Genomic DNA, 230686 nt, shown 5'->3' on the forward strand with positions numbered 1-230686 from the left:
GATTGTAATAAAATCTGGCCGATTATTGCGGTATTGAGTTCCAAAAACACAGCTTATATCCATCAGGGTCTTTTAAGATAAACTCTCTGTTTCCCCATTCCCAGTTACGAGGTTTTGTGGCTGGTTTTAGCCCAATTTTTTCCTGACGATTATATTCGGCATCAACATCATCTACTTTAATATAAACATACATCCCCTTACCTTTAATGCCCGATAGAGAATCTCCATTAAACTCATCTTCATCACGCATATTTACAAGTGTTATACTGAACTCCCCTAGCTGTATCTCGGAATATGTATCCGTTGATACTAAAACTTCAAACCCGAGCTTTTTATAAAACTTCTCTGATATTTTATTCTCTTGAACCCACAATAATATATTCGTAAATCTCATTGGTTTTCTCCTATGAACCCACCTACATATTTAAAAAAATACACCTTTTCATTATTGACATAAATTTCTTCTGTTCCGGAGAGCTTATCAAGTGTACCGTTAGCATCGCAAATATACATAAAATTGCCGTAATCTTTTTCAACATGATTATAAATTCGAGTAGTTTCCCATAAATCAATCAGTGCTTTTCTAAGCATCGTGTCAGTCTGCTCCTCTGTCATCCCTGAAAAATCCCCAAAATATGACATTGACCATACTGGTCTACTTTTATAAAACACCGTTTCTAACCCCGGAAATATGCCATTGCCTATATAATAGATATCCTGATAGGAATAATCCCCCTCTTGGAATTCATACTGAACGGAATCAGGCAAAAGTGGTTTTGATGTGCCCGTGCCTGTGGCATACGTCTTGGTTCTTGCCTTCAGCAAGAACTTCTCTAGTTCTCGTTTATTCATGACCCCTATTCTGATAAACTTCAGTAACCATTTCACTGTCTCTTTAACAACACATGTATTTGTCTGTTATGATATGTATATGAAGAATCAGGTCATATCAAGCAAGGCGCCTCAAGCTCCAAATATTTTGTCTCAAGCCATTGAGTCTAATGGATTAATTTTTGTTTCTGGTCAGATTCATAATACTCATACCGGGACTCTTATAGAAGGCTCGGTTAACAAGAAAATGGAGCAGATATTTCAGAATATTAAAGAAATTCTTTCTGAAGCTAATTCAAACCTAAACAACATTGTAAAGGTTACTATTTATGTAACAGAAATGTCGCAAATGGAAGAAATCAATGATATATACCCAACCTTTTTTACTGAGCCATACCCCGCAAGAGAAGCAATTTGTGTTAAAGAATTACCCCTGAATGCAACGATTGAGATTAGTGTAATTGCGACTACCCCGTTTAATCCCCACGGGTAAAAATAAAATCTGCAAAAAGAAAAACCACCCTTTAAGGGTGGTTATTTCTATAATTCGGCACCGTGCTATTTTCCCAGGGCTTGATGACCCAAGTATTGTAACCGCAGAGAGGCTTAACTGCTGTGTTCGGCATGGGAACAGGTGTTTCCCTCTCGCTATGGGCACCGACCTGGTATTTTGTACCGTTTATATCTGTTTCCAGCAAAGCTAAAACTCTGATATAAGCTCTGAGTAAATCGCTTCATCAGTAACGCTCGTCACTCGCTTCTCGCTACTTCCTTGCGCTTCATCTCAGTACAAAAATCCAGGACTGATGTCCAAATTACATTTTGCATGATAGATTGTTAACAAACACGGATATGTACACGTTGTGTGATACACACCAATAACTAGCCAATTGTCCATATTTTCTAAAGTCACACCTCTGTTAAATTACTTTAACATTGATTGTGGCTTTAGTTCATAAAAAGTCGATGGATCTATTAGTACGCTTTGGCTGAATGTATTGCTACACGTACACCTTGCGCCTATCAACCTGATCGTCTTTCAGGGATCTCCATAGGGAAATGCAATCTTGGGATTAGTTTCGCGCTTAATATGCTTTCAGCGCTTATCTAGACCGCACTTAGCTACCCAGCAATGCCTGTAGGTCAGACAACTGGTACACCAGCGGTGCGTCCACCCCGGTCCTCTCGTACTAGGGGCAGATTCCCTCACATTTCCTATTGTCCACATCGGATATAAACCGAACTGTCTCACGACGTTCTGAACCCAGCTCACGTACCTCTTTAACCGGCGAACAGCCGGACCCTTGGGACCTGCTCCAGCCCCAGGATGAGATGAGCCGACATCGAGGTGCCAAACAGCGCCGTCTATGTGAACTATTGGGCGCTATAAGCCTGTTATCCCCGGGGTAACTTTTATCCGTTTGCGTTGCCGATTCCACACTCATATACATAATGTATGGACAACGGGTCACTTACTCCCACTTTCGTGCCTGCTTGGCTTGTAGGCCTCACAGTCAAGCTGGCTTATGCGTATGCACTATCACTACGATTTCCATCCGTAGCTAGCCAACCTTTGAACGCCTCCGCTACTCTTTAGGAGGCAACCGCCCCAGTTAAACTACCCACCAGACACTGTCCTCGAACCGGATAACGGTCCAAGTAAGAACAAAGTAACAACAAGGGTGGTATTTCACTGAAGACTCCACCATCGCTAGCGCGTTGGCTTCATAGTCTCCCACCTATGCTACACATGTTGTCACCCAGCTCAATGTCAAGCTGTAGTAAAGCTCCACGGGGTCTTTTCGTCCTGATGCGGACAGACGGCATCTTTACCGCCAATGCACTTTCACCGAGTCCCTTCTTGAGACAGTACCCATATCATTACTCCATTCGTGCGGGTCAGAACTTACCTGACAAGGAATTTCGCTACCTTAGGACGGTTATAGTTACCGCCGCCGTTCACTGGGGCTTCAGTTCGCACCGTGAAGCGCTCCCCTTAACCTTCCAGCACCGGGCAGGAGTCAGCCCCTATACATCCACTTTCGTGTTAGCAGAGACCTGTGTTTTTGGTAAACAGTTGCTTGGGTTCTTTCGCTGCGGCCCCGTCACCATACTTACAAGTCGGTTAACGAAGCACAAGCTTCCAGAATTAATTTGTTTTGTCTCGATTTATCTCGATAGAATCATATATTTTAACTCTATTAATCTTGAAAACTTGGCTAGTCACTTATAAACATAGTGACGGGGCAGACCTTATCCCTAAGTTACGGTCGCTGTATTGCCGAGTTCCTTGACGAAGAATCACTCGTACACCTTGGTCTTCTCGACCTGAGCACCTGTGTCGGTTTGCGGTACGGGCGGCCATAGACACACGCTTGGAAGCTTTTCTAGTCAGTACTTTCACAAGAATCAAGCCCGTAAGGGCCCTTTCATTCCCACTTATTAAGGTGGTTAGACGGGTATAACCATGAACCCGCTCTTACTAATATACCGCGCACTCCAAGCAATCTATAACCGGTACAGGAATATTAACCTGTTGTCCATCGCCTACGCTACGCGCCTCGGCTTAGGCCCGACTAACCCTGGGACGATTACCGTGGCCCAGGAAACCTCGCTCTTTCGGTGGGCAGGATTCTCACCTGCCTTATGGTTACTCATTCCAGCATTCTCACTTGATACCACTCCACCAGACCTCGCAGTCTGACTTCAGCGCTGATATCAACGCTCCTCTACCACTGTACAAAGTACAGTCCACAGCTTCGGTAATACACTTAGCCCCGTTACATTTTCCGCGCGGGATCTCTTGACGAGTGAGCTGTTACGCACTCTTTAAATGAATGGCTGCTTCTAAGCCAACATCCTCGTTGTCCAAGAAATCCTACCTCGTTTCCCACTTAGTGTATATTTAGGGACCTTAGCTGGTGGTCTGGGCTGTTTCCCTTTTGAGCGTGGAGCTTAGCCCCCACGTTCTAACTGCCGTAGTTCCACATTCCGTATTCGTAGTTTGTCAAGGGTGGGTAATCTTGCGACCCCCAGTCCGAAACAGAGCTCTACCCCAGAATGCTACCGTACGACGCTAGCCCTAAAGCTATTTCGAGGAGAACCAGCTATCTCCAGGTTCGATTGGCATTTCACCGCTAACCACAGGTCATCCGGGCGTGTTGCAACTCGCTACGGTTCGGTCCTCCACGCAGTTTTACCTGCGCTTCAACCTGCCCATGGTTAGGTCACCTGGTTTCGGGTCTACTCCTATATACTCTAGGCATATCCTCGCTGGACAAAATATGTCTGTGAGCACAGATCACAAGGTTTTGACTTTGTAAAAGTTTTTTAACGTATTGACTTATACGTTTCAAAAATTTTACTTTGTCAAAATCAGTGTTATGCGTTCACAGGCTGTTTTGCTCAGTGAGGATATGCCTTCGCCCTATTCAGGCTCGCTTTCACTACGCCTCCGCCAAATGGCTTAAGCTCGCATATAAGAATAACTCGCTGGATCGTTCTACAAAAAGCACGCCATCACCCCGAAGGGCTCTGACTCCTTGTACGCACATAATTTCAGGTTCTATTTCACTCCCCTCCCGGGGTTCTTTTCGCCTTTCCCTCACGGTACTTGTTCACTATCGATCATAAGATATATTTAGCCTTGGAACGTGGTCGTCCCAGATTCAAACAGGGTTTCTCGTGTCCCGTTCTACTCGACAATAATAAATATAAGGTTGCGAATACTTAACATACCGGGCTATCACCGTCTTTGGCTAGTCTTTCCAGACTATTCTGCTCGCTTCGCAATTTCTGACCTTATGCAAGTTCGTGGTAGCACTTGCTTCCACTACGGATTTCCTAAATAATTTAGGCTCTCCGTAGTAGTTGTTTACTATGTCACAACCCCTGTAATACATTCGTCTACCAACTTATCGGATATAAGACAAAACCTACGGTTTTTTCTTATCGCGCCAGGCAAAAAATGCGATTTTTGCTTGGGCTTATCTTATTCCCTATAACAGGACCATAAGCTTAATCCCATATCCGAAGTATTAAAGGTTTGGGCTATTCCAGTTTCGCTCGCCACTACTCCCAGAATCATTGGTTATTTTCTCTTCCTCGAGGTACTAAGATGTTTCAGTTCCCCCGGTTCCCTCTTCTTACCCTATGTGTTCAGATAAGAGTTACTAGGCATGACCCCAGTAGGGTTTCCCCATTCGGAAATCTTCGGTTCAAAGCTTGTTTGACAGCTCCCCGAAGCTTATCGCAGTCTACTACGTCCTTCATCGGTATCTTATGTCAAGGCATCCATTGTGTGCGCTTGAGTAACTTTTTATGAATATATGTATGCATTTGGCTAGTTATTGGTTAGTACCAATAAATGCCGTGCTTGTCTTTACATCTATCTCTAAATCTCTAAAATCTTGATTGTTAAGTTTCTAAACTCACGCTAATCATACCCATACAATAATGATTATGATCGTTTCTTGAGTTTACATTTGAAGTCGATTCCTCTAGACCTCTGATCTAAACTCAAGATAGCTATACAAGTTTATCAACTAAAACAGAGGTAGTCAACCATATTTTAATGTAATCATTACCACACTATAACTACTGTTAATTACTTTTCTAGCACGACTCCTGGAATTATTGCTCCCAACAAGCCCAAAGTATTTTTTCTGTAACTGCATAGTTTTCAGGCTTCTTCATTGCCATTCTACCCTTACTCTTAGCATCCGGACAAGCACCAGTTGCATTACCTCTGTATTCTACCTGACCAACCCACAATCCTTTGTTCGTGGCTGGATTCAAATCATCGCATTCACCGTATTGCTGACATTCTTCATTAAGAATCCCGTCTGGCACACACAGACCTGGTTTACAATAGACAATACCAGTAGGTTCTGTCACCTGTTGGTCTGTTAATTCCACGCCATTCTTGCTAATGGCAGTTAACCCTCTTTGGTGAGCTTGATAATAATACTCACGATACAGTCGTAATGAATGAGCTTCAGTAATATTAAAGGTTTTATCGTTTCCGTAACTATTAATCTGATCGCCCTCAACACCATCACAGCCAATTTTTTTTGCTACATCAAGACGAGCCCACATAATCGGTGCCCAATATTGCCAAGAATTTTCTTTAATATCCATCCAATACTCACCCTCAAAAGTACCGCCGGCTGAATCTTCTGATGTTCCACCAATAACATCTACATTTGCATATGATGCTGGCCCATTGTATGGAATACTCCCCCGGCTATTATTTCCTGAGCCCCACTTTCCAGGAAATAGCGAAGCATCTGGCTCATATGTCTCATAAGCCCCTATATCCATATAACAAATAACCTTTTTTCCAGATGACTTAAGAGCTGTAAATGCATCTGCATTCTTGCCTTTTGGCCAAGTTACTGTTCTTGTCTCTCCATTAGCCCAAGTTACCGTTTGGGTAGTATTGCCTGGGATTGCATCAGTAAGATCAATATCCCACATATCGAAGCGATTAAGATTAGCTGCATCTACGGTAATACCACCTTCAAGAACCCACTGCCAGCGGGTATTTTGAGCTGGTTTCCACCAAGAGCTTTGAGATGCTTGTCCAAATTTTATAGCTTTTCCGCCAGAAGCAGACGAATCTGCAATTACTAATTTACTGTCAGCCCCTTTTTCTGCTTCAATTTCAATCGAATATGTTCCAGCTTTAGCGACTAAAATGGCAATAAATCCAATTATGGCAATGAATAATATTACAAAAATCTTCTTATTTTCTATTAATTTTCTAAGGCTAATTTTAACTTTTTTCATAATCTCTATGACTAGCTTTATTACCGAAATTTATTTATCGTATAATAATATAGTATCACGCTCAAGCTAAAATAGTCACTACTATTGTTTTAGTGGTCAAATTGATGTAAAATTACTCGAGTAATTTGGGGCGTTAGCTCAGTTGGCTAGAGCACCTGCTTTGCAAGCAGGGGGTCCGGGGTTCGAGTCCCCGACGCTCCACCAAATTACTATTTATGATTTAGGGCGATTAGCTCAGCTGGTTAGAGCGCGTCACTGATAATGACGAGGTCGGAGGTTCAAGTCCCTCATCGCCCACCATTTAAAGAAGCCACCCTAGGGTGGTTTTTTAAATGGTCGGTGCTGTGGCTTGAATATTCGACACTTGAGGTCGGAGGGGAGAACTGCCTGTGGCAGTTTGGACGGCAATCTTCTCTTGAAAACTTGTTTTCAAAGATGAAGTTGTGGGGTCGCCAGAGGTGACCGAGTCCCTCATCGCCCACCATCAAATGGATTTTTTAAGAATTGTCGCTTTCACGAGCGATTTTTTTCTTTTGAATTTAGAAGTAGCCTGATCGGGTCACCTAGACTTACAGCCCAAAGCATTCCATTGACTGTGCCAAATGGGTTTTGCCAGTTTCAATTTTCTCACGCATAAAGTCGGTAGGTTCCCAAGAATAACGACGCAAACGCAGTGTCATTTTTGACACAACATAGCGCAAGCGCAGTAACTCAAACTTGTCATCAAAGTCGTTAGACTTTTGGACAACCGAAAAATAACCGTCCAAGAAACCTTTTAGACGCTCAGGTTCAAAAAAGGTACTCCAACAAGCAATGTCACTCTCTGGTATTCCGCCAACACACTCGTCCCAATCCAAAATACCCGTAATACCCTGCCCATCAGTCAATAAGTTCCAGTCAGCAAAATCATTGTGTACCAAAATCGCTTCGTTCGAGTCTAGTAAAGGATTGCTATCAAATAATTTTGCTATTGCTTCGGCTTGTTGCTCGGTCAATATGCCGTATTGCTTCAATACATCAATATTAAATGGCAAACCTGCGCGGACGGCTTCGCCAAAAGTCTGGTGTAAACCAACCAATTCGCCATTTTTGGCTTTTTCATTATCAAATGCACCAAAACCACTAACTTTTATTTGATGTAGTCGTGCCATCTCCTTGCCAATTTCTGGCAATAGTTTGGCCTCGTCGTCAGGATGTGTTTCCAACCATTTTTTAATTGCGTACCCAGGCAATTTATCTATCACTTGAAAAGCAAAATCATCTCCGCCTTCATAATCGTGAATAGCGAGCGTGTCATAACTAGGCGAACCTGCTTCTTTGGCTTTTCGTGCGGCGACCGCTTCGGCATGGAAGTAGCCGTTTTTGACACCTCTAGGGTGGCAACGGATCACTACTTCTTTGCCAGTCGCCAAGCGACCAACTCGCACAGAATTTACATTGCCCAGATTTGTTTGTGCATCTAGGTCTAGTGGTTCAATATCGGTCAAACCGTCACGCCCGAGCACTCCATTTACTTTATTGAGCAGTTCATCATCTGTAAAATATCGATGACGGTCTGCCCAGATATGTCCAGCCTGTTCAGGCTCAATAGCTCGGTCAGTCTGCCAGTAAAAGACATCGTGCCTGTCGGCAATTTGGGCGTTTATTTTATCCATATCAAGATTCATATTTACAACTCATTTCAAAGTAAACCCGCCGTCAACAGCAAGAATTTGCCCAGTTATAAAAGAAGCATCGTCTGATAGTAGAAAAGCAACAGCGGAAGCTATTTCTTCGGGCTTTCCCATGCGTTTAATGATAGAAAGGTCTGTTGTCCAGCTAGGGTCTTCGCCTGTGCTTTTGGTCAGGGGAGTATCGACCAAACCGGGGGCAACCGCATTGACACGAACAAGCGGCTCATTGTACTTGCGAGCAAACGATTTTGTAAGTGAGATAATACCCGCTTTGGTAGACGAGTAAATTACTCCGTAAGGCTCGCCAATTATGCCGTCAACTGATGTTAGCGCAACAATAGCACCGTCTTTAGATGTTTCTTTGATTAGCGCACCAAGTAGCTTTAAGGTGCTGAAAGTACCTTTCAGATTTACATCTATAGTGCGACTTATATTTTCGTCTGTAATGTCGTCAATTCCAGCGGGGAGTGGTAGTACCCCCGCATTTGCTACAAGCAAATCAAGATGACCAAACTCATCTTTTATATGTTGCCTCACTCGTTCCAGCTCAGCTTTATTGGAGATGTCGGCAGCAACGAAGCGGACTCTTGCTAAGTCATTAAATTGCTCCAAAACCGATTTATCTGATTCACTTGGCGAATTCAGAATTACGGTAGCACCGTCATTAAAAAGTCTGTGTGCTATCGCTAAGCCGATGCCTTGTGTTGAACCTGTTACTAACGCTACTTTATTTAGAAAACTCACATCCCAATTATAACACATTTCAACCCTGTTATAATTCACAAACATAATCATGAGAGCCATCTACAAAATAATCAACCTCAGAAAACCATCTATAACTAAAAGGAATTCGGCGAAAAAGGATCTAAAAGATACAAAAAAGACTTATTCAGAAAGGCTTGTGTTTTTTTAGTTATTCTACATATTGAATTTGTACAACGTTATAAAATCTACCAAATCCTCATAATAATCTGTCTGAATACCTTTAACTTTAAGAATACTTGATTTTAAAAAAGAGCCCTCTCGCAAATGGGCTCTTTTTAGTTATTTAAAAACTGGGTAGTGCAATTATCAACGCAAGATCTGGTTAGCACTGCGGATCGTCCTGCTTGCAGGAAAATACATTGTCAGTACTGATCACAATGTATCGATATCGACCTAGCTATCACGCTTCGCTAATGAAACAAACCTACGGTTTTTCTCATCACGCCGGCAAAATGGTTCACATTTTGTCGGGTTGCTCTTTCCCCTTTTAAAAGGAACAAAACGGATGCTAGAAACTCCCTAGAAAGGAGGTAATCCATCCCCACCTTCCGGTAGGGATACCTTGTTACGACTTAACCCCAATCATCACCCCTACCTTAGGGCTAGGCTAGCTAGCACGTCAGGTATTGACGACTTTCGTGGCTTGACGGGCGGTGTGTACAAGACCCGGGAACGTATTCACGGTAGTGTGCTGACCTACCGTTACTAGCGATTCCGACTTCAAGCAGGCGAGTTTCAGCCTGCTATCCGAACTGAGACCGGCTTTGATGGGATTTGCTCCCCCTCGCGGGTTGGCTGCCCTTTGTACCGGCCATTGTAGCGTGTTTGTAGCCCAGGACGTAAGGGAAATACTGACCTGACATCATCCCCTCCTTCCTCCCCGTTACCGGGGCAGTCTAGCTAGAAAAATCCAACTAACTATAAGGGTTGCGCTCGTTGATGGACTTAACCAAACATCTCACGACACGAGCTGACGACGGCCATGCATCACCTGTCACTGCGGCCCGAAGGCACAGTCTCCTTTCGGAGACCTTAGCAGGATGTCAAGCCCTGGTAAGGTTCTTCGCTTATCATCGAATTAAACAACACGCTCCACCGCTTGTGCGGGTCCCCGTCAATTCCTTTATGTTTTAGCCTTGCGGCCGTACTCCACAGGCGGGATGCTTAACGCGTTAGCTTCGCTACACAGAGGGTCGATACTCCGTACAGCTAGCATCCATCGTTTACGGCGTGGACTACCGGGGTATCTAATCCCGATCGCTACCCACGCTTTCGTGCCTGAGCGTCAGAAATGGACCAGTCGCCTGCCTACGCCATCGGTATTCCTCCTGATATCTACGGATTTCACCCCTACACCAGGAATTCTAGCGACCTCTTCCACTCTCTAGCTTAGCAGTTCAGGACATGGGTATGTGGTTGAGCCACACGATTTCACATCCTGCTTGCTATGCCGCCTACGCAACTCTTTACGCCCAGTAATTCCGGATAACGCTTGGATCCTCCGTATGACCGCGGCTGCTGGCACGGAGTTAGCCGATCCTTATTCATCTGCTACCGTCATAATCTTCACAGATAAAAGCAGTTTACAACCCGAAGGCCTTCATCCTGCACGCGGCGTTGCTCCATCAGACTTTCGTCCATTGTGGAAAATTCCCTACTGCTGCCTCCCGTAGGAGTCTGGGCCGTGTCTCAGTCCCAGTCTGGCTGATCATCCTCTCAGACCAGCTAAAGATCATCGCCTTGGTGAGCCATTACCTCACCAACAAGCTAATCTTACGCAGGCCGCTCCCAAAGCGCATAAAGCTTTAATCCGAAGATCACATGCGGTATTAGCTACCTTTTCAGGCAGTTATCCCTCACTTTGGGGTACATTCCTACGCGTTACTCAGCCGTCCGCCGCTCGTGTACTCTCACACTATATTCAACTATTTAAATACAGAGTGAGAGCCTTACCGCTCGACTTGCATGTATTAGGCACGCCGCCAGCGTTCATCCTGAGCCAGGATCAAACTCTCCAAAAAAATTTGAAGCAAATCACTGACTTAAAATGAACCTAAAATAAACGCTGACGGCGACGCCGTACTACGATTACCATGCCTTCGACATGAGGTTCATCCTGAGCCAGGATCAAACTCTCCAAAAAAATTCATAAATTAATATGAGAATTGACCTGATACTGTTTTATTAAAGTAAAACATTCAGTCAAAATGAACTGACGTTGATAATACAATCCACGAGATTAAAAATCTATGAATTATATCGTGTCCCCATAAGGGGACAAAAATTGCACTACTCAACTTTTAAAGTTCGTTTTTTAAAGACACTATAATACAAGAATCCTCAAAAGCTCGTATAATCTTATCCGTTAAATGAATCTATGTCAAGATAATATATACATATTTTGATGTGATTTAATCTACGTTATTATTTATGCAAGATCTATTTCTTTGATTAATCTTATTCGGACTGCTTATCATCTTCAGGCTTATCAACCAAAGCTAGCGAGGCGACAGTGTCACCGTCATTTAAGCGCATAATGCGCACGCCCTGTGTAGCGCGACCAAGTTGAGGAATATCCTTTAGGCCCAAGCGTATGGTCTGTCCTTGAATCGATATGATAATCACCTCTTTCTCTCCATTTGTTAGAGACTTAACCCCCATTAGATCACCGGTCTTGGTATTTACTACCGCCGAGCGAATCCCAACGCCACCTCTTGCGTGTGCAGTAAACTGATCAACTTTAGTACGCTTTCCATAACCCTGTTCGCTGATAACAAAAATACTACTTCCCTCTTCAACAATATCCATGCCAATAACCTGATCATTAGTTCTTAATCTAATTCCTCTGACTCCCCTGGCTGTTCTTCCCATTGGACGAACATCTTTTTCGTCAAATCTAATAGCCTGCCCTTTAGAAGTAGATATTAAAACTTCGTTGCTACCGTTGGTCATCTTAACCCACTTAAGTTCATCTCCGTCATCCAGATTGATAGCAATAAGTCCGGTACTTCTGACATTCTTGTATTGCTCGAAAGGAGTCTTCTTAACAACACCCTTGATTGTACACATAAATAAATTACCAACATTATTTGTTTTCGAAATATTTATTACTGAGCTAACTTTTTCTTCGGGCTGAAGTTGTAACAGATTTACAATTGCTACGCCTTTAGCAGTAAGGCTAGCAGAAGGAACTTCATATGTTTTTATTCTAAACACTCTACCCTTATTTGTGAAGAATAGTAAGTAATCGTGTGTTGAGGCATTAACAACGTGTTCAATCACATCTTCTTCTCGTGTTGTCATGCCGCGCCGACCTTTACCGCCACGCCCTTGCCTCTTGTATTCACCTACTTGGCTTCGTTTGATATAGTTCGCTGATGTTAGGGTTACTACAACTTGTTCATCAGGAACAAGATCTTCGTCACTCATTTTTCCTAATTCTTGGGGTACAATTTTTGTTCGTCTTACATCACCAAATTGTTTTTTGATTTCTTTAAGTTCGTCCTTAATAATCTTCAGGATTCTCTTTTCATCTGCCAAAATAGCCTCAAGTTCAGCAATTAATTTCAATAGTTCCGCTAACTCATCTTCGATTTTCTTTCTTTCCAAACCTGCTAATGTTCGAAGTTGCATAGCTAATATCGCCTTAGCTTGAATCTCGCTAAGATTAAATTTTGCCATTAGATTTATTTGGGCTTCATCGGTAGTTTGACTAGCACGAATAATAGCTATGACTTCGTCTATATTATCAAGTGCGATTTTAAGTCCTTCTAATATGTGGGCGCGTTCTTTAGCCTTCTTTAGTTCAATCTCGGTTCTTCTACGAACAACTGATTGACGATGTTTGATATATTCACTCAATATATCTTGCAATCCCAAAACTCTTGGCTGTATTCCATCAATCAGGGCCAACATATTATAATGAAAACTACTCTGCAAAGGTGTAAGCTTATAAAGCTGATTCAAGATCTTCTTAGGATAAGCATCTTTCTTGAGATCGATAACGAAATTCTGACCGTTCCTCTAGCGCTTTCATCACGAAGATCAGCAATACCAACTATCTTCTTCTCTTTAACCAGATCAGCAATCTTTTCTATTAAACTTGCCTTATTTGAAGGCGTATGGTATTTCAGAAATGACGATAGAATGCCTACCCTTCTTATTTTCGACAATATCAGCGAGCAGCACGTATAACAATTCCACCTCTTCCAGAAGAATATGCTGACCTGATGGATTCTTTTCCAAAACTATACCACCTGGGAAAGTCTGGACCCTTGACATAATTCCAACAGATCATCTGTTGTGGATTCTGGGTGATCAATCAAGTGCGTAGTTGCATCAACTAATTCGCCAAGATTATGGGGTGGAATATTTGTTGCCATACCAACTGCAATACCCATCTGACCATTAAGTAATAGGTTTGGTAACTTTGCCGGCAAAACTGTAGGCTCTTTTCTTGTTCCATCGTAGTTATCCCGAAAATCAACGGTTTCCTTTTCAATATCATCAAGCAAAGCTTCTGCAGACTTAGCCATCTTAGCCTCTGTATATCTATGAGCGGCTGGCGGATCACCATCCATAGAGCCAAAGTTACCCTGACCTTGTACTAATTCATATCGCATTGACCAATCTTGAGCCATACGTACCATAGAATCATAAATCGCACCGTCGCCATGTGGGTGATACTTACCCATAACTTCACCGACAATTTGAGCGCTCTTTACGGTCTTGCCACCCGAACGAATACCCATTCTGTCCATTACGTAAAGAATACGCCTATGTACCGGTTTCAAGCCATCTCTAACATCAGGTAATGCCCTGGCAATGATCACGCTCATTGAGTACCTTAAGTAACTGTCTTCCATTACATTCTCAACAGTACGATTTTCTATCATACGTGAATGATTCTGTTCTTGCACAACAGCTATTTCTTCTTGATTATCTATATCTTTATTCATAATTTATATATCCAATTCCTCTGTATTTGCAAATTTAGCGCGTGTTTGAATAAAGTTCTTGCGCAATTCTACCTCTGTTCCCATTAATTTACTGAATATAGCGTCTGCTTTCTCAGCATCTTCAACTTTTACTTGAATTAAAACTCGGTTCTCTGGATTCATAGTAGTATCCCAAAGCTGATCAGCATCCATTTCACCCAAACCTTTATATCTACTTACCTCAGCACCAGCTTGTTTAGAAATATCCTCTCCAAGTCTTACTTCTGTACCTTTGGCTTTCTTGGCTTCAATCAACATATTCAATAAATCATCGCGCTCCGAATCAGAGTAAGCGTAGTTCTTCTTTTTTCCAGACTTAACCAAAAATAACGGCGGTTTCGCAAGATACAAATGACCGCCATCAATAACTGGTTTCATAAATCTAAAGAAAAATGTCATCAACAATGTACTGATATGACTACCGTCAACATCGGCATCGGTCATAATAATAATTCGATGATATCGTAACCTTTCGATATCTAATTGTTCACCAATACCTACCCCAATTGCTGTGATAAGGCTCTTGATTTCATTATTAGCAAACATTTTATCTAACCTGGCTCGTTCAACATTTAAAACCTTACCTCTTAAAGGCAGGATTGCTTGAGTTTTGCTATCTCGACCAGATTTTGCAGAACCACCAGCAGAGTCACCCTCAACTATATATAGCTCTGAATTGCTTGGGTCCTTGCTGGAACAATCTGCTAACTTACCCGGTAACGAAGTACTGTCAAGTGCACCTTTTCTAATAACGTTCTCTCGTGCAGCCCGGGCTGCTGCTCTTGCTCTGGCAGATAATATTGCTTTATTTACAACTTTTTTAGCGATAGCTGGATGCTCTTCAAGATAATAAGATAGGTATTCTGTCATCACCTGCTCAACATATCCTCGTATCTCAGGGTTGCCTAACTTATTCTTAGTTTGACCTTCAAATTGTGGATCTGGAAGTTTAACCAAGATAACTGCCGTTAACCCTTCACGACAGTCTTCGCCACTAAGGTTCTCTTCTTTTTCTTTCAATAAACTGTTCTTTCGAGCGTAATCATTTATAACTCTAGTTAATGCCGACCTAAAGCCCGTTAAGTGTGTTCCACCATCTGGTGTAAGAACATTATTAGCAAATGGTTTAATGGATTCACTATATGCATCTGTATACTGCATGGCAATTTCAACCTGACAATCCTCAACATCCTTCTCCACATAAAAAACGTCTTCATCAACAACATCTTTGCCAAAATTCAAATGCTTAACATAAGACTGTATTCCACCCTCGAAATAAAATGCAAACCGTTCGCCAGTACGTTGATCATATACTGATGTCTTTAGACCCTTCGTTAAATAAGATTGATGCCTAAGATAATCGACCACCCATTCATAATCGATTTCGACAGTTTCTTTAAAAATAGTTGGATCTGGATAGAACGTAATAGTTGTGCCGGTACTATCAATCTTAGAGCCTTTCTTAATATCGTATAACGGAACACCTTTTTCATATTCCTGGGTATATACATACCCATCTTTGTATACCTCGGCTTTTAGTCTAGTAGAAAGGGCGTTAACCACACTACTACCTACACCATGAAGGCCACTTGACACTTTATAGCCACCGCCACCAAACTTTCCACCTGCATGAAGGACAGTCAAGACAGTTTCAAGAGCGCTCTTCCCTGTTTTTTCCATCTTATCTACTGGTATTCCGCGTCCATTATCACGAACGCTTACACCGCCATCTTCGTGCAAGGTAATGAATACCTCTGTGGCAAAACCAGCAATCGCTTCGTCGACACAATTGTCGGCAATCTCTTTTATTAGATGATGCAGCCCATCCTTACCTGTCCCCCCAATATACATTCCTGGGCGCTTACGAACCGGCTCAAGCCCCTCTAATACCTGAATAGCTTCTGAATCATATTGTTTTTGTTTACTCACCCTGAACAACCCTTTGCATTAAAATATACATCTATAAATCATCCCTCATCTTTTTGATACTCTATATTGTATCTGAAAATGTGGTGTTAGACAAATAATAACCTTGTAAGCATTAGTGCTTATGTGTTTAAATAAGTCTGGTTATTAAATAAATACAAAATAAAATGTTCAAAAAACTCCTTTCAAACTTGCCATTTAATCCAAGCTTAATCACAGAAGTATCCTTTTATGCAAAAAGATTAAATAGAGAGTCCAGTATACGTAGGATTGGATTTGTATTTGTCGCGTTGACGCTAGTAGTTCAGGTTTTTGCTGTCATATCCCCCGCAGAAGCCAGTAATCAGTGTAGTAGTAATGACATTATACGGTGTGGATTTAAATCAAAATCTGAGGCAGTACAAAGGTGTAACAATAACACTCAAGGATTTCGAACAATCGTTGAACACTACGGAATAAATTGCACTACTCTGGCGAACTCTGGGGTTCAAACTATAAATTCTCGCGCCTATAATAATCAGCTTTATTCAATGGGTCGTAACCCTTATCAAAAACCCGGAGAATACCCAGTCAACATACAAGGAGCCGGAACATTTTACTTGAGACCACTATCGAGTTGGGGCAATACATCATATAAGATGCTCGTAACGAAAACCCCAGATGGTATGCCATTCATGGTTATGTATGATTGTGGAAATATCGTTATACAAAATGGCTATAAACCACCCGCACCTAAACCTGAACCTCCAGCTGTATTAAAAGTTGCTAAAGTGAATGAACCTACCGGCAGCGTAAAGCCTGGCGATACAATTAAGTACACAATTGCCTTCTCTAACACTGGAGGCACAGCGGCATTCTTCTCAGTAAATGATAGATTAGATCCTGAGCTTGAGTATGTTAGCTCACAATATAATGGGTGGATATTTACCAATAACGGCCAAAGCCTTAAATGGTCAAATAATACACCTCCATTCTATACTTTCGGAAATACCGATGTATTTGGTACACCTGGATTCATAACAATCACCGCCAAAGTAAGAGAAGGTACACCATCGGGTAAAAGTGTATGTAATACGGCCTGGCTAGAAGATGTAGATATTCCAACCAAACAAGTAAGAAAAACAAACGAATCAACAGTATGTAATAAAATTATTGTTGATTGCCCACCAAATACGATAGCTCAACCCAATGGCGATTGCAAAACTCCTCCACCTGTTAAAACAGAGGATAAAAAACCAATACTAGCAATTGAAAAGAAAGCTAAAAACGTAACAAAGAACATTGATGATGCAAACGGCACAACCGCATCTGCTGGTGATATTATCGAATACTCACTAACGACTAAAAATTATGGTGATGGCGAGTCAAAAGACACTATTCTTAAGCAAGAAGAATTGGCTGATGTGTTGGAATATGCAGATCTAGACTTCAACTCGCTTGACGGCGCTGTTTTTGATCAAGACACTCAAACCTTAGCATGGAATAAGCCTATATCTATTAAGCCGGACCAATCAGTTACTAAGACTTTTAGGGTGAAAATAAAAAACCCTGTACCACAAACCCCTACACCGTCAGGAAATCCAGGATCATTTGACTTATTGCTTACAAACGTCTACGGAAACACCATACAGATCAAACTCCCGGGTGGTGTACCAAAACAAACCGAAAAAGTCATTACCCAGACACTACCTAATACTGGACCGGGCGAGGCACTAATTATTGGCGGGATATTGACTACTTTCGTAGGTTACTTCTTTACCCGAACACGACTTATGGCTAAAGAATTAGAATTAGTAAAACAAGAATACTCTTCAGGAGGCCAGTAGTATACTATGAGTGAAAAATTACATAACCAATCACAAGAACATATTAAGTCTCACGAGGCTCATAGCAGTGACCATGAAAAAAAACACCTAAAAGATTTGCACGAGAAAGCAAAGAACGCTCATGAAATATCTCAAGATTCTATTGACGCCATAAAAGACAGTATCGATAGAACGGCCCTAAAAAGTGAAGATTACCAGTTAGCAGAAAAGGAAACAAAACAACCACACTCAGTAACAATAACTAAACATATTAAGCATGATGCCTATAAAAAAGTTCTTAGAAAAACTCAAAAACAACTAAGCACCACTGACAGGGCTTTCAGTAAAATTATTCATCGTCCAGCTATCGAAAAAGCTAGTGATATCGGCTCAAAAACTGTAGCAAGACCTAGTGGCATATTATTTGGAGGAGTTGGAGCATTTATTGGTAGTTTAGTTGTCTTCATTATCAGTAAACGAAGTGGATTCACCTACAACTATATACTTTTTGTGCTGATTTTCATCTGCGGATACATGATGGGTTTATTGATAGAATTGGTCTACAGATTGCTGACTATCAAAAAGAATAATTAACCCTGCTTGTTTGAGATATTGCCATCATTATCGATAGTTATCTCGTCATTTCCCAGTTTACTTAAGTCGATCTCTCCTGTTCCCTTGTCGACATCTTTAGCGTCCTCTTCGCCCTGAGTATTTGAAATACCTGGATTTGTTGTCAACCTAGATTTATCCTCGATACCTACTTCATCCTTTCTTGGTTGAATAGGTGTAAATACCTGACCTGCACTAGTTGGTGGTTTGGATAATAATGAATCCTGTTGAGGTTGAGGTTGAGGTTGAGGTTGAGGTTGAGGTTGAGGTTGAGGTTGAGGTTGAGGTTGAGGTTGAGGTTGAGGTTGAGGTTGAGGTTGAGGTTGAGGTTGAGGTTGAGGTTGAGGTTGAGGTTGAGGTTGAGGTTGAGGTTGAGGTTGAGGTTGAGGTTGAGGTGCGACCTTCTTCTTGGCCAACCATTCATCAAGGAATGACTTCGGTTGTACTGCTTTAGGAGCTGTAGCTTGCTGAGGTGATGCCATCTGATTATTCGAACCAAATTGACCACCTACCCCAGATGCTGGCCTTGATCTAGGTATGCTAGATGACGATCCGAACGCTGTTTTGGGAGGTTCCTTGGTGGATAATCGTGCAAAGATCTCCTCTTCTACTTTTGCTTTTGGACGCCCGTATTTAGCCGCTGACAACTGTTTTAAGGCGCTTGATAGCTTTTCATTAGGTTTTCCTAGTGTTGGCAGTGTAGCCATACTAAACGGTTGTGTAGGTACTCCGCTGATCAATGTTCTAACAATGGTATTGAAATTTGGGACACGTAGCAAATCATCACCATCAAATAATGGCTGAAAGTATCTAGACAGCGTATCTACGTCATTCTGACCAATCCTAAACGAAACAATTGTACCAATATTACCAAAAACTGCTTCTCGAATCTCATCTGTTAATTGGGTTGTAAACTGGTTGGCAACAACCAAATTAAGGTGATACTTTCGCGCCTCTGACATAATTGTAGCAAATGAGTCTGTTGAGAAGTTCTGAAACTCATCTACATACAAACAAAAATCTTGTCGTTGATCTTCAAGAATATTAGCTCTACTCATAGCTGCTGCCTGAAATTTCATAACAAAAATCATACCTAACAACCTAGAGTTTAATTCACCTGTCTTTCCTTTACTGAGATTAACTAATAGAATCTTTTTGTTGTCCATAATATCCCGTAAATCAAACGAGCTTTTAGTCTGACCAATGATATTTCGCATCATTTCATTACTTAAGAACGCTCCGAACTTGCTGACAACCCAAGCAATGACTTCGCCTGAATCATTTGATCTCTGTGAATTAGGCCATTCTTTGGTCCAAAAATCGATAACATTTTGATCTTCAACATACTGAAGTTTCTCCTTCATGAATGGAGGGTCAATTAACAATTTAGGAATATCTACAAAAGTACCACCTTTAGGGTCAGACATAAGTAGTAGCGCCGCATTGGTATATATCCTCTCAAAGCGTGGCCCAACAATACCTTGTCGTTGTGGGTCATACAACTTATATAGCATATTCAATGTCTCTTGAACTAGGAAATCCTTCTGTTCAGGAGTATAGAATTCAAATAGATTTAGGCCCATAGGGTACTCCATATCTGATGGACAAAAATACATAATGTCTTCGGTCCTCTCCTTTGGAACCATTGACAGTAACTTCTCTGCTGTATCGCCATGAGGATCAACAAAAGCAAAGCCATCACCATTTAACATGTCTTGTAATGCTAGATTTTCGAGAAATGTTGATTTACCAGTACCTGTTTGTCCAACAACATACATATGTCTTTGTCGGTCACTCAAACTTAACCTAATCGGCTTTTTGGCGCCCCTAAACAAGTTGTATCCTAGCAATAAGCCATCATCAGGCATATTCCTTGGCGCATCAACCTGCTTCGATGCTTGTCTCTCTAGCTGTGAAGTTGGGATGTTTTTTTGATCTGGGAAGTGAAAGATACCAGCAAGCTCTACTGAGTTTAAAATATTCTTAGTCATTGATGGAGGAAAAAATCTGAGTATGTACGATGTTACAAAACTATCAATATCTTTTGCTTGCGTAAATTTAAATCCATTCCTGCCTGGTGCATCATACAATGAGAATGATGCTACGACATGATTCAAGATTGTCTGTGACTTCTGCGAGACATTAGATGATGCTACGATACGAATAAGAGTTTCATATCCAGGATGCCTAGTCTTATCATCAATGGCATCAAGTACAGACTGCTCCATGTTTGATAGATCAGGTTTGTCAGATCCACTATCTTTATTACCTTTATCTTCTGGTGGCTTCCATAAGGCAACAAATATTTGCTTAATCCACCAAAAAGCTTCTTCTTTTGGCTTGTTGCCTCCCTTACCCTTTCTTTTTGAGCTGGCAATTTCAGATGCTTGTTTACGCCAATTTGGGTTTGCTGGCCTCATTAATATCTGTATTCCTACGCCATCTTCATTATCCAATTCAGCTAAAGCATTTAGTAATGACTGAATGGGGTCTCTTTTTATATCTTGATAGGTTGCTATCGGATAAGCAAATGACTCTTTAAGCGTTAATTCACCTCCAGTTGTAGCAGCAATTTTTCCAACCGGGCTAAATATATTATGTTCCTCCACCTCTTCTAATCGCGCTGTAGGATACGAGCTAATTACAGCCTGCTTAACTACATCAACTAAAGCAACCGGAACAGCGGCATAAAAATTAACGAAACCCTTAACCCCAATAATTTCGAAAGCAAAGTGTCTCTGTCCATAGAATTTTGATTTCAACCCCTTTTTCATGGTACTTGCAATAATTCCGTACATAATCTGAGCTTTTGATATATTCTCATCAATAACTTCTCGATCATCACGCCCACCCGAATCTTTGTCGTCGCTGGATGGAGGAAGATGGATTAGTAACGGGACCATTTTGAGTCCACGCTCATAATTCTTTTGTTCACGCAATAAATTTCGCGAATGAACAAAGACAATAGGAACCACAATAACGACAATGGCAACCAATACCGCTATAATAAACAAAAAACCACTCATTATTCACTCTTTGATAAATCTTTATTATATCTCTTCTTGATATAATCAGTCTTTATTTCACTTATTGCTTTATTCTGAAGGTATGGATTATCTTTGGTCTTGTTGACAATCTCCTTAGCCTTTTCTACCCACTCCTTTTCAATAAGATCAACATCGTCAGCTATCATTGGAGAATTAGTTGTCGAACTTACTGAAGAACTTGAAGCCACGCCAGTCTGATTTTCCAGACTTGCTGTATTTGAGCGATCATTCAGGGTTATTGATTTGTCATCACTATCTGTAGCTTGTGTTGTAATTGCCGGCATAGCTGTCGTAGGGGCTTTTCTATCTTCATTATTAACAACACCACCAGAATTACTGGATTCTGGTTTTACGTCTGGAAGCTCTAGGTTATTTGGGGTTTGTGTTCCATCCTGATTCATTAAAACAATTATACCAATAACTTATTGTTTACTCTAGATAAAATATACAAAAGCCAGACATCCTCTATTTATCTGATGACGTTTTAGATGTGTACCAAAGAATTATTATCGTAATTAACACACACAAGATGATGTCTCGAATTGTTAATTGTGTGATAGATTGAATTAATAGTAAAACAACAGGCATAACGCTTGTGGTTAAAGATATTATTCGCTTCTTTGACTTAGACAAGGTAAAAAATGCTTCCAAGAACATATCAATAGTCAAAAAAAACGCCATAAAAATCAGTAAAAACGGTGCTAATACGACAATTAATGGCAACCTTTCGGGATTTGTAAACAGTAAGAGAACCACGATTAAGGAATATAGCAATACAACTACAGTAAGTTTTTTTCGAGATTTATTCACATAACAATTATACAAGTAAAAACGTAAACAACTAAAAAGCTGGACGACAAATCCGCTCTATTTTTATGACTTATTTAGCGCTTGCCGTCCTTAGCTATGACTGACCGCTCATGTTTGTGATAAACAAACAGTGAGCGCCGACACACATGTTTTGTTTTTACTCCACTGTCTTTAATGCTACACCATTTTGTAGTAATAGTCAATACTTTTCGTTGTAAATATGATTTTTTTATCTTAGAATATTGATTTGATATTCATATTTGTTGTTATATATATGTTGTGAATATAATTACGTTTGCTATAAATATTCTCTATTTTTTAATCAAATATTTTGTTCATAAGAAAATATTCATAGATCTAATAGCTTTTCATGATCATGTATTCAGAGTTAAGCTCAATACTTCAGCAAAACATATCTCAAAGCCTATATAGACATAACCATTGTTTCAATAAGCAATAACGTACTTGGTAATGTTCTTGTTACACAGTGTTCACTAAAGTACTTAACGTAGAGTCATATTCGAAACCACAACATTCTATCTCAAAAAAAGATGAATATATATAATTCTAAGCATGTCTCAAGTTTCACTAAAAAAATTACTCTGCAAAGAATTAAGCCAGAGTAACACTACTTGGCTAAAATCACTTATTAGACTTCATAATTGATTACCTCACTAAAACAACAAACTAATAACATTACTTAAAACATGAACAACAAAACTACTAGTCCAGTATATATAATACCCCGATTAACTTTATGCAGAATATATAGATTGTTGCAATAACTAAACATAAACTTATATCATGAGAATCTTATAGGCACAGATTTGAAAACACACAAGGAATGCGGGATTCACGTTGACTATGAGGTCTTTATGTTTACCGTAATTTACTCAATTTTCACAGACTTATATGCTTTTATCTAATTGATGTGATACTTATTCAAGAGCCTTGTATGATTTTTATAATACTCCATAGATTACTGAATCTAGTACTATAAGGCTAGTAGCTCGTTAGTCATAAAAAACATACTATACGCAAATTACATATCGCTCTCCATGAGTTAACCCCCAGCATTAAATCGCCACATAAGAATTTTGTTGAAGTAACTATACAATCTCACAAATTCGTCCAAAAATTTATCATTAATAAACATTTAAACTGCCCATATTGCAACAAACAACAGGTTTTTTAGTAATGATCTGTATACTCAAAAAAAAGTTATACACAGCTTTGTTCAATTTAAAGCATATTCTTGTTGACATGTATTTTAGTAATTTATAAGATGTATTTAGCACTTGAATAAAAAAAGTGCTCAAAAACAAAAACGACTCAACAACAACGGCTTCTCGCAAGCCGTTGTTCCAATAAGAATAATAAACACTCAAAACCTTAACAAACACAACCTTCCAATAACTAACAACCCATCAAAAAGTTTTTGATGGGTTGTTGCTTTTGTTTAACTCAAACTCAGTATGTACAATCAGAATATTATTATGAAAAATGTCATCCACAGTGTTTTAGATCTTGGGTATGATGGAATACTTTTAGATATCGAGTGCCAGCTTTCGAACGGACTTCCAAACATAGTTATTGTTGGGCACGTAGGTAGGCCCATAGACGAATCAAAAGAACGCATACGCAGTGCATTCGCCAACAATTCAATCCACCTACCCAGAAAACGAATCACGATCAATATAGCACCTGCTGATACTCCGAAAGTAGAAACTAGCCTAGATTTAGCAATTGTTGCTTCAATAATGACTGCAAGCAAGCTAGTTAATGCACCACAAAACCCCTCTGTATTTATGGGCGAAATTGGTCTTGATGGTTCGGTTAGACCAATTAGAGGTATTATTGGAAAAATCTTAATTGCTAAAAAATCTAAAAATATTTTAGATTATTATATCCCCAGAGAAAACCTAAGACAGGCCGAGTTGCTGGAAGGAATCAATATCTACCCTATCTCTTCTATTAAGGAACTTTACCTCCATTTATCTGGTCATAAATTGATACAAAAACACAAGGGTATGCCTAGCCTCTCACAAACACACCCAAAACAAAATGATTCTTATTCTTATACTTTTGAATATATTGCTGGACAAAAAGTTGCGAAAAGAGGTTTAGAAATTTCTGCGGCTGGAGGTCACAACATACTACTAAATGGGCCTCCCGGAACTGGCAAAAGTATGCTTGCGAAAGCTATGATTAGCATTCTTCCGAATCTAACTATAGATGAGTCACTTGAAGTAACTCATCTGCACAGCCTAATAAGCCACGACTTTGACGACATAGTTACAAGCAGACCATTTAGATCCCCTCACCACACTGCAAGTAATACAGCAATAATTGGCGGAGGAAACTATCCAATGCCAGGAGAGATTAGTCTTAGCCATAAAGGAGTTCTGTTCTTTGATGAGTTGCCTGAATTCAAGCGATCATCACTAGAGGCGCTCCGCCAACCTCTTGAGGATAATATGATTACCGTAACTCGCACCAAAGGAACTGCTACTTACCCAGCAAACTTTATTTTGGTTGCGACCTCCAACCCTTGCCCATGTGGGTACTATAATACACACCAGGAATGCCATTGTAGCCCTCAACAGATAGCTAAATACCAACAAAAAATGTCTGGACCAATACTGGACAGAATAGACATATTTTCAAATGTAGACAATATAGAGCACAAAAGTTTACTCGCTGGCAAAAGCACAGAAGAATCGAGTGCAGTAATTGCTAAAAGAGTTGCCGACGCAAGACTAATTCAAAAAGTACGCTTTGCGAAAACCAAGACAAATAGCGAAATGAATAATCAGGATATCAAAGATACTGCTTGTCTGTCGCCAAGCGCCAAATCTCTTCTCGATAGTGCTTCAAAAAAGCTTCATATTTCACCGAGAAGTTACATGAGAACAATAAAGGTAGCGAGGACCATTGCCGACCTAGATCAATCAAAGAGCATTGAACCAATGCATATTGCCGAATCATTACAATTCAGACCAAAGTTATCCCATCAACTCTAAGCAAAAGCTTGACCCCTGTTTTAATATCTGTTAAAATTCTCCAGAGTATTAATTTATTAAAAGGAGTTGAGTATTAGCAAAGAAACCCGCCTGAACGAGTCGATTCGGGCACCACAGCTTCGAGTCATAACCGAGGACGGAAGACAGCTGGGTATCATGAGTCGAGTTGAGGCTCTGAACGTTGCAAGAAATGAAGGACTTGACCTAGTTGAGTTGTCTCCAAATGCAAACCCTCCCGTAGCGAAGATAATTGATTGGGGTAAATACAACTACCAAAAGACCAAACAATTACAAAAAAATAAGCGCAACGCCAAAGCATTGGATGTTAAACAAATCAGATTGGGGCTTAAGATAGGACAGCACGACTTAGAGGTTAAACTTAAGAAAGTATTTACATTTCTTTCAGAAGGACATAAAGTAAAGTTTGCGATCTTCTATAGGGGGCGCGAACTAGCGCATAAAGATCTCGGCTTCAAACTTGCAGAAAAAATCATCGAAGCACTTGGTGAACAAGCAATAATTGACCAAAAGCCTCAATTCAGCGGAAAACAACTAATATTCACAATAAGGAGTAATACAAATGCCAAAGTTAAAGACGCATAGCGGTACAAAAGATCGTTTTAAAGTAACAAAGAGTGGCAAGGTTATGCATGGACATTCATTCAAAGGACATAACCTTTCAAAGAAAGGTGCTGCTCGTAAACGTAACTTCGCCGTGCCACAAACAGCATCAGGCAAGTCAGTTAAATCAATTAAGAGAAACTTAGGAGTGTAGATATTATGCGCGTAAAAAGAGGAACCGCATCCAGGCAAAAACATAACAAGATTCGTAAATCGACTCGTGGCATGACTCATGGCAATAGAGTAAGTATTAAGAGAGGTAAACAAGCGATAGTACGATCCTTGCAAAATGCCACCCGTGACCGCAAAAACAGAAAACGAACTTTTAGGCAGCTTTGGAATACTCGAATTAATGCAGGAGCACGCTTAAACGGTACGACTTATAGTAAGCTCATAGCAAACCTAAAAACTGCTAATATCAGCCTTGACCGCAAGATACTGGCAGAGCTTGCCGTTAATGAACCTGTGGCCTTTAGCGAAGTTGCAAAGATAGTATCAAAAAACGGCAAGTAATCTTCAGACAATTAGGGGTTGGGTTAAACTTACAAAATCACACTTAATAAGTGTGATTTTGTATGCCAGCCTATCTATAAGCCGGGTTCTGTTATTACTAGTCATCTATCTAGTCTACAAATTGCTTTGCAGATCAAGCGGGTTTCACGCGCATATCTAGCAGGATACTAATGTACAAAACGCACAATATGATACGCTACCTTGCAACAGACAGGGTTTACCTTTTGGTTATGTCGCCATAATCAACTGTAGGCTCTTACCCTACTCTTTTCAACTTTACCTCGTATCCATTACTGGTATTCTACTCAATATATAACCGATATCAGCAAAGGATACGAGGCCGTCTTGTTTCTGTGGCACTTTCCCTAGAGTTACCTCTGGTTGCTGTTAGCAACTGCCCTTCCTTATGTTGCCCGGACTTTCCTCTCTGTACTTATGACCATCAAGCTAATTCCATCATTAATAGCCTTAAGTACAGAGCGACTAGTCGATAACCTGGCAGTGATGATTATACCAGATTTTGATTAGCATCTAGTATTCGATTTACTTCTGCATCTGCCAATTTATTATATTCTCGAGGTACGTGGGTAAAATCAACACTACGGAATTTATAGGTAAGCTCTTTAACAGCTCTATAAACCCCAAGAAGATCTTTGTTTTTTACTTTAAAGATACCTTTCATTTGGTTTATAACTAGCATACTATCCATATAAACATGAACAATTTCAGCCCCTAATTGATGAGCTCTCTCCAACCCCAATCGCAGAGAATGATATTCTGCTTGATTGTTGGTAGTTATATTTAAAAACTCTCCGTTTGTTTCAATCACATGATTGTTCATATCGATTATCACGTATCCACTAGCTGAAGGACCTGGATTACCTCTAGAGCCACCATCCCCAAAAAGCTGTATTTCGACATATTTCGTTGTAGCATTGTCATCATTAGATTTTGCATTAATCTGCACATTTCTTGGCGTGAAGTCGAATTCAATTACCTTTACATGAGTATCCTCGTTTACGATATCACCGTAAAATAATGCCATTTGTTCATATAGCTCGGAAGTAGAGCCAAATTTTTCAAAATTTCCTTGTTCAAGATCCAGGTCGCCAATCCTTTGCAATGATACCTTATTAACACTGGCTACTCCTATATCAATCCATGTCTCTGGTTGATCTTCTCGTACTTTATCAATTACAACTATTTTGTCATCGACAGTTATACTTTTATCGTCATCTATTCTTAGTGTAGCTGTCTGAATTCCATTTTTAATATTATCCGCTTCAATATGATTAAACTTTAGGCTTTTCATTATTATCTATTCTACCTTAGAATACCATCTATGCATATCAACGATTTTACTTATACATTGCCTAACAAACAAATAGCGATCCATCCACCATTAATACGTGGTAATAGTAAATTACTTATTCTAAATAAGAATGATGGAAGTATTGAGCACAGCGAATATAGCAACTTTGATCAATGCATCAATCCAGGAGATGTTATAGTCGTAAATGATACTAGGGTGATTAAAGCAAGAATTATAGCAAAATGTGGTGCTAAGACGAGAGAATTTGTATTACTTGAGAGGCACTCTAATGCTATTGATGTACACAAATGGAAAGCACTACACAAAGGAAAAGTACACGAAGGCGAAATATATCAACTTGGTGATAGTTATATAAAAATAGAACAAGTTCACGACAATGGAATTGCAGACATTAGTTGCGACGATGACATTATTACAATTTGTAGTAACTATGGCAACGTTCCTCTGCCGCCATACATGCATAGGTCATCCAACAAACAAGATATTGAAAGATATCAAACAGAGTTTGCAAAGACAGATGGGTCCGTTGCCGCACCAACTGCATCACTAAACTTAACAAATCACCTTATTAGAAGAATAACATCCAAAGGTGGTGTTGTTGCTTTTATAACGTTACATGTTGGTTTGGGTACCTTTTTGCCTATCAGAACAGAGGTAATAGAACAGCATGAAATGCATAGTGAGTACTTTGAAGTCCCTTCTAAAACAATTAAATCGATTAATGAAGCAAAAACCCGTAACAACCGAATTTTTGCTGTTGGCACAACTGTAACTAGAACATTAGAATACTTGTATAAAACGGAGACGCCGAAAGAAAAAGATTATTCTGGAGAAGCAGATATCTTTATATACCCTGGGTACAAATTTGGGGTTGTAGATGCAATGATTACCAATTTTCATGCACCTAAATCAACGGTTCTGATGATGGCCTCAGCCTTTGCAGGATGGAATAATCTAATGCACGCTTATGAAGTAGCGCTAGCAAACGACTACAAATTTTTAAGTTATGGAGACTCGATGTTAATCATCTGACAACTATATAATGCCCAGTCTATAACTCTGTTATTTTGATGTAACTTATGCTCTTTGTCTTCTAGTTGCGTGTTTGGCTAAAACCACTGCTAAACGACCCAGGGTATATATACCCTGGCCAGAAATGACAGAAACATATTCGCCAGTTTTTGGGTCAAATATTTTGGGAACTTTTCCCTCACGCTTTCCGTATCTAGTTGTACCGAAAAACGGCGTTGCAACTTCGTTGGCATTTTTTTGTAAAGTACGCGATAGCCCAGAAAGTTTTGTTGCATCAACAATCTCTCTTACATAGGATTCTGTGCTTTTGTCCTCATCTTTATAGATTCTTAGAGAGTTGCCAGATTTTATTGACAAAAAATGATTTTTGCCAACAATTGGACCTACTGATATCTGACCACCCGGTTTTGTGACCATGACCATAGCCTCTGCTACTCGTTCAGCAGGTTCAACATTGTCCAATGATAGGTGTGGCATTAACCAATAAGAAAAAACGATATTAAAACTCTCTGCCCCGAATACCTCATCTAGTCTAGTAGCATCTCCAAAAATACACTCTACATTATCTGGCGCACCCTGTTCTGCCTCTTTTAGAATATCTGGATCTTGATAGCTAAAATCGAAATTAACCCAACTTATATCAGGCCGTAATTTTGCGACTTCCTTGCCAAAAGGTGAAGCACCTGCACCGACATCAAGTACTCTTGCGCCCTCTGGGAGCTCTTCTGCAAGCTGGGCGATACTATCATATCCATGCTTACGAGCCAGCAATTCTGCAGACCTATCGGTAGTAATTGCTTTTTCATATATGTTGCTATTTTTATTATCAATCATTATTTTATAATTAAGTTTTACAGTAGTTAAGCTTATGGCATAGTATAGCTCAACCAGACTCTTTATGCAACCAGATGAACCAATAAATATACAGACCCCTACACTGTTTCTCCCTCCCCCAAGAATATTTGGTCGGCACACCGTGCCGCCAAAGAAAAAACGGCGCATTTGCGCCGCAATTCTGAAATGAGTCCATTTTTGGTCAGGGTAAGAGGACTTGAACCTGCGACCTCACGGTCACCTCCGGCGACCCCGAAACTTCTGCCTTGACAGCATAGCTGTCAGGTGAAGATTTCCTTGCAAACTGCCACTGGCAGTTCTCACCCCAGCCGTAAAAGGGGTCCCTATGAAAATTTATAAATGGTCAGGGTAAGAGGACTTGAACCTCCGATCTCCGGACCCCCAGCCCGGCGCTTTAGCCAACTAAGCTATACCCTGTTATCCATTTATAAATCTTCATGGGATGAATGCGTGCTAGCCAACTGCGCCACACCCTGATAAGACAAAAGTCAAGCTATCACCCTTGATTAATCTGATTTATCTAGGTGGGTCTTCGCACACATAAACCACGATTTATATGATATAAAAATCCCTATCAGATGGTGTTAGATAATCATAGACGGATGATAACCTGACAAACAATATTATACCCCTATACCAGCATCCTTTCTATAGTAATACTTGAAAGAAAAAATTGTTTAAGTAGTTCACGACTGGAACAAGTAAAGGAAATAGCACAAACATGAAGATAAAAATACCAATTAAACCAAAAGATTCAATCTGTTGCATTACCTTTCTTAGTGGATCTGGAGCAAACGCATACAGAACACGAGATCCATCAAGTGGCGGAAAAGGAATCATATTGAACACAAAAACTGCAATATTTAGCTGAATAAACATACTGCAAAATTGATAAATTGTTGTACCTACTGCAACACCCGAAAGGCGTATTATAGACACACCAACAATAGCAAGCAAAAAGTTACTTAACGGACCAGCCAGCCCTACAAGTGCCGCCCCGTAGTCACCATACTTAACTCTATACGGATTGAATGGCACTGGTTTTGCGATTAAGAATGGTGGCATTCCGAGCAATAATAAAACTAAAGGTAATATTATTGTTGTAAATGGATCTACGTGCTTTAATGGATTTAACGTTAGCCTACCCAAATCTTTTGCTGTTGTATCGCCTAGCCAATGAGAAGCAAAGGCGTGCATTGCTTCATGAAAACTCAGAGAAATTATAAGCATGAGCAAGAAAATTAGTATTCCGGATAAACCAAGTTCTGTAAGCATTATAGATAGAGTATATCAGTTATTCTTCATGAACAACAGTTGACTTGTAAACAATCATTGTGTACAATATACCCCTGTTATGCAAAAATGTGAATTAACTGGTAAAGGAAAGCAATTTGGAAGCAATATTAGCTTTTCTCAACGCCATACAAAAAAGGTATGGAAACCCAACCTTCAGACCAAAACATTAATAATTGACGGTAAAAAAGTACGAATGAAACTAAGCACTCAAGCAATTAGAACTCTAAAGAAAAAAGGTGTTATTACCAATAGGCACCTGAACCAAGAAGCCAAATAAGATATTCTCGTATAACTCCTTTACTTGTATGCAATTTGCTTAGTGTATGTATGTAAGAATTATCATTGCCTTTCAAGTATAACTACTTGAGTGCCCTCAAATAAATCACTACCCTTTATCTTGAGTTTTGAGACTGACTCTTTAGCCTCCATACCCATGGACTGTAAAACCACACTTAGCTCTTGCTGAGCTACGGGATACTTGATTTGGTCGTCAGCATAATGCACTGGCAATATTAGCTTTGGTTCTATACTCTTGATAATCTTCAGGGCGCCAACTCCATCCAACGTAAAGCCGTTCCCGCCCACTGGAACAACCATCACATCTATTAAACCTATTGATTCGAGTTGATCATCTGACAGTTCCGGGTAAATATGTCCTGTAATCAAAACCCTTATGTCGTCTGCAACTAACTTAAACATGGTTGCAGTTTTTTGATTTTCTTCATCCATGTGTGCCCTAGCAGAAATACCCATTATTGATATTTTTGACACCTCGAACTCTCCTGGTTGGTCAATTGTTATCTTCGTATCAACATGTGTATCTGCATGAGCACCCGTAAAGATTGCTATATCTCCTGATTTTGTTTGGCTTTTTTTACCAAGCTCTGACAAATTATCATCTACTATTACAACTGCATCTTTTGTTGATATTCGAACACAATTGCCACCAAAATACTGAAATTCCATTATATTACCTTTCTCTTTTGTTAAAACGGCTATTCTTATCTATTAAAATTTGGTTCTTTGACGCCAATAAACTATTTAGAAATCTATCGTTGATCTGTTGCCTGTATTCGAATTCACTCGGCGAAAAAACGGCGTATCTGATATCCTTGCCTTCTTTGGCTTCTAGCTGAGCTATGTATTTATTAAGCTTCGCCTGACTAACATCACCCACAACCAACATATCAATACCAGAAGATTCGTCTCTGGTAAATTGACCTGTCAAAATCGCTACTTCTATATTTCCCGTCTTCTTTAATTCTGCAATATCATCGCCACCATGCTCTACTACGTCATCTCTTGATAACTGTACCACTGAACCCTTGCCAAAAATACTAGAAAGAGCCCGATAATGCTCATACTTCTGGTTTACCTCGTAATATAAACGATTATTGTTATTATCCGAGGAAATTATACCTATACTTAGTAAGTTTGCTAGTTCTCTGCGTACTGAATTTATTTGCTCATCTATCTTTCTAGTTATTTCTCTGACATAGAATGACCTATTCGGGTTAGATAAAAATAGCTGTAATAGCTTTACTCTAGTTTTAGACCCAAACAATTGTTCAACCATATATTAATTGTATCAGAAAAGCATTCAAATTAACGTAATAGCGTTGTTACAAGCTCAACAGCCTCACTTTGAGTTTTTATCCAGTGAATACTTTTGTTGCGCTTAAACCAAGTGCGTTGTCTCTTTGCTAGATACATATCACCTCTAATATATTCCTCTCTTAGCCTATCGATATCTATTTCTCCATTAATGTATCTCACAAACGTCTTGTAACCAATCCCTGACAAAACATCATTATCCGATCCGTACCTATTTAATAGTTCAGAAACCTCATCTATAACACCTCCGTCAAGCATTTCTTCAAACCGTTGAGCTATCCTAGATTTCAACTCTTCTTTGGATCTAGAAATTCCAATAATTAATGTGTTGTCTCTAATTTCATTTATACAGTCCACCTTGTTATCCGTCTGAGCGTGACGTGGATTAACTAAGCTACGTATGTCTGGATTACTATCGAATTGATAGTCAAATACTACCGCATCAATATACAACCCCGAGCCCCCGACCATAATTGGCAATTTACCCCTGTTCGTAATATCATTAATTATTTCTTTGGCATCATTCTTAAATCTTAATACTGAATATTTTTCGCCTGGATTGATGATATCAATCAAATGATGCTTTATTTTTTCTTGGTCTTGCTTAGATGGTTTTGCTGTACCGATATCCATGCCCCTATAGATTGCACGTGAATCAGCCGAAATAATCTCGCCCTTAAATTGTTGTGCTAATGACATCGCTAAGTCACTTTTACCACTGGCTGTTTCACCAACAATAACAACCAGAGGGCTTAATGTTTTGGCCACCAAATTATCCTTTCAATATCAACCATATAGTTGTTAACACCATATCCATCCCGCTCAAGTACTTGCTTATGACCAGCCTTACCACCTGGATAACCAGACGCTAAACCACCATTTTTGTTTACTACTCGGTGCCACGGTAGTGCTGGGTCGCCAAAATGAGCAATTCCACCAACAATTCTTGCGGATCTAGGATTGCCACAGAGACTGGCAATTTGACCATATGTCATAGCTCTGCCTTTTGGGATTTGAGACACTAGAGATTCTACTTTTTGCCTAAAACTTATTTCTTCAGACATCAAAGTGCCTCAAGACTCCGCCCCAGTTAGAATACCGAATTACGCCATCTGGCAACGAATTAACCCTATTCCATGGATAGTCACCAAATAATATTCCAGTAATTCCAACCTCAACACATTCTGATACGTGTTTGGTTGAATCATCAATCAGAGCAATAGCACCAACCTCAAGGCAAACTTCTGCTTTAGTTCTAACCTGGTTCATTGTTGCCTCTGTGCCTACTAATGTTATCTCTACAATATTATTAGTAAAATAACGTAACAAATAGTCACGAGTAACCCCTTCAAACTGGGGATGTCTAGCTGTTATTGCCTTAAGGCTATACTCACCACTAAGCTTAGAAATGGCCGACATAGAATACTCCAAGGGCTCAACACCTCGAAGAACATGATCCATAGACAGAAATTGATGAACTCGATGTACGGTCTCTGGAACCGAAACACCTAAAGTATCGTTAAACTCATAACTATTAAAATCATTCCTACTCAAGTTGGTCCCGTATTCTTGATTGTGCCACCTAGAAAACTCATCAACAAATGGAAACAGTACCTCGTCTATATCAACAGCAATAACTTCTTTCATTATCTGCTAATTATATCAAATAGATTAGCTATTGGGTTTACCTACTTACACTAACTTTTGCTTATGTTGCTTATTTTTCTTGTCTATACTTTTTGGTTTTGATTTGTTCCCGATAACCAACAATACAACGCCAACTACAGGCAAAATTGCAACTAAACAAAGCATTGTATTGATTATTAACACCTTAACTTCAAAAAATCTAACAACTTGCTGGCCACCTACCGTATTGTTGCCGACCAGCCCATAAATCTGTATTAATATTATTGGGATGCCTACAAACAACAATATAGCCATTAACACAAAACAAATTATCCCCAATTTTGTAAATTTATTCATTCTAGTGCTTGTTTATTGAATCTTCAACAATACAGTTAAGTAACTCGTTTGTATTTATTGAACTATTATACCTACCTGAAGCTCCCAAATCTTGTCGCACCCTAGGAGTTACTTCGCCTGAATCTATCTCTTTTTGACCTATCACAATAGATAGTGGAACCTTCTGTAACTCTGACTGACGAATTTTCTTGCCAACAGATTCATTATCGTTATCCAAATAAACTCTAACGCCCAATTCTTTAGCTTTATTAACAATGCTCTCAGCAAAATCTACTGTTTCTTTTTCTTGATTAACTGTGATTATTCTAAGCTGTTCAGGCGCAAGCCAAATAGGAAATCTACCAGCTGTATGCTCAATAAGAATCCCCATAAATCGCTCTAGCGATCCGTAAATAACTCTATGTATGGCTATGGGGGTTTTTTCTTCTCCGTTATTATTTACATAACTCAAATCAAAACGAATAGGCTGTTGGAAATCTAGTTGTATTGTACCCATTTGCCAAGAACGACCAAGTACATCTTTCATATAAATATCGACTTTTGGACCATAAAATGCACCGTCACCCTCCTCGATACTATATTTCCTACCACTTTCGCTAAGTATTTCTTTAAGAGTATTCTCTGCGCTATCCCAAAGCTTTTTCTCTCCCATGTACTTGTCGGGCCTTGTCGCTAGTACAAACGAGTAATCCATGCCAAAAATAGAATAAAATCTTTCGGTTATTTCAAAAATCCGCTCATATTCTGCTTTTATTTGGTGTTCTTCGACAAAGATATGAGCATCGTCCTGCCTGAATTCACGAACCCGTAGTAAGCCATTCAAACTACCTGATAGTTCATTCCGATGCAAAGTATCTGTATCACTTAACCTTAAAGGTAGGTCCCTGTATGAGCGTGGCTTATGTTTATATACCAACATGGCGTTTGGGCAGTTCATTGCTTTGACCCCATATTCGTCATCGCCATCCGATTTTGTTACGAACATATCATCCCAATAATGATCAAAGTGCCCGGAAGTAACATACAAATCCTTACGGTTCAACAAGGGTGATACTATTTCATTATAATCCCTAACCCTATGTTCTTCCCTCCACCAATTAATCAATTCATTATAAATAATCACCCCTTTGGGTAGCCAATATGGCATTCCGGGTGCAGTCTCATGAAAAAAGAACAAATCCAGTTCTTGACCCAATTTACGATGATCGCGCTTTTTAGCTTCCTCAAGCATATTCAAGTATGTCCTAAGTTCTTTGTCTGTCTTGAATGCAACGCCATAGATACGTTGCATTTGAGGATTATCTTCTTTGCCACGCCAATATGCACCACTAACACGCATCAATTTAAATGCGCCCACCTTGCCAGTACTGGCTACATGAGGCCCTCGACATAAATCAGTAAAGTCACCATTCCTGTAAAAAGAGACGCTGTCTATGACAGAATCTTCTCCGGCAATTGTTCCTAGCTCATCTTTATTCAACTCTTTTGCAACTGTGGTTCCGGAACGCTTTAAGTCATTCAATAATTCTTGCTTATAAGGTTGCTTGTTATCCTTTGCCCAATCAATTGCTTTATCTACCGGCAATTCGAATTTTTCGAAAGTATCGTTAGCTTCGACTATTTTGTGCATTTCTTTTTCTAATGTCGCAAAATCTTCATCAGAGATCTTTATGTTACCCAGGTCAACATCATAGTAAAACCCATTTTCTACAACTGGGCCTACACCGAATTTGGCATCTGGCCACTTGCCTTTTATCGCTGTAGCCATAATATGCGCTAATGAGTGCCTCATCGCGTATAGTTCGTCTATTTTATCCTTCATAATCAATATAATACACCATATTCAACAGAGGTGGAAATAAAAAGTACCGCTTTAATGTTCTCGCAAATACATTCAAACGGTACTAATAAGTGTGTTTTTTATAACACACCTCGGCAAAAAGCCACCTTACAAATAGATAGTATACATAAGCTAGTATTAAAATGCTAGTACTTTATTATTGTTATAATAACACCGGGTTTGCATCTGTTTTTTGAACTGTTTGGCGATAAATATGCACGCAACATCAACACTTAATCAGTAAGCTGTAGTGCTTTTGATGGACAGTTTTGCAATTCCAGACATAGTTGATATATGTTCATCGTTATATTAAAACCAGTCGCCTATCAACTCCGGCGACTGGTTGATGAATTTTCGCAATTGGTGGGCGGTACAGGATTCGAACCTGTCACCTCAACAACGTCAATGTTGCGCTCTAGCCAAATGAGCTAACCGCCCCACTACTAACTAACAGATGTAATTTTACAGAATTACATCTAGTTATTCAATTGTAATTATTGATCTTAAAATTCTGGCTTTCCAAAAAATTGTTGAGTTTCTGAATAGCTAAACGAGCGCCTGGTTCAAAAACTTCCGGTTGTTGCTCGCTCAATTCTATAACATCGTTGGGGCACATCCAGGTAACTTCTTGAACTTCATCATTTGGCTTAACCTCACCGTCTGTTTTTTCATCGTATGGAGCAATATAAAGCTTTGTCCACTCAGGAATTTCAACAGCACCCCTCAATAGATAATGGCCAATAACCTGCAATTTTTCACCTACCTCAATACCGAGCTCTTCTTGTGTTTCACGTCTTGCGGCAACCAAATAGTCACCAACTTCGCCTTCTTCTGATAAATCAGTTGTATCAACCCAGCCATCCGCACTACAATCAATTAACCCAGGATTATTCACACTTCCGCTACGCTTTTGTAACAGTATCTCACCATCGTCATTAAGCATGAATACTCTGGCAACTCGTGCTGGCAGTTCTAGTTCTCTAATAACACTCAGTTGTGCCTCTCCAACAACTTTATCGCTCCAAGTAATAAGAGGCACATCTGGGTATTTACTCATGAACTTTATAATAACATACTATGGGCATTTATACAAGTTTTGTTTATTAATTCCTCTAATAACCCGGTATTCTTCACAAATACGCTGGAGATAACGAATATTATGGATTGACGCTAAGGTACCGGCTAAAGGCTCACCAGATTTAAATTGATGTCGTAAAAAGCCCTTACTAAACCCTTGTTTACAAGTGTAACAATCGCAAGCATCATCAACGACTGAATCATCATTATTGAATTTTTTATTTGTTAAATGAATACGCTGATCGCCCGTAACCCAAACAGTTGCATGACGAGCATTTCTGGTTGGCAACACACAATCAAACATATCAATTCCATGCTCAATACCATACCTAACATCAATAGGATCGCCTACACCCAGTAAGAATCTTGGCCTAGGTGAGTTGTCGTATAGAGTTGATAGGTATGAAATCATACTATGCATCTCTTCGCGCGACTCCCCTACCGATAAACCACCTATGGCTATTCCGTCAACTTCACTTGCTTGAATTAGCTCCAGGCTTTTCTTGCGCAAATCTTTATTTAATCCACCCTGAACAACACCGAACAACAAAGGCTTTTCTTGAGGACTCATATCTTTAGTAAGTTTCTTGAATTCAGCAATATTTCTTTCTAACCACCGATGAGTACGTTCAAAAGCTTCTAGAGTTCTATCTCTGCCCTTATCATCAAGAGCGGTAACATCATCAAACACCACCATCATATCAGCCCCTAATTTAAGCTGTATTTGAATAGACTTTTCTGGCGACAAAAATATTGTATCTCCCGTTTTGGGATCTTTGAAAGTTACGCCTTCCTCTGTAATCTTGTTTATATGAGCCAAAGAAAAAACCTGAAACCCACCAGAATCAGTAAGTAGTGGTAGTGATTGATTTGTAAAACTATGCAAGCCCCCCAGGCGCTCAATGGTGTCCTCACCAGGCTGTAAATGAAGATGGTACGTATTGGCTAGAACGGCTTGCACCCCTGTAGACTGTACCATTTCTGGAGTTAAACTTTTAACTGCACCACGAGTTCCGTCTGGCATAAAAGTTGGCGTAAGAATATCTCCAGCGCGGGTAGATAAAACACCAGATCTTATACCATTTATGGTATTTGTTACTTTAAATACTCTGTTTGTTGTGGTGGGTTTCATTAATCAAATTATATCATTTTTTACCCACAATTGTTGACAGTTTGTGGGTAGCCTGATAAACTATTTAGGTTAAACGAGGCACTCTATTTTGAGTAGCAATAAGCAAAAGTCCCCGTTAGAGGACTTTAAGCTGTTCTACGAGGAGCTCGTATTTATAACAGGTCGAAAGTCTGTTAATCGCATACAGCGACCCCGTTTAGCAGTGGCTGACTCGAAGTAACAACGAAGTTAGCTAATAAAGACCCTTTTGTGAGTTTTGAGAGACCCCACAAGAGGGTTTTTTGTTTGCCCACAGAAATTTTGGAGTTTTCCACTAGACTTTTTATAAGCGTTATGACAATATGTTGTTATGGTTGGGACTTATGTACAAATAATTAAACAAAATATGGTAGGGAGCGAGCTAAGATGAAATGTCTCTATTGCAAAGGGACTACTCGGGTAACAAACAGTCGCTCTCAAAAACGCTCTAACACCATCTGGAGGCGCAGGAAGTGCCTGCAATGCGGTAATGTTATTTCTACCATTGAATCAATAAACTATGAATCTACGCTTCGTGTGAAGCTCACAGATGGTAAATTTACTGTGTTCGACCCCAATATTTTGATGATAAGTATCTATGAGTCTGTTAGGCATCGCTCAAACCCTATAAAAGATGCCTCTGAACTGACAAGAACCATTACTAACAAGATACTCGATAGGTCTCAGCCCGTAATCGAAATAGAAGATATTTCAGAAACCACTATAGCCACGCTAAAAAACTTTGATAACGTAGCGTCCGTACACTATTCGGCGTTTCATAGATCATCAAACGGATGATTACTTGCCTGACGAATGTCCAATAACCGTTTTACCGGAGTCTGTTTTGACTGCTTTTTCGGTCACATCAAACTTGTCTAAATATCGCCCAAACAATAATCGTGTCTGAGAATAAATTGCGGCGAACGAACTATATACAATACTGGTTAGAGGTAGGTACACCCATTGAATCATCATCCATAAGTTTCGACGTTTTTTATATCTCTTTGGTCGTGGTGGTAAGGCTCGCATGCCAAGAAAGAATGTTATAAAGATTCCTGCCATAGCAATTGTTTGAATACGACTTGCTAGTACTGGAAGTTGATTTGAGGCAAAATCATTTGGATTAAACCAAGCTGGTATAAACGCCGCAAAAGTTAAAACTAGGGGCGCGGTTGACCAGCTAATATGACCCTCTAATAATCGCAAAAACTTCATAAGTTTATCTGCTTTAGGGATGTTGTTTGGAGTGAACCAAGCTTTTTCGGCAACATATGCAATATCTGATGCACCATATGCCCAACGTCGCATCTGGATAAACTGGGCCTTTAAGGTACGTCGATAATTCTTATCCAAAACTGCATCCTGATAAATTGGCAAAAATATTGGGTAAACCTCGTGCTTACCATCGTATCGAAAATATGTCCGCCAAAATTGGTGACCATCCTCAACAATTGTACGAACGCTCCAAAAATCGGTGTCTATAAGGGCTTGCATATTCTGTGCATGAGAAGCAAAGTTACGTAAAGCGTGGGGTCTAAGAGAAAGAATAATATTCCAAAAAGAGTTACCCGTTGCTACAACTCGCATAGGGGCTGGTACATCCCAAATATTATTCGTAAAGATCGGTATCGGTTGATATGAAATATATTGTGGCTCTGGCGAGACTGCATAGGTATAAGTTAGTGCTGGTAGATAATTAACATGAGGACGATTATCGGAATCTAGGGTAGTAACAATGACGTTTATGGGGTCAATCCCCTCCTTCTTTAGATATTTTTGTAGCTCGCGCCCGGCATATGTAATGTTCCCCCCTTTGCCTACGACTTCATTAGGTAATCCATCAGGATGTTTTACTGCCATGGCGTGAGCAAATTCACTTTGATACTCAGTAACCAAAGCGTTAGCTTGCTCTTCTACCGTTTCCCCACCCCTTTCTTCGTAAGCCAAAACAAAAATAACCTTATCCATATCATAATGAGATGATAAAACTGACTTAATTGTAGGCTCAAGAACGTCCCGACTTTCGTTATATGTTGCGATAATTATGGCATGATAAATATCTTTTGGATCAACAGCTCTCTTCTCTCTAATGCGCAATAAATTATTAAAGTGCCACTTTGGTAAGTCTTTTGTTGGTTGGTAGTCCTTGGTTGGGTCTTCAATCTGGGCTAGCATTTTCGGCCAATTAAGCTTTTCATGAACCTTCATTGTCTTCCATCCCTGAATTACCCTAACATTCAAGCCTATCGCTCGAACAAACCAAATCAAGAAAAATGCAATTATCAGCAACGCTACTAGATGAGCCATAAAAATACTCAATACAAACGGCAAAATGATAATTGACCAAGTTATTATTCCGGGTAGTTTCTCAAAAAAAATATAATGAGGCTTTTTCTCTGACTGTAGAGGTATTTCAATGTTCTTCATCTTAACGCTAACAGTGAGTTACTTACAAGCAAGGTGAGCACTAATAACAGAAGGCAAAGTGCCGATATAACTATTGCGTATTGTCTATGCATTTTATACGCCCGTCTACTGAGTAAAATTTGAAATACAAAAATCATAATTCCAAAAATTATGAACAACCAAAATGTCGAGCTATCACCTGCCTTGTAGGCACCTAAACCAAGATTGTCACGATATTGCACAATATAGCTACCACGGCTACTATCTAATCTTGAAAGTATCGCTAGTGTATTAAATACTGTAACAAAAAGGCTTGCGCTTAATAATAGCAATATCCATCTATCATGAAAGAATTTTTTAATATCAGCCATTGCCTAAATTATAGTTGTTTGTATAAAAAAATGATAGAGACTTTAGCGCCCGCTTCTAGAATATATAGTCGAATCGATCTCGGCATCTTGCGGTAAATCACCAAACACGGACTTAATCATATCTAGGAACATCTGTGAGGGAATCCTTATTGTATTATCGTACGGAAATGTGTAGTCTGTCATGTAGCTCTCTACGATGTGCAATCCTTCGACCTCATCGAGCCGTCTTTCTATAGTAGACACTTCTCTTGGTCCTTTTGTTTGAGGATACCACTCCAGGGTAAATGCGTCCTTGTCTGCTCGTTTGAACACTTGTCTTGACAAACCAAACTCACCTGTCTGCCGATTTTCGGCGACTTCAAACCTGATAGCTTCATCAAGACCCATGGTATCCAGCAATAACTTGCCATATTTTTGAACGTGATCAAAAACCTCTAGATCTCTTTGTCTTAACTGTTCGTTTGAAGAGTTTGTTTCCTTCTCTCTACTCCATAATTTCTTCATAGTGTGTAATGATAGTTCATTAAAGTAACATAAGCAAGCATAGGTATTTTGGTGCGGGATACGAGAATCAAACTCGTACCTCTTGCTTGGGAAGCAAGCGTACTATCACTATACTAATCCCGCAGTGGAGCCACCTAGCAGGATCGAACTGCTGACCTACGCGTTACGAATGCGTCGCTCTACCGACTGAGCTAAGGTGGCAATAACTACACTATTGTAACAGATTGCAATACTAAACATATTCTGATAAACTGCTATGGTATTTATTGGCCTTGGGCTCGTGGTGTAGAGGCCTAACATGCCTCCCTGTCACGGAGGAGATCGCCGGTTCGAATCCGGTCGAGCCCGCCAATATCGCAGAATGAATCATCCGTCTTCTAGGATGATTTTTTATTGTTCATTGTCTGGACGACACGCATACACGTGCAACGAAGGGATTCTTTGTACCTCGCTACCTTTATGTAACTGAATCTCTTGATTATACACATCAAGCTCTATTGGCTCCCCACCAATATTCCCTCGCCAAACAGTAAGTTCTGGGGTACTCCTAGCTTCGTCCTTAATGGCTTCGACTCCAGAAATTAGATCATCCAGTAGTTTCTTTGTTCGTTCTGGTACGGAACCCCTAATCGAATGCGGATTACCAAATTCGGGATCTTCACCTTGCTCCATCAGTTCTTGTCTTCTATCTGGCTGAAGATACAACAAAGACATAAAAGGCCTACCCTTAATAATTGATGGTGCGCTCGTCGTATCGATCTGACTATCATTATTAATCTCGCCAATAATTTTAAACTCGCTATATTCGAGTCCTGCTATTTGATTAAGCAACCTCCTATTGTATTCCTCAATCTCTTGATAATCTTCTTCTAGTTGTTCCTTAGACTGCGCATCAATAACATCAAACTGTTCCCACATAGCAGAGCTATGAGGATCTGGCATATTATCTTTATTTGAGCCTGAATCCATAAATTACCCCTCTTTCTTAGTTAGTGTTTGGCCTTTGATGATAAATGCCAGCCATTACAAACAAGACATTTATACACTCTTCTAGGCTTCCCTAGAGTTTTGTTTTGATTAATACGTTTTAATGCCTCTTGTGCTGACGCGTCGTTGGAATAGCGAGTTTTATTCTTGCAGTTCTTCTTCTCTATGGAATTATTCGACATCTACCCAGATTATATAATGAAGTTAAAAAATCCTCATGATGTACTCTGAGGATTTTTTATTGACATCAATATATTCTACTATCGTTGTCTAAAAGAAGAGCTCTGATTGAAGTCCCCATTACCAGGGCGAGATCGATCATTGCGAGGACGATCCTCACGTGGACGAGCCTCATTTACCACAATCTTGCGTCCTCCAAGTTCACTACCATCTAAAGCCTTAATCGCTTCCTTTGCTTCGTCTGCTGATTCAAATTCAACAAAACCAAAACCTTTTGAGCGACCAGTATCTCTATCGGTAATTACGTTGGCATATGATACCGTACCGTGTGTTGCAAATAAATCTTGCAATTCTTGTGTAGTTGTAGAGTACGGCAAACCACCAACATATAACTTACTAGCCATTAAGATTAGTTCCTTTCTATTAATCTTTCAGGTCGACCATCTTTACTCACTCACTAAACTAATGGCTTGTTAAGAATCCTGTCTAAATATCATACACTATTATTGATTAATTTACTAGTTATCCGATGGAGATGCTTGTTGGTCTGTCTGGGGTTCTGGCAAGCTAATGTAAGCTCTTGTTTTAGTTTGGTCCTTCCTATCGTTAAGATATTGATTAATATCTTTGAAGTTAAACACAATGTGAGCAACCTTTGCTTTATCGCCATCCTGAAGCTCGATCAACTTATAGATTTCAAGTGAATTGCCCGTATTAACTATTCCTGAAACCTGACCTGGTTGTAGTTTAAAGATAGCATCGATAGTTTGTGGAGAAATATCTCTGTTAGATTTCTCGATTAAGAATCCATATTCTCCACCCTTGTCTTTTGTTGTTACTTCATCGGAATAAGTTTTCGCAACCTCTGCAAAATCCTTTCCATTGTTGATTTCTGCCAAGGCTGAATTTGCTCGCCCTTGAGTATCTACGTCAAGTGACGCGAGGACTTTTTGTTGTAGTAAATTACCATGAACATACCGTTTAAAGTCAGCCTCATCCCACCCGAAATATTCCTTCAAGACATCATCTAAAACATCCTTGCTGCTACCAAGACGTTCCTGGTTGCGTAATAAAGTAATCTGATCCTGAACTTCTTGGTCACTAACTGTAATCTTCTTTTCTTTTGCAATCTGTTTAATATACGCATCGTTGATTACTTTAGTTAATGAGCGGTTTTTTGCAACTATCAGTTGTTGCTTGCCGTAGTCACTATTAAAATCTAGTTTTTGCTGGTTTTCGTAATAATGCTGATACCTCCTTAACTCAAAAAGATAATTCTCATAAGCTATAAACTTATCGCCTTGCCTTGCAATAGGAAACGGAATTACTTGAGTAGCTTTATAAATAAATGTCGAGGTTGAGTGGAAACGATACAACGCCGTTATACAGTACGTAAAAAATACGACAAACGTAACTAATACAATAGTAATCGTAAGTATTACAATCTTATGCTTTGAATGTTGCAAAGGATATATATATTTACGTGCACTTGATAACACTTCCTCTCGATGTTCAGCGACAGTATCATTTGTAATCTTAGGGATTTCCGAAGTCGCCAAAGAACCTGCCTTCTTCTTTAGTCTTGGTCGCCTAAACTTCTTCGAGATCTTCTTCATTATACTCCTTGTCTTGTTTTATATCTGCTGGATCAACTTGTTCCGCTTCTATTCCTTCAGATCTAAGTACATCGGTTATGCATCTAATTACTTCTGTTGGATGATGAACTTCATGGATCACCAAATCGCCCATGTAAGTCTGTATCATTATTGTACCAAATCCTAGTAAAGTTGCTTGTATGCCCTTCACCTCATAGCTAGTTGCTAGTATTTTTTTTAAGCCTATATCGACTACAGATCTATTAAAAAAACCTTTCTGAGTGATTTGTATTAAGCGTTGGTTGGTCACAATAAATACGCTATACCAATAAATTATCCATGAAGGAATAAACAAAATAATACCCAGCACCAGTCCACCAGCTAGGCCACCGTAAAAATAAGACATTTCAGGTTTTATTAACGCTGGTATTGAACCGGCTAGTATGGCTAACATTGATATAATTAAGCCTTTACGCATAACTATCGGATGTTTACGAAACAGGTACAAAACTTCCTCATCATCAAATTGATCAGCAAAATCCTTATTTTGCTTTTTAGGAGAACTACTCTTTGGCATAACAATATTTTACATTAGTAAGTATAAGTAGTATAGGATAAAAATAACTGAACTCTAGTTATAATAAGATACATTAATCAAATTAATCATGGTGACCCGGGAGGGATTCGAACCCCCAACACCCACCTTAGGACGGTGGTGTTCTATCCGTTGAACTACCGGGCCAAGTATGCATTACAGCATACATTTAATATTAGACTTGAGTTAGACCCTCGTGAACCGTCGTGTATGTAAATAATTCTGATTCCTCAAACCACATTTTGATTTCATTTTCAGCCTCACTAACTGATCCGGAGGCATGAACTATGTTGGCGGCGCCTTTCTTCTTTAGTGATGCCCGTCCTAGGCTAAGATGCGCATAGTCGCCCCTAATCGTACCTGGCGCAGAATCTTTTGGCCCAGTCTTACCAACCATTTTTCTAACAATTTCTACGGCGTGCCCGCCTTCAAGAACCATAGCAACAACTGGAGCGCTTCTCATAAATTTACGTGTAGCATCCACTATCATATCACCGATTTCCTCGACAGTTTCACTGTACTCAACACCGTAAGCATCCCAATCCTCTTTAGTTTTATTACCTACAATTGGGATAAGGTCATCCGGATAATGTGACTTTAATAACTCCATCTCTGGTATCATCATTTTCATGCCAACAATCTTAAGGCCTGCCCTCTCAAAACGAGTAATAATCTCCCCAGCTATGGCCCGCTGAATTGTATCTGGCTTTAGTATCACCAAAGTTCTTTCCATCAATATTCCTTTCGTATTATAGTTATTTTATTGTACAAAATATTGTATCTGTTGTCACCCTTAATGCCGTACAATATAAGTATGAAATTCAGCAAAGCAAAAGATGAATTCCTAGAATACCTAGAGATTGAACAAGGACGTTCGTTAAAAACAATACACAATTACAACCATTATCTTACGCGCATTGAAGATTATGCTGGAGATATTAATGTTAAAGATATAAATCCAGAATTTGTCCGTAAGTGGCGCTTGTGGCTAAATAGACTAGGCACAAATGTAAGTGATGAATTACAAAAAAACACCATTAATTACCACTTAATTGCGCTGAGAAGTTTTTTAAAATGGTGTACGAAACGCAATTATGATTCGATGCCAGCGGATAAGATTGAACTTGCCAAAAGCAATAGAAACGAGGTTTCATTCTTATCAATCGATGAGTTGAATAAACTTTTTGCTCAGCCAAACACATCAACCCTACAGGGGTTGAGAGATCGTTCTATCCTAGAATTACTGTTTAGTAGTGGCTTACGCGTATCAGAACTCACAAACCTAAACAAGGAGCACATTAACCTTAAAACAAAAGAGTTTACTGTTCGAGGAAAAGGCCAGAAAGACCGACCAATATTTATTAGTGATAGCGCGTCAAGCTGGATAGACAAATACATAGAAACCAGGAATGATACAATCCCTGCACTATTTATCGGGCACAGTAATAAAAAACCAAAGGTAGACAGAACTGGCGATTATTCTCGATTAACACCCAGAAGTATCCAAAGAATGGTTTCTAAGTATGCTCTGCTGGCTGGAATAACCAAACATGTTTCACCGCACACTCTGAGACACAGCTTTGCTACGGACCTATTACGTAATGGCGCTGATTTACGTAGCGTGCAAGCAATGTTAGGCCACAGCAATATTTCCACCACACAAATCTACACCCATGTAACAGATCCACACCTAAAGAATATTCATAAGAGATTCCATTCTAAACAAAATAGACAGTAGTTATGGACGTTTAAATATACATTATGGAGTATATAATCTGTATTTTCCAGTACAGTATCTTTTACCTTCAGTACCGTACGGAACTTGTTCCCTATTATTAGTCTTAGAGGCAGGCCTTTTGCGAGTAGACGGCTTAAAATATACTGTTAGTGTTACGCTATACCTTCGGCAACCAATGGCACCATTTGTCCTGATAATATCATCTTGTAGATTTTGGTGTCCTGCACTGCTATAATCATGCACCATCTGATCATTATAATTGCAACCTTTTTGCCCACTAGTGAGCTCTGTTGTATGCCCGTCACCCCACGACCACACACACCTATCTACTTCTGATGCAGGATTATCAGACCAATTAGAATATGATTGAGTCCAGCCCCATAACTTAGGAGGGCCAGGATCATCACAAAAGCTAGGCTGTCTAGGAGAGCCATCGCACGATCCGATATCTGCATTACCACTTGGGTCAGGGTCTGGGTCTGGCGTAGGAGATGGCGGGGGTACTACTCCCGTAAGCGTAACAGAGGTGCTACTATCACATTGATCATTAAGGCTTGTTCCGGTTAGTACCAGCAATTTGCATAGATCGTCGGTTGTTGAGATGGCAGAGTCTGGGAATAGGCCATCAAAATCCCCAATACTTAGACCTCCGTCAACTGGAACTCGCACCTGAATTCGCCTTAACACATCAGAGGCCTTGCCGGTTACGTCAATTTCTGCCTGTCCGCCAGATAAGTTAATAGTACTACCACTACTATCTTTGGGCGTCATTATTATTTTAGCAGATTGATATAAAGGCTGAACCACCACAAAATACGATGTGCGACCCAAGCCTGTAATACTTACGTTACAAGCATATCTATCAGGATCTACAGTACTTGAATCACAGTTACCGTCAACAAACTGTCCTTGCCTAGGATAGGTTGAATTTATACCACCATCTGAACCTAAGTAAGTAATACTATTATCTCCCGTTGCTTCTGTATTAGGATATAAAAACATTGTATGTGATCCTTGATTAATATCGTTTTTTGAGAGTGGCTGCGTAATACCACTAACATCTTTTGTAAATCCTGGAAAAATCGTAACCCTCAACATCGGGCCACTCATGCCACTAACTAACGTATGATCAGTTGGGTTTGAGGTTATTTGGCCGTTATCATTTCTTTGCCAACTAATATCCAATTGCCCAATATTAACACTCGAATCAATACTTGTGACATAAGAACCGTCGGATGGATTAAGGTTATCAACCCTGTAGTCCGGTAAGGTTTGATCAATAAGCACACAAGAGTAGCTTACGTTATTTGAAATTTCGCTTTTGTATATTGGGCTTGGTTTTGAAGGATCATTAATTGTTTCTGCTACTTTGCTAAAGCTTCCTGGCCCCGAACATTCGGTTATATCATCTGTTAAGCCTGCTTTTATTGCACTTTGGGCATCAGCAATACCAGCCTCTGCGGCGTAAAAGGCCTGCTGACTAAGTTGACGATCTAGAGTGCGACGCTGTTCGCGCCGAACAATCAACGCAAAGCTACTAACCACCAAGGTGATTATAATCATAATAATCAACGAAACCGTTATTGATACCAGGCCTTCTTGGTTATTCTGCAACCTACTCATCTTCTTAGCGCTCATGCTTACCATTAATATACACCATTATTTTATTCTTTTAAATACTATTGTTGAATAATTTACCGCTGAACACCACTGACTACCAGCAACCTGACCTTTGCATTTGTCGCCATCTATCAAATCATCATCACCATATATCACTGTTAGCTTAACCTCATACAGCCCTGTTTCATTACCGACAGAGTCTTTTAGAGCGTTTACCTCTAATTTAGATACTCGCATGTTGTCTGATAGCATGTCATGCCCTGCTGAAGGATCACTTTTAAGATCTGGTACGCCCGTACTACAAGCACCAGAATTATCAATTTTATCTCGCCACATCGCATGCTTAATATTATCTGTATCTGAGCCCTGCTTTACACCTTTAACGAAGGTGAATCGATTATTGCCAATACACACAACAGACACATCATGATTAGTAGTTGGGGCATCCCCCAGGGATACAGTACTAGCATCATCTTTACCCACGATGGTAGCGCTTTCGTACTGGATTGCTTGGGTTATTGAATCTAGTATTGCTTTTGCAGATGTTTGAGTATTAGAAACAATAATACCTTTATAATAAAGCCGGCTAATCTGAATTATCGCCACACTGGCGCCCAAAATAACAAAAGAAAACACAGCCGACGCTATTAAGAGTTCTACTATAGTAAAGCCGTTTTGCTTATTGATTCTCATATAACAACATACCTGTCTGCAACTACAATACTTTCTTCTCCGCCACCACCTGCACGATCCCACTTAACAGTAACTTTATAAGTAAGTTGCTTTTTGTCCAGCTTAGGATCGTTATCATAGTTCAAAAAGGTTAAATCGGTGGTAACTGATATTTTATATCGCCCGTCGATACCTTGACTACAATCGTTGGGCGCCGTTGTCGCCGTAATTCTTGAAACAGGAGGAGTTCCTTGAGTAGTTGTGGCAACACAAAATGAGACTTTATTCCAAGTAACCGAAGGAATGATTAAGCTATCCCATTCTGTACCTGTTGTATTAATAAAACCATTGTTATTTAACGATTCTAAATTAGGGTTATCCTGAACCTTCCAACGGATGGCCTCTAGCTGACCTTCGGCAATTTTGGTTGCCTCGCTTCGTTCTTGGGCAACCTGCACACCATTTAAGCTACGCGTTGCAATTGAATACCCACCACCAATAATCAACATCAGTACCGTTAAGGCAATCATTACCTCAACAATAGTATCGCCTTTGTTAGTTAATTTTCTTATGAACATTTTGTGTCCCAATCACTCTTATTAACTATCTGCTTTTCTACGTTCATGGCGTTGCCGTTTGCACCAAGTGTCACTAGTGCATACTGATTGGTGGTTCCACTCTTTACGCACAACAAAATACCTTTATTTGTCACATTAAGACCCCTAAGATCGGGGTCTATAGTTGAGTTATTTACAGAACCTGAAACGGGGGCAATAGCGACTTGTGTTGCTCCATTTAGCGAACCACCGCCTAAGCTTGACCCAAAAGATTGTACATAAGCCACACCACCGTATTCAGTGCCATCTGAAACAACCTTCTCTACACTTAAGCCAAAGCCATTAGTGTATTCTTGAGTGCCGAAGTCTGGGCTAATTTTTGCCTGAGCCTCACTTAGTGAACTAGCAATTTCTCCTGAGCTATCTAAGCGTCTACCAAAAATCGTATAAACCTTTAGTTTGTCGCATTCGTTCCCAGGATTAGTACACCCAACAGAGCCGAACTTTACGGCCTGCCCTATGAAAATACAGCTCGCATTTTCGCCCTGATCCGCATTACCTGGGACAATACTACCATTATTGCATTTTGCTTTATTCGTATTAGGATAATACCCGGTCGCTACCTGGTTGCTAATATCGGTCATCTGCGATACCAGCTCGTTCAAAGATTTTTGAAACTGTGTTTTGGGTATTCTTTGCTGGAACAACAGCAAAGCACTAGCCAACAAAGCTGACATCACTGTTAAAACAATGATTGTTTCTAAAATAGTGAACCCGCCCACATTACGACGAAGGTTACGAATCATAGGCAAATTATAGCATAAGCACTAACCCATGAACAAAAAGGTTTTGGTATACCAATCTATCATCTGACTGCCAAATAAAAAAACAATTATTGTTGCAATTATCAACAGTGGACCAAATGGGATTTTAGACCGTGCATTCAATTTTTTACTAACCAGTAGTGGCAATACTAAAAATGTACCGATAACCGATGCCAAAAAAATCAACAAGAAAACATTAATAATAGACCCTGCTATAAGCCCTAGTGCGTAAGACATCTTAACATCACCCCCGCCAATCCACCTGCCATCTGAAAACTGAAACAATACCCAGAAAATAGCAAAAAACACCAAACCAGACACAACTGACCAAAATAACCCTAGCCAACTGCTGTTTAAGATTGCCAATAAGGTAACCAAAATGCTAGCCAAAATAGTTAAGGGCAAGACCATCTTGTTGGGTAGCAACTTCCATTTAAGGTCATAGACAAGTAGTGCCATAAAGACTACCAAACAGCCCAGCCACGATATAAAGGCCAGCCAGCCTAGCAATGTTAGTGAGTATGGCCAAAAAGCATAAGACAATGCAAACAATAGCGCAGTAAATAACTCAACAGCAGGATATTGAGCCGATATAGGTTTTTTACAATAACGGCACTTGCCCCTCAAACTCAACCAGCTAAGCACTGGCACTAAGTCTTTAGCCCGTAAAACATGTTTGCAATTTGGACAAATAGAACGCTCGCTCACCCAGTTTTTACGCTTTTTGAACCGCCAAACGTAGGCATTAACAAAGCTACCAAAAATAAGCCCAAAAACAAATAAGATAAGCACAATCATCACTAATATAGTACACTAACTTACCCTTTTAAGAGGACTGTCCTCATAAAAAGGGTTTTTGTGTTATAGTATAGTATTTGCCAGTTCGTACTTTATTTCGTCAAGCTTGTCCTTGTAATCCACGTAGTCTGCTAGAAATTTTTTGTATTCTTCCCTATCGTTGTTAAACATAGCCAAAACAGCATCTGGATGAACCCACTCTGCTTTTTGACCAGATAAATAGTACCCGATGCTACTGTAGGGTGTAGTCTGCCATTGCTTACGGTTGAGGTGTATATAGCGCGAGATATGCTCTACATATTGTTGGCTAGCTATTAAAGAAGCCTTATAACGACTCTCAAACAATGATCCAGTTCTGTTGTATTTGTTATTAAAGTAACGTGAGTAGCTACCCATTACGCCTCGCATAAGCTTCTGCATTGCGCCTTCTTCGTGCTGATAAAGTAATAAGTGAAAATGATTACGCATCAGGCAGTAGCATAGTAAATCCAAACGACCATACAGATGTGGATATGATACCTGATGTTTATCGAGGGTTGGTTTTTTTGATAAGTAGCGCGCAAAAAGTTTTGTGAAATAATTGTAATCAGCGTCATCAATGAAAATTTCTGATTTGCTGTGCCCTCGCGCATAGACGTGATAGTAACCGTCAGCTATATCGATTTTAATAACGTTACGGCTTGGCATGTCAGTAATGATAGCTCAGTAAAATATATTATGCAATCTTTTGTACTTTTATGAGGAACGTCCTCCAGAAAGATATTATGCAATCTTTTGTACTTTTGTGAGGAACGTCCTCCTGAAATTTATCGATATTATGCAATCTTTTGTACTTTTATGAGGAACGTCCTCCAGAAAAGTATCATGGGTTTTGGTGGTGGTTTATAGGGGCAGTTTGTGTGAAGGGTGTAGCTATTTTGTGAAAGGTGTGGCTATTTTGTGGCAAAGAAAAAACGGGGTTTCCCCCGTTTTCTCAGAATACAATGAGCTTTAGCCTGCACTCACACATTGCGTGGTCGAACCAGAACCTGAATTTTCAGAATTAAACAGCACTACACCACCTCTAGGAGCGTATGATACCATACCGGCCATATTTGTTGCAGAATATCCTAGAGTTGGATCACATTTTGCATTAACTATAACTACAACTGAATCAGTATCCGCGGGCGCAGCACCAGGATTAGCCGAAGAACTGGTTAACGAACGGATTGTTACTCCTGACGTCTTATAAAAACCCAATTTAGCATTATCTGTTACATTTGCTGCCGTGGTAGGCGATGATCCACCGTGATTGTTGACATACTCTGAGTACGCACTAGCCAATGCGGCAGAATCATTTTTTCGTTGCGTGTTGCGTGAGTTCCGTTGTAGTGCAGGTATTGCCAAGAACACTATTAGTAGTATTAAACCTGCAATGGCAAGCACAATCAAAACTTCGATTATAGTGAAGCCTTCTTCTCTTTTAGTTTTATATTTTTGTAACATTACTTTGCCCCCTTTATACGGTTATTACTTAAAGCTTAATGCTTATGGTTAAGATATTAAGCTTTTGTAATACAAAATGCAAGCACTTTTGCACAAGTTAAACAATATTGGTTTGGTTAACCAAACCATACACTGGCAACAACACCGCGGCGACGATAGTAAACGCAACAATACCTAGTAGAACCATCAAAATAGGCTCAATAATTGTGGAGATGGTCTTAATTTGGTTATCTACCTCTTTTTCGTAATAGTCGGCGGTTTTGGCTAGCATATCCTCCAAAGAGCCAGATTCTTCGCCAATATGAATCATGTCTGGCACCAAGCTTAAGAAGTTTGGATCGCCACGGAGAGCATCAGATAACGACTTACCACCCTTAACTTTGTCTATGGCCTTTCTGACAGACCGCTCAATATGCACGTTATCTACCGCTCTAGCAACTATTTCGAGCATTTGAATAAGTGGCACGCCACTAGCTACCAATGTAGTACCTGTGCGCGTAATACGCGCCATGTATACCTTCATGAATAACGGCCCAAAAACTGGCAACTTCATCTTTGCTTTATCAATAGCCTCTTTGCCCCCCATGGTTCTTGCCCAACGGGTAGTAAAGAATATCGACAACGCCAAAACAATTAAAACGATATACCAGTATTTAATTGTAAAATTAGATACTGCCAATAATATTTTGGTGATCAATGGCAGGTTAGCTCCCGGTAAGTCGGCGTAGATCTTTTCTACTTGAGGCATGACCGTTACAATCATAAAGCCTACAACCGCAATCATCACTACGATAACAATTGCTGGATAGACCATTGCCCCACGGATTTTACTGATGATTTCGGCATCTTTTTCTTGCTGGTTGGCAATACGCTCTAGCGCTTTATCTAGCGTACCAGATACTTCACCAGCCGCCACTAAGCTAACAAAAACTTCGTTAAATACTTTTGGATACTTGCTAAGTGCTACAGAAAATGCACTACCAGCCTCTATATCAACAATAATCTTGCCGATAATAGCTTGCAGAGCCTTGTTTTGAGTTTGGCTAGAAACATTGCGCAGAGACTGAACCAGTGGCAACCCAGCATTGATTAAAGTTGATAGTTGCCGAGAGAATAAAACCTTGTCTTTGGTGGTAATTCGGTTAGTTATCCTGTTTAATATGCCGTTGCTGGATTCGCTACTTGGCGTGACGTCAATAACCGTCAGGCCTTGTTGTTTTATTAACCTTGAGGCCGATTGAATGCTATCTGCCTGAACCTCTGAGGATATTTTTTTGCCTGTAGCTGGGTCTCGCGCTTGATATTTAAAAGACTGCACTTAATTAACTCCTCATTAACCTATCTAGTTCATCTAAATCAACAGCATAGTTACGTGCTTCGTCATAGGTAATTGTACCAGCATGAATTAAGCCAACAAGTGTTTTATCCATAGACTGCATACCAAATTCTGCCCCAGTTTGAATAACCGCCTCAAGTTGGTGAGTTTTGCCTTCTCGAATAATATTGCGTACTGCAGGAGTAGCCACCAACACCTCGGCGGCAGCCACCCGACCTCCACCAATAGACGGTATCAGACGCTGTGAACAAATGGCCATTAAAATATTTGATAGCTGAGCTCTAACCTGAGGCTGTTGATGTGGCGGAAAGACGTCTATCATACGATCGATACTCTGAGATGCTGAGTTAGTATGGAGCGTAGCAAAAACTAGGTGGCCGGTTTCGGCAATTGTAATTGCTGAGGCAATTGTTTCTAAGTCACGCATTTCTCCGATAAGCACAACATCAGGGTCTTCACGCAAAGCACTACGAAGAGCTGCCGAGAATGAATATGTATCGTAATGAACTTCTCTTTGAACAACCAATGATTTTTTTGACTTATGCGTAAACTCGATTGGGTCTTCAATGGTAATAATATGGTCTGCCCGCTCGGAGTTGATTTTATCAAGTAAGGCGGCGAGCGATGTTGATTTGCCTGATCCCGTTGGCCCTGTAACCAACACAAGACCTCTTGGATACTGCGCAAACTTGTTGACTACATTTGGTAATCCTAGTTGCTCGATAGTCAATATCTCATTCGGTATCAAACGCAAAGCAGAGGCTAGATTGCCTCTTTCGTGGAATGCATTAACACGGAAACGACCCAAATCGCCGAAGGCAAAGCTGAAATCAAACTCTTTGTCTTTAAGAAGAACTTGCTTTTGGTCGTCATCCAACATTGCAAAAACTAAGCCCTCCACAACCTCCTCAGACATAGGCTGAGTACCAGGAATAGGTGCAAGGTGACCATCAATACGAAGCATTGGTGGCATTCCTACTTGCAAATGTAAATCTGAAGCCTTCTTCTTGACGACTTCTTCTAGTAGTATTTCTATTCTTGGCTGTGCTTCCATTATTTTATCCCACCTTTTCTTACTTTAGGCACTGTCCTCGGCTGCAACGCGATTAACTTCGTCTATTGTGGTTAGCCCGCTAAGAGCTTTTAGATAGCCATCTTGGCGCATACTAACCATACCTTGAGCAATAGCAACTTTTTGAATTTCGCTACTTGTAGCTCGCTTTAGAATAAGTTGTTGTATTTCTGGTGTCACATCAAACACTTCATACAAACCCATTCTTCCTTTATAACCGCCAGGTGCAGAGGCAGATTCTTTGCCTTTGTATAAAGTATAAGCGTTTTCGGTAACAAGTGGCAAGGTTTTATACCCAATATCTTCAGAAAACTTCTTAACTTCAGATGTATTTTTTGGTAAAAGACTACTTAATACTTGATGAATGGCTGTTGTTTCGGCAGTATTTGAACTATACGGTTCAGCACCATCAGCCAAACGCCTTACCAGCCTTTGACCAATAACAGTACGTACTGTAGAGGCAATCAAGAAAGGCTCAATCCCCATATCTAGCAAACGTGGCAAAATACCGGCGGCAGAGTTAGTATGTAGAGTTGAAAACACAAGGTGTCCAGTTAAGGCGGCCTGTACGGCCAAAGTTGCTGTCTCTTTGTCTCGGATCTCTCCAACCATCACCACGTCTGGGTCTTGTCGCAAAATAGAGCGTAAACCAGAAGCAAAAGTTAAGCCAACATCGGCATTAACTTGAATTTGATTAATACCTTGCATTTTGTACTCAACAGGATCTTCGAGCGTAACAATATTGATAGAGTCATTTTTGATCTCCTGGAGCAAAGCATACATTGATGTCGACTTTCCTGACCCTGTTGGTCCTGATGTTAAAACCATGCCGTTTGGATGCTCTAGGGCGCGTCTGATAGTGCGTAGCGCCCTACCTTTATACCCCATATCTTCTAACTTTAAGCTTGTTCCGGTTTTGTCTAGTAAACGAATCACCACTTGCTCACCCCACACCACTGGTGAGATAGCAATACGCAAGTCAATCTCCCTGCCAGTTACGCTCACCGTAAATTGTCCATCTTGTGGCAGGCGATGTTCATCAATCTTTAAGCTTGAAAGTATCTTAACTCTAGACACCAACGGTGGCTCGGTAGCTTTTGGTAACTTCATAACCTCGCGCAGTACGCCATCAATACGGCACCTAATCTGTAATTCCCTTTCTAATGGCTCGATATGAATATCACTGGCACCATTGTTGGCGGCGTATTCTAGAATTGCAGAAAGAATTTTACTAATTGGCGAATCTTGAGATATGGTTTTAATTGCTGAGTTCTGCATTAACCCGGGCGCAACATCTTCATCACCTTTAAAATCCTTAAGGTCACTTGACAAATCAATACCCCCACCTGGCGCCTGACCAGATGGATATGCACTAGTAATTTCTGCATTTGTAGCATTTTTGTATTGCTTTAGAACATTATGAATTCCTGTCTCACTTGCAGCAAAAACCTTAACTGGCCTACCAATCTTATTAGACAAATAATCTATGGCCTGAACATTATCAGGATCAAGCATTCCAACCACCAACCGATGTTGCATTTCACCTAACGGTACCGCCATATAACGTTCTGCAATTTCTTTTGGCAAAAGCCCCAAGACTTTTGAGCTGATTATTGCCTCAGATAAATTAACATAAGGAATATTACCGACATGAGCAATGGTTTTCGTTAGTACCTCGTCAGGAATACCCCCTTCACTTACCAGTAAACTAAAAAAAGGTGTGTTGTCTTTTTTGGCCTTTTCTTTAAGTTGATTAATTTTAGATTGCAAGATTAAATTCTGCTCAACAAGAGCATTTTCAACTTTTTCTTGAGTTTCTACCGATAAGACACTCATCTCTTATGTGCCCTCATTTCAGCCATTAAAAAGGCTTCTGGTTATTTTGGTCGCCTATTTGGATTAATTGCGTTGAATCGATAGAGTCCTTATTAAAGTATCTTTGATCAACTTGAGGGAAATCAGCACTAATTGGCTCCACAACTTCAACCTGTGTTTTACGATCTGCCGGTTTGCCAAAAATCATCCCAGAAACAATAAATGAAAATATTCCAGCAATAATCATGATCACAACAATTAGAATTATGTCTTTTTGTTTCATTATTTAACTACCTCTTTGGTTATTGTTAGACCCTTAGCTCCCTGATAATACGAAACAGCATCTAGGCTTAACTGCATCTGGGCTCCATCACCGCCTGTAATTGTAAGTTTCTTTATTTTTATTGGTCTAATGGATTGTTCTGTCGATTTTAATAGCTCTTTAGCTCGCGCAAAGTCACCAGCATCTGTAGTAAGCTGAAACGGAATCTCAACTGGCTTTGATTCTTTTGATTGACTTTGGGCAACCTCATCATCTGTACCAGAAATTGATTTTGGTGTAAATCCTTTTATTGAGAGCAACTTTTTTGTACTGGTAATAAATGCTGGGAAGTCATATTTGCTAGGCAGAGCATCCAAAACTATCTTTGAATTATTGCCATCTTTATCACCAGCTCCATTTGGATTACCACCGATCACATTATCTGGAGTGCCTGTGAACGCCGTATAAGACACCTTTAGCTGATCGACAGATTTTTTGTTCTCGTTGAGTTGGTCTACTGCCTTTTCTTTCTTGGCTATAACCTTAGACTGGTAAGATTTTTGAGACCATAGTGCCTTGCTTGCGACTAACGAAAATACTATTAAGAAAGCACCTACTCCAGCTACTGCAACCATAGTAGTATTTGCTTTTGATATTAACTCTCGTTTTCCTTTTTTGGGTGATTCCATATACTTCCTTTACTACTCCGGTTTCGTCTCTTGCTTCTTTTCAAATAAATCAGTTGGTGCCTCTGTTACAGAGCGCGTCGAAATAATACTTGGTACTGATAGTTGAATATTTTTTGTATTGTCAAAAATGGCCGTATCAAACTTAAACTGCAATCCATAAGCTGTGCGTCCTCCATTTGCTGGCTGAACACCGAAATTTGACAAAACAACTTCTGAAAAAGCTTTCTTTGACTCGGAACCATTAACCTCTTTATACTCTGTAAACTTTAAGATATCGGCATACCTGTTAACAGTTTCAATATTGGTTGCTGTTCCGTTAATAGTCATTGTTCCAGCGTCATAATCTACGGTCACATCGGTAATTTTTGCGTCTGCTGGGGTTAGCTGAACGAGGTAATCTGTCAATCTACTTGTAGCTGGTTTTGTCTCGTGCAATCCCGGTAAAGCCTTTAGCTGGTTTTGAACTGTCAAAACCTTATCTAGATCTGGCACCGCTTTGAGCTCATCTGTTTTTGTCTCAATATTTTTATCCAGGTTTGCTAAATGTTGCTTCTGGAAAACATTAACTATCAAAAATAGCAAGATAAAAATAAAAACTGCTAAAGCTGTTACTGATATTACGCCTAAAAGCACTGTGCGTTTTGTTTTTTGTGTCTTTAGATATTCTAGTTTTACATCTGGCAATAAATTAAACTGAACCATCTTATTCTTGCCTCTCTGCTAATCCCGCTGCGACTGCAAAATAAGGCGATAACGCCATTAAATCAGACTCGCTTGCTGTACCAACGCTAACATTTCTCCAGGCATTACCAATCTCTACATTCAAACCAGTTTTGTTAGCAACATAAGCCGGCATGCCTGGGATTATCGCTCCAGCACCTGCTATTACTATCTTCTCGACACCTACTTGATATCTATTAGTGAAAAACTTAATCGATTTGTCAATTTCTGCCATTAAGATATCGACAGTTGTGATAACAGCGTTGAATACTTGGCCTTCAAGTCGGTCTTTGCTGAGTCCAAATTTTGAAACAAACTGCTTGGCCTGTTGCTCGTCAATATTTAAATTCTGAACCGCAGCCTTAATAATTGAATTAGATCCAGTAGGTATCGAACGAGTGAGCCTTGGCGCGCCGTTGGCCACCACAACAATGTCGCTACTATTTTCACCTACATCAACTATCATTTGTGGATTCACAGCATCAGGTGGCAAAAGTGCTCGCCCCAAAGCTAAATTATCTGGTTCAAGGGCAATCACGTTCAACCCAATAGACTCTAACAAATCAAGGCGTCCTTCGATATATTCATTAGGAACACTAGTTAAAAGCACCTCGACTTTCGATTGGTCTTTTGGTGAGTCACCTATTAGAGCCCAGTCAATTTTTGATTCTGCCACTGGTGTTGGGATAATAGAATCTGCTTGAAGCTTAATTGACTTGCCAAGTTCAGACGGAGAAAGCCGATCCACATCCACTAATGTTGTGAACACGCGTTGAGACTGAATACCAACCACAACATTCTTGCTTACAACCTTAGCTTGTAATAGTAGATCTTTAATAATCTCGCCAACCTTTTGTTGATCTGGTTTTGCGTCGCTCATGGCAAGCTTTGCGTCTATTGGAACATAGCCAAATCGAACAAGCTGTTTGACTGGCCCGCCCCCTCTTAGTTCAACTAATCTGACTGCTGAGGTGCCGATGTCCAGTCCGAAAAAATCAGAGACGCCGGTTAGTAAACTCATTGCTGATAATTATAGCATAAGCACTATATTTTAAAGCAAGTTTTTTATAGCACTGGTGGCAAACCAACAATAGTGTCGTATTTTTTAGTGTTAGCTGTAGGAGTTTGTGGTTGGTTTATGTTGAACTTTAGGCCAAGATAGAATTCTGTTGGGAAATTGAAGACTTCGGCGATGTTAGAATTGTTACTTGTTTCATTTGGACTAGCGTTTGCTACATCACCGTTCAAGCGATTAAGCTTAACTTTTTTGGCGACAAAGGCGCCGTTAACTGTTAGCTTATTCACGCAACTCATTGATAGATCAGAGCAAGTATTTATTTCGCCACCAGTACCATCACTACCAAGAGCTACATATAATCCATCAACCCGTGATACATTTGATGCTATTTTGATATTACCCTTTACGATAATGATAATAGGATTGATGTCTTCTATACTAGACCATGAAGCAGTATTATCTTTTATGTCGCCTGATATTGTTAGATCACCATTAACGTAGAGCCTGTGATTAGCAGGTATTGCAGTAGGAGTGAGTATAGTTACGTCACCAGGAGGTTGAGGAAATCCACCATCATTATTCACAAAGCTTTCATAATCAGGAACACAACCAAGATATGCATTCTGATCATTACCAATTGGTGTCGATGGATCATTGCCTGAGTTCAAGAAGCTTAGTCCATTTTGTGGCTTTGGTACTTCATTTCCATCATTATTACCACTATGCATGCTAGCACTCATAAAGCCATCTATAACTCCTGTGGCACTAACAGCAAATTGCGATCCGGCACCAACCCAATTGGAACCATCCTGTCTATTAAATGCTTTTACAGAAGCAGTATTCTTTGAACAATCGGTACTAGTCGGCGTTTTAAACTTACGACCAACCACTACATCATGGCCATAAACCCGGAAGTAAGGGCTTGTTGATTGCACTTGGGATTCACAACTAGCAGAATTATCTGTAGTACTGTCGTCACCAGGAGATACGCTAACTGACATAGTATATTTTTGGCCAGGTTGTAAAGTAATGGGATCTGATGAATAGGTTACCTTAATGCCTGCCCCAAAATTGGAATTTCCAATAGTGCCTGGAACATTTGTAGCAACCGATCTTCCGTCACTAGTAGTGATACTACTCATAACTTTCTGATCCGCGATAGTACCGCTCTTGGTAAAAGTAAACACTGCTGTGTTTAGGTTCGTACAGTCAACAGAGACAGAAATATCCCCACCCACCGGAGGAGGTGAGCAATTCCAAGAAGCGCTACCCTGTCCGATAGTCGATATACCTAACGGATTGCCGGGTGTTCCGGTTGCATTTGCTGCAATCACAATCCAGTCGTAACTACTACCATCCTTGAATTGGTCAGGAATTGGGACTGAAAATCCACGATCACCACCAACACCAAATGCTGCAAGCGCCCCTGTATCGAATGGTGGATTCGGTATTGGCTGATTGCCAGTAGTCCTAGTGCTATAGTTTGAGGAAGACCAAGTTTCGCTAGGTTTCTTTATAACGATTGCAATGCCAAGTTGTGCGAATAAGTTGTCTGCGTCCAGTGCCCAACCCTGAAACCCTCCATCACAACTCACTACAGCACTCCCAGTTGGATCATGTCTAGCTGGGTTTATACCCGTACAAAACCAAGCAACGTTACCATTAGATCCACCAAAAATATAACCTGATGTATCGACACCCTCGCTCGGTAATCTGTCAAACGCGGTTCTTGCCCAGCTTGATGGAACTACTGTGGCTCTTCCAAAATCAACAGAAGTTCCTGCTGGGTAAAGCCCAGTGCTATAATCTTGAACATAATTATATCCCCTTATACTTCCTGCTCCATTTGCTATACCAAAAATCATAACATTACCGGCATTTGCTCCTCGACAAACACCTTGCACACCCCCCCAGGTAGACCCACTCCTAAAACCCCCGCTTGGTCCTGGACCATTAATATCATAGACCATCCAGCCATGGCCATTCCGAGTACTATAACCTCCACCTCCAGATGGGCCACCAGAGGCATTACCACCCCCACCAATTCCACCTCCAGCAAAAACTTTACTAGATGTCAGCAAACTTATACTTAGTATAGATATTGCAATAATAAGACTTGTAGTAATTACTTGCTTACGAGAATTAACCATTTTAACTATTGTGAGCTCAATATTCATTGTTGGTTGTTTCCCTTATTGCTCTTGTCTGTCATAAAATAATCCCCTTTTTCTGGCATAAATGTACCGGATGGTATTGAAGAAGGGTCTGATTGTAATTGATTGAGCGCCTTATCTACTGTATCTTGATCTATCTCCTGCTTTTCCATAGGTATTACTGTGTTTGTTTGCAACTTATCTTTGCTAGCCTTATAAATTAAGACCCCTAAAATAGCGACGAACGCGCACAAGATCAAAAGATACAAAATTTTTTGCTTAGTAGTGCTCTTTTTGATTGCATTTAACAGACGTGCAAATATATTTTCTTTTTTGCGATTAAATCTGCTACTGCTTGTAGACTGCTGATCAGACACCATGATTAATTAGTATTGTACTACACTGCTTGTGTTTATCAAACATATTTTATTACTACTATTTTCTGTGTTAGTAAGTATTATTATCTCTGTTATAATATGAGTAATGAGTTTATCCATTGGTATTGTTGGTTTGCCGAATGTCGGCAAAAGCACTCTTTTTAATGCCTTGACAAACAGTAATATCTTGGCAGCAAACTACCCTTTTGCCACTATTGAACCAAATACTGGAATTGTACCCATCCCAGATGAAAGACTTAATAAACTGGCTGAGATATACCGATCATCAAATATCGTTCCAGCAACCGTAACATTTGTCGATATAGCTGGTCTTGTGGCTGGAGCAAGCAATGGCGAAGGACTGGGTAATCAATTTTTAGCAAATATTCGTAGTTGTAACGCCATTTGTCACGTTGTTCGCGCTTTTGAAGACAAGGACATACAACATGTTGACGGCACTCACTCACCAAAAAAGGATATCGATATTATCAACACCGAGTTAGTGCTTGCAGATCTTCAGACAGTAGAAAAAAGATTACCAAAACTTACCAAAGAAGCTAAGGCTAATCCAAAACTAAAAAACCTGACAGATTGCTTAGAGAAAATTAAACAGTGCCTTAACGATAATCATCCAATAAATAGTCGGTTTAGTGATGAGCAGTTAAAGGAATTCGAAGATCTGCATTTATTAACAGCAAAGCCAGTTATTTATGTTTACAATGTTGATGAAGAAACCCTAGCCAATAAAGCAAAGTTAGCCGAGCTTAAAAATTTAGTTCCTCATGCAAAGGTAATATTTGTCTGCGCTAAGCTAGAAGAAGAAGTTAAAAGCCTAGATCCCATAGATAAACAAGAGTTACTAGCAAGCTATGATATTACGTCTTCTGGCCTAGAACAACTTATTCATATAGCCTACGATACTTTAGGTCTGCAAAGTTATCTGACCGCTGGAGAAAAAGAAGTTCGTGCGTGGACAATCAAAAAAGGTTCAACCGCACCACAAGCGGCAGGTGTTATCCACGGAGATTTTGAACGTGGATTTATAGTCGCGCAAATTATCAATTTTCACGATCTTGTTAAGTATGGCAGTGAGCAGAACGCAAAGTCCACTGGAAAGGTTCGCACAGAGGGAAAAACCTATATAATGCAACCAGACGACGTAGTTGAGTTTAGATTTAATGTGTAGTAGTCGGCTTAGGTGTGAATCCGCTATGTTTATACTTGGCAATCAAAGACGGTCTCAGATATAAAGGTTTTACGAAAGGTCGCGGATTCAAAAATTCATCCGTCGCCATCTTGCCGGCTACGTGCGCCAAGGAATGTACCTGAATTTGCCTTTTGTAGCTACTTGCAAAATCATCCTGTATGCTAGGCTGAATCGTGCTTGAGAAAGACGAATAACTTTGCGCGGGCAAGTTCTGGGGCAATTCGTTAGGCTGAGACCATCCATCATCAATATGTCGAAGTTCCATAACTCGATGCTGAATATACTTAACTAGATCTCGTAATCTTGTCTTGCGCCAACTAGTAAAGGCTAATGTTTTATTTATCGTAATTATAGATAATGTTGCATCCAACATACGGGCACAATAATCGACCTCTGAAATCATGTCATATCGAATATCCTCCATTGTTAGGAACCAAGGTTTTTTATCTATCAACAAAGCACGACGATCAGTTGCAACCATTAATGCAAATCCACCTTCGTACTGCCCTACTACAGCGTGATTAATCATCTCGTTTGGGGCCAAAATATGACATAACTCCTTAACCTCAGGCCTAGCAAAGAAACGATTTCGCATACCTACGTTAAATAGTTGTGCATCAACTTTTTTCAAATCAATCATATCCGTACCCCTCCTTACACATATATATTCTCACTTGGGTTCAATAAATACAGTTAAGAAAGGCACAGCCTTAATGCGAGATTTATCACAAATACTACAAAATATTGCTCTTTGTGTCATAATATGTCTATGTTGGGTAATGATAGTCAACTAGAACTATTTCTTAGCCTTTTTAAGCACGGCAAGTTACTATCCTACAATAAAGGAGAGTACATAATTCGCCCTGGCGAATCACCGGAATATGTTTTCTATATTGAAAGCGGTCTTGTTAAGGCATTCAACATTAGTAAATACGGTGAAGAAAACCTCCTTATCATCAGAAAACCTCACGAAATATTTCCACTAATCTGGGCCGTTACCGGACAAGGACGGAGTATCATATACCAAGCCTTGTCTCCGACTACTGTATATAAAGTTAACCGTGAAGAATTTACCAAATTCTTGACCAGTAATACTGACGTTCTCTACCCCTTTATTGATCTTATAGTCAAACAGTACAGAATTCATTCAGAAAGAATATTAAATCTTGAGTATAGAAGCGTAAGAGAAAGACTTGTGTCGTTTATTTTAACTATGGCTATGAGATTTGGCAAAGATTGCCCTGAGGGTGTATTAATAAATGTACCCCTAAAACAACAGGATATAGCGAGCTCCATAAATGCAACACGCGAGACAACTAGTCGAGAGCTTGGTGTTCTTGAACGAAAAGGGCTAATAACCACTACTCAGGGTTATATTACTATTATTGATAAGTCAGCCCTCAAAAAGTTACTTTAGTAAAGCCTGTTCGATCTTTGCGCCTAGCTGGGCAATCGTTTTATATCCAACGCCTGTAGTAAGTATAGCGACTACAATCTTTTGGCCATTTGGCAGTTCAATTATCGCTGTATCGTGCCACTCTTTATCTTCATTCCAACCAACTTTGTTGTATACTATTGATTTTGTAAACCCAGCTGGCAAGCCTATGCGAAACTTTGAATCTTGAGATTTCATAGAATCCAGGTAAGACTTCTTTGAATTCACGCTAAGCCCCTCACCTTTCGCAATCTTTTGTAACATTATTGCTGAGTCGTTAGCAGAAGTATATAAGCCAGTTAAAGAGGTATTGATGAGTCCATAAGATTTCATCTGTTCGGTAATGGATTCTTTGCCTAATTCAGCCCACATTTTTTCTGCACATGGACTGTAAGACGCACGAATCATAGCATCTAGGCACTCGCCTCTTGTATATCCAGTAATATAAGGTTCATTAAGATCATAAGTCCCGTCATCTATCTTTTGATAACCCACGTATGCTACAAATAATTTGTATATACTTGCTGTGAAAAATTGTTGATCCCCGTTAACTTCTGCCAGCGATCGACCATTGATATCTGTTATTTTAATTGCATAGGTACCGGGATTATTTTTTATGAATTCATCGATTGTTGATTGAATATTGGGTAGCGTCTTTTCTTGACTTGATGATTCATTAGTATTACTGGTAGGTTGTTGATTAGTTGACTGATTTGTTGGCGTTGACGGACTGTGCGCCTTCTTCTTGGCTAAAAGTAACCAAGCCACTACAGCTATCATCAGTATAGCCATAAACAATACAGTACCTGAGCGAAGATGCCTTGATTTGGTGGGTTTCTGAGGCGATTCTGTATGCCGTCGATAACTTGTTTGTGGCATGTTATCTAGTATACGACAACTACACTATAGTCACAGGACAGATTTAGCTTTTAATAGATAAAAGCGTTCAAGATTGCCTTTTGCGCCACTTACTTTGCTATCGGACTTGTTAGCAATAACGAACAAATCTTTTACCCATAATTCAAAATCTTTAAGAATTTCTCTGCGCACCTTTTCGTTTTTGATGACACCTTTATTCTTAAGATTTGCGCCAGTTTCAAACTGTGGCTTAACCATAGCGACTATTGTCGCCCGTGGTGCAATTCTTTTAATATATGGTAATACCTCTCTTAGACTAATAAAGCTTACATCCATAACCACCATATCAATATTTTGTTTCGTAGAAAAACTACGTATATCGGTTTGTTCGTGTAGCTCAACCCTTTCGTTGTGACGAAGTTTTGTGTGAAGCTGATTAGTGCCAACATCAACCGCAATAACCTTTTTTGCACCATGTTGCAAAGCAAAATCCGTAAAACCCCCTGTTGAAGAGCCAACATCTAAGACTACTTTATTATTAAAGTCCAGATCAAATATCTTAGAAACAGATGCCAACTTTAAACCAGCCCTTGATACATATCGTTCATTCGCTGTAACAACCACGTTGTCGCTAGGGCTAACATAATAACTAGGTTTTATAATAATCTTCCCGTTTACCTGAACCTCTCCAAGCTTGATAAGGCTTTCGGCTTGGCTCCTTGTGGCTACCAACTTCTGCGCAACCAATGTTTGATCTAAGCGAAATTTTGTCATTACAAATCCAGTACTTTCTCCGGTGGCCAATCTAGAAGTTCGTTTATAGTATTACCTTCGGCAAGTCGCCGATTCACCTCTATAATCCCAAAAACCGAACCTTCGTCTAAATACGGTGAACTCCAGTTAAACCATCTGTCCATCATAATATCCGCAAGCTCTTCGGAACCATTAGCTTCTTCTATCTGCGTAACAAGTTCAGACTTAGTCTGATGATGATTGCTATAACCGCAACTCTCTAAATCCATGAAAAAAGATTGCTCAGTTAAACCAAGTTCGGAAGATGCAATATCTTCTGCGACATGCGCCAAACCCTCACTAGCAATCTCTTCTATCAAATTCCAGCCAGCGAACCTTTCGTATCTTGCGGCATGCGTCAATTCGTGAACCGATGCCACTACGTAGGCACCAAACTTTTTCTCAACCTTCCTTCGCCGATAATCGTCAACTCGAATAAACAAACTAAAGCCAGTTGCATCCTCATTCTCGGCAACTGCAGGATAACTATTACCACAGCGCTTTATTTGCGCAATCTTAGGCTGACTATAGTCAATGCCAATATACTCTGCCGTCTGATGAGCGAGTTCAATTGCACCTTCTACAAATGGCCTCACTAAACGTCGATGGCTTCGACGCCAGAAACAACTCTTCCAGGAAATATCTATTTCTGGGTTTGACATGCAATTATTTAATCTTTTTTACGTTCACGATATGCACCAGTTGCTGTATCGACACTAATAACGTCGCCAACCTTAATAAATGCCGGAACCTTCACCTTAACACCAGTTTCAAGCTCGGCGTCTTTCAAAACACTACTGGTCGTATCACCCTTAACTACATCCTCTGCATACGTGACTTTTAAATAAACATTCTTGGGTAGCTCCACGTTAATAATACGGCCATCAAAAAGCTGAACAATAACTTTGTCTCCTTCTTTTAGATACCCCGATTGATCACCGATCAGTTCCGAAGATACTTCAAATTGTTCATAAGTTTCATCTTCCATAAAAAAGTATATTGAACCATCACTGTACAGGTATTGGACGTTCTTATTAACGACTTCAGCGGGATCTAACTGTTCATTGCCTTTGAAGGTCTTTTCAAGAACCTTACCATCAAGCAAACTTTTTATTCGAACATTAACGATCGAACCTCCACGACCCATAACTTTCTGCGAATAGTCAATAACCTTAAAAGGCTCGCCATTAAATTGAAATAATGTTCCCTTCTTTAGGTCTGTGATTCCAAATGCCATTATTTAACCCTTTGCTACAAATGGTAATAGCGCAAGATGTCGGGCACGCTTGATTGCTCGTGCAAGATGTCGTTGCTGACTTTCGGTTAATCCAGATTTTTTCCGACCTTCAATTTGTCCATAAACATTTACATATCGCTGTAACGTCTTAAAGTCTTTGTAGTCGAAAAATGCAACTTCTTCTTTTTTTCTAAAAATTTTTGCCATTATATAAATCTCCTTACTTCTCGAATCTACCTAGATAGATATCTATTGCTGTGCGCAGTATATGTCTTTAAAATATGCCCCCTAAAATGGAATGTCGTCGAGGTTGATTGCCTCATCACTAACGTCATCCACTTCTACTGCGTCGTTATTTTTACTTGAACTATTACTTGAGCTACGTGATGACTCGTTTCCGTTAAAGTCACCAGAACCACCGCCAACAAAGTTAAAGTCTTCAACAACAACCTCTACTTTGCTTCGCTTTTGGCCATCTTGTTCCCAACTTCGTTGATCTAGACGTCCAGAAACTAAAATTGGTCGACCTTTTTGCATATATTGAGCAATAACCTCACCAGTTCTACCCCATGCCACACAGTCGATATAGCTAACTGAATCTTGCTGACTGCCATCCGAACCCTTCCAGGTGCGATTCACGGCAATCGAAAAGTTTGCTACACTCTGACCATTTGGCGTAGTCCGCACCTCTGGATCCCGTGTTAGATTGCCCATTAATATTACTTTGTTAAAACCTTTTGCCATAGCACTTCTCCCTTATACCTATTAGTGTAGTATATTTACTCCTCTGTTTCTTCTTGTGCTTGTGTATTTTCAGTTACTTGCTGAGCTTTTTTCTTTTCAGCAGTTTCTTTAAGCTCTTTTATCTTTGCTTGCTCTTTTTCGTCAATCTTAACAATTAAATATCGGATTACTTCATCTGTGATATTAAGTGTCGCTTCTATCTTTGCAAGAACTGTTGGATTAAGCTCAACTGTATAAAAAACATATACAGCTGACTCTAGTTTATTTATTGGATAGGCAAGCTTTTTTTTGCCCCAAATATCGGTGTCAACAATCTTTCCCATATTGTCATCGATAATTTTCTTGACGCGCATTTCACCCTTATCAAGATCTACTTCAAGATCCGGATGGTATAGCACAGCTAGTTCGTACTTATTCAAAACCTCTCCTTTCTTTGGGTTTGCCCACATGTCTTAAGGAACCGTGAGCAGAAAAGTTACTAACTCGTTTAGTGTACCAAACTGACCTCTGTTTGTCAAAATTAAACAGATGCTATATCATGCTGTAATGAGCCTCGTAAGCAGAAAATCAACCAAGGTTAAAAGCAGTAACAAACGAACAGTCATACTTACTCAGAAAAGAATTGCCTACATCATCGTAGGAATAGTTGGAGTATTGTTAGTGACGAATGTAATGATACACCAGATGTACAAAAACAAAACCTATCCCAAAACAATGCTAAACAATCAATTAATCGGATCACAAAATTACACAGAAATAAAATCCAAAACCAAACAGATTGTCGATCCACCTCAAAAAATAACCCTAAAGCTAGGCGATAAGTCCAAAGAGTCTACACCACACGACTTAGGGATATCAATAAACTATGATTCGATTATTAATCAAATTATACAAAATCGTGCAATTATCCCCATGATCAACCTACTAAAAACAAACAAAACATCCGCTTCTTTTAGCGCCAATACCGAAACTACAAATAAGTATCTCGAGTCAGTTCGAAAAGAACTAGAGACAAACGCCGTACCTGCTCATGTAGAGCTAGAAAACACAAAGTTCAAAGCTGTCTCAGCCAAAGCACCAATAACCCTAGATATCGATGCATCAACAAAAGCAATCACCGAGCAACTCCATAACAACAAAACCACCGTTGACTTGCAACAAAAAAAAGAAGATCCACCTCAATCAAATTTCAACCCAGAAGAAGAAACGGCTAAGCTTAATGACAGCCTAAATACAGTAATAACCATCAAATTTGATAGTCAATCAAAATCAGTCACCAAAGCCCAGATTGCTAGCCTATATGAGCCTAAAGATAATACTTATGTCTTATCTCTAACAAGAATTAGTGAACTAATCATGAGTATTGCGAAACAGCTCAACGTATCCCCCGGAAACAAACAACAGCTTATAGACCAGATGGCCAAATCACTTCAGTCATCAAAAAATACTGAGCTATCCATTCAATCAGCGCCAAAAAAACAGATTACCTACACATATTGTGTATCTGCAAAAGGCGTAGACTCGTCATATCTTGGAACTTTCAGGAGTAAATTGCAAGAGGTTTACGCAGACGCTAGAGGATGGTCAGTTGGTGGTCAAATAAGGTTCGTAGAAGTTACTAGTGGATGCAACTATACCGCGTGGCTAACAAGAGCTGATCTGGTTCCCAGCTTTAGTTCAACTATCTGTGACAGTATATGGAGTTGTCGGGTTGGTAATAACGTAATTATAAATTTTGATAGATGGTCCGGTGCTAGCCCAGCCTGGAACAATGCAGGTGGATCGCTAGATAGGTATCGCACAATGGTAATCAACCACGAAACGGGTCATTGGTTAGGCTTTTCTCATCGATATTGTGGTGGGATTGGACAGCCCGCCCCCGTTATGCAACAGCAATCAATTAGCTTGCAAGGTTGCGCCTTCAACTCTTGGCCAACCGCTTCCGAAATTCAGTCCTTAAAGAGCTCTGAAGGGCTCTAGACAAAAAAGAACCGGTCAAAGGTAAATAGTATATAAAATCTACCCTCAGCCGGCTCTAATTTGTTGAACCGTTTTTGTTTCTATCTAATCGTAAGCAATTTTTGTTAACTATGCAAGTCAATTATTGACATTACGATTCTTCTGACTCTGGCTCGTAAGATTCCTCTTGCCCCGATACGCTATCCATAGAATCAATCAAAACATCTCTTGGTCTAGAGCCTTTGGCTGGACCAACTATCCCTTGCTCTTCCATCGTGTCGATAAATCGTGAGGCTCGCCCGTAACCTACTTGTAGTCTCCTCTGCAAGTAACTTGTGCTTGCCTTGCGACTTTCTACAACAACGCTAACCGCCTCTTTATACATAGGATCGTCCACTGCACTTCCTCCATCACTTACGACACCTCCGCGACCATTTAGCTGAACTGGTTGACTCACAACCTCATCATCATAGTTCGGCTCTCTTTGATCGCGAATAAAATCAGTAACCTTGTTTGTCTCTTCGTCAGTAATCAAAGCACCTTGAACACGTTTAGCCTTAGGCATATCTGCAGTCAAGAGCAACATATCACCTTGCCCAAGTAGCTTTTCGGCACCAGCCTTATCAATAATAGTCTTTGAGTCCACCTGGCTAGCCACAGTGAATGCAATCCTAGCTGGAACATTAGCCTTAATGAGTCCGGTAATAACATCGACACTTGGTCGTTGTGTTGCCAAAATCAAGTGAATACCGACTGCTCGAGCCTTTTGAGCGATCCTCACAATAAGAGCCTCTACATCGCGCGCCGCTACCATCATTAGGTCCGCCAATTCGTCTATCACAACAACGATATATGGCATTCCTTCCTCTTTCTTTTTATTGTTATACTCAACAATATTGCGTACACGTATTTCGCTCATCGCTTTATATCGACGTTCCATCTCTGCTACAGTCCATTTTAGAGCACTAATACACTTTTCTGGTTCGGTAATCACCTCTGTTAACAGATGAGGTATATCATCGTAAGGCTTAAGTTCTACCTGCTTTGGATCAACTAGAACCAACTTAAGATCACTAGGACTGTTTCGATACAGCAAACTCGTAAGAATCGTATTAATCATAACCGACTTACCAGAACCAGTCTGCCCTGCTACAAGTAGGTGAGGCATCTTGGCTAAATCTGCTGTTACAGGTAAGCCTGATATATCTTTTCCAATAACAAAGCCTAATGGCCCACTCAATTTCTTCCACTCTGGTGATTGCAAAACGCTACTAATGCGAACTGTCGCCGATCTTTTGTTTGGAATCTCGATACCTACCGCCCTTTTTCCTGGTATTGGCGCTTCAATCCTTATTGATGTGGCCTCTAAGTCATAGGCCAAATTATCGGCATACCCAGCGAGTTTACTCAATTTTACGCCGTTACCAGGCTTCAATGTGTATTGAGTTACCCTAGGCCCAACATTTGCGCCCTCCATTTCAACATTAATATTAAAATTAGCAAATGAATCACTAATCAATTGCGCCTTAGCCTCAACATCACCAGGATCTGCCTTGTCTTGCTCCTGGTTTAGCAAGCTAATACTCGGCAATTTCCACGATGGATCACTCTTAACGGTCAATGCTTCGTGGTTCTCTTCGGCAGTGAGTTTCTGAACACTATTTTTTAAAGCCCTTGATTTAGTGCCACTATGCTCTACTGGAACACCCTCATTTAACACAAATCCTGAATTCTTTTTTAGATCAGCAAGCTCAGAATCCTCTTCTTTGTCTCGCTTAAATATAGCGCCAAATTTCAGGAATATATCTGGTGATATATTAAAAGCAAAGAAAAATGCCAGTAGTGAAAATATGAAAAACATTATTGATGCAGGGATTTGTGTAATTGCACCGAGAGTCGTGTTGCCTATTAACGCACCAACCTTCCCCCCAAATCCACCACTAAAACCACTGACTGCATCTCCTGATACAAACGCTACATGAAGCCAGGTGGCAAATAGTATAAGAAATGCAAGCATGCTAACTGCTTTGCTTAGCGGAATACGGTGATCTTCAGACGTAAACTTAATTACACCAAAGAATATCAGAGCAATAGGCACCATGTAAGCGCCAAGACCAAAAATTGTATATGCAACCTTGAAAAGACCCTCTGGCAAAGGACCGCCAGCACCAAACCCACCAAGTAATGTAAATAATGCCAGCAAAATCATTAATACACCACCGGCCATAGCCCAGAACGGTGAGCGCTCTACTACTTCGGCCTGTTTCTTTCTTGCTTGTCTTTTTCTTTTTCTTGCCATAACTGATTAATTATATCATTACTGTTTTGGTTATTGTTGCATAAAGCATTAACAATAACTCTATTATAGCAAATTTTACAACGTATGTCAATATTGTTGTGTTTTTACACAAAAAATGAGAGCCTAGCAGGACTCTCATTAATGATTAACACAGTTTGTATTAACTTGCCTGGTTTAAGTGTTGAGTTGTAGCTTCAACTGCCGTTTCGCCAAGTTGTTTAGTTGTAGGGTCTACATTCTCGGGTTGAGGCAATATTTCGTTTAATGCCCCTTCATTCTCCTGCTTAGCCGGTTCACCATTTGCAAATCGATTCCATGTTTCTTGGTCTTCTTTGCCAGGATTTTCTAACTCTTGTTTAGCCTGTTCTTGAGTTTTACCCTCTGTTGAAGAAGCATGCTCTGCAATCAATTCTTCAATTCTGCCTGCACTTAATTGTGGTGTTTCTTTTTCTGGTTTTTGTAGTACATCTGTACTCATTTTTTTGTTCCTTTTTTAGTTTTATAGGTTTTTGTTTGTCAGTCGATAGTAATCATATTACCACGCTTATGCTTTTTTGTCAAGACTGATCTAGTGGGTTCACTGAACTAAAACGGAACAAGCCGTTAAAGTAAGTAGTGTCAACTAACTTACGGAAGGAGGGCTTGTTCCGTTTTAGTTCAGTGAACCCAATTCCCCAATCTATTGCCATCAGTGACACTGTATGATATTCTGTCTATTTTTACTGTTATTGAGTTTAAACTCATGTATGACCCTCTCGTTTATTCAAACTTAAGCAGTATTATACATGTTTATTCAAATACAATGCAATATATTTTACAATACACTTTAACTATTTTTGATAGGCCCTATCTTTGCCACCTAACACCTTCATCACCCTGGTATTTATATTTATTTTGAATTCAGTAATTTTGCACGTAATGCCGCAAAACGTTCTTGTTGGTCTTTTTCAATTTGTTCTGGAGTTTTTTCTGCAGATTTTTTGTTAGGGTTGTTCTGTTTTTCATTGTTGCCACCTTGTTTACCGCCAACAACATTAACAACCGGTATCACAATTGGCGAACGCTGAGTCTGATCATATAAATAGTGAGTGACGTGGTCTTTGAGCTCTTGTTTGAATCTATCGAGATCTACCCTCTTAAATCGCTGAACAACGGCTCGTCTTAATTCTGTGCGCAAACCATTCATTAACTCTTCTGAATCGCGAATATAGATGAACCCTCGTGTCAAGATGTCAGGGCTTGTTAGTAGTGTTCCGGTCTTGCGGTCAACGGTTAATACAACAGCCATCATTCCCTCACCAGCTAATATTATTCTATCCTTTACAACAATATTACTGACAACGGAACCTGTTTGGTCAACAAGCAAACTGCCGTGAGGCACTTGTCCAACAGGCTCAACTTTATTTTCAGAAATCAAAAAACTATCACCATTATTTGCCAAGACTGTAGACTCACGCTTCCAACCTTCCTCAATAGCCAGTTCAGCATGGTATCGTCGCCTTAGCATACCGCCATGAACTGGAATAATGAACTTAGGACGCACAAGGTTAATCATATCTCTCATCTCATCTCGTCGAGCGTGCCCCGATACGTGCAATGGGCCACAGCCATCCACCTCGTGGGTTGGGTGACGATATAAATGTACTCCAAGCTTTGCAAGATTATTTCCAATGGCGTCATATCTAACCTCGTTACCAGGAATTGGCGAAGAACTTACCACTACTGTATCTCCAGGCTTAAGTTTAATGTATTGATGATTGCCTTCGCTCATCCGCTGTAAGGCAGCGTTTGGCTCGCCCTGACCACCGGTACACATTACCAATAGTTGCTCATCAGGCACATTTGTAGCATCTTTCATAGCCATAATAGTACCTTTTGGTACCTTTAAAATACCTTGACGGACAGCAATTTCAGCATAGGCCATCATGCTTCGTCCATCTAGGGCAACCTTACGCCCTGACTCAACCGCCGAGTTAATAATCATTTGGATACGGTTCATATTGCTTGAAAAAACTGCACAAAATATACGCCCTTGAGTATTTTTAATGATATCGTGAAAACTCTGTTGTAAAGTATGTTCGGTCGGTGTTCGTCCTTCGGCATCTGAATAACTACTCTCTGTTAGAAGCAGTAAAACGCCTTCATCGCCCAACTGTTTAAGTCTCTCTGTGTCACTTGGTTTGTTATCTAATGGTTCTGGGTCTAGTCTAAAATCGCCAGTTGCAATAATTCGCCCAACTGGAGAATCAATCACCACAGAACTAGCATCGGGTATAGAGTGTGTGATTCTTAATAATTCTACAAAAAAGTTTCCTATCTTTAATCTTTCATGACCATCCATATTCATTACCACAGTTTTTGGCTCAAAATGCTCTTGACCGGCCGGCACATCATCAAATGTCTTTTCTACAATTCCGATAGAGTATCGAGATCCATATATAGGGGCTGGGAACTTCGGCACGATGTGCTTCAATCCACCAATATGATCCAGATGTCCATGAGTTATTACATAAGCTTTTATTTTATGCCTGATGCCCTCTAGGTATGTTGGGTCAACAATTTCATAATTAATACCTGGCAAATCAACCCCTAGGTTATTTCCACAATCTAGAATGATTGCGTCGTTTTGATACTCAATGATGGTGCAGTTTTTTTCGCCAACGTCCTCAAGCCCACCCAAAAATGTTATCTTCAACTTGTCAAAATCATCAACTATAGTGTTAGCTCTTGGCTTTAAGCCTGGCTTTTGAGACGCAGAGGTATATTGATCTATCATTTTTTGCGCATCATCAAGACTACGTTTTTGGGCGCGTATTGCGGCGCCCCTTGATGTACTGCGCCCTCCATTCGTTGGTTTATTTGATTGTTTTGGGTTTCTTTTAGGATTATTATTTATAGTTGGTCTCGTTTTGTTATTTTGTTTATTATTTGGTTGATTTTGGTTCATTAACTTCTTCTCCTTTTTTAAAAATGAAATTAAACTTCTAGTAAAACTTTTAGGATATGTCTAAAGTCGTCAAAAAGAACACTTTGCATACTCCTGTTATATAAGGCCATCGCTGGATGATATAAAGGCAAGACTGTTATATTAATACCTTTTTCTTCGCCAGTGTCGGCTGTGATCGGCCAAAAAATACGATGAGCCTGACCGTGAACTTTGCCTATCTGCAAATCTGGTAAGAAGCAATTCATACTATGTCTACCTAGTGGGATGACTATTTTGGGATGAATTACCTCTATTTGGGCTTGCAAATATGGTAAGAAGGCTCGTTTTTCTGCTGGTAAAGGATCGCGATTATTAGGTGGTCGATACTTAACGATGTTGGTTATATAAACATCCTCTCTTGAAAGACTTATTGAGTCTAGCATCTCATCAAGAAGCTTACCTGATGCTCCGACAAATGGCTTGCCTTGTAAATCTTCGTTTTTGCCAGGTGCTTCACCAACAAAAACCAAATCAGCATCTGGATTACCACTTCCGAACACTAGCTGAGTCGCCCCTTTTGCTAATTCCGGACATATATTATCGTCAACAATTGACGAGGCAATATTATTTAAGCCTTGCTGTTTGTTTTGTGCCATAACTTTTTAACGAACAATCTGATAGCTTGTACCAGATGATAAATCCCATAAAATAAACTAAAGATAACTAGAAGCCATTGTAATGTACTGCCAGTATCCACCGCAACCCAAAAAAAGCTATAACCAACAACCCAAACAATCATCATTAGAACTAGATGCCCCACAGAGCTATCATAAAATCGGAAAGCTCTGTTATATTTTGAATATTGCTTAGTGGACATATACTTCTTTTATTTCTTCTTTTCTCGAGCAACTGCCTTCATACTTAATTGTAACCGACCACGGTCATCAATTGCCACTAATTTAACGTCTACCTCATCGCCTTCTTTAACGACGTCACTGGGTTTATTAACCCGCTCTTCCTTCATTTCGCTAACATGAACTAGGCCCTCGTGTCCTGGCATGATCTCTACGAAAGCACCAAACTCTAATACGCTAACTACTCGACAGTTTTGATAGATCTTTCCAACTTCTGGCTCAGCGGTTAAACTTTTAACCCAAGCTACCGCAGAATCTATGGATTGTTTATCTGGGCTGGCAATCATTACAGTACCATCATCTTTGATATCAATTTCGGCACCAGTCTCGGCAATTATTTTATTTATTGTTTCTCCACCCTTTCCAATAACATCACGAATTTTATCTGGATTAATCTTGATTGCTTCTACACGAGGTGCATATTTACTCATCTCTTTTGGACTGTTAATGGTTTCTAGCATATGTTTTAGGATGTGGCTTCGGCCGACTTTTGCCTGCTCCAGCGCACTAGCTAGTACCTTAACAGATAAGCCATGAACCTTCATATCCATCTGAAGTGCCGTTATACCCTTTTCTGTTCCGGTAACCTTAAAATCCATATCTCCCGCAAAATCCTCAGCATCAGCAATATCACTCAATATAACCGGCTTATCACCATCCATCATTAGCCCCATGGCAATACCGCTAACTGGTCGCTTTAGTGGAACACCAGCATCTAGCAAGGCCAAGCAACTAGAACAAGTAGCCGCCATTGAAGTAGAGCCGTTCTGGCTCATAATTTCGGAAACCGAACGAATGGCATATGGGAATGTAGCCTCGTCTGGCAAAACCGCAACCAAAGCCCTTTCGGCAAGTGCACTGTGTCCAATTTCTCTACGCCCTGGACTACCTAACCTACGAACCTCACCAACTGTATATCCAGGTGCGTTATAGTGATGCATGTAACGCTTTTCTTCGTCCTTTTCCATGGTGTCAATCAACTGAGCATAGCTAAGAGGAGCCAGGGTCACGATATTCATAGCCTGAGTTAATCCACGCGTAAATAAACTTGAACCGTGAGCTCTAGGCAAAATTCCAGTTTCGCTAGACAAAGTCCTAACTTCGGTTAATGCACGACCATCCGGACGAATTCCTTCTTTAATAATTCCTTCGCGTACGTCTTTATGAATCGCCAATATAAAAGCATCATCATATTCTTGACGCTGTTCCGCAAAAACTTCTTCTCCAATTTCTGCGATAAAATGCTCACGCATTTGATCCCGTAAATCATTTACTAGATCATTTCTCTCTGGATATGGTGCGCGAAGCTGAGCCCCTAACCTTCCTTCTAGCCAAGTTGCTACACGTTCTTGTATGTCGCTATCTGGTAAACTTAGCTCAAATTCTTGAGCAACTACACCCACCTTCTTTGCTAACTCCTCTTGAAGTTCAATAGCTGGCTTAATAACCTTGCTGGCGTACTCCAGGGCACTTAATAGTTCTTCTTCGGTGACCTCGTTCGCTCCAGCTTCAACCATCATAACAGTATCTTTTTTGCCCGCCACAACCAAATCTAGTTTATTATTCTCTAGCTCTTTAGCACTCAAAAAGGCCTCAGGTTTACCATTTTTAAAACCAACTCTCACACCCGCAACTGGACCATCAAATGGCGCACCAGTTAACATAAATGCTGAACTTATAGCTAACATTGCTATCATATCTGGCCTAAAGCTAGGATCCATACTCAAGACAGTAGCCACACCCTGAACCTCGTGTCTGTAACCCTTTGGCCATAACGGGCGAATCGGTCTATCTATTAATCGACCGATCAGAATTGCATCTTCGCTTGGGCGTCCTTCTCTTTTTATAAATCGTGAGCCACTGATCTTTCCTGATGCATACATTTTTTCTTCGTAGTCAATACTTAAAGGAAAGTAGTCAAAACCTTCAAGTGGCTTATCACCGACCATTGCTGAAGCAAGAACTACGGTATCACCATAACGAGCAATGACAGAAGCAGTAGTTCTAAACCCAACTCTGCCTACCTCCAGGCTAAGCTTTCGGCCACAAAACTCTGTTTCTACTTTTATTATTTTCTTTCCTGTTGGGTTAATTGTTTGTCCCATGATTAATTATTTCTCCTTAATCACCCTGTTTGATGCATTGTGCAAATATACGCGCTCTTGTGCAACTGAATACTGCATATATCTGATGCAACACATCAAACTGTATTTAGATTATTGAATTTATTTTGATATTAATGTGCACAAGCTCCTTCGCTCAGTTATAGCGAAGCAAAGTCTATGCAAATTAGCGTCTTAATCCTAATTTTTTAATCAAAGCAAGATACTCAGCGCTATCCTTTTTAGCAATATAAGCCAAATGACGCTTGCGCTTACCTACCATCTGCAGTAGTCCACGACGTGCCATATGATCTTTTTTATTAGTTTTTAGGTGCTCAGTAATTTCTTCTATTCGTTTAGTAAGTATTCCAACCTGCACAGCTGAACTACCAACGTCACTTTTACTTTTTTGCAAATCCTTAATAATCTTTTGCTTATTATCTGATGTAATCATAAATTCCTTATTTAACTTATTAGAACGATGGCGTTACCTAAGATAATACCATACTCTCATCTGTAAAGCAAGATAATGTATCCGTCCATAACATTCTGGACTCCTGTTGGCTTAATTGTAACACTTCTAGTAAGTACTGCATTGGACTTTTTAAACCAAGTCCATAATGTGGTCTTTTTGTGTTATACCATATACACCAGTCCATCAATGAATTATTGAAATCCTCAAGGTCATAGGCTAGATTATCTAGGTTCCAGTCTATAAACTCTTCTTGGATGCTACGGTTAAATCTTTCAACCATTCCGTTATTCTTAGGTCTTTTGGGATAGTTCCAGAGCTGTTCAATGTTTCGTTCATCACAGGCTCTTATGAAGTGTTTGTAGAACTCACTACCATTGTCATGATGCACTCGTCTGATCTCAAATGGGGTAACAGCTTGCAGTTTGTTCAGGAAGTCTGCTGCGTTGGTACTACTGGGGCTAGTATAGCCATAGGCAAAGCCGAATCTACCTTTGTAATCTACTGCTGTAAGTACATAACGGCGTATACCGTTTATAAACTTAACAATAGTGTCTATCTGTAGCATATCTCCTGGTTGCTCAGGCTGATAACCATTCCTGCGTTGTTTATTGAGTCTTGGCTTACGACTTTGTTTCTCAAGTAGTTTGCCGGTAGCACCTGAAACGGTTAACCTGGTATATTTTGGTAATAGGCCTTGAAACTTAAGGTCTTTGAGGATTCTACCTACGGTAGATGCCGAAGGTGGTTTTAGATTCCAAGCTGTACACTCATCTTTGAGTAATACGGCTAGCTTATCTTTACTTAGCTTAGGGTGTAAGCTTCTTTGTTCTAGAATAAAGTTAGTAATACGCATATCTACCATTCGCTTGCGTTTGTGTTTTGGTGCAGTGCTCTTTGGAGCTAAACATCTGAGTGAGCCATTGTTATCCTTTAGACGCCTCTTCCAGCTGAACACAGTGCTCCTACTTACGCTAAAAGCTTGTCTGGTGGCTTGTTCCCCGAAATCATCATAGAACTGAATTATCTTGAGTCTTTGCTCAATTACATGTTTATATGGGTGTTGGGTTATGTCTTGTATAGATCTCATAGTCTTACGAGCATAACCCCTCAAGAATGATTCAGTATATATCTGTTGCATAAAAAGACTCCTTCCCAGCTAGCTATCGCTAGCCTTCAGGAGTCCAATATGTTTCTGAACTTATGCAGATAATTATTAGTATTCGACGCTCCAAGACTAATACTTGTTTAAGTTTATGATGCCCGGCAATACAAGCTTGTAAATGAAATAATGTCAGCCAATTTGATATCGGATGATAACAATCCCTGAAGCCCCGGCACCACCAGATAGATTAAGTCCTCCGCCCGACCCACCTGATCCTGGAGTAGCTCCATCGATACCAGAAGAACCGGAACCACCGGCACGACCACCATTTCCTCCTACGGCGTAGGTTACATTATTTCCGTTAATCAAAATCGTCAATCCTGAACCACCAATTCCGCCCGACCCATTTGTTGCATTGCCACCTACAGAACCAGCTCCACCACCGCCGGATGCCCCATTATTGCCTGAGCCGGCATTTGATGCACCGCCTCTACCCCCACCTCCACCAACAATTAGATATTCTACGGTAAGATTATTCTGCAGGACTTCGAACGACCCTGAAGATGTAAAAGTATGTACGCGCCACATTACGCCACTGACATCTATATCCGTGATCGTTCCACCTGTTGCCCAAACTACTGGTTGCCAGAGCTGATTGCCACCAACCATGATTTTTTGTACCAGTCTTTGATTTATACGAAAAGATTGTGCGTCATTATTACCGCCTGTGTTGTCGATAATCATATACATGGTAGCGGGGTCAGGAGAGCCAATATCCACCCATTGTGTTCCGTTCCATATTTTTCAAGTACTCATTTGAAATATTATGCTAGAGGGTATCTTATAATAATCACTCCCGCTGCTCCTGGGCCAGGCGAGCCGCCTTCCCATCCACCACGTCCTCCTCCACCCCCACCGCGATTGGCAATTGCGGGTGTCCAAGAATGACCGCCATTTCCAGCACCAGAACCACCACTGCCCCCAGCACCCGATCCACTCCAGGTTCCGCCACCTCCACCAGAGCCATAGACCACAGTTGCCCCTGATATACTAGAAGAGGTCCCAGCTGCGCCATTTCCTCCCGTGCCTCCAGATGCCGGTGAGCCTGCGGTCGCTCCAGCACCTCCTCCACCCCCACCCGATGGTGCGCCACCAGAAGCCGTTGAGTTGGATCCGCCACCACCACCGTTATCAGTCCCAGAAACAGCTCCATCACCACCTTTCAATGACGTATGAATTGTATCGAATACTGTATTTGAAGCCACTGCAACGGAACAATTATATATTCCAACATTTAATATTGTAGTTGAAGAGTACACATCGCCACCAGAACCTCCACCAGCGCCACGGCCAGCAGAAGAACCTCCACCATTACCTCCTCCACCTACACAAAGATATTCCACGTTAAGGCTTGGTATGAGAACTTCGAAATCTCCAGATGTAGTAAAGGTATGGACTCTATATGGTGTACCAGCTACGTCTATGATGGTCTCTGTACCGCCAGTTGCTTGCTGGGTAGGTGTCCATAATTCATTTCCACCAAACCATACACCAGAACCAAGCTTGCCATTGACCCGAAAGGTCACTAAATCGCCAGGAGTTGCGTCATTTGCTACAAAATAGAGCTTACTGGGGTCAACTGCACCAGCAGAACTAGTCACAATCTCGATGTCATTAATAGATGCCCCGATTTGCACCCATTGTGTGCCATTCCAAATCTTGCGGGTGCTCATGGACTTGTATCTTCCCAGATATCACCGTCAACTAGGGTAAAGCCTTCGGTTACTGGGTCTACTGATCCTACAAAAATTCGTGCATTTGGTTTCTCGACATAATCCCCACCTTCGTAAAACCATACACGCGAAGTTCCGCTGTCTCCGGTTGCGCCTGTAGCTCCAGTAGCGCCAGCTCCAGTAGCGCCTTGTGGTCCAGCCGGTCCGGTTGCCCCAGTATCTCCTGCAATACCCTGTGGTCCAGTTGCTCCCACAGGACCTGTAGCTCCTGTGACTAACATAGGGGAAATCGCCCCCGGTTTTATGCTTCCATCAGAATCGTGTGATACCGCTAAATACTCGTTGAGGATATCACCCCATTTACCACGATCTTGGCCTGGTATTGGTAATCTTGGCATTAGTTTACGTTTACAAAATTAGGTATTTGCACTCTGCTATTCATGTTCTACTTCCACAACCCCATATTTGATTTATCACTGGTTCCGCCATAAGCATCACCACCATACCCTAATGTGCTCACCTTAGAGCTTGATTTGCTAAAAATATCACTAAGATTTTTTAATAATGACGTTACTCCAACAACAGAAAGTATTCCAGCACCAACCAATCCCAAAAACTCAGTTCTGGTCATTTCTTTTTGTAAAATATCTTCTACGTTTATTTTCATATACTATCCTTATGCTTATGCTACAATAGACTGTATACTAGTTAATAGAATTTGTAAATAATGATGCCTTCTATAAACACAATTACTACAGTAAGTCACTTCAACAACGTAGTGTCCTTTAGTTACTTTGCCGAATCTAGTACCAGAAATTACGGTGATGATGCCTACAACAGCACCCTGTACAACGGTGAAGATTATCAAAAAGCTGGCATTAATCAATTAGTGAACTCTGGAACCGTAGTTTCATTAACCCTTATAGTTGGTGCAGTTCTAATAATAACCGCCATACTCATGAGAGTTCGCAAGCGATCATCCAAATCAAGTAAACATTAAGTAATTCAGTAGGTTATCGTCAGTTATAGATCTAGCATCTTTTAGGTAGTATTTACCTACGTGCGTTCGTTGTAGTTCGGTCATATATGCACCAGTTCCTAGTTGACCACCAATATCTTCTACTAATGACCGGATATATGTACCACTACTAACAGTTGTACCAAATTTAACAATTGGATAGTGATAGTCGATATCGTTTATTTCGTATATTGTTACTCTTCGTGACTCTAATTTAAAATCCTTACCTGCCCTAGCTAATTTATATGCCCTCTGGCCGTTCACCTTAACCGCCGAATAAGCAGGCGGGATTTGGTCTATGTCACCAATAAAACCTCTTATTACTTCTTCAACCTCTTGTTTGGTGGGTTGATTGTCAGATATATACTCTTTTTCTCCCTCTTCATCTCCGGTTGAACTTGTTTCCCCTAACTTCATAGAAACTTGATACGTTTTATCCTTCTTTGATAGTTCAGATGCTTTTTTTGTGTAACTGCCAATGACAATTATTAATAGACCGGTAGCTAGCGGGTCTAACGTGCCACAGTGCCCAACTTTTGGCTTCTTCTGGCCTGTTGATTGACGAATCAAGCCCCTAACCTTGGCTACAACATCAAAACTTGTCCAATCCTTTGGTTTGTCTATTAATAAAATTCCATCCATTGTTAGGATTGTACAATATAAGTTAGTGCATACCTATTAGCTCATCGGAGGCATCATTGGTGGCGGAACCGGAGGTGGTGGAGTCGGTGGCTGGTCGGTTCCTGATTGTTCTGGTAGTAAATCATTACTTTGAGGTACAAATCCAGGATAATTATTTTGGATTTGAGCAGGATCGGTAGTTGTCTGAGTTATATTTGATTCTGAGGAATGAATATTATCATCTAAAAACTGAGCGCCTACACTCTGGAGAGGATTAGGTTTTAGCTCCGACGACGAAGACGCCTCCTCTACTGCTAATCGTGCTGTTTCTAAGTTATCGATTGGGTTGATATCATCTACTGGCTGCTCATTTAAGCTTTGTATTTTAGGGGGTTCAACCTCACTTACATTACCCTGCACACTAGAGTCAGCCATATTTTGAGGCTTCAGCTCTTCGTTACTTAGAGTAGTTTCACTGGGGTTAGGAATGCTAGATTGATCTATGCTAGGATTACTGCTTAAATTTGATAATGTTGCGTGAGGACTACCAACTTGTTCTTCTATTGAACTCAATGTCTGTGATGTAGTTGGCTTAATGTCGACACCCTTAGAGGAAACCGTGTCTGATGATGGCATCACCGCGGGTTTATCGCGCGTAATAATAGCATCGTTGGGCGACCTTCCGCTTAGTGGGTCAACACTAGGATCAAGATGATTGGCTTCAGTGTTGGCAGTAAGCGCACTACCTAGAGTTGGTGGCTCTAACGCTAAACGACCAGACTTTTCTTTTTTGTCATCTTCTTTTGGTTGATCTTGTAACCCTGTCTTAAAATTACCCTGCTCATCTATATGAATTTCACCCTCTTTACCAACTGCTCCATCATCAGCAGGTAATGGTAATTCAGTAGATGTTGATTCTTCTTTTTGTTCAGCTTTGGGGTGATCAATCTCTAGAGCTCCATCATCTTTTTTCTTTTCTTTTTTGTCATCTTCTTTTGGTTGCTCAACCTTCACGGGCTCTTCAAGTTTTGTAGCTACTAGCTGTTGGTTTGCCCCAGCTGTCATTAATTTTGAGCTAATACTCATAGTAGCAGGCGTGGTCTTTGTATTACTAAATCGTTGGGTTTCAGCTACGATACCCGTCAAAAATGCAGTTGCCATTTGTGAATCCAGTTGGTTCGGTTGAAGTAAGTCTGCCAAACTCGCAATCATTTCTGATAAACTACTGGCTTTAGGATCGTTCCAATTTAACGCCCCTAAATCTGCAGGTTTAGTGTTATTGATAGATATTACCGTTGCATCGTGCAGAATACGTCCGTGAGCCATAATTGCTTGGTCAAGTTCTTCTCGAACATGTACCCCAATTGCCATAACAACATCAACATTGAAATCTCCTTGGCTAAAATCTAGGTCAGCTTCACTTAAACTCGTCCTATAAGGAGTGATGAAGATTCTCACTACTTGATCTTCAACCTTATAACGCAACTTATCTGCCTTACTTTTATCTAGTGAAATAATAAAATCACGCAATGAATTAGTATCCTTCTCTAGAGTCTTGTCAGGCTTAAGAAACTCTATTGTAGAAGGAACCTCACCACTAAACACAGCAGTTGCATGCTTTCCTAGCTTGTTCAAAAACAATGTTAGCCCAATGCAGGCAGATAGCTGATCTACATTTGGATCCTTCTTAACAGTAACCAGAACATTATTAGTCTGCTTTAGCCTATCAACTATACTTTGCTTTATATTTGGATCCATATTTTTACTTTTCGTTACTAACTATTGTCAGAGTACCATAACCATTTTGTATTGTCTATACATATCAACAATAAATAAACCATCTTACTATTTACAAAACAGAGGTTATGCGCTATAGTTACACAAATCAAGTTATATAATAATTAAACAAGGATTAATTTTACTAATGCCAATCATTAAGTCTGCAAAGAAAAGAGTAAGAATTGCTGATAAAGCAACTGCTCGAAATCGCAAAACCAAGCGTAACGTAAAGAGCTCTATCAAGGCTCTGATGTCTAGTATTTCAGGTGATAAAAAGCAAGCTTCCGAACTACTATCAAAAGCTCAAAGAGAAATTGACGTTGCCGTAAAAAAAGGCGTACTACACAAAAACAAAGGCGCTAGAAAAAAATCCCAATTAGCAAAATTATCAAAAGAAGCAGGGATAAATCCATCCTCCTCTAAAGAGAAAACTGCCAAGAAACCAGCAACAAAAAAAGCTACTACAACTAAATCAACCGCCAAGAAACCAGCCAAAAAACCAGCCAAAAAAGCTACCCCAAAAAGCTAATACGATTCATGAATAGTAGTATTGCTTGATCGGCATCAACTTTGCTATTTTTTATAGAAAGATCAAGTTCATGAGCGACTTTAACTAACTTTTTGATTTGATGCATCGAAAGTTTTTGGGCTAACGTCATAGATTTTTGAATACTATAGGCTTTTATCTTTGATTGCGAAGCAATTTCTTGAGATGTTTTGCCTCTTGCCAACTTAACCATTGCCAGTAAATGCAATTGCCAGCCAATCAATCCAATAATTACCTGTGGTTCAACTTTTTGAAGTCTTTGCTCTTTATATAGTCGTTCGGTTTTTTCTCTATATCCTAAAAATGCAGACTCTAACAAATCAAAGGTGGAGCTTTGTGGTCTAGATTCTACCAACATCTCAATGGTTTGTTGTGAAATTTTTGAGTCGTAAATGATCAGCTTGTCAATTTCACTTTTCAGTAGCATCTGGTTCTCGCCAACTTTATCAATCAGCAGGCGTGCATCAGTTGATGAAATCGTTCCCCTACTCGCTTTGGCATAGTTTTGTATCCATTTTGGTAAATTGTAAGTGGGCAAATTTTCAAAAGATTCGAAATTAGGCTTTGATTTTAGTTTCTTGTAGTAACTTGCACGCTTATCAATCTTTGATAATAGAACAACCACGGTATTCTGTTCTGGTACATCGACTTCTAATAGCCTTTCTATAAGTTCCTTATCTGCTACGCCTTTTAGTATTACTAATTTTGAAGGGCTTAAAAAGCTCAAATTACCAACAGCATCGATAACACTCGCGACAGATACACCATCCACATCAACCCTTTCGACTGCTAAATTGCCATATTTGCTTACAAAGGTGTTTGTTATCTCATTGAGCTTTTGTTGCAATTCAAAGGCATTATCGCCAGACAAATAATGTATCATTTGTATCCTTTCGGAAGCTTCTGTTCGTGTGGGCAAATATGCGTGCCACGTCCAGCTACACGTAATTTAATGATTGTAGTACCACATTTTGGGCACGGCAACCCTTCTCGTCTAAAAACCTTTGCAAAACCTAGATAGCTACCTTTATTGCCGTGTGCATCAACATAATTCCTGTCGCTCGACCCACCATTATCAATACTCAATTGCAACACTTCTTGGATTGCATTAAATAATTCTATTTTCTTCGATGTAGCAATATCTCTGATTCGTAAACTAGGATGAATACCTGATAAAAATAGAGCTTCATCCGCATAAATATTGCCAATTCCAGCAACTATTGACTGATCTAGTAATACCGATTTTACGCCAGAGTTTTGGCGTTTATTTAATTGTTCAATAAATAAACTAGAAGTTATTTTATTCCCTAATGGTTCGGGTCCAAGCCTTTTAATAAAATCAAAACTATTCACATTGGCAGTGAGTAATAATTTTATCCAACCAAACTTTCTCTGGTCATTGAAAAACAACCGAGATCCATCATCAAAAACAAATACTACTCTAGTAGATTTATCTGGTAATTCTCCCACCAAACTGTCTGTAGGGTGTCCTGCCCCGAAATTATCTTCGCCACGAAACACCAACTGTCCAGTCATTTTTAAGTGAATAAGCAAACTATGCTTTGAATCTAGCTCGATTATTAGTAATTTGCCGCGACGCGTAACTTTAGTAACTTTAGATCCTAATACATAATTCTTTAAATCTTTGTTATTAACTAAAAAGCTTTTATTCCAACTGATGTCAACTTGTTTAATGCAGTGCTTTGGTAATAATCGTTGGAGTCCTCTTTTAACAGTTTCTACCTCTGGTAACTCTGGCATAAATTAATTGTACCAGTGATTCACACGTCGTATTATTAGATTTTAAATATTACTACAATGTATAATTAGCAAATGGCAGATAAGCTAGGTGACTTGCTACAGCGAAGAGACGCGCAAAATGAACCTGATGAGTTCTCAATTATTCGCAAATATGTTCAAGACAGATTCGAAGTTACACCCAAATTAAGTATCACGAAAAGTGGTATATCTATTGGTGTGCCTAATTCAGCAATTGCAAGCAACTTACGTTTTGAGCTTTTTGAGCTTGGCCAAAAACTAAAATCAAAGAAAAGATTATTTATCAGAATCCTCAGGTAATTCACTAAGTTCAGGAAATTCTTCAACATCAGCGCCAATCACGAGCATGCCAGCAAAATCTACTACTGGCTTGTGGGTTTGGCCAATATTTACAAAATTGACTTCTGTTTTATCATTTGGTTCTTTGTCATATTTTTCAGGCACAGAATTATATACTATCACTCAAGCTTTATTATTCAATATTGAGTTTATTGTAATTTTTAAATTCGAAAAGCGTGTGTAATGTACGATATAAAAACCAAGGTTGCTTGCTATAGAGCAATTCATTTCTGAATCATCTATAAGTAGACATTCCTCAGGACTAACGCTTAATTGATCGCATACGTACAAAAATGATCTTGGGTCAGGTTTTGTAAACCCAATATCGCCACTAGTAAATATATTCTTAAAAATACCCCTGTCTCCAACATCTGAATATTGAGATATTTTGTCACCTATACTAGGAATATTTGAAAGAATTACGCAGTGATATTTGCTAGATAACCGTTTAGCCAGGGATAATACCTTCTCGTCCAAGTCCTGGGTTTTAGGTCTATACAACACACCATAATAATCAAAGACTATAACTTTAATCATTTAAAATGTTACTTATATTTAAAAACTAACCCCTTGTATAAAGGTGCTATAGTCGGGAATTTGATTCTGGAAAAGTGTCTGAACATTACTTACGTTTCCGCCGAAAGTTCCACGTGCCGAATTACACGAGGTAGACCACAAAGATTGTTTTGTATCTGAGCCGTTAATTATATCGTAATGGTATCTCTTTCCGTTTGGGCAAGCTCCAAGTGGCACCACATTCCGTGTAGCTACCTTAGGCTTGGTAAATCCACTATTCTGTAATCCTGCTAAAAATGCTTTGTATGCATCTCTATCGTTTAATAAAGTTTGACTTTTTAGTACATTACCTTGATATCCATCATAAATAACTGCTGTTCTTTCGGTTTGACCTATGGTAATCTGCAAAACTCTGTGCTCTTCTCTGGCGTTTATCTTTCCTTCTTGCGTAAACCGAACAACAGTGTTAGTGTCTGCATAGTTCGTGATGTTTGTTTCTCTATTAACTCCTACTTGCTGTTTGGGTTTATCTCCACTACGAGCAAAAAACCAAATAACAGAAATAAAGATCAATAAAACTACAGCTCCAGCAACAATAAATTGTCTCATGATTAGATATTATACCACTTTTAATACACTAGTGCAAAATATTACGTTAGCTATGTTAAAGCTCGCCCCAAGTGTTTCCCACAGAAACATCGACTGTTAGTTTTACTGGTAACTTATAGACGTTTTCCATTGTTGTCTTGAGTATACTCTCGACTTTTTTTGATTTTTTGGTTGGACATTCAACTAGTATTGAATCATGAATTTGAAGTAATTGTTTGCAATCTTCGTCTAGGATCTTATCCACCTCAACCATTGCCATCTTCATTAAATCCGCTTCTGTCCCTTGAATAGGCATATTGATTGCAGCCCTCTCGGCAGAGGCTCTAACCATAAAATTACTTGAATGTATATCTGGAACCGGACGTCTGCGACCAAACATTGTCTCTACATATCCTAGCTCTTTCGCTTTGACCTTAACATCGTCCATATACTTAAGCAATGGCTTCCTGAGCTCAAAATATCTTTCAATAAAATGATTTGCTTGCTCAAATGTCATGCCGGTTGCAACACTCAACCCATGTGGACTCATTCCGTATAGAATACCAAAATTAACCACCTTAGCATCGCGTCGCATATTTTTGGTAACATCTTCTGGATTACGCCCATATATCTGTGAAGCTGTAGCTGTATGTATATCAACACCTTGATTGAACATATCGATGAGCTCTTCGTCTTTGGCTAAAACCGATACTAATCGAAGTTCGAATTGCGAATAGTCGGCACTGACCAATACCTTACCTTCACCGGCAACAAACGCTTCTCGAATACGATTACCAAGCTCTGTTCTTACAGGAATGTTTTGCAAATTAGGATCATTAGAGCTTAATCTTCCCGTTTGTGCTACGGTTAATGCGAAAGTTGTGTGTAATCGATTACGTTCATCCACCATGGTAGGTAAGGTGTCAATGTAAGTATTCTTCAGCTTTGTAACCTCTCGGTAGCTTGATATTAAATCTATGATCTCATGTTTTCCGCGCAATTTATCCAGCTCTCTTACCGCAGTAGAATACCCTGTTTTACCCTTTTTTATTCCTTGTGTCGGCAACTTCAAGTCAACAAATAAAACCTCAGCCAGCTGAGACGGACTGCCAATATTAAACTCTTTGTCGGCAAGCCCATAAACTGTTTGTTCAATGTCAGAAATTTGATCTTCAATTTCTATAGCAAAAGTTTCAAGATATTTAGTATCTAGCTCTATTCCTTCAAACTCCATACTTGATAGAACTGGAATGACTGGCCACTCAATATTTTTTGCCAATTCTGCAACCTTTGGCATAGACTTTAATTGATTCTGTTGCATTTCATATAGCAACCATATACTCTTAGTAACCTCGCCTGCCCGTTCCACTAGCTCTTCGTTACTAAGGATATCGAGTTGCGCACCATAATGTAAATCCGCTTCAATTAGTTCACTTAATGATTGCTCACGTCTCAGGCTATTTATCAAAAAGGCTCCAACCATTACGTCGTGATTAATATCAGAAAGTCTAACGCCAATCGACATACAAGCCTGAAGGGTGGATTTTAAATCATACCCTATCAGTGCAGGTAGCTTGCTTATAAACTGTACTATTTTTTTTGAAGATAGTTTGTTTAGTTCAAGTGTATAGGTTAGAGACTTTGATGGACTAACTATAAATACTATAGGGTCTTTACCGTGCTTACCTAGACACCGAGAATGTACGACGACTTCTTTAACTTTATCAAAGTTAATATCATCTAAAGCTCGATCACTAGAGATAACTATATTTTTTGACCCAGAAACTGAATGTGTTTCTGGTGGGGCAATGTCTTGATTCCATATCTCGGCACTCACACGAAGTAGTGACTTGAATTCTAATTTTTGCAACACCTTTCTAACTTCTTCTGGATTGCATTTACTACCATCAACTTCACTAATATTTAACTCTATCGGGGCATCTAGCCAAATCGAAGCTAACTTCTTACTCAAGTATGCTAAGTCTTTGCCAGCCACCAACTTTTTTTTCGTACTCTCACGTATTAGCTCAATATTGTCATAAATTCCATCTAGCGTTTTGTATTGCTTGAGTAGATCAATTGCTCCCTTCTCACCGATTCCTGGCACCCCCGGAATATTGTCAGAACTATCGCCCTTTAAAGCTTTTAGGTCAAGAAATTGTTCTGGTAGCAAACCATATTTTTCATAAAAGCTTCCTGGGTGATACAACTCAATATTGCTTAATCCCTTTTTCAGTGCGTATACGCTTACATTAGGGTTTATTAGCTGGAGCATATCCAGGTCGCTTGTTATCAACATGGTATCAATATCTTTTTTTGTCGCCTGAACAGCTAAAGTACCCATTATGTCATCTGCTTCAAAATCATCTAGTTCGTAGAGAGGCCAGCCAAATGCCTTCAGTAGGTCATGGAGTATTGGAATTTGCTCATAGAAGTCGGGAGGTGGTGGTTTGCGACCAGCTTTATATTCTGGATACATTTCAAGCCTCTTCCGGATATTAGTTTTTGGTTTATCCCACGCCACGCATACATAATCTGGCTGTAGTTTACGAATAACCTCAAGCGCCATCGATGCGAAACCAAAGACACCTCCAGTTGGTGTGCCATCTTTGGTGCTCAAATTCGGCATTGCAAAATAGCCTCGATAAAAAACACTTTTTCCATCGATTATAGCTAGTTTTTTTCTAGCATTTTGCTCCTTCATAACTACAGTATACGCCAATTTTACTTTATACTTAGCTTTAGTATTATGAACGACAGCAAACATACCCCAGAATACCAAATTGATGCAACTCAGGTTTTAAAAAAACTTCAATCTTCAAAAGATGGACTTGCTAAAGTAGTTGCCGAAGAAAGGCTTGGCCGTTTTGGCTCTAATACCTTAGCCGAATCACACAAAACACCCTGGATTGTTCGATATCTAAAACAATTCCTAGATTTTATGATCTTACTACTATTAGTTAGTAGTGTTATTTCATACTTTTTAGGAGATAAGCGCACGGCTTTTGTTCTGCTAGCCCTAATAGCTTTCAATACAGTTATCGGTTTTACTCAAGAATTTAAGGCTGAAAAGGTTATGGAGTCGTTAGTAAAACTTATTGTCCCGGAAGCAAAAGTTCGCCGTGATAGTAAGTTAGAACTAATCCCATCGAGTGAGATTGTTCCGGGAGATATTGTTTACATTGAAGAAGGTGATTCTGTTCCGGCAGATATTCGTTTGTTTGAAGAATCAGAATTATCGACTAATGATTTTGCGCTAACCGGCGAATCAAATCCTTCACGCAAGTTTATTCACGCCATTTCGGTCATCACAACCCTAGGGCGTCGCAATAATCTCTGCTTTTTAGGAACTACCGTTGCTACCGGACATGGCTACGGTGTTGTTATTGGCACTGGCATGAATACTGAATTGGGTCGTATTGCAAACCTTAGTCAAGATACTACATCAGATATTAGCCCACTACAAAAGGAGATAAATAACATTGCGAAGTATGTTACTGTTGGCACGGTAATATTGTGTGCTGTACTGCTTCCTATTGCAATTCATGCTAGCCTTTCAGTGAAAGATGCTTTTCTTTTTGCTATCGGAATTGCTAGTTCGATTATTCCACAAGGACTACCGGCTGAGATAAACACCTCACTTGCACAGGCCGCTAATAAACTTGCAAAAGCCCGTGCTTTAGTGAAAAAACTATCTGCAGTTGAGACACTGGGAGCTACTAGTATTATTTGCACCGACAAAACAGGAACTCTAACTAAGAATCAGATGACCGTTGAGCAAATAATCGTAGGGCGCGATACATATCAAGTAACTGGATCTGGCTACGAAGCCAATGGAGTAATTCAACAATCTGGAGTTAATCTGACCGACAAACAACTTGAAGCATTGCAGTTATTCTTTGTAGCAGGAGTATCGGCTAGCAACGCTCAAGTTGAAGCACCCGACGACCAACACCCAATTTGGTATGCAATCGGTGACCCAACAGAAGCATCCTTGGTTACACTAGCCCGTAAAGCTAAAATCGACACGGACGAGCTACAAAAAAACTCACCCGAACTTAAAGAATTCTCTTTTGATTCAGGAAGAAAGCGCATGTCCTCAATACGTAACTGGGGAGAAGACAACAAGCCATACGTATTTGTAAAGGGTGCACCCGAAAGCGTTATAGAAAAGTGTAGTTTTATCCTGATTAATGGAAAGCAAGTCAAACTTTCTGCAAAAGAAAAACAAAACATTCTAGCAACAGCAGAAAATCTAGCTGAGTCAGCTATGCGAAACCTATCCATTGCATTTAAAGTTTTGCCGAATAATTCCAAAATAGATAATCTAACTATGGATCAAGTTGAGAGTAACTTAACCTATCTAGGGTTAGCGTCAATGATCGATCCTTTACGTGATGAAGTTCCAGATGCCATGCAAAGCGCACATCAAGCAAACATTGCTGTGTCAATAATTACTGGCGATAATGCAATCACAGCCCAAGCCATTGCTCTAAAAGCGGGTCTAGCAAAAAGTCGAGATGATATTAAGTTAGTTCGAGGCGAAGAAGTTAACTCACTTTCAGATCAAGCAGTCATCGAAATGACAGCTAAAGGAAGTGTAATATTCTCTCGAGTTAGTCCAGAAGATAAACTTCGTATTGTTGGATTGATTAAGGATAGCGGAAGAATTGTAGCCGTTACTGGCGATGGAATTAACGACGCGCCCGCGTTAAAACGCGCTGATATTGGTGTAGCTATGGGCAAAACAGGAACTGATGTTGCTAAACAGTCTGCCGACATCGTACTACTTGACGACAGTTTTCATACCTTAGTTAGTGCAGTTCAACAAGGTCGTATTGTTTTTCAAAATATTAAAAAAGGTACCCTGAGCTGTTTTACTTCAAACTTTGCTGAGTTAGTTGTTAACCTTACAAGTTTGACCGCAGCCAGCCTCCTGGGAATACCCTTAGCATTAACAGTCATGCAGATATTAGCAATTGACCTTATTGCGGAATTGTTCCCTATCGCGGCACTTGGTTGGGATAAAGCTGATACTGATTTGATGTCTAATCAACCCAGGAATCCTAAATCTCACATTATTAATCGTAGTAGCTTCTCTGACTTAATGATGTGTGGTCTTTTAATTGGTGGCTTAGCATTCATGAACTACCTGTGGTTCTTTGGTAGGCATGGATACGATGCTAGCTCGGTTCAATCAGGAAGCACAATCCATATGCAAGCAACTGCCTTAACCTATCTGACTATCGTACTCTGTCAGCTGGGCAATATTATTCAACGTCGTAGTCATTTAGGAATTTTTACGAGGTACCAACTCCATAACAAACAATTCTGGGTAGCAATATTCATTTCAATATTCTGCGTTTTGAACGTTATATACAACCCCTGGATTTCATCATATTTTGGTTCCGCATCGCTATCATTATCAGACTGGTGTTTCGCCGTTGGCGCCTTAGTAATATTTTTAGGAATCAGAGAATTTGAAAGAATTCATGCTATGAGACAATCAAAACCAGAAGTTACTAAAATCTAGTGCTATTCTTCGATTTCTATATATTTATCTTTTAATTCTTTAGCCTTCTCTTTAGCAACACTTGGAGCTTGCTTAATCTTCGGTATCGTTGCTTTTGTAGCTGGCTTTACCTTTTTAACACCAGCTTTGACCTGTTTTGTTGTTCGTACTGTAACTCGAGCAGTACCTTTAGCAGAGTTTTGTATGATCTTTCGAATAATCTGTCTCTTGCGAGGAACAAGCTTTTTATCAAAAACCATTAATGGGTCTGCTTCAATTTCGTCAATTATCCAAGAATAGATACTAATAGTTGTCCGAATTGGCACCTGATAACGCTCCGGAACATAAGTAATCCCCTTATCTGCATCATTCTGCCATTTACGAAACTGTTTAATTTGTGAAAATATGAACTTTTCATATTCCTTATGATTAGCCTTAGCTTCTTCCTCGGCTAAGTTTTTTAATCCATATTTTTTTAGTTCACTAGCAGGAAAGTATTGCCTGCTATTACTTGCGTCATCACCTATACTCCTAAGTAGATCTGCCCATTTTATGGCTCTAGCCTGTAATTGCACTGCAGGATTAGACTCTTCAGGTAAATTCAAAATCTTTGCTAGCATCAATCCAACAGTCTCAGAAGAACCATAAATATACGTTAATAATTCATCTATTGAAGAATACTTCTTTGAATCAATATCCATCTTCATAGATTTAAAGAAACTCGCCACCCAGGCAGTATCAAACTTATACTTGTGCTGTAAACGAACAATATGTTTTATTATTCTAGTGTCAGTATCATCCCATTGGTGCGCAATCGCATCAAAACTATTATTCGAAATAGCGCTCTCATAAGATTTTTCTAATGCTAGTACTTTCTTATGGTTATCCTTGGTGTCTGCATACATTTTGACCGTCCCAACAAAACCATACAACCTAGCTACATCCTCCCTAACCTTTTTAGGGAAAAACTTACTAGTAATGTAGAAAGTTTTATCGATATTTTTGGTAATACTAGAGACTTCTTCCATTGTCAACATTATACCACTATTACATAACCTAAGCTCTACGATCAACGAGTGTATCTGCTAGACCCTCTAAGAAATCAACCCCTTCTCTATTCCAATCTATAGTTTGTTTACGAATAGATTTTTTGGCATATTCGATACACCGTGTTGCTTCTTTTTTAGCATACTCTAACGATCCAGAGTCAACGATAATATCCCTACATCGTTCGAATTCAGACATCGTTAAATCTTTATTGCCTAGCATCTGGATTAAAAAGTTCTTATCTGCTTTATCTGTATTCTGAAGCGCATATAAAGATAACAATGTCTTTTTTCCCTCTTTAATGTCATCCATAGGACTTTTGCCACTCTCAAACTCGCTCCCAAATATACCCAATATATCATCTGTAATTTGAAAAGCTCTGCCTGCGCTCAGGCAATAATCTCGTACTGCATCTGTCGCACGGCAATCTGCACCAGCCAACACCATCCCGAAAGTTAAGGGGTTCAGAAACGTGTAGTAAGCAGTTTTCCACTCTAAGACATTATCGATATCCTTCATCTGAACATCAGAATTAACTTCATTCATGATGTCATTGGTTTGACCGTGCGCCGTAGTAACCATAGACTGGTTCAATATACTTGAAGCCTTTATTCTAAGCTCTTCGTCCACATCAAGATTTAGTACAATAACTTGTGAAGCATGATTGCCTATGCCCATAGCATTTAAGGCTTGTGAAATGCCAAAATGTTCTGAATCACCAGATAAGTAGTGTTTACGATGATAGTCTGCCAAAGCAACATGTGCTGTTGGACCACCCCTACGCACTAAGCTGTTATCCTGAATATCATCCATTATTAAGATGTATGCGTGAATCATCTCTATGGCACGACTAGCCTGGACTATCATTTTACGATTTTCTCCACCCATCATTTCATAGCCGGTAATAACTAGCGAGCCCCTAATTCGTTTTCCACCTCTCTTTAAGATATCAATGAATGCATCTGTTGCAACCCTAGAATAGGCTCCGTAATTTGATAGTGTACTTCTTTGAATATTTTTTGAATACAACTCAATATCCGCATCAATAAGCTTCTTGTACTTTGCTAATTTTTTTGCAAACAATTGTATTTCAACCTTCTGGTTCATTTATTCAAGTATACACTTATCTGTGTAATTATGAACTTATACGTAGAATAAATAGCCTAGACATGTCTCAGCAATCAATACCGCCAAAGTATTGAGGCGAGGAGCAAATTAAGCTTCTAACCTAGAAAGTTGTTGACTAGCTTTATAAGCTTCACCTGCAAGCTGGTTCAGTGCAGGTGGCTCAGGCATAGACTCTTGCTTAACAATTGCAAGCTCTGCCGTACCATAAGTCGGAACTTTTATCACTACATCTGTAGCTTTGCTTGCACGTATGGCGTCTATCTCATTTGACGGCTGATACGTTGAGCTAGTTACGAATCCAATCGAATCTACTCCATCAACTTCCGAAATAATACACATTTTTGCAAAGTTATCTGGACGTTTAAAACTACGGTTGCCTGCCTCATCTTCATGCCATTCACGATCAATTCGCATTACAACTGCCGGCACATCACCAACCATTCCGATTTGACGAAATTGGCCAGTTGATTCATGCGTTAGCTTACCGTCAATTGTATAACCATAAGGTAAAACAACTTCTTCTTGTGCAACAAAATCATGGTGAGCCCTAAATACCTGTTCAGCAACTTCATACTCTGTTGTGCCAACATCTTCTACGGATAATCCAAGTACCTTAGCTGTTAATGTCTGCTCTTTGTCAGATATAGCTCGCTCAGAGTCACCAGACATAATAATTACACCTGGCTTTACAACTGACTCAGAAGTTATATTTAGCTCGGCTAGCATCTTATGGCTTTGACCTCCTTCAAGAAGCGCCAAGTACCCCTCCTCCAGACCAACCGTTGCGGCATCGCGGTTTGTTTCACGACCAATACCAATTTCTGACATTGCATCACGAAACGCAACCTCTTGATCTTCACTTAGCTCGACGCCAAATTCAATATCCTGTCGACGTTCCTTGTCAGCCGGATTTGGAAAAACTTCGATAGGGTTCTGTGTCGCATCACCCGTAATTGATTCGACAGCACGAGCCAAACCTTCCTTTAACCGCTCTTCTATCTCTTTCGCTGAAAGTTGTGGCTCTTTTAAATTTCTATCCTTATCTACCATAATAATCCTTTCCTTATTTACTCTAAACCGCCTTCGCCATAGTCAATTTCAAGCGCCTGAAGCCATTCGCTATTGTTGCCCTGACAAACAAACCTGTCGGCTACAAAACCGCCACAACCATCTTGACATTCGGCAATTGCACTTCTAGCCATCAACCTTAACGAGTCTGCGCCCGAACTAATAGTGTCGGCCTGTTCGTTCAACAATTGATATGCTGTAACAAATCTGTCATCAGGCGTATGGTATTCAATCGTATTATCCGCTTCCAAAGCCTGTTCTCTTAAAACCTCAACATACTCAGACAATTCATCTGCCTTTAATAAGGCTTTTTTTGGAAGTGCCATTCTTGGACATTCAGCACATTCTGGTTTTATATCTACTATGGTCATAATTCTCTACCTCATTAGGATATTTGATATTTTACTGGTTTTTTAATTTTTGTCAACTCTTTTTCACACAATACAGCATTATTATATCTGTTAATTTTCTTTTGTGAATACGTGTTTCACAACTTATATTTATTGTGTTAGAATAAAACTATGGTCATAAACGATTTAATCACGGCCGGGCTAAATACTACACAAGCAGAAACCTATACCCTGTTGCTTAAGCATGGATCCGTCTCCCCGCCACTACTTGCCAAAGAACTACATCTAACCCGATCAAATACATACAAGGTATTAGATCAATTAACAGAACTTGGCTTGGTACGCCGAGAGGTAAATTTGAAAAAATACATCTACTACCCTGATAATCCCTTAGCGCTAACAAACCTTGTAGCCGAACAGCGTAATGTTGCCACTGCCCGAGAAGAAGCCGTTAAACGAGTCATGAACGATCTACTGTCAACTTATCATAAGCATAACGAGCAGCCTAATATAACGGTGGTAACCGGGCATGATGCAGTTGTAGAGGCATATCATGCGCAGATTCACCTACTCAAACCAATATTTTTCTTGCGTTCGCAGTCAGATATTGCCTCAATTGGATTTGATGATATGCACGAAATCCGCACCAAGCCGAGTCGACATAACGTTCAACGACACGGCATAACTCCAGACATGTCGACTACCCCAGTGAATCCCGAGATAGATACACGTAGTAATCTTGAACGGACATGGATTAAAAACGAGGATTACAACGCACCGGTGGAATGGAGTGTTAGCGGGTCAACCTTGCTAATTGTGCTGTTTGGCACCGAACCTCATGCTATAACAATTACCAATCCAATTATTGCTGGTGCTTTCTTGCAAATCTGGAAACTACTCAACAATACCCTTAAGGCTATGCCATACTACAAGCAACTACCAAGAGCTAATCATAAAGTCTAAAAGTTTTTATTGCCAAGTTTTTAAACTCTTCAAAGCTACTACCATTATTTTCGAATATATCAGTTGCCTGACGCTTTACATAGCTAGTATCCATTTGTACATCAGCCGGCAAGCCATCTTGGGGAGTTTCTTGTAGCTTTTCTTGATCTAGCATTTCTTTTAAGGTCTGTTCAGCTTCACCTTGGCGACGAGCAGACTGCGAACGCCTGAAACGCACCTCATTACTTGCTTCAACCCAAATCAGCTTACCTTTGTTCTGTTTGATAAAATCTACCTCTATCGGGGCTCGTACACTGAATATAACCAGCCCCTTGTATTGTTGACTTGCTTCAGCCTTAGCAAAGCGCGATAAAGCCTGCTTTAATGCAAAATCTGCCCCAAAATTTGTCCTTAAATAATTTGATGTCTCTGTCATGTTCTTGACGGATATTGGATCTTTCTCGTTAGCATGTCGCCTCCTTGATTCATCACGGACAATATCACCTAAAGACACCCCAAAATATCCATGCGATATAAATAATTCAGCTAGTGAATCCTTACCACTACGAGGTAGACCTGCTATTCCAATAATGTTCATTGTTTATTCCTTCTCCTTTTGAAGTAAATATATGGTAATAATACTGCACAGGCAATAATGCTTGGTAAAAATATCCAGATTATTAAATTCGCAAATTGCATTAGCTTATATAGTCATGTATTTTCTTACTGTCTTTGTGCTTTCGTAATTTTGCTAGTGCTTTTGCTTCAATTTGCCTAATTCGTTCACGAGTCACATTAAATTCTTGCCCTACTTCTTCAAGAGTATGAGATCTTCCGTCTTCTAAGCCAAATCGTAGTTTTAAGATTTTTTGTTCACGTTCCGACAAAACACCCAACATATCTTTAACATGTTCTTTTAGTAATTGATTAGTTGCTGAATCCTCAGGACTAATAGTGTCTTCGTCTTCGATAAAATCACCTAGTACGCTATCCTCTTCATCGTCACGTACACTAGCATCAAGTGAGCTAATATCTTGTTTGATTTTCATGATGTGTTCAACCTTATCAACATCTATTTCCATCGCCTGGGCAATTTCTTCGTTTGTTGGTTCACGATTTAAGTCTTGAGTTAATCGACGTTGTGTCCTGAGTAATTTATTTATGGTTTCAACCATGTGAACAGGAATACGAATTGTTCTAGCCTGGTCTGCAATTGCTCGCGTAATTGCTTGACGAATCCACCAGGTTGCATATGTACTAAACTTAAAACCTTTATCTGGATCAAACTTTTCAACCGCTCGCAATAAACCTGTATTTCCTTCTTGAATAAGATCAAGCAAATCAAGGCCTCGTCCAACATAACGCTTCGCAATAGACACCACTAGACGCATGTTAGCTTCAGCCATTTTATCTTTAGCACGTTTATCTCCAGCTACTACTTTGTATGCTAATTCTAGCTCTTCCTCTGGTTTAAGTAGAGGGATCTTACCAATCTCTCTTAAATATAAACGTACAGAGTCATCAGAAATATCATCTGCATAAATCTGTTCTTCAACCACAACCTCCTCTTCTTCTGAAACCCATTCATCAGAAAAGTCTTCTGCATTTGGTTCGGTGGCTTCAATAATCTCAACTCCAGCATCTGTTAACTCGGCATGCAGTTTATCTAGTAAGTCAATATTATCTGGAGTATCAGGAATCTGTTTAAAAATCTCACGCTGTTCGATTTTACCATCTTTCTTAGCCTTTTCTAGTATTTTAAGTTTTGAATTTTCTAATGCCTTCTTGTCTTTATCATTACCCACGCACACTCTCCTTCGCGTTCTTTAATAAATAATCTAGTTGTTTTGCTTCTTCAAGTAGCTTTGCTTCATTCACCGATGAAACACCAGCTTTGAGTTGAGCAATAATGGTTCGCTTTTGTTCTTTTACGTAATGTTCTATTACACGCACCTGCAGTCGAGCGGCTTCATATTCAAGCTCAATAAACTCGAGGTTGGCATAGAGTTCCTCATACAATAATGAAACTACTTTACCATAATCACTCAATTTTTGCACATCATTTATTTTATCCATCAATTCTTTCGCCTTTAAAGACTTGTTTTTTGAGATAAATTCAAACATTTCTTTTGGTAAATCACCAAACAACATTTGCGAAGTAGCTACATTCATATAATGACGCAGACTAGGTTGCATTAATAACAAACCTATATATTGGTTTTCAGTTTTTAATATATCGGCTTGTCGCTTGTCTACTTGCTCGACCTCTCGCCCCCGTTTTAATGGGCGTTTTTGTGTAGGTGAACCCTGTTGCATCTTCACCGCAGTAACACTAACTCCAAGTTTATTAGCTACTACGTTTTGGTAGTGTTCTCTTTCCACCGAGTCAGTTAGTTTATTAATTATTGGGATAATCTTCTTAGTATATGTCTTTTTTCCTTCTCCAGAATTCATGTCGATATCTTTTGAGTAATATTCGATTAACCAATCCAACGAATAGGTTGATCTCTGAATGACATCCTTCCAGGCTTGCTCATCAGATTTTATTAGCTCATCTGGATCTTTGCCAGATTGTATACTTACCACACCAAGTTTTATATCCGATCCAGTTGCCAGAATAACTGTACGTTCTGTCGCGTTCTGGCCAGCTATATCTTTATCAAAACTAAGTCGAATATCAGGAGAAAAGCGCGAAATCTCCTTTAAATGTTGCAGAGTCATTGCCGTTCCGGCTGTTGCTACAACATTTTTAACATTAACTTGGTGGCTCATTATCACATCCATGTTACCTTCTACCACGACAACAAAATCATTTTTTCTTATTGAATCTTTAGCGAGGTGTAGCCCAAAAACATGCCTACTTTTATCATATAAAAGTGTTTGTGGCGTATTGATATACTTTGGACTATTTTTATCATCCTCTATTTGACGTGCCGTAAACCCAATAACCCTTCCCTGTGAGTCCATTAATGCTATCATCATCCGCCCCCTAAACATATCCTTTAACCGTCCACCATAGACATTGCCTAAACCAGCCTTCTTTATTTCATCCGGCGTGTATTGTTTATCTAACAAAAAATCACACAACGCCTGCCCACTTGCGGGTGCATAACCTATCTTAAACTCAATAATTGTTTCTTTGGTTAGTTCGCGCTCATTAATAACATAATTAAGTACTGTTTTATTGTTCTTCAGTTGTACTTGGTAGAACTTCGACGCAAGATCAAGCGCACCATACAAACGCTCTTTTAATTTTGAATTTTTGGCATAATTTTCACTACGATATTGAGATAAATCAACACCAGCCTTGCGCGCTAATAGCTCTAATGCGCCCTTAAAATCAAGCCCCTCCATCTCCATCACAAAACTAAACATGTTTCCACCTTTTCCTGATGAAAAATCATGCCAAATTTGCTTTTCGGGGCTAACCATAAAACTAGGTGTTTTCTCTGAATTAAAAGGGCTGAGTCCCCGAAAGTTCCTACCAGCACGTTTTAATTCAACGTATTCACCAATGACATCCTCAATAGCTAAACGTTGCTTAATATCCTCAACAGCATCCATAACGTACTACTATTGTACGCTACTCATCGCCAATAATTGGTTTAGTTATTAGACTTCCGTTAATCTTGAGTCAATAATATTCATCAAAAAACTCATGCTAGTATTTTTTACTTTTTTAACAGCGAATAATCTTGGGTGAGCAATTTTGTACCTTAGGACCCGTATTAACGAATAGCCCATATCACTAAAACCTACCGCAACTGTGTACTACTTACAGCTGATATGCCTGATTGGTAGGGATATTATCTGGATTTGAAATAACCAAATATCTATCCACCACAGGAAGTCCTGCTGCATCTGGGGCGGTACTGCGCTCTCCACTATCCACATCCATTATTCCAGATATCGGAATTCCTCTTTCATATAAAACTGTTGCCAAATCACCCAGATTATCAAGAGTATCTTTTATATCTACCTCCCAATTATCTCCAGAAAAGGGCATAGTCTTCACTCTGAAACCCTCCCTTGCTTCCTTAATTCTGACTGTAGCTGGGTCATTTGACTCTGAGCCTACTGTAATTTCTCCCCCGTTTTCCGTCATACCCGATAACATATCTAAAACAACCAGCCCCTCGTTTGGATTTGAGCAATCTCTAACCCCTGTAACTATGCTATTTCCGTGTTGGTCTTTGATGATTTTAAGGCCATCTAGTTTGATGGAAGGAAAATCTTCTGGTACGTCTTGTTTTTGGTGAATATCAACATTAGCCCAATCAATATCGACAGATAATCCTCGAGCATCTGAACTTGAAATCTGATCCAAATCACGAAACTCTCCAGTGTATGTCAATCCCCCAGGTATAAACAAAAAATCCGTTCCTGGGCGTTCAATAATCTTAGAGGAACTTCCTACACTATCAATAGTCGGTGTAGGTTGCATTGATAATTTTCGGCCATGATATTCTACGGCTTCAGGGACATGTTTAACGACCTCCGCCTTACCCACTCCTATTGATCCTAAAATTACACCTTCTATTGTCTGCATCTTATCACTCAATTGCGCTTCAGCTATTTGTCTGTCTTTGGGCTGTTCTTCTTCTGATGATAACGTTGTGTGAGTAGCGTCTGCCACAAAAAATACTAGGCCTGCCATTAAGGTCGCGACTACTCTTTTGCTACTATTGGGTTTTCGTCCTTTTTCCATGTTGATAATCCTCTTGTCTTGTCGGTTATATTTTGTTAGTCCATTGATGCACTTTGTGGTTCATCAAACAAGGTATGCGGGTCGTCGTCACCAAGCATCTGAATGTCTGATTCTTCGGCTAATTCCTGAGCAATCCATTCGTCCATCTGGTTTTGAGTCGGAGATATTACTGAGGGTGTTGCGCCTGAATTATCTGTGATTTTGATTTTTGACATTTTTATTGTGATCCTTTTTTGTTTTATATTGACCACTTTATATTAGCACAAGTACTTTTATTTGTCAATACCTGTTTTGCCTTTTTCTGCAGTTTTTCTTTTCTTAGAGTTCGAAGATTTTCGTAATAACCGAATATGAACAGATAATATGATTGTTAGTGTCGTGAACGCCAAAAACGACATAAAAGGAATTGTGATAAATCCGAACCAGTTAATTTGCGGCTCAGCACAAGAACTATCGATCGAACAGGTAGTAATTACCTCTTTAATTATTCCCCATTGCAGTAATGTATGATAAAAGGCTATCACCATACCAATTATGCTTAGAGGTAGTGCATAGTAAGCCGAGTTGTCATCTTTACGATAGACACCAACACCCAATACGAATGCTAACGGAAACATAAATATTCTTTGATACCAGCACAATGCGCAGGGCTTAAGATTTAGTATCTCACTCAATCCCATACTGCCAATTACTGCTCCCAGAGCCACAATCCAGCTAATGAAGACTAGGTTATTTAAAATCCATTTTTTGGGCTGTTGAAACACTTTATCCATCTCCTTATATTATACCTTACAAATAGGGCAAGTCTCTTCGTCAAGAAAACCACTACGCCAAACACTTAGCGCTTTAGGTATCGGCAAAAAGGATAGATAAACCTTCAGATCAGCCAAGCGCCTTAAAATCCAACCAATTAATCCATATATTTCTACTCCATGCCACGATACTGCAGCCCAATACTTACCTACCGGAACAGCATAAACAGGTTTTTTGGGCTTATATTTGATTAGTTGTTTGTTTTTTTGTTCACGAATTATATTGTTTGCGACAAATTTCGCATCGTGTATTGCTGTTTGTGCCATACCGCTATACTGTGTATCTGCGCAGTCTCCTATCACAAAGATGTTCTTTGTAGCCATTAAATATTCATCTACCACTACTCTACCTGCTCTGCCATACGAAAAGACCTTTGGGAATTTCTTGAAGAATGGATTATTTGCAACACCAGCAGTCCAGACAACAGTTTTGGATTCAATAGATCCATTAGGAAGTTGTATTCCCTCTATTGTCTCAGTCTTAACTGCTGTCTTTGTGTGAATTTTTATGCCCATATGACGCAATCTGGTTTTAACTTTTTTGGAATACCTTTTTGTCATGGTCGATAAAACTCTGGGGCTTGCTTCTATTAACTCAATATTAAATGTTGGGCGTACTTTATGTTTTTTTCGAATCTTCTTTATGTATGTTTTCAATTCAGCACTCAGCTCCACGCCTGTAGCCCCCGCTCCAATAACCACATAATTCTTCTCTGTTTTTGGGTCCATCAACTGTTCATGGATGTGGCGCTTCAATCTCAACGCTTCATGGATGCTTTTTACCCCATAAGCGAACTGTTTTAGACCTTTGATATTAAAAAATTCTGTTACGTTGCCCAGTGAAAGTATTAGCCTATCATAAGTATATACTGAACCACTTTCTCCAATAACTTGACTGCTTTTGTTGTCCAAGTCAACAATGATATCTTTAACGACTTCAACATTCTGTGCATAGCCAAAAAAATCGCGCAAAGGTATAGCTACCTCCAGTGGGGAATGCCCTGTGGCCGAACGATAAAGCGCTGGACGATATTCAAAATAACTTTCTGTAGATATTAGTTTAACTTCAATATTTTTCTTGTTAGCTAAACTTAGCGCTGTACGAATTCCAGCAAAACCGGCCCCTACTACCACAACCTTCATAGATTTATCAATCCAAAACGCATTATTTGTTCTGTATCCCGTTTTGATTTGTGTTTTATCACTCTCACCTAATCTCCTGTTTATGTATTAACCGTCTTATTCTAGTATCGGAAATTGCTTAACTATATTCTGTCGTATCCACCATTTACGAAAGCCCCACACCTGACGGTTGTTTGAATATAATAAGCCGAGTAGCACAATAGAATAAATAACATGTTCATCAACAAACGGATTATTCTCTGGAAATAGGGTTGCCAGCCACATCAACATCAATAATATAGCACCGCTGATTGTTGCTATTCTCATACCAACACCGAGTATTAGAGACAAACCGATAAGAAATAAGCCCGTCATGAATAAAAAATCGATTAATGAATTTCCGGCCATTGCCTGAAAAACATCAGATAAAGGGCCTTTTGTTCCGAACTTCAGAAAGCCCTCGGTTGGTGATGCTCCATTTATCCATGTTTTTTCACACATATACACAACGATATCTGTCTTTTTGTCTCGACATGTAGCAAATCCCAAGCCCAATAATTTATCAAAAAATGCCCACAAAAAGGTAAATCCTAATGTAATTCTGGCCAAGGCCCAAAAGTATACAGATTTATCTGCGGTTTGTTTCTTTCTTGTTTTAGACATAACACCCCCTGTTAGCTAATATATTTATTCTATAACATAAACAATTAGAAGTCATCCTAATAATAAACATTAGACTAGACATTAATCTGGTTGATATGCTCATGCTTTGGTATGATTAGTGTTATGGATCCTAGTAATCAATTTCAGCCAAATCCACAGCTTGGACAAACGCAAAATAGCCAACCTTCTCAGCAGGTAGTACAAACTGAAGTACAAGCTCCACAAACTCAACCTACTTCTGAAAACTTAGATAGTCAGCAGTTTGATTTTATTATGAACCCTCAAACACCACCAAAGAAAAGTTTACTGCCAAATAACCCGAAGCTAAAAATGCTAATTATAGGACTAGGCGTTGTTACATTAGTTGTATTGTTGCTTGTAGTTATTTTTAGTATTTTTGGATCGAAAGACAGCTCAACAGAATCATTAGTAAAGATTGCCCAACAACAAAATGAGATTATTCGTATCGCTGGTGCTGGTACCACAAAAGCTGGTGGCGAAAAAGCAAAAAAGCTAGCTGTAGTAACGTCAATGACTATGAAATCAGATCAAAACAGCTTAATTAATTATCTTGCAAAACAAAAACGCAAAGTAAAGGATAAAGAACTTGTATTATTAACAGACAAGAAAACTGATCAAGAACTTACCGCTGCCTCTAGTAATGGTCGTTATGATGAAGTGTTCACTCAAATTATTACCGAAAAACTTGCAGAGTATCAAAAATCACTAGAAGCACAATACGGCAGTGTTGGCCCCAAAGGTAAAGAAGTTATTAAACAAAGTAACGACAACGTCACCCTGATTCTTAAAGATAACACTAGAGCTTCTCAATGATTGGAAGAGAAAATTTCACCACACCCCAATGGATAGATATGCAGATGAGCATTAAAGAGTCGTCAAGATACATAATCCTTTCACATCCAGGATTCTTTGAAGATCTTAAGGATAGTTTCATTACGAAACAAGTCATTAAAAATTTTGCTGATAACGCAAACTCTGATCTCATTGATGACTTACTTGATTTTGATAACTATAGGTCTCCAATTCCAGAATACGCAAGAGATACATCCGAAGGTATTGAGCCACAATTACTTAGGGCAATTACTAACTCTGTTGCTCTACTTAAATTACAGGATCAAAGCTCTGCACTATTGTTTAAAGATCTGGTGACCAAAATTGCGAATAGCGTGCTTGACGCCGACAAGCATATTAGCCCAGCAGAAAGTGTAGCATATCAGAATATATTAAATGCGCTAGAGGCTGAACCAGAACCTATCATAAAAGAATGGGATCCAAAAAACCCTCTTGCTCCTTCAAAGTAGAAACTACTTAGTTTTATTAACCAGATTATAACTTAGATCAATTAGACCTTTTATATCATCCCACGGTAGTTGTCCGCTTAAGATAACCGTGTTCCAGTGCTTCTTATTTAGATGATATCCTGGCATAACAGATTCGTATTTTTCTCTTAAAACTTCTGACAATTTAGGATCACACTTAAGACTTATCCTAACTGGGCTACTCCCTTCTGCTATTAAAGCAAACATTTTACTATTTGTTTTATAGACTGCCACCCCTTTTCCAAATGGATAGTCAAGTATCGAATCAGGCTTTGATAATAAATATTCTTCTATAGATTTATGGTCCACGATATTTTCTTCATTAACTTACTGCATCTAGGCCTTCAACATTATATCAATAGCTTCCTGGTTTATAATTATCTTTTGTCCGCTGTATAATACATTTAAGTCTCTGATATTAGGATTAGCTTTAGATATTTCTGGCATAATCATCCCTATACGCCTATTTAACTCATGCTTTTCTATATTTAAATATGCAAAATTATTTTGCAATAATCTCCATAAGTTATCTCCTTTTTGGACAGAAAGCTCTTGCTCAACGACAGCAAATACTTGGCTGTTTTCTGTTGGGTTATTTTTTTGTGGTAAATTATTGGATTGCTCCGTATTCTGCATGTTATCAGAATTAACCTGAGCGGTCGCTTTCTGTTCCATTGGCCTATCGTTTTGAGTGGTTGATATTGATTTACGTTCTTGTGTAGTTGCTTCTTGTTGGTTTATTACCGTAGTTATGTTCGATTCTTCTTTACTTGCTTGTTGTTCGTCCTCTGATAGCCCTTTACTTACACCGAACATTACTACACCAATTAAGGCAATCGAGGCAATACCCTTAACTATTAATCTATCTCTTTTTAACTTATTGCTCCGTGAAGATGTAGGGGCATGTTCAGATTTTGAAAAAAACCCCCTAAGCTTCTCTACTAATCGAAACCTCCTAAGAATAAATTCTTGATTTTGTTGTGCGCCCAGAAAATTAGATCGAGATAAACTACTTCCTTCTGATAGCTCTCTCATATCGTGGTCACTAATTGTTTCGGTATACGTATGTGGATTGGTGGATATCACCCAATTAAATCTTGTTTTATACTCGGGTGATACAACCATACTATAATCTATAGATTCCGAATCTGTTTCGGCGATATGCAACAATTCATGAGCATTAAGAATATTGAGTGGATTTACATCATTTCTAATTGATTTATCTATATATATTGCAAGTAATTGGCGCTGTTTGAGTCCTACATCATCGTGACCAATTCCATAATAATTCGCAAATTCGTGGATAGCTTTATAAGATCTGTCTTCGGCATCTCGCCATAGTTCTGGGTCATTAACCGGTATATTATTCAGGCGTCGGATCCTTTCAATACTTACATTGAGAGCGTCATGAACTGACTCTTCATCTAAATGCAAACCTCTATAACGATCAATTTCAGGCACTATGAATCCTCATACAATATATCCAAATATTGTACTATACCTAAGCACATATTGCAACTTTGTTGTGCTGTATGTTTTTATTTTTGCTTTTTAAACCAGTCCAGATAATATTGAAGCTCAGCAATTGAGCCTTGCGTGTCTTCAAATGCGCGATGAATTTCAGGTTTGGTGTATTCCTTGCCAAACTTCCCCTGCATTAACACCTTCCATGAACTGACATCAAGCATTCTGTAATGAAGCTTAAGGTCTAATGTGGGCATCCATTGTTTAATAAATAACCTGTCGTTATATATTGAATTTCCAGCCAATACTGCTGGTTCATCGCCAAACTGTTCTTCAATAATTCCTATCAATTCGGATTCTGTATCTGCCAATTCCTTGCCCTTTTCTAAATTATTCACAAACTGATCTCTGTTTTCAGGATAATTTTGCCACCATGGATTTGCCTGCATTCGACTTACTACCACGTCTTTGGGTTGTTTTATGCAAGCTTCATAAGTAGCCAAAGTCTTAAAATCAAAATCTGTTATTTCGGCAGCGACTTCTAAAATAACATCATTCTTACAGTCTAGACCGGTCATTTCCAGATCCATCCAGAGAAGTTTTGTTGGTTTAAGTTTCTTATTAATCATTATTGACCATTATAACTCGATATTTGCCCATAACCATAATTACCTTTGCCCTAACTTCTTTAATGTTTCTTGCCAATTTGCACGCTCTTCAACTTCTTGTTGAGTGACCGAGTCAGCCTTCTGGGTTAGCTGTTTATACCCAGTTGTACTTGCAACCAAGCCATAAGTAAAAGTCGGTTTGATCTTTTTGAGCTTTAAGTCTTGTGCAAGTTTTAAGCAGTCGTCGTAATGTGTTTTACATCTATCTCCTAAAGTCAGCCATTTCGCGACATTTTCGTCATACTTAATCTTCATATTCACCTCAATTGAGGCTCCACGATTAGTTTCCTTGTCTAGTTGATCAAAGATAAAATTTCCTGTTGAATAAAATATCAGCTTATTTTTGTATACATCGCTGTTTTGTACCCAATGAGGACTATTTCCGATAACAAACTCTGCGCCTCCATCAATTATCGATCTACCTACAAATTCTTGATCAGATCCGGCTTTAGCAACATATTCTTGACCAACCTGCATCAACCCCACCACCGGCATGATATCTGCGTATTTCTTCATGACATCAAACTCCCCTGGATAGGGCTGTCTTTCAAAATAATGCCACGCACAAAAAGCTATCGGTAAAGAACCCTCTGTACTTGATCCATCTTTCTTATTAAGATGCACCTTCATAGACATAACCTCACATACATCTTTTGTTTCGGCCGGATTTTGATTACCAAGAAATTGAAACCCGGCATCTTGAGCATACTTCTGCATTTGCGGAAACTTGTCGCTACCCTGATCGTAAACATGGTTGTTTGCAAAATTTAAAACTGTAAAGTATTTTTTCATGGCAGGCAAAAATTCAGGACGGCAATTAAAAACGGTATTAGTAACTTGTTGACGATATGGTATATTCGCGTCCGTTATAGGACACTCGTTGTCTATGGTCCAGGCATCGTACTGAGACGGATTAAATGTATCTAGTTTGCTGAATGGTTGATTATAATCAATACTTCCATCAGATTTACGAGCCTCATTTTCTACTGCCCTTGCTGGAACAACCGTGCCGCTGAATAAATATTTTGCCTTTACGGTATCAAAATCGTGAATCTGCTCAGTTGCTTGATTATTGGCGTTTACTCCATTGCTCCCCTCTGTTGCACTTTTATTATTTTTCCTACTTTCATAGAAGAATAAACATACTAAAAGAACAACTATTATGATTATCACCAAAAACAACCATCTATATTTCCTTGATCTTTTCTGCTGAGATCTAGTAACATTGCCATAGTAACGCATTTACTTAAAATATAGACCTTATGACTAAAAAAATCTAATGGTTAATTTAACAACTAACAAATATGTTAGCTTTTCTTTTTATCGAGCTTATCAAGATGTAACCACTTAAAAGTAAAGTAGATAACTCCGGCAATTATTAAAAAATTAATCACAGCATACACAAATGCCCCCCACGCAAAAGATGCTGAACGAGAATTAATTTGAACGTATACCGATTTTTCGCTTAAACTTTTACTGCCACCAATCAGTAATCCCAGTATCGGATCTATAAAACTCCTAGACATCTGATCAATCAGTTGCTTGGCCTGAGTACCCATTACAAAACCAATCGCTAACCCAATTATTCCTTGCGTACGAATAAAATCTACAAAACCTTCCAACTCAGATTTGGCAGACGACTTAACCTTTTTGGTAACTTTTTTTGTAACTTTTACTCCGCTCTTCTTTGGCGCCTTCGCCATATTAGAAAATCTCCTATTTCCAAAGAGCTAGTATAACACCTATTGCTGACATCGTCAATATATCACCCACAGCAGTAACTACAAATAAAGAGAACGGGCGTTGCTCGTATAGCTTATGCATACCATTATTTGTAGCAAGGAGCCCAAAACCTACCAGCAAACCAAACAATAGCCCACTCCATGCCCCAGAAATTTTTAAGACATCTATCAAAACTGCAGTTGCCGCTGTCATAATCAGCAAAGTTATAAATGCGATAATAAGCCCAACGTCTGTTTTTGGGTTTTCGATATCTTTTTTCTTTAGCCCGATTGACTTTCTCCAAACCTGACCAAAAAAAGCATCAGAGTACCAAACCGCTGATATAAGCATGCCAACGCACGAGGCGATTACAACCGTAAACCAATTAATTTGATAAATATAGTCGAATAAAATATCCATAAAGATTAGACTCCTTGATAATTGTTATGCTTTCAGTATAGCAAAAACTTGTGTTTGTCTACATTTTTTCTAATACTGGAATTCCTAGAATGTCTAAACATTTTTTAAGTGTTCTAGTATACAAGCCAATCAATTTTACTCTTTGATCTTCTCTTTCGTCGCCAATCACCCTATTTTTTTCGTAAAAACTATTGAAACTCTGCGTAAGCTCGTATGTATAGTTTGCTAGTATATGTGGCGAAAGATCCTTTTGTGCCTTTTCTAAAATTTCGTTGTATTCACTTATTTTATGCAACAAAATATGTTCGTTAGACTCCAAATCAATAAGCATAGTATCTGTAGGTTCGTTTATTTTGCTTAGTATAGAATAGGCTCGTGCATAAGAATATTGAAGGTATGGGCCGGTATTACCTTGTAATTGTGTTGCGCCTTGAATATCAAAGACTACATCATTGCCAATTTTAACTTTTAAAAATTGATATCTTATTGCGCCCGTTATTATTGCTTCATCATTACTACTGTGCGACTCTAGCGCCTGCTTTATCTGATTAAATAGCCACTCAACTTCTAGCACATCACCATCCCGGGAGCTCATTTTTCCTGAAGTTAACTTAACTGTTCCTGTTGGAATATTTACAGTTGTGTTCTGTAAATTAGGCAGACACAATTCCGAAGCCTTGATAACACCTTTAAAATAATCTCTTTGTTCTTCAGCGGTTACAATATAGCTTTTTTCGGGATGATAGTCTCGATTCTTCAGTTGCATTAGCCCTAAGTCGCGGGCACCATATAATCCAGATCCATTACTGCCAACAAAAACATTATCGAATGAACCGTATTTAGATCCTGGAAACATTATCGCACCTTCACTTTCAATAAAAACATCTCCGACATGTTGCCTAACAGTCTCTACTCCTAAGTTATCGGCTTGACTCTCCAGATAGCGTCTTTCTGTTGGTTTGTTTCCAAGTCGTGCTACCAAATCATCTATCTGCTCAAAACTCCATTCCCTACAAGTTTCATAGACCTTCTTATAAATAGGGTCGTCAAGTATAAACGACTGTTTGGCCAGCCCGTCAATCTCTTTCTTGGCCGAATCGTCATTTTTATATACTTTCGATCCTTGGGCATACATCTGAGACATGAAACGGTTGCGTTCATTTACTGGAATAGTGTCTAGCTTTGAAGGATCACCCTCTACAAACTTAAGTAAACTATACATGCTTTTTCCAACGTGCAGACCAACATCGCCATGGTAACTAACTCTATGTGTATTTGCCCCAGAAGATTCCAGTAGGTTAGCAATTGTGTCTGCAAGCACACAGTTAAAACCGTGCCCAATATGCATCGACTTAAACGGATTAGGATTGTTAGTCTCAATCACCACAGTTTGGGTATTTTCATCACTTTTTGGAACAAGAATCATATCAACAAGAATCTCGTCACTAACTCTTAGGTTAATGAATCCTGGGCCAGCAACCTCAATATTTCTAATACCCTTTGCCTCATCTATAGAATCGACTATGTTTTGAGCAATTTGACGAGGGTTATCCTTCAGTTCTTTGGCAAGTAACATGGCAACATTTGTAGAGAAATCGCCAAAATCGTTATCTGTTCTTGTAAAAATAACTTCTTTATCAACGTTATATATACTGGCTATTGTTTTCTGGAAAATATCTTGGAGTCTGTCCATAACAGAGGTAGTATAACAGATAAATTTGTCTAGTTACTACGAATAATTTCTATTAGATGATAGATAACAGCGTAGGTAGAGCCTAATAACACGTAAAAAACCCCTGTCACTACAAACGTCAGCGTATACGACCCTGGATTAATAATTCGATCGGATACATCAAAAATTAATCCCATAGGATTGATAACGACATCCCAAGTATTCCAGCGTAAGTATCTTCCTAAATAAATCGCAAACCCAGACAACAAAAGCGCTAACTGCGCTAACCAATAGGCAGTATATTCAGAGACATACTTTTTGATTAAAGTATGGACAATGTACAGACTAATATAGCCAAGAAGCAATCCGTTAATCACAAAGGATATAATTAATGCTGTATCATACAATAAACTAACCTCACCACTGCTCTGAAGGTGTATCAAATCAGTCATTAAGTAAAAACTATTAGGCAAAAATAACAACCATAATAACCCGACAGCAACCTCTTTCCAGGTTGGGATTTTTCTTCTATCGGTCAGAAACTTAAGCCAAACGGCTAGTAATAAGGGTATCCAGGCTAAAAACAGATTCCACGACAAAAACCATAATCTCCAACTTTCAGAAGCTAATATCCTAATGATTAGCAAAACCAGACTAACACAACTTGAAACCAACAAAGTACTCAGAACATCTCTTTGTGCCTTTGCGGACCACATACGCTTCATGTATTTACATTTTAACAGGTATAATGGAATCCATGAATAATCTAATTGATCAAACTCGACAACAAGTTCGCCGTGTAATGAATTCCATGGCATCAATAATCAATAGGCTATCCCGAGGGCGCGTTACTCCAAATATGATTACAATACTGGGCTTACTGGGTCATTTTCTCGTAGCGTGGCTAATAGCAAATCAAGTTTTTATATGGTCGGGCATACTATTGGTAATCTTTGGCTTATTAGATGCCATAGACGGCTCACTTGCACGTATTCAGGGTAGTGCCTCCAAGAAAGGTATGTTGCTTGACTCCATTACCGACCGGATTAAAGAAGTTGTTATATATGCTGGAATTGCATACGCGCTAGTCACCTCTGGTGAGATTTTTTATACAGTTTGGGTGGTTATTGCGTGTGGGTTATCGATAATAGTCAGTTACATTAATGCGTGGGGTGAAGTTGTATCAAAGAAATCAAATAAAGCAAGCTCACACGAAACAAATACAACCTTCCGAAACGGAATAATGACATATGACGTACGCATGTTTACGCTAGTAATTGGTCTGTTAAGTGGCTACTTAAAGCAAGCTGTGCTCGTAGTTGCTATACTATCTTTAGTGACCATTTATCAGCGTTTTTCTTTAGTAGTAAACAAAGTAGATGATGTATAAGGTTGACCTCCACACCCACTCAATTGCCTCTAAAGATGGTGGACTAACTCCATCGCAATACCGTCAATTTATTGAAGACGACAAACTGGATTATATAGCCATAACAGACCACAATACCATTGAGCTAGCCGCAGAGCTAAAAAGTATGCTCGGTGAAGCAATTATAGTGGGCGAAGAAATAGATAGTAAAGACGGGGAGATAATTGGTTTGTACCTCAAGAAAGCCGTTACGCCAGGCATGTCAGCAACTAAAACTGCTCGTGCCATAAAACAGCAAGGAGGCTTGGTATATATCCCTCACCCATTTGAGACAGTTAGACATGGAATTTCAAAAGCAACACTAGAGAAAATTATGGATCAAATTGATATTATCGAGATATACAATGGGCGAGCTGTTTTTCAAAATAAGGGACCGGAGGCCACGACATTTGCCAGGCTAAACAACATACCTTGTGCCGCCAGCAGTGATGCTCACGGAGAAAAAGGAATGGCTTCTGTGTATTCCCAGATATCCCATAAACCAACTAAAAATAATCTTCCTACACTACTTCGAACCGCACACTATTCAATGGTGCGACCGCCACTCAAAACCTTACTTTATCCAAAGATAAATCGTATAAGAAAGAGACTCAAGCCTTGATTGATATTATCATCCTTGCTTTATGGTTTTTTGCACCCGCTGGCATAGCAAACGCCACGCCTGTTTTTGCCAAAAGAATCCCTTATCTACGTAAATGGAAAACTCCCCTAGATTTTGGAAAATCATTCAAAGGAAAACGAATATTAGGAGACAACAAAACATGGAGAGGCTTTTGCTTTGGCGTAATACTTGCCAGCCTAGTTTTTTGGCTACAAAAGTACCTTTACATACATAATGATTTGATTAGTAGTTTGATTAAGCTGGATTATGCAAGTTTACCTATAGGTTTAGGAATTTTACTTGGCATTGGTGCCTTGTTGGGCGACGCCATTGAAAGTTTTTTTAAGCGTCAACTTCGGATTCCTTCTGGTGAAGCATGGTTTCCCTTTGATCAAATAGACTACATAATCGGTGGAATACTGCTATCGTCGCTAGTAATAACTCTTACTCCCCTGCAAAATGTTACAGTGCTATTAGTATGGTTCGGTTTGCATCTAGTTTCTAGTTATGTCGGCTACTTACTAGGACTAAAAGATAAACCAATTTAAAGCATGTAATGCGTTTATCTGATACACTCTTTAATGTGCAAACAACAAACTCATCATTAATATCCGTGAAAAATCTTTCTAAAGTTTATGGCAAAAAAGAGAATTCATTCAAGGCACTCAAAGGTGTATCGCTTACCATAAACAAGGGTGATAGTTTAGCAATTATTGGGAAGAGTGGCTCTGGCAAATCTACATTAATGCATATTCTTGCCTGCTTGGACCGTCCTACATCTGGAACTTATCTATTCGAAGGTAAAAACGTAAACAAACTTAAGCCTGCCGAACTAGATAGATTGCGGAATGAACGATTTGGTTTTGTGTTCCAGCAATTCTTTATGAATGCCAATGATACAGTTATAGATAATGTTGCGTTACCGTTAAAAATTGCAGGCGTAGGAAAAAAAGAACGACAAAAACTTGCTCTAGAGACATTAGCTCAGGTTGATTTGAAAGATAAAGCAAAAAACCGTGCAAAAAACTTAAGTGGAGGACAGAAGCAGCGCGTCTGCATTGCTAGAGCTTTAATAAATAGGCCTGACGTTCTCTTTGCAGACGAACCAACGGGTAACCTTGATAGCGTAACCGGCGCACAAGTTGAAGATATTTTGTTTAAACTTAATAAAGAGCATGGCATCACACTAATAATCGTTACGCATGATGATGATTTGGCAAAGAAATGCAATAAGCGGGTTTATATAAAAGATGGCTTGATTAAGAAAGACGAAAAGTAATGCGAATTTGGGACATCATACTAACCGCAAATTCAAACTTAGCTAAAAGTAAATTACGGACTTTTTTGACAATTTCTGCTGTTTTTATCGGGGGTTTAACCTTAATGCTGACCAACGGTGTCGGAGCCGGGCTAAAAACATATGTTGACAAACAGGTTGATGCGGTTGGAGCCAAGGATGTTTTGCTGATTTCAGCAAAAAGCCAAACCAACGAAAACCCCATCGCCAACGCCAAACCAACGGAATACAACCCAGACGCTCGTCCTACTGGTCAATTTGGGCAAGCATTGCTAACATCAGAGGATCTTGCCACTATAAAATCGGAGCCAGGGATAAAGTCGGTTGTACCTCTGTACAATATTCAAGCCGAATACATGACTACGGGTGACAAAAAATGGAATACTACAGTAATGCAAACTACTGAAGGAGTAAACTATCCTGTATCTAGTGGCCGTAGAGTTAATGTTACGGGCAAAGAGCGTGAGGTCACCATACCTACAGAATATGTGTCGGCTCTTGGTTTTGAGTCACCAGAAGATGCATTGAATAAAAAATTGACTTTTGGCTTCAAGAACGCCCTTGGCAAACAATTCACTTTAGATGCAACAATTGTGGGAATCCAAGAAACCAGTATCATTAATGGTAGTCAGGTAACTAGCAACATCTCTTTTGCTAAACAAGCAAATGATGCTATGACTCAAGGGATCCCAGAGTTTCAAAAAGATCAATACATGATTGCATTCGCCAAGTTTGATAATAGTTTTACTGATCAACAAATTAATGACCTTAAAGCAAATCTATCCAAAAAGGGGTTTGATGCAAAAACCCTGGACGATCAATTAGGCATCATAACAAGTATTATTAGCGCCATAACAACCTTCCTTAATATTTTTGCCGGAATCGCTCTAGTGGCAGCTACTTTTGGTATTATCAACACCTTGATGATGGCAGTAGCTGAGCGAACCAAAGAAATAGGACTAATGAAGGCTTTGGGCATGAGAAAATTAAAAATCTTTGCCTTGTTTAGTTTTGAGGCCATCTTGATTGGTTTTTGGGGTGCACTCGTTGCCTTAGGTGTAGCAAATATTGTGGGTCGCATTGGCAGTAGTATCGCTTCGGAAACTTTATTTAAAGATTTTGATGGGCTCAGCTTATTTTCTTTCCCTTCCCTTCCAATGATAGGCATTATTTTGGTAATAGTTGCTATATCATTTGTTGCGGGCACGTTACCAGCACGTCGGGCTAGTAAACTCGACCCCATAGAAGCACTACGCTACGAATAATTATTTGTACATATTTATGGTCTTAACAGCTCGCCCAAAACAGATTCTCCTACGATTTAAGAATTGTATTTAATAAAAGCTTCGGTAGAAAAAGCACTAACTAATGTACCTCTATCAAAGATATCCATCATCTTCTGAGTTTGTGACGGCATTGCCTGCAGTGCACGATACTTTATATCGAATAATTCTTTGTCAAGATTAAGGCAAATGTCACAATCTTTTTCTTTTTTTAGCTTCGGATGATCGATATTAAAAAAGAAGTTAAGACGTTCATCGAGCCTAATTAGCGACGCTTCGTATTGCTCAGTTGTTATAACTGCTTGATATATTTTTGCTTTTTTCTCTGCACTAATATTAGCTTTGGTAACCCATTTATGAACTGCTTGATGGTCGGTGTGACCGGTTAGGCCATCAGCACCGAAAGTTAATATAGTATCTGGTTGTATTTTGTTAATAAATTGTCGTATGGTCTCGATCGCGACAAGGTTGTTTGATTTACAAAGCCCATCTTTATATCCAAGCCAATGATGCTCGGTAATTCCTAGAATTTTATAAGCCTCGTCATGCTCTGCTTTACGAATTTCTGCAAGCTTTGACCTTGGCCATTTTAGCTCATCTTGAACACCCTGCTCGCCACTAGTGGCTGTTAAGCAAACTACTCTTTGGCCATTAGCTATGGCATTCGCCAAAATACCACCAGAAGAGAAAGTTTCATCATCCGGATGAGCCCAGACACCAAGAATCACACCAAGCTTTTTTATATCTTCTGGAGTACGTAATTTCATAGTTAATTGAGTTCATTTTTAAGTTTTTCTATTAGTTCCACGGGTGTGGGGTCAATATTATTTAACAAAGCAAGATACAAACTTACAAAGTCACCTAATGCTACAGTAAAAAATAACCTCTCTATAGGCGTCTCTCCCAAAACATTAACAACTATCGGAGTAGGCATTTTACCAGAAAGAAGTTTACTTGTTAGCGAAAATCGCTTTTTTATCCGAGGATGATCAAAATCTGAAACCAAAAAAACTGGGGCATATGGTTTTTGAATTGGATGACTAGACCACCCAAGAAACTCGTTGTGATTAAACTCAGGAAACTGGTTACACCAGGCAATGTTTTTTGCATTTTCATTAAAGCTAATCTTCCATTTATATGCTCCTGGAAACAATTTGGTGCTAGAATAAACCACCGGGGATTTACCAACAACATCAAGTACGATTTGTTTTGCTAGATTTCTACTAGTTGGTACTTGTGGTAACCAGCCTTCAATATGTGTTGGTAGATTTTTGGAGCTCCTTTCAATAGCACTTATTTCGCCATCTACTAATGACGTTGATGCCATCACCTCAGCTAAAGCTCTATACTGATAGCCAAAAGTAAATCGTGGTTGATATCCAATTGGTAGTTTGAGGTGAGGTACATTGTTTTGTATAGCCAACTCCTCAAGCTTACCGCCAGATGATATAGCCACCACCATAGGCCGGGAGTCAGCAAATTGTTCACCAAATGCTTGTTGAAAAACGCTTATCACTTCTTCTGTGTTTCCTGAATAGCTTGAACATATCAACAAAGTATTTTCATTCACCCTGTCTGGTAGCTCGTAATCTTGAAGTGTAGCGAACGGAACATTAATACTGCTTGTATTTGCATAAGCTTTGCTAGCAAGACCTGACCCCCCCATACCAGCCACTATAACTTCATGTATTGTTTTTGAGGGATTCCAACTAAATCCAAAATTATGTAAATATTGGTCTGTTTGATTTTGTGCTATGCCTAGCGCATCACTTTTATCTCTTTGATGAATATACTTCAGGTCATCTAACACGTACGCCTCCTAGAAAATTCTTTTGCTTATAACAATATTTTGCTACTATATGTAGTATAAACTATTATGTGAGTAATCAAGTAGGGGGTGACATGTTTGGGCAAGGCAATAATAAAGATGAGGGAGCAAACCCTCCAATCAGCAATAAACCAGTAAATAATGGACTACTCGGCATTGATGATGATAACGACGATGTGGTAAGTTCTACCGTTTCAGGGTCTCAGTCAGTATCAACGCCCACAGTACAACCATCATCAACACCGCCAATCCCAGACACTCCAACAATTAGCGTCACTGATGAACCAAAGGAGAGTATTTCCCCAGAATCTACTAACAATACCCCATCATCTTCAACAGCCTTCTCGCCAGTAGATGACCCGTACTCAACACCGCCAGCTTATGCTCAAAACTCGATTACCAACACACAGACCACAACAGACGATTTGGCAAATATTAAACGCCAAGCTCTGCAAGATCTTACTCCATTAATTAATCATCTAGACCAAAATGCAGAAGAGAAGTTTAAAACTACTATGATGATGATACAGGCATCTGATGACAAAGACCTAATACCAAAAGCATACGAATCGGCTAAAGATATCTCAGACGAAAAAAAGCGCGCACAAGCGTTACTAGATATTGTCAACGAAATTAACTACTTCACTCACAAAACTGAGGAATAATCTACTCCTCAGTAGCACCAGTTCTAGGAATTTCTGGAGTTTCTGGACCTGTTACTGGTGTTGTCGTGGAGCTATGTGTATTCTGTTGGCTACTTGAAACACCTGCATTATTTTGAGGGCTAGTTGATGTTGACGAGTTTGCTGTAGTACCGCCATCGTTACCAGAATTTTGGTTGTTCTGGTTAACATTTTGGTCGCCTTGGCTTTGCTGGGAGTTATTACTTGGGCTAGAGCCGACTTGCTCATTTGGAACTGATTGGCTGGAGCTATCGACAGTATTCTTATTAAATACTTTTTGATAAACCCACCTTCCGCCAAAGAATATAACAACAGCAATTAACAGGGTTATGGTAAGTGCAACTAGCATCAATAACCAAGCTATACCACGTCGTTCCTTGTGTTCTGCTTGATAATACTCTTCAACTTCTGCTGGTATTTGCGAAGCAACAGGTCGTGTTCTGTTGCGATTCCATGGCATTTTAACCATATCAGTCTCCTTAGATAACCATATTTTACTGCTTTTTGATTATTTAGTCAATAACTTGATATAGTATATTGTGCTTTTGTCAATTTTTATGTTATAATATAGCTATGCCAAAAGAACATTTCTCTAGAGAGGAACTTGTTGATTTTTATAATAATCAACGACGCTCGGTTATGGGAGACCAAGGCGAGTTAAAACGTAGATTTTTCGATCCTAATAATGATAAGGTCATTGATGTTAACGATCCGGATATGAACCGACTTGTCGGTAAAATAGACGGCCAGTTGGGCATGTTGGCAAACTTAGCCTATTTCATTGAGCAAGAACCGATACCTGACAATATAGAAGACATTGACAAAGCTTAAGTATTTTGATACACTAGCAATACTGCAAGCTAAAATACACAGGAACCAAACAATGAACGAAGAAAATCTACCCAAACCAACAGAAGACGCATATGCTGATCTGGTCACTCAAGCGACTACTCCAGAAGAAGCACAAGCTCTTGAAGAGATGCGACAGCAAGATTTAAAAGAACGCCAGGAGTCTATCAAGGATATTGCTAATCGCCCATTACCTGAGATAAGCCCTAATGGTATCGCACTATTAGATGGTGAAGACCCAAAAGACGGAGATGAACCACCCGAATATGGCCAAGGTGGCCCACGCGCATAGTCAAATAACGCCCCTTACTGCACCCGCAATAAAACATTCTGCAAACAAAAACACCCTAGAGATTAAACTAGAGCGTTTTTTAGGCAGAACAACTACTCGACGATTACATCATCCCCATTCCACCACCCATACCCATTCCACCACCCGCTGGCATTGGAGACTCTTTTTCTGGTACATCAACAACTAAAGCACCCATGGTCATACTTGTTCCGGCAATCGAAACAGCATTTTGAATTGCCTCTTTTGTTACCCTTGTTGGGTCAACAACCCCATTAGATTTAAGGTCTACTAATTTACTTGGGCTATTCACATTGACACCTTGGCCTGCTTTTGCTTTTTTGACTTGTGGCAACCACTCATCTGGGTTGATTGCAGAGTTAAGCATCAAGATTCTGAATGGCTGTTCTAAAGCACTCTTTAGAAGTTGAGCGCCAGCAGAACTTGAATCATGACCACCAATTTTGATGGTTTCTGCTAGATTCACCAGTGTTACTCCACCTCCAGGTACGATGCCTTCTTCAAGTGCCGCCTTTGTGGCTGCAACTGCATCATCAACACGGAACTTCTTCTCCTCAATCTCTGTCTCTGTTGCACCACCAACCTTAATTACCGCTACTTTACCTTGCAATGAAGCACGTCGTTTATCCAACTGCTCTTTGTCGTACTCACTACTAGCATTATCGGCCTGTCCAACAATCTGGGTAATTCTTTGTTTTACATCTGTTGCTCGTCCTGCACCTTCAATAATTGTTGTTTCATCCTTTGTGACAATAATTTTACGAGCAGTTCCGACAACATCAAGCTCAACGTTTTCGAATGTCATACCTTGTTCTTCGCTGATTACCACACCACCAGTTAGTATTGCAATATCCTGCAAAACATCTTTGCGTCGATCACCAAAGCTTGGTGCTTTGACGGCGACTGTATTTAGTACTCCCTTTAATTTATTGAGTACAAGGGTTCCTAATACCTCGCCCTCAACATCCTCTGCGATAATTACAAGATCCTTTTTCCCAGCTTGAGCAAGCTTTTCTAGTAACGGAAGAAATTCTTGCACAGAACTAATCTTCTTGTCGGTAATTACGATTGCTGGCTTGTCGTATACTGCCTCCATGCGAGTCGTATCAGTGACCATTAAGGCACTTACATAGCCCTTATCGAAAGTAAAGCCTTCTACAACTTCACTTTCAAGCTCTAGGCTCTGACCTTCTTCAACTGTCACAACTCCATCTTTACCAACCTTTTCGATAACATCAGCGATCAAACTACCAATTTCACTATCACCAGCGCTAATAGTGGCGACTTCGGCGACCCGTTTCTTGTTGCTCTTAATATCTTCACTTAGACCACTTAACTTGGCAATTACATCTTGAGACGCTGACTCTAGGCCTTTTCTGAGCAACATTGGATTGTGACCCGCGGCAATTAATTTATTTGCCTCGCTAAGGATATGATATGTCAAGACAGTTACCGTTGTTGTTCCGTCACCAGCCACATCATTCATTTTATTTGCAGCTTGCTTGATAAGCTCAGCGCCAACCTTGTAGCCTAAAGTCTCGTCGTCTTTATCTTCAATCTCTACACCTTTGGCAACAGTTACTCCATCATGTGTAACAGTAGGGTTGCCATAAGACTTACTAATCACTACATTTCGACCTTTTGGTCCCATAGTAGTTTTAACTGCTTCGTATAAAATTCGCGCACCCTCTAGAACTCGTCGACGAGCATCTTCATCATAAAAAACTTTTTTTGCCATTTGTTAATTCTCCCCTTCTTGTCTTATTTAACAATTGCGATAATATTCTTTTTGTAAACTACAGTGTATTCATCAGCACCAAACTTAACTGTTGTCGCTTCATACTCATTCTTGTATATAATCTTGTCGCCAACCTTGACGCCCTTAACATCAGATCCAACCGCAACAACCTTAGCAGTCTTTGGCTTTTCTTGAGCAGAATCAGGAATATATAATCCGCTTGTTGTTGTAGTTTTTGTTTCTTCCGCTTGAACAACCACGTAATCTTCCATTGGTTGAATTTTATTTGTCATCTTATCCTCCTTATACTAGATTTTCAGTTGCAGTTAGCACTTATGCTATTAGAGTGCTAACTTTCAGCACTCACTATAGCCGATTGCTAATTTAGCTGTCAAGCATCGGATTGATTTTGGATTGAAGAATGTAAGATACTATCTATAAACTGTTTGGTAGCATTGGTTGGAATACACATAATCTCACGACCATCCTGCAGGGCACTAACCAACATACCCTCACGAACGACACGTATCTTGTAGTCGCTACCAACTAAACCAATCTCTTCTTTGCCCCACGGAACAACATTTAAAACCAACTTTTTCCCTAGGTTAATATCGAGAATAAATTCCCTATCAAACTCATCAGTTCTCGGCGAATCTTCGCTGGGTAATGTTTCGTGAATTGCAATATCGAATGTTGTTGACTCCCCTACATCATAGTCAATAACACCATATCTGCGAGCAATCAATCGATGCTTGGTTTCTAGGTCAATATCAAAAATCCTTGATGCTAGAGTGTACGTATTTGTTTGGGGAGTACTTAAATATTCAATCTGGGTTGGAATCATTCTTGGATCTTGCTCAGACTGTGGAATCGGGTATACTCTTGGAAAATCTAGACGTTCTGCTAATTGCTGAGCAGAAAACCCAGGAACCCTAGTGCCAGTACGTGGGTTAAAATACGTCACTTTGACTGCATTATCTATCCAAAAAACCACATCTTTTGGGCTAACCTGCCATTGATCTGTACAAATCTCAACACCTTGGTCTGGATTTGATAACCAAACTCCAGCCCCCGTAAAATCATTAGTATCTGCTGGTAGTCCAGTTATAACAATTCTGTCACCACTATTATTATCAGTAAACACTGAGCACTCTTCGTACAAATCAGTGTTAATAACAGCCGGCTCAAGCTCAACGCCTCTTATTTCGCGATATGCTTGAAAGTTATACAGTGTATCAAGCAAATAATCTTCTGGCTTCTGATGTAACATCTCGCTCATAATACCCTCGCTAGTTCTGTGGGACTATCGCCCACTCGTCAAGTTTTATTATGAGTTCTTCAGCGTAAGCTCTATCTAGTTGTCGGAGCTGTCTTTTGCTTACTCTATCTTGGGTTGTGCTTGATTGCATTGTTGCCTCTTCAATAGCAGACATTATGTCAATATCATCTAAAGAATATTCTACTTCTGAATGTAAGTCGCTGAGGTTAGGGAGCCATGCATGAATGCCTTGTTCGTCAATACGGCTATATCGCCACTCTCCTGACTTGCTCTGATGCGCCACAAAATAACTATCCGTTTTATACGGTAATGTTGAATAATCCTCTAAGAGCGAAGCTACAGCTTCTCTAACAGAACTATACTCATCGTTCATTCTTGCCAAAACCCTGATTTTCTCTACACCATAATCTGGCTTCCCGCCACTTTCTGTCAAAAGAACACTGAATAACTTCTCGTCAACTAAAGAGTGAGTGTCAATCTGCACCAGATCAACGACAGATTTTTGGGGTTTATCTGCCCGGTAGCTTCTAAGTGAGTCATTAAAAGCATCATCAACAACAAAGCCCAGCTGATCTACGAGATCAACAAACACTGGACTATCAGGGCCTAGCTCAAAATTACGGGATTCATCAAAACTACTCATCATGTACAATTATACAACAAATGTGACTTAGAAGCAATTGTTTGGTATTGACATTTTTTGATATTTGTGTTTAAATGAATTGTCCCATTTCCCGACTAACAAGGAGTATGATGGAGACAATCAAGGTAGATGGCGAAGCCATCGAAGTAGGAGATATCAAGTTCTCCTACACCAACGGCGTTGCGATGGCGCACCTGCCATCGGCCGTCGTTCGTACCTGGCTCCCCGCCATGTACGAGGTATACGGCTCGCGCGAGTTCTTCTCACGTGAGATCGAATCTTTCCGGGACACCGGAAGGTGGATATCGTTCACATTCGTGAACCACTCGCTTCAGAGCGAGGTCATGCGTGTGATCGTGTTGCAGTTGGTCGAGCAATCGGCTCAACTCCATCAGGAGCGTGAGCGAGCTCGTTCACGCAAGAACCATCCGTCCAACGGACGGAACTTGGTGGTGGCCAACCCTGACCGCTACCATGAGGCTTCGCCTCAGAAGTTCACCAACAAGCCTCCTTTCATGAGGCGTCGGTGAGCTAAGATCGCTGGGGGTGACCATGAGGGGTTGCAGGCCGGTTGACAACGTCGTCAACATCAAGGCCTGCGCCCCTCAGGTCGCAAGCGATTAACATCTACCAACCTGGGCAGTGTGCCACTCTTTCTATTACAGAAATCGAGAAAATCACTGCCCCTAATTCATATTTCATCATTCACACTAAACAGCTTCTTGGCTGTTATTTTTTTAGAACTTTTTTAGTCACATCTATATCACTCCAGGCAATCTTTTTGCCACCCATATTGCGAGTTGTTTGGTGTCCAATACCAGATATTATGACCACATCACCCTTCTTGGCATTTTTTAATGCCGACTCAATTGCTTTAGTACGATCAGCATACATGGTGACTTTTGAGCGATAATTCTTCTTAACACCACCGTAAACCGCTTGTCTGATTGCCTCAGCATTCTCAGTGTATGTTTCATCATCTGTTAAGTAAACTTTATCTGCGAGCTTGCTAGCTACTTCACCCATTTTAGGACGCTTTGTTTTGTCACGATCCCCAGTTGCGCCAAACACAATGTGTAACTTGCCCTTCCCTGCTAAATGGCGTGTTGTTGTTAGTACGCTTTCGATTGCCCCTGGAGTAACCGCATAATCAATTAAGACATGAAAATTTTGCCCTTCATCAATCGGCATCATTCGACCATTCACATAAGCTAAATTGGCAACTCCTTTTTCGATATCTTTGGGTGATAAACCAACAATTCGCCCCACAGCCACACCTGCTAGTACGTTATAGACATTAAAACCACCGATTAATGGAGATTTGATTTTGTAAACATCACCATCTATGGTAGCTAAGAAATTGTTACCTTTTAATGTTGATTCTATTTTCGATGCCCTCAAATCGCCCTTGTTAATTCCGTAGGTTACGGCAGTCTGAATATCGTGCTTAAAGTATTCTGCAGACTTGTCATCAGCATTGATAATTCCAGTTTTCAAACCATGTTTATTGGTGTTTGCTAGCTTAAAGAGTCTTTCTTTTGCTTTACGATAGTTTTCAAAAGTTTCATGATAATCCAGATGCTCTGGGCTCAAGTTTGTTAGCACCGCTAAGGTAAAAGGGATCCCCCAGACCCGCCGTTGCCACAAAGCATGACTAGAAACTTCTAAAACAAGCCACTCTACACCGTTATTGTTAATTGTTGATATCAAACGATTAAGTTGCTTAGCACTCCCTGTGGTCAATTGTGTTGGGTTTTCTTGTTCGCCTTCTCCATCACCAAAATCCACCGAAGCAGTGGTAATCATTGCTGTTTTATGACCCGCACTACGCAATATGCTAGCAATCAACATACAAGTCGTTGTTTTGCCATCAGTGCCAGTTACCCCAATAACCTTCAGCTTCTTTGCAGGATACCCTGACTTTTGCTGGGCAATAATTGCCTCGGCCCAGTGACCATACGGCTCTATGTGCTTAAACGCTCCTTTTGGTATTATTGATTTAACCAGTTTTCGGCTATTCATATTTTAATAATACAACTGGTCAACAATAATCAAAAATCAACTGCTGATACTTTTATACCTGTTATACTTATACCAATGATTGTTCTGGGAATTGAAAGTAGTTGCGATGAAACATCCGTTGGTATTGTTAAAAATGGTGATACATTATTGGCCTGCTCAACTGCTAGCAGTATGAATATCCACGCCAAATATGGTGGTGTAGTACCAGAGATTGCTGCCCGTGAGCATATTCAAGCCATGACACCTACTCTAAAAGATGCACTTAATCAATCTGGGTTAAACTGGAAAGACATTGACGCCATTGCCGTTACTAATGGCGCTGGGCTAGGAGGCTCCTTGTTAATCGGGGTATTGACAGCGCGAACCTTGGCAATAACTAAAAATAAACCACTTTACGCCTGCAACCATGTCGAGGGTCATGTATATGCCAACTTCTTAACCAAAACGGCGCTATCTGGATACAACCTTCCAAAAAAACAGCCCAACTTCCCTCTTTTGGCGCTTATTGTCAGCGGTGGACATACACAACTAGTATTGTTCCAGGATCATTTTAACTACCAACTACTTGGCCAAACTCACGACGACGCGATTGGAGAGGCTTTTGATAAAGTAGCTAAAATCCTTGGCCTCCCCTACCCCGGAGGGCCAAGTATCGCAAAATCTGCCAGCGGAGGAAACCCAAATGCCTTGCAATTACCCAAAGCACGAATGGAAAACCGTTATGATTTTAGCTTCTCTGGGCTTAAAACAGCCGTTTTAAGGGCGACTCAGAACATTTTGGGTGTAGACCACACTTTTGAAAGTTTTCGGCTTGCAGAGCGTCTAAATGCCTCTCAGCGCAAAGATATTTCTGCAAGTTTTCAAAGAGTAGCAATAGAAACAGTCGTTGACAAAACACTCGACGCCTTTCGCACTTATGCCGTAAATAGCGTGGTCATTGCTGGGGGTGTTGCTTCTAACCTTGAGTTACGACATCAGTTATCTGAACGACTACCAATCGATGTTGAATATACTGATCCAAAACTCTGCACCGATAATGGCGCTATGATTGCTACTCTGGGGTGCTTTAAGATGAAATGTGATCAGCCGACAGCAGACCCTAATTCCCTAGATATTGAGCCTAATCTCTCGATGTAGCAGGAAACTTAGCAACCACTGCAAACAGATATTCGCCCTCGCCCGTCCGTGTTACGGCACTGTTATGTCTGCTCGCCTCAGTGTTTAGTTTGCCATTCATATTTAGAAAAACTGCATAAGCGCCAAGTTGTCTAGTATAAAACTCAACAAACTCAAGGTTGGTTTGTTCACGACCAAGCGCTTCATCGTATACACCACTTGATTGACGCAACTCCGACCAAGAAGTCTCGATAATTGTTTCTTCAAAGCCTTCTTCTAAAAACATAAGCTTCACATTATAACAGCGCTTATGCTATTTGTCAATATTGTTTACATAACATCTCTTTGTTATGCTTAGCTTACTAAAACAAAAACGTAGGTACCGTCTCGAAACCCATCGAGATAGCACATTAGAAACAAATTTATCAGTTATGGAGGGTGGGAATTTAAGCTTGCAGTCGCTAGTGATTGTATAAGTTTGTTTTCACGTGAAAAGTATTATTCATCTCTGACAGAGGTGATTTTTTTATTAAAAAGTGATAAAATAACCCCTTATGGCACTATCTTCATCATACGAACCCACAAAATATGAATCAAAAATCTATAAATTATGGGAAGAAAACCAGGCATTTACTCCAGTAAATAGGGGTAGTTCTGAGACATTTAGTATTGTTGTGCCACCCCCAAATGCAAATGGGAACTTGCATATTGGCCACGCGCTGACAAACGCTCTGCAAGATGTTGCAGTTCGTTACCAACGTATGAAAGGGAAAGCCACATTATTTGTACCTGGGGCAGACCACGCTGGTTTTGAGACACAAGTTGTTTTTGAAAAAGAACTCAACAAAGCAGGGAAGAGTCGGTTTGATTTCTCCAGAGAAGATCTGTACAAGCAAATTTGGGATTTTGTTGCGCAGAATAAATCAAACTATCAACAACAGTTCAGGCGTCTTGGTGCAAGCGTTGACTGGAATAGCTTTACATTCACTCTTGATAAGAAAATAATAAATCGAGCAAACCTTACATTCAAAAAAATGTGGGACGAAGGGCTAATTTACAGAGGCGAAAGACTGGTCAACTTCTGTACCTTCCATGGCACTGCTTTTGCAGATATCGAAGTAGTCTACAAAACTGAAGTAGGGAAGATGTATTACATCAAATTCCCTTTATCACCGCTTAACGGTATTAAGGATAAAAATTCATATATCCTTATCGCCACTACTAGGCCAGAAACAATGCTTGGCGATGTAGCGGTAGCCGTTCATCCAAACGATAAACGCTTTAAGCACTTGGTAGGTAGAACTGCTGTAATTCCATTAGCCAACAGAGAAGTTCCTATAATTTCCGACGAGATGGTTGACACCAAATTTGGGACTGGTGCAGTAAAGATCACATCTGCTCATGACCCTAATGATTTCGACGTTGCCCAAAAACATAATCTGCCCCTACTTAAGGTAATAACCGAAGCAGGGGAGATTGGTCATGATGCCCCTCACCAATATCACGGTCTTTCTGTTGATCAAGCACGCAAGCAAATCGTCAAAGAGCTTGAAGAACAAGAGTTACTGGAAAAGGTTGAAGATCACGAACACCGGGTAGGGCATTGCTATAAATGCGACACCGTCATTCAACCTCTGGTACGTGACCAGTGGTTCATTAATATGAAGCCTTTGGTACGTAAAGCAATTAGTGTGTTAGAAGATAAACAAATCCAATTCTACCCAGAGAGTAAGAGGATACAACTGATTACATACCTAGAAGGTTTGCGAGATTGGAACATTAGCCGACAAATTGCCTGGGGTATCCCGATTCCAGCTTTTCAGAATGTCGATGATCCAGACGATTGGATATTTGACACTCGGACAGATCAAGAAATCTTAACAATAAATGACAAGACCTATCGCCGTGACCCAGATGTTTTTGACACTTGGTTCTCTAGTGGACAGTGGCCATACGCCACACTAGACTACCCAGATGGGCAAAAATTCAAGGAATTTTATCCATTAAGTGTTATGGAGACCGGGGTAGATATTCTTGCCCCTTGGGTCTCACGCATGATAATGCTCGGCATCTACATTACCGGCGAAGTTCCATTTAAATCAGTATATTTACATGGGTTAGTTCTTGATGAGCACGGTGCTAAAATGAGTAAAAGCAAGGGTAATGTTGTAAACCCTATGGATATGATTGATGAATATGGTTCTGACGCCCTAAGAATGGGAATTATAACTGGTCAATCAGCTGGAAATAATCAGCCATTCACTACTGACAAAATAATTGGGGCTCGCAACTTTGCAAATAAGCTATGGAATATAGCCCGATATGTTGAGTCTAAAGCAGAAGATAACACCTACACACCAACTCCTCCAATTCCACAAACAGTAGCAGATCATTGGGTGTTGGGAGTTTTACAACATGCCGGCAACCAGGTCAGTTCTTATCTTGAAGAATATCGTTTTTCCGAAGCCTTCGATACCGTTTACCATACTGTTTGGTCAGAGGTAGCAGATTGGTATATAGAAGCCTCAAAAACTAAAGCAGGGAAGGGTATGCTCACTTTTGTACTTGAAACGGTTCTTAAAATAACTCATCCTTTTGCGCCGTTTGTAACAGAAGCGATCTGGCAAGAACTGGACTGGAATAAGTGCCTACTGATAGTTTCTGAGTGGCCAAAGGTAGAGGGTTTTGACACTAAAAAATCGAAAGAATTCGAGAAAATTAAGGATATCACAACTGAGCTTCGCCAACTTAGCAAAAACATTGGACTAACAAAGCCTGTTTTATTTAGTAGTTCAGGAATTGTCGCTAATAACTCAGATCTGCTAATCAATCTATGCAAGTTAGGTAGTATTGAAAACAGCAACAGCAAAGGGGTGCGTTTACTTAGCGCACAAGCATGGCTAGAAGTAGATACAGAGAAGCTATCGGCATACAAGAATACATTAAAACTAAAGATAGAAAAAAAAGAGCAGGAGATTACCGGGCTTCAAAAACGGCTCGCTAACAAGGCATACACATCGAATGCACCGGAACAGATAGTAACTCAAACTAAAAACCAACTATCAACACTACTAGAGGAAAATGAGTTACTACAAACCCAATACAAACAACTTAGCAAATAACTGATCGAAATTAGATTACTAGGCAATTATCCCCACCTGGGTAGATAGCTAATTACCTTGGTTGCTTATTGATTTTTGTTATGGTTTGTGGTATAGTCAATTAAGCTAAGCAAAGACAAAAATGTCAAACAAAGATCCAATAAATAGCTCCGAATCTCAATATTCTCAAGAAGATGTTGAGCTTTTTGTTGCAGATTGTATGCGACGAATAGGTCTTGGTCCTCAAAATGATTATTCAAAACTAGACCATTACGGCCCACCTCTTGAACCATATCTTCACGAGGATTCTACTGCTGTTCATGACAACGAAGATAATAATCCTTATGTATTTAACCATCGAGACGAATTCTTAGAAGAATTACTTTCTTTTGCCGATCAAGGTACATCTATACTGGGTGAAGGTTTAGGGCAACTAGAACCAAACATTGGCAAAGCCGTATCGAGCAAACTTCAAGAAGTAATTATGCTACTATCCTATGATATTGATGTAGACCTTGGTACCAATATCGGCCCTAAAGATCTAGCCCTACGGGACCTAGCAATTCTATCAATAGCCGTAAGTTCCTCGCTTGGTTTTGTCGACTATGTAACCGCGACAGGATTTGGTGCTCATAGTTTTATTGAACAAGCCAAAATAACCAATAGGAGCACTGGAACTACTGGAGAATTTGAAGTTTGCTATGACTCTATTGATTATTATGATGATCAAGACATTTCATCAGTGAAAGAATCTGATTATGAGGAGTATCCCGATTTTTACCACTATCCTGGAAAACTCAAGATTAGTGTTAGCGATCACAGAATTGAATTCTCCTTGCAACATGAGTTGCCTGAAGCAGAGGAGCGATACGCGCAAACTATTCATACCGAACGCGGAGACATAACCACCAACACTATTTCAATTAGAATCGACAAAGATCCTAGCGCTCCACATGGGTATAGTGTTGATATTGGTCGTGACCCTCGTGAAACAAGCAAGCTATCACGTAAAGGTGACCTTCTAGGTACACTTCTTTCAGCTACGCGAGGTGACGGAAGTCACTTTTACACAGAAGCGGATGAAATTAACGAGTCTTCTTTTAGGACTATGACACACAACCTATCCTTGCTTTTAAATTCCATAGATGAAAGGATAAAGCTGGATACTAACTTAAAGGGAGATTCATAAGTTAGTGCGGTCTATGATTTTGTGCGTTACTCGTTTTTACTTAAGCCTAAAAGTAGTTGTTTCATCGCGGTTGCGATGGTTGGGCTTTGAATTATGACCCCCATAACGTCTTCGCCATAACTCAAAAATGCCGTCTTATCACCGTATACGTCAACTTCTACGGATGCAGTGTATGATTCTTCTGGTAACCAGGTTCTTATTACATTGTATATCTTATCTGATTGTGAATATTGGCGACTGTCATCCTTCTCTGTCGTAAAAGCATACGTAGCAATACCAAGATCTGCGCGTCGTTTTTTGTACTTTTCAAAATACTCATCACCTAGGGTTTGGATCTCTTTTGGTGTACGTAAGAAATAAATATCTTGTTTTGTACGCAAAGTGTCGGCATAGATCTCTTTTAACCCCTCAACACCCTCTAAAAGCCGTATACCAGGCTTTTCTGTAAAAGTGTAGAAATAGCTCAGCATTTTAGGCATAGCATGTTTTATGGCTTGCTCAGCCTCAATAAACTGCTTACGCCGTTCCTCTACAAGTTTTTCGATGGCTATTGGGTTTAATGATCGGTATGATATTTTGTTATTATTTGAACTTTTCTCTATTAGTCCTAAAGACGCCAACTTATCAAGAATCATATACGTATTGGTGCGAGATTCTCCAGACAATTTAGAAACTTCAGGAGGGGATAGTTCACCTTTTTCAATTAATAACAGATAGGTTTTTGCTTGAGAATCAGTTAATCCTATTGTTTTAAGAAGATCTGGGGTCATCATTAAGATATTAGCATAGATAATGTGTGATTGTCAATGCTATTTTGACAAACTCATTACATGTTTACATCTGTTATGTATCGATACATAATCACGATATTGACATTTTGAATATTATTTGGCATAATGTACGCAGTCGATTGAATGAGAGGCTTCAGTCGAATCGAACATTTTTGGTATAAGTGGTAGTAATAAAACTAACTCTAATGTGGTTGAACTCTCTGTTAACAGATCGAGATCCTACAATAGAGAATGAAGAATACGGTTGAGCACCGCATATTGTATTGATTGCGAAGTTGCTTTTTTGCATTTCCGCACCGCTGGGCACAGATTGGAAACTATACACTTCATCTGTTGTATGCAATAACAGTTGTTGAACTACTAGCCACGAAGTACCATCTGCCTCGTTTAACCTGTTTGATAGCTTTAGCGTTCGATTTCAGAGAGGCTTTCACGGCGCTAAAGCTACCTTCTAGAATGTTGAATAGATAACTTACGAGAACTGATGTATTTATTGGGCATTCTTATTAAGAAGCGCCCAAGTTCGTTAAAAGCTTTGTTAGTTGTAGGCACGAGAGGTCACTTGTGAAAGATCATTTCTTTTAAATGAAGCCTCTCATTCGGATTAATCCCAAGTGGTCTCTTATGTTAATTTACGGAGCTTTTGGGCTCGGTTTTTTGTAGCTACGTTAGAAAAAGCCGGCCCAAAGGCTTCCGATTAGTAGGAGATCTTTGGGGCGTGCAGCCCGGCAACACCGCCAAACGCACATAAACCATCGGAGGAAAAACGATGGACGTTAAGATCTTGGAAGAGCTTGCCCCCTGGGCGGGGAAGGTCCCTCCCACGAAGGAGAGTGCGGAAGGAAGCGAGAGCTTCCTGTACCGCGGTACAGTCAGCTACCGGCCGTGGGGCTATGAAGCCCTTCGGCAAAGGCATTTTCTGGTGATAGTGCCAGAAAATGGCCTGCCGTATGCGGTGGAGTGGGACGATAGTCTCACTCCTGTCGTGGAGGCCTTTATCGCCTCCGGGGTTGTGGCGCCGATGGCGCCCTCCTACCGCATCTCTCTCGACGACGTGGTCGGGTGGAGAAGAGCATGGGGTTCAGATTGGATCCCAACAAGCCGTGAGGGCGTATTGCCCATAACGGCATTGCCACAACACGTGGCTGATGCCCTGGACAGGGACGGCGGATGGACAGACATCCGTGTCGTTGGCAATGAAGTGCGGGCCACCCAGGACTACCGCTCTGGCGGCTCCTGCGGTCGTTCGCAAGAGATGGTCTTCGCTACCTTGAAGACAACCTCCGAAGGAGTGAGGTTCAAGACCACCGTCCATTCTGTCGCGTATGAGGACAGCCTGGGCAGAAAGAGAGGTACATTCACCTAAAAACAAAAAGGCCTCGCATTAGCCTTACATCACCGCAAACAATGCGCCTACAACGGTAAGGCACCGTAAAGAACTATTGCTGTTGCAACCCGGCAACGATAAATCACTCTGTTAGTAATAGCAGACATGAAGCAACCCATGCTTTGTGAGGGGATTTGCTTGATTCGGCACAAGCTAGAGTGTACGTTCCTGTACAGGGAATATGGCACAATACCGAGGTCATTGTGGTAGACCGCTCTTTAGAGCAAAGGCCACCCGGTTTTCTCGAATCCCGGATTGTAGCACACTCAGTGCTATGGTAAGTCGAGTTTCACCCCAATCATCGCTCACCAGCTCAGGTGAGTTCGCTGAACAAGCGATTGATAGATGATTGGGGTATTTTTATTTGTGCTCTAGTCTTCAAATTCGAGGGCGTTTTTGATGCGTGAAATGCTTTGCTCTGGGTTATTGCTATTAAACCAAAGCACTTTCCAGCCTTTTTTGCTGGCAGTCATCAAGTTTGGCCGACTGTCGTCTATCAACAGTATTTCTGATGGCTGACAATTACTCCGATCTTCTGCTTCCTCATAGATTGCTTCTTCTGGCTTTATTGCTCCGACTTCTGAAGAATCGATAATAACGTCGTAGTTGATATTAGGCACAAGATTGTGGTCAATTAATTCATTCAAAAATCCGGGCATTATATTGGTCATTAACCCGACATGGTAATTTTCAATAGCCCAAGATAATAAATCGTCCATTCCCTGAACTAGCTCTACTTCTTCTGTGTAGTACTTAGCCCAGTCAATATTATCTATATTAAGATCATTTGCGAATCGTTTATTAAACTCCTCTATGGATATTTCACCCCTGCAAACCATATCGTTATGTTGCCAAAAGGCCATTTCTACAACATCTGGCGATAAATCATATTCTTCGCTAATTCGCTCCAGAGCGCGGTGAAAAAACTGAACCAAACATCCGTTGACGTCAAAATACACAAAACGCACCCCAGATTTACTGACCTTTTTTGGCACAATTGGTGGGAATCCAGAGCCTTGAGATTCTGATATACCCAACAGTTCGTTTAAGGTTAACCCAAGCACACTGGCTATCCGTTGAATAGTAAAAATTGACGGAGCCTTAATAGCACCTCGCTCAATCTTTGCCAGGGTAGAATATGAAATATCTGCTTTTTGGCACAACGTTTGTTGTGTCAATCCTGCCTTTATTCTGGCTTCTTGTAATTGTTTTCCGAGACCCACCTCGTCCATATAAACCTAATATTACCAGTTGTCTAGCTAAAAGGGAAGAGTAAACTAGCATTAAATGGCTAGTTTACTTAAGCATGTTTTCGATAGTGTTAAGAATTAACAGCATAATTACGAAGGCAAAGATTCCGGCGATTCCAGCAGTTATTGCCGAATTTTGAGCATTACCTCCGGTGCTACACATAATTTTAGTATAGACCCATGTTCCAGCACCAACAGCAAACAATAGCGCAACAACAACAGGAGGCATTAGACGTTCTCCATGGTTAGCTTTTTTGCCATTTCGGCCAATACGGTGTGATCTGGTTCGGCAGACATATTCTGTTTGGCATTATATTCATTTATCGTATTAAATGGGTAGATTTTTACATGAGCATGTGGAACATCAACCCCCTCAATCCTTGTACCAACAAATTTAGTACCTAGTTTATTGCGTAGGTGTATAGATACTTTTTTGGTGGTTGACATCAGGGCTTGGTAGTATTCATCATCCAAATCCCACACAAACTCCAGCTGAATTTTGGGCACCACCACCGTTTGGCCAACAACTGCCGGATAGATATCTAAAAAAGCCAGGGTTTTATCATCCTCATAAACCTTATAAGACGGTATTTCACCTTTGATTATCTTTGCAAAAACACTTTCTTCTGCCATATCTAATGACAATATAGCATAATTAACGCATGGATATTATGAAAATAATACTACTAGCACTGGTCAAGGTATTAATATTGGCTTGTTTGGGTCTGTTCATTATAGGCGTTATTTTTAAGGTTACTTTTGGAAATCAAGATTTTATCAAGCAGTCGCTGAATAATAGCGGGTTGTATTCAACAGTAGAGAAGGGGATAAAACAACAAATAGCCACCCAAGTAGCATCGGTCAGCAATACAACAACACTAAATACAATAATTAGCCAAGCAATCGACAAATCAGTAACTAGTGATCTTATACAACAAAATATTGAAAGTACCATTTCTAATGCTTACGCTTGGTTGAGTGGAGAAAATACAAATCTCGTCATCTCTTACAACGTAGACGATGCACAAGCTACTTTCTTACAAGAGGTTACTGATGGATTACGTGAAAGAGCTAAAACCTTGCCCAAATGCTCCAGAAAAATACGGCCAACTACAAATGACATATTCACCATTAACTGTATCCCTCCAGGCACAAACATAGAAGGGGAAATTTTGGAAGCGCAACAACAGTTCAACCAGCAAATAGCAACTCAACCACAAAAGGTAGACTTAACAAAAATAACCAATAATTCTAGTTCACCAATAAACAGATTGCCGAATGTTTACAAAATTCTAACCTTGCTTCCTCTAATCTCAATATTGCTAATTGTGTTGCTACTCATATTTGAGTTACTTTTGTCACGACCAAGATATCGTGCATTACGAACAGTTGGCATAGCTTCAATTTTGTGTGGAGTTCTTTGTTTGATATGCAGATTTATTACTCCTATTATTCTTTATGAAAGGATAAAACATATCTCATTAAACACTGATGTGGCAGATTTTTCTTTACCTGTTCAAAAAATTTTTCAGGACATAGTAAGTCAGATAAGCTCAACACTACTAACGATAGGTGTATCACTTATAGCTTTAGGTTGTTTGTGTCTAGGGTTCTATATCTTTATCAGAAAAACCAATACCAGAAATGAACTACCTAAGAACATTCCTTAGTTCCACCTCTTTGTTGTGCCCACTAACATTACTAGAATCCGTTTTTTTGGTTAAAAGTTGAGACCAAAACAGAACCAAACCTATAGCCTGTTACAAAGGAAAGAAGCAGTCAAAGTTCAGGACTGTGACGTACTGGAGACATATGCCTTTAGAGCAGGCTCAAGCGTTACGACATGCGAACCACCATAAACAACAAATGGACTTTTGCCACTATTGTATGCTTCTAGAATATGATTAAAGATTACCCTATCTCTCATCTCCATGCTCAGTTTAGCCACCTCATTGAGCCTATGTTCACCAGACCAGTTAAGTTTATCCATCGTTATCTCGGAAATATCATCAGCAAATTCAGGATTAATTGCAACTTTGCCATCCACTAAAACCAGCAGATCTTTATTGTCTAGAATAGGTTTGTATAATTTATTGAGGCTTGGGAGAATCTGCGCGACTTTGTTATTCAATTCGACTTTCAGCTCATCAAACTTGCCACTTTCTATAATCTCCTGCTTTTCGGCCTCTGAAAAGGTATAAAATCCATCAATACCTAAGGTTGCGGCGTGATGGTTGATATAGCCTGCCAGAAAATCAGTCTCACCACTAGATACCTGTGTCTCGAGACCACGAGCAACATATAAAGCCAGAAGCTCCTCTCTACTAACACCAAGTTGTTCCATAACAGCCACAACTTCTGATTCAGTAGGCTCGCCAGGTATAGCGGGTACGTTCTCTTTGTTGGCCAGGTGTTGAATTAAACCAGAATCGGTGGCCTGGGTAATCGCTTCATCTCTATCCGTAAATAGTCTTTCGTCGCCCTCATAAATCACACATCTTCTTTCTGGTGGAGTAATAGCTATGTAGTCAGCAAAGGCCGCTTCGGTATCTCGCATACTTTCTGCTTCAGGACGACTCTCGTGTCCCGATACGACTTGCCCAGTATCTGGATCAATCTTGATTGAGGCAACCAATGTTATAGATTTGTCATCATCACCAATATTTACAATTTGAACTTTGCCATCTGCTATCCGCTCTTGATTAGCTTGTTCATACTCAGCACTTCCTATCGGATTGTAGTGCTCCCAGGCCAGTTCCTCTTGCGGATTTACCATATATTCTGAAGTTTGTTCCTGTTGGATTGTTTCGTCTAGGTTGTGCGTATCTCCCATTAGCCTATTATACTCCTTTAGGGTACTTGTAGCAGATCAATTAGATATTTAATGGGCAGACTGAGCTTGTTTGTATGAAAAACAAGTATGGTTTCTATTACGCAATAGTTTCACTTCCTGTAATAAAACATTAGGTTTGCTTTACAAAACAAAAAAGCAGTCCTTTTAGGCGACACTTCCACAAGAAAGCCAACTTCTGGCGGAAGGGGTGGGATGGTAGATATCCGCCTGTTTGCAAGCTAAAGCTTGCGGGGGATATACGAACCGCATTGGGTTCAAATCCCTTGTTTTCTTTACAGAAAACAAAAAACTTACCCTTTTGGCAAGTTTCCTTCCTGGCGGAAGGGGTGGGATTCGAACCCACGGTACCAGTTGCCCGGCACAACTGTTTTCGAGACAGTCCAGTTCAACCACTCCTGCACCCTTCCGTTAGCTACACTATAAACTATTGCTGTTACCTCTGTAAATATGCTAATATACTTATTGTTGCAAATCCATAAGAATGTATATGTATAGTTTTGCACCCGTAGCTCAGCTGGATAGAGCGTTGGCTTGCGGAGCCAGAGGCCACAGGTTCGAATCCTGTCGGGTGTACCATTCTAGACGGAGAGCCTCAAGAAGGCTCTTTTTCATCTGTTGAGACATTGTTCTAACCTTTTCTATCTCAGCAACGAAGTGTTTTGTGTTTTCCTGCAATGGTAATAGCCATTCGTTAGGTGTTATTTGCAGTTTTCCGTCTAAAAGCACTGGGTTCTGACCAATTACTAACAGTATTTCTTTCTTATCAGCTATATCACCGTTTACGAACTTAGCGTTAGCGTTCATGAACTTACTTATTAGATTAGTCATATAGTCGTACCAGCTCTCAGTGTTTTCATTACTGGTAGCCTGTTGCTTATGCAGTTCTTTTAATTCAGCCTTGAGCTTTGCAGATTTCTCTATAAAGTCTTTTTCTTCTACGAGCTTGCGAGTAGACATGTCTAACAGGGTATCTAGCTGGTCTTTTAAGCCCCTTATAGCTTGCTCCTGCATAGTTTCTACACTCTTACGCTCTGGTATCTCAGCTTGTGCCATTTGGTTAATAGCATCCATGCTTCAATCATAGAGTTCTGGTATGAGTTCCCAGTTATTCAATTCATCTACACATTCTGTAAATAGCTCATCTTCGGTTTTATAACCATACTTCTTAATCTGGCCGCAAGGGCGTTTACCAGTACAGTGACAGTAAGTATTTACATGTGTAACACCCTTAGAGTTAGTGCGTTCCTTGCTTTGAGCCGTAATCATACAGCCACACTCACCACAGCGTATAAAGCCACGTAGCACGAATTGTTTACGAGTTGCGAAACGCTTACCACCATGACGACCTAGTAATAGTTGGATTTTGTCGTACTCCTCTTGGGTCATTAAAGCTGGAAAATCTGCTACATACAATTTGTCTTCATCATAAGGGTCAGGCACCCAACCTGCGTAACGAACGTTACGGAACATGTAATAGAGCGATGAGCGGCCAAGTGGACCGCCACTCTTTTTCTTACGCTGAACCGTGCGATAGCCCCATTCATTATTCATAATATCTAAGATTTGCTGGACGCTGTATTCGCCTGTAAGCATTAAATCTACAGCCTGACGGAGTAATGGAAAGCGTTCAGGGTCTTTGTATACGGTTTTATTTATACGGTCATTCAAGTAGCCCTCTGAGGCTACGCCAGTAATGCCACCAATCTTACGCTTCTTCTCATTACAACGCTTCACGTCCTTACTCAGCTTCGCTGAGAAGTATTGGGACTGGCTCATAGTCAAATTTATCTATAAACCATATGTTGTCGTACTCTCTATGTGCTGGATCAGTCTCATGCCAGTCACCCCAGACAGTATTTGCCCACTCTTTGGGTATGTTAGGGTTCACTGACTTGGCAATCTCAAGTTCTTCCTGAGCGTCTATTACTTGGTTGCGATACCAGTTTTCATCAGAACGAGTTTCAATTACCTCTGCATTGGTTAATGTATTTAATGCCCGTTCTTCACGACTAGCATTCTTAAAATTATCTGTTTTTGAGAGTTTAGCGTCCCACTCAAAAACCCAGCGTTCATCAAAGAAATCGGTGCCGTTGAAGTACAACGTATTCAGCTTTGTAACCACTAATTGTAGCCATTCGTTATTATCTGTCATTGGTGTTAGTATATGCGTCCAATAAAGCTAACTCAAATACCAGTGATTAGACCAATTTGAGATAATAGATATATAGGGTAAGTACAAAAACAAAAGGAGTCTTATTATGTTTAGCAATCCAGTGGGAAGACCCACAAAAATGAATATCAGAACGATGGTGAAGTTGGCTGACGCACTGAAGAACAACTACAGCCTGACTGACGCTTGTAAGTGGGCTAGGGTTGGCAGAACCACCTACTACCGACACATAAATAATAACGTGGTCTTCGCAACTAAGATGAATTATGCGATAGAGTGCCGTGATAAAGTGTCATTTAATTTTGGCACACTCTCCTAGTTCAACTTGCTGATTCGTACACGACTATAATAAAAGTAGTGTTTCATAATTGGTAGCTCTCTGATGGTGGAAAATGGCGTTGAGGGGTCAAAAATCTGAAAAAATAATGCGTAACGATACGTAGTCAAAATCAACCCATTTAGGTGAACGGGATATAGTGCCCTCTGTAAGCGTTCCAGGGGTCGTAGGTGAGGTTTTAAGGCAAAAGTTGAATAAAGTACCGTGTGGAAAATAAGAAGTACTTTGACATCATTTTACTCATTGACAAGCTTATGCTTTGGTTTCCCGTAACAAGTGTTTATAATTTACACTTAAGAATATGAGTGAGAGCCTACACAAACCAACTATTGCTATATTAGCCTCAGGAAGTGGCTCTACAGCCGAGACATTTATCCACGCTACTCAAGATGGTCGTGTTGATGCAGAAGTCGGTCTAATAGTATGCAATAACCCACCAGAAAAGGCAGGAATATTTGCTAGGGCTTCTAGGTTAAATGCACTCTATGGGCTTGATGTTGAAACTATAGAAATAAGTGGTCGTACGCACCCCGATGGCAACGTGGGGCGTGGACAAACACTTAGCGAGTCATCTGCTATATGCGAGCGTATCAGTAACGGTGGCTTTGCTCACGTAGCTCTTATGGGTTATATGAAGATGGTTCGCGGTGAACTCATTGAGGAGTACGGCTGGCAACCAATTTACAGTTCTATCTATCAAGCAAGAATGACTAACACACACCCAGGTCCACTGCCAGAAACAGAAGACACGTACGGCATACACACTTCTGAACAAGTACTAGAGCTTGGCATGTCTGCTTCACGTCACACAGTACATCTTGTGGCAGATGGAATAGATAGGGGTCCAAAGATTGCTGAACACCCTGTGGAAGTTATTGAAGGCGATACTGCACAGAGTTTGTTTGATAGAGTTCAAGTAGTAGAAAAGGCAGCATTGCCATACGTTATAGGTAAGTTCCTGCAGGAACAAGGAGGTTATCTTGGCAATTCATGAGATTAGAGTCACACCTATCGAGGGCGACCCAATTGGACACGAAGCACAGCAAGAAGCGGAACGCACACTTGGCTTAGACAGCATAGAATCAATTCGCACAGCGAAAGTATATCGTGTTCAGGGTGTGAGCGAAGAAGAAGCACACACGTTAGCGGGACAATTGCTCACAGACCCTGTGAGTGAGCAATACAGTCTTGACGAACCAGTAGGTTTCGAGACTCCTCACGTTGTAGAAGTGGCATATAAGCCTGGTGTGATGAACCCAGAAGCATCTTCAATCATGAAAGCCGCTCAAGACCTTGGGATTAGCCAACAAGCCGTTGATTCTTCAAGGGAGTATGCGTTTTTCGGAGATGTAGAGCCAACTCAAGTCGACGAAGTGGTTGGACGATTACTAATGAACAAAACAGTTGAACATGTTGTTACTGAAAAACCATCGTCTCTAACTTTTGAGGGGAATGTTGGACCTATCAGCATAGTTCCTATTAGAGAGGCTTCAGAGCCAGAGTTAGCAGAGCTATCAAAGGACAAGTTATTTCTTAATGATGAGGAGATGGGTGTCGTTCAGAAGCATTTCCGAAAGCTTGACCGTGATCCAACTGATGCAGAGCTTGAAATTATTGCTGCACGTTGGAGTGAGCATTGTGGTCATAAGACGTTCAATGCAAAAGTTGTAGTTGATGGCGTTGAGAAAGAACCGCTCTACACACGTATTAAGAATGCGGCTAAAGAGCAGTTCGGTGATTTAGTAGTATCAGCATTTGGTGATAATTCAGGTGTTATGAAATTTTATGAGGGTCAAGCTATTTGTGGCAAGGTTGAGACACACAACAGCCCGTCAGCTATTGAGCCGTACGGTGGTGCAATGACGGGTAGTGGTGGTGTGTTCCGTGACATAATGGGAACTGGTCAGGGTGCTAAGACAATCATTTCTACTGATATGTTTTGTTTTGCTCCGCCAGACCTTGACGAGAGTCTTTTGCCTTCTGGCACCTTGCGCCCCGATTACCTACAAAGACGAGTTGTTCAAGGAGTGCGAGACTATGGTAATCGTATGGGCATTCCAACGGGAAACGGCTCTGTACATTATCACGAAGATTTTAGAGCCAAGCCTACTGTAATAGTAGGAGCATACGGAATCATGCCAGAGTCACGTGCAGAAAAAGGCGAACCATTGGTCGGTGACCTAGTTGTTATTATTGGTGGCAAAACAGGTCGTGACGGTATACACGGTGCTACCTTCTCGTCAGGCGAAATGACTGACCGTACAGCTAATGTGAATTCAAGTGCAGTTCAAATTGGAAACGCAATTGAAGAAAAGCGTATGTTCGATGCTTTAATTGAAGCAAGAGATTTAGGATATATTCGTGCATTAACCGACTGTGGTGCTGCGGGATTCTCATCTGCTATCGGTGAAATCGGAGAGAATATCGGTTTAACAGTAGATATTAGCAAGGCACCACTTAAATACCCAGGACTTGCCCCGTGGGAAATCTGGCTTAGTGAATCACAAGAACGTATGGTTGCGGCAATCTCACCAGACAACATAGAGGACTTTCTTGCCGTTAGTCGTAAATATAATGTTGAATCCACTGTACTCGGTGTGTTTGATGGGAGTTATACCTTAACCGTGAATTACGGTGAACAAAATGTTGCAGAACTTGATTACGAGTTCCTGTCTGGCGGTCTACCGCAACGTGTTATGCAAGCACATTGGAAACGAGTTGATGTACCTGAAGTAAGTCCTGACATTCCACAAAACGAACAAGAGTGGGTTGATAGGCTTAAGGCTGTTCTCTCTCACGGTAATGTTTGTTCCAAAGAGCCAATAGTTAGACAATATGACCACGGGGTTCAAGGTGGCAATGTTGTTTCTCCTTTTGGAGGCGTAAAGCAAGATGGACCAAATGACGCTCTGGTCGTACGACCTATGCTTGATAAGCCTTATGGTGTTGTTCAATCCCACGGGATGAACCCAATACTTAATAGGTTAGACCCATTTGAAGGAACAGTCTGGGCTATTGCTGAGGCTGCAGCAAATTATGTTTCTGCTGGCGGCAACATTGATGAAGCAGCAGCAGTTGGTAACTACATTTGGCCGTTCCCAGATGAAGAAGCTATGGGTTCACTAGACCGTTCTGTTGACGCTGCTGTAGAAATGATGCAACGGCTGAAGCTTCCTGTTATATCAGGCAAAGACAGTCTCTCATCAACCTACCGAGGCAAAGACGGACAAGTTATCAAGATTCCGCCCGTTTACACAATGTCTATATTTGGTCGCATACCTGACGTAGAGAAGACTATGACAAGTGACATAAAACAAGCAGGATCAACCCTTGTCTTAGTTGGAAATCTAGGCGAAGGAATGGCGGGGTCAGCTTATTATGATATTGCTGGTGGGAGTAGCAACAATATACCGCTTGTTGATAAAGAAACACTACCAGCAGTGCTTGGTTCCGTACATCAAGCTATAGTCGGTGGCAAAGTCCTTGCTTGTCACGATATAAGCGAAGGTGGTGTAATCTCGGCTGTTGCAGAAATGTGTTTTGGTGGCAATGTTGGCGTAGAACTTGAGCCTAATAATGTATCAGTCTCTGAAATGGATAAGTTCCTGTTTAATGAAACGGCTGGCTGTTTTGTTGTGGAAGTTGAAAGTGATGAAGTAGCACAAGAATTATTCAGCAATGTTCCATACCAAAAGCTTGGTCAAACAACTACTGATGAGACTATTCAGGTCCGTGAGCAAAATGGAGTCGTCTTTACTGTAGGTACGGACGAACTTAAGCGTGCATGGCAAGCACCTATGAAAGGGATTTTTCACTAAATGAGCAACCTAGAAGTATGCGTACTAAAGACGGACGGTATTAACTGTGATGAAGAAATGGCGAATGCTTTTCAAGTAGCTGGGGCTACACCTGAAACCGTACATATTAACCAACTGCGAAGTGGCGAACGTCAGCTTGACCAGTACGGTATTCTAGCAATACCAGGGGGTTTCTCTTACGGAGATGATATTGCTTCAGGTAAGGTGCTGGCAACAGAGCTTACGTCCTATCTATCTGACCAGTTACAAGATTTTGTCGATAAAGGTAAGCCTGTTATCGGAATCTGTAATGGCTTTCAGGTGCTTGTTAGGACTGGCTTGTTGCCAAATCGCAAGCTGAATGAACAACAAGTAACTCTTGCTGATAATGAAGTTGGAAGATTTGAGTGTCGCTGGATTGACCTAGCAGTTGGTCGGTCAGCGTGTAAGTTTGTAAGTCCAGAAGATTTTGCAGAACAACCAATTCCAATGCAAACGGCTCACGGTGAAGGTAGATTCTTTGGTGGTGAAGATGACATTCGGGAGCTAAAAGAAAACGGACAGTTTGTTTTTCGTTATACTACGCCTGACTTAGGACAGCCGAGTGGCTATCCTGAAAATCCAAATGGTGCAGTAGACGATATTGCAGGAATTTGTGACCCAAGTGGCTTAGTGCTTGGTATGATGCCACACCCTGAACGCTCAGTGGCTGCTTTTCACCCACACCGAGTACGCACAGAAGCTGCACGAAACGCAGCAAACACAATTTTTAGTAATATCGTTACTTACGCAAAGGAGATGTAATGACTGAACGAAGAGGACCGATACAGGATGTAAATATTGAGCTTGGTGATGATGTTTCTAAAATGCTGTATGAAGCTTCAAAGCAAACCCACGACAACCGACCAGGCTTGCTTGTTGAGTTTCACGAATCATTTTCTGGGCTACGAGCAATTCCAGGCACGATGCTTAAAGACGTAGATAATATGTATCTTAATCTTGCATTTGATGGTGTCGGAACAAAGGTTGAAGTATCAGAAAGGCTTGATGACCATTCAGTTGTAGCACACGATTTATTTGCAATGGTATGTGATGACGCAGTTGTTCGGGGAGCTGAACCAGTTGCGATAGGCTCAATCTTAGATGTACGGCAGCTTAATGACACAAAACACACTAGAACGGCAGTTAGACAACTATCACAGGGCTATGTTGAAGCAGCTAAGGCGGCTGGTGTAGTGGTCGTTAATGGTGAAGTTGCCGAACTTGGGGATAGAGTTGGTGGTTATGGGGATTTCAATTATAACTGGGGCGCTACGGTACTTTGGTTTGCTCATAAGGACAGAATACTTACGGGTCATGAGATTCAGCCTGGCGATTCACTAGTAGGTCTTGCTGAACACGGTTTCCGCTCAAATGGCATTACAGACGTAAGAAAAGCTATGCTGGAACACTACGGACCACAATGGCAAGACGTAGTAGTTAAAGAACTCGGCGAACTTTCATTAGGTAAACTTGTACAGAAACCATCAATTATTTATTCACGATTCATATCGGAACTTACAGGTGGCTATGACATTGATAAAGAGCCTAAGGCTGTGGTAAGCGGTGTGGCACACATTACTGGTGGTGGGCAGCCAAGTAAGCTAGGCCGAATGCTTGAGCCGTCAGGACTCGGCGTTACTATTGACACACCAATTGAGCCACCACGCATAATGACGGAAGTGCAAAAGCTGCGAGGCTTCTCCGACGAAACAGCATACGGTAAATGGCATTTGGGTTCTGGTATGGTTATTGCCACTTCTGAACCAGAAAAAGTACTCGCAGAAGCAGAAAGCTTTGGACTATCTGCACAGACTATTGGGCAAATCACAGACGAGCCAGGTATCCGTATCAAGAATCGTGGTGCAGTTCAAGATTCAGAGTGGCTAAGCTTCTAAAGTAGAAAGCTTATGCTTTGTATCTGTTGGTCGGTAGAGCATAATTAGATTAGGTACTAATTATGATCATAAACCAACATTTCGTAGATTTACTATCAACTCTTACGCCTACAGCTTCGGAGAAAACAGGCTATGCTTCCCACAGGACTTCAATTGAAGCGAAGCTTGAGTCTTCGTTTAATGTAACGTTCACCATGGAAACAGGTTCATTTAGAAGTGGTACGGGCGTGAGATACCACACCGACTTAGATGTACTTGCCTCAATACCTTCCACTTATCAAAAAGACAATTCTTACAATATGTTATTGGCTATTAAAAAGCCTTACAAGAACGGTATGGTGAAAGCGGAATATACATCAGAACACCATCTGTGGTCTGTGCCTTTAGTGGGAACAAGACCATTGAAATCACACCTGGATATTATAAGTATCAGACTGATTACCGCTATAACGTTTACAAAATCCCAGATTTTGATGGTGATTGGCAAATTGCAACACCGTCAGCACATATAGCCTACGTTAATGGCGTGAACAACAGGTTGGATAAGAAAGTTAAACACGTTATTCGCTTAATCAAAGATATTAAATATGCACATAATATCCCTATATCTTCGTTTTATCTTGAGATGAGGACAGCAAAGCATTGCGATGATGAAACATTCATATCTTACGCAGAAGACGTACACAATACGCTCAATAGGCTCGTTAATGACGAGCTGGCGTTAATGCAAGACCCTGTAGGAATCGCAGGATATATTGAGCCTTGCAGTACTGACGCAAAGAAGACCGAAGCACTTTCAAATCTTACATCTGTCAGAAATCGTGCTAAATGGGCTATTGAAGAAGAAAAGGCTGGGAATCACACAAAGGCTCTTGAATGGTGTTTTATTGAAGTTGACTCAAAAGAAGGCGGCGTCAAAACGTTGCGAGAAGGATTATCAGAGCTTGTAGCACGACAACAAGAAATAAACGGAACCGCATACATACCTTCACCAAAGGCTCGTGAAAGAGCTGAGAAAAACATAAAGAATGGCCGTCAGAACTACGAGGTTGATGAGTAATTTTAAGCAAAGTATATAGGTAAGCGTGGTGGGTAGTGTTTTATAGGGCGTTTGAGCCATTATAAGCAAGGAACAGTGACCTAACCTGCTCTAGTATGCTGTACCAATTAGTATTTACCATAACATCGAGTATTATTCTCATTATTTTAACCATAACTTGTATTGACAAACGGAAAATACTGCGAGACAATTACTGTAAATAGCAATCAAGAAATAATTATGGATAATCAAAACCAGCAACAAACACCAAAACAGAATCGGATGCCAATAGTTGTTATTTTATTGGTTCTCTTGGTAGCTATAATTATTGTGGCTGTTTATGCGTTTAATAAGATTGGCAATCGTCCTCAACAGACCGACAACAGTCAAACCAGCGCTACAGAACAAACAATTAATAAAACCGCGGAACTTTCAACAGATCCTAGTATCATGACAAGCAAGAGTGGCGAGGTTGTAACATTCTCCATTTGGCTAGATACCGGCAATCAAAAGGTTAGTACCGTAGAGGCTATTCTTAACTACCCAGTCGATCAATATGACTTTGTTAGTATTGATGACTCTGAAAGTGCATTTTCAATTAATGCAGAGGCAACAGGACAAAATGGAATTGTAACCATTGCACGAGGACAAATAGATGGTGTATCAGGAAAAGTTTTAGTCGGAAAGGTCAATTTAAAAACAAAAACATCCTCCGGACAAGGAAACCTAACATTTTCTGATGATTCAAAAGTCCTAACCTTATCAGATGATCCACAAAATATTCTAAATGAAACATCAGGGGCAACCCTACAAATAGAAAACTAGGAGACAAGTTCATGAATACCCAGCCAGGTTCACACTTTAAAAAACGAACACCTTTCATTATTGTTACGTTACTGGTTGGGATTGTTGGCTGTGTTATCCTGCTACAAAGCTATGCTGCGGTCCCAAATCCTCCCTCCGTATATTTAACTCCAGAAAATACCGCCAATGGCCCTGGTAAGCAAGTAAGAATTCAAGTTAGAGAAAACAGCGGAACAGCCGCAATAAACGCAACCGAGGTTGCTATTACATACCCTGCAAACTTGATAGAGTTTAATTCGTTTGATGACACCGGAAGTTTATTTTTGACTAAACCTGACCCTGTAATTACGAGCGGAAAAGTCGTCCTAAGTCGAGGTATTAACGCTGGTACCAGCAATTTAACAGGCGACCAACTAATAACTACTTTAGTCTTTACAACAAAAACTTCGTCTGGAACCGCTAATCTTGCTATTGTTGCAAATGAAACTTCTGTACTTAACGCCACAACTTATCAAAACATTATTACAGGAAGTGGTCGAACCCAAGGCGCAAACGTAGTTGTCGATGCCACTCCGCCAACTGTATCGGTGACGGGTACATCAAATAATCAAGTTCTGTCTAGCAATTCTACTGTTCCTATAAATATCAATACTACAGATGCAACTGGCGCAACAAGACTAGATATACGTATTGATGGCAAAACTGTTTTGGCTCCAAATATAACCAGTCCAACCTACATCTTTCAATGGAATACGACTGGGTTAAGTATTGGCAACCATACTATCCAAGTTCTAGCTAGTGATTCATACGGTAATACTGGCCAATCTGCAATCACTACGGTTTCTATTGCCGACAAGACACCACCAACAGTCGCCCTAACTGTACCATCAAGTCCACTAAAAGGTGTTGTTACGTTAAGTGCAACTGCTTCTGATAGTGGCGGTTCTGGATTAAATAGAGTAGAGTTCTATGCTGGGTCAACCCTTATTGGTTCAGATAATACAAGCCCTTATCAAGTATCCTGGAATACTAATGATGGAAAGTACGCCGATGGTTCATATAGTATCACAGCAAAAGCCTATGATAACGCCAACCCCTCGAACACTTCTACTAGTACACCATCTAATGTCACGGTTCAAAATACCGACAAAACACCTCCTTCAGCCCCAACAAATCTTAATGTTAAATCGGTCACCATGAATAGTGTCAATCTGGCTTGGAATGCTAGCTCTGACAATGTTGGAGTAACGGGGTACCAAGTTAGTAGAAATGGTACGGTAATAAATACCGTAGCAGGAACATCATTTACAGACAACAACCTTACTCCAGGGACAAGCTATTCGTATTCTGTAGTTGCAATCGACGCAGGAGGCAATAAGTCCGCTCAAGTCAGCGTAAATGCAACAACTCTCGCTCAAAAGATCGGGGACTTCAATCAAGATGGCAAAGTATACCTAGATGACCTAGCAGGACTGCTAGCAAATTGGAAAAAGGCAAATCCACTATACGACCTAGATAAGAAGGGGTCTGTTGATATTGTTGACCTTGCTATATTCCTTGCAAACTATGGCAAGTAAATTTAGATTTATCCAAAATAATAGACGATATCTTTCAGGTGTTTGACTATAACTACGTGTCTTTGATATACACATAACGCAGAACACGAATCTTTACGCTTAGCCAGTATAAATATTAAATCAATACAGTGAAGGGTTTTTGAGTTTGGATTTTAAGCTAGAACCTAATTTTGTGCATTAACTTATCGATTAATGGCTGCTCACGGTTTTCTTGGGGTAAAAACTTACCCAACGAAGAGATAATTACATCTTCGTCCTTAGGGTCATAATACATACTTATCGCGGGCATGAATCGTTGCATAGGAAGGATATCTATTGATCTTATGGTTCCTTCTTCTATAACTGCAAAAGACTTCATAGTTCTGTACAAGTGTAATTTATCTCCGATTCGGATGCCTTTATCAGATATCTCATAATTCAATACCCTTGGCTTCCTTGAAGCAAATACAATAAATAGCACGCCTAAAGCTATTGTCACTATTGTAGATATTGTATCTTTTGTTACTAAGAAAATAAGTCCAGCTACTAAAATTACTCCCGCAACGGCCAGAACATACCATGATTTATTTTTTTGGTATGCAATGAATTCAGATGCTGTCCAAGATATCTGCGTATTAGGTTGAGTTTGTGAAGCTATGGGCTGAGAAAACTGAGACCCGTCCGATCCTGGCTGAGCTGAGTTATACTGCCAATTAGTTGGTGGTTGATTTGTATTCTGAACCTCGGGTGGCATAAGCATATTCTATCATGACACACAGCGATGTTAGTAGTAATTATTGAATATAAAATTCTTAAGTCGCATAAATAGCTTGTAAAAGAGAATAAATATATGTAGTGTCACTATTGTTCCAAATATCGCTATTAATAGCTTGAATATGCTACCAACCTCGCTTAATGACTGTAGTCCTAATTGAAACAATGTAGACCACGCTGGAATTAGTATGTTTAAGGCGAATAACGTATAAAACAAGAAAAGTAATATGCTAGAGCAGAAAAACAGTGTATGAGACAATGTAGTGCCCCACCAACCTTCTGTATCACCTTCATCTTTTTGTTGGGCAGGTGATTTTTTTAGTTTAGCGGTCACGACATCGTCGTAAACTTCAATTGCCATATTCTGAAACACCCAAATACCCATATATACAACGCTCCCGATTCCCAACCAGAATATAAATAGCACCACCCTACCTAGTATTGGTATGGCGAGCAAACTTGATATATATTCAAGCCGTTGCCCAAAAACCTCACCAACAGACAATGGAGTGACTGGACTACCATCGGCTAGTATAACTAGTAGTGTTCTATTACTAGCTACACCCAACACTAATAAGCTGGCGAAAAAATATGGAATTAGCTCGATAGGACTTGGTAATAAAAATTGAGTAATGAATAGTTTAATTTTTGATGTTCGCGAATAATCTTGATGTTCCATTTGTATATATTCTACTAGTTATTCAACAAATAATAAAATATCGGTGGTGAATAGCTAAAAACTTTGATTACGATACTTATAGATGATATAATTTACCTCTGTTAGTGGCGACCGGAGAGGTACCCAAGTGGCTGAAGGGGACGGTTTGCTAAATCGTTAGGGGGGAGAGATCTCCCGCGAGGGTTCGAATCCCTCTCTCTCCGCCATTAACATACACCAGGAGAGGTGTCCGAGTGGTTGAAGGAAACGGTCTTGAAAACCGTCGTGCCGGCAACGGTACCGTGGGTTCGAATCCCACCCTCTCCGCCAAATTTCGTATTTTGCTTTGCAAAATGCGCCGCCAAAAGTGGAGTTGTGTTTGCCCCGCCCACCCGTGCGCACACAACGATGTTACTCCCTAAAGAAGTTGAATAATTGCTATCCATAGACCAATCATACAACATTTGATAAAATCAATGCAAGTGGACAAACCTTTATGAAAAACGAAGTTTTGCAATTCGGCAAAAAATTAAGAGAGATGCGCTTAAAAAAGAAGTTATCACAAGGCGATATGGCAAGAACTTTAGGCGTCCACCGGTCGTATATTAGTGGCTTAGAGCGCGGAAGGCGCAATCCTTCGCTTTTAACTGTTCATAAGGTCGCTAAAGCCCTAGGGATTGCGCCTGATGAATTATTGAAATAATTATGATTGAAAATTTTTACAAATTGGATAAAAGAGGTATTGCGGATTTGGTTCGTAATTTTGTGGAGCAAGATTTTTATTCGAAATTTCCTGAACTCAAAGACAGTGTTTCCATTGTTGCAACTGGTTCTGTGGCGACACAAAATTACGATCAATACAGTGATATTGATTTAGCAATAATTTTCCAAAACGCCGAAGAAGCTGGAAAGTATCTTCCAGTGATAAAAGAATACAAAAAGCATATTCGCGAAATTAAGGAACCGATCCAAGTTCACAAGCCAACAACCTATGAGGAAATCGAGTCGGAGTTAACAACTTGGCAACAGGACAACTTACTGCGCGAATACTCTCAAGCATTAGTAATAGAAGACCCAAATGATAGATTTCTCAAAATTCAGGAAAGGTTTTTGTACTATCCAGAGGAAATTTTTCAAGAAAAAATTTCCTGGCTCTTTGCCGAAACTACTTTTCAGATTAAAGAGCGGCTTGAAATTGCAGTAGCTCGTAAAGATATATATTTTTGCGAAGTGGTCAAAATGCAAATTGTGAGACTTTTTCTGAACACACTGCTTCTTCTCAACAAAAAATGGCCCGCTTTTGATAAGCACCTCTATCAGGATGTTAGAAAAATGACGAAACAGTATGATATATCAATCGTTGAGAAACTTATTGCTGAACAGGAGATTGAAAAGTTACTCCCATTGGTAAATCAGATAAAGGCGCAGTTAGAAAAACTGCTGCTTGAAGCAAATATAATAAAACATGAGACGGAGCAGTATTGGATAGATTTACGTCCTAAATATCAAATCAAACTTGGTTAAAAACTATGCCGAAAAAAGAGATCATTCTAAAAAGTGGTAACACTATTATAAATTTTGACGAAGCGGATTTGCCCATGCTTATTCATGGAGCGGCCCACGCTGGCGCATCTCTCTTTTCGGTTACGGCCATCGTAAATTTATTCCTAGCCGAAAGAAAGGTGTTATTTTTCACCGCATATCCAATGGCTAAGGAAGAATTTAGTGAGCAGATAAAAGACACTGACAAAGAAAATAAGGTCTTTTATCTCCAGAACCATTCAGATATTAAAGAGGCGCACAAGTATGAGGTTGTTATCGTAAAAAGTGGTGATTCTGATTTATGTACGCAGACAATAAAAGCACTGTCGGATGTGGATGAAAGAATAATTTTTGTGAAGAACATTGAATCTATTTTAACGAAAGAGCTTTTTGAGGTTGTCTCAAGGTTTCAAAAAATTATTCTTTCGGGTGATTTAGACCAAGTTGAATTTAGAAATGAAATTGTAAAAATTGAATTTCTAACAAAGATTTTGTTCTCTACTTCAGAGATAGATTTGAAAGTGAAATTGCCCGAATTAGAAAAATACGTTGGCTTTATGAGTGGCAGACAATCAGGGCTGGTAACAACCCGTATTCCTTGATAAATTGTTTTGAGCGGCGCGCCAACTTCGTTGGCACGAAATTGGGCGGCGGCGGAAAGCGAGGGCGGGCAAAAATTCCTTCCCCCCAACCCCCTTCCTTTTTGCCCGCCCGAGCGTTTCGGTTTTGCGCGCGAAGCGCGCAATCATTCAGGGTTTTGCTCAAAGAAAGTTCGAACATCAATCAAAAACGACCGCCATATTAGAAATTTAGACATCATTCGCATGTATACACAGTAATAGCCGTTTAATAGTACAGGTTAGCCATTAATAAATTAAGTTGTGTAACAAAAAACTATAGCATCGACTTTTCTGACGCCATTTTCTTTCAATACCTTGGTTGCTTCTGATAGTGTTGCACCGGTTGTGACCACATCATCAACCAATATAACGTGGCTTGGCGTATCACCATCACCCGATTTATATCTGAAAGATCCCTTTATTTGCTGTTTTCTCAACGATCTATTTGACCCGACTTGGTGAATGTTGGTTGTTCTCCTTAGAATATTCTCGACCTTAAGTCCGGTTTGCTTCGACAATTCATTAGCCAATATTACAGTCTGATCAAAACCACGCTGACGAATATGAGAGGGTATTGTAGGTATCGGCACCAGGAATACCTCTTCTGAAGATGGGTAGTAGGGAAGAATGTTGGCCATCGACTTGGCAATTGGCAAACCAACATGACGTTTATAGCCAAATTTAAATGCTTTGATTAGTTGCTGATTGATGTCTTTGTACTCACCATAAACATACACCGCATTTAGTTTTGTGTTTTTGCGACACTTTATACATACTTTGTGGTCTTTTGTAATTGAGTGACACAAGAAACATCTACTAGGCAAGGGATCGTATTGTAACCTACAATTATCGCACCAAATTATTCCCTCACTATTACACTCTAGGCATACCTCTGGAGCTATAAAATCTAATATCCTGGTTAATATAGTTGTTGTCATTATTGTGTTGTAAATATATGTTACGAATTTGCCTTAAGCACTTATTGTAGTCTATACTTCTAGATAAGACAAAAATCTAAAAAGATAGTTAGTTAATAATAGTACACATAGTGGAGGGTAACAACTATGGCGCGTAAGCAACGAGATGATGATTTGTTGATGGAAGATGAGCTTACTGCCGCATTCTTGGGTGAGGATGAATTTGAAGAAACTGCGGTTATTCAAGAACAAGACACGGATCAAGATCCACAACAAAACCAAACACCATTACCTGCTCAGGATGAATGGGATGAAGAGGAAGCTGTTCCTGGACAGCTAGCAGTAGACGTTTTTGAGACTAAAGAAAAACTTGTGGTTAAGGCTAGGACGGCCGGTGTAAACAAGCACGATCTTGATGTCAGTATTGCAGACAATACACTGAGCATCCGTGGAACATTATCAGCAGGGAATGAAGATGATGTAATTAATTATTTTGTGCAAGAATGTTATTGGGGAGAGTTTTCTCGTAGCCTAGCATTACCAATTGCCGTAAAAGAAGATGAAATTGAGGCAGTCCTAAAAGATGGTGTATTGACTATTTCTTTCACTAAAGTAAAACAAGATACCGTTAAAAAGATCCAGATTCAATAAATACTACATATCAAATGTAAGTATGCCATTTTAAAAATAACCCTAAAACTAGGGTTATTTTTTTAAGAAACTGTGACCACTATCTATGTAGTTGAAACTTTATTAAGAACAAACTTGACAATTACTTGAGCAAGAGCGACGATCACTAATCCAACTATCGCATAAAGAATAGTATTTTTTGCTCCACTGACGTTTCCAGAATCGCCCCCAGAAGTGATGTACTTAAGCCCTCCGACGATTATCATAATAACCGAAACAACACCTACTATTAACGAAAATATATTGATAACGGTAGCTATTATGTCATTGACTGTACCTTCTGCGCCACTTACATCACAGCTCTGATCGGTACTCAAACAGCTTCCTTGTTCAAGGCCTTGTTGAATATTTGGTGTTTGAGCATGAATACTCACCGGAATAGCTAGAGGTACTAGCGCTAAAGAAAGGCTGATGAGCCAGGCGTTTATTTTATTAGTTAACTTTTTCATAATATTAGGTATTTTCCTTTCGTTATTGGATTAATTACACTTTACTATATTTTTATAAGCATTTTCAAGTAGTTATTCTATAATTTATTAAGAACAAATTTAACGATAGCTTGCGCCATAGCGACAACCACCAATCCAATAATTGCATATAGGATGGTGTTTTTGGCGCCACTAACGTTAGCAGAATCGCCCTGAGATGTTATATATTTAAATCCACCAATTATTATCATTATTACCGCTGTGATTCCCACTATCCAAGAAAAAATATTAATAACCGTGGCTATAGTACTGTTTATTTTTCCTTCTGTTGCACTAGAATCAGTAGTACAACTACCTCCTGTTAGGGTAACACCCTGGCAAGCCGCTTCCTTCGGATCTAAGGCTCTTACTGAAGCTGTATGCAAGGATACACCCAAAAATGTCATGACTAACATCAAAATAAAAATTGTCATTCTTATTCTCATAATCTTATCCTTTCGTTTAATCATTATAGTCTAGTTATTACAAATGACACTATTGCTTGAGCTATCACAACAACCACTAGGCCAATAATTGAGTACAGGATTGTGTCTTTTGCGGAACTAACTTTTCCGGAATCTCCATTCGACACCATATACTTGAAACCACCCACCATTATCATTATAACGCTGGCAACCCCTGCAATCATAATCATTATTTCTATAACCTTAGTAATTATTCCGTTTGGACCAAGTAGTGGGTTAGTGGTAGTGTGCGTCTGGCATGCGCTTGAACTGGAGCTACGACCACTGCAAACTCCTGAAAAAGGATCCTCAGCATAGGTTATTCTTGGATAAAAGACAATCAGCCCGATCAATAACCCTATTACAGTAATTACAAGTGTCAGCCTACTCATCCGAATACCCTCCCAATCACAAAAGATACAATTACATTTGCTAGAATAGCAACCACCAGCCCGATCAAAGCATAAAGTATGGTGTTTTTAGCTTTGGCGGTCTTTTGAGGGTCTCCAGCAGAAAGTATATAGCTTATTCCTGCAATGATAATCACGATAACCGCAACCACTCCTGCAATAGTAAATACCAACTGCAACAAGACCTCAATCTGTCCGTTTGTAGCTTCGGACTTAGGAATAACCAATTCGTTTGGGTTGGCTATACTTTCAGCAATATATTTTAAATACATGTCTATCATTTTATGCTATTTCCGATAAATGACACTACAGAAGATGCAACAATAGCTACTACTAAACCAATTAGAGCATTCAATATGGTATCTTTAGCCCCCTTAGTTCGATCTGGCTCCCCATTGCTTGTCATGTATACAAAGCCTCCGTATATAATAAAACCAACCGACACAAACCCGACAACATAAAGCAGTATATCGATCCCCGCTAGGCCAATTCCCCATAAATCGTTAATCTGGTTGGGATCGAATGTTGGTACGCATTTTCCTAAAGCATCAGTTTTACCATCAAGATATTCAAACCAATGCGGAAACCCAAAGAACGAGTTTGCTGAATCCATTGGATTACAGGCAAATATTTTAAATAGACCGATCAAAATGCACCCCCTGGTATCAGGTATTGAATAAACGCATAAAGGAAGAAATATGCTACTAAAGCAATTATAGCATTAGTAATTTTTCCTTTGGCGGCCTGCACAGCCTGTGGATTTTGACCTGCAGATGCATACTGAATCCCACCAACAATAATCATAATCGTTACTACAACACCAACGCCAATGGATAGAAAATTCATCGCCATTTTCGTGTATTTAACAAGTGGGTTATCCTTTATACATGACGGGGAGTCACAGTTCACGATCTTGTCACGATCTTTATCGGTATATACTGACGTTGTATCAAAGTTAGTATTATCATCGTTATTCTTGGCGGAGTTAGTATTGTTTTTAGATGCAACTGCGTTTTCTTGAACAACTTGAGACATAGGCTTGGCATTAATATATTCATTAATCTCACAGTTAACTTCGTTACCCTTCTTGGTGGCATCGGATCCCCAGGCATAACATTTAGTATTGCTTTCTAAGGGATTCGGCAGACCTTTCATATTAAAACCCATGTTCTTTAAGTTCTGATAATCACAACTATCTAGCTTAACGATCTGGTTTCCCTCACTAATTCGCACAAAACAACCACTCACAGCACTTACGGTTGCTTTAGTCGCCACAAAACATCCCAAAATAGCGATAATATAAACTAGTGTAGCGCCCAATCTTTTATTAAGTAGTTTGCCCATGATAAATTATGCCTCTATCCTGATAGCTTCTATTTTATCACTGTTTATTATCTCTAGGTTTACACTATTACCATCTCTTGTTTGGCAATTATAATAATGGCTCGTCTTGCTTTGTTCGCCCTGTTTCGTCTCTGTTTCTTTGCAAGTAGCAAAATCAATACTACCTCTTAAGCGCAGTAATGCACCTACGGCCATTGTCTGGTTTGATTGCAGATCATCAGACAATAGTTCCCTAGCTTTCGCCAGATTAACCTCATCCACTGTCGACATTGCTTGAAGAAACTGCACATTGGCAGATGCATTCGGATCAATGTTAGCCACTTTTTGTTGCTTGTTGTTTCCAAAGATAACTCCAAATGCTGTGATAATCAACAGAAGAATCAACATAATGCCCAAGATTTTCACCTTCGTAGAAACCCTGTTCTTTACCGGTACGCTAGGTTGCTGATTTATGAAATCAAAATTCAAATCTGTTTTTTGAGCCATCTTCGTATATTATACAAAAAATATGGTTTATTACATTACTAATAAATCACCAGTAATGATATATTGTAACTACAGATTCAAGAATAAATACCATGAAAACACCAGCATACATAATAAGAAAGAATATATTCGTCGCGGTTTTATGTTCTTTAGTGAGCGCTTCTGTACTATCAATATTATTTCAACCAGTTACCATTTATGCTGCCGATATAGAATTCGAAAAGTCGGTTGAATACAAGATTATTGAGGATTGCTCCAAAACAAACGACCCACAATGCATTTACAAACATTGGGGAGGAAACACAAATATGATACAGGCAGGAAATGAATGTCAATACAAAAAAGAACCCCAAAGATGCAGAGATAGCAAATTGCTTGCGTTAGAAATTAATGCAAAGTACCGCCCCAAACAAAACACAAATCCAGAATCTGAACAAGAAGATCAAAGCAACCCTATTGAAAATTCCTATCCAAACACCAAGTGCTTTACGGCACTTGGAGGGGTTTTGCAAGAAAAGCTTTGCCCTAAAGATGCCACATACCCAAATGGAAACCCCCCAGAGACAAATAAGTGTTATGGATCACAGGTAACTGAAGATAATAATAGGCCTTTGTATGAAGAAGTTGATTGTGATAAAAGTAAATTTTCTGTTGGTGCGTATGGTGAAGAAAAGAAAGAAGATGAAAGTAATCCTTCAGAATGCCAACAACGCATGAAACTAAGTGCTGGCTGGATTGTGTGTAGTGGGTTAGAGTTACTTTCTAGTGGCATGGATACTTTGTTTGGCTATATAGATAGTTTGTTGAATGTTAACGTAATAAAACTGAATGCTTCTGATGATCAGGGGTTATATAAGTCTTGGTCATATTTTAGGGGTATAGCTACGTTTATGTTGTTTGCTGTAGGTTTAGTTATGATTATTGGTCAGGCTGTTGGGGGAGGGAAGAATTAATATATATTGCTATTAAGGTAAGCTATAAACTATAATGAACAATGTTAACTAAACTGCTAAAGCTTTGAATAAAACTATATCTTTACTTTTTTTAATTCTTTTTTCAATGTCAATGACATTTGGGTTTATATCACCGTATGTTATAAGTAGTGTCCGTGCTCAAGAAGCCACACTAACTGATACTCTATCAAGAGAAGCGAGGCTTTATACCGTTACTAACGCATTGGTCGCATGTTTTCAGGGTCAAACGGGCGAGGGATTAAGTTCCGAAACTACCACAAATAACCTAAGTTCGGAATTACCAGTCTTTATTAATCAAAAGGTATTTGTTGGACATCATGTTAAGCCAAGTGACGGCAACGCAAATTGCAATGACGCTTCCTGGGTGTCAAGCGCCGTGAACATGGTAGGGTTTTCTAGTAATACAGCCTTTATGAATCTCTTTTATGAAAAAAATAGCGGAAACTTTTGGCAACTTAAAGTCCCGGTTGCATCTGGAGAGGTCAATGTCATTAACCAGTTTTTAAATAAATCAATCGAAGGTGGCAACACAACTGTGACATGTACGCCTAAGAATGGATGTACAGTCAGCATATCAGATGCCGCAAAATATGTACTTTATCTAGAAAACCTCAAAAAGGGTTGTGGCGCAACCGAAGTCAATAATGAAGACGATATTAATAGTATTGATGAAGACAAAAAGGCGGTCATTAAAGTTCCTAACGCTAATGCTATCCTGGAAGAAAAAGTCTATAAAATGGATAAAGGTAAGGGGAAGTTTATAGATGTTGGTCAAGGTCTTGCACAAGACGGAAACTTATCGTGCGGAACATTAATTGACAAGATAAACCAGTATGCATCTGGCTTTAATGATAGACTGGTGCAAGCTAAAAACAACAATCAAGACATCGGAGACCTTTCTTCACTAACAAGCACTGGCTCTGGTGAAAATGAAGAAAGTTGTGAAGAGCGTATGAAACTAAGTGCTGGCTGGATTGTATGTAGTGGGTTAGAGTTACTTTCTAGTGGCATGGATACTTTGTTTGGCTATATAGATAGTTTGTTGAATGTTAACGTAATAAAACTGAATGCTTCTGATGATCAGGGATTATACAAGTCTTGGTCATATTTTAGAGGTATAGCTACATTTATGTTGTTTGCTGTAGGTTTAGTTATGATTATTGGTCAGGCTGTTGGGGGAGGGAAGTAATGTTTGATGCCTATACTATCAAAAAAGTATTGCCAAGATTGGTTATAGCCGTGATCTTAATTCAATTATCTTGGCCACTAATAACCACCTTGATAAATGTTATTAATCAAGTATCTTGGGGTTTAGAAGGACTCATGTATTTGCCTTTTGGAGGTAGAGATGCGTTAGATATAGGAGTAACTCTTGAGAAGGCTGGTGGAGGTGGTACCTTTGCTGGATTATTACTAGGTGGTGGGGCATATCTTTTGGCGGGTGCGCCTGGAGCTCTGGCTTTAGCCGTTGGTATTTTAGTAGCTTTAGTTGTTGCGTTCTTTACTTTAGCTATTAGACAAATTATTATTATTGCCCTGGTATTGACAGCTCCGTTGGCACTTGTGGCATGGATATTACCCAACACAGAAGGATTCTTTAAGTTTTGGTGGAGCACGCTCAGCAAGGCTCTACTAATGTATCCAATTATTTTACTACTTGTAGCGGCAGGTAGAATTGGCGCGCACCTAGTTGTGGCGACTGATCTGCCCTCGGGCGTACAAACTATCTTGGCAATCATTATATTCTTTGCACCATTATTCTTAATATCTAAGACTTTCCAATACGCTGGTGGGGCGATTGGAGCTGTTGCCAACGTTGTTGGCTCTAAGGGTTCAAAAATTACCGGTTGGGCAGGCAAACGCTCTACGGCCAAGCAAGGACAAAAATGGGGTGCTCGTAAAGAAAAATTCCAGTCAGGTGGCTATGGGTCTGATAAAAATATGTTTACTCGTGGCTTAAGAAGGGCTGGGCAAATGTCTGGGCAGTCAGTTTGGACTGGTTATGGCATGACAGGGAAAGGTAAACAAAGGATGGCTCTTGCCTCCAGCGCATCTGCTAACGAACTTCTCAAGGATGGAAAGTTTGTTGAAGCTACCTACGATGATGATGCCAGACTTGCGCTTCAGCTTGGTAGCGAAAAAGCTGCACGAGCCACACTTCTCGCAAACGCAGAAAGAAAAGCTCGAAGCGAAGGAAGAAGTGTCCGAGCAGACGAACTAGCTAAAATTGATAAAAGTATTAATGCAGCAAAGGCTGTTGGATTCAATTCCCACACTCAGCTTGCTGCCCTAAAAGCCGAGGCATCGAACAAAGGCCGAAACTACAAAGGTTTGGCTGGGATCGATGAGCTTAATAGCAGAATTGATGCAGTGGCGGCAGCTACTGGCGTTAATGCAGAAGACTTGCGGAGCGAAGTTACATATGGCATGCGTACCCAAGGTGGGAGATTTGATCTTGGTGCACTTGACTCAAGCAAGTCAGCATCCGAACAAGCAATTGCAGGATGGAACAAAGGTTCTCTCTATCAACACGCTGGCTCACAAGCCAACTCCTTTGATACTATACATGAAGCGTTTCTCGATCGTGGTGACGATGATGCTCTTGCAGTATTTCACGAAGAATCACAGGCCATTCTACCAAACGCAACCGGAGATGTAGCTGGAAAAATCGAAGAGGTCGTGGGAGATGGCAGTAGCACACATCACCGTGTTGAAGCACACTATGAAGCAGGACCCAAAAAGGATGTACATCCAAAGATGCAAGAGACAACAACCAATCCAACAACTGGCGCTCAAGAAACTAGGGTGGTTGAAGATCCTACAAGAACAGTTACAGTACGAGAAAAAGAAGCAGAAGCCAAACAAAATGCAAGAACATACAAGTCTCAAAACCCTAATGAAATGGAGTAGGTTAATAAATGGCGCAGTATAAAGTAATTCAAGATATCGAATCAGAAGACAAGCTACTTGGTCCGTTAAGCTTGCGACAATTTATCTACGCGGCGATCACTATCGCTCTGGGTTTTGTAGCTTTTAAGTTATTTATTAGTAGTGCTTGGTTTTTAGGCATAGTTTTTGTTCCGCCAGCACTATTTTTTGGCTTGTTAGCAGCGCCACTAGGTGGGCAACAATCTTCTGAAATTTGGTTGCTAGCCAAAATACGTTTTTTTATTATGCCACGCAAACGAATTTGGGATCAATCTGGTATTCAGCAATTAGTCACCATAACAGCCCCTAAAAAGGTCGAAAAACAACTTACTAAAGGTTACAGTCAAGATGAGGTCAAGAGTCGCTTAAGAACACTGTCAGCCACCTTAGATACTAGAGGTTGGGCAGTAAAAAATGCCACCAATATGTATGCTGTTGGACAGAACCAATCTAGTGACAGACTTTTTGAGATAGACACGCAGGATATTCCGTCAATCAGCACAGAGCCAACTGCCGATATGCTAGACCCCACCACCAGCCCCAGAGCTCAAGCTATGGATCAGATGATTAACAAATCCGCCCAGGAGCACAAGCAACAAATAGAAGAAAACCTTAAAAAATATTCTCAAAAGCTGTCTAACCAAACCAGGGTTGCGCCACCATCAGAACAACAAGAGCAAGATCTTCTCAAGAAAATTCATGCTCAGCAATCACAGCCTAGTGAATTTAATAGTCGTTTAAAAACCATTAACCCGATCGGGGACCAACAAACTCAAATCACAAAAACTCAAAGTCCTGTCCATTCACCAGTGACACCAACGACCGACCCTGCTATACTAAATCTTGTCGAGAATAGCGAAGGACTTTCTGTTAGAACTATTGCACACGAGGCTGAACGCCTCAAGAAGCGCGATGATGACGATGAGGTTGTTATTTCGCTTCATTAGTTTGACGATAGTCATCGCTGGTGGGCAAAACAACACATGAATCCAGATCAGAATCAACCACAATACCCCATACAAACTCCAGCCAGTCCTGGCGCTCAAGCATACCCCCAACCAGGGATGGTATCGCCCCTCAACAATCAGCAAAATACCCCACCCAACCAACAAACCTTTGCTAACACCAAAACCAACCCTAATAGCACCCAGAATACTCTACAGTTTGCTGAAATTCGTGATGGAATAGTAATCATGAACGATGGTTCATTCCGTTCAGTTATCATGCTAAAATCTATTAACTTTGATTTAATGAGCCCCCAGGAAAGAGAAGCAGTCGAGGCTGCCTATCAAAACTTCTTGAACTCGTTATACTTTGATGTTCAAATATTTATCCGCTCTGAGCGAATCGATATTCGTCCTTATATTGAAAGATTAGACAAAATTAGGAGCGAGCACGACAACATGCTTCTAGCCATGTTAATGGAAGATTATATTGGGTTTATTACAGAAGTATCGATGCAGACTAATATTATGGACAAACGATTTTACTTAGTTATTCCATTTTATGCTAAAGCTGATGTTAAGAAAGCAATTACTCAGAGTAAAAACTTCTTTACTGGATTAACTAATCTGTTCAACAATAAAGAACAGCATGTCGTGGTGAATGAAGCAGATCTAGGAGCGGCCAAAAGCGAGTTAAGAAATCGCATTCAAGCAGTATTGGCTAGTTTGCAACAATGTGGTGTGCAGGGTGTTCCCTTAGATACTCAAGAATTAATCGAACTGTATTACGATACTTACAACCCTGACACTGCAACACGTCAACAGTTAAAGAATTTTGATGATTTAGCCGTACCAGTCGTAACTAAGGGCGAGGGTCACGCCCCTCAACCTAATTTAGATAAGGAGCTTAGATAATGGCCTTCGGCAAAAAACAACAACCACTTGACCCGGTAGCTATTGCCCAACAACAAGCAATGCGCGAACAACAAGAGGTTAACACAGCTTTTCAAAAAGGTGTGACTGCTCTTCGTGATTTTATTGCCCCGAGTTCATTGGAGTTTAATTCTTCGTATTTCCAAATCGGAACAAGGCATGCTAGAACATTTTATGTTTTCGGTTACCCTAGACAGCTTTATACCGGATGGCTGAGTAGCTTGATAAACATTGATGAGATTATTGATATGTCTATGTTCATCTACCCGGTTGAAAGCCAGGTGGTGTTAGAGAACCTTCGCAAAAAGGTTAGCCAATTAGAGGCTGGCTTACAAATTGATGCCGAGAAGGGAAGGGTTCGTGACCCAGGCAAGCAGGCAGCCATTGTGGATGCTGAAGAAATGCGAGACAAACTTCAAGTTGGTGAAGAACGGTTCTTTAGGTTTGGCTTTTACTTTACGATTTACGCTAGTAGCCTTGATGAATTAGAATTCGTAACGCATAAAATTGAATCACTTCTTGGCCAACAGTTAGTTTATTCTAAGCCCGCGACTTCACAACAAGAACAGGGCTTGAGTAGTACAGTTCCACAATTCACCGATCAGCTTCAAATTAAACGAAACATGAGCACTGGAGCATTGAGCACTACCTTTCCGTTCACTAGTGCCGACCTTACCCAAGAAAACGGCATTATGTATGGCATAAACATGCATAACTCTGGCTTGGTGATTTTTGATCGATTTAGCCTAGAAAACAGTAACGCGGTAGTTTTTGCAAAATCCGGTGCCGGGAAATCCTTCACTGTTAAACTTGAAGCTTTGCGAAGTATGATGTTTGGAACAGAAGTTGTGATTATAGATCCGGAAAACGAATATCAACGCATGGCCGAAGCTGTTGGTGGTGCATATGTACGTCTTAGCCTAAACTCCTCAACGCGCATTAATCCTTTTGATTTACCAAGAGTAGTCGACACCGAAGAAGCTGACAATGCACTGCGTAGCAACTTAATCACACTACATGGTTTATTACGATTAATGATGGGTGGCGCTCAAGCTCAAATGCAATCTGGGGGTGGCATGGTTGCCCCCGCTCTTAGCCCTGTAGAAGAAGCCGATCTGGACGCCGCCTTGATTGAAACTTATGCCAAAGCCGGAATCACCAATGACCCCCTAACACACAACTCACCACCACCAACAATAAACGACCTCTATGATACGCTTCTACATATGGGTGGAACGGGGCCTCAGCTTGCTCAAAGATTAAGGAAGTACACTAGTGGTACATTCGCTGGTATTTTCTCTCAGCAATCAAATATTGACATCAATAATCAGTTAGCTGTGTTTAATATCCGCGATCTTGAAGATGAGCTACGACCAGTAGCAATGTATATAGTACTGAATTTCATATGGAACAGAACAAAAGCAGACAAAAAGAAACGTATTTTAATCGTAGACGAGGCGTGGCAACTAATGAAGTATGAAGACTCTGCTAATTTTATGTTTAGCCTAGCAAAACGAGCTCGTAAGTATAATCTAGGCATCACAACTATAACTCAGGATGTGGAAGATTTCATGGGAAGTCGAATGGGGCGAGCGATTGTTGCTAACTCATCACTACAAATACTACTCAAGCAATCGCCTTCTGCGGTTGATGTTTTAGCCGATGTTTTTAAGTTAACAAGTGAGGAACGAAAACGACTCAGTCAGTTCCCGGTTGGTCAAGGATTATTTTTTGCCGGACAAAATCATGTTCATATTCAAATTATGGCTAGCCCAACCGAGACTCAGCTAATCACCACCAACCCAAAACAAGTTCAACAAATTCAGGAACAAGTGGCTTACCAACAGGGGGGGGTAGCACCAGTACAAGGTGAGGTTTCGTTCAACAACCCAGAACCTATACTAAACAACAGCCAGGACTACGGCCCACCACCAATGCAATAGTTAACTTGTGGAGATACTTGTGCAAACACTGAAAGAAAAGCAAGAACAAGACGATAAATACAACCCGGCGGAAGGACGTTACGGTGATCATGACGATCTTGGGGTTCATCCAGAGCGTCGCGAAGCAGAGGTTGATGACCTAGAAAAACTATATAATGCTGAATCTCGTGAAGATAGTGAGAGAAACACAAGTCCAGGGTCGAAATCTGTAAACCAAGAAAAGTCTGCCTTATCAAAAGATGAACCAGAGAATGAAGAAGGATCAAAAGCCACTCAGGAGAAGCCAAGGAAAGTCAGAATCACAAAAAAACAAGCCGCTGCTGGGGGTGGTGCTGCTGGATTATTGATAGGCGGTGGGGTTGGGTTTTTTGTCTTTATGTCAGGACCTTTACAGTTTATTCAATTCTCCCAACTATTAAGTCAGTTCCATTTTAGTAACAGTGAGCGTTTTGGTAACTCCCGAACAGCGAAAATATTCAGATACGCTACGGGTCGAAAGAAAGGTAATCAAAACTATAATATGTCCAGGCTTGGTAATAAAGTGGCTATCCACTATGAGAAAAAATTATCAAAAGCAGGCATTGAAATCGAATACAACGAAAAAGCAGGGCGTGTTAATAAAATAAACATTGACCCCGAAACCCCAGAAGGAAAACGACTAATAGCAAATATTGAGGCAGACTCTGGGGTAAACCTTCCTAAAGACCCGAAATCAGGAGGTAAAGTTCACCTTGACCTAGCAACCGATTCCTCAGAAGTATCAAGCGCAAAGTTACGTCGTCAAGCAGTGAATGGTGCTGTAGATGCAATGGAAATGAATGGAGTAAGTAGTGCGTTGGCTAAAAGAATGTTAAAAGTTAGGTCGGGTGTAAACTTTCATCCATTAAAAAATTTAGCTCGGTCTGTTGACGAAAGAACAAACTTAAAATTCAAGGAATGGAAAGAAAAAATACAAGACGAGAAAGCACAAAAAATTCAAGAGGGATCTAAACCTCCAGATGACATAAAAACATCATCTGGCAAAGAAGACCCAGAAAATCCTCCATCAGAACAAGAAAAAGTGCAGGCAGGGGAGTTAGATAATGAGATTAAAGAAGCTCAGGCAATAGCTCGTGATACTTCTGTTGATGTCAAAACCAGAGCTAGTTCTATAAAGGCCAAGTTAGGTTGGGGTATAGGTGCAACAGCAGTACTAGGTATATTTTGTGGATTAGATGCAATAGGAGATCAAGTCAGTGCCCTGCAAGAAGAAAATATTATCCAGCCCCTAATAAGAACCGGTATGGATATTAATATAACTGGTGAACAAATAAAATCTGGGCAAGACACAAACATGGAGGAAATCGGGGCAATGTCAGACAAACTCTACGACAAAAAAACAAATACGTCCTGGATGTCAGCCGAAAGTATTCAAACAGAGTTGGGACACCCTGGGGTTGGAACAAAAATGGATGACGCTACAAAGCCTGGAAAGGAGAGACCCGCATTTTTTGAGGTAATAAACAATATAACTGGAGTACCCGGTATTTCTCAAGCTTGCAGTGCAATGTCGTCTGTAGTTGGCGGTTTTCTGGTTACGGCGGGAGGTTTAGCTGTTAGTTTTACGGGAATTGGTGGTCTGGCCCTTCAGGTTGGATCGGAGGTCGTTCAACAGGTGGCCTCTAATGCTTTTATGGATGACCTTGTGAGGGCGTTAGCAGGTCCCGCAATATCAATCGCGAAAGCAACCGGTGGAACATTGGGTAATTATGCTAATTTTGGAGCATTTTTAGCCAACAATAATACTATGGCCGGTATGGGTGGACGATCATTGACACCATCGGAAAGTATTGCACTAGCCAATGAGACGAGAAACGAAATTCTACAACAAAACAAACAAAAAACTTTATATGCAAGGATATTTGATGTAAAGGATGCTAATTCTTTGATTTCTAAAGGCGTGATCCAAAATACGTCACTTTATGATTCACAAACCGCCATTGCTTCTATAGTACAAAGTCCACTCCACTTTATAAGAAACATTAGCTCCAGTATAATTCGACTCAACCCGAAGGTTAGTGCACAAACTTCTGTTTATGACTATGGTGTCGAGGAGATTGGTTTTAGTATTAGTGAACGCGAGAGCTCTATGGTTGATGACCCTTATGCGAATGCTGACATTGTTGAGCCTCATCTAGCTGAACTAAACGAAAAATATGGTAAGGTTTGTTTTGGTACAACGATTGAACCTTCAACAGGTAAAATAACTTACGAAAAAGCACCATCGTATTCTGATCGGGAAAAAAATAAGAATATTTGTGGCTCGAGTAACAAGGACGAAATGTTCTTAAGGTATCGGATGTTTGTGGCAGACAATATTACCATTAACAGTATTGCTTGTTATGAAAGTATCGATGAGACTTCGTGTCAAAATATAGCACTAGAAAACAAAACCAGCACTAGCACCAACACAACACCGGTTGCATCTTCAAACTCTACATGCGCAGAGGGTTCTCGTAGTATAGGGCAAGTAGACGGTTATACTAATGGAACCAAACAAGTTATTACACTGTGCGCTATTGACGAACTACCTATTCAAGCAATTGATGGTGATAGTGCCGAAAGTATACCTAGATCAAAATATTACATCAACGGTGCAGAAAATAAAGCGATTGTTAGCTCGTCGATATCTTCACAAATTGTCGCAATGGTTAGAAAGGCTAGGTCCGAAGGTGTAAATCTTGTTGCGATAAGTAGTTTTAGAACCAATGAACACCAAACCGAAGCTTGTAAACCACAGGGTGGTAAGTGTGGTAATAGTGGCTATAATATGCCAGGTATGTCAGTACACCAATCTGGGGAAGCAATTGACTTTCTTGATTCAAACAGGAATAGCACTGCAAATTGTAGAAACAATATGATGGGTGAACGTTGTGTAGGCACAGACCCGACATGGAACTGGCTATCAAAGAATGCAGAAAGTTTTGGCTTAAAACAATTACCTAAGGAGTCGTGGCATTGGTCTACGTCAGGCAATTAGTATGAAAAAGTATGTATATTTTATTGTGATATGCCTCATAAGCTCTATTCTTGTATTTCAAAACACCGCATTCGCAATTTCAGCCGAACAAAAGAAACTAATAGATGGTGGAATAATGTATTACGATTATGAACAATGTGACCCATCGTCTTCTTCTGTTAGTTTATCAGGAGGAAGTTTGGATCGATTCTTGCAAGTTTTGGCTTATCAAGAAAGCCGAGGAAATCCTACTATAGGAGCTGGCGGATCTTCTGCGTCCGGCAAGTATCAATACGTCAGTGGTACTTGGAAGGCTCGTGCATCATTGTATGGCCCAGCTGGTCAATACACAAGCGCAGGACAAGCACCAGAGGAGGTTCAAGATGCTGTTGCTTATATTGAATACACTCAGGTTTTCAATAGCCTGGGTGGAGACTTTGCAAAATTAGCCATTAACCACTATCTACCTGCTGCGTTGACCGACCCCACAAGGATGGATGTCGTACCTAATCCCGAAGCGGGCAATAAATACACTCCTAGACAATACGGAAATATGATGTTAGAAAATATGCAAAAGGGTGTAGGGTCTGACATACCTCTAAAATATAAACAGGCACCCGAATTTGATATTTGGCTACAGAAGGTTGGTGGTACATCCACACCTCTAGCTTCATCTTCATCTTCAGCATCTAGCAAAATTATCGCCCTAGATCCAGGACATGGTGCAGTTGTCAACAATTATATTGACCCCGTAACTAAACTTGGGGACAGAGAAACAGCAAACTCTCCTGAACGTGAAGACATGCAAGATGTAGCTAACCAAGTAAAGACTCAGCTTGAGGGTCTAGGCTATAAGGTAGTAATGCTAAAAAATTTGGCTACCGATGCTGTTTCTAAGCGCCAGAGGATAGATCTCGCTAAAGCAAATAAGGTTGATTTGGGAATTAGCCTTCATTCTGACTCTGGTTCAGGTAGTTTCGAGGGTTGGGCAGAGGTTTGGCCTCAATTTGTAGGAGGATATAGACAATCTTCTAGTGATCAAAATATTAAAGTTACCTTCACGAACCAAGAAGTTGCAGATACTAGCAATTCGATAAGTGATGTTTTTGCTACAGAACGTGATAAAGCCGAAAGAGGTGGGTCTGGAGTAACCAAAAAAGTGGTTGGCCAAGCAAGTTCATTTTCAAAAGATCGCGGACTACCATCATTTGGAGACTTGTCGTTAATGCAGTTGTGGGCAGATGATATTCCGTGGGTTTATAACGAGGTTGGAGCGCCCGCATCTGGACTAACTAGTGATCAAAAATCTAAATATGCCTCGGGCATTATAAATAGTGTGCGTGCATCAATGCCACCTAGCGGTCAAGATACTACATCAGAATGTGGTTCTGGATCCGGATCATCTATGCCACAAGGTAATGGTGACGCAATAGCAACAGCATTAACGTACGCTTGGCCCGACTATCGTGGCAGAGGGTTTGTTACACCCAAATCGGAGTATGCGGAAGCCATATCTAGGGCAAAAGCATCAAGATCATATATTGGAGGTATTAGATATCCGGGTATTGATTGTGGTGGATTTGTAACACGTGTAATGTTGGATAGTGGCTATGAACCAGGATACAATAATGCGGGGAAAGGGGGAGCTACAGCAACGCAATTGCAATGGGCAAGAGAAAACTGGCAACTAGTTGGTAGGGGTAATACTCTTTCGACAATAGACTTATTACCGGGAGATGTTGCTTTCAGAGTAACCTCGAGTGGGGCTAATGATGGCCATACGTTTATGTATGTTGGTACTCAGGCAGGTTTCGGTGATGATATAGCGTCGGCGTCATTGGACACTCGAGCACCTATGGCAGGTCGCGAGAACCCACTCTCGAATGACATAGAATGGTATAGAAAAAAATGAAAAAGTATTATTTGTTGTTTTTATTAATATTTACGTGTGTTGGTTTATCTATTGTTTACGCCCTGATTGTATTAGATAGAAATGATGGGTTAAAGCTAGTTATTAATACACTTCCCGAGGATGCTAACATCACTATCAACGATAAGCCAGGAAAACGTGGATCAAACCCCCTTCCACCAGGTAGATACACAATTAGGGTTTCTAAAGATGGATTCTCGTCAAACACAGAAATCATAGAACTTAAGACGGAGCAAAAGAAACTTAATATTTCGCTAACACCAACCTCTGCTGAAGCAAAGGAATGGGCTAAAAAAAATAATGAAAAGTATATGGAGTTTGAGAAAATTTCTGGCTATGAACTGCAAAAAGAGGGTGAAGAACTAGCTAACAATAATCCTATAGTTAAGTTTCTTCCTTTTAGGATGCCAGACTATGATATAGAATATCGAATGTCAGAAGATGATAAAGTGATCGTCGATGTATACGCAGGAAACTCCGAGTTTCGAAACATAGCCATAAATACAATAAAGAGTTGGGGTATTGATCCTGGAGATTATCAAATTAATTTTATCAACTACAATAATCCTCTGTCTGAAGGGTTAGGGGGTGAATAATGAAACGTTTGATTGTATTAATCTTTGTTGGTTTTATCTTGGTTTTATCTTGGTTTTATCTTGATAAATACTTGTCAAAGCGGGATCTGATTATTAATTTTCCTAACAACTCAAGGGGTTTGTCTATTAATATATATCGAGCTTTGTCTGGAGAAGATAACCTAGAAGTAAATAAGTCTTCACTTGTAGCTAGTAATATTTCACAAAATACCACACTTAAACTCCCTCAAGGAACATATCGTATAGTCAGCAACCAGAATAATGATTACAACAAAATAGATCAAAAAATATATCTTGGGGATAAACCCTATACTTTGGATATTAACGGCGTCTATACTTATACAAAGCTCAAAAGCTTACTAGATAGTGAGAAACAAAGTATATTGAGCTCGTTACGTCAAGAACTACCGACTGTTGATAAATATTTTACTATCTCGGAAGGAAAGCTTTTCGAACAAGGAAACTGGTATGGAACAACCTTAGTCTCTAAAAGTACTGACATTTATAATAATGACACCTTGCGAGTAATTTTAAAAAAACAAGATTCACGATGGGTTGTAGTAACTAACCCCCCTCAAATTCTTGTCTCAAAAGTTAGTAGCCCTGATACCCCTAGCTATATTATTAGAGATATAAACAACATGTAGTTATTAGGATGTTGTGCTACTTCTGCTTCAAGATTACTTGATTGGTTAAACAGTGATTATAGTACTATTCTTTGTAAAGTTGTGTGAAATAATATCGGCGTCAGTGGTGGTTATAAAGGCTTGGTTATTTGATATAAACTCAATCAGGCTTTTACGCCGTAATCCATCAAGCTCCCCAAAAACATCATCTAATAACAGTAGTGGTGGTGTGTTATGTATATCTTCAAGTATTTGTGTTTCTATAATCTTTAGTGTTAGTAGGATACTTCTTGTTTCTCCTCGAGACGCCACTCCGCGCATATCATGATCATTTATACTAATCAATAGATCATCTCGGTGCGGCCCAAACCCCGTAAACCCCCGTTGTTTATCTAATTCGATATTTTCCTGTAGTATTTTTAGTAGTTTTGTTGAGTAATCACTTTCTTGGTTTATCTTGCTTTCGTATTTTAGTTGAAGCTGATGATTACTGCCAGCAATTCTACTATATATATCACTAGTATAAGTATTTAAATATTTGATTATTTCCTTTCGTTTATTAACGATTTCGCTCGCTAACTCACAAAGTCTTATATCCCAGGCAAAAATTTGCTTTCTAATATTTTCTGGAGACTGTTTAAGCAAACTGTTTCGTTGTCTAAGTGTTTGTGTATATTTGTTTCGAATCGAAGAAAACTGCTTATCTGTTTTTGTTAGTATTTCATCAATAAATAGCCGACGCTGTTCTGGCGAGGTTGTTATTTGATATAGGTGATTTGGTTCAAATAACACCACCGGTATTTTTCTATCTACAGCAAGTCTCTTAAACCGCTTACCGTCAATATCGAATATAATGTTTTCATCACGTTTAAGACGAGCGGTTCGTTGTGAATTATCATCTGTTAATAGATCTACTCGCGCCCATTCTTGTGAGTTATTAACTATGTGTTCTTTGGAGTTCTTTGTTGGTGTCCCAGTAGACAATAGATATAAAGCGTCAATAAGATTGGTTTTACCACTAGCATTAGGTCCAACAATAATGTTTACACTTGGGTTAAATTCAAAGGAGCTATCTAGATAAGATCGATAGTTTTGTAATCTAACCGATGTAAGCACCATACTTTATATTATACTTTTCTAGCTTTTAAGTGGCATGATTACATGAACATAGTTACTTATTATTTCGTTCTTAATAATTATTGCTTCTAGCTTTTCATTAAAACAAAAACTAACATCTTCTCCTTCTATTGCTTGTAGTCCATCAAGTAGGTATCTTGAATTTAGTGTAATATCTCCTTCACCAATAACTTCCCCTTGGGTCTTAGACTCATTTTCTCCTACTTGTGACGCTATAGATTTAACAGATAGTGATTGACTATTTTCAGATATCAAAACATTAATACTGCCAGCGTTTTCTCTAGAAAAAAGCCCTGATATTTTTGTTATTGTTAATAACTCTTTTTTACTAACAACAGCCTTTTTGGAGAAATTTTCTGGTATGAGCTTTTTGTAATCCGGATAGTTTCCTTCTATTAGCCTAGCGATGAGCTCAATATTATCCACTTTAAAACACACTTGCTGTTCATCATACGAAACTTTTATATCACCAGATTGATCGTTGATAATACGGAGTAGATCACCCATCGCAGACACAGGTATCAATAATTTAACTTCTTTATCTATATCACCAATAGTCTTTTCTGCTAAACGATAACTATCGGTTGCTACAATAATTAACTTGCCATTATAGCTATAGAGGTAGACTGCAGTTAACACGGGCCGTGATTCGTCACTGGAAGCGGAGAATATTACCTGTTGTAAAGCCTGTTTCATTTCTTGAGCTGATATCGTAAAACTTTCTTCGCTTTGTAGAGCCGGCATTATTGGATAGTCATCAATAGCAGTACCATTTATTATAGATTTGTAGTTTTCCGCAGATAAATGTAGTCTGTTTTCGTTTTGTTTCAGGGAAATAGTGGTTTTTGGTAAGTTACTTACAAAGTCTTGAAAAAGCCGAGCAGGGACAGTTAGAGAGCCTTCTGTTTTGATTTTCGTACCAATCTGTTGAGATATCGCTATATCAAGGTTTGTAGCCGAAATTCGAAGCTGGTTGTTGGTTGTCTGTATTAGTACGTTATTTAGTATCGGTAGGGTAGTTCGACCAGTCGCTACTCGAGCAACATTATTAAGTGCCTTGTTTAAGTTTTCTTGTGTAACTTGAAGATCCATATGTTATTAACCTTTCTTATTAATATATTAGTAGTTTTAGTAGTAAGCTATGTGAAAAGTGTGCAAAAAACGTATTCAACAGAGTATTTTTATATGAATCATAAGTGGAAGGGTTGTGTAAAAATGCGTAGTTTCTTTTGGAAAAACTACCAGAATTAAACACACCTAAAACATTAAAAGAAACGGCCGTGCAAAACTCAAAAAAATTGACACAGTTTGTACATACGTTTTCCACACAGTTATGCATATAGTCTCTCCTTAATTTGGTTTATAGACTCTCTAATATAACTATCGGCTGACATTTCTCGGCTAATCTTCTCAACAGAATGGAGGGCGGTAGTGTGGTCTTTTCGGCCCAATTCTCTAGCAATTATTGGGAAACTAAGATGTAGTTCACTCCTAAGAAGATACATTGCGATTTGCCTCGGTACCACAATATCTTTATCTCTTTTTGGGCCAAGGATTTCATCGGTTGTTATGTGAAAATATTTAGCGGTTTTTTCAACAACTTGCTTTGAACTAATATGACGCGGCCTATTTTTTGTGTTACTAAGCAAGCTTTTAGCCATAGTAATATCTGGTGAAGTGCCACGCATTTCGCACATAGCTAAAAGTTGATTTAATACCCCTTCTAACTCACGTATATTTGTTCGGACTCCTTGAGATAAGTACTCCACAACATCGCTAGGTAGTTCAATGCCACGACTCTCTGCCTTGGTTTGTATGATAGCGCACCGCGTTTCAAAATCCGGAGTTTGCATATCTATGCTCATACCCCAAGCAAAACGAGATCGCAAGCGATCTTCAAGTGTAGGAATGTCTTTTGGTGGTTTATCGCTACTAATGATAATTTGCTTGTTTGCTTGATGAAGAGCGTTAAACGTATGAAAGAACTCCTCTTGAGTCTTCTCTTTCCCAGCAATGAACTGTATATCATCAATAATCAATACATCAGCCCCTCTGTAATATCCTGCAAAATCAGTATTCTTCTTGTATCTTATGGCATCTAAAAATTCTTGCACAAACTGCTCAGTTGATACATAAACAACCCTTGCGCCAGAGTTTTTAGCAATGACCTCGTTACCAACCGCCTGTATTAGGTGGGTTTTTCCTATTCCTACCCCTCCATAGAGGAATAAAGGATTGTATTTTGTTCCTGGATTACTGGCAATTGCTTGACAGGCAGCATATGCTAGCTCGTTTGCCCCACCCACAATAAAAGTATCAAAGGTATAACGGGTGTTGAGCCCTTGTCTGTAGCTATGAGACAAGGCATTGTTGGCAGATACTGGATTATTTTTAGGCTTTTTGTCTTGTGTCAATATTACAGGTGAGTCATCTATTTTTTGATGTACCGCAGAAACAGGTACAATTTTGTATTCCACAGCTCTGGGCTTCATGCCATTTTTTTCTAGCGTGGACTTTATTAGTGGGTCGTACTTTTTTTCTAATTGTTGTTTTATAAATATATTTCCAACACCAATTACAAACACGCCGTCTTTTTGTTTTACTATACGAGTGTTTTTAAACCAGGTGACAAAACTACCACGCGAAACAGACAGTTCTATTTCACCCAAAACAGCTTGCCATAGCGATTCTTGCATTCAACCCTCTTCGTCTTAACAATTACTGGTTCATACTATAGCAATCAAGCAAGGGTTTTTCCACAGCCTTTTAAACAACACCAAAGTATTTAATAAAATCATTCACCAAAGAAGTAAATTTTTCCACAAGATTTACAAACTTCTTTGAAATTGTGTAAAACTATTGAAAATCAGTGGATATCTTGATAAGATTATTGGGGTAAATATTGTTAATTATGCAATATGATCTCGTGACCAACGCGAGACTTTTATTTTTTAACTTAAAAAAGGTACAATATAAGAATATGCCAAAAAGAACATTTCAACCGAAGAAGCGAAAAAGATCACGGGAACACGGGTTTTTTAAGCGCATGGCTACAAAAGCCGGACAAAAGGTTCTAAAACGACGGCGTCTAAAAGGCCGTAAAAAACTTTCAGCATAAGGCTTAGGCGAGGTTGTGATAAAAAAATCACATAGGTTTCATGGTCACAAAAGCCTAAGGTTTGTAATGTCAAAAGGTAGGGTTGTTAGAGACAACAACCTAGCGCTCAAGTATATCTACAACAACCAACATAACAAGTTTCGTGTGGCAGTGGTGGTTAGTAAAAAAGTCAGCAGATCCGCGGTGGTCAGGAACCGCATTAGAAGAAGAGTTTACGAGGCGGTTAGGTTACAGGAGACCCAAATCACTAAACCGATTGACCTAGTGTTTTTTGTATATAGTCCAACACTTAAGGATATAGGATTTAACAATCTAGAAGAGAGCATCTCTAGATTGTTAAAAAATACGAACCGGTAATTCATCAGCTCGTTTAGTTGAGTAATTAATTATCAACAGGGGTTATTTCATGTTATTATATGATTTAGATGTTAAGGAAAACCAATGTTTAATACTTTAATTGTTCAGCCAATTTTCAATATCTTAGTTGCGATATATGCACTACTGCCAGGTCATAACTTTGGTGTGGCAATTGTAATATTCACCATTCTTATTAGGCTAGCGATGTGGCCACTGGTTAAGAAGCAACTTCATCATGCTAAAGCAATGCGAAAACTCCAGCCAGAGTTGAAACGAATAAAGAAAGCCTCAAAAGGAGACAAGGCCAAAGAATCGGCAATGGTTATGGAGCTCTATAAGGAACGGGAAATTAATCCGTTTTCATCGGTTGGTTTAATAATTTTGCAACTCCCAATAATCATCGCTTTATACAGTGCGATCAGTAAAATCGTTCACGACCCAAATATTATTAATACTTTTTCGTATCCATTTGTTCAACATTTGCCGTGGATGAAGGAGTTGCTGGCGGATCCTTCGAAATTCGATAACTCACTAGTTGGCATTATCGATCTATCCAAATCTGCAGTTCCTAAGGGTGGAGGAGCAATCTATATACCAGCACTAATTCTCGTGGTATTGAGCGCCATAGCCCAGTACTTCCAAGGAAAGCAACTAATGCCTCAATCTAGTGAATCGAAAAAACTAAGAGACATATTGCGCGAAGCCAGCGAGGGAAAACAAGCAGACCAAAGCGAAATGGCCGCCGCAACTGGCCGGTTTACACAATTTATGATTCCAGCTTTCGTATTGATATTTACGATTAGCTTGCCGGCAGCTTTGCCTTTATATTGGCTAACTACTAGCATAGTGGCAATTATCCAACAATCTAGGGTGCTACGAAAAGACGAAGAAGAGCTTGAGCAAAACATCAGCAAACCAAATAAGGATGGCGTCATCGAGGGAGAGGTTATTATTCCTAAAAAACCAAAACAAAAACCAGCAAAAACCTCCAAAAAAAGTAAGAAAAGGAGGAAGAAATGACAATTAATTCAACAACCAGCACAGACAAGGCGACGAACTTGAATGAATCGCTTGAAGAAGCAATACAATATTCTAAAAAATACCTTGAGGATATCATCTCTTTCTTTGGTTTAAATATAGATATTTACGCTACTGCTAGCGATGAAGAAGTTATTGAGCTTCATGTACCATCAACACACCTTAACGGGTTTTTAATTGGTCAAAAAGGCGACACTATGCGTTCGATGCAACAAATAATCTCGAGTGCCTTACGAAACCAACATTATGCCCATAACAGGGTTGTAGTTGATGTTGCGGACTATAAAAAACAACGAGCAGATCGCCTAGCCGAAAAGGCCAAAGAATGGATTGAAGAGGTGCGGAGTGGTGGCAAGGATTATCACGTAAACCCAATGAGCCCAGCCGACAGAAGGGTTATTCATCAGGTGGCATCAGAGCACGGTTTAGCTACCGAATCTGTTGGTGAGGGGCGCGATAGACACGTAATTATTAAAGCAAATAAGAAGAGTTAAAACAGTAGCTTAACTATCCCCTAAAACTTGTTTATATACGTCGAGGGTTTCTTTGGCCATTTTTGACCAGGAGTATTTTTTTGATTGAGCATAACCAGCCTTAATTAGCTGATCACGAAGTTTTTCGTCATCCAATACAGTGTTAATTTTATCTGCCATATCTTGCACATCAGTAGGATTGAAATATAAAGCCCCTTTGCCGTAAATTTCTGGTAAACACGTAGCGTTACTACTAACCAGCGGACAACCATGAACCATTGCTTCAAGCCCTGGCAACCCAAACCCCTCACTTAACGAAGGCAAAACATAACACTCAGCGTTTTGATAAAGCCACTTCAGCTGGCTATCGTCGACAAATCCCAAAAACACTACACTATTGATAGATTTTTGGTCCACCAGGTTAATAATTTCCTGATATGCCAAATCTATCTTTCCCGCCAACACTAACACTAACTCTGGGTGTTTTTGTTGAACCAAGGCAAATGACTCAACTAAATTACGAAGGTTTTTGTGTGGTTGAGCTCGACCAACATAAAGTAGGAACTGTTTATTTGTTAGTTTTTTAAAAGATTGTGGTGAGATAGATATCTTATCGGCAGATTCACGAGTTACGTTAATCTTGTCTTTACTAACACTATATTTTTTCATCAAATCATCTTTAATATACTGACTTGGAGTAAGTATCTTAGAGGATTTCTTACAAACAACATAATTCATCAGATTATATAACTGTTGCCGAAAGGCTTGAACAAAGCTATTTTGGTGTGTGTTTTTAAACCTGAGAGCGGTTAGGTCATGCATCATTGTTATAGTTTTTCCCGAAAGCAACAATGGTTGTTGTACCATACTAAAAAAAACCAAATCAGGCTTTAGATTTTTTATTTGTGCCAGTAAACCAAATTGTTCGCCAATACTAAAACTGCGAAAGTTTGATGTAGCAACCTGAAACGATGGTGCAATTTTTTCTATATAACCTTTTCGTTCTGGCGTGGTAATAACGGTTATTTTGTACTGTGGATTTAACAGATGAAGATGTTCAATAAGTTTGTCAGAATATCGACCAGTTGAAGTACCAGAAATACGATTATCTATTACGATATGACGAGACATAATAGATAGAATTATAGAGTAATAGCCTAAGAAGTGCTATTTTTGGCATGTTTCAGTTGTGACACAAAACCCAAGCCTATATTTAAACTTACTAGTGCCCACCAGGTTATTGGAACCGATTCTTCTGTCCATATAGGGATAAATAACCCAATGATTGCGATAGTGGCTAGCAGGGACCAATATGCTTGTCGCGAGATTGGTGGACTAAACCATCTAATTTGTTGCCAAGTTGCAACCATGAAGGCCACGAATAACAACAAACCAACAACGCCTAGCTCTAGCCCATATTGTATATACGAGTTTTCTGTAACAACATACGCCCCAGAATTGTTATTGCTTAGTCTTCCTGCTGGGCTGGCATATCCATGACCCCGACCTAGAGGATTAGAAACAAATAACCTCATATTGCTACCATAACTTTTTAATCTAAGCTCCGTGGATCCATTAGCTTGATTATCTGTCTGATGAAGTAGTAAAGATCTACCAACTGGGGAAAGCGTAACGGCAGAAATACCTAACAAGGCCACAACAACACTCAACACCAACACAATACGAGCTTTGTGATTCGATAATAATAGATGTCTGTTAACAAACACGTACCAGCCAGCAAGTATTAATAACCCAATCCACGCGCCTCGCGAAAATGACCATACAACACCAAGCGCTACAATTGATAGAACCAAATACCGATTACGTTTTAATAGCTTTACTTGATTAAATAACACCAAAGCAAACGGGATTAATAAATATACACCCAAAGAATTTGGGCTACGAAATCCAGCCTGCATGCGTTTTATTGGAAGGTTTGCGCTGACTAAGTATTGCGCACCTGGCCTTCCTGGTCTATCTATACCAGACGCATCATAGCCAAGGCCGGTTAGGTATCTTGGTGGTAATAGAACCATGACTATTCCCAAAACCACACTAATCACACCGCAGACTACAACTAGTCTGCTAACGTCGTTAATCAGTTGTTTTTTATAGATTAATCCCAACAGCGCTCCAGATAGTACTACTCCAACAAACCGAACATTAAGCACAAAACCCACAAAACTAACTGGATTTATTCCTTTGATTAGCAAAAATATCCCACAGTATATTGTAAAAGCCAGCAGACTGATACCAAATGCACTACCTAAACCCTTCATGAATTTAGAGCGATATTCCTTGTGTCTTGCAAGGATAATTATTGAAAGTAGTGTTAAAAGCACAATAATAACCTCTTCAAAACTACTACTCAACAAAATATTATTAATCTTAGAATCAATAATGGTTGTAAGTAGTGCCGAAAACGGAATAATTGCTACAAAAAAAAGAAAACAATATTTCAGAAATATCGAATCACGACTGATATTACTCATCGGTATTAATTATGCACCAATAGTTTTACAACAACTAATTAATCTTTGGTATTTTGAGGGGTTTGCTTTTATACAATATGCCATCGATATACTCGGTACTTACAGTAAGATTGCCTTGAATTTTCTTACGTTGCTGACGAGTATTCGGAAGCAACACAAAAGACTTCGCAACACCCTTAATAAACGACCCGATATGGTGATCTCTGATTGCTCCTCCAAGCATACGTAGAAGGCCATACAAAAACAATGGTTTATATTTCCAAAAAAGACTACCAGGCATATTTTTATTAAAAAGTAAGGTAAAGTTCTTGGTGCTATGATAACGGGAAAACCCACCCAACCTAGCACTAGTTGCTGACACATGATGATAGGCTACTGCACCTGGTTCATACCAGACCTTCCAGCCAGCTAGTTGGGCCCGAAAGCTAATGTCTACATCTTCATAGTAGGCAAAAAACCTTTCGTCAAACAATCCAATTTCTTTGAGCATTGCCGTGCGATAAAGTGATGCTCCACCTGTGGCACCAAACACATACTCAGCAGTATCATATTGACCTTTATCTAATTGGTTTCTCCCCCTAGGAAAAGGTATTCCCCAAACGGTATAAAAATCACCAGTACTATCGATATGCTTTTTGTCCATGCGCATAAATTTGCCGGTAATAATGCCTGCCTCTTTATGGTTATCTCCGGCAGTGACCAGGTTTTTTAACCAATCCTTGCTAGCAACAGCATCGTTATTAAACAGTGCTACGTATTCATAATCATTCATTATAGCCCAGTCAATGCCTTTATTAACCCCACCAGCAAAACCTAGATTAGTTTTTTGTAGCAACAACTCAACATTAGGAAACCTATCTTTAATTATTTGAACAGAATCATCCACCGAACCGTTATCTACTACCACAATCTTAGGCTTAAAGGTTTGTTTTTCTAATGACCGTAAACACTCAACAATAAAGTCTTGACCATTCCAATTAGGTATTACTACAACAACTTTAGTTTTCATACTAAGCACCAGTTTAGTACAAAAAACTGATTTTTCTATAATAATTAGTATATTATTAGGGTTTTCAAATAGACATATTGTTATGATGAGTACAGTTTACTTACTTAAATAATACACACCAAAAGATAAACACAAACTTATACTGCGATACCCATGCTATCAATTTTTAATATAACCTGTTAACTTTACTTTATCTTCTCCTTTCTTTTTATATAAATATAAAGAAGAAATAATGAAAAGAGTGGCATGGGGTTGTTTATATATTAATAGGGTGTATTATTTCGTTAAATATATGAATAGTAGCTTTGATAGTTATATTGGTATCACATATGAGTACAGTTAAGTATCGTAGACCACTCAATGGTCAGCAGACTGAAACGTTGAACATACTGTATTGGTATCGTTTTTGTACCGCCAAGCAGTTAGCTCATACACTGGGAAAATCGAGCCAGAAAGCTATACAAAACAAACTTCAAGTACTAGAAGCTCAAGGTTTCATTGATAAACGCTACGACAAAAGCTATAAACTAGCTGGCAGACCTGCTGAGTACTTCATAACACCAAAAGGTGCTCGTGAGCTGGAAAGACTCAAGCCCGGTGTTACTAACAAGTGGGCAACCAAAAGCTTGTACAAGAACAAGACGGTGTCTGATGACTTTTTGAGACATTGCATCACTGTCACCGAAATAGCCAAAAAGCTTCGTGAAATATTTGGCAACATACATAAAATGTACATACTACCCAAAAGTTATATAGCACAGTACGGCTACTATCCTGCTTGGACACCAGATCTTCATCTTGAGATACCAGGCAGAGGCAGTACACCATCCAAACACTACTTCGTTGATATTTGGGATGGCACTAAGCCATTCTTTGTTAGCGTCAGAAAAACTAGGAACTACGTGAACTTCAAAGATAGTGAGCAGTGGCAGGAAAAAGAACAGTTTCCTGTAATTGTAGCCATCTGCCAAGATGAGAAAAATCAAAAAAAGCTTAATAAGCAAATAAAGCGCATTTTGGATGACCAGTGGGACGAGGAATTGTTATTTGCTACTACTACGTTAGATAAGCTTCAGCAGGCCACACACCCCACCGACAAGATTTGGAGCAAGATACTTACGGATGAAGACGCCGAAGAAATGAGCTTAAGAAGTTTGTTGCTATAATAAATAATATTATGGCAAATTATAATGTCACCCTCCTTATATAATGAACACACTGTGTGTAGCAACCAGGTATAATTACATTGCGAATTATAACAAAAATAACAGAGGAGGTCAACATTATGTACCAAATTCTTGCACAAAAATGTAGCATAAGTTATACTGTAAGGTATAAATTGAAAGGTTCATCATGGATTTCAGCAAGACAATCATAACACTGCGCAACAAGGCAGGTCTGAGTCAACAAGACGTGGCAGATAAGCTACAAATGGCACGGGCAACCTATGCCAACTTAGAGTTAGGCAAGAGACAACCGGATCTGAGTCAGATTAATGCCATCGCTGAGTTTTATCAGATTTCTCCACCTGATTTAATTACAGGCAAAGTGCCGGTAGAACAAGCTGTTGAACCAGTTAGTTTCAGCAGGCCCAGTTTAGAGCCTAGAGAAACAATACAGGTTGTTGACCATAACAAACTGCGTGAGGTGCTCTCTTATGTTCTTGAAAAAGTCGGTGCTAAACCAAATGTAGGTGAAACTGTTCTATACAAATTGCTATACTTCATAGATTTTGATTACTACGAAAAATACGGTAAGTCCATAACCGGTTTAACTTACATCCACAATCATTACGGCCCATCACCTGTGGCAGAATTCAAGAGTGTTGTTGAGGGCATGAAGAACAAAGGCGAGCTTGAGGTTGTTGAAACCAATTTCTTTAAGAATAAGCAGAAGAAATACTTGCCAACAAAGCCAGTACTGTTTGATGGCCTGTCTGCGCGCGAGCTCAGACACATAGATGAAACACTTGCCCGCTTGAGCGATAAGACGGCCAAGGAGCTAACAGAGTTATCGCACTATGATACGCCATGGGTGGTGGCGGGTCAGGGCAAACCGCTCGATTACCGGTATGTGTTTTACCGTACCAAACTAACTGCTGTCACCGAGCCAGAAGATGAACTTTAATGAGAGCCCAGAGTTTAAGAAAGACGTAAAAACACTTAGCAAGAAGGTGCGAACTATAAAGTCTGACCTAATGCCTGTGTATGCACTTATAGAACAGTTATATGTGCCTGGAGGCGATGAGAGGCTAAAAAAATATCGATCACTGTTTTTTGATGGTAAGCGAGCCACAATTTTACACCAGTCACAGACACATGAAGTGATAAAGATGCGATTGGATACCGAAACACGCTCAATGAGCGGTAAGCTTCGATTAGTATTCATAGCTGTTATAAGCGATGGAGCTGTAACATTCATTGAGCTGTACGCCAAAAATGTTAAAAACCGTGAAGATCAGCAACGCATACAGAAATACCTAGGCTAAAATAGCTACCCCATAATTCTTGAAGCTTTGCCTGTAACGAGTCGACAGCCTCTTTACATGTAGTAACGGTACACACTACTTTATTATCGATGGGGTAAAATGGGATCTCAAGAGTCCTACGGGTGCGACAAACAAAACATCGAACAGCAACTACAAACGGGTATTAAGAGCAATCAAAAAACATAGTATTTGATGCTCGGCGTACCAAAATACATATCGCCAGAATTAAGAACATACTTAATTACCAGTTTCGTCTAGCAAAGAGCATCAAAAGAATCGTACTGATCGACAAAAGCAAAAATATTATTGAACTCGTAAGATAGACAGTGTTATATTACAAGTATTGAAGGCTCGGCAACGTTGGATTACGCAGGTTCTGAACCTTCTTTTTTTACGCCTTACTCCCGACTCTCATTACACGACGATTGATTACTACAACAACTTTAGTTTTCATACTGCATGCAAGTATTCTATAATAAGTCGGGTAAATCTTATATGAAACAATTACTTTCCAAGAAGAACAGGGCGTTAGTAGCAGAACTTGTCAGAACTGATTTTAAGCTACGTTATCAAGGGTCAGTGCTGGGCTATGCTTGGTCACTCCTCAGGCCACTACTGATGTTCGTAATTCTTTATATAGTCTTTGTTAAGTTTCTAAAAATTGGCGATGAAATTCCACACTATCCTGTCTATTTGTTGCTTGGTATAGTGGTTTGGAACTTTTTTACAGAAATGACCCAACTTAGTTTGACTTCTATAGTAGGACGAGGTGATTTAATCCGGAAGATAAAAATACCACGATGGATTGTAGTGATATCCAGTAGCTTGTCCGCTGTCATAAACCTATCATTAACAATGATGGTGATCACTATATTTATGGTGGTAAATAAAGTTGATGTTAGTAGAGAAATATTATTAGTTCCACTGATTCTACTACAAGTTTATATATTTTCGTTAGGGATGTCATTCTTCTTGTCTGCAGCATTCGTCAAATACCGAGACATTAGTTATATATGGGAAGTCCTTTTGCAAATAGGTTTTTATGCTACACCAATTCTATATCCTATTTCAATGATACATAACGAACTTGCCTTAAAGGTATTATTTATGAACCCTATGGCGCAAACTATTCAAGGTATACGATATGCCATGGTTACTCAAGAGACTATTACTATTTGGAAAGTTTTTGATGGCGGATGGTACTCATTAATACCAATAATACTAACAGGTGTTATATTTGTTTTTGGCGTTTGGTACTTTAGAAAAGAATCTAAGTATTTTGCGGAGAATATATAAAATGACGAAATCGATAAATTTCCGTCAGCGTGGTATACTATAATCATGATAGAACGGTCAATAGAGCTAGAAAAGCATATCAAAAATGGTCGAACCTTAATTCTTTATGGCGCACGTAGAACCGGAAAAACAACCCTGATCGATAACTATGTTGCTGATAATCAAGCAAAACAAAAGATTGTTAAATATAATGGAGACAACCTTAGTACACAAAATAACTTTTCTGTAAACGATATTAGCCTGTTGTCGCAATATGTTGATGGCTATGATTTATTAGTAATTGACGAGGCTCAAAATATTGACAATATTGGCAAAAGCCTAAAAATTCTTAATGATGAAAGGAAAAATCTTGCAGTATTAGTTTCTGGATCTTCTTCATTTGAACTAAAAGGACAAGTGGGCGAGCCTTTAGTTGGACGAAAAACAACCTTATTTTTATATCCTTTTTCTGCAAATGAGGTGATAGATAGTATAAAAGATGAGCCTGCAATTGTTGCATGGAAGAGGTTGCAAGAACAATTCTTGATATACGGATTGTATCCTGATAGCATTACTGCTAATAGCAATAACGAAAGAAGCCGGTTTTTAGCAGAGATGGTAGACTCATTATTACTAAAAGATATATTGGCTTTTCAGGAGGTTAGAGCATCCGACGTATTACTTAAACTGTTGAGGCTATTGGCTTTTCGGATTGGCGGGGAAGTTTCAATGGAAGAGCTTGGTAAAACTTTGGGAATAAGTAAAAATACGGTAAACAGGTATTTAGATTTACTAGAACAAGCTTTCATAATCTTTAGGCTAAACGGGTTTTCACGAAATTTACGAAGTGAGATCAATAAGAAATCAAAATATTATTTTTATGATGTCGGTGTTCGTAACGCAATTATTAATAATTTCAATGCATTAGATATGCGTAACGATATAGGTCAACTATGGGAAAACTTCGTAGTTGTAGAACGAAAAAAACAATTAAGCTATTCAGGTAAAAAAAGAAATCAATATTTTTGGCGAACTTGGGAAAAACAAGAAATCGATTTAGTAGAAGAAAAAGACGGTAAATTATTTGTTATTGAAGCAAAGTGGAATCCAAATAAAGCAAGTCAGCTACCAAAACAATGGATCCAAGAATATGGAGATACACAGTTTTCGGTAATTAACAAAGATAATTTTTATGATTATTTTTTAAGTGAAGGGACAACCAATGAGTGATGATATTGCGATATCTGTGAATAATGTTTCAAAGACCTTTAAGTTACCTTATGAGAAGAACTCAACAATCAAGGGTGCAATCATTAACTTTAGGCGTAAGAAAAAAGGATACAAAAAACAAACTGCACTTAAAAATATATCGTTCGAAGTAAAAAAAGGTGAATTTTTTGGCATAGTAGGGCGCAACGGTAGCGGAAAAAGCACGTTACTAAAACTAATATCTGGAATATATGCTCCAGATTCAGGAGCAATTCATGTCAACGGTAAGCTAACTCCATTTATAGAACTTGGTGTTGGCTTTAATCCAGAACTATCAGGCAAAGATAACGTTTATCTTAACGGATCACTACTTGGTTTTAACCGTAAAGAAATGGATGGAATGTACGATGAAATTGTAGCTTTTGCCGAGCTTGAGAAATTTATGGATCAAAAACTAAAAAACTACAGTTCTGGTATGCAAGTACGTTTAGCTTTTTCAATAGCGATTCGTGCCAATACAGACATATTGGTGTTGGATGAAGTACTCGCCGTTGGCGACGAAGCCTTCCAGCGCAAGTGTAAAGAATACTTCAAGTCCTTAAAAGAAAATGGTAAAACGGTTGTTTTGGTGACTCATAGTATGGAAGATGTTCGGCAGTACTGTGATAGGGCAGTTTTGATAGAACACTCAAAGATAAAAAGTATGGGGAACCCTGCAGATATTGCAAATCAATATACTTTAGACAATATGCCAAACCATACGAAAGATAAACAAATTGAAGATAGCTCAAAAAAATCAGAAGAAGTAAGAGTTAGCCTAAGTCCTCCGGTAGTGGACTTAAAACTAATACCTAAATCTCCGCTGGTTTTAACAAGAGACCAAGACTTTGAGTTTGATATTGTATATAAGCAGACTGATAACACACCTCTATATGTTGGTATTGGTGTGTTATATGAGAACGTTTCGGTTCTAGAGCATAATTCTATTGGCGTAACACCAAAGAAGATTAATAAAAACACGAACAGCTTTACATACAAATTACCATTAAATCAATTTACGCAAGGAACATTTAAAATATCAGGGACAGTTTTTAAATTAAAGGACAAGAGTTTATTAGCGTTTACAACACAGCTTGGATCTATAGAAATTGTCGTTACCCATAACAACAAGAAGATGGGTGGCTTGTTAATACATAGAGGTAATTGGGTTGATAAATGAGCATATATGTGACTAAATCCTTTCTACCTTCCATAGATGAATATACAAAATATCTTCAGGACATTTGGCGTTCGAATCAATTGACCAACAACGGCTCATTAGTAAAAAGATTCCGCAGTGAGTTATCTGAATATCTTAATGTTAAAGAAGAGGGTGTTAATATTGTTACAAACGGTACATTAGCTCTTCAGCTTGCATTGCGAGCACTAGATTTCGATAACGGAGAGATTATCACAACTCCTTTTACCTATGTTGCTACAACATCTGCTATATTATGGGAGCATTTAACTCCTGTTTTTGTAGATATTGACCCAACCACTTTAAATATCGATCCATCAAAAATTGAACAAGCAATTACATCAAAAACAAAAGCAATCATGCCGGTTCATGTTTTTGGTAATCCCTGTGATGTAGAGTCGATTGATAAAATTGCCAAAAGGCATAACTTAAAAGTTATTTATGATTCCGCACATGCTTTTGGGGTTAAATATAAAGGAAAATCAATTCTTGAATATGGCGATATATCAACACTGAGTTTTCATGCGACAAAGCTTTTTCATACAATTGAGGGGGGTGCCGTATATTCTAATAACAAGAAGTTTATCGATAGGGTGGAATTGGCGAAACGCTTTGGACACAATGGAGATACACATATACAGCTTGGTATTAACGCAAAAGCAAATGAGTTTCAGTCGGCAATGGGGCTATGCAACCTTAAATATATAGACGAAATAATTGAAAAAAGAAAGAAAAAATCAAAGTATTATGAAAATTATCTATCAAATATAGTTGAGCACCCAATAATTTCTGAAGGGACAGAATATAACTATTCCTACTACCCAATTATTCTAAAAAACCAAAAAGAGTTACAAAAGGTGGTTAAGGCATTAAGTGCAAACGATATATTTCCACGCAGGTATTTTTATCCATCTTTAAATATGTTGCCGTACTTAGAATCAAAATATTCTTGTCCTGTATCTGAGGATATTGCTAAGCGTATATTATGTATTCCGTTATATGACAGCCTTGACGACTCTACAATAATTAATATTTGTGAGATAATTAACAGATGTTTAAGATAACAAAGAGTGTTGGACTTCTAAGTTGCAAAGAGAAAAGATTTAAAAAACCTCCGAAACGACTACAGTCCCATAGTATATTAGGGAGATTAAGTTAACATAAGATCGTAAATGAAAAAAGCACTCATTATATTTTCTGGTTATAACCAACGAGCCGTTGTCGCCTTTTTAAGAACATTGGCAGAATTAAATGTTGATTATGTAATAATTGCTAGTTCATCAAAAGACACTATATTGAGTACCGAGTATAAAAACAAAGTAATATATATACGAGAACAAAAAGAGTTAAATAAAGACGAACTTTTTAAGTGTATTGATCTTGCAAAGAAAAAACTGGATGCAAAAAAATATATTGTTGCGCCATCAACGGAGGGCTTAAATAGGTTTATGCTTGAAAACTATGAAGAGTTCCACGAGCTAGGATACGACGATATTTTGCCATCCAAAGAGCTTTATGAACAGATATCGGATAAATACAGCTTTACGCAGATATGCAAAAGCTACGGACTGGTTATTCCTGGCGAATATACTCATAGTAATGCCAAATTTCCATTTGTAGCTAAGCCAAAAAAATATTTCTCGACTAACAATAAAACATATTCCCCGGTATTTATAAGAGATGAGGCCGAGTTTAGCACTTTTAAAAACGAATATTATACTAGAGATTTTTATTTTCAAGAATATGTGTCGGGGGATAGCATATATATTCTATTTTATTTTTATAAAAATGGTAGAGCTATTAAATTGTCTCAAGAAAATCTCATTCAACAGCCAAACGGAAGGTCTATCGTTGCTGCCAAGCTAGCCGATATACACCATAAGAAAATTACAGAACAATATCAAAACCTTTTTATTAAACTACAATACCGTGGGCTTGTTATGGTGGAAGTAAGTCGACAGAAAGATGATTATGTTATGATCGAGGCTAATCCTAGGTTTTGGGGTCCTTCGCAACTCTTTGTAGATGCTGGCGTAAACTTCTTTGAAGATATGTTGCTTGATTGGGGTGTGATAGATTCTAAGCCCAAACACGCGAAGATGAATAAGGGGGCTAGGTATTATTGGTCGGGTGGAGTATGTGATGATATCTCCAAGATGGTATTTCATAACTATGACAAAGAAACTTATCTTGCAGAGAATAGTGTATGGAGTGCTTATGACATATATAATAGAGTGGATACAAGGGAAATTTATGATCTGGAGAAAATATGATTGATTCACAAAACAAATTGGTGAATTACTATCGGCAACATAGTAAACATTCTAACTACCAAGTTTTACCTAATTCATTAAAAAAAATCTTAGGAGCTCATAATTTAAACACAAAATCTAGATTTGAAAGGGAGAGATTATTATTCTTGACCAAAAACATCAATTTTAAACAAAAGAGAGTTCTAGACATCGGTGGTAATACTGGCTTTTTCTCTTTTGAATTATTGGAACAAGGAGCAGAGGAGGTTTGTTACTATGAAGGTAATAAATCTCATTCAGAATTTGTACGCCTAGCTTCCAGAGTCCTTAAAGTTGAGAACAAGCTTAAGGTAGTCGGAGAGTATTTTAATTTTAGCAATACATTTTCGGAGCACTTTGATGTTACCCTACTATTTAATGTACTGCATCATACTGGTGATGATTATGGAGAATGGGTACCAAGCATTAATGCCGTAAAGACAACAATCACCAAAGAATTAAACCCTTTAGCAAAAAATACTAAATATCTAGTTTTTCAGATGGGTTATAACTGGATGGGGGATACAGAGAAGCCAATTTTTATGCATGGGCAAAAACAAGAAATGATTAATTTTATAAAGGGGGGTGTCGATAATTGTTGGGAAATTGAGTCTATAGGTATAGCTCAAGAAGAAAATGAGAAAATAGTCTATAAAAATTTAAATCAAGACAACATTAGGCGCGTTGATAGACTCGGAGAGTTTCTTAATCGTCCTATTTTTATATTAAAATCGTTAAAGTATGATGAATAAAAGAAAGATAATGGTTTCGGTTTTATCGTTAAGCTATAACCAAAAGCATTATATCAAACAGTGTTTAGATAGCATTTTGGGGCAAAAAACAAACTTTAGGTTTGAAGTCTTAATTAATGATGACGCATCAACAGACGGAACAGCTGAAATAATTAAAGAATATCAAACAAAACATCCACAAATTATTAAGCCGGTTTTTCAAAAAGAAAACAAATACTCAAAAGGTGAACGAAATATGATTGTTAGATATCTGTTGCCAAAGGTCAAAGGTAAGTATTTGGCCATCTGTGAGGGTGATGACTTTTGGACGGACTTAACAAAGTTACAGAAACAAGTAGATTTTATGGAGGCTCACCCAGATTATGCTTTGTGTTTTCACCCAGTAAAGGTATTTTACGAAAAGGGTGAGATAGCTGAATATATTTATCCAAATATAAAAAAGGGCTTTACTCTTAATAAGCTAATCACAGAAAACTATATACCCACAAATTCGGTGATGTATAGGTCTCAGGCAGATTATTCTGCTTGTCCTGTTGATGTTATGCCAGCAGATTGGTATTTGCATATGTTTCATGCGCAGTTTGGAAGACTTAAATTTTTTAACAAGGTTATGTCTGCCTATCGAAAGCACGAGGAGGGAGTTTGGTGGGCTACACAAGATAATCCATACAGAGTTTGGAATGATTATGGTTTGTATTTTCTTGCGTTGGACAAGGTGGCTAACGATATGTTTGGAGATGATAGTAAATACAAAAAAGCCGTTTATAAAAGAGTTTACAATGATATAAATCAGCTAATTGTATCAAAACCAAGTGGAGGTCAAGGACGCACACAAGAGGCTATTAAGAAATATCCTGGTTTGATAGATATATATTTAACTTATAATCAGGAGCAGATCTCTTATTTAGAAGATAGAGTAAAGGCTTTGGGTGCAAATATAGCGGTGTATGCACAAGAAAACGACAAAAAATCGAAGATAATTGATGAACGAATAGCAACAGAACAAGATCTAATAGGGCGACTACATCAAGTAGAGGCTCAACTAAAAGAAATAAAAGGGTCAAGAACCTGGCGTGCAAGAACTAAGGTTGTGGATTTTTTAACTAACGGAGAAAATAAGTGAAAACAAAAGTCGACATATCGGTTAATATAACAGCACATAGAGAAGGTAATTTATTGTACAGAACCCTCGTTGCTATCAATAATAATATCAATGCTTTGATTCAAGAAATACCTAATACCAAAATAGAGGTTAATGTTTCATTAGATAATCATGATGAAAAAACCAAAGAAGTAGTCGATAAGTTTGGGTTTGATAATGCAACAAAAAAGACATATAGTGTTAAATTTGGTGATTTGGCAGAAAGTAGAAATAACTTAATCGGAAAATCGAAGGGTGAATACTTGGCCTTTTTTGATGGAGACGATGTTTTTAGCTTAAAATATTTACTTTCGGCTTATAGGCTAGCCAGAGCTAATAAAAACAAAAAGGTAGTATATTCGGTAGATTATCTTGTTGTTTTTGGTGGCGAGAATAGTATTGCTGTTAGGCCTGAGGTTAAAACTAATTATAGGTCAGCACTAGAGCTGGTAGTTAATAATAACCCAGTAAACTCTTGTATTTTTGCCAACAAAGAAGTATTTCAACTTACTCGTTATGAACCAGTTGTTAGGGGTAGTGGATATGGATATGAAGACTGGCACTTTGTTACTAAACTCTTAGTTTTAGGAGTAGAGTTTAAAAAGATACCGGATGGTATATTATTTTACAGAAGAAGCTTTAATCCAGCAGAGTCTTTATTGTCTGGACAAGTATCTCAAAACGCCATTCTTAGAAGATCTCCTTTGTTTGATCCACAAACTTTTGTGGATTTTTATAATAACCGCAAAACAGAAAAGAAAGCGACCCATGACCCAATAAAACCACCCATTAAGTACAATTTTAAAACCATTGTTCGACAACTTCTATATAGACGACCCTTTACGGCAATGCCTGTGACTGCAAAAACCTATCTTAAGACCTGCTATCATGCCCATAATAGGCTACTGATTGCTATTAAAGACAAGGTTAGGTGGTTAAGTAATAAAAAATCTTCCCTAATTACCCAGCAAGATATTATAGCTAGTGGGATAGACCTGTACAGAAATCATTTAGAAAATATTCTTTTTGAGAAGTTAAACCATTTTAATGTAGCAAGAAGCTCTGTAGTGAAAATTGTTGATGAGTGGTTTTATGCTAACTCGATAGAGCCATTAATTTCACCCACAGAGGGAAATTTTATTAACCTTGGAGTTTCGTTTTACCCTGATAGCACATACAATACAAAACTGTATTATGAATTATGCATGGGTGTTCTAGAACTTAATAAACAAAAAAATGTTTGTATAATGATGACTCCATGGATTACAAGGGGTGGAGCAGACTTAATTTTAGTAGAAACTATAAAAACCTTGCATAAAAATGGAACATCTGTGTTACTAATCACGACTGAAGGCAACAATATGCAGTGGCTAGGAAGAATAGCCAAGTATGCGAAAGTTGTTAACATTCATGACTACAAACAAAATATTTCTTTTGAAGATATACTTGGGTTAATATCAAGGCTTGTTATTAATGTGCAACCAAAGTATTTTGTTAGTCTAAATTCATATTATGGTAATGAGATTGCTGTAAAATATGGCAAACAAATAGGTGAGGCGTCAAAAATATACACATATAAGTTCTCATTACATCAAGATGAGAATGGTGTATCTTTTGAAGCTCCAGAATCTTTTTATGATAATATACATAAAATAGATAAGGCACGAATTGTGACTGATTGCCAAAATACAGTAAAAGACTATATGAGGGTTTTTGGGTATGGAGCAGAAAAGTTTGATTTTATAACAATGCCTATACCCGTAACAAAAAGTAAATTAACAGCTACTAGTAAGCCACACAAAAAAGTTCTTTGTGCAGGACGCATAGCACCTGACAAACTAATAAAGGAACTTTTTGTTATTTCTGATTTATTAAAAGATGATGATATATCGATTGATATATATGGATCTATCGATGACAGAATGGCGGGTGAATATGGCGTATTCAGTAATTTATTAAAGTCTTATAGCAACATAACATATAAGGGTGGGTTTGATAAATTTTCGGATATACCTATTCAAAATTATGATATTTTACTTTTTGCTTCGCGTAGCGAAGGATTGCCCAATGTTGTTTTAGAGGCTATAGGTGCAAATTTGTTTGTTGTTGCTTCTGATGTTGGTGGTGTAGGAGAGGTTATAGAGCACGGCATAAATGGATATTTGATTAATGACCCCTTAGATGCGAAGGCTTACGCAGATATGATAAGATTGTACTATAAAGATAATTCAAAAGAGAGCTTAAACAAGAAAACAGAGTATAACAAGAATCTTTATAAATCTAGAAGTACTACTGCTATGATAGAGAGCATTAAAAAGATGTACGACATCATATCAAAATAAGTAGGTTTGTGATATGCTATTGTTTTTTAAGTGTGTTACGTAAGTAAGTTTTTGTGACCTCTGACTCATTCACCCCCCATGATCCTATATTTTGGTCAACATGTTTGCGATAGTAGACGATTTCCTTTGAAGGTCGTTTACTGTTTTCGTACCATGGTTGGTGGTGTGCTACAAATTTGCCTCCTGTACGCAAACCAGGTCCTAATGTGTAAGGCGTGTTTTGTCTATAAACCGCAAAGGTTGTGTCTATTTCTGCATCGTAAACATCGGGCTCTACTGTTGATTCCCAAAACTGGCTTTCCCACGAAATAACATAATCTTTTAGCTCGTAATAATCTGGTAAATCATCAATTTTTAAACCAAATCCAACTTTTGTTCGTTCTGGATATTTTGTAAGAAGGTCGCAGAATCTTTTTACCGCCCCATGCGAGTCGCCTATAGGTATTACATCTGGGTCTGTTACAATAAAGGGCTTATTTTTTGCGTATATGTCAACAATTCCTTCAGTCCATGGCGATTTATGTCCAGCGTTTTTATTTAAATAGATGATCTCATAGGGAAGTTTTTTATAATAATCTATAAGAGGTGGATAGGTAGAGGCGTTGTCTATTAAGATGATATTTTTTAATCCCTCGTCTTCAAGCCATGATATTAGTCTTTGCAAAGGCTCTTTTCTGTCTCTACAAATAATAAAAACAGGAATGTTTTTAGAAAAAAACACATCTGGAACATTTTTTCTTAGCTTTTGGGCAAGTCTAGTTTTACGGTATTGTTTGTACTTTTCTATCATTTTCTTGCAGTAATAAATAAATAGTTGTCGGTATGGACGAATAAGTATCAACGCGTCAAGAATAGGCGTTGTCGGGTGATTAATTTTTGTTGGTAAAATTCGTAAAGTAAGTTGTTGGTTTGCGATTTTTAATAATTTTTTATAATCTTCAATTATTGCAGAATTATTAGCAACAAAGCCTTTACTTGTAATGAGTAGAGGGCACTGCTCAATGCGTCTTATACCGATTTTTTGTAGGATTATATTTTGCTTTTGCGGTAGATAAACATTTGATATCGAATTTTCGAGGTCTATTGAAGAAAATAATTTTACCATTTCATAATGATTTTCAATGAAGTACTCCACAGTAGTAAATAATAGAAATTCTCCACTGGCGCTAGCAATTGCTTTTTGTATTGGTTTAACAGCTCGAGTGTTACTGGTTATTATTTGTACTCGTTTGGAGGCAGACTTTAGTGTGTTTTTTGGTTGCGATAAATAAAACAAAACTTCAATTGCTAAATCTCTGTACTTTGACAACAATAAATCTACAACAGTGCTAATCTGCTGCTGAGATACCTTCTCGCCAGATATAATAATTGATAGTGACTTCATTGATATGATAATAGCATGTATAGTAGTTTTTTGTTAAAGAGTGAGTAAAGTATAATGTAGTAAGTTATGGAGGGAAAGTGAAGAAGGTAGTCAAAAAAGCGGTTCATCATTCTGTGGTTGGGGCTAGGAAGGTTGTCGGTAAAAATAAATATCTCAAAAGCGTTATATTAAACAATGTTGCGCCACATTTGAGAGTACATAATAAGAATAATTATGAAAGATGGTTAGAGGTTAACTTTCCTGATTTTGTTGCTATTGCAAAAATGCGAAAAGAGCTAGCTGAACTAAGGTATCAGCCGTTGATTTCGGTGATTGTTCCAACATACAACACTAACTTACGATTCCTGCAAGAATGTTTAGATTCGGTTTTTGGGCAAGTTTACGAAAATTGGGAGCTTATTGTTGTAGATGATTGCTCAACTGATAAAAAAGTAAAAGAGTTTATTAAGAACTACGCCAAACAAGAAAAAAGACTCATTTATAAATTCTTGCCTAAAAATCTTGGCATATCTGGCGCAACCAATGAGGCCGTAAGGCTGGCTAAAGGAGAATTTATTGGGATATTTGACCATGATGATTTGCTGTGGCCAAATGCCCTATTTGAGATGGTCAAAGCACTTAATAATGACAAAAAATTAGATTTTATTTATACAGATGAAGATAAAATTACAGAGGATACACACAATCATTTGGGCTATGTGTTTAAGCCAGACTATAACCCAGACTTTATGCATAGCGTAAACTACTTTACTCACTTTACAGTTATTCGTAAGAGTTTATTTGATAAGATTGGCGGAGAGCGATCAGAATATGACGGGGCGCAAGATTGGGATTTGTACTTAAGAATTTGTCGTGAGACAAATAGGATACATCATATCCCAAAAATTTGTTATAGCTGGCGCGTACATGATGACTCTACCGCTAAAACAACAGAAGCCAAGCCTTATGTTGTGAAGGCTCAACAAAAAGCTATTGTAGACGACTTGACAGAGCGAGGTTATAAAACAGCTAGCGTTAATCAAGACATGAAACACCCCGGCTACTGGAATGTAACTTATCCAGTCAAAGACAACCCTCTAATTTCTATAGTTATACCTAGCAAGAACCAGTATAAAGTACTTAAAAGATGCATAGATTCAATCTATAACAAGACTACTTATGATAATTTTGAGGTAGTGTTAGTTGATACAGGTAGTGACGATAGAAGGGTATGGAATTATTACGACAGACTCCAAAAGCAACACGATAATTTTAAGTTGATAGAGTGGACAGAACAGCCATTTAGTTATGCCCGTAGTTGTAACGAAGGTGCAAAGCAAGCCCGGGGGGATTTGTTGGTTATGTTAAACAATGACACAGAGGTTCTTACTAAAGATTGGCTACAAATTATGGCGGGCGACGCTCAACGTAAAGAGGTTGGTGTGGTGGGTTGTTTGTTATTTTACCCTGATGGTTATCGAATTCAGCATGCTGGGGTTGGCGTAGGTTTGGGTGGTGTAGCAGCAAATTCTTTTCAAATGATGACACTAAGCCAGGCTATGACACAGACTCAACACTTATTAATAAACACAAAACATAATATTACAGCTGTTACTGCGGCATGCTTGATGGTTAAGAGGTCTTTGTTTGACAAAATTAAGGGATTTGATGAGGCATATAGAGTTACATATAATGATGTTGATCTATGTTTGCGCATTCATGAAATAGGGTATCTTAATGTTTACACCCCACATGTTAGATTATTGCACCACGAGTCAATAAGTGTTGGCTCCCCAGAAGAAATTAAAAAACGGGACACAAAAGAAATGAAGCAAGCCCAAGAGAAGTTTAAAAAACAGTGGCAAAAGTACATTCAGCACGACCCCAACATCAATCCAAATTTATCAAAAGAAGACGCCTTTTACGATATCCCTAAGCGTAAACCCAATAATCTAGATAATTGAGTAGATTTATTGTGGCTGATACCAGCCAATTCCTTCATCATTAAAGATTCCACGACTAATCAAGAAGTTACGCTCGTTTGCGTCATTTGTGTATAGATGTTCACCAGTTTGAGGTCTATATAGACGGAAGACTGGTTTGCCGCTAGTAGATGCATACATTGAAATACCTTCATAGATCCAACCATGGTTTGTTGAAATATTATGCACCTCACTCCAATCAGTAGTGAATAAATGTTGTTTTAGGCCAGGGCTGTATAGCCTATATATAGGTTTTCCGGGTTGTGTCTTTAGGCTTGTCCAAGCAACGCCATCGTAAGCGTAACCGGATCTAATCATAGAATCACGTTCATTAACATCAGTTGTCCAAAAATGAGTATTGTTTGGCATATCCCTAAAGCGATATACTAGATTTTGTCCTGTTGGCGGAGCTTTTTCTTGTTGTACGGGGCTTAGGGCGGTAAATGGAGTACTTTCTTGTGTGTAGCTAGATGGATACCCATAAGGATTAGTGGTCCATACGTGCTGGCCGTTGCTGTTATTGTACAATCTGTAAACAGGATATCCGCTGTTGCTGTTTGGTGGGTCTGCATAAAAAGCTATCCAGTTTGGAGTGAAAGCGCCGGATAGGGCAGAGTATTCGCCTAGACTAGTGGTTAGGAAAGTTTCACCGTTAGGTTTTGTCATTCCATACACGGGTATGTTGCCAGATTTAGGAGCGTTGGGGTTTCGTGCATAGAATTTGACACCTCCGTAGCCAAAACCCTGAGAATTGACGAAGTGATTGATGCTCCCGTAATCAGTAGTTAGCTTTTCTGACCCGTTTGATAACTGAGCCTTCCAAACGCACGAAAGACTAGTATTAGTCGCCTCTTGACATCCGGGTATTGCAGTAATGTGTGTTACTCCAAACCAATCCCTGAATAGTCGCCAAAAGTTGCGATTACCATATGCACCACAACCATCACCCGTACCATAAAGGTTACTTAAGGCCGAAGCATTTGGTTGATAAGGAGTGTAATTATATAAACCAGCAGTAGCATAGTTTTCTATATAAACATTTGTACCCCCACAAGCGGTATTTGGGTTATATTGAATGTAATTATTTTGGAAGGGCCTGTAGCGATAGCTACCAGGGTTTGTGGCGTAACGTCTAAACTGCCACGCAGCTTTGTTAACTTGGTTGGTAAATCCATAGTACTGCGCATCACAAGGTGCGGTATCGGGGCAACCGTAACCCGTAGCACTTCTGTATTGAATTGACCAAGGCCATTCGTCTGTAACAAGAGACTGCTCTTTTTGTAATAGCACCAACAATACACGCGGGCTAATTTGGTTGGCGTCCGCCGCCTCTTTAATGATCTGGGCGGAAGATTTACCGTTTTGAGAATAGTCTTTTAGGCAGGTGTATGGTGGTGGATATCCTTTACTTGTTCCATATTGTGCTCTTGTGCCACCACCTTTCTCTGATGGTTTTGTTCCCCAGGTATCACAACTACTTAGTTTGCTATTCATAAAGTTTTGTATGCTACTAACAGACATATCGCCATTGTTGTAAAAAATGCTGTCATCTATGATATTACCTGCGCGCCAATCTGCTCCCGATAGTGCATTTGCTGTCACGGGGAACACCAAAATAGCTAACAGGCTAATGATAAAAGAAAACTTAATTGATCGTAACATTCTGAGAGACCTCTACCTTTTTGTCGTTAACATAATAGGTTGCGGTTAAGTTCCATGTTCCAAGCTTGGTAAATTCTACCTCTGGAATGCTGGTGTTACATTTGTTGCCAGAAACCACAACTTCTCTAATAACCGGTTTATCTTCTGTAGTTGTAAACGAAAAAACACATTTTCCTCCACTATCTCCACTAGTTTCAGCATCTACTGTGATTTGCCCACTTGATTGATTAACAGAAACTATCTTAATGCTAGAAGTCGTTGTTCTGGGGATTTGGTCAGACGTGTTGGTGCTAACAGAGTTATTTGTTTTAGCTTCACTACTACTGGGTTGATCAACTTGAGTGTCGTTGTCCTGATTCATGACTTCTGTTTTAGCGGATGTGATCTGTGCGGTATCTTTATTTTTGTTGCTTGATTGTTTCTTATAAAACAAGAATACGCCAACTACTACTATGACAATAAGCACCAAACACACCAGTATCAACTTCTTGTGATTTGGTTTACTTGTTATTGCATTAGTGATTTTGTATTTTTGTGCTGACATTGTTTTAGCAGTATGGTATTAACTTTGTAATAATACCATAAGCAAGAAGGAGATTACAAACCCCTTTTAAATTTTAGCTTTGGAACTAAGATCAAGTTTTTTATTAACGTGTTTTTTGGAATTTTTGATTTACCGTGCTGTCTGTCTCGGAAGTTTATGGGAATTTGTTTTGCGGATATACAATTTTGTAGAGCTTTGTACTTTAACTCAATTAAAAAACCATATCCAGTAGAGTTAATACTATTTAGATCAATTTTACTAAGTAAATCTCTGCTGTATAGGTTGTAACCGCCTGTATAATCCGAAATTTTGTTATTCAATACAAAGCGAGCATAAAAGTTACCATATTTACTAAGTATCCGACGATGAAGTGGCCAATCTGGGGTGCCACCACCCGAAATATATCTAGATGCAACAATAAAGTCATGCCCAGATCTAGCTGAATCAATGAACTTCGGTATGTACTTTGGGTTATGCGAGAGATCGGCATCCATTTGTAGAATATAGTCTACTTTTTCATCTAGCAACTTATTAAATCCAGCTATACAAGCCTTACCAAACCCATCTTTAACTTTACGGGTTAATAATAGAACGCGAAAATTATTTGTACCATGTAATTTAGCAAACTTTTCTACAACTTTTCCCGTATTGTCGGGCGAGCTGTCGTCAACCACTACAATTATTGTTTTAGTATTTTTTTGGTTAGAAAGAGTACTTTTTATATTGCTTAGCAGTTTATCGATGTTTTTTGCCTCATTATAGGTGGGGATTGATATTCCAAGTTTCATATTACTATAGTCTAGCAGATACATTATAATACGTAGGCATGGTATTGAGAATATTTGAAGTCCGATTTGCTCGATTTATTTGTGTAGGTTTTTTTAATACCACACTAGACTTTTTGCTGTTAAATCTATTAGCATTTGTTGCGCATATACCAGTATTGGTAGCGAATGTTGTTTCGGTTTGTGTTGGAGTTGTGGTTTCTTATTATTTAAACCATATTTTTGTTTTCAGACATCATTCGCCTCCGTCTTTACAGTCATTTGCTAAGTTCTTTATTGTTACTGGAATAAGTGTCGTGGTTGTACAGACTGTTGTTATCGCTATCATGACCCCAATTTACATGAACCTATTACATAGTTTATTAAATTTAGTGTCTAGTTTTGGATTGGATGGGTATGAACATCAGCTAGCTGTTAATATGGCCAAAGTTACTGCAGTTTTGGTCGGGATGTTTTGGAACTATATATTATATTCTAAGACAGTTTTTCGTGAGAATACCAAACATAGAGTCGTAGAGTAGTTATTATTAGTATCCATGATTCTGGGGATCAATTATGCTAAATCGTATTATCCACCCACCTCCTGGGTTTATTGGAATAACAACATCTTGTTTTGACATATCAACTGTCTGAAGTTGCTCTACCCCTTTTGAATATTCTTTTGTAAGGTCTACAAAACCTTTATTAATCATAAAAGAGTTTGTATATATCGACGTTGCCATTCCGACAGAAATAAACACACTTAATGCATATAACCTAAAGGGTTTTGGTATATACATGCTTCCAAATTTAGCGAAGGCTATCGATATTCCAAGGATTCCATAAACAAAATATCTGTCGCCAAATTTAGCATTTGCCATAAAGTTTAATATTTCATCAGTTGATTGTAATTGAACCAAGGGGCTTCGTAGGATTGCAAATGTTATTCCAGCAATGAATAGAAATAATAGTTTAGTTTGGTGGTTACTTTTGAAAAATACTATTATAGCAATCGTAATTGACGATAAAAATACCAAAATCAATAGCGCTACTTTTGCTACACTCAAAGGCACATCTGGATTAATATCTAATCTAGTAAAGGTGATTGCTGGTATTAATATTTGATTATATATTTCTAAAATTGTATTTTTTGAGAATAATGCAAGTATGCTTATCGAAGATCTTGTGTCATCTCTATTTAAATAGGCTAATAATTGCACAATTGAACCAAGCGTAGCGATTACTAACAGATATACTTGTTTTTTATGATAGTAAAAACGATTAATCAACAGGATGCCAAAATAAAGCCAAGCGAAAGGCAGGGTTAAGCAAATAACTATAAAGAACATAGTCTCTAAATAGTTGACTATTTTAATGCTTGATTTGCGCACAACGATTAATAGTATCCCAACAATGCCTAGTAAAAATATTGAGTTAGAAAAATTAAAGAAAAATTCATCAACATTGGCTATCAAGCACAAAGAAGCTAAAACAAATATTCGTTCAAAATTTGTTGTAAGTATTTTGGTTCGTGGTGTGTATAAGTAATAAACGGTCAAACAGAATAATCCGAACGCAGTTAGGTTAAACAAAAAAGGAGCCCACATTAGTGGTAGCTTTACTACCATTAGGCCAAACAAGCGTTCGAATAGATGAGAGAAACCATTTAGGGGAATAAATAGTGACTTTATGCCTAAATTAAAGCCATCCGCCAACCAAACAGCACCATCTTCTGCATATAGTTGGGGCTTGATAATGTATCTAATACTCCTAATTGCATAAAATAAACTAGCGAACAATACATAAAAAGATGGCCCAGAGAGGAGGTCTTTAATTGTTGTTATTGTTTTATTTGTGCTATGTTTGCGCGGCATCCATGTAATTATACACCGTAAACTTATCGATTAATTATTCTTACGATTCATAAAATTAAGGCATTTATATGTGACTATATTGTTTACTTTACCTTTGTAGTAAGTACAGTAATTTTGTGTAAAACCAACAAATCTTATGCAGTTTTTTTAAGGGTGCCTGGTTATTTGTTAAGATATTTGCCGTAACCGGATTTTTTTAGAGGTTCTGCTAGCTTTTGGAGTTGATTATTATTAATGAAGCCTTGTTCATAGGCAATTTTTTCTGGACTTCCAATGATTTGCCCTGTTCGGTTTTGGAGTACACGCACATAATCAGTAGCGTCGCTAAGGCTGTTGATTGTCCCAGTATCTAACCAGACATCGCCATCATCAAGAGTAGTAACCTTTAGCTTTCCTTGTCTTAAGTATTCCTCATTAATAGATGTGATTTCTAGTTCACCACGAGCGCTAGGTTTGATGTTTTTAGCAATATCTACCACGCTATTGTCATAAAAATACAAGCCCACAACAGCATAGTTACTTTTAGGGTTTGATGGCTTTTCTTCAATAGATTTAGCTTGCATGCTCGCTTCAAACTCAACAACCCCGTACCGTTCTGGGTCAGATACTTGATAAGCAAAAACAATACCGCCATCTGGGTCGGTACAGTTTTTGAGAGATTCATCTAATTCTGCTCCGTGAAATATGTTGTCCCCAAGCACAAGGGCCACTTTGTCGTTGCCAATAAAATCTTCGCCGATAATAAAAGCTTGAGCCAAGCCATCAGGAGATGGTTGCACGGCGTAATCCAGCTTAATTCCCCAGCTAGATCCATCGCCTAGCAAACGCTTAAACTGATCCTGATCATGAGGTGTAGTGATGATTAATATGTCTTTAATGCCCGCCATCATTAGGGTGGATAAAGGATAATAAATCATTGGCTTGTCGTAAATTGGTATAAGTTGTTTGCTGATGCCTTGTGTAATTGGATGCAGTCGCGTTCCACTACCACCTGCTAAAATAACACCTTTCATATAGTTCTATATCTCCGTTTTGCTGTTTATTATTTTAACATGCATGCTCAGGTTCAGATAGATAAGCGCCACTTCTAGAATACAATTAAGTATCTGGAAGGAGAGCGTATGAGACATACAGGCACACAAACTCGTATTGGGGTATTAGTGCCCAAACTAGGAAGTATTAAACCAACCGTTAGTTTAAACAAAGAAGCTAAGCAATATTTGTCTTGGGGACTATTACCGGTCACATGGCAAGAATGCATCGTTAGTCTGTCGACACTATGACATTAGCCATAGTCGTTTTTTTGCGAAAAGTCCGCAATAACCAACAGTGTCATAGTGAACTTATCGATCAGACAAACGTACCTATGAAGACCTGACATTCGTTTAAGCATCGTATATTTGTTGACGCTACCAGCCTCTTGCCAGCTTCGCTGGACAGAGACAAGGTGTTGCAGAATAAGGTAGCCTGACATACTGACAATCGCATCCATGCTAATGAAGGTAAGAATATCTATGTATTGACAATAGATGTACATTATATATAATATAGGCATGGCTTTTGATATATCCTTTAACGAAGAGAAGAATCAATTGTTAAAAGCCGTGCGAGGTATTGGGTTTGATGAGATTATCTTAGCTATCAAAGAGGGTAACTTACTTGACGATATTGCCCATCCGAATAAAGCGCACTCTCATCAGCGAGTATATGTGGTACGCATTCGTGCATACGTCTATGCTGTCCCGTATGTTGTTAACCCACAAACCAAAGAAATATTTTTAAAAACAGTATATCCCAGTAGAGTTTTAAAGCGTAAATATATGTAAGGAGATAAGCATGAGTAATACATTTGACCCATATGCCAACCTAGTTTTGGACGAGGAAGAGCAAGCTCTAGAAGCTTCTCTGGAGCGAGGTGAATTTGAATCAGTTAAGGACTTTGAAGAGGTAAAAAAGCAGGCTGAGTTAGCCGCAAAACGCCACATTGAGTTACAGGCCAGCAAGCCCATTACTTTGCGTGTCAAGCAAGCTGATCTAATTAAGATTAAGGCCAAAGCAAAGCGTAGCAATATACCCTACCAGACACTCCTAGGTGCACTATTGCACGATTTTGCTGAAAATAAAAACGAAATAAAGCTACACTAATTGATTGCATGAGTTTTCTCTTCATAGCACAAACTCCTTACTGCATAATCTTGACACATTATTCAAAGGAATAATAGAGTGTTTTTACACATTTTTGTAAGGAATAATTGTTTGTACTCTTGCTTTTAGTTACTTTGTAGCCTATTGCTTCAAACAAGTGAACATTGTATTTGCATCGCCATAACAGGGTACTTTAATAACTGTAGGTCTTATGTTTATGACTTACATTCCTCGAGTAGCTCTGGAAACTCAGTTGTCCTAAAATGCCCACTATCAGTATATTCCCGATATTCTATGTCTTTGACCTCTTCTTTCAGAATCTCGACTGTCTTTACTACGCTTGGTTCATCGTCGCTTGATATGAATACGGTCACTCCGGCTGTATGCGATGGAAAATCAGAATCGATAGTAAAGTCAAAGAAATCAGCAGTGTCCGATACTTCATAATTCAACGGATTAGTCCACGGGGCAACGAGAACAACTTTACCAACTTTCGAATCTTTATGCTCGCTCAGATAGCGAATCAAGAAGCCGCCACCACAACTGTGGCCTACAAGTATCGTTTCAGGTGTGATATCGAATCGTTCAAACTCTTTCTTCCATTCGTCGTAACGAGGCCGAAACGGAAACGGCGGTTCAATAGAAACAGCATGGATATCTTTAAGAATTAACTGGCGCTGTAACCAGGCGAACCAATAGTTTTGGCTGTTACTCGGCAGATTTGGATCGTAATGCTGATCTTTGTCGGGGCGACCAGGGACGAGAACTGCATTTTTCATGGTCATAATTATACAGCAATTACTGAGGTGTAGCATCAGAAATTAAGACACCTGTCTACTGATGAAGATTTATCTAAAATTAAAAGTAAAGAAGTAGCGCTCATCATATGAACCTCCACAGATAGTTGACGCTTGTGCTCAAATCTGTTACAATTTTGATCAAGTTATTAGTTTAAGAGTGAATCCTGGTAGTTAGTGTTTTGTACTTTGGTTTCATTAATGACAATCACTGCATCATTAACTATAAAGGCATTATTTAATGCCGTAAAATAAAGGATTTTACTTACATGCCATACACAAAAAATAATCACAGACGATCTCGAAGCACAAAGATGTATAAACAACCCAAAAAACGATATCGAGGTCAATATATCAATCCTGAGCGTTTCATTAAAGAAGCTCAACCTGTTAGTGCTGATCAATATCAAGCTATACATAAGTTTGATGATTTTAATATGATTGATCTACTAAAGAACAATCTCCGTGCTAAGGGATATGAGATCCCGTCACCTATCCAAGATCAAACAATCCCACTAGCTTTGGAAGGTAATGATATTATCGGTATAGCCAATACCGGTACTGGAAAGACGGCATCTTTTGCAGTTCCAGTATTGAATAAACTTATTATTGATAGGGAGTCTAGGGTATTAATTGTTGCCCCAACTCGTGAACTTGCCGAGCAAATAGAGTTAGAGATGGAGTCTATCGCAAACGGTAGTGGTTTGCGGGGTGCATTATTAATTGGTGGATCTAGTATTGGGCGACAGCTACGAGATTTAAGACTTAATCCTTCGGTAGTGATTGGTACGCCCGGACGAATTAAAGATCATTTAGAGCGCAGTAGCTTAAAATTGGGCAGATTTAATATGGTAGTTTTAGATGAGGTCGACAGGATGTTAGACATGGGATTCTTGCCAGATATAACAACCATAATGAACCAGCTTCCAAAAGATAGGCTGTCGTTATTTTTCTCGGCTACAATCGACAAGAGGGTAGAGGGGTTAATCGAGAATTTTTCGAACAACCCTATAATGGTCAAACATAAAACAAGCGACACTAGTGATAATGTTCATCAGGATGTGGTGCGTATAGGTAATTCTAGCGATAAAATTGACAGACTACACGATATCTTAATAAAAGATGAGGCAGAGAAAATTATTGTGTTTGATGAAACTCAACGAAATGTCGAAAAACTTGGTAACGAGTTGGTTACAAGAGGTTTCAAAGCAGATGTTATTCATGGCGGGAAAAATCAACGCCAAAGACAGCGAGCTTTGTTGCGGTTTAAAGATAACGAAGTGAATATATTAGTAGCAACGGATGTTGCGGCTCGGGGTATTGACGTCAAGGACATTACGCATGTTATAAATTATAGTGTTCCTCAAACTTACGACGATTACACTCATCGGATTGGTCGAGCTGGACGAGCCGGTCGAGTGGGCTACGCACTGACTTTTATAAATGAATAAGGAAAATTAAATGGATACAAACGTAAACCAAGATTCAAACAAAATCCGTAACATTGCTATTATTGCTCATGTTGATCATGGTAAGACAACTTTGGTAGACGGATTACTCAAACAGTCGCATACTTTCAGGGAAAATCAGGCAGAAATGAGTCAAGAGCTGATTATGGATAGTGGTGACCAAGAGCGAGAGCGTGGCATCACCATCACGGCAAAGGTTACGGCCGTTCAGCACGGTGATTACCGAATTAACATTATTGATACTCCGGGACATGCCGATTTTTCAGGTGAGGTTGAGCGAACATTGAATATGGCCGATGGATGTATTTTGATCGTTGACGCTCAAGAGGGCCCTATGCCTCAAACTAAATTTGTTCTTGGCAAGGCCTTGGCTTCAGAGCTAAAACCAATTGTTATTATCAACAAAATAGATAAACCAGGCAGTCGCATTAAAGAAGTTGAAGACGAACTGGCTGATTTATTTTTAGAATTGGCTGTTCATGAAGACCAACTGCACTACCCGGTATACTACGCAATTGGACGTGAAGGAAAAGCCTGGGATGACATACCAGATGATGTCGGGGCTAATACAGATCTAGAACCAATATTTAAAGCTATAATTGATCAAATTCCGGCACCAGTTGTTGAATTAGATAAACCTTTTCAAATGTTAGTTACGGCACTTGCCTGGGATAGCTATAAGGGTAAGTATGCTATCGGACGCATTACCAGAGGGTCTATTGGCGCAGGTGGTCAAGTATCTTTGTGTAAGAAAGACGGCTCAATTGCTAAAGCCAAAGTAGATAATGTTTTTATGAGCCAGGGAGTTAGTAAATTTGAGGTTTCTAAGGGAATCGCCGGTGATATTGTGCAGATAACCGGTATTGCAGATGCTCAAATTGGTGAAACGGTTGCCGATGTTGATGCGCCGGAAGCTTTGCCAGTGTTAGAAATTGAAGAGCCGACTCTAAAGATTTATCTAGGGCCAAATACCTCGCCGTTTAAAGGCACTGAAGGCGAGTTCAGCACTTCTAGGCAAATTGGAGAACGTTTAAATAAGGAACTAGAGATTAATGTTGGTTTGAGGGTTGAAGATCAGGGAATTGGCTTTTTGGTGTCGGGCAGGGGAGAATTACATCTTAGTGTTTTGATAGAAACCATGCGCCGTGAAGGTTATGAATTCGAGGTGGGACGCCCCCAGGTGGTTACGCGCGAAAAAGATGGGCAAATTGAAGAACCTCTCGAAGAATTATTAATTGAAGTTCCAGCAGAATATGTCGGTGCTGTTCAGATGGAACTAGGTGCTCGTCGAGCTGAGTTGGTGGAACAGTTTGCTAGTCCTAAAGGTGTTACGAAGTTGGTGTACAAGTTGCCAACGCGGGCTTTGCTTGGTTTGCGTAACATTTTAATTACTAAAACTAAGGGCACTATTGTGATGAATAGTTTGATGATTGGCTATCAGGAACTAGGTGCTGATATACAACAAATAAGAAATGGTGTATTAGTGGCTTTTGAAACTGGCACGACAACACCGTATGCCTTGCAAATGGCTGAGGATCGAGGAGAGGTTTTTGTTGGTCCTGCTGAAAAGGTTTATGCTGGGCAAATAGTAGGTTTAAATAAGCGCCAGGACGATCTAGAAATGAATGTTTGCAAGGCAAAACATTTAACAAACATGAGGAGCTCTTCTTCTGATGGGGTCGTGCAACTAACTCCCCCAACTATTTTAAGCTTGGAACAATGCCTGGACTTTATTGAAAAAGACGAACTTCTAGAAGTCACACCTAAGAATTTACGCTTGCGCAAAAAAGAGCTCGACCATAACAAACGCAAACGCCAAAACAAACAATAATTAATTACCAGGATTTTTAGTTAGGTATTCTTTTAGAGCCTCTAGCCAAGGTTGTGGTTTGTATCCAAGCGATTTAATTTTATCCAGCGATAGTTCACTTTGTAGTGGACGTGGAGCAATACCTTGTTTATCTTTATAATAGTCTTTTGTTGACACACCAGTCACAGTATTAGTTAGATTTGATAGCCTATATATAGTTTTAGTGATTTCTGCCCATGACGTTGATTGTCCATCATTTGTTATATTGTAGGTACCGAACGGCGCTTTCGTTGACAATATGAAATCAATAGCTTTAACCAGTTCGCCAGTGAAGGTAAGTCTGCCAATCTGATCATTTACAACGGATGGATTAATGCCTTTATGAGCTAGATCGAGCATGGTGCGCACAAAGTTTTTGCCTTCGCCGATTACCCATGACGTGCGCAGTATATAGTAGTTTTGTAAAGTTGAGACCAATAAATCACCTGATGCCTTGCTAGCTCCGTATACACTAAGGGGGCTAAAAGGTTCGTCTTCTAAGTGAGGAGTGATCGTGCCATCAAACACATAGTCTGTAGAGATATGAACAAGCGTAATATTATTTTGTCTCGCAACCTGGGCTAGATTTCCAACAGCCGTAGCATTAACCGCCCAAGTAGCAGTCCTTCCTTTGGGTGTTTCAGCTCCATTGACATTGGTATAAGCCGCAGAGTTAATCAGCACTTTTATGCCAGACCAATCGTAGTTTTCTACGGACTTTCTATCTGTTATATCTAAAGTATCGGAATCGGCGGACTTGGCATTAGGGTATTTTTGCCGTAGTGCTGTACCCAATTGCCCATTCGCCCCCACTATGAAAATATCTGTTTCTTTCATATGTAGTCCCAATAATTCTCCTTAGTGATAAATTCCGTGCTTACGCTAGGGTATGACGATCTAAAACCGGCTGGTATTTTGGATTGTTTTTTCCATTTACATTCATAGGCATGAGTCTCTTGGGCGACCTCCTCTATAAGGTCAATTTCTTGCCTATCGCGTGAACGCCAGTAGTAGCTACGTACGAATTTTTGTTCGTTCTGATGCAATTTAAGTCGCTCTACTAATACAAAATTCTCCCAGAGTTGACCAACATCGTTTCGCAGATGGAGATCTCTAAAATCATCTATAAGCGCATTGCGCATACCAAGATCATAAAAATACACTTTTCTTAGTCTGCCAATCAGAGATCTTTGGTTCTTGCGGTATTGAGGGCGTCTAAAGACTATGAAGGCCTTTTCTAGCAAGTCGATATAGCGCATGACAGTTTCTTTACTGATTTCTAAATGTGTTGCCAGTTCACTGTAGCTGACCTCATTGCCTATTTGATGAGCTAACAACCTCAACAGGTTGTCGATAACGGTCTGGTCGTATATTGTGCCCAGTGCAAAAGAATCTTTGTACAGATATCGATTAGCTATATCTCTAGCTCTGTTAGCTGAGTCTTCTAGGTTCATGCCCCACAACCCAGGATACCCACCATGTATCAGTAATCTCTCGAGATTATTATTCCCTGACAGTAGATTTTTTGACACTTCTTTGAGTCCGAGTGGGTAAAGCAATAGCTCGACAGATCTGCCAGTCAGAGGTTCTTTGGTTTTGTTAGCTAGATCTAGGCTAGAGCTACCGGTAAGGAGTAATTTTATATTTGGTAGGTTGTCGTGGATAAGTTTGGCGGTTAGGCCGATGTTTTCTACACGCTGTGCTTCATCAATAACAACCAAATCTGTGTTGCTAAGAAGTCGTTGCAAGTTATTGAGCGATTGATTTTGTAGTTGTCGGACAATTACTGGGTCATCACAGTTAAGATACAAGCCATTTTGTGAACTGGTCAATAGTTTTTTCGAGAGAGTAGTTTTGCCTACTTGTCGTGCGCCATATAGCACGGTAACAAATCCCTCACTTATAGCATTAATAAGATGTGGTTCCAAATTGCGATCTATCATATCAGCTAGTATAAATCACGTTATTATAGCGAGTCAAGTAGCGATAATAACGTGAATATAGAAATTGATTATGTTAATTATATTTCTAAAGTATCTTTAAGAAATGGGTGACTGAGGTCTTTTTCAGACACGATTGCATGCTTCTGTGCTATCGGCCATTTGATATCAAGGGCTGGATCGAATAGATTTATTAGGGTGTATTTTGAGTTAGGTGACCAGTGATCATTGACCAAGTATGTGTATGTTACATTTTCTTCAAGAGTTTGGTAGCCGTTAGCAACTCCTCGTGGAACGAAGATTGCTATATTTGGAGTAATTTCAGCAGTAAACACTTTTCCATAACTAGATCCTTTGCGTAGATCTACCCATGCACCAAAAACTCTTCCGTTAGCTACTGAAATAAATTTTTCCCAAGGTTCAGCATGAAGTCCACGCGTAACCCCAACCTTTTCGTTGTAGGAAAAATTATTTTGAACAATATCAAATGCAGGTAGCCCAAGAGCTTCCATTTTTGTTTTTTGATAATTTTCTTTGAACCAGCCCCTATTGTCGCCATATACAACTAAATCAATAACAAATAGCCCTGTGATAGGTGATTCAGTAACTTTTATTTCACTCGACATATGGCAATAGTATACATTAATGTCCACCTTCTTTTATTTGATTACCTTCAATTAGATGTTGGCTAAAAGGTTTTTCATTATGTTAGAACCGAAATAAATTTAGCTATGGAGTACTGTTTCTAAGATCTATGACCAGATTTTTGATATTTAGATTCTGTGATATTTTTTTGAGGCTTCCACCATTTTTCGTTTTGTTCATACCACTTAATAGTCTCTCTAAGGCCTTGCTCAAAATCAGTGAACTTTGGTTTCCAGCCAAGTTCGTTGACGATCTTTGAGTTATCAATAGCATAACGTAGATCATGCCCGGGACGATCAGTGACATGATCATAGTCGTCTTTTGGTTTGCCCATGATTGTAAGAATCTGTTCGATAACAGCCTTATTGTTTTGCTCACCGTTTGCTCCAATAAGGTAAGTTTCACCAATCTTGCCGTTTTCAAGTATTCTTAAAACTCCCGAGGAGTGATCTTCGGCATGGATCCAGTCCCTAACGTTTTTCCCATCACCATATAGCTTAGGTTTGCGACCCTCGATAATTTCGGTAATTTGGCGTGGAATGAATTTTTCAACATGTTGGTAGGGGCCATAGTTATTAGAACAATTAGAAATCGTAGCTTTAACCCCGAAACTCCTTACCCAAGCTCGTACCAATAAATCAGAGCCTGCTTTAGTGCTTGAGTAAGGGCTTGATGGATTATAGGGAGTATTAGGGGTGAATTTGGCAGGGTCGTCCAGCTCTAAATCCCCATAGACTTCATCTGTAGAAATATGGTGAAAACGCTTATCGTGTTTGCGAACTGCTTCAAGCAGGGTGTAGGTTCCAACAATATTTGTATCCAGAAATGGTTTTGGATCAAACAAAGAATTATCATTATGCGATTCAGCAGCAAAATGAACTATGGCATCGGTTTCGGAAACTAGTTTGTCCACCAGGGTCTGATTACAGATATTACCATGAACAAAAGTCAGTTGTTTGGGGTCAAGGTTTGATATGTTTTTTTGATTGCCTGCATATGTTAAAGCATCGAGCACGGTTATATGAATATTTGGACGCTCTTTTGCAAGATAATGCACAAAGTTTGATCCGATAAACCCACAACCTCCAGTTACTAGAATCTTCTGCATAAGTAAATTATACCAATTATGAAGTGATTAATTTTTGATGTGCGTAGTGACTTTGTCAACAAGCTGATTAAGTTTGTCTTTGGTTTTGGCTTCAATATTGAGTCGTAGAATTGGTTCGGTATTGCTGGGCCGAATATTAATCCAGGCGTCATCAAACCAAACTGTCAATCCATCCAACGTATCTTGTTTGTTATCTTTAAATAGCTTGGATATTCTTGTGATCATGGCTTGTTTGTCTTTAACTTCAAAGTTGGTTTCGGCAATATGGTGATATTTATTAAACTGACTTACAAGACTAGACAGGGGTTTGTTACTGATAGATAGAACATACAACGCAACAACACAGGCAATTAGGCCCGAATCAGCGTTGTAATTATCTCTAAAATAATAATGACCACTACTTTCTCCAGCAAAAATAGCATTGTGTTTGCGCATTTCTGCCTTTATGTACGAGTGACCTACTTTAGTGCGAATGGCGGTTCCTCCGTAACTCTTCACTATTTCTGGAACAATCCAGCCACATGTGGCGTTATAAAGAATTGTTTGATTAGGGTCTTGTTGCAGAAAGAAATCAGCTAGCATGGCCGTAAGAGCTGTGCCACTAATAGCATGTCCGTTCTCATCAATCAGAACTGCACGGTCGCCATCACCATCAAAAGCCACACCAACGTCGGCATTCTCTGTTTTTACGCGGTTAATTAAGTCTTGAATATTGGCTGGTTCGATAGGATTGGCGATATGATTAGGAAATGTTCCGTCGAGCTCAAAGTACATTTCGGTAACCTCAAGAGGCAAACGGGGTTCCAGGTGGGGTATTATTTTTCCGGCCATTCCGTTGCCGGCATCGATGATAACCTTCAGGGGTTTGAGCTTATCGATATCAATAAAACTCAAGACATGATTTAGCCAGTCGTTTATAACATCTTTCTGCGAAATAGTGCCTTCTGGTTTTGCTTGCCAAGTATTAGTTATTGCTAGGTCGCGTATTTCTGCCAGTCCAGATTCAATGCCGATTGGTTTGGCTTGTTCGCCACAGAACTTAATTCCGTTATACTCCCCTGGATTATGGCTAGCTGTAATCATAATTCCTCCAGCAAGGTTATAAAATCCTGCTGAAAAGTAAATCATATCACTAGTAACTTGGCCGACATCAATAACGTCACGACCTTGATTAACTAGACCGTTAATCATAGCTTTAGCTAGCTCCTCAGAGTCTGGGCGCATGTCTCTCCCAACCGCCACAGACCCTTTAGTTGGTAACCAATTTGCAACTGCTTTACCAATACTATTAACAACATCAGGTGTTAACTCGCTACCAACCTTACCGCGAACATCATAAGCTTTAAATATTTGATCCATTCTTATATGGTATATGAAAGGTTGAGATATCAGAAATACTTGTCAAACCTGATATAATATTACGCAGAGGAAGAAAATGAACACAACAATAGCCTTGAAGAATAAATTTCAACCAGTTCGTAAATCAAAATTACCTGTTAGTTTACGTACACATAAGGACGAGGCCAAATATTTACAGGCTAAGCAAAGAGGTGTTGCAAGAAGGCCTTTATATGAAGAAACCCCAATACAAATTTGGAATAATTGGATGTTGATAGAAAATCAGTTTCCTTACAACGCCGTTTTTGATACTCATCATATGTTAGTACCTAGGCGTGGAGGCGTAATAAAGGCTGATCTATCAAAAACAGAACGCCAAGAGCTCGAAGACATTCTAGACGAACTTAGCGATATATATGATTGTTACATGGTTAATTACCCTAAGAAGCAATCGATAAAATCGCATTATCATATCCACTTATTGACATACAAAACAGATCGTCGAGATTTGAAGTTATAGCTACTGCTGTTGTTGCCAATGCCAAGCATCTTTTAGGGCGTCACCCAGCGACAAGGTGGATTTCCAGTGTAGAGTCTTGTTGGCTTTTGATGTATCAGCATAAATTTCGATAATATCTCCAGGGCGTCGGGGTCCAATTTTGTAAGGCACTTTTATATTATTGACAGACTCGAAGGTGTTTATTATTTCTAGTACGCTAGCACCTTTGCCGGTTCCGATATTTATAGCATCGTAAAAATTTTGGTTATTTAGGAGGGTGTCAAGAGCTTTGACATGGGCTTTTGCTAGATCAACGACGTGAATATAATCTCTTATACAGGTTCCATCTGGAGTATCATAATCGTCGCCATTAACAGTGAGTTCTGGGCGAATTCCTGAGGCCGTTTGGGTAACGTAAGGTACGAGATTAGCGGGTGTGCCGATAGGGAGTTCGCCAATTTTGCCACTTGGGTGAGCTCCAATTGGATTAAAATAACGTAGAGCAACGGCAGATTTTATAAGACCCGCGCTGTAACAGTCTTTAAGAATGGTTTCGCACATTTGCTTAGTTGCACCGTAGGGTGATTCAGCGGGTTTGAATGGCGATTCTTCGGTGATTGGCAGATTATCTGGTTCGCCATAAACCGTACAGGATGACGAGAAAACTAAATTAGAAACTCGGTGTTGGGCTAAAGTTCGTAGCAAAGTAATAAAGTTTGCCACATTATTTTGATAGTAATCTAAGGGCTTGGCTGATGATTCGCCAACTGCCTTAAAGGCTGCGAAGTGAATAACTCCTGAAATATCATACTTTTTGAATATGCTATTAAGAATATCTAGATCTGCAAAGTTGCCTTGAATAAATTGGGGTGGAGTTTTGGTGATATCGGTTATGCCCTGCAAAACAGAGTCTCTTGAATTACTTAAGTCATCAATAATTATCGGATTGTATCCACTACTAATCAGTTCAACAACGGTGTGTGATCCAATAAATCCAAGTCCGCCTGTCACTAGTACATTTTTTGACATAATCTAATATTGATTATATCAAGATTAATTATCGATTGCCTGATTGAATGTTGTAATATCTAATTTGTATTTTTTAGAACATTTTTTGACACATCTGCCGATGTTTATAAAAAACTCAAAGCGTAATGAATCGGTAACTAGGAAATCATGAGCAATTTCTGATTAGTGATGGCTGAAATATATTAGTTGCCACAATCAAGTCATGGGGGATTGATGAAGATTTTGGGTAAATTAGTAAGGTACGGGAAAGTTCTTTGGTTGGTGGGTGTCGTGTTGCTGAGCGCAAACACTTCTTTATTAACAAAAACAAAAGTCGAAGCGAGTAGTTATCCTTGGGGTGGTGCTGTTTGTGTGGCAACCGGACAGGTTAGCGGAAAGTGTCCAAATTACGAGTGGTCATATAATGGGCAAGTTCGCAATTCCGCAACAGGCAACTATTATTATAGGAATTGCACAGACTATGTTGCTTGGCGATTAATAAATTCTGGCATTCCGTTATCGAAAGTTTCTGGTCTTGGAGGAGCTGGCTCTTGGGATGACAATGCACCACGAAAAGGTTTGACTGTTAGTGGGGTGCCAACACCAGGTTCGGCTGGTGTTGATGAGCGTTACGGGCATGTGGTTTATGTAGATAGTGTTAGTGGATCTACAATAACAATTTCTGAATTTAATTGGGGCAGTACTGGTAGTTATGGCTCGCGTACCGGTACGGCAGGGCAGTTAGGGTTGTCAAAGTTTGTAAGTTTTGGTTCGAGCCAACAAAGTAGTGGCTCTTATGAACAATATTATTCAGGAAGTGGCGTAAAATCGGCAAGTTTCTTGGGAACCGACAGGTTATATCCAGGGCAGGTAATGCGAGCTAATCAATATATAGAATCATTCAATACAAAATATGTCTTGTTGATGCAACCAGATGGCAACTTGGTAGAGTATGGTGGAGAAGCATTTAATCCAGTTTGGAATACCAGAACATCAGGTAATCCTGGGGCATACGTAGCTTATCAGCCAGATGGAAATCTAGTTGTTTATGCGTCTGACGGCAGGCCACTTTGGTGGTCGGGCATGAGATCTGGATCGAATCAACTAGTATTACAAAACGATGGACACCTGGTTAACTATAATCCTTGGCATAACCCACTTTGGTATACGGGCGTATACTTCGCAGATAATACTTTTTATGCTGGCACTAACGTAATAAATTCAGGCGGTAGGCTAATACAGAATCAGTATATAAGATCTGGAGATGGTAGATATAGCTTACGTATGCAAGCCGATGGTAATCTGGTTATTTATGGACCAGGAAGCCATGCCTTATGGAATACCAGAACGTTTGGTAATCCTGGGTCAAGGCTTGAGGTTCAATATGATGGTAATCTGGTCATCTATAACAGATATGGTGGCGCAATTTGGTGGTCGGGAATGAGAGCAAACTCTAAGCTTCTTTTCATGCAGTCAGACGGAAACCTCGTACAGTATGATTTATGGTGGAGACCGTTATGGAATGCCGGCACCAACGGCAGGTTATAGGGCGCTACGGTAAGTGTTTACCTAACGATGTTTTAAATTCATCCTGACTGAACTGAGAAGGAAATGGAACCTTCCTGATTGGGTCATAGTTCTCTAAAGCTTTCATAAGACTATCAACGGTTTGCTTCTCAAAGAAAACACCTGTTTCACCTGGTTTTATATAGTCCAGGGCGCCACCAGACCGATAGGCGATCACTGGACAACCGGAAGCAATTGCTTCAACTGCTACTATTCCAAAGTCATCAATTCCTGGGAAAATAAAACCTTCGGCTGATTGAAAAGCGTCGATAAGTTGACTGTCAGATACATTGGTTTTAAAGGTAACTGATGGCCCTGCAAGGTTGCGTAATTTTTGATTTTCTGGACCGTCACCTATTACTAACAATGGTTTATTAAGACGTGAACAGGCCTTTACGGCTAAATCAAAACGCTTATATGGTGTTTGTCTACCCGCAATTACAAAACCACTACTCTTATGTTGTTTTATGGGCTTAAATCTTTCAACATCGACAGGAGGAAAGACCACTAAACTTTCTCGATTGTAGTATTTTTTGATTTGTTTTTTAGTATATGTAGAGTTGGCGATTATCATATCTGGACGCTGGCTGGCTTTGTAATCCCATTTTCTTAGTGGAGAAACTAAAATCTTTAGCCCCAAACGTGCTAGAGGGTCGAACACTCCAAAGCCCGGATGCTTCAAATATTCATCGTACCTGCTCCAATAATAGTGTGTCGGTGCATGTATATAGGCAACATGCTTTGTCTGCTTATTGGTAATAACTCCTTTGGCTTCGGCTCCGCTAGAGGAGATGACCAAATCATAATCTGAGAAATCTAACGACTCGAACCACTTAATACGTAGAAAAGGAATAAACTTTCTTAACTTGCTAAAGGGCCAATTTTGCAAATAACCGGTTATAACTTTGTTGTTAAGTCGTTGGCGCCATTCATCAGTAGCGTAGCTGGTATAGATTGGCGCATCTGGGTATATTTGATGGATTGCTTCAACTACTTTTTCGGCTCCTCCACCAATAAGCCAGTCGTGAACTATGGCGACTTTTAGTTTGCTCACTTTGCTCCTCGACCGTTAATAATAATCCGGAACGTTTTGGCTAGAATTATTAAGTCTAACCAGAAATTCCAGTTTTGAACATAATACACGTCTAGTTTGCGACGCTCATCAAAACTAATATCTTTTCGCCCAGAAACTTGAGCTAAACCAGTAACGCCAGATTTAACGCTTAAAATGTGATGGTTATTCTTAGCCTGCTTTATTTCTTCTGGAACTAAGGCTCGTGGCCCTACTAAGCTAATATCACCCTTGATAACATTCCAAAGCTGGGGTAGTTCATCAAGGCTGGAAACTCGTAAAACATGGCCCAGCTTAGAAATACGGGGATCATCTGGTAAATAATCGCCATTTTGCCGATATTGTCGAGCTAGATCTGGTTTGTTGATTTTTGCAAAGGCTTCCTCCGGGCTTATTCCACTAAATTTATGTTTCATGGTACGAAATTTATAGATTGTGAAAGTGCGATTATATCTGGTGATCCTTTTTTGTTTAAAAATTGGAGACCCAAAATCGGATAAGAACACCAATAGAGCTATAACTAAGTATACCGGCGATAACAAAACTACTAAGGGTAGGGCGATCGCCAAATCAAATAATCGTTTGACTATTCTACCCCATCCACTCAAGGCAGTTTGGCTAACCGCCACAACAGGTATGGATGATCTAAATAATTCGACATCAATATTTCCAACGAAAAGCTCGGTGTTTCCAGGAATAAATCGGTACGAAATATGGTTTTGTTGAGCATATTCGAGGACTTCGTTGTTTTTGTTCGGGCTATTATATAAGTCGGCCTGGATAATAGCGTGAATATTTTTAGATGTTAACTGTTTGCAGGCATTTGAAAAGCTGTCAAAAACCTTAATTTTAGTTGGTAAGGCTTCTTTGTAGCCAACGACACCAATAGTTCGATAGCCTGAATTTTTATCATTAAATAGATCAACCAACTCTTTGATCACTGGAGAATCGCCAATAAGCAGTAAATTACTAACACCTATGCCGTAACGAAATAACCTACTACGAATAAATCTAGCTAGATTACGAAAAATTACTAATAAAGATACTGATAATATAAAGCCATAGGCGGGCACTAAACGCGCCGGAAATATGGTTTCTTTGCTAACATAGGCAATACTCAGAATGAATAACAGGCCTACGAAGGACCCAATAACAAGACGTCCAAATTCAGAGAATCGCTTTTCATAAATTGAGCTACTATATAGGCCAATTAGGGCAAAAATCACAATCCAGAAAGATGTAAGAACGATTAGTGTCGCAAAAAATGAACGTGCCGAAACAAATTCTATCAGAGATCTTTCATCAATCTTGACTCGTAATATATAGGCAATAACAAAAGCAGACAGAATGGCGAAAAAATCAAGTATTATTAAACAAAAACTGTAAACAAAGGACGCGTTGTTCTTCATAATCCTAACTGTATAATAACAGCTTAAGGGGTTAATAAGAACCATAAACATTTTAAAACTGCTATACTATATGTAATCTGATGAAACAAAAAACTAAGAAAAACAAGCAAAATATTAAACAAATAATTCAGTACTCAATCACTGGGGGAGCTTGGTTTTGGTCTGGTTATGCAATGTTTGCTCTATGTTATTCGTTCTTTGGGTTAGATATTGTTTCGTCAAAGATCATTTCTTACGTCTTTGGCCTGGTTGTTAACTTTTTACTTGAACGATTCTGGGTTTTTGAGGATAAGGACTCTCGAAAAAATCTTGATAAAGTTACGTTGCGATATATCTTGCTTTCTATAATAAATCTTGGAATCGATACCTTTATAGTTTGGGGTTTGAGTCAAGTTGGTATTTCTCCATATATTGGTCAATTTGTATCGGCCGGATTTTTTACAGTTTGGAACTATGTTTGGTATAAACTATGGGTATTCGCACGCAAGACAACACCTCATCCACGGCGTGCAGCTTCGCCAACATTAAAGAGGCCAAGGGTAGTTAAGCGAAGAAAATTAAACACGAAGAAATAAATCTATGGGAAGCAATATTAATAAACCAACAGAAACAACTAGACCAACAAAAAAACAAAAAGCATTACTAGATTTTATTAGCGAATTTATTGCCCAGCATGGCTATAGTCCAAGTTATAGAGAGATAAAATCTGGCCTGAACTACAATTCGGTAGCCACAGTTGCACTACATATCAACAGTTTAGTAGCAAGAGGGCACTTAATTAAGCGTGATCACTCAGCTAGATCATTGGAGCCAGTAAAGGGCGCAGAAGAATCCATAAAAACAAATCGAGTTACAGAAAAAGAAGAGAAGTGGTTGGTTAAGAAGATAGAGTACTATTTTATGACTGCCGAACAAGAACAAGATCCATCACAAGATCAAATTAATCAACTTTACGTATTGGTTGGTGCTTTAAAGATTCTTGGTTTTGATGGCGCATCACAAAGCTTTATCTCGAGATTAAGTAGCTTAAAGAATTCATCCAAAAGGTAATTGAGGTAGTATATTTATATGGCGATATTACAGGCAATAATACTAGGAATCTTAGAAGGATTTACTGAATTTTTACCAATATCTAGCACAGGACATCTCTTATTGGCACAAGACTTGATTGGCTATAAAGATACAGCAGAAATTTTTGCGGTTGTTGTTCAGATGGGTGCATTAGGTGCGGTGGTTTGGTATTACAAAGAAGATCTTGCCAGGAAGACTAAAGATTTATTTAAAGGCAGTAAACAAGCCAAGCAGTTTTGGAAGATCTGGATAATTGCAACTCTTCCTGCCTGTGTGGGTGGATTGCTCATGGTGAAGGTATTTGACTTTAGCGTAAACTCGTTGGTTATAGCTCTGGCATTAATTATCGGAGGGGTTATTATTTGGTTAATTGAGAATTACCACAAGACTAAGCCTTCGAAGCTAAAACCCCAGTTTGACAAAATAACTACTCGCCAAGCTTTTGGTGTAGGTTTGTACCAGGTTTTAGCTTTGGTTCCAGGAGTCTCGCGTTCGGGAGCTACAATTATGGGAGGGGTCCTGTGTGGGTTTGATCGCGTTACGGCAACTGCCTTTTCGTTTTATTTGAGTATTCCAATTCTATTTATTGCAGGAGCTTACAAGATAGTGGATGGTTATGATGAATTGTCAACTATTAGTGGCGGGGGTGTGGCATTATTGGCTGGAGTTGTTGCGTCATTTATCACTTCTTTTGTGGTGATAGGTTGGTTGTTGAAATACGTAGCTAAGCATGATTTCAAGATTTTTGCCTATTACAGAATTATTTTAGGGTTGTTGATACTTGTAAGCTTATTGGTCTAGATCGTAGTCTCATATCAACTAGACTCCGGCCTTCGATAAGTAAATGATTTATACGCCGACCGACTAGAAAGAACGTCAGCAATCGACTCCATAGTTTCATGAACATCATGTTCGTTTCTCATATGTCTAGGGGTTCCCAGAATTTCGAAAATGAATTCATCGTCAGGCTTATGGATGGCTATTGGCAAAACCTTAGTATTATCACTTGTTAAAATCTCAACTGTTCCTCTCGTTACTGGAGCAAGAGTAGAGGAGTCTAGATCACCAGGAACTACTGACTTATCAACTGTTCCACTTGGCGCAATCCCAAATAAATTACCTCCTGCTTTTAGTCTAGCCTTAATTCTTTGACGCAAAGACCAGTTGTAGGCGGAAACTAATTTTTCTGGAATATTCGTACCTCTAATAGAATCAGTTTTTGGGAAGCTAAAGTATTGTTTATCGCACATTTGAGTAAGAATATCAACCGCTGGGATTCCAGAATATCCCAGATGAGCGATCATTTTACTTAAGATGATATTTGTTGAGAATTGATAATCACGATTACGATTTTGACCGATAGTTTTTATGGCAATATGGCAAGCCACTAGTGCCTCAGCAATATCTTGAATCTCACTATGATTAGTCATTACGATAATATTCTGTTTTGACAATAAATCCTCACCCAGATATGTGACGAGGTCACGCTCGTGTTCTTCTTGATTGAATACCTCTAGGATATTTAAAAACCTTTCTGGATTCTCGCTATTGACTGCTTTGGCTATAGCAATCATATTCTCAATGTTGGTGGGTGTTCCATCTATGGATTGTGTGGTTATTCTTTGTGCAGGGTGAATGTCGTGGTCAATCGGTAGTGCAGTCAATTTGCCATTAGATCGATCGGCATGTCTTTGAGCCAATGCATTTAGTTCATCAGAAACTGTCTGTTGTTGTTCTCGCCACTGTTCAAGAGGCGCAAACCTGTGATGCTCTCCTTTTTCTATTTCCATAGCTTTACTATATATCTTTTGCCTTCATTGTGTGATAAATGAAGTTAATACTACTACATGTAGTGTAGGCGAAGCGTGCTAAACTACTAATACTTAACAACAAAGCTGGAAATAGGTGAAATTCCTATGCTGTGCCGCAACGGTTAAAGCCCGATACAGTTATTAAATCTCTCGAGCAAGAGTATCTTTTAATATCTCCAGCTCGATAGGCAGGGGGTTAATATGGAAACACTTACAAGCGAGACACTTGTAGAGCGACGGCTTGATAGGAATCATAGGCTTTACGATGATACTACGACATGGCTAGCAGAAGCACTAGATGGCAATATGAGAACTAGTTTCGAGTTTAAGTTTTATGGAAACGAACTTTATGGCCAGGATGGCGGTGCCTTAGGGCCAATTTTTACAGACTCTTTAGAAAGTGCGAAAAATTTATCTGCTAATTTAAGTTTTGAATTACGTAGACGTAAACATGAAATGGACGAGTATCTAGAGATGATTCAAATGATGAACGGATCTGATTTTAATACAATGGTCGTGGTTTCTGACTTTCCTGATGAGCTAATGAATGAAACTACGGACGTTGGGGGCTATAATTGTCAGCGAAAACAAACCATGCTTCGGGTTATAACCAAAAACGAAGATGGGGGGTTGACTATGCAGACTCAGTCGCTAGACCGTAGTGAAAGACATGCTTTGGAGTCTATATACTTGCAATTTGGTCATCAAGCATCACCTGGAGAGTTGTTGGGTCAGCGCATCCACCTTATGCTTGATCCTGATGCTCAAAAAAATCTTCTAGACGGCTTAGTTGAAGTTTATGATCACTCTCTATATTTACGTTATGGCGGAGAATGGCAAGCAGGTCGACAAAAATCTAAATTTATTAATACCTATGATTTTGTATTACAGCAACAAGATTTGATTAAGTATTATTCTGAAAGAGCTGACTATTTTGGCGATAATCAACCTGTACTTTATGGGGTGGTTGCAACTATAAAAAGTAGATATGAAGCTATGGGTTTGGTTGGCGAATCAATCATCACACCAAATATAGAATTCAACAAAGCTAGCGAGTATAACCTAAATTATGAAATTGCTCTTTCAGTACAACAGTCAATTATGTCAGGAGAAGACTTTAACGGTTGTGGATTAACTATCAGTATGAGCGACGATACTGCATCTCAACTAGGAGAAGCCGGCTATGGTAGTAAAACTGAAACAAATCAAACCTACCAATTCAATAAAAAGATGCATTGTGTAGTCTGTCAGGCACCTCCCAAGGAAGGCGAACTAAAGAAGATGTGTGGCCCATGTGGAATTTGTCGCTCGTGTGATTCTAAATTACAGAGTAAAATATAACAAAGTATGAAATATCTATTACAAAGCAATAAGTTGCCGAAAGAATGTAAAGGATTGTTAAGTTTTCTGCTGTGGTTAATCTTGGCAACAATCCTGCTTCATGTTTTTTGGCAAATTGTGCTCTGGTCTTTGCATACTGACAACCGTGTATTAAACGATGTAGTTAATCGCTTTGGCTTGGATGAGGAGCTCAGCTTTCCTACTTGGGTAAATTCTATGCTGGCACTGATTGCAGGTTGTTTTGCTTGGGTTGTCGGTAAACATAAAGTTAACAAAAGAAAGAAAACAACTTGGTACGTAGTTGCCTTGGTTGGTGTATTGATATCAATCGATGAGGTGGCATCATTTCATGAGTTGCTTCTACAGGCCTTACATATCTTGGCAAAATTTGGGGATCGTCAAGATTTTCTTGATAATGCATGGTTAATATTACTGCCGTTAATACTAATCGGTGTTATTTATGGAGTATATGAACTTCACAAAAATTTACCAAAGCATACATCAAAACGATTAGTGATAGCGTTGTTTGTATATTTACTTGGCGCTTTAGTGGTTGAGTTCTTATCAATCCCATTTGACAAGTCTTTGCTTGTCTACAATTTAGGTATGGTTGTACTTGAAGAAACCTTAGAAATGATTGGCGTTTGGCTAGCTCTGCGTGCTGTTTTGTTACATATAAATGAACACGAACCAGAATTAGAAAAAAAGTTAACAGATATAATTTGATGAAGAGAGGTAAAAAGTTAGGTGTATTCAGCGGTACCTTTGATCCGTTTCACGAGGGACATCTACAAGTATGTTTAACAGCAATTCAAAAATGCCAACTAGACAAAGTCGTGGTCTTAATAGAGAAAATACCGTTACATAAAACTAGAGTTTCTGATTATGGTCACCGCATGCGCATGATCGAACTGGCGCTTAAAAACCACCAGAACATCGATTTTTTAGATATAAATTTAAATAACATAACCATTAACACAGTATTGCCAGTTTTAAGCAGGTTATATGAAGATAGTGAGTATTGGCTCATAACCGGGTCGGATGTTTTAAAGAATATAGCAAACTGGAATAAGGTTGACGAACTGCTTAAAGTCATGGGTTTATGCATAGTTAACAGAAGCAATCACAGCCAAAAACAGGACAAGTTACTTATTAATGATTTGCAGAAAAAATTCGGGAGAATTAGATATCAACTACTTCCTGAAATATCGTCCAATGCATCGTCTTCAGTGGTGCGTAGGCAGATCTATGATTGTTCAGAATCGAACTTATTACTTCCAGAAGTCTTAGACTACATCAACACACAACAATTATATAAGGCTCAATAGGTGTCGTTTACTTCAAAATGGTTCTGCAAGTAATTTAAGTGCTTAGTCCTATACTTATTAAACTCAGATTTTTTGAATCCGTTATGCTTAATAAAGCCACTAACCTTTTCGTTACCTATGTAATGTGGAAGAATCACAAAACTGGCTCCCAGACCATACAGTTCTATGGCCTCAGCAACTGAGTCGGCATGGCAAATAACAATACATTTTGGATTATGCTGGTGAAGATGTTGAAGTAAAAAGACATTGGTGGTGTGGTCGGTTATAACAGCTACCACAAACTTAACATCCTCTAAGTTGATTTCTTCTAGTAGCTGTAAATCAGTAGCATCGCCATAGATGTATGGAATGCCATGCTTTTCAGCATCATCTATTACATCAGGATCATGATCGACAAGCAGGAATTTTTTATTTAGTTGTCGAAAAACATTAATATATTCATGTCCACCTTTTTTGAAACCAAAAATAACGGCATCAACTGAGGTCTTGTGATCTTTGGTAGGTCTAGTTTTCTTTCTTTCGAAAAGTCGCAAACGTGGTTCAAGAAGCGAGTATAATTTATCTGAATAAATGATCATATAAGAAGAAATAGCCATAGTTAGTATGGCTGTTACCATAATAAGTGAAACAACCTCCTGGCTAATCTGCTTGTTGCTTTCTCCTAATAATACTAATATGAGCGAAAACTCACTAACTTGAGTAAGGGCAATTCCAGCTTTAAAGCTTGTTTTTTTAGTGTATCCCAGAATACCCATGACAGTCATGACAATTAACGGATTACAAATCATGACTATTAACGATAGAATTATAGCTTGTCCTAGTACCGCTTTGACATCATTAAGGTTTAGTCTGGTACCTAGAGCAATGAAGAATACAATTAAAAAGAAATCCCGAAGAGGACGCAAGCGAGATCCAACATCTTGCGCATAAGGCATTGTAGCTAGTGATACTCCAGCTAGTAAAGCGCCTACTTCAACCGAAAATCCAAATTTATAGAACATCGAAGCAATACCGAAACCCCATGCAAGAGTGAATAAAAAGAGAAGTTCACGTGACCTAGATAAAAAATGTGTCAGATGTTTTAAAATAAAGTTCGAAACCAAAAATACAAGAGCAAATAGTGCAAATCCTTTTACTATCAAGGGTAAAATCGTCTGAAATGTAATATCTCCTTGACTTGATGCAGAAGCAATAACTAGGGCTATAGTTGCAACAACATCTTGAACAAGCAAAAATCCAATTGCAATCTTTCCGAATAGTTTAGTTTGTTCTTTTTTGTCTGTTAAAAGTTTCAGGATAATAATTGTACTACTAAAGGCCAGGCTTGCACCTATATATACTGACGAAGTCTTATCAAAACCCAATAACCCGGCAATCCAAAATCCCATTAATGAAGTAAAGAAGACCTGGCAGAAGCCGGTAATTAATGACACCTTCCCAACTTCTTTAATGACCTTCGGATTGAGACCTAGCCCAACAATAAAAAGTAGCAATGTAACCCCAAAACTTCCTAGGGTTTCAATAGATTCAGGACTTTTGACTAACCCTAATAGAGAGGGTCCAACTATCAATCCGGTAATGATATAACCAATAATTAGCGGTTGACGCAAGTAACGAATAATCATTGATATCCCGGCACAAAGACCCAGGAGTACTGATACTTCAACAAAAATATTACCTTGCATATCTATTTTTCATTTTTCTCATGCTTATTGTACAATAAATCTAGTAATTAATAAACTAAATATCATAAAGAAGAAGTAAAGTGAAAATTCCTACAATAGAAGATATCAACGATTCCGTGAACTCCATATTGCCGGATATTATCTTTCGTTATGATAAAAGACTGAACATTTTTCTAGAACAAACTACCGAAAAACAGGCGGAAATATTACGAAAAGCCCCAAAATCAGTACGTAAAGATTTGCTGATTAAAATGCCAGAACCAGATCTTGTTAAGATACTATCGGTTGTTGACCCAGATCAAGCTACGGACATGCTTCAGTTGTTAACTAAAGCTAAACGAGAAAGTGTTTTAGCTCAGGTTAGCGAAGAGATCAAAGAATCCCTTTCGACATTATTAGAGTTTGACGCAAATACCGCGGCTGGCTTGATGACACTCGATTATATTTCAGTTGAAACAACAGACAACATCAAGACTGTTGCCCAAAAATTTAAGACCCATGAAACAAAAACCGGTCGATCTCCGATTATTTTAGTAAGAAAAGAGGGGAAATTGTCTGGTTTTTTGCCCGCTCATGAGCTAGGTTTGGCTGGTCGTAATGAATTGATAGGTAAGTATGTAAAAAGAATACCTACAATTTCATACGCTGCAGATCATCAAAAAGTAGTTGATAAATTTAGGGCTCATCCACACAATAAAATAGCTGTATTAAATGACTCAGAAGATGTCATGGGGATAATCTACTCAGATGATGTTTTGCAGTTGATTGAAGAAAAAGAAGCCGCTACCTTGTACGACTTCGCCGGTGTTAGTTCCGAGGAAGGTGTGTCTGATAGTTCAGCGCGTAAAGTGAAGTTTCGATATAAATGGTTAATAATAAACCTAGCAACAGCTTTTTTGGCGTCGTTTGTTGTTAGTCAGTTTGAATCAACAATCTCAGAATATGTACTTTTGGCAGTTTATATGCCAATAGTTGCTGGCATGGGAGGAAACGCCGCCACCCAAACTTTAGCAGTTTTAGTTAGAGGTATTGCGCTTAAGCAAATATCCTTGAGGACAGCTTTTAAAACACTTAAGAACGAAGTTGGCGCTGGGTTTATAAATGGTTTAATCAACGGATTTTTAGTTGCTTTCGTTGTACTGGTTAAGGATCATGACGTGAAGATTGCAATCATTTTAGCGCTAGCTATGGTCATCAATATGATAGTTGCCGCAACTTTTGGCACACTAGTGCCTTTGATTATGGCAAAGCTACGAAAGGATCCTGCAACATCCGCAACAATATTTATTACTACTGCAACAGATGTTCTTGGTTTTTTGGCTTTTCTCGGCTTGGCAACAATAATTCTTAAATAGAAAAAGATTACAATTGTGATACTATAAACTCATAACTAATAAGCAAAAAATAAGGAAAAAATGAAAAAATCGAAAACAAAAGTAACCAACGGAGCAAATGTTTTTAAAAAGTACAAGAAAATTTTTATATGTCTAGCCGTACTAATAGTCGCTATAGGAGGGTTCGTAGCACTTAAGTTGAGTATGGCTGCGCCTTTTGATGGATGGCAAAGACTTAGAGTGGTGAATGTCGCTACTCAACAAATTGGTCATCGTGAATGGGACCCTCAAGTTCTTGCATATTCAGAAAATAATAATGAAAATTGGTGCGCGGACTTTGTTAGTTGGGTTTATGCTACTGCGGGATATCCACTTCCTGGTGGAAGTGTTGCTTATAAAAGAAGCGCTTGGAGGATACCACGGGTATATAATCGAGATCCGAGCGCACCTAATTTAAGGGATATTTTCATTTTTACTGGGACATACAAAACTAAAGAGAGTGGCTATGTTCCCGCTCCAGGCGATGTCATAATCTTTGCAAGAGCAGGAGTAAGCCACACTGGAATTGTCGAAAATACTACTCCAGCTTCTAAAAGTTCACCGGTAATCGTAAACACCATAGAAGGAAATACAGCCAACCAAGTTGCTAGAAGATCTTACTCGATAAATGATGCCAAGATTGATGGGTATGGAACAATTATTGACTTGAAACGTTGGTAATACACTTCTATTGATGATAGTAGCTATTAATTTTCAGCTTTTTTGATAGCTTCGTCAATCAGCTTAGAAAAATCATCCACACTTCTAGGGCTACTAGTGACCTTTTCATTATTGATAAAAAAGGTAGGGGTACCTTCTACGCCAATTTTCTGGCCTGCCGCGTAATCGGCGTTTATTAGCGCATTAATCTCAGTGCTTTTATAATCATTTTTAAATTGTTCAACATTCATACCAAGCTCGCTGGCATAATCTTCCATTATTTGTGATGCATTCTGACTAGAGCTCCAAGCTTGTTGGCGCTGATATAAGAGTTCATACATTTCCCAAAACTTGTTCTGCTTGGCCGAAGCTTCAGCTGCACGGTGTGCACTCATAGCATTTTGGTGTATTTGAGTTATTGGAAAATGCCTAAACTGGAAAGTGATATCATCGCCATACTTTTTTCGTACTTGTTCTAATATTGGGAAATACTCACCACAAACTGGGCACTGAAA

229 protein-coding genes, 12 tRNA genes, 3 rRNA genes, 1 other RNA gene, 2 pseudogenes and 1 riboswitch (2 of these 248 cut by a window edge) are annotated in these 230686 nt (G+C 39.4%); of the genes and pseudogenes, 95 read left to right on the plus strand and 152 right to left on the minus strand.

The annotated features are described in order from the left end of the window. Positions 1 to 8, plus strand: the 3' end of a protein-coding gene (locus tag H6793_00865) for a DUF2817 domain-containing protein (protein USN95707.1). 1957 nt of this gene lie to the left of the window's left edge; 8 of the gene's 1965 nt are visible here — the last part of the coding sequence; its start codon lies beyond the left edge, outside the window; the stop codon is at positions 6 to 8. 14 nt (positions 9 to 22) lie between these two features. On the opposite strand, the gene H6793_00870 is transcribed toward H6793_00865, so the two are convergent. Next, positions 23 to 394: a VOC family protein gene (locus H6793_00870; GenBank protein USN95708.1), complete on the minus strand. Its 372-nt coding sequence runs from the start codon at positions 392 to 394 to the stop codon at positions 23 to 25. Further along, positions 391 to 852 (minus strand): hypothetical protein, encoded by a 462-nt coding sequence (locus H6793_00875; protein ID USN95709.1) that lies wholly within the window; start codon positions 850 to 852, stop codon positions 391 to 393. The genes H6793_00870 and H6793_00875 overlap by 4 nt, the downstream gene beginning before the upstream one ends. Positions 853 to 931: 79 nt before the next feature. Here H6793_00875 and H6793_00880 point away from each other — a divergent pair, with 79 nt between their 5' ends. Beyond that, positions 932 to 1324 (plus strand): RidA family protein, encoded by a 393-nt coding sequence (locus tag H6793_00880; GenBank protein ID USN95710.1) that lies wholly within the window; start codon positions 932 to 934, stop codon positions 1322 to 1324. Positions 1325 to 1376: 52 nt separating this feature from the next. Here the strand turns inward: H6793_00880 and rrf are convergent. The 3 genes from rrf to H6793_00895 form a co-directional block, all read right to left on the minus strand. Next, positions 1377 to 1493 (minus strand): 5S ribosomal RNA (rrf, locus tag H6793_00885). Between the two features lie 292 nt (positions 1494 to 1785). After that, a 23S ribosomal RNA gene (locus H6793_00890) occupies positions 1786 to 5153 on the minus strand. A 310-nt stretch (positions 5154 to 5463) separates the two neighbouring features. Further along, on the minus strand, positions 5464 to 6621 hold the full coding sequence (locus tag H6793_00895) for an endo alpha-1,4 polygalactosaminidase (protein ID USN95711.1): 1158 nt from the start codon (positions 6619 to 6621) through the stop codon (positions 5464 to 5466). Between the two features lie 127 nt (positions 6622 to 6748). Between H6793_00895 and H6793_00900 the strand changes: the two genes are divergently transcribed. Both H6793_00900 and H6793_00905 read left to right on the plus strand, forming a co-directional pair. Further along, positions 6749 to 6825 (plus strand) — tRNA-Ala (locus H6793_00900). 19 nt (positions 6826 to 6844) lie between these two features. Then, positions 6845 to 6921 (plus strand) — tRNA-Ile (locus tag H6793_00905). A gap of 269 nt (positions 6922 to 7190) precedes the next feature. Here the strand turns inward: H6793_00905 and H6793_00910 are convergent. The 5 genes and pseudogenes from H6793_00910 to gyrB all read right to left on the minus strand — a co-directional run bounded on the left by H6793_00910 (position 7191) and on the right by gyrB (position 15985). Continuing rightward, on the minus strand, positions 7191 to 8276 hold the full coding sequence (locus H6793_00910) for an aminoglycoside phosphotransferase family protein (protein ID USN95712.1): 1086 nt from the start codon (positions 8274 to 8276) through the stop codon (positions 7191 to 7193). Positions 8277 to 8297: 21 nt separating this feature from the next. Continuing rightward, positions 8298 to 9038, minus strand: a complete 741-nt coding sequence (locus H6793_00915; GenBank protein ID USN95713.1) for an SDR family oxidoreductase — start codon at positions 9036 to 9038, stop codon at positions 8298 to 8300. Positions 9039 to 9579: 541 nt separating this feature from the next. Continuing rightward, a 16S ribosomal RNA gene (locus H6793_00920) occupies positions 9580 to 11080 on the minus strand. 436 nt (positions 11081 to 11516) lie between these two features. Beyond that, positions 11517 to 13954 (minus strand): annotated as a pseudogene (gene gyrA / locus H6793_00925) (DNA gyrase subunit A). Positions 13955 to 14020: 66 nt separating this feature from the next. Further along, the gene (gyrB, locus tag H6793_00930) at positions 14021 to 15985 is read right to left on the minus strand and encodes a DNA topoisomerase (ATP-hydrolyzing) subunit B (GenBank protein ID USN95714.1); all 1965 of its coding nucleotides are present in this window, start codon (positions 15983 to 15985) and stop codon (positions 14021 to 14023) included. A gap of 164 nt (positions 15986 to 16149) precedes the next feature. Here gyrB and H6793_00935 point away from each other — a divergent pair, with 164 nt between their 5' ends. Together H6793_00935 and H6793_00940 are read left to right on the plus strand one after the other, a co-directional pair. After that, the gene (locus H6793_00935) at positions 16150 to 17808 is read left to right on the plus strand and encodes an isopeptide-forming domain-containing fimbrial protein (GenBank protein ID USN95715.1); all 1659 of its coding nucleotides are present in this window, start codon (positions 16150 to 16152) and stop codon (positions 17806 to 17808) included. A gap of 6 nt (positions 17809 to 17814) precedes the next feature. Beyond that, positions 17815 to 18381 carry a hypothetical protein gene (locus tag H6793_00940; protein ID USN95716.1) on the plus strand — a complete coding sequence of 189 codons (567 nt, stop codon included), beginning with the start codon at positions 17815 to 17817 and terminating at the stop codon, positions 18379 to 18381. Here the strand turns inward: H6793_00940 and H6793_00945 are convergent. After that, the gene (locus H6793_00945; GenBank protein USN95717.1) at positions 18378 to 21425 is read right to left on the minus strand and encodes a type IV secretory system conjugative DNA transfer family protein; all 3048 of its coding nucleotides are present in this window, start codon (positions 21423 to 21425) and stop codon (positions 18378 to 18380) included. The two genes, H6793_00940 and H6793_00945, sit on opposite strands and share 4 nt — an antisense overlap. Further along, on the minus strand, positions 21425 to 21847 hold the full coding sequence (locus H6793_00950; protein ID USN95718.1) for a hypothetical protein: 423 nt from the start codon (positions 21845 to 21847) through the stop codon (positions 21425 to 21427). Before H6793_00950 ends, H6793_00945 begins: the two co-directional genes overlap by 1 nt. 1905 nt (positions 21848 to 23752) lie before the next feature. Here H6793_00950 and H6793_00955 point away from each other — a divergent pair. The 4 genes from H6793_00955 to rplT all read left to right on the plus strand — a co-directional run bounded on the left by H6793_00955 (position 23753) and on the right by rplT (position 26413). After that, positions 23753 to 25279, plus strand: a complete 1527-nt coding sequence (locus tag H6793_00955) for a YifB family Mg chelatase-like AAA ATPase (GenBank protein ID USN95719.1) — start codon at positions 23753 to 23755, stop codon at positions 25277 to 25279. Between the two features lie 66 nt (positions 25280 to 25345). Beyond that, positions 25346 to 25882, plus strand: a complete 537-nt coding sequence (locus tag H6793_00960) for a translation initiation factor IF-3 (GenBank protein USN95720.1) — start codon at positions 25346 to 25348, stop codon at positions 25880 to 25882. After that, positions 25860 to 26054 (plus strand): 50S ribosomal protein L35, encoded by a 195-nt coding sequence (gene rpmI / locus H6793_00965; protein ID USN95721.1) that lies wholly within the window; start codon positions 25860 to 25862, stop codon positions 26052 to 26054. The genes H6793_00960 and rpmI overlap by 23 nt, the downstream gene beginning before the upstream one ends. 5 nt (positions 26055 to 26059) lie before the next feature. Next, entirely contained in the window at positions 26060 to 26413 is a 354-nt protein-coding gene (rplT, locus tag H6793_00970; protein USN95722.1) for a 50S ribosomal protein L20, read from the plus strand. Positions 26414 to 26474: 61 nt separating this feature from the next. Here the strand turns inward: rplT and rnpB are convergent. Together rnpB and H6793_00980 are read right to left on the minus strand one after the other, a co-directional pair. Further along, positions 26475 to 26912: RNase P RNA component class A (gene rnpB / locus H6793_00975), an RNA gene on the minus strand. Positions 26913 to 26921: 9 nt separating this feature from the next. Continuing rightward, a complete protein-coding gene (locus H6793_00980; GenBank protein ID USN95723.1) occupies positions 26922 to 27725 on the minus strand; it encodes a reverse transcriptase-like protein in 804 nt (267 codons plus the stop codon). A 30-nt stretch (positions 27726 to 27755) separates the two neighbouring features. Here H6793_00980 and queA point away from each other — a divergent pair, with 30 nt between their 5' ends. Continuing rightward, positions 27756 to 28778 carry a tRNA preQ1(34) S-adenosylmethionine ribosyltransferase-isomerase QueA gene (queA, locus tag H6793_00985; protein ID USN95724.1) on the plus strand — a complete coding sequence of 341 codons (1023 nt, stop codon included), beginning with the start codon at positions 27756 to 27758 and terminating at the stop codon, positions 28776 to 28778. Positions 28779 to 28823: 45 nt separating this feature from the next. On the opposite strand, the gene H6793_00990 is transcribed toward queA, so the two are convergent. The 3 genes from H6793_00990 to H6793_01000 all read right to left on the minus strand — a co-directional run bounded on the left by H6793_00990 (position 28824) and on the right by H6793_01000 (position 30908). Continuing rightward, positions 28824 to 29612 carry a class I SAM-dependent methyltransferase gene (locus H6793_00990; GenBank protein USN95725.1) on the minus strand — a complete coding sequence of 263 codons (789 nt, stop codon included), beginning with the start codon at positions 29610 to 29612 and terminating at the stop codon, positions 28824 to 28826. A 361-nt stretch (positions 29613 to 29973) separates the two neighbouring features. Then, positions 29974 to 30050: transfer RNA gene (locus tag H6793_00995), tRNA-Pro, on the minus strand. Between the two features lie 231 nt (positions 30051 to 30281). Continuing rightward, positions 30282 to 30908 (minus strand): site-2 protease family protein, encoded by a 627-nt coding sequence (locus H6793_01000; GenBank protein USN95726.1) that lies wholly within the window; start codon positions 30906 to 30908, stop codon positions 30282 to 30284. 79 nt (positions 30909 to 30987) lie between these two features. Between H6793_01000 and rpmB the strand changes: the two genes are divergently transcribed. Then, positions 30988 to 31206, plus strand: a complete 219-nt coding sequence (gene rpmB, locus H6793_01005) for a 50S ribosomal protein L28 (protein USN95727.1) — start codon at positions 30988 to 30990, stop codon at positions 31204 to 31206. 62 nt (positions 31207 to 31268) lie between these two features. Here the strand turns inward: rpmB and H6793_01010 are convergent, their stop codons facing one another. From H6793_01010 to tgt, 10 genes are all read right to left on the minus strand, one after another. Continuing rightward, a complete protein-coding gene (locus H6793_01010) occupies positions 31269 to 31895 on the minus strand; it encodes an MBL fold metallo-hydrolase (protein USN95728.1) in 627 nt (208 codons plus the stop codon). A gap of 4 nt (positions 31896 to 31899) precedes the next feature. After that, positions 31900 to 32505, minus strand: a complete 606-nt coding sequence (locus tag H6793_01015) for a transcriptional regulator (GenBank protein ID USN95729.1) — start codon at positions 32503 to 32505, stop codon at positions 31900 to 31902. Positions 32506 to 32534: 29 nt separating this feature from the next. After that, entirely contained in the window at positions 32535 to 33311 is a 777-nt protein-coding gene (locus tag H6793_01020) for a tRNA dimethylallyltransferase (protein ID USN95730.1), read from the minus strand. Further along, positions 33296 to 33607, minus strand: a complete 312-nt coding sequence (locus H6793_01025; GenBank protein ID USN95731.1) for a methylated-DNA--[protein]-cysteine S-methyltransferase — start codon at positions 33605 to 33607, stop codon at positions 33296 to 33298. Before H6793_01025 ends, H6793_01020 begins: the two co-directional genes overlap by 16 nt. Continuing rightward, complete coding sequence (locus H6793_01030; protein ID USN95732.1) at positions 33600 to 34190, minus strand: hypothetical protein; 591 nt, start codon at positions 34188 to 34190, stop codon at positions 33600 to 33602. Before H6793_01030 ends, H6793_01025 begins: the two co-directional genes overlap by 8 nt. 45 nt (positions 34191 to 34235) lie before the next feature. Further along, the gene (locus tag H6793_01035) at positions 34236 to 34526 is read right to left on the minus strand and encodes a hypothetical protein (GenBank protein ID USN95733.1); all 291 of its coding nucleotides are present in this window, start codon (positions 34524 to 34526) and stop codon (positions 34236 to 34238) included. 1 nt (position 34527) lies between these two features. Next, positions 34528 to 36348 carry a threonine--tRNA ligase gene (thrS, locus tag H6793_01040; GenBank protein USN95734.1) on the minus strand — a complete coding sequence of 607 codons (1821 nt, stop codon included), beginning with the start codon at positions 36346 to 36348 and terminating at the stop codon, positions 34528 to 34530. A 379-nt stretch (positions 36349 to 36727) separates the two neighbouring features. Beyond that, positions 36728 to 36804, minus strand: a tRNA-Val gene (locus H6793_01045). A 46-nt stretch (positions 36805 to 36850) separates the two neighbouring features. After that, positions 36851 to 37423, minus strand: a complete 573-nt coding sequence (locus tag H6793_01050; GenBank protein ID USN95735.1) for an NUDIX domain-containing protein — start codon at positions 37421 to 37423, stop codon at positions 36851 to 36853. An 18-nt stretch (positions 37424 to 37441) separates the two neighbouring features. After that, on the minus strand, positions 37442 to 38575 hold the full coding sequence (tgt, locus tag H6793_01055; GenBank protein USN95736.1) for a tRNA guanosine(34) transglycosylase Tgt: 1134 nt from the start codon (positions 38573 to 38575) through the stop codon (positions 37442 to 37444). A gap of 555 nt (positions 38576 to 39130) precedes the next feature. Between tgt and H6793_01060 the strand changes: the two genes are divergently transcribed. Then, positions 39131 to 39391, plus strand: a complete 261-nt coding sequence (locus tag H6793_01060; GenBank protein USN95737.1) for a hypothetical protein — start codon at positions 39131 to 39133, stop codon at positions 39389 to 39391. Here the strand turns inward: H6793_01060 and H6793_01065 are convergent, their stop codons facing one another. The 5 genes from H6793_01065 to H6793_01085 all read right to left on the minus strand — a co-directional run bounded on the left by H6793_01065 (position 39392) and on the right by H6793_01085 (position 42075). Beyond that, on the minus strand, positions 39392 to 41020 hold the full coding sequence (locus H6793_01065) for a glycosyltransferase family 2 protein (GenBank protein USN95738.1): 1629 nt from the start codon (positions 41018 to 41020) through the stop codon (positions 39392 to 39394). Then, positions 41017 to 41370: a hypothetical protein gene (locus tag H6793_01070; protein ID USN95739.1), complete on the minus strand. Its 354-nt coding sequence runs from the start codon at positions 41368 to 41370 to the stop codon at positions 41017 to 41019. The genes H6793_01065 and H6793_01070 overlap by 4 nt, the downstream gene beginning before the upstream one ends. A 42-nt stretch (positions 41371 to 41412) precedes the next feature. Then, positions 41413 to 41874, minus strand: a complete 462-nt coding sequence (locus tag H6793_01075; protein USN95740.1) for a hypothetical protein — start codon at positions 41872 to 41874, stop codon at positions 41413 to 41415. 49 nt (positions 41875 to 41923) lie between these two features. Further along, positions 41924 to 41997: transfer RNA gene (locus H6793_01080), tRNA-Gly, on the minus strand. 2 nt (positions 41998 to 41999) lie between these two features. Beyond that, positions 42000 to 42075: transfer RNA gene (locus H6793_01085), tRNA-Thr, on the minus strand. A 73-nt stretch (positions 42076 to 42148) separates the two neighbouring features. On the opposite strand from H6793_01085, the gene H6793_01090 reads away from it, so the two are divergent. Next, positions 42149 to 42225 (plus strand) — tRNA-Asp (locus H6793_01090). A gap of 39 nt (positions 42226 to 42264) precedes the next feature. Here the strand turns inward: H6793_01090 and H6793_01095 are convergent. From H6793_01095 to H6793_01120, 6 genes are all read right to left on the minus strand, one after another. Next, positions 42265 to 42843: a hypothetical protein gene (locus tag H6793_01095; GenBank protein ID USN95741.1), complete on the minus strand. Its 579-nt coding sequence runs from the start codon at positions 42841 to 42843 to the stop codon at positions 42265 to 42267. A 278-nt stretch (positions 42844 to 43121) separates the two neighbouring features. Next, positions 43122 to 43445 carry an RNA-binding protein gene (locus H6793_01100; protein ID USN95742.1) on the minus strand — a complete coding sequence of 108 codons (324 nt, stop codon included), beginning with the start codon at positions 43443 to 43445 and terminating at the stop codon, positions 43122 to 43124. 114 nt (positions 43446 to 43559) lie between these two features. Next, positions 43560 to 44657 carry a peptidylprolyl isomerase gene (locus tag H6793_01105; GenBank protein ID USN95743.1) on the minus strand — a complete coding sequence of 366 codons (1098 nt, stop codon included), beginning with the start codon at positions 44655 to 44657 and terminating at the stop codon, positions 43560 to 43562. Then, positions 44632 to 45213, minus strand: coding sequence for a PH domain-containing protein (locus tag H6793_01110; GenBank protein USN95744.1), 582 nt, complete (start codon positions 45211 to 45213; stop codon positions 44632 to 44634). The genes H6793_01105 and H6793_01110 overlap by 26 nt, the downstream gene beginning before the upstream one ends. A gap of 89 nt (positions 45214 to 45302) precedes the next feature. Then, positions 45303 to 45378: transfer RNA gene (locus tag H6793_01115), tRNA-Arg, on the minus strand. A 28-nt stretch (positions 45379 to 45406) separates the two neighbouring features. Beyond that, positions 45407 to 45964 carry a nucleoside-diphosphate kinase gene (locus H6793_01120; GenBank protein USN95745.1) on the minus strand — a complete coding sequence of 186 codons (558 nt, stop codon included), beginning with the start codon at positions 45962 to 45964 and terminating at the stop codon, positions 45407 to 45409. Positions 45965 to 46045: 81 nt separating this feature from the next. Here H6793_01120 and H6793_01125 point away from each other — a divergent pair, with 81 nt between their 5' ends. Continuing rightward, positions 46046 to 46969, plus strand: coding sequence for a tyrosine-type recombinase/integrase (locus H6793_01125; GenBank protein ID USN95746.1), 924 nt, complete (start codon positions 46046 to 46048; stop codon positions 46967 to 46969). 21 nt (positions 46970 to 46990) lie between these two features. On the opposite strand, the gene H6793_01130 is transcribed toward H6793_01125, so the two are convergent. From H6793_01130 to H6793_01205, 16 genes are all read right to left on the minus strand, one after another. Continuing rightward, complete coding sequence (locus H6793_01130) at positions 46991 to 48607, minus strand: pilus assembly PilX N-terminal domain-containing protein (GenBank protein ID USN95747.1); 1617 nt, start codon at positions 48605 to 48607, stop codon at positions 46991 to 46993. A 21-nt stretch (positions 48608 to 48628) separates the two neighbouring features. Next, positions 48629 to 49282, minus strand: a complete 654-nt coding sequence (locus H6793_01135; protein ID USN95748.1) for a type II secretion system protein — start codon at positions 49280 to 49282, stop codon at positions 48629 to 48631. Then, complete coding sequence (locus H6793_01140; protein USN95749.1) at positions 49279 to 49839, minus strand: hypothetical protein; 561 nt, start codon at positions 49837 to 49839, stop codon at positions 49279 to 49281. The genes H6793_01135 and H6793_01140 overlap by 4 nt, the downstream gene beginning before the upstream one ends. Next, a complete protein-coding gene (locus tag H6793_01145; GenBank protein USN95750.1) occupies positions 49830 to 50624 on the minus strand; it encodes a hypothetical protein in 795 nt (264 codons plus the stop codon). The genes H6793_01140 and H6793_01145 overlap by 10 nt, the downstream gene beginning before the upstream one ends. A gap of 21 nt (positions 50625 to 50645) precedes the next feature. Further along, the gene (locus H6793_01150; GenBank protein ID USN95751.1) at positions 50646 to 51440 is read right to left on the minus strand and encodes a prepilin peptidase; all 795 of its coding nucleotides are present in this window, start codon (positions 51438 to 51440) and stop codon (positions 50646 to 50648) included. Positions 51441 to 51503: 63 nt separating this feature from the next. After that, the gene (locus H6793_01155) at positions 51504 to 52127 is read right to left on the minus strand and encodes a transposase (protein ID USN95752.1); all 624 of its coding nucleotides are present in this window, start codon (positions 52125 to 52127) and stop codon (positions 51504 to 51506) included. Positions 52128 to 52430: 303 nt separating this feature from the next. Beyond that, positions 52431 to 52925, minus strand: a complete 495-nt coding sequence (locus H6793_01160; GenBank protein ID USN95753.1) for a type II secretion system protein — start codon at positions 52923 to 52925, stop codon at positions 52431 to 52433. Between the two features lie 97 nt (positions 52926 to 53022). Continuing rightward, positions 53023 to 54243 (minus strand): type II secretion system F family protein, encoded by a 1221-nt coding sequence (locus H6793_01165; protein ID USN95754.1) that lies wholly within the window; start codon positions 54241 to 54243, stop codon positions 53023 to 53025. Positions 54244 to 54247: 4 nt separating this feature from the next. After that, a complete protein-coding gene (locus H6793_01170) occupies positions 54248 to 55315 on the minus strand; it encodes a type IV pilus twitching motility protein PilT (GenBank protein USN95755.1) in 1068 nt (355 codons plus the stop codon). A 24-nt stretch (positions 55316 to 55339) separates the two neighbouring features. Further along, the gene (locus tag H6793_01175) at positions 55340 to 57169 is read right to left on the minus strand and encodes a type II/IV secretion system protein (GenBank protein USN95756.1); all 1830 of its coding nucleotides are present in this window, start codon (positions 57167 to 57169) and stop codon (positions 55340 to 55342) included. Positions 57170 to 57194: 25 nt separating this feature from the next. Then, a complete protein-coding gene (locus H6793_01180) occupies positions 57195 to 57431 on the minus strand; it encodes a hypothetical protein (protein ID USN95757.1) in 237 nt (78 codons plus the stop codon). Further along, positions 57431 to 58099 carry a hypothetical protein gene (locus H6793_01185; GenBank protein ID USN95758.1) on the minus strand — a complete coding sequence of 223 codons (669 nt, stop codon included), beginning with the start codon at positions 58097 to 58099 and terminating at the stop codon, positions 57431 to 57433. Before H6793_01185 ends, H6793_01180 begins: the two co-directional genes overlap by 1 nt. A gap of 12 nt (positions 58100 to 58111) precedes the next feature. Then, positions 58112 to 58801 (minus strand): hypothetical protein, encoded by a 690-nt coding sequence (locus H6793_01190; protein USN95759.1) that lies wholly within the window; start codon positions 58799 to 58801, stop codon positions 58112 to 58114. Position 58802: 1 nt separating this feature from the next. Continuing rightward, the gene (gene pilM / locus H6793_01195) at positions 58803 to 59840 is read right to left on the minus strand and encodes a type IV pilus assembly protein PilM (GenBank protein ID USN95760.1); all 1038 of its coding nucleotides are present in this window, start codon (positions 59838 to 59840) and stop codon (positions 58803 to 58805) included. 44 nt (positions 59841 to 59884) lie between these two features. Further along, the gene (locus H6793_01200) at positions 59885 to 62014 is read right to left on the minus strand and encodes a hypothetical protein (GenBank protein USN95761.1); all 2130 of its coding nucleotides are present in this window, start codon (positions 62012 to 62014) and stop codon (positions 59885 to 59887) included. Then, on the minus strand, positions 62011 to 62370 hold the full coding sequence (locus H6793_01205) for a hypothetical protein (protein ID USN95762.1): 360 nt from the start codon (positions 62368 to 62370) through the stop codon (positions 62011 to 62013). The genes H6793_01200 and H6793_01205 overlap by 4 nt, the downstream gene beginning before the upstream one ends. Positions 62371 to 62473: 103 nt before the next feature. Between H6793_01205 and ychF the strand changes: the two genes are divergently transcribed. Further along, positions 62474 to 63553: a redox-regulated ATPase YchF gene (gene ychF, locus H6793_01210; GenBank protein USN95763.1), complete on the plus strand. Its 1080-nt coding sequence runs from the start codon at positions 62474 to 62476 to the stop codon at positions 63551 to 63553. Here the strand turns inward: ychF and H6793_01215 are convergent. Continuing rightward, a complete protein-coding gene (locus tag H6793_01215; protein USN95764.1) occupies positions 63543 to 64214 on the minus strand; it encodes a PH domain-containing protein in 672 nt (223 codons plus the stop codon). The genes ychF and H6793_01215 overlap by 11 nt on opposite strands. Before the next feature lie 129 nt (positions 64215 to 64343). Between H6793_01215 and H6793_01220 the strand changes: the two genes are divergently transcribed. Next, positions 64344 to 64991, plus strand: a complete 648-nt coding sequence (locus H6793_01220) for a Crp/Fnr family transcriptional regulator (GenBank protein ID USN95765.1) — start codon at positions 64344 to 64346, stop codon at positions 64989 to 64991. Here the strand turns inward: H6793_01220 and H6793_01225 are convergent. From H6793_01225 to rpsF, 7 genes are all read right to left on the minus strand, one after another. Continuing rightward, the gene (locus tag H6793_01225) at positions 64983 to 65888 is read right to left on the minus strand and encodes a serine hydrolase (protein ID USN95766.1); all 906 of its coding nucleotides are present in this window, start codon (positions 65886 to 65888) and stop codon (positions 64983 to 64985) included. The genes H6793_01220 and H6793_01225 overlap by 9 nt on opposite strands. A 30-nt stretch (positions 65889 to 65918) precedes the next feature. Continuing rightward, a complete protein-coding gene (locus H6793_01230) occupies positions 65919 to 66641 on the minus strand; it encodes a TlyA family RNA methyltransferase (protein USN95767.1) in 723 nt (240 codons plus the stop codon). Next, positions 66641 to 67321, minus strand: coding sequence for a hypothetical protein (locus H6793_01235; GenBank protein ID USN95768.1), 681 nt, complete (start codon positions 67319 to 67321; stop codon positions 66641 to 66643). Before H6793_01235 ends, H6793_01230 begins: the two co-directional genes overlap by 1 nt. Positions 67322 to 67329: 8 nt before the next feature. After that, positions 67330 to 67896, minus strand: a complete 567-nt coding sequence (efp, locus tag H6793_01240) for an elongation factor P (GenBank protein USN95769.1) — start codon at positions 67894 to 67896, stop codon at positions 67330 to 67332. A 3-nt stretch (positions 67897 to 67899) separates the two neighbouring features. Then, the gene (locus H6793_01245; GenBank protein USN95770.1) at positions 67900 to 68103 is read right to left on the minus strand and encodes a 30S ribosomal protein S18; all 204 of its coding nucleotides are present in this window, start codon (positions 68101 to 68103) and stop codon (positions 67900 to 67902) included. A gap of 81 nt (positions 68104 to 68184) precedes the next feature. Next, a complete protein-coding gene (locus H6793_01250) occupies positions 68185 to 68640 on the minus strand; it encodes a single-stranded DNA-binding protein (GenBank protein USN95771.1) in 456 nt (151 codons plus the stop codon). A 35-nt stretch (positions 68641 to 68675) separates the two neighbouring features. After that, positions 68676 to 69089, minus strand: a complete 414-nt coding sequence (rpsF, locus tag H6793_01255) for a 30S ribosomal protein S6 (protein ID USN95772.1) — start codon at positions 69087 to 69089, stop codon at positions 68676 to 68678. A 97-nt stretch (positions 69090 to 69186) separates the two neighbouring features. Between rpsF and H6793_01260 the strand changes: the two genes are divergently transcribed. Continuing rightward, positions 69187 to 70620: a DUF3152 domain-containing protein gene (locus H6793_01260; GenBank protein USN95773.1), complete on the plus strand. Its 1434-nt coding sequence runs from the start codon at positions 69187 to 69189 to the stop codon at positions 70618 to 70620. Between the two features lie 130 nt (positions 70621 to 70750). Here H6793_01260 and H6793_01265 read toward each other — a convergent pair whose 3' ends face one another. From H6793_01265 to H6793_01315, 11 genes and pseudogenes are all read right to left on the minus strand, one after another. Then, positions 70751 to 72898, minus strand: coding sequence for a DNA translocase FtsK 4TM domain-containing protein (locus H6793_01265; protein ID USN95774.1), 2148 nt, complete (start codon positions 72896 to 72898; stop codon positions 70751 to 70753). Positions 72899 to 73058: 160 nt separating this feature from the next. After that, positions 73059 to 73376, minus strand: a complete 318-nt coding sequence (locus H6793_01270) for a hypothetical protein (GenBank protein ID USN95775.1) — start codon at positions 73374 to 73376, stop codon at positions 73059 to 73061. A gap of 411 nt (positions 73377 to 73787) precedes the next feature. Beyond that, positions 73788 to 75845: a ribonuclease J gene (locus H6793_01275; GenBank protein USN95776.1), complete on the minus strand. Its 2058-nt coding sequence runs from the start codon at positions 75843 to 75845 to the stop codon at positions 73788 to 73790. A 29-nt stretch (positions 75846 to 75874) separates the two neighbouring features. Further along, positions 75875 to 76480, minus strand: coding sequence for a uracil-DNA glycosylase (locus H6793_01280; GenBank protein ID USN95777.1), 606 nt, complete (start codon positions 76478 to 76480; stop codon positions 75875 to 75877). 230 nt (positions 76481 to 76710) lie between these two features. Next, the gene (gene pnp / locus H6793_01285; GenBank protein ID USN95778.1) at positions 76711 to 78843 is read right to left on the minus strand and encodes a polyribonucleotide nucleotidyltransferase; all 2133 of its coding nucleotides are present in this window, start codon (positions 78841 to 78843) and stop codon (positions 76711 to 76713) included. A 184-nt stretch (positions 78844 to 79027) separates the two neighbouring features. Continuing rightward, positions 79028 to 79294, minus strand: a complete 267-nt coding sequence (rpsO, locus tag H6793_01290) for a 30S ribosomal protein S15 (protein ID USN95779.1) — start codon at positions 79292 to 79294, stop codon at positions 79028 to 79030. A 37-nt stretch (positions 79295 to 79331) separates the two neighbouring features. Then, complete coding sequence (locus tag H6793_01295; protein USN95780.1) at positions 79332 to 80453, minus strand: DDE-type integrase/transposase/recombinase; 1122 nt, start codon at positions 80451 to 80453, stop codon at positions 79332 to 79334. Positions 80454 to 80606: 153 nt separating this feature from the next. Next, a complete protein-coding gene (locus H6793_01300; GenBank protein ID USN95781.1) occupies positions 80607 to 81197 on the minus strand; it encodes a hypothetical protein in 591 nt (196 codons plus the stop codon). Positions 81198 to 81241: 44 nt separating this feature from the next. After that, positions 81242 to 82150 carry a hypothetical protein gene (locus tag H6793_01305; GenBank protein USN95782.1) on the minus strand — a complete coding sequence of 303 codons (909 nt, stop codon included), beginning with the start codon at positions 82148 to 82150 and terminating at the stop codon, positions 81242 to 81244. A 134-nt stretch (positions 82151 to 82284) separates the two neighbouring features. Beyond that, positions 82285 to 82422 (minus strand): annotated as a pseudogene (locus H6793_01310) (collagen-like protein). A gap of 173 nt (positions 82423 to 82595) precedes the next feature. Beyond that, a complete protein-coding gene (locus H6793_01315) occupies positions 82596 to 82817 on the minus strand; it encodes a hypothetical protein (GenBank protein ID USN95783.1) in 222 nt (73 codons plus the stop codon). 60 nt (positions 82818 to 82877) lie between these two features. Here H6793_01315 and H6793_01320 point away from each other — a divergent pair, with 60 nt between their 5' ends. Further along, the gene (locus H6793_01320) at positions 82878 to 83150 is read left to right on the plus strand and encodes a hypothetical protein (GenBank protein USN95784.1); all 273 of its coding nucleotides are present in this window, start codon (positions 82878 to 82880) and stop codon (positions 83148 to 83150) included. Here H6793_01320 and truB read toward each other — a convergent pair. After that, positions 83136 to 83810: a tRNA pseudouridine(55) synthase TruB gene (gene truB / locus H6793_01325; GenBank protein USN95785.1), complete on the minus strand. Its 675-nt coding sequence runs from the start codon at positions 83808 to 83810 to the stop codon at positions 83136 to 83138. The genes H6793_01320 and truB overlap by 15 nt on opposite strands. A 36-nt stretch (positions 83811 to 83846) precedes the next feature. Next, positions 83847 to 85547, minus strand: coding sequence for a hypothetical protein (locus H6793_01330; GenBank protein USN95786.1), 1701 nt, complete (start codon positions 85545 to 85547; stop codon positions 83847 to 83849). Positions 85548 to 85713: 166 nt separating this feature from the next. Here H6793_01330 and rpsT point away from each other — a divergent pair, with 166 nt between their 5' ends. After that, positions 85714 to 86097 carry a 30S ribosomal protein S20 gene (gene rpsT / locus H6793_01335; protein USN95787.1) on the plus strand — a complete coding sequence of 128 codons (384 nt, stop codon included), beginning with the start codon at positions 85714 to 85716 and terminating at the stop codon, positions 86095 to 86097. Here the strand turns inward: rpsT and holA are convergent. Next, the gene (gene holA, locus H6793_01340) at positions 86081 to 86998 is read right to left on the minus strand and encodes a DNA polymerase III subunit delta (GenBank protein ID USN95788.1); all 918 of its coding nucleotides are present in this window, start codon (positions 86996 to 86998) and stop codon (positions 86081 to 86083) included. The two genes, rpsT and holA, sit on opposite strands and share 17 nt — an antisense overlap. After that, positions 86995 to 87876 carry a bifunctional DNA-formamidopyrimidine glycosylase/DNA-(apurinic or apyrimidinic site) lyase gene (mutM, locus tag H6793_01345; GenBank protein USN95789.1) on the minus strand — a complete coding sequence of 294 codons (882 nt, stop codon included), beginning with the start codon at positions 87874 to 87876 and terminating at the stop codon, positions 86995 to 86997. Before mutM ends, holA begins: the two co-directional genes overlap by 4 nt. A 72-nt stretch (positions 87877 to 87948) precedes the next feature. Here mutM and H6793_01350 point away from each other — a divergent pair, with 72 nt between their 5' ends. Continuing rightward, positions 87949 to 88194, plus strand: coding sequence for a hypothetical protein (locus H6793_01350; protein ID USN95790.1), 246 nt, complete (start codon positions 87949 to 87951; stop codon positions 88192 to 88194). Here the strand turns inward: H6793_01350 and H6793_01355 are convergent. The 4 genes from H6793_01355 to polA are packed head-to-tail and all read right to left on the minus strand — an operon-like array spanning position 88171 to position 92041. After that, positions 88171 to 88338 carry a hypothetical protein gene (locus H6793_01355; protein ID USN95791.1) on the minus strand — a complete coding sequence of 56 codons (168 nt, stop codon included), beginning with the start codon at positions 88336 to 88338 and terminating at the stop codon, positions 88171 to 88173. The two genes, H6793_01350 and H6793_01355, sit on opposite strands and share 24 nt — an antisense overlap. Positions 88339 to 88356: 18 nt before the next feature. Next, positions 88357 to 88770 carry an HAD-IA family hydrolase gene (locus H6793_01360; protein USN95792.1) on the minus strand — a complete coding sequence of 138 codons (414 nt, stop codon included), beginning with the start codon at positions 88768 to 88770 and terminating at the stop codon, positions 88357 to 88359. An 18-nt stretch (positions 88771 to 88788) separates the two neighbouring features. Then, the gene (locus H6793_01365) at positions 88789 to 89358 is read right to left on the minus strand and encodes a hypothetical protein (GenBank protein USN95793.1); all 570 of its coding nucleotides are present in this window, start codon (positions 89356 to 89358) and stop codon (positions 88789 to 88791) included. Between the two features lie 55 nt (positions 89359 to 89413). Further along, on the minus strand, positions 89414 to 92041 hold the full coding sequence (gene polA, locus H6793_01370; GenBank protein ID USN95794.1) for a DNA polymerase I: 2628 nt from the start codon (positions 92039 to 92041) through the stop codon (positions 89414 to 89416). A gap of 45 nt (positions 92042 to 92086) precedes the next feature. Here polA and H6793_01375 point away from each other — a divergent pair, with 45 nt between their 5' ends. Then, positions 92087 to 94870: a cation-transporting P-type ATPase gene (locus tag H6793_01375; GenBank protein USN95795.1), complete on the plus strand. Its 2784-nt coding sequence runs from the start codon at positions 92087 to 92089 to the stop codon at positions 94868 to 94870. Between the two features lie 2 nt (positions 94871 to 94872). Here H6793_01375 and H6793_01380 read toward each other — a convergent pair whose 3' ends face one another. The 4 genes from H6793_01380 to H6793_01395 form a co-directional block, all read right to left on the minus strand. Beyond that, positions 94873 to 95877 (minus strand): squalene/phytoene synthase family protein, encoded by a 1005-nt coding sequence (locus H6793_01380; protein USN95796.1) that lies wholly within the window; start codon positions 95875 to 95877, stop codon positions 94873 to 94875. A gap of 28 nt (positions 95878 to 95905) precedes the next feature. Continuing rightward, entirely contained in the window at positions 95906 to 97003 is a 1098-nt protein-coding gene (locus tag H6793_01385; GenBank protein ID USN95797.1) for a polyprenyl synthetase family protein, read from the minus strand. 108 nt (positions 97004 to 97111) lie between these two features. Further along, positions 97112 to 98074 carry a hypothetical protein gene (locus H6793_01390; GenBank protein ID USN95798.1) on the minus strand — a complete coding sequence of 321 codons (963 nt, stop codon included), beginning with the start codon at positions 98072 to 98074 and terminating at the stop codon, positions 97112 to 97114. A gap of 17 nt (positions 98075 to 98091) precedes the next feature. After that, complete coding sequence (locus H6793_01395) at positions 98092 to 98463, minus strand: hypothetical protein (GenBank protein ID USN95799.1); 372 nt, start codon at positions 98461 to 98463, stop codon at positions 98092 to 98094. 150 nt (positions 98464 to 98613) lie between these two features. On the opposite strand from H6793_01395, the gene H6793_01400 reads away from it, so the two are divergent. Then, positions 98614 to 99405 (plus strand): hypothetical protein, encoded by a 792-nt coding sequence (locus H6793_01400; GenBank protein USN95800.1) that lies wholly within the window; start codon positions 98614 to 98616, stop codon positions 99403 to 99405. Here the strand turns inward: H6793_01400 and H6793_01405 are convergent. The 8 genes from H6793_01405 to H6793_01440 all read right to left on the minus strand — a co-directional run bounded on the left by H6793_01405 (position 99389) and on the right by H6793_01440 (position 106689). Beyond that, positions 99389 to 99982: an AAA family ATPase gene (locus tag H6793_01405; GenBank protein ID USN95801.1), complete on the minus strand. Its 594-nt coding sequence runs from the start codon at positions 99980 to 99982 to the stop codon at positions 99389 to 99391. The two genes, H6793_01400 and H6793_01405, sit on opposite strands and share 17 nt — an antisense overlap. Positions 99983 to 100082: 100 nt before the next feature. Next, a complete protein-coding gene (rpoD, locus tag H6793_01410) occupies positions 100083 to 101189 on the minus strand; it encodes an RNA polymerase sigma factor RpoD (protein ID USN95802.1) in 1107 nt (368 codons plus the stop codon). Further along, complete coding sequence (locus H6793_01415) at positions 101182 to 102948, minus strand: DNA primase (GenBank protein USN95803.1); 1767 nt, start codon at positions 102946 to 102948, stop codon at positions 101182 to 101184. Before H6793_01415 ends, rpoD begins: the two co-directional genes overlap by 8 nt. Positions 102949 to 103159: 211 nt before the next feature. Then, the gene (locus tag H6793_01420) at positions 103160 to 104041 is read right to left on the minus strand and encodes a hypothetical protein (GenBank protein USN95804.1); all 882 of its coding nucleotides are present in this window, start codon (positions 104039 to 104041) and stop codon (positions 103160 to 103162) included. A gap of 86 nt (positions 104042 to 104127) precedes the next feature. Continuing rightward, entirely contained in the window at positions 104128 to 104307 is a 180-nt protein-coding gene (locus H6793_01425) for a hypothetical protein (protein USN95805.1), read from the minus strand. A gap of 57 nt (positions 104308 to 104364) precedes the next feature. Further along, the gene (locus H6793_01430; protein ID USN95806.1) at positions 104365 to 104865 is read right to left on the minus strand and encodes a disulfide bond formation protein B; all 501 of its coding nucleotides are present in this window, start codon (positions 104863 to 104865) and stop codon (positions 104365 to 104367) included. Between the two features lie 9 nt (positions 104866 to 104874). Beyond that, positions 104875 to 106047, minus strand: a complete 1173-nt coding sequence (locus tag H6793_01435; protein USN95807.1) for an NAD(P)/FAD-dependent oxidoreductase — start codon at positions 106045 to 106047, stop codon at positions 104875 to 104877. A gap of 96 nt (positions 106048 to 106143) precedes the next feature. Then, positions 106144 to 106689, minus strand: coding sequence for a hypothetical protein (locus H6793_01440; protein USN95808.1), 546 nt, complete (start codon positions 106687 to 106689; stop codon positions 106144 to 106146). A 123-nt stretch (positions 106690 to 106812) separates the two neighbouring features. Between H6793_01440 and H6793_01445 the strand changes: the two genes are divergently transcribed. Both H6793_01445 and H6793_01450 read left to right on the plus strand, forming a co-directional pair. Then, complete coding sequence (locus H6793_01445; GenBank protein ID USN95809.1) at positions 106813 to 107523, plus strand: hypothetical protein; 711 nt, start codon at positions 106813 to 106815, stop codon at positions 107521 to 107523. After that, a complete protein-coding gene (locus H6793_01450) occupies positions 107520 to 108011 on the plus strand; it encodes a hypothetical protein (GenBank protein ID USN95810.1) in 492 nt (163 codons plus the stop codon). Before H6793_01445 ends, H6793_01450 begins: the two co-directional genes overlap by 4 nt. 3 nt (positions 108012 to 108014) lie before the next feature. Here the strand turns inward: H6793_01450 and H6793_01455 are convergent, their stop codons facing one another. The 8 genes from H6793_01455 to H6793_01490 all read right to left on the minus strand — a co-directional run bounded on the left by H6793_01455 (position 108015) and on the right by H6793_01490 (position 114700). Next, on the minus strand, positions 108015 to 108338 hold the full coding sequence (locus tag H6793_01455; protein ID USN95811.1) for an MmcQ/YjbR family DNA-binding protein: 324 nt from the start codon (positions 108336 to 108338) through the stop codon (positions 108015 to 108017). Between the two features lie 27 nt (positions 108339 to 108365). Continuing rightward, positions 108366 to 109490 (minus strand): LysM peptidoglycan-binding domain-containing protein, encoded by a 1125-nt coding sequence (locus H6793_01460; GenBank protein USN95812.1) that lies wholly within the window; start codon positions 109488 to 109490, stop codon positions 108366 to 108368. Positions 109491 to 109567: 77 nt separating this feature from the next. Then, a complete protein-coding gene (orn, locus tag H6793_01465; protein USN95813.1) occupies positions 109568 to 110122 on the minus strand; it encodes an oligoribonuclease in 555 nt (184 codons plus the stop codon). Between the two features lie 39 nt (positions 110123 to 110161). Then, entirely contained in the window at positions 110162 to 111403 is a 1242-nt protein-coding gene (locus H6793_01470) for a CapA family protein (protein USN95814.1), read from the minus strand. A 65-nt stretch (positions 111404 to 111468) separates the two neighbouring features. After that, positions 111469 to 111864 carry an MscL family protein gene (locus H6793_01475; GenBank protein USN95815.1) on the minus strand — a complete coding sequence of 132 codons (396 nt, stop codon included), beginning with the start codon at positions 111862 to 111864 and terminating at the stop codon, positions 111469 to 111471. 13 nt (positions 111865 to 111877) lie between these two features. Continuing rightward, the gene (locus H6793_01480; GenBank protein ID USN95816.1) at positions 111878 to 112303 is read right to left on the minus strand and encodes a DUF1761 domain-containing protein; all 426 of its coding nucleotides are present in this window, start codon (positions 112301 to 112303) and stop codon (positions 111878 to 111880) included. A gap of 58 nt (positions 112304 to 112361) precedes the next feature. Beyond that, complete coding sequence (gene argS / locus H6793_01485) at positions 112362 to 113996, minus strand: arginine--tRNA ligase (GenBank protein ID USN95817.1); 1635 nt, start codon at positions 113994 to 113996, stop codon at positions 112362 to 112364. Positions 113997 to 114025: 29 nt separating this feature from the next. Then, complete coding sequence (locus H6793_01490; protein ID USN95818.1) at positions 114026 to 114700, minus strand: DUF1361 domain-containing protein; 675 nt, start codon at positions 114698 to 114700, stop codon at positions 114026 to 114028. A gap of 32 nt (positions 114701 to 114732) precedes the next feature. Here H6793_01490 and H6793_01495 point away from each other — a divergent pair, with 32 nt between their 5' ends. Genes H6793_01495 through H6793_01515 form a run of 5 tightly spaced genes read left to right on the plus strand, consistent with a single transcriptional unit; the run spans position 114733 to position 118567 of the window. After that, complete coding sequence (locus tag H6793_01495; GenBank protein ID USN95819.1) at positions 114733 to 115365, plus strand: CDP-alcohol phosphatidyltransferase family protein; 633 nt, start codon at positions 114733 to 114735, stop codon at positions 115363 to 115365. Next, positions 115355 to 116005 (plus strand): PHP domain-containing protein, encoded by a 651-nt coding sequence (locus tag H6793_01500; protein ID USN95820.1) that lies wholly within the window; start codon positions 115355 to 115357, stop codon positions 116003 to 116005. The genes H6793_01495 and H6793_01500 overlap by 11 nt, the downstream gene beginning before the upstream one ends. Next, positions 116002 to 116553 (plus strand): CDP-archaeol synthase, encoded by a 552-nt coding sequence (locus tag H6793_01505; GenBank protein ID USN95821.1) that lies wholly within the window; start codon positions 116002 to 116004, stop codon positions 116551 to 116553. The genes H6793_01500 and H6793_01505 overlap by 4 nt, the downstream gene beginning before the upstream one ends. Positions 116554 to 116561: 8 nt before the next feature. Further along, positions 116562 to 117284: an ABC transporter ATP-binding protein gene (locus tag H6793_01510; protein ID USN95822.1), complete on the plus strand. Its 723-nt coding sequence runs from the start codon at positions 116562 to 116564 to the stop codon at positions 117282 to 117284. Beyond that, positions 117284 to 118567, plus strand: a complete 1284-nt coding sequence (locus H6793_01515; GenBank protein USN95823.1) for an ABC transporter permease — start codon at positions 117284 to 117286, stop codon at positions 118565 to 118567. Before H6793_01510 ends, H6793_01515 begins: the two co-directional genes overlap by 1 nt. Positions 118568 to 118623: 56 nt before the next feature. Here H6793_01515 and H6793_01520 read toward each other — a convergent pair whose 3' ends face one another. Both H6793_01520 and H6793_01525 read right to left on the minus strand, forming a co-directional pair. Next, positions 118624 to 119352 (minus strand): PIG-L family deacetylase, encoded by a 729-nt coding sequence (locus H6793_01520; GenBank protein ID USN95824.1) that lies wholly within the window; start codon positions 119350 to 119352, stop codon positions 118624 to 118626. 2 nt (positions 119353 to 119354) lie between these two features. Continuing rightward, positions 119355 to 120395, minus strand: a complete 1041-nt coding sequence (locus H6793_01525) for a bifunctional phosphoglucose/phosphomannose isomerase (protein ID USN95825.1) — start codon at positions 120393 to 120395, stop codon at positions 119355 to 119357. Positions 120396 to 120463: 68 nt separating this feature from the next. Between H6793_01525 and H6793_01530 the strand changes: the two genes are divergently transcribed. After that, positions 120464 to 121078: a hypothetical protein gene (locus H6793_01530; GenBank protein USN95826.1), complete on the plus strand. Its 615-nt coding sequence runs from the start codon at positions 120464 to 120466 to the stop codon at positions 121076 to 121078. Between the two features lies 1 nt (position 121079). Here H6793_01530 and H6793_01535 read toward each other — a convergent pair whose 3' ends face one another. Continuing rightward, complete coding sequence (locus H6793_01535) at positions 121080 to 121565, minus strand: hypothetical protein (GenBank protein USN95827.1); 486 nt, start codon at positions 121563 to 121565, stop codon at positions 121080 to 121082. 104 nt (positions 121566 to 121669) lie between these two features. Between H6793_01535 and H6793_01540 the strand changes: the two genes are divergently transcribed. Further along, on the plus strand, positions 121670 to 121927 hold the full coding sequence (locus tag H6793_01540; GenBank protein ID USN95828.1) for a hypothetical protein: 258 nt from the start codon (positions 121670 to 121672) through the stop codon (positions 121925 to 121927). Positions 121928 to 121979: 52 nt separating this feature from the next. Next, positions 121980 to 122237, plus strand: coding sequence for a hypothetical protein (locus H6793_01545; protein USN95829.1), 258 nt, complete (start codon positions 121980 to 121982; stop codon positions 122235 to 122237). 103 nt (positions 122238 to 122340) lie between these two features. Here H6793_01545 and groL read toward each other — a convergent pair whose 3' ends face one another. From groL to H6793_01565, 4 genes are all read right to left on the minus strand, one after another. After that, complete coding sequence (groL, locus tag H6793_01550) at positions 122341 to 123993, minus strand: chaperonin GroEL (GenBank protein ID USN95830.1); 1653 nt, start codon at positions 123991 to 123993, stop codon at positions 122341 to 122343. A 23-nt stretch (positions 123994 to 124016) separates the two neighbouring features. Next, entirely contained in the window at positions 124017 to 124286 is a 270-nt protein-coding gene (locus H6793_01555) for a co-chaperone GroES (protein USN95831.1), read from the minus strand. A 98-nt stretch (positions 124287 to 124384) separates the two neighbouring features. Next, a complete protein-coding gene (locus H6793_01560; protein USN95832.1) occupies positions 124385 to 125272 on the minus strand; it encodes a hypothetical protein in 888 nt (295 codons plus the stop codon). Positions 125273 to 125282: 10 nt separating this feature from the next. Beyond that, positions 125283 to 125918, minus strand: coding sequence for a hypothetical protein (locus tag H6793_01565; GenBank protein USN95833.1), 636 nt, complete (start codon positions 125916 to 125918; stop codon positions 125283 to 125285). Between the two features lie 104 nt (positions 125919 to 126022). On the opposite strand from H6793_01565, the gene H6793_01570 reads away from it, so the two are divergent. Continuing rightward, complete coding sequence (locus tag H6793_01570) at positions 126023 to 126445, plus strand: hypothetical protein (GenBank protein ID USN95834.1); 423 nt, start codon at positions 126023 to 126025, stop codon at positions 126443 to 126445. Positions 126446 to 126644: 199 nt separating this feature from the next. On the opposite strand, the gene H6793_01575 is transcribed toward H6793_01570, so the two are convergent. Beyond that, a complete protein-coding gene (locus H6793_01575; GenBank protein USN95835.1) occupies positions 126645 to 127937 on the minus strand; it encodes a UDP-N-acetylmuramoyl-L-alanyl-D-glutamate--2,6-diaminopimelate ligase in 1293 nt (430 codons plus the stop codon). A 75-nt stretch (positions 127938 to 128012) separates the two neighbouring features. On the opposite strand from H6793_01575, the gene tsaD reads away from it, so the two are divergent. Continuing rightward, positions 128013 to 129074: a tRNA (adenosine(37)-N6)-threonylcarbamoyltransferase complex transferase subunit TsaD gene (tsaD, locus tag H6793_01580; protein USN95836.1), complete on the plus strand. Its 1062-nt coding sequence runs from the start codon at positions 128013 to 128015 to the stop codon at positions 129072 to 129074. On the opposite strand, the gene H6793_01585 is transcribed toward tsaD, so the two are convergent. Continuing rightward, positions 129058 to 129339 carry a hypothetical protein gene (locus H6793_01585; GenBank protein USN95837.1) on the minus strand — a complete coding sequence of 94 codons (282 nt, stop codon included), beginning with the start codon at positions 129337 to 129339 and terminating at the stop codon, positions 129058 to 129060. The two genes, tsaD and H6793_01585, sit on opposite strands and share 17 nt — an antisense overlap. A gap of 268 nt (positions 129340 to 129607) precedes the next feature. Here H6793_01585 and H6793_01590 point away from each other — a divergent pair, with 268 nt between their 5' ends. Continuing rightward, entirely contained in the window at positions 129608 to 132175 is a 2568-nt protein-coding gene (locus tag H6793_01590; protein ID USN95838.1) for a valine--tRNA ligase, read from the plus strand. A gap of 121 nt (positions 132176 to 132296) precedes the next feature. After that, entirely contained in the window at positions 132297 to 133343 is a 1047-nt protein-coding gene (locus tag H6793_01595; GenBank protein ID USN95839.1) for a hypothetical protein, read from the plus strand. A gap of 26 nt (positions 133344 to 133369) precedes the next feature. Here H6793_01595 and H6793_01600 read toward each other — a convergent pair whose 3' ends face one another. After that, a complete protein-coding gene (locus H6793_01600) occupies positions 133370 to 134116 on the minus strand; it encodes a hypothetical protein (GenBank protein ID USN95840.1) in 747 nt (248 codons plus the stop codon). 787 nt (positions 134117 to 134903) lie between these two features. On the opposite strand from H6793_01600, the gene H6793_01605 reads away from it, so the two are divergent. Then, entirely contained in the window at positions 134904 to 135500 is a 597-nt protein-coding gene (locus H6793_01605; GenBank protein ID USN95841.1) for a hypothetical protein, read from the plus strand. 392 nt (positions 135501 to 135892) lie between these two features. Here H6793_01605 and H6793_01610 read toward each other — a convergent pair whose 3' ends face one another. The 3 genes from H6793_01610 to H6793_01620 form a co-directional block, all read right to left on the minus strand. Then, complete coding sequence (locus H6793_01610; protein ID USN95842.1) at positions 135893 to 136753, minus strand: HAD-IA family hydrolase; 861 nt, start codon at positions 136751 to 136753, stop codon at positions 135893 to 135895. A gap of 64 nt (positions 136754 to 136817) precedes the next feature. Next, positions 136818 to 137000 carry a hypothetical protein gene (locus tag H6793_01615; protein USN95843.1) on the minus strand — a complete coding sequence of 61 codons (183 nt, stop codon included), beginning with the start codon at positions 136998 to 137000 and terminating at the stop codon, positions 136818 to 136820. Further along, positions 137000 to 137404: an HIT domain-containing protein gene (locus H6793_01620; protein USN95844.1), complete on the minus strand. Its 405-nt coding sequence runs from the start codon at positions 137402 to 137404 to the stop codon at positions 137000 to 137002. Before H6793_01620 ends, H6793_01615 begins: the two co-directional genes overlap by 1 nt. Positions 137405 to 137433: 29 nt before the next feature. Between H6793_01620 and H6793_01625 the strand changes: the two genes are divergently transcribed. Then, the gene (locus H6793_01625) at positions 137434 to 138441 is read left to right on the plus strand and encodes a hypothetical protein (GenBank protein ID USN95845.1); all 1008 of its coding nucleotides are present in this window, start codon (positions 137434 to 137436) and stop codon (positions 138439 to 138441) included. Between the two features lie 116 nt (positions 138442 to 138557). Here H6793_01625 and H6793_01630 read toward each other — a convergent pair whose 3' ends face one another. Together H6793_01630 and H6793_01635 are read right to left on the minus strand one after the other, a co-directional pair. Next, on the minus strand, positions 138558 to 139604 hold the full coding sequence (locus H6793_01630; protein ID USN95846.1) for a hypothetical protein: 1047 nt from the start codon (positions 139602 to 139604) through the stop codon (positions 138558 to 138560). A 336-nt stretch (positions 139605 to 139940) separates the two neighbouring features. Further along, positions 139941 to 140032 (minus strand) — tRNA-Ser (locus tag H6793_01635). Between the two features lie 92 nt (positions 140033 to 140124). Between H6793_01635 and H6793_01640 the strand changes: the two genes are divergently transcribed. Next, positions 140125 to 140201, plus strand: a tRNA-Arg gene (locus H6793_01640). Between the two features lie 498 nt (positions 140202 to 140699). On the opposite strand, the gene H6793_01645 is transcribed toward H6793_01640, so the two are convergent. Both H6793_01645 and H6793_01650 read right to left on the minus strand, forming a co-directional pair. Next, positions 140700 to 141359 (minus strand): hypothetical protein, encoded by a 660-nt coding sequence (locus tag H6793_01645; protein ID USN95847.1) that lies wholly within the window; start codon positions 141357 to 141359, stop codon positions 140700 to 140702. 4 nt (positions 141360 to 141363) lie between these two features. After that, positions 141364 to 141777 carry a hypothetical protein gene (locus H6793_01650; GenBank protein USN95848.1) on the minus strand — a complete coding sequence of 138 codons (414 nt, stop codon included), beginning with the start codon at positions 141775 to 141777 and terminating at the stop codon, positions 141364 to 141366. A gap of 106 nt (positions 141778 to 141883) precedes the next feature. On the opposite strand from H6793_01650, the gene H6793_01655 reads away from it, so the two are divergent. The 8 genes from H6793_01655 to H6793_01690 all read left to right on the plus strand — a co-directional run bounded on the left by H6793_01655 (position 141884) and on the right by H6793_01690 (position 151286). Next, entirely contained in the window at positions 141884 to 142114 is a 231-nt protein-coding gene (locus H6793_01655; protein ID USN95849.1) for a hypothetical protein, read from the plus strand. 319 nt (positions 142115 to 142433) lie between these two features. Beyond that, a complete protein-coding gene (locus tag H6793_01660) occupies positions 142434 to 143126 on the plus strand; it encodes a hypothetical protein (protein USN95850.1) in 693 nt (230 codons plus the stop codon). Beyond that, a complete protein-coding gene (gene purL, locus H6793_01665; GenBank protein USN95851.1) occupies positions 143113 to 145950 on the plus strand; it encodes a phosphoribosylformylglycinamidine synthase subunit PurL in 2838 nt (945 codons plus the stop codon). The genes H6793_01660 and purL overlap by 14 nt, the downstream gene beginning before the upstream one ends. Further along, positions 145951 to 146733, plus strand: a complete 783-nt coding sequence (gene purQ / locus H6793_01670; protein ID USN95852.1) for a phosphoribosylformylglycinamidine synthase I — start codon at positions 145951 to 145953, stop codon at positions 146731 to 146733. After that, positions 146733 to 147866, plus strand: a complete 1134-nt coding sequence (locus H6793_01675; protein USN95853.1) for a hypothetical protein — start codon at positions 146733 to 146735, stop codon at positions 147864 to 147866. The genes purQ and H6793_01675 overlap by 1 nt, the downstream gene beginning before the upstream one ends. A 370-nt stretch (positions 147867 to 148236) precedes the next feature. Continuing rightward, complete coding sequence (locus H6793_01680) at positions 148237 to 148926, plus strand: hypothetical protein (GenBank protein USN95854.1); 690 nt, start codon at positions 148237 to 148239, stop codon at positions 148924 to 148926. Between the two features lie 219 nt (positions 148927 to 149145). Next, positions 149146 to 149730: a hypothetical protein gene (locus tag H6793_01685; protein ID USN95855.1), complete on the plus strand. Its 585-nt coding sequence runs from the start codon at positions 149146 to 149148 to the stop codon at positions 149728 to 149730. Positions 149731 to 149741: 11 nt separating this feature from the next. Further along, entirely contained in the window at positions 149742 to 151286 is a 1545-nt protein-coding gene (locus H6793_01690; GenBank protein ID USN95856.1) for a fibronectin type III domain-containing protein, read from the plus strand. A gap of 157 nt (positions 151287 to 151443) precedes the next feature. Here H6793_01690 and H6793_01695 read toward each other — a convergent pair whose 3' ends face one another. Next, positions 151444 to 152019: a hypothetical protein gene (locus H6793_01695; protein ID USN95857.1), complete on the minus strand. Its 576-nt coding sequence runs from the start codon at positions 152017 to 152019 to the stop codon at positions 151444 to 151446. 30 nt (positions 152020 to 152049) lie between these two features. Next, on the minus strand, positions 152050 to 152718 hold the full coding sequence (locus tag H6793_01700; protein USN95858.1) for a hypothetical protein: 669 nt from the start codon (positions 152716 to 152718) through the stop codon (positions 152050 to 152052). A 113-nt stretch (positions 152719 to 152831) separates the two neighbouring features. On the opposite strand from H6793_01700, the gene H6793_01705 reads away from it, so the two are divergent. From H6793_01705 to H6793_01725, 5 genes are all read left to right on the plus strand, one after another. Further along, a tRNA-Ser gene (locus H6793_01705) sits at positions 152832 to 152924 on the plus strand. Positions 152925 to 152937: 13 nt separating this feature from the next. Then, positions 152938 to 153027: transfer RNA gene (locus H6793_01710), tRNA-Ser, on the plus strand. Positions 153028 to 153193: 166 nt separating this feature from the next. After that, positions 153194 to 153400 (plus strand): helix-turn-helix transcriptional regulator, encoded by a 207-nt coding sequence (locus tag H6793_01715; protein ID USN95859.1) that lies wholly within the window; start codon positions 153194 to 153196, stop codon positions 153398 to 153400. A gap of 2 nt (positions 153401 to 153402) precedes the next feature. After that, complete coding sequence (locus tag H6793_01720; GenBank protein USN95860.1) at positions 153403 to 154221, plus strand: DUF4037 domain-containing protein; 819 nt, start codon at positions 153403 to 153405, stop codon at positions 154219 to 154221. A gap of 5 nt (positions 154222 to 154226) precedes the next feature. After that, positions 154227 to 154841 carry a hypothetical protein gene (locus H6793_01725; GenBank protein ID USN95861.1) on the plus strand — a complete coding sequence of 205 codons (615 nt, stop codon included), beginning with the start codon at positions 154227 to 154229 and terminating at the stop codon, positions 154839 to 154841. A 272-nt stretch (positions 154842 to 155113) separates the two neighbouring features. Here the strand turns inward: H6793_01725 and H6793_01730 are convergent, their stop codons facing one another. Then, positions 155114 to 155596, minus strand: coding sequence for a ComF family protein (locus H6793_01730; GenBank protein ID USN95862.1), 483 nt, complete (start codon positions 155594 to 155596; stop codon positions 155114 to 155116). A gap of 327 nt (positions 155597 to 155923) precedes the next feature. Here H6793_01730 and H6793_01735 point away from each other — a divergent pair, with 327 nt between their 5' ends. Beyond that, positions 155924 to 156427 (plus strand): Hsp20/alpha crystallin family protein, encoded by a 504-nt coding sequence (locus H6793_01735; GenBank protein ID USN95863.1) that lies wholly within the window; start codon positions 155924 to 155926, stop codon positions 156425 to 156427. Positions 156428 to 156510: 83 nt separating this feature from the next. Here the strand turns inward: H6793_01735 and H6793_01740 are convergent, their stop codons facing one another. The 7 genes from H6793_01740 to H6793_01770 all read right to left on the minus strand — a co-directional run bounded on the left by H6793_01740 (position 156511) and on the right by H6793_01770 (position 159637). Beyond that, positions 156511 to 156915: a hypothetical protein gene (locus H6793_01740; protein USN95864.1), complete on the minus strand. Its 405-nt coding sequence runs from the start codon at positions 156913 to 156915 to the stop codon at positions 156511 to 156513. Between the two features lie 77 nt (positions 156916 to 156992). Further along, on the minus strand, positions 156993 to 157403 hold the full coding sequence (locus tag H6793_01745; GenBank protein ID USN95865.1) for a hypothetical protein: 411 nt from the start codon (positions 157401 to 157403) through the stop codon (positions 156993 to 156995). After that, positions 157403 to 157789 carry a hypothetical protein gene (locus H6793_01750; GenBank protein USN95866.1) on the minus strand — a complete coding sequence of 129 codons (387 nt, stop codon included), beginning with the start codon at positions 157787 to 157789 and terminating at the stop codon, positions 157403 to 157405. The genes H6793_01745 and H6793_01750 overlap by 1 nt, the downstream gene beginning before the upstream one ends. Then, positions 157786 to 158079, minus strand: coding sequence for a hypothetical protein (locus H6793_01755; protein ID USN95867.1), 294 nt, complete (start codon positions 158077 to 158079; stop codon positions 157786 to 157788). Before H6793_01755 ends, H6793_01750 begins: the two co-directional genes overlap by 4 nt. Before the next feature lie 5 nt (positions 158080 to 158084). Then, entirely contained in the window at positions 158085 to 158420 is a 336-nt protein-coding gene (locus H6793_01760; GenBank protein ID USN95868.1) for a hypothetical protein, read from the minus strand. A gap of 32 nt (positions 158421 to 158452) precedes the next feature. After that, complete coding sequence (locus H6793_01765; protein ID USN95869.1) at positions 158453 to 159151, minus strand: hypothetical protein; 699 nt, start codon at positions 159149 to 159151, stop codon at positions 158453 to 158455. Positions 159152 to 159157: 6 nt separating this feature from the next. After that, positions 159158 to 159637: a hypothetical protein gene (locus H6793_01770; protein ID USN95870.1), complete on the minus strand. Its 480-nt coding sequence runs from the start codon at positions 159635 to 159637 to the stop codon at positions 159158 to 159160. A 92-nt stretch (positions 159638 to 159729) separates the two neighbouring features. On the opposite strand from H6793_01770, the gene H6793_01775 reads away from it, so the two are divergent. The 10 genes from H6793_01775 (at position 159730) to H6793_01820 (ending at position 173530) form a co-directional block, all read left to right on the plus strand. Next, positions 159730 to 160590, plus strand: coding sequence for a hypothetical protein (locus H6793_01775; protein USN95871.1), 861 nt, complete (start codon positions 159730 to 159732; stop codon positions 160588 to 160590). 106 nt (positions 160591 to 160696) lie between these two features. Continuing rightward, positions 160697 to 161800, plus strand: a complete 1104-nt coding sequence (locus H6793_01780; GenBank protein USN95872.1) for a hypothetical protein — start codon at positions 160697 to 160699, stop codon at positions 161798 to 161800. Further along, the gene (locus tag H6793_01785) at positions 161800 to 163521 is read left to right on the plus strand and encodes a hypothetical protein (protein USN95873.1); all 1722 of its coding nucleotides are present in this window, start codon (positions 161800 to 161802) and stop codon (positions 163519 to 163521) included. The genes H6793_01780 and H6793_01785 overlap by 1 nt, the downstream gene beginning before the upstream one ends. A gap of 8 nt (positions 163522 to 163529) precedes the next feature. Further along, positions 163530 to 164486, plus strand: a complete 957-nt coding sequence (locus H6793_01790; GenBank protein ID USN95874.1) for a PrgI family protein — start codon at positions 163530 to 163532, stop codon at positions 164484 to 164486. 36 nt (positions 164487 to 164522) lie between these two features. Continuing rightward, positions 164523 to 165398, plus strand: a complete 876-nt coding sequence (locus H6793_01795; GenBank protein USN95875.1) for a hypothetical protein — start codon at positions 164523 to 164525, stop codon at positions 165396 to 165398. Continuing rightward, the gene (locus tag H6793_01800; protein ID USN95876.1) at positions 165398 to 167359 is read left to right on the plus strand and encodes a DUF87 domain-containing protein; all 1962 of its coding nucleotides are present in this window, start codon (positions 165398 to 165400) and stop codon (positions 167357 to 167359) included. Before H6793_01795 ends, H6793_01800 begins: the two co-directional genes overlap by 1 nt. A gap of 19 nt (positions 167360 to 167378) precedes the next feature. Then, positions 167379 to 170378: a D-alanyl-D-alanine carboxypeptidase family protein gene (locus H6793_01805; GenBank protein USN95877.1), complete on the plus strand. Its 3000-nt coding sequence runs from the start codon at positions 167379 to 167381 to the stop codon at positions 170376 to 170378. Between the two features lies 1 nt (position 170379). Further along, positions 170380 to 172269 (plus strand): N-acetylmuramoyl-L-alanine amidase, encoded by a 1890-nt coding sequence (locus H6793_01810; protein ID USN95878.1) that lies wholly within the window; start codon positions 170380 to 170382, stop codon positions 172267 to 172269. Then, on the plus strand, positions 172266 to 172883 hold the full coding sequence (locus tag H6793_01815) for a PEGA domain-containing protein (GenBank protein ID USN95879.1): 618 nt from the start codon (positions 172266 to 172268) through the stop codon (positions 172881 to 172883). Before H6793_01810 ends, H6793_01815 begins: the two co-directional genes overlap by 4 nt. Beyond that, positions 172883 to 173530 (plus strand): hypothetical protein, encoded by a 648-nt coding sequence (locus H6793_01820; protein USN95880.1) that lies wholly within the window; start codon positions 172883 to 172885, stop codon positions 173528 to 173530. Before H6793_01815 ends, H6793_01820 begins: the two co-directional genes overlap by 1 nt. Before the next feature lie 45 nt (positions 173531 to 173575). Here H6793_01820 and recF read toward each other — a convergent pair whose 3' ends face one another. The 3 genes from recF to dnaA all read right to left on the minus strand — a co-directional run bounded on the left by recF (position 173576) and on the right by dnaA (position 177342). Next, positions 173576 to 174628, minus strand: a complete 1053-nt coding sequence (gene recF / locus H6793_01825) for a DNA replication and repair protein RecF (protein USN95881.1) — start codon at positions 174626 to 174628, stop codon at positions 173576 to 173578. Between the two features lie 18 nt (positions 174629 to 174646). Then, positions 174647 to 175738, minus strand: coding sequence for a DNA polymerase III subunit beta (dnaN, locus tag H6793_01830; protein USN95882.1), 1092 nt, complete (start codon positions 175736 to 175738; stop codon positions 174647 to 174649). A 239-nt stretch (positions 175739 to 175977) separates the two neighbouring features. After that, entirely contained in the window at positions 175978 to 177342 is a 1365-nt protein-coding gene (gene dnaA, locus H6793_01835; GenBank protein USN95883.1) for a chromosomal replication initiator protein DnaA, read from the minus strand. Positions 177343 to 177626: 284 nt separating this feature from the next. Here dnaA and rpmH point away from each other — a divergent pair, with 284 nt between their 5' ends. From rpmH to H6793_01855, 4 genes are all read left to right on the plus strand, one after another. Continuing rightward, positions 177627 to 177764 (plus strand): 50S ribosomal protein L34, encoded by a 138-nt coding sequence (gene rpmH / locus H6793_01840; protein ID USN95884.1) that lies wholly within the window; start codon positions 177627 to 177629, stop codon positions 177762 to 177764. Between the two features lie 15 nt (positions 177765 to 177779). Continuing rightward, on the plus strand, positions 177780 to 178121 hold the full coding sequence (gene rnpA / locus H6793_01845) for a ribonuclease P protein component (protein ID USN95885.1): 342 nt from the start codon (positions 177780 to 177782) through the stop codon (positions 178119 to 178121). 84 nt (positions 178122 to 178205) lie between these two features. Beyond that, on the plus strand, positions 178206 to 179141 hold the full coding sequence (locus tag H6793_01850) for a membrane protein insertase YidC (protein USN95886.1): 936 nt from the start codon (positions 178206 to 178208) through the stop codon (positions 179139 to 179141). Further along, on the plus strand, positions 179138 to 179653 hold the full coding sequence (locus H6793_01855; GenBank protein ID USN95887.1) for a single-stranded DNA-binding protein: 516 nt from the start codon (positions 179138 to 179140) through the stop codon (positions 179651 to 179653). The genes H6793_01850 and H6793_01855 overlap by 4 nt, the downstream gene beginning before the upstream one ends. Before the next feature lie 9 nt (positions 179654 to 179662). Here H6793_01855 and H6793_01860 read toward each other — a convergent pair whose 3' ends face one another. Genes H6793_01860 through H6793_01870 form a run of 3 tightly spaced genes read right to left on the minus strand, consistent with a single transcriptional unit; the run spans position 179663 to position 183133 of the window. After that, positions 179663 to 180763, minus strand: a complete 1101-nt coding sequence (locus H6793_01860; GenBank protein ID USN95888.1) for a glycosyltransferase family 4 protein — start codon at positions 180761 to 180763, stop codon at positions 179663 to 179665. A gap of 26 nt (positions 180764 to 180789) precedes the next feature. After that, positions 180790 to 182124: an O-antigen ligase family protein gene (locus tag H6793_01865; protein USN95889.1), complete on the minus strand. Its 1335-nt coding sequence runs from the start codon at positions 182122 to 182124 to the stop codon at positions 180790 to 180792. 34 nt (positions 182125 to 182158) lie between these two features. Further along, positions 182159 to 183133, minus strand: a complete 975-nt coding sequence (locus tag H6793_01870; protein ID USN95890.1) for a glycosyltransferase family 2 protein — start codon at positions 183131 to 183133, stop codon at positions 182159 to 182161. Positions 183134 to 183462: 329 nt separating this feature from the next. Between H6793_01870 and H6793_01875 the strand changes: the two genes are divergently transcribed. The 11 genes from H6793_01875 to H6793_01925 all read left to right on the plus strand — a co-directional run bounded on the left by H6793_01875 (position 183463) and on the right by H6793_01925 (position 195868). Beyond that, entirely contained in the window at positions 183463 to 184299 is an 837-nt protein-coding gene (locus H6793_01875) for a replication-relaxation family protein (GenBank protein ID USN95891.1), read from the plus strand. Positions 184300 to 184486: 187 nt separating this feature from the next. Further along, positions 184487 to 185260 (plus strand): DUF4065 domain-containing protein, encoded by a 774-nt coding sequence (locus H6793_01880; protein ID USN95892.1) that lies wholly within the window; start codon positions 184487 to 184489, stop codon positions 185258 to 185260. Continuing rightward, positions 185250 to 185621: a hypothetical protein gene (locus H6793_01885; GenBank protein USN95893.1), complete on the plus strand. Its 372-nt coding sequence runs from the start codon at positions 185250 to 185252 to the stop codon at positions 185619 to 185621. The genes H6793_01880 and H6793_01885 overlap by 11 nt, the downstream gene beginning before the upstream one ends. 495 nt (positions 185622 to 186116) lie before the next feature. Then, on the plus strand, positions 186117 to 186917 hold the full coding sequence (locus H6793_01890) for an ABC transporter permease (GenBank protein USN95894.1): 801 nt from the start codon (positions 186117 to 186119) through the stop codon (positions 186915 to 186917). A 45-nt stretch (positions 186918 to 186962) separates the two neighbouring features. Continuing rightward, on the plus strand, positions 186963 to 188126 hold the full coding sequence (locus H6793_01895) for an ATP-binding protein (protein ID USN95895.1): 1164 nt from the start codon (positions 186963 to 186965) through the stop codon (positions 188124 to 188126). Continuing rightward, positions 188119 to 189324 (plus strand): ABC transporter ATP-binding protein, encoded by a 1206-nt coding sequence (locus H6793_01900; protein ID USN95966.1) that lies wholly within the window; start codon positions 188119 to 188121, stop codon positions 189322 to 189324. Before H6793_01895 ends, H6793_01900 begins: the two co-directional genes overlap by 8 nt. Continuing rightward, positions 189321 to 190406, plus strand: a complete 1086-nt coding sequence (locus tag H6793_01905) for a DegT/DnrJ/EryC1/StrS family aminotransferase (GenBank protein USN95896.1) — start codon at positions 189321 to 189323, stop codon at positions 190404 to 190406. Before H6793_01900 ends, H6793_01905 begins: the two co-directional genes overlap by 4 nt. 108 nt (positions 190407 to 190514) lie before the next feature. Then, entirely contained in the window at positions 190515 to 191615 is a 1101-nt protein-coding gene (locus H6793_01910) for an ATP-grasp domain-containing protein (GenBank protein USN95897.1), read from the plus strand. Continuing rightward, positions 191612 to 192385, plus strand: a complete 774-nt coding sequence (locus H6793_01915; protein ID USN95898.1) for a hypothetical protein — start codon at positions 191612 to 191614, stop codon at positions 192383 to 192385. The genes H6793_01910 and H6793_01915 overlap by 4 nt, the downstream gene beginning before the upstream one ends. Further along, positions 192375 to 193508, plus strand: a complete 1134-nt coding sequence (locus tag H6793_01920) for a glycosyltransferase (GenBank protein USN95899.1) — start codon at positions 192375 to 192377, stop codon at positions 193506 to 193508. Before H6793_01915 ends, H6793_01920 begins: the two co-directional genes overlap by 11 nt. After that, positions 193505 to 195868 carry a glycosyltransferase gene (locus H6793_01925; GenBank protein ID USN95900.1) on the plus strand — a complete coding sequence of 788 codons (2364 nt, stop codon included), beginning with the start codon at positions 193505 to 193507 and terminating at the stop codon, positions 195866 to 195868. The genes H6793_01920 and H6793_01925 overlap by 4 nt, the downstream gene beginning before the upstream one ends. 16 nt (positions 195869 to 195884) lie before the next feature. On the opposite strand, the gene H6793_01930 is transcribed toward H6793_01925, so the two are convergent. Continuing rightward, entirely contained in the window at positions 195885 to 197252 is a 1368-nt protein-coding gene (locus H6793_01930; GenBank protein USN95901.1) for a hypothetical protein, read from the minus strand. Positions 197253 to 197329: 77 nt separating this feature from the next. On the opposite strand from H6793_01930, the gene H6793_01935 reads away from it, so the two are divergent. Beyond that, positions 197330 to 199195, plus strand: coding sequence for a glycosyltransferase family 2 protein (locus H6793_01935; GenBank protein USN95902.1), 1866 nt, complete (start codon positions 197330 to 197332; stop codon positions 199193 to 199195). A 6-nt stretch (positions 199196 to 199201) separates the two neighbouring features. On the opposite strand, the gene H6793_01940 is transcribed toward H6793_01935, so the two are convergent. Genes H6793_01940 through H6793_01950 form a run of 3 tightly spaced genes read right to left on the minus strand, consistent with a single transcriptional unit; the run spans position 199202 to position 202207 of the window. Beyond that, a complete protein-coding gene (locus tag H6793_01940) occupies positions 199202 to 200875 on the minus strand; it encodes a hypothetical protein (GenBank protein ID USN95903.1) in 1674 nt (557 codons plus the stop codon). Beyond that, positions 200859 to 201419, minus strand: a complete 561-nt coding sequence (locus H6793_01945; GenBank protein USN95904.1) for a hypothetical protein — start codon at positions 201417 to 201419, stop codon at positions 200859 to 200861. Before H6793_01945 ends, H6793_01940 begins: the two co-directional genes overlap by 17 nt. 53 nt (positions 201420 to 201472) lie before the next feature. Next, positions 201473 to 202207: a polyprenol monophosphomannose synthase gene (locus H6793_01950; protein USN95905.1), complete on the minus strand. Its 735-nt coding sequence runs from the start codon at positions 202205 to 202207 to the stop codon at positions 201473 to 201475. 38 nt (positions 202208 to 202245) lie between these two features. On the opposite strand from H6793_01950, the gene H6793_01955 reads away from it, so the two are divergent. Next, positions 202246 to 202725, plus strand: coding sequence for a GtrA family protein (locus H6793_01955; GenBank protein ID USN95906.1), 480 nt, complete (start codon positions 202246 to 202248; stop codon positions 202723 to 202725). 6 nt (positions 202726 to 202731) lie between these two features. Here the strand turns inward: H6793_01955 and H6793_01960 are convergent, their stop codons facing one another. Together H6793_01960 and rfbA are read right to left on the minus strand one after the other, a co-directional pair. After that, positions 202732 to 204057 (minus strand): hypothetical protein, encoded by a 1326-nt coding sequence (locus tag H6793_01960; protein ID USN95907.1) that lies wholly within the window; start codon positions 204055 to 204057, stop codon positions 202732 to 202734. A 161-nt stretch (positions 204058 to 204218) separates the two neighbouring features. Next, positions 204219 to 205070 carry a glucose-1-phosphate thymidylyltransferase RfbA gene (gene rfbA / locus H6793_01965; protein USN95908.1) on the minus strand — a complete coding sequence of 284 codons (852 nt, stop codon included), beginning with the start codon at positions 205068 to 205070 and terminating at the stop codon, positions 204219 to 204221. Positions 205071 to 205610: 540 nt separating this feature from the next. Here rfbA and H6793_01970 point away from each other — a divergent pair. Then, positions 205611 to 205883 (plus strand): toxin, encoded by a 273-nt coding sequence (locus H6793_01970; GenBank protein USN95909.1) that lies wholly within the window; start codon positions 205611 to 205613, stop codon positions 205881 to 205883. 10 nt (positions 205884 to 205893) lie between these two features. Continuing rightward, complete coding sequence (locus H6793_01975; GenBank protein USN95910.1) at positions 205894 to 206202, plus strand: hypothetical protein; 309 nt, start codon at positions 205894 to 205896, stop codon at positions 206200 to 206202. A 215-nt stretch (positions 206203 to 206417) separates the two neighbouring features. Here the strand turns inward: H6793_01975 and H6793_01980 are convergent, their stop codons facing one another. Further along, entirely contained in the window at positions 206418 to 206981 is a 564-nt protein-coding gene (locus H6793_01980) for an alpha/beta hydrolase (GenBank protein ID USN95911.1), read from the minus strand. Between the two features lie 287 nt (positions 206982 to 207268). On the opposite strand from H6793_01980, the gene H6793_01985 reads away from it, so the two are divergent. Together H6793_01985 and typA are read left to right on the plus strand one after the other, a co-directional pair. Then, a complete protein-coding gene (locus H6793_01985) occupies positions 207269 to 208450 on the plus strand; it encodes a DEAD/DEAH box helicase (protein USN95912.1) in 1182 nt (393 codons plus the stop codon). Between the two features lie 10 nt (positions 208451 to 208460). Continuing rightward, a complete protein-coding gene (gene typA / locus H6793_01990; protein USN95913.1) occupies positions 208461 to 210299 on the plus strand; it encodes a translational GTPase TypA in 1839 nt (612 codons plus the stop codon). Here the strand turns inward: typA and H6793_01995 are convergent, their stop codons facing one another. The 5 genes from H6793_01995 to H6793_02015 all read right to left on the minus strand — a co-directional run bounded on the left by H6793_01995 (position 210300) and on the right by H6793_02015 (position 215369). Beyond that, the gene (locus H6793_01995) at positions 210300 to 211154 is read right to left on the minus strand and encodes an NAD(P)-dependent oxidoreductase (GenBank protein USN95914.1); all 855 of its coding nucleotides are present in this window, start codon (positions 211152 to 211154) and stop codon (positions 210300 to 210302) included. Next, positions 211151 to 212260 (minus strand): ATP-binding protein, encoded by a 1110-nt coding sequence (locus H6793_02000; protein ID USN95915.1) that lies wholly within the window; start codon positions 212258 to 212260, stop codon positions 211151 to 211153. Before H6793_02000 ends, H6793_01995 begins: the two co-directional genes overlap by 4 nt. 77 nt (positions 212261 to 212337) lie before the next feature. Beyond that, positions 212338 to 212883 (minus strand): dTDP-4-dehydrorhamnose 3,5-epimerase family protein, encoded by a 546-nt coding sequence (locus tag H6793_02005; protein USN95916.1) that lies wholly within the window; start codon positions 212881 to 212883, stop codon positions 212338 to 212340. A gap of 119 nt (positions 212884 to 213002) precedes the next feature. Next, complete coding sequence (gene rfbB / locus H6793_02010) at positions 213003 to 214010, minus strand: dTDP-glucose 4,6-dehydratase (protein USN95917.1); 1008 nt, start codon at positions 214008 to 214010, stop codon at positions 213003 to 213005. A 27-nt stretch (positions 214011 to 214037) separates the two neighbouring features. Continuing rightward, complete coding sequence (locus H6793_02015; GenBank protein ID USN95918.1) at positions 214038 to 215369, minus strand: phosphomannomutase/phosphoglucomutase; 1332 nt, start codon at positions 215367 to 215369, stop codon at positions 214038 to 214040. A 76-nt stretch (positions 215370 to 215445) separates the two neighbouring features. Between H6793_02015 and H6793_02020 the strand changes: the two genes are divergently transcribed. Next, positions 215446 to 215868 carry a hypothetical protein gene (locus tag H6793_02020; protein USN95919.1) on the plus strand — a complete coding sequence of 141 codons (423 nt, stop codon included), beginning with the start codon at positions 215446 to 215448 and terminating at the stop codon, positions 215866 to 215868. Here the strand turns inward: H6793_02020 and galE are convergent, their stop codons facing one another. Continuing rightward, on the minus strand, positions 215869 to 216876 hold the full coding sequence (galE, locus tag H6793_02025; protein ID USN95920.1) for a UDP-glucose 4-epimerase GalE: 1008 nt from the start codon (positions 216874 to 216876) through the stop codon (positions 215869 to 215871). 213 nt (positions 216877 to 217089) lie between these two features. Here galE and H6793_02030 point away from each other — a divergent pair, with 213 nt between their 5' ends. Continuing rightward, positions 217090 to 218403, plus strand: a complete 1314-nt coding sequence (locus tag H6793_02030) for a CHAP domain-containing protein (protein USN95921.1) — start codon at positions 217090 to 217092, stop codon at positions 218401 to 218403. A gap of 4 nt (positions 218404 to 218407) precedes the next feature. On the opposite strand, the gene H6793_02035 is transcribed toward H6793_02030, so the two are convergent. Both H6793_02035 and H6793_02040 read right to left on the minus strand, forming a co-directional pair. Next, positions 218408 to 219475, minus strand: coding sequence for a glycosyltransferase (locus H6793_02035; protein USN95922.1), 1068 nt, complete (start codon positions 219473 to 219475; stop codon positions 218408 to 218410). Then, positions 219472 to 220902 (minus strand): sugar transferase, encoded by a 1431-nt coding sequence (locus H6793_02040; protein USN95923.1) that lies wholly within the window; start codon positions 220900 to 220902, stop codon positions 219472 to 219474. Before H6793_02040 ends, H6793_02035 begins: the two co-directional genes overlap by 4 nt. Positions 220903 to 220982: 80 nt before the next feature. Between H6793_02040 and H6793_02045 the strand changes: the two genes are divergently transcribed. Genes H6793_02045 through H6793_02055 form a run of 3 tightly spaced genes read left to right on the plus strand, consistent with a single transcriptional unit; the run spans position 220983 to position 222774 of the window. Next, the gene (locus tag H6793_02045; GenBank protein ID USN95924.1) at positions 220983 to 221477 is read left to right on the plus strand and encodes a GtrA family protein; all 495 of its coding nucleotides are present in this window, start codon (positions 220983 to 220985) and stop codon (positions 221475 to 221477) included. Between the two features lie 4 nt (positions 221478 to 221481). After that, entirely contained in the window at positions 221482 to 221952 is a 471-nt protein-coding gene (locus tag H6793_02050; protein ID USN95925.1) for a hypothetical protein, read from the plus strand. Between the two features lie 18 nt (positions 221953 to 221970). Next, on the plus strand, positions 221971 to 222774 hold the full coding sequence (locus tag H6793_02055) for an undecaprenyl-diphosphate phosphatase (protein USN95926.1): 804 nt from the start codon (positions 221971 to 221973) through the stop codon (positions 222772 to 222774). 14 nt (positions 222775 to 222788) lie between these two features. Here H6793_02055 and H6793_02060 read toward each other — a convergent pair whose 3' ends face one another. Continuing rightward, entirely contained in the window at positions 222789 to 223763 is a 975-nt protein-coding gene (locus tag H6793_02060; protein ID USN95927.1) for a hypothetical protein, read from the minus strand. Positions 223764 to 223835: 72 nt separating this feature from the next. Continuing rightward, positions 223836 to 223943, plus strand: a riboswitch (cobalamin riboswitch). A gap of 42 nt (positions 223944 to 223985) precedes the next feature. Here H6793_02060 and H6793_02065 point away from each other — a divergent pair. The 3 genes from H6793_02065 to nadD are packed head-to-tail and all read left to right on the plus strand — an operon-like array spanning position 223986 to position 226453. Beyond that, entirely contained in the window at positions 223986 to 225125 is a 1140-nt protein-coding gene (locus tag H6793_02065) for a hypothetical protein (GenBank protein ID USN95928.1), read from the plus strand. A gap of 6 nt (positions 225126 to 225131) precedes the next feature. Continuing rightward, positions 225132 to 225851 carry a hypothetical protein gene (locus H6793_02070; protein ID USN95929.1) on the plus strand — a complete coding sequence of 240 codons (720 nt, stop codon included), beginning with the start codon at positions 225132 to 225134 and terminating at the stop codon, positions 225849 to 225851. Further along, the gene (gene nadD, locus H6793_02075) at positions 225851 to 226453 is read left to right on the plus strand and encodes a nicotinate (nicotinamide) nucleotide adenylyltransferase (GenBank protein USN95930.1); all 603 of its coding nucleotides are present in this window, start codon (positions 225851 to 225853) and stop codon (positions 226451 to 226453) included. The genes H6793_02070 and nadD overlap by 1 nt, the downstream gene beginning before the upstream one ends. Here nadD and H6793_02080 read toward each other — a convergent pair. Then, the gene (locus H6793_02080) at positions 226447 to 228138 is read right to left on the minus strand and encodes a cation:proton antiporter (protein ID USN95931.1); all 1692 of its coding nucleotides are present in this window, start codon (positions 228136 to 228138) and stop codon (positions 226447 to 226449) included. The genes nadD and H6793_02080 overlap by 7 nt on opposite strands. Positions 228139 to 228218: 80 nt before the next feature. Between H6793_02080 and H6793_02085 the strand changes: the two genes are divergently transcribed. Next, a complete protein-coding gene (locus H6793_02085) occupies positions 228219 to 229493 on the plus strand; it encodes a magnesium transporter (GenBank protein ID USN95932.1) in 1275 nt (424 codons plus the stop codon). Between the two features lie 60 nt (positions 229494 to 229553). After that, positions 229554 to 230192: a CHAP domain-containing protein gene (locus H6793_02090; protein ID USN95933.1), complete on the plus strand. Its 639-nt coding sequence runs from the start codon at positions 229554 to 229556 to the stop codon at positions 230190 to 230192. Between the two features lie 26 nt (positions 230193 to 230218). Here the strand turns inward: H6793_02090 and H6793_02095 are convergent, their stop codons facing one another. Next, positions 230219 to 230686, minus strand: partial view of a DsbA family protein gene (locus H6793_02095; GenBank protein ID USN95934.1) — the 3' portion only. The gene runs 150 nt beyond the window's last position; the window shows 468 of its 618 coding nt (coding positions 151-618); its start codon lies beyond the right edge, outside the window — the gene reads right to left on this strand; its stop codon occupies positions 230219 to 230221.

Source organism: Candidatus Nomurabacteria bacterium (genome assembly GCA_023898625.1).
In the GTDB taxonomy this organism is placed as follows: Bacteria; Patescibacteriota; Saccharimonadia; order Saccharimonadales; family JAGQNJ01; genus HK-STAS-PATE-36.

Bases quoted from the DNA above. Each gene is read 5' to 3' on its own strand.
- H6793_01200 (USN95761.1), bottom strand. From the start codon at position 62,014: ATGAATATTGAGCTCACAATAGTTAAAATGGTTAATTCTCGTAAGCAA.
- H6793_01695 (USN95857.1), bottom strand. From the start codon at position 152,019: ATGCCACCCGAGGTTCAGAATACAAATCAACCACCAACTAATTGGCAG.
- H6793_02045 (USN95924.1), top strand. From the start codon at position 220,983: ATGAAACAAAAAACTAAGAAAAACAAGCAAAATATTAAACAAATAATT.
- thrS (USN95734.1), bottom strand. From the start codon at position 36,348: ATGAAGGATAAAATAGACGAACTATACGCGATGAGGCACTCATTAGCG.
- H6793_01190 (USN95759.1), bottom strand. From the start codon at position 58,801: ATGGTTCAGTTTAATTTATTGCCAGATGTAAAACTAGAATATCTAAAG.
- H6793_00950 (USN95718.1), bottom strand. From the start codon at position 21,847: ATGAATCAGGATGGAACACAAACCCCAAATAACCTAGAGCTTCCAGAC.
- H6793_00945 (USN95717.1), bottom strand. From the start codon at position 21,425: ATGAGTGGTTTTTTGTTTATTATAGCGGTATTGGTTGCCATTGTCGTT.
- H6793_01375 (USN95795.1), top strand. From the start codon at position 92,087: ATGAACGACAGCAAACATACCCCAGAATACCAAATTGATGCAACTCAG.
- H6793_02020 (USN95919.1), top strand. From the start codon at position 215,446: ATGAACACAACAATAGCCTTGAAGAATAAATTTCAACCAGTTCGTAAA.
- H6793_02030 (USN95921.1), top strand. From the start codon at position 217,090: ATGAAGATTTTGGGTAAATTAGTAAGGTACGGGAAAGTTCTTTGGTTG.
- H6793_00895 (USN95711.1), bottom strand. From the start codon at position 6,621: ATGAAAAAAGTTAAAATTAGCCTTAGAAAATTAATAGAAAATAAGAAG.
- H6793_01520 (USN95824.1), bottom strand. From the start codon at position 119,352: ATGAAATTACGTACTCCAGAAGATATAAAAAAGCTTGGTGTGATTCTT.
- H6793_01270 (USN95775.1), bottom strand. From the start codon at position 73,376: ATGAGTACAGATGTACTACAAAAACCAGAAAAAGAAACACCACAATTA.
- H6793_01970 (USN95909.1), top strand. From the start codon at position 205,611: ATGGCTTTTGATATATCCTTTAACGAAGAGAAGAATCAATTGTTAAAA.
- H6793_02000 (USN95915.1), bottom strand. From the start codon at position 212,260: ATGATAGATCGCAATTTGGAACCACATCTTATTAATGCTATAAGTGAG.
- H6793_01320 (USN95784.1), top strand. From the start codon at position 82,878: ATGATGCCTTCTATAAACACAATTACTACAGTAAGTCACTTCAACAAC.
- H6793_01745 (USN95865.1), bottom strand. From the start codon at position 157,403: ATGATTAAACGAAAGGATAAGATTATGAGAATAAGAATGACAATTTTT.
- efp (USN95769.1), bottom strand. From the start codon at position 67,896: ATGGCATTTGGAATCACAGACCTAAAGAAGGGAACATTATTTCAATTT.
- H6793_01620 (USN95844.1), bottom strand. From the start codon at position 137,404: ATGGCAGAAGAAAGTGTTTTTGCAAAGATAATCAAAGGTGAAATACCG.
- H6793_01245 (USN95770.1), bottom strand. From the start codon at position 68,103: ATGGCAAAAATTTTTAGAAAAAAAGAAGAAGTTGCATTTTTCGACTAC.
- H6793_01205 (USN95762.1), bottom strand. From the start codon at position 62,370: ATGGTGTCTGATCAGCAGTCTACAAGCAGTAGCAGATTTAATCGCAAA.
- H6793_01395 (USN95799.1), bottom strand. From the start codon at position 98,463: ATGACCATAGTAGATATAAAACCAGAATGTGCTGAATGTCCAAGAATG.
- H6793_01855 (USN95887.1), top strand. From the start codon at position 179,138: ATGACAATTAATTCAACAACCAGCACAGACAAGGCGACGAACTTGAAT.
- H6793_01770 (USN95870.1), bottom strand. From the start codon at position 159,637: ATGGCTCAAAAAACAGATTTGAATTTTGATTTCATAAATCAGCAACCT.
- H6793_01875 (USN95891.1), top strand. From the start codon at position 183,463: ATGAGTACAGTTAAGTATCGTAGACCACTCAATGGTCAGCAGACTGAA.
- nadD (USN95930.1), top strand. From the start codon at position 225,851: ATGAAGAGAGGTAAAAAGTTAGGTGTATTCAGCGGTACCTTTGATCCG.
- H6793_02015 (USN95918.1), bottom strand. From the start codon at position 215,369: ATGGATCAAATATTTAAAGCTTATGATGTTCGCGGTAAGGTTGGTAGC.
- rfbA (USN95908.1), bottom strand. From the start codon at position 205,070: ATGAAAGGTGTTATTTTAGCAGGTGGTAGTGGAACGCGACTGCATCCA.
- H6793_01995 (USN95914.1), bottom strand. From the start codon at position 211,154: ATGAAAGAAACAGATATTTTCATAGTGGGGGCGAATGGGCAATTGGGT.
- H6793_01095 (USN95741.1), bottom strand. From the start codon at position 42,843: ATGGATTCAGGCTCAAATAAAGATAATATGCCAGATCCTCATAGCTCT.
- purQ (USN95852.1), top strand. From the start codon at position 145,951: ATGAGCAACCTAGAAGTATGCGTACTAAAGACGGACGGTATTAACTGT.
- recF (USN95881.1), bottom strand. From the start codon at position 174,628: ATGGTGCTTACATCGGTTAGATTACAAAACTATCGATCTTATCTAGAT.
- H6793_01360 (USN95792.1), bottom strand. From the start codon at position 88,770: ATGATTAAAGTTATAGTCTTTGATTATTATGGTGTGTTGTATAGACCT.
- H6793_01660 (USN95850.1), top strand. From the start codon at position 142,434: ATGAGTGAGAGCCTACACAAACCAACTATTGCTATATTAGCCTCAGGA.
- holA (USN95788.1), bottom strand. From the start codon at position 86,998: ATGATACATTATTTGTCTGGCGATAATGCCTTTGAATTGCAACAAAAG.
- H6793_02080 (USN95931.1), bottom strand. From the start codon at position 228,138: ATGCAAGGTAATATTTTTGTTGAAGTATCAGTACTCCTGGGTCTTTGT.
- H6793_01880 (USN95892.1), top strand. From the start codon at position 184,487: ATGGATTTCAGCAAGACAATCATAACACTGCGCAACAAGGCAGGTCTG.
- rpmH (USN95884.1), top strand. From the start codon at position 177,627: ATGCCAAAAAGAACATTTCAACCGAAGAAGCGAAAAAGATCACGGGAA.
- H6793_01140 (USN95749.1), bottom strand. From the start codon at position 49,839: ATGTTCATAAGAAAATTAACTAACAAAGGCGATACTATTGTTGAGGTA.
- pilM (USN95760.1), bottom strand. From the start codon at position 59,840: ATGAGTTTACTAACCGGCGTCTCTGATTTTTTCGGACTGGACATCGGC.
- H6793_02065 (USN95928.1), top strand. From the start codon at position 223,986: ATGGAAACACTTACAAGCGAGACACTTGTAGAGCGACGGCTTGATAGG.
- H6793_01500 (USN95820.1), top strand. From the start codon at position 115,355: ATGATGTATAAGGTTGACCTCCACACCCACTCAATTGCCTCTAAAGAT.
- H6793_01450 (USN95810.1), top strand. From the start codon at position 107,520: ATGATTGGAAGAGAAAATTTCACCACACCCCAATGGATAGATATGCAG.
- H6793_01145 (USN95750.1), bottom strand. From the start codon at position 50,624: ATGATTCGTAACCTTCGTCGTAATGTGGGCGGGTTCACTATTTTAGAA.
- H6793_01225 (USN95766.1), bottom strand. From the start codon at position 65,888: ATGCCACAAACAAGTTATCGACGGCATACAGAATCGCCTCAGAAACCC.
- H6793_01980 (USN95911.1), bottom strand. From the start codon at position 206,981: ATGAAAAATGCAGTTCTCGTCCCTGGTCGCCCCGACAAAGATCAGCAT.
- H6793_01100 (USN95742.1), bottom strand. From the start codon at position 43,445: ATGGCTAGTAAGTTATATGTTGGTGGTTTGCCGTACTCTACAACTACA.
- H6793_01565 (USN95833.1), bottom strand. From the start codon at position 125,918: ATGATGAGTAGTTTTGATGAATCCCGTAATTTTGAGCTAGGCCCTGAT.
- H6793_01185 (USN95758.1), bottom strand. From the start codon at position 58,099: ATGGAATCACCCAAAAAAGGAAAACGAGAGTTAATATCAAAAGCAAAT.
- H6793_01605 (USN95841.1), top strand. From the start codon at position 134,904: ATGGACGTTAAGATCTTGGAAGAGCTTGCCCCCTGGGCGGGGAAGGTC.
- H6793_01945 (USN95904.1), bottom strand. From the start codon at position 201,419: ATGTCAGCACAAAAATACAAAATCACTAATGCAATAACAAGTAAACCA.
- H6793_01760 (USN95868.1), bottom strand. From the start codon at position 158,420: ATGGATTCAGCAAACTCGTTCTTTGGGTTTCCGCATTGGTTTGAATAT.
- H6793_01160 (USN95753.1), bottom strand. From the start codon at position 52,925: ATGTTACAAAAATATAAAACTAAAAGAGAAGAAGGCTTCACTATAATC.
- H6793_00935 (USN95715.1), top strand. From the start codon at position 16,150: ATGTTCAAAAAACTCCTTTCAAACTTGCCATTTAATCCAAGCTTAATC.
- H6793_01600 (USN95840.1), bottom strand. From the start codon at position 134,116: ATGATGACCCCAGATCTTCTTAAAACAATAGGATTAACTGATTCTCAA.
- mutM (USN95789.1), bottom strand. From the start codon at position 87,876: ATGCCAGAGTTACCAGAGGTAGAAACTGTTAAAAGAGGACTCCAACGA.
- H6793_01220 (USN95765.1), top strand. From the start codon at position 64,344: ATGTTGGGTAATGATAGTCAACTAGAACTATTTCTTAGCCTTTTTAAG.
- H6793_01390 (USN95798.1), bottom strand. From the start codon at position 98,074: ATGGTAGATAAGGATAGAAATTTAAAAGAGCCACAACTTTCAGCGAAA.
- H6793_01430 (USN95806.1), bottom strand. From the start codon at position 104,865: ATGGATAAAGTGTTTCAACAGCCCAAAAAATGGATTTTAAATAACCTA.
- H6793_01405 (USN95801.1), bottom strand. From the start codon at position 99,982: ATGAACATTATTGGAATAGCAGGTCTACCTCGTAGTGGTAAGGATTCA.
- H6793_01955 (USN95906.1), top strand. From the start codon at position 202,246: ATGGTATTGAGAATATTTGAAGTCCGATTTGCTCGATTTATTTGTGTA.
- H6793_01895 (USN95895.1), top strand. From the start codon at position 186,963: ATGATAGAACGGTCAATAGAGCTAGAAAAGCATATCAAAAATGGTCGA.
- H6793_01940 (USN95903.1), bottom strand. From the start codon at position 200,875: ATGTTACGATCAATTAAGTTTTCTTTTATCATTAGCCTGTTAGCTATT.
- orn (USN95813.1), bottom strand. From the start codon at position 110,122: ATGATTAATAAGAAACTTAAACCAACAAAACTTCTCTGGATGGATCTG.
- H6793_01890 (USN95894.1), top strand. From the start codon at position 186,117: ATGAAACAATTACTTTCCAAGAAGAACAGGGCGTTAGTAGCAGAACTT.
- H6793_02055 (USN95926.1), top strand. From the start codon at position 221,971: ATGGCGATATTACAGGCAATAATACTAGGAATCTTAGAAGGATTTACT.
- H6793_01675 (USN95853.1), top strand. From the start codon at position 146,733: ATGACTGAACGAAGAGGACCGATACAGGATGTAAATATTGAGCTTGGT.
- tsaD (USN95836.1), top strand. From the start codon at position 128,013: ATGATTGTTCTGGGAATTGAAAGTAGTTGCGATGAAACATCCGTTGGT.
- H6793_01475 (USN95815.1), bottom strand. From the start codon at position 111,864: ATGGCGAAGGCGCCAAAGAAGAGCGGAGTAAAAGTTACAAAAAAAGTT.
- H6793_01930 (USN95901.1), bottom strand. From the start codon at position 197,252: ATGAAGTCACTATCAATTATTATATCTGGCGAGAAGGTATCTCAGCAG.
- H6793_01350 (USN95790.1), top strand. From the start codon at position 87,949: ATGGCAGATAAGCTAGGTGACTTGCTACAGCGAAGAGACGCGCAAAAT.
- H6793_01870 (USN95890.1), bottom strand. From the start codon at position 183,133: ATGAAAACTAAAGTTGTTGTAGTAATACCTAATTGGAATGGTCAAGAC.
- H6793_01650 (USN95848.1), bottom strand. From the start codon at position 141,777: ATGACAGATAATAACGAATGGCTACAATTAGTGGTTACAAAGCTGAAT.
- polA (USN95794.1), bottom strand. From the start codon at position 92,041: ATGAAGGAGCAAAATGCTAGAAAAAAACTAGCTATAATCGATGGAAAA.
- H6793_01960 (USN95907.1), bottom strand. From the start codon at position 204,057: ATGCCGCGCAAACATAGCACAAATAAAACAATAACAACAATTAAAGAC.
- H6793_01000 (USN95726.1), bottom strand. From the start codon at position 30,908: ATGCTTACAGAACTTGGTTTATCCGGAATACTAATTTTCTTGCTCATG.
- H6793_01010 (USN95728.1), bottom strand. From the start codon at position 31,895: ATGGAATTTCAGTATTTTGGTGGCAATTGTGTTCGAATATCAACAAAA.
- H6793_01180 (USN95757.1), bottom strand. From the start codon at position 57,431: ATGAAACAAAAAGACATAATTCTAATTGTTGTGATCATGATTATTGCT.
- H6793_00875 (USN95709.1), bottom strand. From the start codon at position 852: ATGAATAAACGAGAACTAGAGAAGTTCTTGCTGAAGGCAAGAACCAAG.
- H6793_01975 (USN95910.1), top strand. From the start codon at position 205,894: ATGAGTAATACATTTGACCCATATGCCAACCTAGTTTTGGACGAGGAA.
- H6793_01025 (USN95731.1), bottom strand. From the start codon at position 33,607: ATGTCTGAAGAAATAAGTTTTAGGCAAAAAGTAGAATCTCTAGTGTCT.
- H6793_01610 (USN95842.1), bottom strand. From the start codon at position 136,753: ATGGACGAGGTGGGTCTCGGAAAACAATTACAAGAAGCCAGAATAAAG.
- H6793_01440 (USN95808.1), bottom strand. From the start codon at position 106,689: ATGTCTAAAACAAGAAAGAAACAAACCGCAGATAAATCTGTATACTTT.
- queA (USN95724.1), top strand. From the start codon at position 27,756: ATGCATATCAACGATTTTACTTATACATTGCCTAACAAACAAATAGCG.
- H6793_01915 (USN95898.1), top strand. From the start codon at position 191,612: ATGATTGATTCACAAAACAAATTGGTGAATTACTATCGGCAACATAGT.
- rpsF (USN95772.1), bottom strand. From the start codon at position 69,089: ATGTGGGCAAACCCAAAGAAAGGAGAGGTTTTGAATAAGTACGAACTA.
- H6793_01595 (USN95839.1), top strand. From the start codon at position 132,297: ATGTCAAACAAAGATCCAATAAATAGCTCCGAATCTCAATATTCTCAA.
- H6793_01330 (USN95786.1), bottom strand. From the start codon at position 85,547: ATGGATCCAAATATAAAGCAAAGTATAGTTGATAGGCTAAAGCAGACT.
- H6793_01120 (USN95745.1), bottom strand. From the start codon at position 45,964: ATGGAAAGAACTTTGGTGATACTAAAGCCAGATACAATTCAGCGGGCC.
- H6793_01305 (USN95782.1), bottom strand. From the start codon at position 82,150: ATGAGCACCCGCAAGATTTGGAATGGCACACAATGGGTGCAAATCGGG.
- H6793_01780 (USN95872.1), top strand. From the start codon at position 160,697: ATGTCAATGACATTTGGGTTTATATCACCGTATGTTATAAGTAGTGTC.
- H6793_00980 (USN95723.1), bottom strand. From the start codon at position 27,725: ATGAAAAGCCTAAAGTTTAATCATATTGAAGCGGATAATATTAAAAAT.
- typA (USN95913.1), top strand. From the start codon at position 208,461: ATGGATACAAACGTAAACCAAGATTCAAACAAAATCCGTAACATTGCT.
- H6793_00880 (USN95710.1), top strand. From the start codon at position 932: ATGAAGAATCAGGTCATATCAAGCAAGGCGCCTCAAGCTCCAAATATT.
- H6793_01445 (USN95809.1), top strand. From the start codon at position 106,813: ATGGATCCTAGTAATCAATTTCAGCCAAATCCACAGCTTGGACAAACG.
- H6793_01785 (USN95873.1), top strand. From the start codon at position 161,800: ATGTTTGATGCCTATACTATCAAAAAAGTATTGCCAAGATTGGTTATA.
- H6793_01280 (USN95777.1), bottom strand. From the start codon at position 76,480: ATGGCACAAAACAAACAGCAAGGCTTAAATAATATTGCCTCGTCAATT.
- H6793_01985 (USN95912.1), top strand. From the start codon at position 207,269: ATGCCATACACAAAAAATAATCACAGACGATCTCGAAGCACAAAGATG.
- H6793_00955 (USN95719.1), top strand. From the start codon at position 23,753: ATGAAAAATGTCATCCACAGTGTTTTAGATCTTGGGTATGATGGAATA.
- H6793_01570 (USN95834.1), top strand. From the start codon at position 126,023: ATGATGGAGACAATCAAGGTAGATGGCGAAGCCATCGAAGTAGGAGAT.
- dnaN (USN95882.1), bottom strand. From the start codon at position 175,738: ATGGATCTTCAAGTTACACAAGAAAACTTAAACAAGGCACTTAATAAT.
- H6793_01625 (USN95845.1), top strand. From the start codon at position 137,434: ATGGATATTATGAAAATAATACTACTAGCACTGGTCAAGGTATTAATA.
- rpsO (USN95779.1), bottom strand. From the start codon at position 79,294: ATGATTACATCAGATAATAAGCAAAAGATTATTAAGGATTTGCAAAAA.
- H6793_01630 (USN95846.1), bottom strand. From the start codon at position 139,604: ATGGGAGATACGCACAACCTAGACGAAACAATCCAACAGGAACAAACT.
- H6793_01260 (USN95773.1), top strand. From the start codon at position 69,187: ATGAGCCTCGTAAGCAGAAAATCAACCAAGGTTAAAAGCAGTAACAAA.
- H6793_00990 (USN95725.1), bottom strand. From the start codon at position 29,612: ATGATTGATAATAAAAATAGCAACATATATGAAAAAGCAATTACTACC.
- H6793_01230 (USN95767.1), bottom strand. From the start codon at position 66,641: ATGACAAAATTTCGCTTAGATCAAACATTGGTTGCGCAGAAGTTGGTA.
- H6793_01555 (USN95831.1), bottom strand. From the start codon at position 124,286: ATGACAAATAAAATTCAACCAATGGAAGATTACGTGGTTGTTCAAGCG.
- dnaA (USN95883.1), bottom strand. From the start codon at position 177,342: ATGCAAGAATCGCTATGGCAAGCTGTTTTGGGTGAAATAGAACTGTCT.
- groL (USN95830.1), bottom strand. From the start codon at position 123,993: ATGGCAAAAAAAGTTTTTTATGATGAAGATGCTCGTCGACGAGTTCTA.
- H6793_01795 (USN95875.1), top strand. From the start codon at position 164,523: ATGAATCCAGATCAGAATCAACCACAATACCCCATACAAACTCCAGCC.
- H6793_01720 (USN95860.1), top strand. From the start codon at position 153,403: ATGATTGAAAATTTTTACAAATTGGATAAAAGAGGTATTGCGGATTTG.
- rfbB (USN95917.1), bottom strand. From the start codon at position 214,010: ATGCAGAAGATTCTAGTAACTGGAGGTTGTGGGTTTATCGGATCAAAC.
- H6793_01715 (USN95859.1), top strand. From the start codon at position 153,194: ATGAAAAACGAAGTTTTGCAATTCGGCAAAAAATTAAGAGAGATGCGC.
- H6793_01510 (USN95822.1), top strand. From the start codon at position 116,562: ATGCGTTTATCTGATACACTCTTTAATGTGCAAACAACAAACTCATCA.
- H6793_01750 (USN95866.1), bottom strand. From the start codon at position 157,789: ATGAGTAGGCTGACACTTGTAATTACTGTAATAGGGTTATTGATCGGG.
- H6793_01435 (USN95807.1), bottom strand. From the start codon at position 106,047: ATGAAGGTTGTGGTAGTAGGGGCCGGTTTTGCTGGAATTCGTACAGCG.
- truB (USN95785.1), bottom strand. From the start codon at position 83,810: ATGGATGGAATTTTATTAATAGACAAACCAAAGGATTGGACAAGTTTT.
- H6793_01790 (USN95874.1), top strand. From the start codon at position 163,530: ATGGCGCAGTATAAAGTAATTCAAGATATCGAATCAGAAGACAAGCTA.
- argS (USN95817.1), bottom strand. From the start codon at position 113,996: ATGGACAGACTCCAAGATATTTTCCAGAAAACAATAGCCAGTATATAT.
- H6793_01250 (USN95771.1), bottom strand. From the start codon at position 68,640: ATGGCAAAAGGTTTTAACAAAGTAATATTAATGGGCAATCTAACACGG.
- H6793_01315 (USN95783.1), bottom strand. From the start codon at position 82,817: ATGAAAATAAACGTAGAAGATATTTTACAAAAAGAAATGACCAGAACT.
- H6793_01905 (USN95896.1), top strand. From the start codon at position 189,321: ATGAGCATATATGTGACTAAATCCTTTCTACCTTCCATAGATGAATAT.
- H6793_01535 (USN95827.1), bottom strand. From the start codon at position 121,565: ATGGTTAAAATGCCATGGAATCGCAACAGAACACGACCTGTTGCTTCG.
- H6793_02050 (USN95925.1), top strand. From the start codon at position 221,482: ATGGGAAGCAATATTAATAAACCAACAGAAACAACTAGACCAACAAAA.
- H6793_01575 (USN95835.1), bottom strand. From the start codon at position 127,937: ATGAATAGCCGAAAACTGGTTAAATCAATAATACCAAAAGGAGCGTTT.
- H6793_01865 (USN95889.1), bottom strand. From the start codon at position 182,124: ATGAGTAATATCAGTCGTGATTCGATATTTCTGAAATATTGTTTTCTT.
- H6793_01125 (USN95746.1), top strand. From the start codon at position 46,046: ATGAAATTCAGCAAAGCAAAAGATGAATTCCTAGAATACCTAGAGATT.
- H6793_02060 (USN95927.1), bottom strand. From the start codon at position 223,763: ATGGAAATAGAAAAAGGAGAGCATCACAGGTTTGCGCCTCTTGAACAG.
- H6793_01015 (USN95729.1), bottom strand. From the start codon at position 32,505: ATGGTTGAACAATTGTTTGGGTCTAAAACTAGAGTAAAGCTATTACAG.
- H6793_02005 (USN95916.1), bottom strand. From the start codon at position 212,883: ATGTCGAGTGAAATAAAAGTTACTGAATCACCTATCACAGGGCTATTT.
- H6793_00940 (USN95716.1), top strand. From the start codon at position 17,815: ATGAGTGAAAAATTACATAACCAATCACAAGAACATATTAAGTCTCAC.
- H6793_01490 (USN95818.1), bottom strand. From the start codon at position 114,700: ATGAAGCGTATGTGGTCCGCAAAGGCACAAAGAGATGTTCTGAGTACT.
- H6793_01590 (USN95838.1), top strand. From the start codon at position 129,608: ATGGCACTATCTTCATCATACGAACCCACAAAATATGAATCAAAAATC.
- pnp (USN95778.1), bottom strand. From the start codon at position 78,843: ATGGGACAAACAATTAACCCAACAGGAAAGAAAATAATAAAAGTAGAA.
- H6793_01860 (USN95888.1), bottom strand. From the start codon at position 180,763: ATGTCTCGTCATATCGTAATAGATAATCGTATTTCTGGTACTTCAACT.
- H6793_01110 (USN95744.1), bottom strand. From the start codon at position 45,213: ATGCCAAAGAGTAGTTCTCCTAAAAAGCAAAATAAGGATTTTGCTGAT.
- rplT (USN95722.1), top strand. From the start codon at position 26,060: ATGCGCGTAAAAAGAGGAACCGCATCCAGGCAAAAACATAACAAGATT.
- H6793_01175 (USN95756.1), bottom strand. From the start codon at position 57,169: ATGAGTGTCTTATCGGTAGAAACTCAAGAAAAAGTTGAAAATGCTCTT.
- H6793_01850 (USN95886.1), top strand. From the start codon at position 178,206: ATGTTTAATACTTTAATTGTTCAGCCAATTTTCAATATCTTAGTTGCG.
- H6793_01075 (USN95740.1), bottom strand. From the start codon at position 41,874: ATGAAGAAATTATGGAGTAGAGAGAAGGAAACAAACTCTTCAAACGAA.
- H6793_01050 (USN95735.1), bottom strand. From the start codon at position 37,423: ATGAGTAAATACCCAGATGTGCCTCTTATTACTTGGAGCGATAAAGTT.
- H6793_01275 (USN95776.1), bottom strand. From the start codon at position 75,845: ATGAACCAAAATCAACCAAATAATAAACAAAATAACAAAACGAGACCA.
- H6793_00910 (USN95712.1), bottom strand. From the start codon at position 8,276: ATGGATAAAATAAACGCCCAAATTGCCGACAGGCACGATGTCTTTTAC.
- H6793_01740 (USN95864.1), bottom strand. From the start codon at position 156,915: ATGAAAAAGTTAACTAATAAAATAAACGCCTGGCTCATCAGCCTTTCT.
- H6793_01655 (USN95849.1), top strand. From the start codon at position 141,884: ATGTTTAGCAATCCAGTGGGAAGACCCACAAAAATGAATATCAGAACG.
- H6793_01810 (USN95878.1), top strand. From the start codon at position 170,380: ATGAAAAAGTATGTATATTTTATTGTGATATGCCTCATAAGCTCTATT.
- H6793_01215 (USN95764.1), bottom strand. From the start codon at position 64,214: ATGATTGATTTGAAAAAAGTTGATGCACAACTATTTAACGTAGGTATG.
- H6793_01135 (USN95748.1), bottom strand. From the start codon at position 49,282: ATGAGAATCAATAAGCAAAACGGCTTTACTATAGTAGAACTCTTAATA.
- H6793_01425 (USN95805.1), bottom strand. From the start codon at position 104,307: ATGTCAAAAATCAAAATCACAGATAATTCAGGCGCAACACCCTCAGTA.
- H6793_01400 (USN95800.1), top strand. From the start codon at position 98,614: ATGGTCATAAACGATTTAATCACGGCCGGGCTAAATACTACACAAGCA.
- H6793_01735 (USN95863.1), top strand. From the start codon at position 155,924: ATGGCGCGTAAGCAACGAGATGATGATTTGTTGATGGAAGATGAGCTT.
- H6793_02090 (USN95933.1), top strand. From the start codon at position 229,554: ATGAAAAAATCGAAAACAAAAGTAACCAACGGAGCAAATGTTTTTAAA.
- ychF (USN95763.1), top strand. From the start codon at position 62,474: ATGAGTTTATCCATTGGTATTGTTGGTTTGCCGAATGTCGGCAAAAGC.
- H6793_02070 (USN95929.1), top strand. From the start codon at position 225,132: ATGAAATATCTATTACAAAGCAATAAGTTGCCGAAAGAATGTAAAGGA.
- H6793_01065 (USN95738.1), bottom strand. From the start codon at position 41,020: ATGAAGAACATTGAAATACCTCTACAGTCAGAGAAAAAGCCTCATTAT.
- H6793_01815 (USN95879.1), top strand. From the start codon at position 172,266: ATGAAAAAGTATTATTTGTTGTTTTTATTAATATTTACGTGTGTTGGT.
- H6793_01470 (USN95814.1), bottom strand. From the start codon at position 111,403: ATGCGTTACTATGGCAATGTTACTAGATCTCAGCAGAAAAGATCAAGG.
- H6793_01420 (USN95804.1), bottom strand. From the start codon at position 104,041: ATGGCAGGCCTAGTATTTTTTGTGGCAGACGCTACTCACACAACGTTA.
- H6793_01910 (USN95897.1), top strand. From the start codon at position 190,515: ATGAAAAAAGCACTCATTATATTTTCTGGTTATAACCAACGAGCCGTT.
- H6793_01155 (USN95752.1), bottom strand. From the start codon at position 52,127: ATGCCAAGCCGTAACGTTATTAAAATCGATATAGCTGACGGTTACTAT.
- H6793_01685 (USN95855.1), top strand. From the start codon at position 149,146: ATGGATAATCAAAACCAGCAACAAACACCAAAACAGAATCGGATGCCA.
- H6793_01515 (USN95823.1), top strand. From the start codon at position 117,284: ATGCGAATTTGGGACATCATACTAACCGCAAATTCAAACTTAGCTAAA.
- H6793_01690 (USN95856.1), top strand. From the start codon at position 149,742: ATGAATACCCAGCCAGGTTCACACTTTAAAAAACGAACACCTTTCATT.
- H6793_01070 (USN95739.1), bottom strand. From the start codon at position 41,370: ATGGCTGATATTAAAAAATTCTTTCATGATAGATGGATATTGCTATTA.
- H6793_01380 (USN95796.1), bottom strand. From the start codon at position 95,877: ATGGAAGAAGTCTCTAGTATTACCAAAAATATCGATAAAACTTTCTAC.
- H6793_01130 (USN95747.1), bottom strand. From the start codon at position 48,607: ATGAGCGCTAAGAAGATGAGTAGGTTGCAGAATAACCAAGAAGGCCTG.
- rpsT (USN95787.1), top strand. From the start codon at position 85,714: ATGCCAATCATTAAGTCTGCAAAGAAAAGAGTAAGAATTGCTGATAAA.
- H6793_01295 (USN95780.1), bottom strand. From the start codon at position 80,453: ATGCAACAGATATATACTGAATCATTCTTGAGGGGTTATGCTCGTAAG.
- H6793_01035 (USN95733.1), bottom strand. From the start codon at position 34,526: ATGAATAAATTTACAAAATTGGGGATAATTTGTTTTGTGTTAATGGCT.
- H6793_01385 (USN95797.1), bottom strand. From the start codon at position 97,003: ATGAACCAGAAGGTTGAAATACAATTGTTTGCAAAAAAATTAGCAAAG.
- H6793_01105 (USN95743.1), bottom strand. From the start codon at position 44,657: ATGAAGAAGATCTCGAAGAAGTTTAGGCGACCAAGACTAAAGAAGAAG.
- H6793_01585 (USN95837.1), bottom strand. From the start codon at position 129,339: ATGTTTTTAGAAGAAGGCTTTGAAGAAACAATTATCGAGACTTCTTGG.
- H6793_01170 (USN95755.1), bottom strand. From the start codon at position 55,315: ATGGAAGCACAGCCAAGAATAGAAATACTACTAGAAGAAGTCGTCAAG.
- H6793_01920 (USN95899.1), top strand. From the start codon at position 192,375: ATGATGAATAAAAGAAAGATAATGGTTTCGGTTTTATCGTTAAGCTAT.
- H6793_01755 (USN95867.1), bottom strand. From the start codon at position 158,079: ATGTATTTAAAATATATTGCTGAAAGTATAGCCAACCCAAACGAATTG.
- H6793_01615 (USN95843.1), bottom strand. From the start codon at position 137,000: ATGCCTCCTGTTGTTGTTGCGCTATTGTTTGCTGTTGGTGCTGGAACA.
- rpmB (USN95727.1), top strand. From the start codon at position 30,988: ATGCAAAAATGTGAATTAACTGGTAAAGGAAAGCAATTTGGAAGCAAT.
- H6793_02040 (USN95923.1), bottom strand. From the start codon at position 220,902: ATGAAGAACAACGCGTCCTTTGTTTACAGTTTTTGTTTAATAATACTT.
- rpmI (USN95721.1), top strand. From the start codon at position 25,860: ATGCCAAAGTTAAAGACGCATAGCGGTACAAAAGATCGTTTTAAAGTA.
- H6793_01700 (USN95858.1), bottom strand. From the start codon at position 152,718: ATGGAACATCAAGATTATTCGCGAACATCAAAAATTAAACTATTCATT.
- H6793_01030 (USN95732.1), bottom strand. From the start codon at position 34,190: ATGAAAGAAGTTATTGCTGTTGATATAGACGAGGTACTGTTTCCATTT.
- H6793_01365 (USN95793.1), bottom strand. From the start codon at position 89,358: ATGAGACAATTTATTGTTGCTGGAGCTGTAGTTTTATTGATCTTTATT.
- H6793_01495 (USN95819.1), top strand. From the start codon at position 114,733: ATGAATAATCTAATTGATCAAACTCGACAACAAGTTCGCCGTGTAATG.
- tgt (USN95736.1), bottom strand. From the start codon at position 38,575: ATGAAACCCACCACAACAAACAGAGTATTTAAAGTAACAAATACCATA.
- H6793_01900 (USN95966.1), top strand. From the start codon at position 188,119: ATGAGTGATGATATTGCGATATCTGTGAATAATGTTTCAAAGACCTTT.
- H6793_01545 (USN95829.1), top strand. From the start codon at position 121,980: ATGAACGAAGAAAATCTACCCAAACCAACAGAAGACGCATATGCTGAT.
- H6793_01480 (USN95816.1), bottom strand. From the start codon at position 112,303: ATGGATATTTTATTCGACTATATTTATCAAATTAATTGGTTTACGGTT.
- H6793_01415 (USN95803.1), bottom strand. From the start codon at position 102,948: ATGGATGCTGTTGAGGATATTAAGCAACGTTTAGCTATTGAGGATGTC.
- H6793_01725 (USN95861.1), top strand. From the start codon at position 154,227: ATGCCGAAAAAAGAGATCATTCTAAAAAGTGGTAACACTATTATAAAT.
- H6793_01560 (USN95832.1), bottom strand. From the start codon at position 125,272: ATGAGCGAGATGTTACATCAGAAGCCAGAAGATTATTTGCTTGATACA.
- H6793_01150 (USN95751.1), bottom strand. From the start codon at position 51,440: ATGATTGTGCTTATCTTATTTGTTTTTGGGCTTATTTTTGGTAGCTTT.
- H6793_01235 (USN95768.1), bottom strand. From the start codon at position 67,321: ATGTCAAACCCAGAAATAGATATTTCCTGGAAGAGTTGTTTCTGGCGT.
- H6793_01265 (USN95774.1), bottom strand. From the start codon at position 72,898: ATGGCAAGAAAAAGAAAAAGACAAGCAAGAAAGAAACAGGCCGAAGTA.
- H6793_01820 (USN95880.1), top strand. From the start codon at position 172,883: ATGAAACGTTTGATTGTATTAATCTTTGTTGGTTTTATCTTGGTTTTA.
- H6793_00870 (USN95708.1), bottom strand. From the start codon at position 394: ATGAGATTTACGAATATATTATTGTGGGTTCAAGAGAATAAAATATCA.
- H6793_01800 (USN95876.1), top strand. From the start codon at position 165,398: ATGGCCTTCGGCAAAAAACAACAACCACTTGACCCGGTAGCTATTGCC.
- H6793_01775 (USN95871.1), top strand. From the start codon at position 159,730: ATGAAAACACCAGCATACATAATAAGAAAGAATATATTCGTCGCGGTT.
- H6793_01950 (USN95905.1), bottom strand. From the start codon at position 202,207: ATGAAACTTGGAATATCAATCCCCACCTATAATGAGGCAAAAAACATC.
- H6793_01765 (USN95869.1), bottom strand. From the start codon at position 159,151: ATGGGCAAACTACTTAATAAAAGATTGGGCGCTACACTAGTTTATATT.
- galE (USN95920.1), bottom strand. From the start codon at position 216,876: ATGTCAAAAAATGTACTAGTGACAGGCGGACTTGGATTTATTGGATCA.
- H6793_01540 (USN95828.1), top strand. From the start codon at position 121,670: ATGCCAAAAGAACATTTCTCTAGAGAGGAACTTGTTGATTTTTATAAT.
- H6793_01885 (USN95893.1), top strand. From the start codon at position 185,250: ATGAACTTTAATGAGAGCCCAGAGTTTAAGAAAGACGTAAAAACACTT.